The organism is Stenotrophomonas sp. Steno-Z10-HUANG, from assembly GCF_056393075.1.
This window is the reverse complement of the sequence record NZ_JBWJPA010000001.1, coordinates 225,404-454,447: the sequence shown is the minus strand read 5'-3', so window position 1 is coordinate 454,447 and position 229,044 is coordinate 225,404. Positions and strand designations below refer to the sequence as shown.

Below are 229,044 nucleotides of genomic sequence, written 5' to 3'. Positions count from 1 at the left end.
GGCTTTCGATCACCGCCGCCGAGGCGCCGGTGTAGTCGACCGACACCGAGACGATGGGCGGGTCGATCGCCGGCAGCTCACGCAGGGTCAGGCGGCTGAAGGACATCAGCCCCAGCACCACCAGCAGCAGGCTCATCACCACGGCCAGCACCGGCCGCTTGATCGACAGGTCCGACAGCTTCATTCGGCGCTGGCCCCGGCGGCGGCCGGCGCGGCCTTGGCGTCGGCGATGCGCAGGCCCGGGCGCAGCTTGCCGGTACCGTCGACGACGATGCGCTGGCCGGCCTCCAGCCCTTCCACGATCTCCACCACGCCGGCGCGGCGGGTGCCGGTCCTGACGTCGGCGCGCTCGACCGTGGCGTCGTCGCGGACCCGGAACACGTAGGAGTCACGGCCGACCTGGACCACCGCGATCTCCGGGATCACCAGCGCCTGCCGCTCGGGGCGGAACACGCGCACGTCCAGCAGCATGCCCGGGCGCAGCGCATGGTCGGGATTGGCGAAATCGGCGCGCACGGTGACCGCGCGGCTGCCCGGGTCGACCCGCGCATCGACGGTGCTGACCTCGCCCTCGAAGCTGCGCCCCGGGTAGGCGATGCTGCTGCCGCTGACCTTGTCGCCGGGCTTGAGCGAGGCCAGCTCGGCTTCCGGCACCTGGAAATCGACATGCATCCGCGAAATGTCGTCGAGCGTGGCGATCACCGTGGTCGGGGTGACCAGCGAACCGGGGCTGACCTGGCGGATGCCGAGCACGCCGGCGAACGGCGCCCGCACCTGGCGGTCGGCCACGTCGGCGCGCATCTGCCGCACCCGCGCCTCGGCCGCGTCGCGGATCGCCTTCTGGGTATCAAGGGTGGAACTGGCGACCAGCTGCTGGGTGGCCAGCTCGCTCTGCCGGCGGTACAGGCGGTCGGCTTCGTCGAAGGTGGCCTGGGCCTGCGCCAGCGCCGCCTGCTGCGCGTCGATGCGCAGGGTCACCAGCGGTGCCCCGGCGGCCACTTCCTGGCCGCTGCGGAAATGCACCGCGTCGATGATCTCGCTGACCTTGGCGGTGACGGTCACCGACTCGCGCGCCCGGGTGGTGCCGATGGCCTGCAGGGTGTCGTTCCAGGCCGAACGCGCGACCACCTGGGTGGTGACCGGCACCGGCGCGCCCTGCGCACGCGGCGCATCGCCGCTCCCACGGCCGCAGGCGGCCATTCCCAGCGCCAAGACAATGCCACCGGCCAGGGTGGCCGAAAAACGCCACAACATACGTCGTTCCGTCCGCTACACGATCGCGCAGTCTAGCCGCCGCCAGTGAAGGGCCGGATGTGCCATTGGGTGGGGCCGGGCCATAACCTGGGCGGGGTCACCCATTGCCTGCCGCCATGGCTTCCGGCCGCGCCGGGGGGCGGGCGGCCGCGAGTGCCGGACCGCGCCCGGGGACGACCCTGGACGGCGCGGACGCGTACTTCGGCAAGCGCCCCTGCGACGGCGCAGGACGGCCGTGCATTCACCTTGCCGGCAGGCAAGCGGGCGCCCGCCCCGGGCGGCGGACGTGCGCCGCCCAGCGCCGCGCCGCCGGCCGGGGGGCGGGCAGCATCGGCCGCACGTGCAATGCGGCCGCAGTGCTCTGCGGCCCGCGCCTCAGCGCAATGCCAGCCGTACGACCTGGTCGGCCATCGCGTCCAGCGCCTCGCCGTCGGCGTACAGGTGCAGTTCCGGCGCTTGCGGCGGCTCGTAGGGCGAATCGATGCCGGTGAAGTTGGGAATCTGCCCGGCCCGCGCCTTGCGGTACAGGCCCTTCACGTCGCGCGATTCGGCGACCTCCAGCGGCACGTCGACAAAGATTTCGACGAACTCGCCCGGGGCGAAACGCTCGCGCGCCATCTGCCGCTCGGCACGGAACGGCGAGATGAAGCTGACCAGCACGATCAGCCCGGCGTCGACCATCAGCCGGGCCACCTCGGCCACGCGGCGGATGTTCTCCACCCGGTCCTCGTCGGTGAAGCCCAGGTCGCGGTTCAGGCCGTGGCGGACGTTGTCGCCGTCAAGCAGGAACGTGTGGCAGCCACGCGCGTGCAGGCGCTTCTCCACCTGGTTGGCGATGGTGGACTTGCCCGCGCCGGACAGGCCGGTGAACCACAGCACCCGCGGGGTCTGCCCCTTGATCCGCGCGCGCGCGGCCGGATCCACGTCCAGGTGCTGCCAGTGCACGTTGCCGGCACGGCGCAGGGCGAAGTCCAGGGTACCGGCGGCGACGGTGGCGTTGCTCTGGCGGTCGATCAGGATGAAGCCGCCCAGCGCGCGGTTGCGCGCATAGGGTTCGAAGGCGATGGGTTCGTCGAGGGACAGGTTGCAGTAGCCGACCTCGTTCAGCTCCAGCCGCTTGGCGGCCAGCTTGTCCTGCGTGTTCACGTCGATCCGGTGTTTGATCTCGCTGACGCTGGCGGCCACGCTGCGGCTGCCGATCTGCAGCCAGTACGGCCGCCCGGGCAGCAGCGCGGCATCGTCCATCCACAGCACGTGCGCGGCGAACTGGTCGGCCACTTCCGGCGGGTCGCCGGCGGCGGCGATCACGTCGCCGCGACTGACGTCGATCTCGTCGGCCAGGACCAGGGTCACCGCCTGGCCGGCGCGGGCGACGTCCAGCGGGCCATCCGGGCCGAGCACCTCGCGCACCGTCGAACGCCGCGCCGACGGCAGCACCACCACCGCGTCGCCGGCGCGCACCTGGCCGGCGGCGAGGGTGCCGGCGAAGCCGCGGAAATCCTGGTGCGGCCGGTTCACCCACTGCACCGGCAGGCGCAGGCCGCCGCCGCCGTCGTGGCCGGCGATGGCCACCGTGTCCAGGTGCTCGATCAGGGTGGGACCGTCGTACCACGGCATCAACGCCGAGCGCGTCGACAGGTTCTGCCCTTCCAGCGCCGACAGCGGGATCGCCTGCACGTGGGCGATGCCCATCTGCGCGGCCAGTGCCGCGTACTCGGCGGCGATGCGTTCGAACACCGCCGCGTCGTAGCCGACCAGGTCCATCTTGTTGACCGCCAGCACCACCTGGCCGATGCCCAGCAGCGAGATGATGTAGCTGTGGCGGCGGGTCTGCTGCAGCAGCCCCTTGCGCGCGTCCACCAGCACCACCGCCAGATCGGCGGTGGAGGCGCCGGTGGCCATGTTGCGGGTGTACTGCTCGTGGCCCGGGCAGTCGGCGACGATGTACTTGCGGCGATCGGTATCGAAATAGCGGTAGGCCACGTCGATGGTGATGCCCTGCTCGCGCTCGGCGGCCAGCCCGTCCAGCAGCAGCGCATAGTCGATGCGTTCGCCCTGGGTGCCATGGCGGCGGCTGTCGGCCTCCAGCGCGGCCAGCTGGTCGTCGAACAGGCGCTTGCTTTCGTACAGCAGCCGCCCGATCAGCGTGCTTTTGCCGTCATCGACGCTGCCGCAGGTGATGAAGCGCAGCAGCGGCTTGGATTCGTGCTGCTGCAGGTAGGTGGCGATATCGGAAGACGTTGCCGGTGCATTCATCAGAAATAGCCCTCCAGCTTCTTCTTCTCCATCGACGCGGACGGGTCGTGGTCGATCACCCGGCCCTGCCGCTCGGAACGGGTGGACACCAGCATTTCGGCGATGATCTTCTCCAGCGTGTCGGCCTGCGATTCGATGGCCCCGGTCAGCGGGTAGCAGCCCAGCGTGCGGAACCGCACCCGGCGCAGCTGCGGCACCTCGCCCGGACGCAGCGGCAGGCGCGCGTCGTCGACCATGATCAGGCTGCCGTCGCGCTCGACCACCGGGCGTTCGGCGGCGAAGTACAGCGGCACCACCGGGATCTTCTCGCGGTAGATGTAGAGCCAGATGTCCAGCTCGGTCCAGTTGGACAGCGGGAACACGCGCACGCTCTCGCCGGGGTGGATGCGCGCGTTGTACAGGTTCCACAGCTCCGGCCGCTGGTTCTTCGGGTCCCAGCGGTGGCGGTCGTTGCGGAACGAGAACACGCGCTCCTTGGCCCGGGATTTCTCCTCGTCGCGGCGCGCGCCGCCGATCGCCGCGTCGAACTTCCATTTATCCAGCGCCTGCTTCAGGCCCTGGGTCTTCATCACGTCGGTATGCACCGCGGCGCCGTGGCTGACCGGGCCGATGTCACGGGCGATGCCATCGGGATTGATGTGCACCCGCAGGTCCACGCCGGTTTCGGCCACGCGACGGTCGCGGAAGGCGATCATCTCGCGGAACTTCCAGCGCGTATCCACGTGCAGCAGCGGGATCGGCGGCACCCCGGGCGCGAACGCCTTGAGCAGCAGGTGCAGCAGCACCGAACTGTCCTTGCCGACCGAATACAGCAGCACCGGGTTGGCAAAGCCGGCCGCGACCTCGCGCAGGATGTGGATGCTCTCGGCTTCCAGCCGGTCCAGGTGCGACAGGGTCACGGTAGCGGTCATTGCGGCAGGTTCTGGGACGCTCTGGAAACGGGAGGGTAGCAGCGCGGGCCGGTACGCAACCCGGCAGGGCAGCGAGTGTGGGGTCCGCGCGCCCCGCGCAGAAATGAACGCAGGGCATGAACCGATAACCGCGCATCCTTTCCCGCGCCCCGCGCCGCTCCCTAGCATCGGTCACCCCATCCCCGACCGGACCGGACATGACCGCCGCCGCTGCCACCGTGCCCCCCAGCCCCCTGCCCGAGGACCGCAGGGCGCTGCTGGCGCGCCTGGTCGAGGGCCTGGACGGCAACAGCCTGTGGTGGCTGTCCGGCTTCGCCGCCGGGCTGGCCCAGGGCCATCCGCCGCCGTCGCTGGCGGTGATTCCCGGCGGCCAGCCGGCGGCGCCGGCCAGCGGCCGCCTGACCATCGTCTATGGCAGCCAGACCGGCAATGCCCGCCGCGCCGCCGAGCAGCTGGCCGCCGACGCCGAGGCCGCCGGGCTGGCGGTGCGGCTGCTCCGCGCCGACGCCTACCCCACCCGCGAACTGGCCGGCGAGCGCCTGCTGTACATCGTCATCAGTACCCAGGGCGAGGGCGACCCGCCGGACGACGCCATCGGCCTGGTCGAGTTCATCGCCGGCAGGCGCGCACCGAAGCTGCCGGAGCTCAGCTACGCCGTACTCGGCCTGGGCGATTCCAGCTACGCCGATTTCTGCGGCATCGGCCGCAGGCTGGACGCACGCCTGGCCGAACTGGGCGCGCGGCGCCTGCAGCCGCTGGGCGAGGCCGACCTCGACATTGACAGCGTCGCCACGCCGTGGCGCAGCCGTGCCCTGGCGGACGCACGCCAGGTGCTGGGCGAAGCCGCCGCGACGACCGCCAGCAACGTCACTCCGCTGCGCCACGTCCACGGCCACGGCACGGCATACAGCGCACAGCATCCATTCGCGGCCGAACTGCTGACGCGGCAACCGATCAGCGGCCGCGACTTCAAGGGCCCGGCCTTCGGCCACTACGGCCGCTTCGACAAGCGCGTGCACCACCTCGAACTGTCGCTGGAGGGCAGCGGCCTGCACTATGAGCCGGGCGACGCGCTGGGCATCGTCCACCGCAACCCGCCGCAGCTGGTCGATGCGATCCTCGCCGCCACCGGGCTGGACGGCGACACCGGCGTCAGCCATGGCGGCCATGAGCGCCCGCTGGCGCAATGGCTGGGCGAACACCGCGAACTGACCCGCATTTCGCGCCCGTTGCTGGCGACCGTGGCCGAACGCAGTGGCAGCGCCGACCTGGCCGGCCTGCTGGAGCCGGCCCGCAGCGGTGAACTGGCCGCCGTGTTCGCCGATCACCAGCTGGTCGACGTACTGCACCGCTGGCCGGCCGACTGGGACGCCGCCGCACTGGTCGCCGCGCTGCGCCCGGCCGCGCACCGGCTCTACTCCATCGCCTCCAGCCGCAGGCGCGTGGGCGAGGAGGTGCACCTGACCGTGGACGAACTGGCCTACGACGCGCACGGCCGCGGCCATGTCGGCGCCGCCAGCGGGTTCCTCGCCGCGCTGCAGGAAGGCGCGCAGGTGCCGGTGTTCGTCGAACCGAACGAACGCTTCCGGGTTCCCGCCGATGCCAGCCGCGACATCATCATGATCGGCCCCGGCACCGGCGTGGCGCCGTTCCGCGGCTTCGTGCAGGAACGCGCCGAGACCGGCGCCAGCGGCCGCAACTGGCTGTTCTTCGGTGCCCGCCACTTCAACAGCGATTTCCTCTACCAGGTCGAGTGGCAGGAGGCCCTGCAGAAGAAGGAACTGCATCGCCTCGACCTGGCCTTCTCCCGCGACCCTCTGAAATCCCCGCACACGGATGCGCGGGCGGGCTCGCAGCAACGCATCTACGTGCAGCAGCGCCTGCGCGAGCGCGGCCGCGACCTGTACGACTGGCTGCAGGGTGGCGCGCACCTGTACGTGTGCGGCGCCATCGCCATGGGCAGGGACGTGCATGCCGCGCTGCTGGACGTGGTGGCCGCGCACAACGGCGGCGATGCCGAGGCCGCCGCCGGGTACCTGTCCGCGCTGCAGCGCGAAGGCCGCTACGCCCGCGACGTGTACTGACGTGTTGCGCGCACCCACACCGCCATTGGACACACCATGAGCCACCCATCCGTCGAAACCATCAAGCGCGAAAGCCGGCGCCTGCGCGGCACCATCCACCAGGGCCTGGACGATGCCACCACCGGTTCGCTGGGCTTCGAGGACCAGCGCACCATCAAGTTCCATGGCAGCTACCAGCAGGACGACCGCGACCTGCGCGACGAGCGCCGGCGGCAGAAGCTTGAGCCCGCGCACCAGTTCATGATCCGCATCCGCGCGCCGGGCGGCGTGTTCACCCCGCAGCAGTGGCTCGGGCTCGACCGCATCGCCACCACCTGGGCCAACCACTCGCTGCGGGTCACCACGCGCCAGACCTTCCAGTTCCACGGCGTGATCAAGCGCGAGTTGAAGGCGACGATGCAGGCGATCAACGCCGCGGCGCTGGACACCGTCTCGGCCTGCGGCGACGTCAACCGCAACGTGCTGGGCGCCAGCAGCCCGCTGCTGTCGGGCCTGCATGCACAGGTGCACGCGTGGGCGCAGCAGCTGTCGCTGCGCTTCCTGCCGGCTACCCGCGCCTACTATGAGATCTGGCTGGACGAGGAAAAGGTCGCCGAAAGCGGGGTCGAGCACGAACCGCTGTATGGCGACACCTACCTGCCGCGCAAGTTCAAGATCGCCGTGGCGGTGCCGCCGTACAACGACGTCGATGTGTTCGCCAACGACCTCGGGCTGGTCGCCATCGTCGACGACGCCGGCAACCTGGCCGGCTTCAATGTCGCCATCGGCGGCGGCATGGGCGCCAGCCATGGCATCGCCGCGCATTACCCGCGGCTGGGCAACGTGATCGGCTTCGTGACCCCGGAACAGGTGTTCGCCATCGCCGAGGCCGCCATCACCGTGCAGCGCGACCTGGGCGACCGCGAGGAACGCAAGCACGCGCGCTTCAAGTACACCATCGACGACCACGGCACCGACGCCATCGTGGCGCTGATGCAGGAACGCGCCGCGGTGGTGCTGCAGCCGGCGCGGCCGTTCCGCTTCGAGCACAACGGCGACCGCTTCGGCTGGGTCGAGGGTGCGGACGACCTGTGGCACCTCACCCTGTCCCTGCCCAGCGGGCGCATCGCCGACACCCCGGGGCGGCCACTGCTGACCGGCATGCGCGAGATCGCGCGGGTGCATCACGGCGAGTTCCGCCTGACCGCCAACCAGAACCTGATCATCGCCGGCGTGCCCGCGGCACAGCGCGCGCGCATCGACGCACTGGTCGCGCAGCATGCGCTGGACCTGGAGAACAACGCGCCCACCGCCACCGCGCGTGGCGCGGTGGCGTGCGTGGCGCTGCCGACCTGCGCGCTGGCGATGGCCGAGGCCGAACGCTACCTGCCCGGCTTCCTCGCCGCGCTGGAACCGCTGCTGGCCCGGCACGGCCTGCGCGAGGTGCCGATCCTGCTGCGCATCTCCGGCTGCCCCAACGGCTGCTCGCGCCCGTACCTGGCCGAAATCGCCCTGGTCGGCAGGGCGCCGGGCCGCTACAACCTGTTCCTTGGCGGCGACCACCGCGGCCAGCGCCTGAACACGCTGTACCGCGACAACGTCACCGAGGCGCAGATCCTGCAGGCGCTGGAGCCGCTGCTGGCGCGCTATGCCGCCGAACGCGACGCGGACGAACGCTTCGGCGACTTCCTGCACCGCCGCGGGCTGATCGAACTGCCGCCCTACCCGACCCACCGCCAGATTGCCGTGGAACTGCACGCATGAGCGCTCTGCCCCTGTCTTCCCGCCACACCGGCAACACCGCGTCCCCCGAGGAAACCGCCGCGCTCGACGCGCGGCTCGAGGCGATGGACGCGACCGCGCGTGTGCGCTGGGCGCTGCAGCACCTGCCCGGCACCGACGTGCTGTCCTCCAGCTTCGGCGCGCAGTCGGCGGTGACCCTGCACCTGCTCAGCCGCGAGCGGCCGGACATCCCGGTGATCCTGATCGACACCGGCTACCTGTTCCCGGAAACCTACCGCTTCGCCGACACCCTCAGCGAGCGCCTGGGCCTGAACCTGAAGGTGTACCGGCCGCTGGTCAGCCGCGCCTGGATGGAGGCCCGCCACGGCCGCCTGTGGGAACAGGGCCTGGTCGGCATCGAGCAGTACAACAACCTGCGCAAGGTCGAGCCGATGAAGCGCGCGCTGGACGAGCTGCAGGCCGGCACCTGGTTCACCGGGCTGCGCCGCAGCCAGTCGAGCGGCCGCGCCGCCACGCCGGTGCTGCAGCGCCGCGACGCGCGCTGGAAGGTCAACCCGATCGCCGACTGGAGCGACCGCGACGTGTGGCAGTACCTCAAGCAACATGACCTGCCCTACCACCCGCTGTGGGAACAGGGCTATGTGTCCATCGGCGATTACCACACCACCCGCCGCTGGGAACCGGGCATGCGCGAGGAGGACACCCGCTTCTTCGGCCTCAAGCGCGAGTGCGGCCTGCACGAGGACATCTAGGGCGGCCAGCGTGCCGCGTTTGCGCGGCGGGCGCCTGCGCGGCAGGCGCCGCCCACCATGGACGATTCGTCGCACCCCGCAGTGCCGGGCTTGCCCGGCAGCAGCTTCCCGGGCGAGACCAGCGCAGCATGCGCGGCGCGATCAGCTGGCCACGGCTTCCTGCTGCTGCTCCCAGAACGCCAGCAGTCCACGCAGCCCCGGCGTGTCGCCGGCATGCGCCAGGTCCTCGCCCAGGTACCGCGCTTCCTGCCGCCACTGGCGGCTGCTCAGCTCGCGCAGCGCGCTGCCGTCGGTGCGGCTGCAGCCCATGTGCCACTGCGCGAAATACAGCTGTTCGACCGGGCCATCCTGCAGCTCTTGCAGCCCGACGTGCATGCGCGAATCGCGGATGCGCGCATAGATCTTCTCCACCCCGGCCGGCGGCCCTTCGAAATACTGGAAGAAGCGGTGGCCGTCGTGCAGCAGCACGCCGGTGACGCCTTCCATGCGGTTGTGTGCGCGCGCGTCGATCAGCAGGCGGTCGAGATCGGCCGGCGTCAGCCCGGCCACGGCGGTGCTGACATAGGCCACGGCCCGGTGCGTCATCTGCGGTTCCTGCTTCGTCCCTGGGTGCGCAAGCATGACACAGGCGTCCCGCCGCCGGTGGCCCGGCAGCGGGACCCGCCGCGTCAGTAGCGGTAATCCAGCTTCAGCCAGAGCGTGCGCCCGGGTTCGTTGATCCGCACCGGGTCGGCGGGGAAGCCGAAGTCGGCGCTGCCGGCCAGGTTCAGGTGTTCGGCATAGGCGCGGTCGAACACATTGTCCACGCCGGCACTGGCGCGAAGGCCGTCGCTGATGCGGTACGCGGCATTGAGCGAGAGCGTGGCGAAACCGGCGCTCGGCCCGAGATCGCGCGCCACCACGTTGCCTTCGTCCTGCGCCACCCGGTCCTGCCCGGCCACCACCCGCAACAGCGCGCCGGTGGACCATTGGCCACGCTCCCAGGAGGCGTTGAAACGGCCTTCCAGCGGCGGGATCTGCGGCAGCGGCCGCCGCTCATCGCGGTTCTCACCCCAGGCATAGGCAAGCGTGCTGCCCAGCTTCAGGCCCTGCACCGGGCGCCATTCCAGCCCGGCCTCGGCACCGGCGATGCGCGCATCGACATTGCCCGCACGCGTGCTGCTGCCCATCATGCCGCCGCTGCGGTAGGTGAACAGGATGTAGTCCTGCAGATGCCCGGCATAGGCCGACACCCAGGCATCGAGCGTGCGCCCGCGGAACTGCAGGCCGAGATCCAGCTGGGTGGTCTTTTCCGGCGTCACCCCGGCGAAGGCATTGGCGCTGCCGGCCGGGCCGGCGTCGGCCGAGAACAGCTCCCAGTAGTCGGGCATGCGCTCGCTGTGGCCGAGCCCGGCATACCAGGTCCAGGCCTGGCCGTGGTCGCGCTCATAGCGCAGGAAGCCGCTGCCCAGCGTTTCCTCGCGCGTCTGCCCGGCGGTCGGATTGGGCATGCCCATCATCCCGCTGGTCAGGCGCAGGTCCTTGGCCCGCGCCTTGTCCACGCGCAGGCCGCTGACCCAGCGCCGCGGCGTGTCCTCGCCGAAGGTCAGTTCGGCGAACGCGCCCGTGTTGCCGAGTTCGGCGTCGCGGGTCCACGGCATCTGCCGGAAGGTGCCGCGGCCCATGCCCTTGCGCTTGCGGTGACTGCTGTCCTGGGCGTCGATGCCGGCGACCACGGCCACGTCCTGCCAGCGCCATTCCGAAGCGATGCGGCCGCCGCGGGTGCGCCGCGCCACGTTCGACGCCATCGGCATCGGCATGCTGCCGTTCGGGTTGGGCGTGCGCAGCGTGTAGTTGTCCATCACGTGGTCGGCCTCGTTGTAGTACAGGTTGGCCTGCAGCCGGTCCCAGGCGCCGGGCAGGTTGCCGCGCTCGAAACGCAGGCCGTAGCTGCTGCGCTTGAACGCCGCCCCGTCCATGCCACGGCCGGCATAGCGCGCCAGGGCATCGCCGGTACCGGCATTGAGCTCGAGCACGGTGTCGGCATCGGGGGTCCAGCCGATCGCGGCGTCGGCGTTCCATTTGCGCCAGCGCGACGGCACCACCTCGCCGTTGCCGTCGCGGTAGTCGCCGGACTCGGAGCGGTTGCCATTCACCCGCACATAACCCGGGCGGCTGCCGAAGCTGGCATCGAGCATCTGGTCGTTGCGGTTGTTGGAGCCGCCCAGCGCGCTGGCCTGCAGCTCCATGCCCGGCGCATCGAAACGCGGCATGTCGCGCTCGAAGCGCACCGTGCCGGCCGAGGCACCGGCGCCCCAGCGCACGCTCTGCGGCCCCTTGACGACGGTCAGCCGGTCGTAGGTTTCCGGCGCGATGTAGGACAGCGGGTTGTCCATGCGCGAGGGACAGGCACCGATCAGGCTGCCGTCGTTGCTGAGGATGTTCAGCCGCGAACCGGACATGCCGCGCAGCACCGGGTCGCCATTGGTGCCGCCGTTGCGGATCGCGGAAAAGCCGGGGACGGTCTTGAGGTAATCGGCGCCATCGCTGGCGGGCACCGGCTGCCGCGGCAGGCGCGGATCGGTGACCCAGTTCAACGGCGAGGACGGCGCCGCGCTGGTCACCACCAGGGTGTCCAGGGTCTTGATCGACTCGGGCGCGTCGGCGTGCGCGAGCAGGGGAAACAGCGCCAGGCAGACACAGGCGGCCAGGCACGCCGGGGCGCCCGGCATACGGGAAACGGGATACATGGAATTCTCCGGTACGACATGCCACGTGCCGCACGAAGCGACAGGCAGCGGGAAAAAGGGAATCTGTCGTCAGGAGAACAACGGCGGCCCACGCGCCGGGTGCGCCGGCCAGCGCAGGCCGGCGCTGGACACGGTGGCGCGCGGCGCCTGCGGCGCAACGCGGTACAGCACCGGCGCGAGCACCAGCAGCAGCGCCAGCCAGGGCAGCAACCGCGACGCCATGGTGCAGTAGTCGCAGGCCTCGCCGTGCGCGGCATGCGGGTCTGGCGGGCGCGGTTTGTCAGTATCCGTGGCCGTGGCCGCACCCGTGTGCCCGACATGCCCGGCGTGCGCTGCATGTGCATCGGACATCGGCGGTACCGCCGGCGCCGAGGGGGCCATGGCCATCGGGGCCATCGCGTGCGCCATCGCCGTATGCGTCCCCGGCGCGGACTGGATCCAGCGGCTCACCACCGGTGCCAACGCCATCAGCAGCGCGGCCGCCAGCGCGAGCAGCAACATCCAGCGGTGCAGGAGCGGGGATCGGGTCACGCCCCGATTTTAAGACCGCGTCATCGCGGCCCATGTGCGACACATCGCCGCAGGGGAAAAAGCGGGCAACCCGCGGCGGGGAGCCCGCCACCACAACGGCCGGGAGCAGCGCGGACGGGCAAAGGCGATTGCGTCCGCCTTCCCGGGTTCCTGGTTCGCGTGCGCTGGTTCCTGCTTGTCAGTTGGTGATGGTCTGGGTCAGCGCTTCCCAGCTCGGTGGCACCGGCCAGTCGGCCTCCTGGTTGCCGTCCAGCACGCGCCGCAGGTCGCGCTTGTCGATCTGCGGCGCCAGCACGTGCACCAGTTCCAGCGCGTAGTCGCGCAGCACCCGGTCGCGCGGCAGTACCGCCCAGGCGGTGCATTCGGGGATCGCCGCCGGCGCCGGCCAGGCGCGCAGGTCGCTGTCGCCGGCGCTGACCGCCATTTCCGCCAGCAGGCCCACGCCCAGGCCGGTACGCACGTAGGTCTTGATCAGGTCGGCGTCGAGCGCGGTCAAGGCCAGGTCCGGTTCCAGCCCCTGCGCGGCGAAGGCGCGACGCAGCGAGGAACTGGGCCGGGTCGAGGATTCGTAGCTGATCAACGGGTGCGCCGCGAGCGCGGCCATGTCCGGCTGGCGCCCGGCGCGGTCCAGCGCGTGCCCACGCGGCACCAGCACCAGCCGCCGCCAGCGGTACAGCGGCACCGCGATGCCGGTGCTCGGTTCGCCGCCGGCGGTACTGACGATGGCGATGTCGGCGTCGCCCTGGCTGAGCAGGTCCAGCGCATCGCTCTCGGCCGCCTGCTGCAGGTGCACGCTGACCTGCGGGTAGGCCTGCTTGATCCGCGCCACCGCCGGCGGCAGCACGAAGCGCGCCTGGGTATGGGTGGTGGTCAGCACCAGCTGGCCGTGGCTCTCGCGGCGCTGGTTGGCGGCATAGGTGCGGATGTTGTTGGCTTCGGCCAGTACCAGCCGCGCCCGCGCGATCACTTCCCCGCCGGCCGGGGTCACCGACTCCAGGCTGCGCCCCTTGCGCACGAACAGCAGGAAACCCAGCTCGTCCTCCAACTGTTTGAGCTGCTTGGACAGCCCCGGCTGGGTGGCGTGCACCCGTGTGGCCGCCAGCGTGATGTTCAGCTCGGCGTCGGCGATTGCCACCAGGTAGCGCAGTTGGGTCAGGGTCATCGGGGGTCGGGACGATGGCTCGGCGGGGACCGACCCACTGTAGGGCAGATCGCAGGGGCTACTTATAACCGAAAGTAATCTGCAAGGCGGGGCATGTCATTTCCGGGCGGCCCGGGCCGGGACTACGGTCAGCATCCCTGCCACGACCGCCCCTTCCCCGCCTTGGACGCCCCCCTGTTCCCGCTGTTTGCCGATCTCAACGGCCGTGCCGTGCTGGTGGTCGGCGGTGGCGCGGTGGCCGGGCGCAAGGTCGAGGCACTGCTGCACGCCGGCGCGCGGCCGCGGGTCGGCGCACCGCACCTGTCGCCGCCGCTGCGGGAGCTGGCCGAGGCCGGCCGCATCGACTGGCTGCCCGGCCTGTTCGACACGCGCTGGCTGGCCGAAGACGTGTGGCTGGTGGTCGCCGCCACCGACACCGCCGCGGTCAACCAGGCGGTCGCGCGTGCGGCCGAAGCGCAGCGGTTGTTCGTGAACGTGGTCGACGACGCCCAGCTGTCGCGCTTCCACGTACCGGCGGTGGTCGAGCGCGGCGCGCTGCAGATCGCCGTTTCCAGCGGCGGCGCCGCGCCGATGGTGGCGCGGCATGTGCGCCGCCGGCTGGAGGAGCTGTTCGATGGCGCCTGGGGCCAGCTGACCGCACTGGCCGGGCGCCACCGCCCGGCGATCCGCGCACGCTTCCCTGACACCGCCGCGCGCCGCCGGTTCTTCGACCGCCTGCTCGATGGCCCGGTGCTGGAGCTGCTGCGCCGCCAGCGCCCCGCCGACGCCGAATCCGCGCTGCGCCAGGCCATGGCCGACGAACCGCCGGCAACGGCCGGCTCGGTGGTGCTGGTCGGCGCCGGTTCCGGCGACCCCGGCCTGCTCACCCTGGCCGCGCTGCGCGCGCTCAACCAGGCCGACGTGATCCTGCACGACCGGCTGGTCAGCGCCGACGTGCTGCAGCTGGCCCGCCGCGACGCCGACCGCATCGAAGTCGGCAAGTCCGCGCGCGGCCACAGCACCCGCCAGGAGCACATCCATGCGCTGATGCTGGAACACGCCCGCGCCGGCCGCCGCGTGGTCCGGCTCAAGGGCGGCGACGCGTTCGTGTTCGGCCGCGGCGGCGAGGAACTGCAGTTCCTGCGCGCGCACGGCATCGCCTACGAGGTGGTACCGGGCATCACCGCCGCGCTGGCCTGCGCCGCGCACGCCGGCATTCCGCTCACCCACCGCGACCACGCCCAGCAGCTGCGGCTGGTCACCGCGCATTGCCGCGAATCGCTGGACACGCTCGACTGGCATGCGCTGGCCGCGCCACGGCAGACCCTGGTGTTCTACATGGGCGTGGCCGCGCTGGCGCGGATCCAGGCGCAGCTGCTCGACGCCGGGCTGCCCGCCGCCACACCGTTCGCGCTGGTGGAAAACGGCTCGCGCCCCGGCCAGCGCGTGGTCAGCGGGCACCTGCGGCACCTGGCCGACGCCGCCGCCACGCATGCGGTGCAGTCGCCGGCACTGCTGGTCGTCGGCGAGGTGGCCGCGCTGGCGGACGAACTGCACTGGTTCGGCCAGGCGCCATTGCCGGCCACTCCGCACGCACCCTCACCTTCAGCAAAGGCGGCGTCGCCGACACTGGCCGACGCCGCCTGATTCCCTTCCAGGAGATCCCCATGGCCATCTACAACAGCATCCTCGACACCGTCGGCAACACCCCGGTGGTCAAGCTCAACCGCCTGGCGCCGGCCGGGGTGGACGTCTACGTCAAGGTCGAGTCGTTCAACCCCGGCGGCTCGGTCAAGGACCGCCTGGCACTGGCGATCGTGCTCGACGCCGAGAAGCGCGGCGTGCTCAAGCCCGGCGACACCATCGTCGAGGCCACCTCGGGCAACACCGGCGTCGCCCTGGCCATGGTCGCTGCCGCGCGCGGCTACAAGTTCGTCGCGGTGATGACCGAGACGTTCTCGGTGGAACGCCGCAAGGCGATGCGCGCCTACGGCGCCAAGGTGATCCTGACCCCGGCCGCGGCGCGCGGCACCGGCATGGTGGAGAAGGCGAAGGAACTGGCCGCCAAACACGGCTGGTTCCTGGCCAGCCAGTTCGCCAACCCGGCCAACCCGGCCTATCACCGCAACACCACCGCGGCCGAGATCCTGCGCGACTTCGCCGGCCGGCGCCTGGACTACTTCGTGAGCGGCTGGGGCACCGGCGGCACCCTCACCGGCGTCGGCGAGGTGTTGAAGCTGGCGCGCCCGGACACCCGCATCATCGCCACCGAGCCGGCCGGCGCCGCGCTGCTCAAGGGCGACGAGTGGAAGCCGCACAAGATCCAGGGCTGGACCCCGGATTTCCTGCCGGCGGTGCTCAACCGCAACGTCCACGACGCGCTGTATGCGGTGCAGGACGAGCGCGCGATCGAGACCTCGCGCCGGCTGGCCGCCGAGGAAGGCATTTTCGTCGGCATCTCGGCCGGCGCCACCGCCGCCACCGCGCTGGAAGTGGCCGCCACGGCACCGGCCGGCTCGGTGATCCTGGCCATGCTGCCCGACACCGGCGAGCGCTACTTCTCCACCCCGCTGTTCGCCGACATCAACGAAGGCAGCGACGACGACTGGCTGGCCGGCCTGCCGTAAGCCCGGCGCCCCGCCTCCCGCCCCCCGCACAAGGCCGCCCCCGGGCGGCCTTGCTGCTTGCGGGCGCCGCGTCGCAGCCGTGGAGACGGGCTTTCCTCAGACTTTGCCGCGGGCCGGCGCAAGCCGTGCACCCGTCACGTTTTGCTCATACATGGAAAGGGAAGATCGCGGGCATGAACATCGACATCTGGCACGGCGACATCACCACCCTGGACGTGGACGCCATCGTCAACGCGGCCAACGAGAGCCTGCTCGGCGGCGGCGGTGTCGACGGCGCGATCCACCGCGCGGCCGGGCCGGGCCTGCTGGCCGAATGCACGCGCCTGCCGGAGCTGCGCCCGGGCGTGCGCTGCCCGCCCGGCGAAGTCCGCGCCACCGGCGCCCATGCGCTGCCGGCGCGCCATGTGTTCCACGCCGTCGGCCCGGTCTGGCAGGGCGGCCAGCGCGACGAAGCCGCGCTGCTGGCCAACTGCTACTGGCAGTCGCTCAGGCTGGCCGAACAGATGCGGCTGGAATCGATCGCCTTCCCGGCAATCAGCTGCGGCGTCTACGGCTACCCCATGCACCAGGCCGCGGCCATCGCCGTCACCGAAACCGTGACCTGGCAGAAGAGCCACGCGCGGCCGGTGCGCATCGTGCTGGTGGCCTACAACACCGCCACCTTCAAGGCCTACCAGCAGGCGCTGGCGGTCGCGGCGCAGGCAGGGCCGGCGTTCCCGTCGATGGACGATCCGCTGCCGTCGTTCGCGCGCTGACCGGCCGCGGGATCGTTCCCATGCCATCGCCCGCCGCTGCAGTGCATTTCCTGGAGAGCGAGGCAACGCCCCGCCGGACCTTTCCGGCAACGCCACCGCGGGCGATCCCCAACGTTGCGGAACCTTGCAACCGCGTGTGGTAGATGCGGGGCTTGCCCCGCATGGAGCCTTCCCTGCGAAGGCCCGCTGGGCGTTGCCTGGCGCTACGGCGCCCCGCGGAGACGTGGGCGGGTGCGCCGCTGGCGCATGGCCGCAGAAGCTGCGCCATCGGCACACCGCCGAATCGGTCATGTCTGGCCCTGGACCTGCGCGCAAAGGAAAACGCCGGCGCAGGGCCGGCGTTTCCACGTCCATCAGCGTCAGGCGGCGATCAGCCTTCCCACTTGCCCAGCGCGGCCAGGCCGTTCTCGCGGGCGCGCTCGTAAACGGTCTTCTGCGCGGCGGCGTAGTTGCCCTGCATGTCCTGGGCCCACAGCTTCAGCGCGGCCTGCTGCATGGCGCGGCCGTAGGAGAAGCTCAGCGGCCACGGCAGCTTGTCGAGCTGGTTCATCGCGTTCAGGTGCGCGGTCGACTGTTCGTCGCTCTGGCCGCCGGACAGGAACACCACGCCCGGCAGGATCGCCGGCACGGTGCTCTTCAGGCACATCACGGTGGCTTCGGCCACTTCCTCGACGTCGGCCTGCTCGTCGCAGTCCTTGCCGGAGATGACCATCGAAGCCTTCAGGATGGTGCCTTCCAGCAGCACGTTCTGCTGGTACAGCGCGTCGAACAGCGAGCGCAGGGTGGCTTCGGTGACTTCGTAGCAGGTCTCGATGTCGTGGTCGCCGTCCATGATCACTTCCGGCTCGACCATCGGCACCAGGCCGCATTCCTGGCACAGCGCGGCATAGCGGGCCAGCGCGTGCGCGTTGGACTCGATGCAGGTGCCCGACGGGATACTCTCGCCGATGTTGATGACCGCGCGCCACTTGGCGAAGCGGGCGCCGAGCTTGTAGTACTCCTGCAGGCGCTCGCGCAGGCCGTCCAGGCCTTCGGTGACCAGCTCGCCCGGGCAGCCGGCCAGCGGGTGCGCGCCCTTGTCGACCTTGATGCCCGGGATCATGCCGTGGTCGGCCATGTACTTGGCGAACGGCACGCCGTCGCGGGTGCTCTGGCGGATGGTTTCGTCGTACAGGATCGCGCCGGAAATATGTTCGTTGAGCTTCGGCGTGGTCAGCAGCAGCTCGCGGTAGGCACGGCGGTTCTCTTCGGTGTTCTCGATGCCGACGCTGGCGAAGCGCTTGGCGATCGTGCCGGTGGATTCGTCGATGGCGATGATGCCCTTGCCCGGGGCGACCATGGCCTGGGCGGTTTCAGCCAGCAGTTCGATGCTCATGAAGTTCCTGTGACGGGGTGCGGGAAAACCCGGATTATAGCCCGCGGCCGTCGTTGCCCGGCCGTGAGGACGCGCTGGAACCGGTTTCAATCCGTCCGCCAGGACAAATCCTGTCCACTGCAGTCATGCACGGGCCATCGCGGTGGCCCGTGCACGCAGATCCGTCAGAGCTCGCCCAGCCCGCTGGCGCGGCCGTCGCTGCCCACTTCGAGCAGGCGCAGGGTATTGGTGGCGCCATGGGTTTCCATGTGCTCGCCGCTGGTGAACACCACGCGGTCGCCGGCCTGCAGCAGGCCGGCCTCGACCAGCAGGCGGATGCTGCCGCGCGCCGCCTCGCGCGGGGTAAAGCCGCGGCTGTCGAAATTGATCGGGAACACATCGCGCATCAGCGCCATCTGCCGGCGCGCACCGTCATGCCGGGTGACCGCATAGATCGGTGCCTTGGCCCGGAACCGCGACAGGTAGCGCGCGGTGCCGCCGGACTCGGTCATCGCCACGATCGCGCGCACGCCCACGTGCTGGGACAGGAACATGGTGGCCATGGCGATGGCCTGGTCGGCGCGCTCCAGGTTGCGCGGCGAGGCATTGAAATCGGTCTCGGTCTGGAACTGGCGCTCGGCGCCCAGGCAGATGCGCGCCATCGCCTCGACCGCCTTGACCGGGTAGGCGCCGGCCGCGGTCTCGGCCGACAGCATCACCGCGTCGGTGCCGTCGATGACCGAGTTGGCCACGTCCAGCACTTCGGCACGGGTCGGGATCGGGCTTTCGACCATGGACTGCAGCATCTGCGTCGCGGTGATCACCACCTTGTTCTGCGCCAGCGCGGCCTTGATGATCTTCTTCTGCAGGCCGGGCAGTTCGGCATCGCCGATCTCCACGCCCAGGTCGCCGCGGGCGACCATCACCACGTCGCTGGCCTCGACGATCTCCTCCAGGTTCTCGATCGCCTCGGTACGTTCGATCTTGGACACCAGCGCCGCGTCGCAGCCGTGCTGGCGGGCGATCGCGCGGGCGTCGTTCATGTCCTGCGCGTTGCGGCAGAACGAGACAGCGATGAAGTCCACGCCGATCTTCGCCACGATGCCGATCAGTTCCTTGTCGCGCTCGGTGAGCGCACCCAGCGACAGGCCGCCGCCCTGCTTGTTCAGGCCCTTGCGGTCGGACAGCACGCCGTCGTTGAGCACGCTGGTGACGATGCGCTCGCCCTGCACTTCCACCACCTGCAGCTGCATCAGGCCGTCGTCCAGCAGCAGCACGTCGCCGGGGCCCACGTCCTGCGGCAGGCCGAGGTAGCTCACGCCGACCTGGGTGGCGTCGCCGGGCGCCGCGTCGGCCCTGGCGATGAGGTCGAAGCGGTCGCCCACCTTGAGCTGCACCCTGCCCTCGGCGAAGCGCTCGATGCGGATCTTCGGGCCCGGCAGGTCGGCGAGGATGCCGACTTCCACGCCGACCCGGTTGGCGGCGGCGCGCACTTCGGCGGCACGCTTGGCCTGGCCGGACGGATCGCCATGCGAGAAGTTCAGGCGGACCACGTTGACACCGGCGCGGAACAGATCGTCGAGCACGCCCGGCGCATCGGTGGCCGGTCCGAGGGTGGCGAGGATCTTGGTGCGGCGCTGGCGTTCGATCATGGTGCGAAAACTCCCTGAAAGGCCGCCGAAATTAGCATATCCAGTGCATGACAACGATGTCGCATACGATTTCAGAAGACACTTTCAACGCTGTCCCGCAGACAGGGCGGACAGCATGTCCGGACATCGCCCGCGCGTTGCCCGGCGCTGTCCGCCCGCCCATGCACAAGCGGACATGGATCGGTCGCGGACTGTCAGCAAGGGACAGCCTGGTGGCCAGCCAGGACAACGCGCCGGCAACCACCGGCACCTGCGACGCGCAGCCCGTGGACCGCGCCCAGCGCAACGCGTGCGCGGCGCGCGCGGGTTCAACGCACGCCGCGCGGCCTGCATCGCCGCCATCGCATCAGCGCGACAGCAGCTGCTCCAGTTCGGCCGGCGTGCCGGCCAGTGAACCGGCACCGGCCGCGGTCAGTTCCTCGCGGCCACCGAAGCCCCACAGCACGCCGATGTTGCGCATGCCATGGTGGCGCGCGCCTTCGATATCCATGCGCCGGTCGCCGATCATCCAGCACCGCGCCGGCGCCAGCGACAGCCGCCGCAGCGCTTCGCCGATCAGTTCCGGCTTGTGGCTGCGCGCGCCGTCGGCGGTGGCGCCGATCACCTCCTCGAAGCAGCCACCGAACGGCAGGTGCTCGACGATCCGCCGCGCGTGCGGCTCGTTCTTGGCGGTGACCACCGCCAGCCGATGGCCGGCGGCATGCAGCCCCTGCACCACCCCGCCGATGCCGGCGTAGACGTCATGCTCCTGCCAGCCGTGCAGTTCGAAGCGTTCGCGGTACAGCGCCACCGCCTGTTCGACCCGCTGCGCGTCGCCGAACAGCGGGGCGAAGCTGGTGCGCAGCGCCGGGCCGATCCAGCGGCGCAGCTCGGCCGGCGGCGGTACCGGCTGCTGCATCCGCTCCAGCGCGTAGGCCACGCAGCGGGTGATGCCGACGGCCGAATCGATCAGCGTGCCGTCGAGATCGAAGAACAGCACATCGCGGCTCACGCCCCGCGGGCCTCCAGCGCGGCCACGGCCGGCAGGGTCTTGCCCTCGAGGAATTCCAGGAACGCGCCGCCGCCGGTGGAGATGTAGCTGACCTTGTCGGCGATGCCGTACTTGTCCACCGCGGCCAGGGTGTCGCCACCGCCGGCGATGGAGAACGCGTCGGATGCGGCGATGGCGCGGGCCAGCGCTTCGGTGCCCTTGCCGAAGGCATCGAACTCGAACACGCCGACCGGGCCGTTCCATACCACCGTGCCGGCCCTGGCGATCAGCGCGGCGTAGTGCGCGGCGGTCTGCGGGCCGATATCCAGGATCATGTCGTCGGCGCCCACCGCATCGACCGCCTTGACCGTTGCCGGCGCGTCGGCGGCAAAGGCCGGCGCCACCACCACGTCGACCGGCAGCGGGATCTCGGCGCCGCGCGCCTTGGCCGCGGCGTCGATGCCGCGCGCCGTTTCCAGCAGGTCGTTCTCCACCAGCGACTTGCCCACGCCGTGGCCTTCGGCGGCGATGAAGGTATTGGCGATGCCACCGCCGACGATCAGCTGGTCCACCTTGCCGACCAGGCTGGAGAGCAGTTCGAGCTTGGTCGAGACCTTGGAGCCGGCGACGATCGCCAGCAGCGGCCGCGCCGGGTTGGCCAGGGCCTTGTCCAGCGCATCCAGCTCGGCCATGAGCAGCGGCCCGCCGGCGGCGACCGGGGCGAAGCGGATCACGCCATGGGTCGAGGCCTGCGCGCGGTGCGCGGTGCCGAACGCGTCCATCACGAACACGTCGCACAGCGCGGCGTACTTCTTCGACAGGGCTTCATCGTCCTTGCCCTCGCCCACGTTCATGCGGCAGTTCTCCAGCAGCACGAGGCTGCCCGGGGCCACCTCCACGCCGTCCACCCAGTCCCTGACCAGCGGCACGTCCACGCCCAGCAGTTCGGACAGGCGCGCGGCCACCGGCGCCAGCGAATCGGCCTGGCTCCACGTGCCTTCCTTCGGCCGCCCCAGGTGCGAGGTGACCATCACCGCCGCGCCCTGGGCCAGTGCCCGCTTCAGCGTCGGCAACGAGGCGGTGATGCGCTGTTCGGACGTGATCCTGCCGTTCTCGTCGATCGGCACGTTCAGATCCTGGCGGATCAGCACGCGCTTGCCGGCGAGGTCGAGGTCGGTCATGCGGACGATGGACATGGCGGGGTCGGCTCCGGAAGACTGTGGGGAAACCGCAATTCTCGCCCGCCCCCGCAGGCGGGGCAAACCCGAGGTGCACCGCATGCCGCCCCACGTGCCACAACCCGAGCTGTGCAGCCCCCGGCTGCGCCTGCGCGAAGTGCGCGCGGACGATGCGCCCGCGCTGTTCGCCATCCACAGCGACCGGCGGGTGATGCGCTACTGGAGCTACCCGGCGTGGACCGAGCTGGCCCAGGCCGAACGCAAGGTGGCCGACATCCAGCGCCAGCGCCGCGAGCAGGAGATGCTGGTCTGGGCGATCGCCGACGCGCACGACGACCGGCTGATCGGCACCAGCGCGGTGTTCGCGATGCAGCGTGGGCAGGGCCGCGCGGAGATCGGCTACAGCCTGCACCCGGACTGGCAGGGGCGCGGGCTGGCCAGCGAGGCGCTGCGCCTGATCCTGCGCCACCTGTTCGACGGCCTGGGACTGCGCCGGATCGAAGCGGACATCGACCCGCGCAACCAGGCCTCGTGCCGGCTGGTCGAAAGGCTCGGCTTCGTCCGTGAAGGCGTGCTGCGCGAACGCTGGGACGTGAACGGCGAGCTCGCCGACAGCGCGCTGTACGGGCTGCTGCGCCGCGATTTCATCGACCCGCCGTAGCCGCGCAGCGGCCTGCGCAACGGGGCGCACCGGCCTGCCCGCGGCCGCGCGCGGGCCGGCTGCGCCCAGCCACTCCCATCGCCGCCACCGGCGCCACCGCCATGCAACGGCGTCAGTCGCCCGCCGGACGCTGGCCGCGCAGCAGGCTGAGCGCGAAGCCGGCCACGGCCAGCGCGCCGGCCACCAGCACCGCCCACAGCAGGAGGCTCTTCCAGTCGCGCGCCGGTGCCGCCGGCACGTAGGCCGCGTCGCCCGCGCGTACGCTCGGCTCCCCGAGGGCGGCCGCCGCCGGCTGCCACTGCGCGCCGTTGCGCGCGCGCAGCGCGGCCAGCATCGGTTCCAGGTGGCTTTCGCGGGCGGTCGCGCGTGCATTGCCGGCCACCAGCCGGTACGGCGCCCGGCCCTGGGCGAGGAACACCACGCTGCCCGGCCGATAGCCCAGTTTCAGGACCGGCGCCGGCGTGCCGGCCACGGCCGGTTCGGCCTGCAGCTGCCATTCGCGGTCGGCGCTTTCCTGGCCGAGTTCCAGCGGCGCCGACGCCTGCCTGCGCCCGCCTTCCTGCAGCGTCCACGTGTTCCAGCCGGTGGCGCGCACCTGCCAGGCCGGCTCCGCGGCGTCCGCCTTGCGGTCGTCGTCGCGGCTGGACACGGTCCAGGCCACCGCGGTGTTGGGCGGCATCGCCACGTCCACCCGCTGCACCGGGAAGCGGCCCTGCAGCCGGTAACGGAAACGGGCCGGCGCGGCGTTGTCGGGCGTCGAGGCGGCCAGTTCGAGCCACTGCCAGTCGTCCGCCGCCGCGTCGCCGGCCAGCTCGCCGCGCAGCGCGCGCAGCGGCGGCGCGCCTTCGCGCTGCAGTGGTACCAGCCGCAGGTAGCGCAGCGACGTGGACAGCGCCACGCGGTCGCTGTCCAGCTGCCGGCCCTGGTTGCGCAGCCGTACCAGCCGCACTTCCGGGTCGAGCACCTGCCAGCGGCGCAGGTCATCGCTGCCTTCCAGCCGATAGCCCAGGTCCAGCGGCTGTGGCTGGTCGTCCCATTCCACGCGCAGCGCCTGCACCTGCCCTGCCCGCCGGCCCAGGTCCACCAGCCACGACGGATCGCCGGCGGACACGCCGGCAGCGCCCGTCGCGCTGCGCACCGACACCACGTTGCCGCCGGCGTCGCGCTGCACCACCACGCTCAGGTCGCCGCCCGCCGTGGTGGCCGTGGCGGCGGGCATGGCGAACCAGTCCAGCTGCACCTGCCGCGCCGGCGCGGCGATCGGGATGGCCGCGGCCTGCAGTGCGCTGGCCATCGGCTTGCCGTCGGCGTCGAGCACCTGCACGTCGCGCAGATCGCGCCAGTAAGCGGCGCGGTAGACGCCCGCATCCAACGTAACCCGATAGGCGCCGGCATCGGCCTGGGCCGGCTGCAGCGGCCACTGCAGGGCGAAATCGTCGGCCGCCTGCGCCGCCAGCGGCAGCAGCGCCATCCACCACAAACGCCTGATCATGCGGATGCTTCCTCTGGTTGCGGTTCGTTGCCGCGACCACGCGGCGGTGCCGGCGCCAGCCAGCCGACCAGCGTGCACAGCAGTCCGTAGGCAATGAAGGCGCCGATGCCGAGCAGATCGCCCAGGTTGCCGCGGTCGATCAACAGCAGCTTGGCCAGCACCACGCCCATCAGGATCGCGCCGGCCAGCCACACGCCCCATTGCCCGCGGCGCGAGCCGCTGACCCAGCCGATCACGCCCAGCAGGCTCCAGGCCACGGTCAGGCTGGTCTGCGCCAGGCTGGTACCGATCAGGCGCCCGTTCCAGTCGACGCCGCCCCAGTGATGCACCCCGCGCAGGGTGATGACGCTGACCAGCAGCAGCCCCGCCAGTGGCAGCAGGCCGCGGCGCAGTCCGGCCGCGCGCGGCCCCGCCGGCTCGGACCACAACAACATCGCCGCCAGCACCAGCACCGCCCACTGCGCCAGGTCCAGCGGATTGAACAGCGCGATCCATGGCAACGGCGCCGACGCGCCGGCACTGCCCAGCGACACCAGCCACCACAGGCCCAGCACCGCGAAGATCGCCGCCTGCAGCGGCGTGCGGTAGCGGTCGAACGCGGTACCCAGCGGCTGCGCCAGCCAGTGCCAGCGGCGGATCGACAGCGCCGCCAGCAGCAGCCACGGCAGCGCCAACAGCATGCCGACCCAGCCGCCGGCCAGTTCGAAACGCGTGCCCAGGTGCCAGGACAACAGCGACAGCACCGTCGGCCACAGCAGCCACCAGGCAAACTGCGCCGCACCGGCGATGGCGTCGCCCGCCGCGCGCAGGCACAGCAGGCTGCGCAGGCCCAGCGCGGCGAACAGCGGCCAGGCCCAGGCGCCATGGCCGGCGAACGGCTGGCCATACGCGCCGAGCTGCAGGAACGCCAACGGGAACGCCAGTACCAGGCAGCCGAGCGTGGTCAGCGACAGTGACAGCGCGGGGCGGCGCCGGTGCACCTCGGCCGCCAGCCAGCCGCTGATGCCCAGCAGCAGCAACAGGCCATGCAGCACGCTGCGCGGCTCGACGAAGCGCGCGACCTCGGTCCCGATGTTGCCCATCCACCAGACCAGGCCCCAGGCATAGGCGATCGCCGCCAACAGCCGGTTGCCGGCGTCACGCAACAGCCAGGCGCTGGCGAAGGCGGCCAATGCGATCAGCAGCGCGCCCATGAAGGCGGCGTTGGCGACCGCCGATGCCGCGGCGTCGCGCACGCCGTGGGCGCCGTCGATGCCCACCGCCAGCGCGAACGCCGCCGCCAGCTGCAGGCCGATGCCGGTCCAGCGCGCCAGCCGGCGCTGCTGCATCAGGCCCAGCCAGAGCAGGCCGGCGCCTTCCAGCGCGAACACCGAGGCGGTGGCCTTGGCCGACAACGCCAGCGGTACCGCCAGCGTGGCGAAACCCACCGCCAGGATGGCATGGCCCTGCGCCAGCAGTTGCAGCCGCTCGCGATGCCACGACGCACGCGCCAGCAGTGCATAGACCGCCGCCACGCCGAGCGCGCACAGGGCCAGCGGCATGCGCTCGCCCTGCAACAGGCCGGCCTGCAGCGAGAAGGCCACCAGCGGCGTGCCGAACAGCAGGCAGCCGTCGATGCGCGCGCCGCCCGGCGTCGCCGCCCGGCGCGCATACAGCAGCGGCAGCAGCAGGTAGAACGCGAAGAACAGCACCAGGAACGGCTCGGTGCTGGCGAACTTGGCCGGCGTGTAGTCCAGCACGCCCCAGAGCGTGCCGATGCCCCAGGTGAAAGCGAAGCCGAGCAGGTTGAGGATGCGCCACGGCCGCACCCAGGCGATGGCGAAGATGCCGGCATTGAGCAGCGCGTAGTACGAGAACAGGCCGACATGGTTGCCGCTGCCGTCGGACAGCCAGATCGGCGCCATGAACCCGGCCAGCACGCCGAGGATGGCCAGCGTGCGCGATTCCTGCAGCACCGCCATCACGCACAGCCCGGCGATCAGCACCACGCTGATCGCGAACGCCGGCAGCGCGTCGATCAGGCCGTGGTTCTTGAACGCGGCGAACACCACCAGCAGCAGCACGCCTATCGCGCCGCCCTGCAGGGCCAGCGCGAACGCGCGGTGGCTGGTGCGCTTGCGCCAGGCGAACACCAGCCCGGCCAATGCCACCAGGCTGATGCTGGCCAGGCGCAACGCGGGCGGGAAACTGAACCAGCCGGCGTCGCTGCCGTACTTGAGCAGCGCCGCCACGCCGGCCAGCAGCACCAGCATGCCGACCTTGACCGGCACGTTGCCGCGGGTGAACCACTGTTTGATGCGCGCGACGCCGCGCTCGATGAGGTTCGGCCCGGGCGCTGCCGTCGCTTCCGGCACGGGCGCTGGACCGGGCGCGCTGCGGACCTGCCGCGGCGCGACGGGTTCACGCAGCGGCGGCAACGGTGGCGTAACCATGGGCGGTGGGGGCTGCGGCGCATCCATCACCGGTTCCGGCACCGGTTCGACCGGCGCGGGCGGGAGCTCCCACGCCTGCGGCAGCCCATGCCGCGCGTCGCCCGGATCGGCGGCGCGGCCGGCTTCGCCGACCTGCCCGCGCGCCAGCGCGTCCTCGAGCGCGGCCACGCGCCGCTTCAGCGAGGCCACCGATACCAGCGCCATGACCAGCAGCACCGGCACCGCCAGCACCACCGCCAGCAGCAGCAACCCCAACAACACGATCTCGTCGTCCATTCGCCGTCCCTGTCACCGGAAGGTGCCGCACCACCTTCATCCACGCCCCGTCGAAACGCAAGCCGCACAACCGCCACGGCGGCGCCCTGCGCCCTGCCGCATCCGTGCCGCCGCAGGCAAAAAGAAGGGCGCCCGCGGCGCCCTTCCTTCATACCCCCGCGGTGCGGATCAGGCCGCGACCACGCGCACCATCTCCAGGCACTTGTTGGAGTAGCCCCACTCGTTGTCGTACCAGCTGACCAGCTTGACGAAGGTGGAGTCCAGCGCGATGCCGGCTTCGGCGTCGAACACCGAGGTGTGGGTCTCGCCGCGGAAATCGGTGGCCACGACCTTGTCCTCGGTGTAGCCCAGCACGCCCTTCAGCGGGCCCTCGCTCTGGGCCTTCACTTCGGCGCAGATCTCGGCGTAGGTGGCCGGCTTCTCCAGCTCGACGGTCAGGTCGACCACCGACACGTCCGAGGTCGGCACGCGGAAGCTCATGCCGGTGAGCTTCTTGTTGAGTTCCGGGATCACCACGCCCACGGCCTTGGCCGCGCCGGTGGACGAGGGAATGATGTTCTCGAGGATGCCGCGGCCGCCGCGCCAGTCCTTGTTGGACGGGCCGTCGACGGTCTTCTGGGTGGCGGTGGCGGCGTGCACGGTGGTCATCAGGCCGCGCTTGATGCCCCACTTGTCGTTGATGACCTTGGCCAGCGGCGCCAGGCAGTTGGTGGTGCACGAGGCGTTGGAGATGATCGCCTGGCCGGCATAGGTCTTGTCGTTGACGCCGAACACGAACATCGGCGTGTCGTCCTTGGACGGCGCCGACATGATCACCTTCTTCGCGCCGGCATCGATGTGCTTCTGCGCGGCTTCCTTAGTCAGGAACAGGCCGGTGGATTCGATCACCACGTCCACGCCCGCCTCGTCCCACTTCAGGTTGGCCGGGTCGCGCTCCTGGGTCAGGCGGATCTTCTTGCCGTTGACCAGCAGGTGGCCGCCTTCGATGGCGACATCGGCCTTGAAGCGGCCGTGCACGGAGTCGTACTTGAGCATGTAGGCCAGGTAATCCGGCTCCAGCAGATCGTTGATGGCCACGACCTCGATGTCGTTGCCGAAGTTCAACACTGCCGAGCGCAGCACGTTGCGCCCGATGCGACCGAAACCGTTGATGCCGACCTTGATTGCCATGTTCACGAACTCCTGCGGCCGCAGACCGCTGCGGCGGGGGTGGAAAGGGGGCTCATTGTAGCAGCCGGGCCCCGCCCGCTGGCCGCGGCGGCCCGCGCCCGCACCGCCGGCGGCACCGGTGCGCGGCAGCACGCATCGTGAACGCGCCATGAGCGCGGACACGGGTTTGATCCGGATCAAGGCGGGCATGCGCCGCCGCGCGGAGACTGGCGCCATCCTCACCAAGCAAATGGAAACGCACCATGCGCAAGACCCCCGCCCTGCTGCTGTCCGGCCTCGCCGCCGCCCTGGCCCTGTCCGCCGCCCCCGCCATGGCGCAGTCCAAGGGCGACTGGACCCTGGGCGTCGGCGTCCACAACGTCGATCCGAAGTCCAACGCCGGCGACCTCAACGGCTCGGCCCTGGGCCTGGGCGCGCTGCCGACCAAGGTCGACAGCAGCGTGCGCCCGACCGTGACGTTCGAGTACTTCGTGGCCAACAACGTCGGCGTTGAAGTGCTGGCCGCGCTGCCGTTCCAGCACGACATCAGCATCGACGGCGTCGGCACCGTGGGCCGCACCAAGCAGCTGCCGCCGGTGGTCTCGCTGCAGTACCACTTCGCCAACAGCAGCAAGGTCACCCCGTTCGTCGGCCTGGGCGTGAACTACACCAAGTTCTTCAGCACCGACAGCAAGGGCGCGCTGACCGGCACCCGGCTCAAGCTGGAAGACTCGTGGGGCCTGGCCGCGCATGCCGGCCTGGACTTCGCGCTGACCAAGAAGGACGCGCTGCGCGTCGACCTGCGCTGGGCCGACATCGACACCAAGGTCAAGGTCAACGGCAACAAGCTCGGCACCGCCAACATCGACCCGCTGGTGTACGGCGTGGCCTACGTCCGCTCGTTCTGATCCCGCCCTCCCCCGGTACCGAGGGGGAAGGACGTTCCCAGGGCCTGTTCATGGCCCGCCGCGAGCCAAGCGCGGTGGGGTCGTGGACAGGCCCGCCACTTTCGGCACACGTCCGCCGCCGATGCGCCGCTAGAATGCGGCGGATGAAAATCCGCGCCCGCATTCCCCTGCTTTTCTCCGGCGTCGCCCTGGCCGCCTGCTCCCTGGTCTCCACACCCGCCTTCGCCTGGGGCGCGCAGGGCCACCGCCTGGTCGCGCGCATCGCCGAAACCCGCCTGGACCCGGCCGCGGCAGCGGAAGTGCAGCGCCTGCTCGCCACCGAGCCCGGCGCCACCCTGGCCAGCATCGCACCGTGGGCCGACCAGCTGCGGGCAGGCGACCCGGACCTGGGCAAGCGCTCGGCCGGCTGGCACTACATCAACATGGCCGAGGACGGCTGCACCTACGATCCGCCCAAACACTGCCGCGACGGCGACTGCGTGGTCGAGGCTCTGAAGGCGCAGAGCGCACGCCTGGCCGACCGCAGCCTCAGCGACGCCGAGCGCCTGCAGGCGCTCAAGTTCGTCGTGCACCTGGCCGGCGACCTGCACCAGCCGATGCACGCCGGCTACGGCCACGACAAGGGCGGCAACACCTACCAGCTGCAGTTCAACGAGCGCGGCACCAACCTGCACTCGCTGTGGGACAGCGGCATGTTCTACGCCCTGCAGCTGGACGACGAGCACTACCTGCAGCGCCTGCAGGCACTGCCCGCGCCGACGGACGTCGGCGCACCGCAGCTGCAGCGCGATGCCACCGGCTGGGCCGAACAGAGCTGCGCCATCGCCACCCGCCCGGGCATCTACCCCAGCAACCGCAAGGTCGGCGACGCCTACGCCTCCACCTGGCGCCCGGTGGCCGAGGCGCAGCTGCGCCTGGCCGGCGAGCGGCTGGCGGCGCTGTTGAACGAACTGCTGGATTAAGGCGCCACAGCCACATGGAGCGGCCTGCGGTGCGGCGTGTCGTGAGAGCCGTGCCGGGCAAGCCCGGCACCTACGGGGGCCGCCGCAGTCGCCTTTCGTAGATGCGGGGCTTGCCCCGCATTGGGGTCCGCCGGGAACGCGTGTGCCGGGCGAGCCCGGCACCTACAGGAGACGCCGCAGCCGCCTTCCGGGGATGCGGGACTTACCCCGCATTGGGGGCGTCGGGAAAGCGCGTGCCGGGCAAGCCCGGCACCTACGGGGCCGCCGCAGCCGCCTTTCGTCGATGCGGGGCTTGCCCCGCATTGGGGGCGTCGGGAAAGCGTGTGCCGGGCGAGCCCGGCACCTACGGGGGCCGCCGCAGCCGCCTTTCGTCGATGCGGGGCTTGCCCCGCATCGAGGGCGCCGGGAAAGCGTGTGCCGGGCGAGCCCGGCACCTACGGCTGCGGCGGCTGGCCCAGCCGCACGCGCGCCTGCCCCTGCACGATCTCGAAGGTGAACGCATAGGGCAGCGTCACCGGCACCGCCTCCACCTGCGCCGCGCCGGTGCAGTCGTCCGGCGCAACCGGCGCCGTGCCGGGGGCGAAACCGCAGATCGCCGCGGGCGCGAAGCGCCATTGCCGCACGGCATCGTCGGCGGCCTGCAGCAGATGGCCATTCTCCGCGTCGTTGCCGGCGCCGCACTGGCTGTGCGTCAACAGCGGGAAACTCCGCTGCACCTGCCCATGCGCATCAAGGACGACATTCAGGCACACCGTCACCGGCGGCACTGATCGCCGCGCTGGCATATCGGGCAGTTCCGGCAATGGCGCATGCAGCGGCCGGGGCATGCGGAACACCTCGCGCCCGGACAGCGTGTACGGCTGCACGTCCCCGGCCTGCCCGCCCGCCGGCTCCGGCAGCAGCAGGCGCTGGCCGATGCTGTAGCTGCTGTCCGCCACGTCTTCGCTGGCGGCCGGTCGCGTCGCGCAACCGGCCAGGGCCAGCAGCACCGATCCCGCCGACACGACGCCGACACGCATGCACCACATCACTGCACGCCTCCCTTGCCGGCTGCGCGGCCCGCGCCCCGGTCGAAAAGAACCGGAACGCGCACCGTGCCGGCCACCGGCTTGCCGTCCTTGCGGACCGGCAGGAATCGCCATCCGCGCGCGGCTTCCACCGCCGCTTCGTCGAGGTCGGCGTGCCCCGAACCACGTTCGATCCTGACGTCGGTGGCGGTGCCGTCGGCCGCCACGTCGATCTGCAGCAGCAGCCTGCCGGCATGCGTGCCTGGCGGATAGCGCGGAGGCGACCGGCGGGCGAACGCGATGTTGTCGGCCGGGACCCCGGTCGGTTCCGTGTCACCGCGCGGCGGTGCCGCCAACGCAGGCGCGGCGCTTGTGGCGAGCGCGTCGCTCGGCGCCGGTTGTGCGGCCCAGGCCGCAAAACCCAGCGCAAGGGACACCCCCGCCGCCAACAGCAGCATGCCGAACCATTGTCCCTTGCCGGGTACCGGACGCTTCAACATGGCGATGCGCTCCTTGAGCGGATGGCGGTCCTGCCAGTGGCAGCCCAGCGGCAACGACGACAGCGCCAGCCCGGTCTTGAGCATGGCGTTGCCATAGCTGCGGCGCGCGCCGTCGCTGCGCGCGATGACACGTTCGTCGCAGGAAAACTCCTGGTCCTCGCGGCAGCGACGCAGCGCCAGCGGCAGCAGCGGGTTGAACCAATACACGCACTGCAGGGCCGCCAGCAGCGCATTGACGGCGATGTCGCCGCGACGCAGGTGCACCTGCTCGTGCAGCAACACCAGCCGCTGCTCCTGCGCGGTGTAGCGGCGTTCGAAATCCGCCGGCAGCACGATGCGCGGCGGCCACAGGCCGAGCACGGCGGGCAGCCCGGCCGTTGCCTGCGCCTGCCACAGGCCATCGTCGCGTCGGCGCAGCGTCCCCAACCCACGGACGAACCGCCGTTGCTGGCGCAGCAATCCGGCCATCGCCAGCAGCGCGCCGGCCAGCCAGGCGCCGCCCAGCGTCGAGGTCCAGGGCAGCGACAGCGTCGATGAATGCTCCAGGACGGTGCGGGCGGCCGGCAGCACCGCGTCGATAGCGTGCACCGGCAGTACCGCCACGCGCGGTGCCGGCAGCAGCACGGCAACCATGGCCACCGGTACCGCCAGCCACAGCAGGTAGGCCGCGCTGGCGCCCAGCCGGCGCCGCACCATGCCACGCAGCGCCAGCACCGCCACCATCGCCACGCTGCCGGCCAGCGCGGTGGCCAGTAAGGCCCGCAACCCTTCAAGGCTGATCATCGTCGAGCTCCTCCAGCAGCCTGCGCAGTTCGGCCACGTCGTCGCGGCTCAATTTCCGGTGCTGGCTGAAATGCGCCACCAGCGGCGCCACGCGCCCGTCGAACAGGCGCTCGAGCAGGCTGCTGCTTTCCTCCAGCAGCCACGCCTCGCGCGCCACCTGCGGTGCATACAGATAGCGCCGCCCCTCTTTCGTCGCGCTGATCGCGCCCTTGTTGAGCAGGCGGTTGAGCAGGGTCTTGACGGTGGCCTCGGCCCAGCCGTTGCGACCGCCCAGGCGGGCGACCACGTCCTCGGCGGAAAGCGGGTGCGACTCCCACAGGGCCTCCATCACCACCGCTTCGGCCTCGCTGATCCGAATCATCGTTTACGCCTGTAATTTTTATCGATTACACGAGTAAACGCATGCCCTGTCAAGCAGGCCGACCACGGGTTCATCGCGCCGATGCTGTAATGCGGCTCCCCCCTGACGGCGCCCCGCCATGCCCCACCAAGTGACCGACCCCGATGCCGCCGCGGCGTGGTTGCTGGCCCGCGTCGAAGGGCCGCTGCGCATCGCCGCGCCGCTGGCGCTGGGCAAGCCGCACCGACTGCTCAACGCACTCTACGCGCGCGTCGGGGTGGACCCGTCGCGCCCATTGCAGCTGTACACCGCGCTCTCGCTCGATCCGCCGCATGCCGCCGGCGACGGACTGGAGGCACGCTTCCTGCGCCCGTTCGTGGCGCGTCATTTCGGCGCGGACTTCCCGCGCCTGGCCTATGCACGCGACATGGCGCGTGATGCGCTGCCCGCGCATGTGCAGGTGGAAGAGTTCTACATGCAGTCCGGGGCGCTGCTGGGTTCATCGCAGGCACAACGTGCCTACACCAGCCTCAACTACACCCACGTCGCCGCCGCCCTGGCCCAGCGCGCACCGCATGCCATCGTGCAGAAGGTCGCGCGGCGCGAGGGCAGCACCCGGCTGTCGCTGTCGTGCAACAACGATCTCACCCAGGACACGATCGACGCGGTCATCGCGCGTGGCCTGCCGCGTCCGCTGCTGATCGCCGAGATCGACCCCGAGCTGCCCTGGCTGGGCGGCAGCGCCACGGTCGACGCGGCGTTCTTCGACCTGGTGCTGACCCCGCCCGGGCCCTACCCGAAACTGTTCGGCCTGCCGCGGCAGCCGGTCAACGATGCCGAGTACGCCATCGGCCTGTATGCCAGCACGCTGGTGCGCGACGGCGGCACCCTGCAGATCGGCATCGGCGCGCTGGCCGACGCGCTCAGTCACGCGCTGGTGCTGCGCCACACCGACAACGCCCGCTACCGACGGGTGCTGCACGCGCTCGATCCGACGCTGGCGGAGCATCCGCTGGTGCGCGAGATCGGCGGGCTGGAGCCGTTCGAAACCGGCCTGTACGGGTGCAGCGAGATGCTCAACGAGGGCTTCCGCAAGCTGGTGCAGAGCGGCGTGATCCGGCGCAAGGTGCACGACGACCTGGCGCTGATGCAGCGCATGGCCAACGGCAGCGCCTACACCGCCGACCACGCCCGGCTGGCCGAGGAAGGCGAGTATCTCCACGGCGCGTTCTATCTGGGCTCGCCGGAGTTTTACGACTGGCTGCGGCACCTGCCCGCCGACGCATGCCGGGCCATCGGCATGCGCCGCATCAGCGAGATCAACCAGCTCTATGGCGGCGACGAAACCCTGCAGCGGCTGCAGCGCCGGCAGGCGCGCTTCTTCAACTCCTGCATGATGGCCACCGCGCTCGGCGCGGCGGTGTCCGATGCGCTGGAGGATGGCCGCGTGGTGTCCGGCGTCGGCGGCCAGTACAACTTCGTGGCCATGGCGCACGCGCTGCCCGATGCGCGCAGTGTGTTGATGTTCCGCGCCGTGCGCGATGATGCGGGGATTGCCCGGTGCAACGTGCGCTGGAACTACGGCCACACCACCATCCCGCGGCACCTGCGCGACATTTTCATCAACGAGTACGGCATCGCCGACCTGCGCGGCATCACCGACGAGGACTGCGTGGTCGCGATGGCCGGCATCACCGACGCCGCCTTCCAGGCGCCCCTGCTGCAACAGGCGAAGCGGGCGAAGAAGCTGGCGGCCGGTTTCGTCGCGCCCGCGCACTGGCAGCGCAATCGCGCCGCTGTCCTGTCCGCGGCGCTGGCGCCGTTCCGCCGCGACGGCAGCCTGCCCGACTACCCGCTGGGCAGCGATTTCACCCCGGTCGAGCAGGACCTGCTGCGCGCCCTGCAGTGGTTGAAGGGCAACACCGGCAGCACCGGTGGCAAGCTGCGCACCGTGCTTGCGGCCCTGCGCCAGCGACGCGGCGACAACGATGCCATGTACCTGCAGCGCATGGGACTTGAGCGGCCGGACGGTCCGGCCAGCTGGCTGGACACGCGCCTGCTGCGGCTGGCGCTGGCGCGCACCGCACGGGCCTGACCACCGCGCATCGCGCTCAGGCATCCGCGGCGGTCGTTGGGTGCCGCGGGGATGTTCACCCGCTTGCCAGACGGATCACGTACGACGAACCGGCGCATGTCCCGGGGTTCGCGCGACGGCGCTTGTTCAAGGGCGATGCCGGTGGCACGGGTGCCGCGCAGCGCCTCGTCCAGGTCATCGGTTTGCACCGGCGCCCCCGATCCGCCTTCGATGGCGAAGCTCTGCCGCGTGGCCATGCGCGATGCCGCCGCCCAGGTGCGGATCCAGCCGTGGTCCATGACCGGCCCCCGCACTGGAACCGCGCGGCAGCACGCGTCGGCGGCGTCCAGCGGAGCACTGCGCAGGTGGCGACGCCAGGGGCCGCCTGCCTCGGCTTGTCCGCGACGCGCTACTGCCCCGCCGGCGGCTCCCACAGTTCGACCTTGTTGCCCTCCGGGTCGATGACCCAGCCGAACTTGCCCTGCTCGGAGACTTCGGTCCTGTCGACGACATCGCAGCCCTCGGCACGCAACGCCGGCAGCAGCGCGTCCAGGTCGGCGACGCGGAAGTTGACCATGAAGGAAGCCGTGCCTGGCGCCATATAGGCCGTGTCGGCCGCGAACGGGCTCCAGATCGTCATGCCCGGCGCACTGCCCTCGCCGCCCCACGGGAAGACCGCACCGTTCCAGTCCCCGACATCGAGCCCGAGGTGGTCGCGGTACCAGGCTGCCAGCGCGGCCGGGTCCCTGGCCTTGAAGAAGATGCCGCCGATACCGGTCACGCGCTTCATGGTGCTTCTCCGGAGGCCACCCGCGACGGGGCGCACGCGCCGATGCTCGCATGCCGGTGGCGCCGCATCCAGGGGGCTCCCGACAACGCCGCGCGACCATCGCACCCACGTGCTGACCCAGGCGGCGGCGAAGTACGGGGCCACCGCCGCACGGGGTGGCGCGCAAAAGAAAAGGCCGGGAAATCCCGGCCTTTTCTCACTGCCCGGCGATGCGACGCATCAGTGCGCCAGCTGCGCCCGGGCCGCGGCGACCACCGCCTCGGTGGTGATGCCGAAGTGCTGGTACAGCTTGTCGGCCGGGGCCGAGGCACCGAAGCTGTCCAGCCCGACCACCGCGCCATCCAGGCCCACGTACTGGCGCCAGAAACCGGTGACGCCGGCTTCCACCGCCACGCGTGCGCGCACCGCGTGCGGCAGCACCGACTCGCGGTAGGCCGCGTCCTGGCGGTCGAACACGTTGGTCGACGGCATCGACACCACGCGGGTCTTGATGCCGGCCGCGTCCAGCTCGGCCTTGGCGGCCATGGCCAGGCCCACTTCCGAGCCGGTGCCGATCAGGATCACGTCCGGCGTGCCGGCGGCATCGGCCAGCACGTAGCCGCCGCGTTCGATCAGCTTGACCTGCTCGGCGCTGCGCGGCTGCGGGGCCAGGTTCTGGCGGCTGAAGATCAGGCAGCTGGGGTTGTCACGGCGCACGATCGCCGCCTTCCAGCTCACCGCCGATTCAGTGGCGTCGCACGGGCGCCAGACGTCGTTGTTGGGGATGTAGCGCAACGAGGCGATGTGCTCGACCGGCTGGTGGGTCGGGCCGTCCTCGCCGAGGCCGATCGAGTCGTGGGTGAACACGTGGATGACCTGCGCCGGGATCAGCGCGCTCATGCGCAGCGCGTTGCGGGCGTAGTCGCTGAACACCAGGAAGGTGGCGTCGAACGGCAGGAAGCCGCCGTGCAGCGCCAGGCCGTTGGCGATCGCGCTCATGCCGAACTCACGCACGCCGTAGTGCACGTAGTTGGCCTGCGGGTCCTCGCCGACCACGGTGTGTGCGCCCTTCCACAGGGTCAGGTTGGAGCCGGCCAGGTCGGCCGAGCCGCCGACGATTTCCGGCAGCAGCGGCGCGAACGCCTGGATCGCGTTCTGCGAAGCCTTGCGCGAGGCGATGGTCGGCGCCTCGGCCTGCACCTGGGCGATATAGGCATCGGCGCGGGCGATGAAGTCGGCCGGCAGCTCGCCATGCGAGCGGCGGGTCAGCTCCCCGGCCTCGGCCGGGAACTGCGCCGCGTACTTGTCGAACAACTGCTCCCATTCGGCCTGGCGCAGGGTACCGGTGCCGCCCGCGCGCCAGCCGGCGTAGATCTCCTCGGGAATCTCGAACGGGCCATACGGCCAGTCCAGCGCCTTGCGGGTGGCGTCCAGCTCGTCCTTGCCCAGCGGCGCGCCGTGGCTGGATTCCTGGCCGGCCTTGTTCGGCGAACCAAACCCGATGGTGGTCTTGCAGCAGATCAGGGTCGGCCTGTCGAACTGCGACAGCGCCGCGTCGATGCCCGCCTTGATGCTCTCCGGGTCGTGGCCGTCGACGCCACGCACCACGTTCCAGCCGTAGGACTCGAAGCGCGCCGGGGTGTCGTCGGTGAACCAGCCTTCCACTTCGCCGTCGATGGAGATGTTGTTGTCGTCCCAGAAGCAGACCAGCTTGCCCAGGCCCCAGGTGCCGGCCAGCGAGGCGGCTTCGTGCGAGATGCCTTCCATCAGGCAGCCGTCGCCCATGAACACCCAGGTGCGGTGGTCGACGACTTCGAATTCCGGGCGGTTGTAGCGCTGCGCCAGCAGCTTTTCGGCGAGCGCGAAGCCCACCGCATTGGCGAAGCCCTGGCCCAGCGGGCCGGTGGTGGTTTCCACGCCCGGGGTTTCATGGCGCTCCGGGTGGCCGGCGGTCCTGCTGCCGAGCTGGCGGAACGCCTTGAGCTGCTCGATCGGCAGGTCGTAGCCGCTCAGGTGCAGCAGCGCGTACTGCAGCATCGAGCCGTGGCCGTTGGACAGCACGAAGCGGTCGCGGTTGAACCACTTCGGGTTGTTCGGGTTGTGCCGGAGGTAGTCGTTCCAGAGCACTTCGGCGATGTCGGCCATGCCCATCGGCATGCCGGGGTGGCCGGAGTTGGCGGCTTGCACCGCATCGGCGGCGAGGAAACGGATGGCGTTCGCCAACTGGCGGCGGGTGGGCTGCGTCATGGTTCGTCGGGTCGGGAGGCTCCCGCGGAGCTGCGGGCGGCCTATTGTCCCACAGAGCACCGGGCAGGTCAGGCCGGCGGCGTCACGACGCGGGGCACGCGCAAGGCCCCGGGCGGCATGCCGGTGCCGGCGGCGGGCGCCGGCTTGCGGCAGGCGGGGAAAAACGCGAAGGCCGCCCTTGGGCGGCCTTCGTGGCATCCGTTTCGCCGGCGGCTCAGTGGCGGCCGGCGTTGTCCGCCACTTCCGGCACTTCCTCGTCGGTCACGCCACTGCGGTGCGAGACCACCACCGCGGTGGCGAGGTCGCCGGTGACGTTGAGCGAGGTGCGGCACATGTCCAGGAAGGTGTTGACGCCCAGGATGATGCCGATGCCCTCGGGCTTGATGCCGATGATGCCGCAGATCATCGCGATCACCGGCAGCGAACCGGACGGGATGCCGGCGGTACCGATGCCGCCGAGGATGCACAGCAGCAGTACCATCAGCTGCTGCGGCATGCCCAGGTGCAGGCCGTAGACCTGCGCCAGGAACAGCACGGTGATGCCTTCGAACAGCGCGGTGCCGTGGTGGTTGGCGGAGGCGCCGACGGTCAGCACGAAGCGCGAGACCTTGCGCGGCAGCTTCAGGTTCTCCTCGGCCACGCGCAGGGTCACCGGCAGCGTGGCCGACGAGGAGGCGGTGGCGAAGGCGGTCAGCGTGGCTTCCTGGGTGCCGCGGAAGAAGCTGCGCGCCGACATGCCGCCCAGCAGCCGTACCCACAGCGGCAGCACGATGAAGCCATGGATGGCGATCGCCAGCAGCACGGTCACCACGAACCACATCAGGCTCTGGATCACGTCCCAGCCGAGCCGCGCGGTCAGGTTGAACATGAAGGCCGCCACCGCGAACGGCGCCAGCTTGATGAACATGCCGATCAGGTGCATGCACACCTCGAACAGGCCCTGCACGGCGTTCTTGAACGCGGTGGTGCCCGCGGTCGGCTTCATCACCAGGCCGATGCCGATCATCAGCGCGAAGAACACGATGCCCAGCTTCTTGCTGTCGTCGCCCATCGCGTTGACGATGTTGTGCGGCACGATGTTGACCAGCAGGTCCATCAGCCGCAGTTCGTTGCCCTTGCTGACGATCTCACCGGTCTTGGCGCTGCTCATGGCCTGTTCGACCAGGGCCGGCTCCATGTGCGTGCCGGGCTGCAGCAGGTTGACGCACAACAGGCCGATGCCGACCGCCAGCGCGGTCACCACCGCGGTGTAGTTCAGGGTTTTCCAGCCCAGCCGGCCCAGCGAGGCGATGTCGCCCAGCTCGGCCACGCCCAGCACCAGCGCCGAGAACATCAGCGGCACCACCAGCATGAACAGCAGGTTGAGGAAGATCTGCCCGAACGGCTGGGTGACGTAATCGATGGTGGTGTTCACCCACGCCGCATCGGCGGAAGTGGCGTGCGCCACCAGGCCCACGATGGTGCCCAACATGAACCCCAGCAGCACTTTGATGTGCAACGGCATGGAGGGCTTGCTTGACGCGTGGGCGTGGGGCATGCGGCGGTACTCGCGGGCGAAAGATCGCGTAGCTTAACAAAAGCTGCACAGCCGCCAACCCTGCCATTTGGCCCGGTCCCGGGGGTACCGGGACGAGGCGTCGGGGCGCCTCCGCAGCCGTCCCGGCGGCGTCCCGGCGCCGGCGCCACGGCCGCGATCCGCCCGACCGATCAGCCGGCTCCCTGCCCCGGATAGAGCGGCGGCAGCGGTGATGGCGGGGCATCGGCCCGCGCCCGCCATGCCGGCCCGTTGGCGAACGCGGCGCGCAGCGCGGTGCGTGCCGCGGACCCGCTGCCACCGGCCCAGCGGGCGCGGCGCAGGGCTTCCAGTGCCTCGCGTTGTGCCGCGCTGTCCAGGCGCGCGGCCAGCACATCCAGGTCGACGACCGGCGGCCGGGCAAGGCCGCGCAGCGCCTGCTCGACGTCATCCAGGTCGCCGGTGTCCAGCGCGCGCCTGAAATCGGCCAGCGAATGCGTGCCCACGCCGGCATCGCCCTGCCCGCTGTCGCCTGGCCTCCGCGGGCCCTGGCTGGGCGGCGGGCGCCGCCGGGTCAGTGCCCAGACCAGGGTCAGCAGCCACAGCAGCGCGAACCCCGCCGCCAGCAGCGGCCACGGCGACGCGCGCAGCAGCCGGGCGCCGGCCACCGCGATGGCACGCTCGCCGGTGGGCGCCGGCGGCGCGACCGTGGCGGCAGGCGCATCCGGCGCCGGCACCGCGGCTGCCGCGCCGGTCCCCGGCGCCACCTCCAGGCCCAAGTCGGGCAGTGCCGCGGTTCTGGCCTCGGCGGCGCCCACGTCCCACCAGCCCAGGCGCAGGCCCGGTACCTGCAGCGGGCCCGGCCGCTGCGGCACGATGGAGTAGCGCCGCGTCAGCTTCAGCCGCGGGCTCCCGCCATCGAAGGTTTCGTCGTACTGCGGCGGCTCGGCGAACACCTGCGCGGCGTCGCCCAGGGCCGGCACCGGCAATTCCGGGAACTGCGCACGCGTCGCGCCGACCGCGGTGGCCTCCACCTGCAGCGTGAACGCCTGCCCGACCTGCGCCGACTGCGGCGCGGCGGTGTAGCGCAGGCGCAGGTCCTTCAATGGCAGCCACGGCTGCGGTGCGGCATCGGGCACCGCGCGCACCTGCAGGGTCTGGTCGGCCGCGCGGGCACTGAGCGCGCCGGTACCACGGCCAAGCAGATCGTCGAACAGGCCGCCGGCGCCGCGACCGCTGAAGCGCGCGCCCTGCAGCCGCAGCGGGCCGCTGCGTTCGGGAATCAGCAGGAAGCGCCGCTCGACCACGTTGTAGCGGCGGCCACCGACGTCATGCGACGAGGTGCGGTCCTCGCCGACCCGCTGCAACGAGGCCGAAGCCGGCGTGGCCAGGTCCAGCTCGCCGGACGCCAGCTGGGTCGCGAAGAACAGCCGGACCACCACGCCCACGCTCTGCTGCACGTACGGCTGTGGATCGTCGACCTCGGTTTCCACGAAGGCCACCGCGTCGCCGGCGCCGGCCACCGGGGCGGGATCGACCCGCAGTTGCAGCGGCGCCGTCCGCGCCGCGCCGACGCGCAGGGCCGGCACCTGCAGCGCGCCGCTGCGCCGTGGCGTAAGCACCACGCCGAACAGCGCGGCAGTGCTGACGCTGCCATTGGCCAGCCGCGTCTGCCGGCCGCTGGTACGCCCGCCCAACGCGAAATCGGCCTGCAGCGGCGCGTAGTCCGGTGCCGCGCCGGGCTGGTCGGTCTCGATGTTGAGGGTGACCACGTCGCCTTCGCCGATGCGGTCACGGTCCAGCCATGCGCGGGTCTGCGCCTGCACGCTGGCGGCGCAGGCCAGCAACACCCACAACCCCACCTTCAGGAGAACGCTTCGCCGCTTCATTGCCCTTCCCGCCTGCGCCGCTCGTATTCGAGCTGGAACTTCGCCTTCAACAGATCGCCCGGCGCATCGGGCACGCGCTGCATCCATGCCTCGATCGCCTGCCGTCGCTCGCGCTCCTGCGGGCTCATCGCCGCCTGCGCCGCGCGCTTTCCGGGGTCGCCGTCGCCGCCCGTCTGCCGGCGCAGCGCCTCGGCCACGCGCTCGCGCTGGGCCCGGTCGGCCTGCTGCTGGCCGCGGGCATCTTCCGCCTGCGGCGCCTTCGGCGCCGTATCGGCCGCGGCCTGGCCCTGTCCCGGCCGCGGCGGCGCGTGCTTCGGCTGCGACGGTGCCTGCGATGGCGGCGGCTGCGACTTGCCGTCCTGCGACTGGCCATCCTGTGACTGGCCGGGCGATGACTTGCCCTGCTGCGTATCGGGTGTGTTCTGCTGGCCGCCCCCCTGCGGGCCTGGCGGTGGCTTGCGCCTGCGCGCGGCATCGACCGCGGCGCGGTTGGCCTTTGCGTCGTCCATGCCCGGCCGCAGTGCCAATGCGCGGTCGTAGGCGGCGATCGCCTCGTCGTAGCGACCCTGCCGCGCCAGCGCGTTGCCCAGGTTGTACCAGCCCTGTTCGCTGTCGACACCCTCGAAGCGGCGCTGGGCGGTGGCGAAATCGCCCTTGCGGTACGCCTCGACGCCTTCGGCCAGGCGCTGGTGCTGGCGCTGGTCCGGGCGCTGCCACCAGCCGCCGGGTTCGGCCGCATGTGCCGGCATGGCCAGCGGCAGCCACAGGCACAGCGCCAGCGCCGCCAACGCCTGCCGGCGCCGCCGGAACGCCAACAGCGCGACCAGCAGCAGCGGCGGCAGCAGCCAGTAGCCTTCGTCCTGCCAGGCGGTGTCGGTGCGGCCGGCACGCTCGCCGGCGGCGGCCTGCGGCTGCAGCACCGCCAGCGCCTGCAGGTCGGCGTCGCCGGCGGAAAGCCGCGCGTAGCGACCGCCGCCGGCGAGCGCCAGCGCACGCAACGACGGTTCGTCCAGCCGGGCATGGCCGATGCGTCCCTCGCGGTCGCGATAGGCAGCCCCCGCTGGCGTACCCAGCCCCAGCGCCGATACCGGGTAGCCGGCCGCGCGCAGGCGTGCGGCTTCGGCGGCGGCGCCGGCATCGGCGCGGTCGCTCACCAGCAGGACCGCGCCGTCGCGCGCACCGGCCTGGCGCAGCAGGCTGCCGGCCCATTCCAGCGCCTTGCCGGCGTCCTGCCCGTCCACCGGCATGACCTCCGGCGCCAGTGCGTCGAGGAACAGCGCGACGTTGGCCGCGTCATCGGTCAATGGCGCCACGGTGAACGGCTCGTCGGCATACGCGACCAGCGCCACTTCGCCACCGCGGCGCTCGCGCAGCAGCAGCGCCAGCTTCGCGCGCACCTGCAGCAGGCGGCTCGGCGGCAGGTCGGCCGCGCCGGTATGGCTGGACAGGTCCAGCACCACGACCAACGGCGTCTTCGATTCCCACAGCGGCTGCTCCACCTGGCGCCAGCTCGGCCCGGCCAGGGCCAGCACCGCCAGCAACAGGGCGACCGGTACGGCCAGCCATCTGCCGCGGGCGCGGCGGCCGCCATCCGCCAGCAGGTGCGGCAGCAGGTGCGCGTCCACCACGCTGCGCCAATCGCCACGCCGGCGCCGCCGGTACCAGCCGCCCAGCAACACGGCCGGCAGCAGCAGCAGCAGCGCCCACAGCCAATCCGGGCGGATGAAATGCAGGCTGTTCCAGAACGCGATCACCGGCGCCGCTCCGGCCAGGCCAGCGCCAGCAGGCCCAGCAGCAGGGCCGCCGCCAACGGCCACGCATACCGTTCCAGGCGCGGACGCAGCGCCGGTCCGGCGCTGCGCACCGGCTCCAGGCGATCCAGTTCGGCATAGATGCCGACCAGCTCGCCGGTATCGCGCGCGCGGAAGAAGCGCCCGCCGGTGTCCCGGGCAATGCGCGCCAGCGTGTCCTCGTCGATCGGGTCCTCCGCGCCCGGCAGCCGCATGCCGAACAGCGATACCCCGCCGTTGCCGCCGAACGCGATGGTATGCACGCGCACGCCCTCGGCCCTGGCCAGCTCGGCCGCCTTCAGCGGGTCGATTACGCCGGCGGTGTTGACGCCGTCGGTGAGCAGGATCAGCACGCGTTGGCCTTCGGGTTGCCCGCGCAACCGCTTGACCGCCAGCGCGATGGCATCGCCCAGCGCGGTCTCGCGCCCGGCCAGCCCGACCACGCTGTCGCGCAGCTGTTCGCGCACGCTGGCGCGGTCGCGGGTCAGCGGGGTCAGCGCGTAGGCGCGCTGGCCGAACACCAGCAGGCCTATGCTGTCGCCCTCGCGGCGGTCGAGGAAGTCGGCCAGTACCGCCTTGGCGGCCGTGAGCCGGTCCACCACGCGGCCGCCGAGCAGCATGTCGCCCTCGCTCATGCTGCCGGACAGGTCCACGGCCAGCATCATCTGCCGCGTCTGCCGCGGCGGTTCGACCGCATCCCCCAGTTGCTGCGGTCGCGCGGCGGCCGCGCACAGGCACAGCCACGCCAGCCACAGCAGCAGGGTGCGCGGCCACGGCCCGTACCGGTGCGCCGCCGTTGCCTGCAACCGCGCCGGCGGCCAGGGCACCCGCAGCGCCGGCCCATTGCCGGCCGGCCGTGGCCACAAAGCCATCAGCAGCGGCAGCGGCACCGCCAGCCACAGCCAAGGCCAGGCGAACTCCGGCAGGCCGCCCAGCAGCGCGTGCAGGCGCTCCATCACCGGCGCCGCTCCATCAGGTCGACGAAACGCCCGCGCGCCAGCGCGCAGGCGCGCGCGGCCTGGGGCTCGTCGACCTGGCGGCGGAAGCCGCCGTCGAGCAGCAGTCGACCCTCGCCCTGGCTGAAATCGCGGCGCGCCGGCCCGTCGAGGAACCGCAGCCAGTCCTCGCCCTGCAACAGCGCGGCCGACGGGTCGCAGCGACGTGCCGCGCGCCGCAGCAGGTCCGAGGCACGGCCGACGCGCGCGGCCGGAGCGGATGCCGCCGCCAGCGCCGCATCGAACAGCGATTGCCAGCGCAGCCGCCGGTGCCGGCGACGCAGCCGCAGTGCCACGAACACGGCAAGCCCGAGCAGCAGGACGCCCAGCAGCAGCCACCAGCCTGGCGCCGGCGGCCACACGCCGGGCGCGGCCGGCAGGTGCACGTCGCGCAGCGGCAGCGTGGTGGCGATCACCGGCCACTCCGCGCCGCGGCAGGCGCCAGCCAGGCGTCGCTGGCGTCGTCCGATGCCAGCACCTGCACCTGGATCCTGCGCCCGGGCAATGACCGGCACAGCGCTTCCACCGGGGCGACGAACGCCGCGTGCCAGGCATCGCGCGTCGCGCCGGTGGCCAGGTCCAGCTCCATGCGCGCGCCCGGCGCCAGCACCGGCAACATGCAGTGGGGCGGCCGCATCTCCAGCGGATCGACCAGCAGCAGCAGGCGTACGTCCACGTGCATCGACAGCGCCGACCAGGTGGCCGGGGCCACGGCAAGGGCGCTGCCCGGGTCGGCCAGCACCAGCACCCGCGCGCCCGGGTGCAGCAGGCGCGCCGCACGCTCGAGTGCCGGCTGCAGGCCTGCGTCATCCACAGCCGGCGCGCCGTACCAGCGCACCAGCGCATCGAGTACGCGCAGGACCCCGCGCATGCCCCCGGCCGGCGGCACCAGCGCGGCCCCTCCGCCCGCGCACAGCGCCGCCACGCGGTCGCCGTCGCGCAATGCCGACCAGGCCGCGACCGCGCCGGCGCGCGCGGCCTGCACCGACTTGAACCGCACCCGGGTGCCGAAGTACAGCGCCGGTGCGGTATCGGCCACCAGCAGGGTCAGCCGTTCGCGCTCGGCCTGGAAGGTCTTGGTGTGGGTGAAGCCGGTGCGCGCACTGAGTTTCCAGTCGATGTGGCGGGCATCGTCGCCGGCCACGTATTCGCGCGACTCGGCATATTCCATGCCGCGCCCACGCTGCGCGGAGAGCGCGCGCGCGGACGCGCCGCGCCGGCCGCGACGCGGGCCACGCGCCGGCATCGCCGCACGCCGCAGCGCGATCAGCTCGGCCAGCGAAGGGGCGATGCCCTCGGACGCAGGGAGCCGGGAACCGGGGGCCGCGACGGCGTCTCCGCCAGCGGCCGACCGGGCGGGCGATACCGCCGTCGGTTTGTCCCCGTTCCCCGCAACCGGCTTGATCACGGCAACGGTACGCGGTCGAGCAGCGCCGCGACCAGGCGCTCGCCGTCCCAGCCCTCGGCGGCCGCCTCATAGCTGGGCAGGACCCGGTGGCGCAACACGTCCGGCGCCACCGCACGCACGTCGTCCGGGGTCACGTAGTCGCGCCCGGCCAGCCACGCCTTGGCCCGCGCGCAGCGCTCCAGGGCAATGGACCCGCGCGGACTGGCCCCCCAGGCGATGCGGCGGGCCAGCGAGACGTCGTAGGCCGAGGCGTCGCGCGAGGCCAGCACCAGCTCCACCAGATAGCGTTCCAGCTGCGGCGCCATGTGCAGTTCCAGCACCGCCCGTCGTGCCTGTTCGACCTGTTCCAGCGAGAGCTTCCGCACCTGCACTGGCGTCGCATCCATCTCGCGCAGCGCGCGCTCGCGGGCCAGCCGCAGGATGTCGACCTCCGCCGCGGCATCGGGATAGCCGATGCGCACGTGCATCAGGAAACGGTCCAGCTGCGCCTCGGGCAGCGGGAACGTGCCTTCCTGTTCGATCGGGTTCTGGGTGGCCATGACCAGGAACACCGGCGGCAACGGATAGGTCGTCCGCCCTACCGTCACCTGGCGCTCGCCCATCGCTTCCAGCAGCGCCGACTGCACCTTGGCCGGCGCGCGGTTGATCTCGTCGGCCAGCAGGATCGGATGGAACACCGGGCCCGGCTGGAACTCGAAGCGGCCTTCCTGCGGGCGCCAGATGTCGGTGCCGGTCAGGTCGGCCGGCAGCAGGTCGGGAGTGAACTGGATACGCGCGAAGCGCGCGTCGATGCGCGCGGCCAGCGCGCGGATCGCGGTGGTCTTGGCCAGCCCGGGCGCGCCTTCCACCAGCAGGTGGCCATCGGCCAGCAACGCGACCAACAGGCGTTCGACCAGGACCGACTGGCCGACGATCTCGCCGGCCAGGGCGTCGCGCAGGGCGATGAAAGCGGCATGCAGGGCGGCGGCGTCGGCCGGCGGCGGGGGCAGGTGCGGGGTGTGGTCCATAGGCGCAGTTTGACCGATCCACGCAGGAATGGTTCACCGGCACGCCGGTGGCCGGAGAGCAAACGAAGAGGCCGCCCTGCGGCGGCCTCCCGTGCTCTTGCGGATGGACCCGGTTCAGTGCGGCTTGGCGACGCGCAGGATCTTCGGCGTCACGAACACCAGCAGCTCGGCCTTGTCCTTGGCGCGGCCGCGCTTCTTGAACAGATTGCCCAGGAACGGCACGTCGCCCAGGAACGGCACCTTGGCCACGCTGCTGCGGTCGTTGAACTCGTACACGCCGCCGATCACCACCGTCTGGCCATCGTCCACCAGCACCGCGGTATTGATCTCGCGGCGGTTGATGATCGGCACGGTGCCGAAGTCGGTCACGTCAAGGAATCGGTCGATCTCGTCCTTCTTCACGTTCATGTTGAGGAACACGCGGTTGTCCTGGGTGATGGTCGGGGTGACCTTCAGTTCCAGCAGCGCTTCCTTGAACTGCACGTTGGCCGTGGGCGCACCGCCGGCACCACCACCGCCAGAGATGGTGACGTAGCCGATCTCCTTGCCCTGCTTGATCACGCCTTCGCGCTGGTTGGCGGTGACGATGCGCGGATTGGAGACCACCTCGCCCCGGCCCTCCTCCTGCATCGCCGACAACTCGACGTCCAGGGCGAAGTTGGCACCCAGCAGGGTATAGGCGATCGCGCCGGCCGGGCTTTCGGTATAGCTCTTCGCGGGCAGATTCACGTTTAGCCCTTCGTTGCTCACTATGCCGTTGTTGATGATGCTGCTGTTGCCGCCAAGCGAGCCGCTGATGGCCTGGGTGCGGTCACCGATGCGACGCCCCTGGATGCCGAACTTGGCGCCCAGGTCACGTGCGAAGGTGTCGGAGGCGATGACGATGCGGCCTTCGATCAGCACCTGGTCGACCGGCCGGTCGATCACCGCGATCAGCTCGCGCATCTGCGCGATCTTCTTCGGGATGTCGCTGATCATCAGCGTGTTGGTGCGCTCGTCGGCGACGATCATGCCGCGCTTGGAAAGGAAGCCGTTCTCGCGCTGCGAGCCGCCGCCGGTGCCACCACCGCCGGCACCGGCGTTGCCGATGCCCTTGGCTTCGGTGAGGGCTTTGAAGATCGCTTCGGCGCTGTGGTAATTGATCTGGATGTAATCGGTGGCCAGGTTCTCGCGCTCTTCGATCGCGATGCGGGCGTCTTCCTTGTCCTGCTCGAACTTGGCCAGCTCGGGTTGCGGCGCGACCCAGATCACCCCGCCATCGCGGCGCTTGTCCAGGCCCTTGGCGCGCAGGACGATGTCCAGCGCCTGGTCCCACGGCACATTGACCAGGCGCAGGGTCACGTTGCCCTGCACGGTATCGGACGCGACAACGTTGAGGTTGGATTCCTCGGCGATCAGCTGCAGCACGGTGCGTACCGGCACGTCCTGGAAATTGAACGTCACCGGGCGGCCGCTGTAACCGCGCGCGGCCACGGTGGCCGCGGCCTGGGCCACGGTCTGCGCGGTCACCGCACCGGTCGCCGACGGCGCCTGGCGGGGCGAGATCTCCACCACGTACTCGTTGCCGGACTGGTAGGCCAGCGACTCGAACGCCCCCTGGGTGCTCAGCACCAGCTGCGAGCCATGGCCCGACGGGCGGGCGTCGATGCGTTGCACCGGCGTGGCGAAATCGACCACGTTCAGCGGCCGCTGCAGCGCGGCCGGCAGGGTCGCATTGCCCATGTCGACCACGATGTCATTGCCCTGGGTCCTCAGGTCCGGGCTGGCGCCCTGGCCGTCGAACTGCAGGATCAGGCGGCCGGCGCCGTCATCGCCGCGCTTGAAGTCGACCTTGGTGACCGCGACGGTAGCCGCGGGCTGTGCGGCGGCCGGCGGAGCGAGGTCGGCGGCGAAGGCCACCAACGGAGAGCCGCAGGCCAGTGCCAGCGCAACTCCCAGTGCGCGGGCATGAACCATCGCATGGCGCCGGGCGGGACGCAGGCTCAGGGCTTTGGAAAAAGTCATCGTGCTATCCCCAATAATCATTCATCGATCGTCAAGCGCCAGCGAGGCCGGGCGTTCCAGCCAGCCGCCAGCACCATCGGGCACCAGTTCAATCAGCTCAATGCCGTCCTCGCGCACACTGGTGACGCGGCCATCGCTCTGCCCCAGGTACACCCCCGGACGGACGCGGTAGGTCACCTTGTCCGGCCCCATCACCAGCGCGACCATGGCCGCGCCCTTGCCGATCGTCCCGACCATGTCCAGGCTGTCCAGCGGGAAAGCCTCCAGCGGCTCCTTGCGGCGGTTCGGGTCCGGGCGCAGGGCGCTGTTGCCGTCGGCGCTGGCCCAGGCATCGCTGAACGGATCGCGCAACCCCTGTGCGGAGTATTCGAAGGTCTCGAACTGCTGCATCACCGGCAGCGGCTCCAGTGGCGTGGCCGGGCGCGCACGTACGTCCGCCACCCACTTCTCGAGATTGGGCGCGTCGCCCGGGGTGCTGGTGATGCCGCGCGAACAGCCGCTCGCGGCCACTACCAGCAGCACCGCGCAGAGCGCCCGGATGCGGAGGGAACCCTTCATCACTTGCCCCCCTTCTTGCGCGCCGCTTCTTCGTCGGCGGCCTTCTTTTCCTGGTCCGCCAGCTCGTTGTCGTCCAGGTAGCGGTAGGTCTTGACCGTGCCCGACAGCTCCAGCGCACCGCTGCGTGCGGAAATGCCGGCCTTGGGATCCTTCGGCTTCAGGTTGATGTCGTGCATGGTCAGGATCACCACGCGCGGCAGCGAGGCCACGCCGCTGACGAAGGCGCCGAACTGGTGGTAGCTGCCCACCAGGCGCAGCGCGATCGGCTTCTCCGCGTAGAACTCCTTGAGCTGCTCGTCGCCCGGCTTGAACAGTTCATTGTTCAGCCCGCTGGACAGCGCGGTCTGCGACACATCGATGATCAGGTCGGGCATCTCGGTCTTGCTCGGCAGCTGGCGCAGCATCTGCTGCAGCACCTGCTCCATCTGCACGAGCTGCTGCTTGAGCGGCTCGAGGTTGACCGCGCGCTGCTGCTCCTTCTCGAAGCTGGCGCGCAGTTCCACTTCCTTGGCTTCCAGCCCTTCCAGCTCCTCGGCCGTGCCGCGGATCACCAGCAGGTAGGACAGGCCCAGGATCAGCAGCGCCAGCAGCGCGCAGAACACCAGTTTGGGACCCTGCGGCCAGTTGCCGATGTTGTTGAAGTCCAGGTTGTTGAAACTGCTCTTCTTCTGGCTCACGGGCGGGCCTCCTTCTGCGCCGTGTCGGCAGCCGGGGCCGGCACGGCGGGGGCCGGCGCTGCCGGGTCGGCGGCCGCTGCCGGCGTGGCGGCGGGCGCTGCGGCGGCGGCGGCATCCGGCACCGCGTTACCCTGCGCCGCGTTCTCACCCGGCGCCGGCAGTTTCACCTTCAGGGTAAAGACGTACGGCAGCGACTTGATGTCCACCGCCGAGCCCGACGCCTCCTGCGCCTTGGCCTCGATCACCGACAGCTCCGGATTGGACATCCAGCCCGAGCTTTCCAGGTTGCGCATGTAGGTACTGACCCGCGCGTTGGACTGGGTGCGGCCTTCCAGCGTCAGCGTCTCGCCTTCCTGCTTGAGCGCGGTCAGCACCACGCCATCGGGAATGGTGCGCACCAGCGCGTCGAACAGGTGCACCATCTGCGAGCGCTTGCCCTGCAGTTCCTCGATGACCTGCTTGCGGTCGAGCAGACGCTTCTTCTGGCTGTCGAGCCGGTCGATCTCCTTGTTCTGCTCCTTGACCTTGGCGATCTCAGCCTCGAGGTAGGCATTGCGCTCGTTCTGGCCGCTGACCTGGCCGTCGTAGTAGAAGTACAGCAGCAGCGACATCAGCACGCCGGCGACGGCGGCCAGGCCGAGCATGGTGTAGAACTCGCGCTGGCGCTGTTTGCGCCGTTCGGCGCGCCATGGCAATAGATTGATGCGTGCCATCAGTCGAACCCCCGCAGGGCCAGGCCGGTGGCGATCATCAGCGCCGGGGCGTCCTGGGCAAGCGCATGCGCCTGCACCTTCTGCCCCAGCGTCATCTGCGCCAGCGGATTGGCCACCGACGTACTCACTCCCAGCTGTTCCTCGACCATCACCGGCAGCCCCGGCAGCGACGCGCAGCCGCCGGCCAGCACGATGTGGTCGACGCGATTGAACTCGCTGCCGGCATAGAAGAACTGCAGCAGGCGGCCGATCTGCTGGACCGTGGCCTCCTTGAACGGCTCCAGCACTTCCACCTCGTAGCTCTCGGGCAACCCGCCCTGGCGCTTGGCCAGCCCGGCTTCCTCGTAGCTCAGGCCGTAGCGGCGCATCACCTCGTCGGTGAGCTGCTTGCCGCCGAACACCTGTTCGCGGCTGTACAGGCTGCGACCGCCACGCAGGACGTTGAGCGTGGTCATGGTGGCGCCGATGTCCACCAGCGCGACGACACCGTCGCTGGCCACCGGCAGCTCGCTGGCCACCAGCGCGAAGGCGTTCTCGATGGCGAACGCTTCCACGTCCATGACCTTGGCCACCAGCCCGCCGAGCTCCAGCGCCGACTGGCGCAGTTCGACGTTCTCCGAGCGCGAGGCCGCCAGCAGCACCTGGACCATTTCCGGGTTGTTGGGCACCGGCCCGAGCACCTCGAAGTCCAGGCTCACTTCCTCGATCGGGTACGGGATGTAGTTCACCGCCTCCAGCTCGACCTGGGCTTCCATGTCGGCCTCGTCCAGGTCCGCCGGCATCGGGATCACCTTGGTGATCACCGCCGAGCCGGCGACCGCGGCGGCCGCGCCCTTGGCGCGGGTTCCCGAGCGGGCCACCGCACGGCGTATGGCTTCGCCAACCGCCTCGACCTCGACGATGTTCTTTTCCACCACCGCATTGGGCGGAAGCGGTTCCACGGCGTAGTGTTCCACGCGAAAACGATTGCCGCTGCGGGCAAGCTGAAGCAGCTTCACCGCAGTCGAGCTGATGTCAACACCGATGATCGGTGGTTGACTCTTTGGGATAAGCCCCACGGTTTCTCCCCTGCCGACGGGCACTTGGACGCACTTGTTGCGCCCGCGCATTAATAATGAATTTCTGGTGATTGGCAACCGCTCCGCGCGCAGGCCGAGAAATCCGTCACGCCATCAGAGCCATCCCCGACCCCCATCTCCCCAGGGGACGGCCCCAGCCGTTCCCCCGCGTACTCTATACTCTGCGGCCACGAAATCCGCAATCGGGATCCTGCTTGATGCCCCGTTTCCGTCGCTGGCTGCGCTGGCTGCGCTGGCTGCTGGCACTGTGCGTTGCCCTTGCCCTGGTCGGCGCCATCGCCGCGGGCGCCCTCTATTACGTGGTTTCCTCGAAGCTGCCCGACGTGCAGGCCCTGCGCGAGGTGGAGCTGCAGGAGCCGATGTACGTCCATGCCAGCGACGGCAAGCTGATGGCCGTGTTCGGCGAGACCCGGCGCTATCCGGTCGAGATGAAGGACGTGCCCGAGCGCCTGAAGCAGGCGTTCCTGGCCACCGAGGACGCGCGCTTCTATGAACATGGCGGAGTCGACTACAAGGGCATCGCCCGCGCGGTCTGGCTGCTGGCCACCACCAGCGACAGGCGCGTGCCGGGTGGCTCGACCATCACCCAGCAGGTGGCCCGCCAGTTCTTCCTCAGTTCCGAGTACAGCTACACCCGCAAGCTGGCCGAGATCCTGCTCGCGCGCAGGATCGAGAGCGAGCTGAGCAAGGACGAGATCTTCGAGCTGTACCTGAACAAGAGTTTCTTCGGCAACCGCGCCTATGGCATCGGCGCCGCCGCCGAGTACTACTACGGCAAGAAGCTGGGCGAACTGGACCTGGACGAGATGGCCTCGCTGGCCGGCATTCCCAAGTTCCCGTCCAGCGGCAACCCGATCAGCAATCCCGAGCGCGCCCGCCAGCGCCGCGACAACTACGTGCTGCAGCGCATGGCCGACCTGGGCTTCATCAGCCAGGCCGAGGCCGACGCGGCCAAGGCGGTGCCGATGCATGCCAGCCCGCACGAACCGCCGATCGAGGTCAACGCGCCCTACGTGGCGGAAATGGTCCGCCAGGAAATGATCGCCCTGCATGGCGGCGACGTGCTCAACAAGGGCTACCGGGTCACCACCACCATCGACAGCCAGGCGCAGGAAGCGGCCAACATCGCCGTCCGCGATGGTCTGCTGCTGTACGACCACCGTCACGGCTGGCGCGGCCCGGAACAGCATTTCGACGTCGCCGCGGATGCCGATGCCGCCGCGCTGGCGCGCCACCTCGCCGCGATCCCCGCGCAGTCCGGGCTGCTGCCGGCGATCGTGTCGGCGGTCCACGCCGATGGCGGCATCAGCGTGGTGCTGGCCGACCGCACCGAACTGGTCCTGCCGGTGGCCGCCAGCCGCTGGACCACACGCGCGCCGGCCAAGCTGGCCGCGCGCGGCGACGTCATCCGCGTGCGTGCCGGCGACAAGGAGGGCGAGTGGCTGATCGAACAGCTGCCGCTCGGCCAGGCCGCGCTGGTCTCGCTCGACGCCGGCAACGGCGCCCTGCGTGCCCTGGTCGGCGGCTTCAGCTTCGCCGGCAACAAGTTCAACCGCGCCACCCAGGCCCGGCGCCAGCCCGGCTCCAGCTTCAAGCCGTTCCTGTACGCGGCCGCGTTCGACAAGGGCTTCAACCCGGCCTCGATCGTGCTCGACGCGCCGGTGGTGTTCCGCGACCGCCGCGGCAAGACCTGGGAGCCGAAGAACGACGGCGGCGGCTTCCGCGGGCCGATGCGCCTGCGCGAGGCACTGGTGCAGTCGCGCAACCTGGTGTCGGTCCGCCTGCTGGACAGCATCGGCGTGGATTTCGCACGCAAGTACATCAGCGAGTTCGGCTTCCAGGAAGCCGAATTGCCGCCGAACCTGTCCATGTCGCTGGGCACCGCCTCGCTGACGCCGCTGTCGGTCGCGCGCGGCTATGCGGTGTTCGCCAACGGCGGCTCGCGGGTCGACACCTGGACCATCGACGAGGTCAAGGACCGCGACGGCAACGTGGTGTTCAAGGCCAATCCGGCGCTGGCCTGCCGCGGCTGCGCCGCCGCCGCCGGTGGCACGGCGCCGGCCAGCCAGGTGGTGGACGGCTTCAACTTCGGTGCCGAAGCCGCGCCCGCACCGGCCAGTGCCGATGCCGGCACCGGCACCCAGGCCGAACCGGTGGCGCCCAATCCCGACGCCCGCACCGCGCCGCGCGCGATCGACGAGCGCACCGCCTACCAGTTGGTGTCGATGATGCGCGACGTGGTCCAGCGCGGCACCGGGACCGCGGCCAAGGTGCTGGGGCGTGAGGACGTGGGCGGCAAGACCGGCTCGACCAACGACCACCGCGATGCGTGGTTCTCCGGCTTCGGTGGCCCCCTGGCCACCACGGTGTGGGTCGGCCGCGACGACTTCCGCTCGCTGGGCTACCGCGAGTACGGTGGCCGCGCCGCGCTGCCGATCTGGATCGACTACATGCGCGTAGCGCTGAAGGATGCGCCGATCGCACGCAACGACCCGCCCTCGGGCATGGTCCAGGCGACCCTCAACGGCGCCACCGAATGGATCAAGGTCGAGGACCTGGACCGGATGCAGGAATTCGATTTCGACCAGCACGACCCGCAGGCCGACGACGCCGCGTTCGATATCTTCTGACCCACCCCGGAAAGGCGGCGGGCCGCCTTTCCGCACCGGCCCGCGATCGGGCGGGCCGCCGACAAGGGGAGAACCGCGATGCCACGCCCGGCACCCAACGCGCAGCGCGGCAGCCGCGAGCGGCAGCTGATCGCCCAGGAGGCGGCCCGCCTGGTCCGCGAGAGCGGCATCCACGATCTCGACCAGGCGCGGCGCAAGGCGGCCAGCCGCCTGGGCATCCACGACGAAGCGCTGTGGCCGCGCCAGGCCCAGGTGGAAGAAGTGCTGCGCGAGCAGCAGCGGCTGTTCGACGCGCACGCGCAGCCGACGGCGCTGCGCCAGCGCCGCGAATCGGCAGTGCAGGCCATGCAGTTCCTGCAGGCCTTCCAGCCACGCCTGGGCGGGGCCGTATTGGCCGGCACCGCCGATGCGTCCACGCCGGTGGTCCTGCACCTGCACTGCGACGACCCCGATGCGGTGCAGCGCTTCCTGCACGACCAGCGCATTCCCGCCGAGGCGAGCACGTCGCTGCTGCAACTGGCTGGGCACGCCTCGCGGCAACCCTATCCGCGCTGGGAATTCGCCGCCGACGGCATCGCCTTCGAATTGATCGTGCTGCCCGAAGACGCACTGCGCCACCCGCCGGTTTCCAGCGACGACGGCAAGCCGCTGCCGCGGGCGACACTCGCGCAGCTGCGGCAATTGCTGGCCGGCGGACAGGGGCAACCGGCGCCCTGAGCTGCGGCGGCGGCCCGCCCGCGCACTTTCCCTGCGCCCGGACGCGCCTGGCGCCGGGGACGTCTGTTGCCCCCGGGCATGAGCATCGACGGGCGATGCCGGAAACCGCTCCTGGCGGTTTTGGTTCCCGCCCTCCATGGCGGCAACCCTTCGGGCCATCGACAGGCGATGTCAAAAACCGCTCCTGGCGGTTTTTGGTTCCCGCCGTCCATGGTGGGAACCCTTCGGGCCATCGACAGGCGATGTCAAAAACCGCTCCTGGCGGTTTTTTCACCATGCTTCGCCGAGGCCCGCCACGCAAGGCGGCGCCGGCGTTATCCACAACTTCTGCCGGAAGTGCCGCACAGACCTTGTGGAGAAGTGGCGTGCGCGGGGGCTGCTGCTGGCGCCGCTACCCGCGTCCGGATACCGGTCGCCGCGTGCGATACGGGCCATCGCCCTGCCGCGCGCAAAGCCGCATGCCTGGAACCACGAAAACGAAAAAGCCCCGCCGGAGCGGGGCTTTGCTCGCGCGGGCGGCGCATCGCTGCGCCGATGCGCGCAGGCTCAGGTGTAGTCGCGCACGGCGTGGCCGGTGTAGACCTGGCGCGGACGGCCGATCTTCATTTCCGGATCGACCTGCTGCTCCAGCCAGTGCGATACCCAGCCGGCGGTGCGGCCGAGGGCGAACATGACGGTGAACATCTCGGTCGGGATCTGCAGCGCCTTGTAGATGATGCCGCTGTAGAAATCCACGTTCGGGTACAGCTTGCGGGCGACGAAGTAGTCGTCCTGCAGCGCGGCCTGCTCCAGCTTGATGGCGACATCGAGCAGCGGGTCGGTCACGCCCAGCTGGCCCAGCACCTGCTTGGTCATCTCGCCGATGACCTTGGCGCGCGGGTCGAAGTTCTTGTAGACGCGGTGGCCGAAGCCCATCAGGCGGAAGCCGGAGGTCTTGTCCTTGGCCTTGAGCACCGCGGACTCGACGTTGTCGGCGCTGCCGATCTCTTCCAGCATCTTCAGCACGGCTTCGTTGGCGCCGCCATGCGCCGGACCCCACAGCGCGGTGACGCCGGCGGCGACCGAGGCGTACGGGTTGGCACCGGTCGAGCCGACCAGGCGCACGGTCGAGGTCGAGGCGTTCTGCTCGTGGTCGGCGTGCAGGATGAACAGCAGGTCCAGCGCCTTCACCACGTGCGGGTTGAGTTCGTACTGGCCGTCGGCCGACTCGAAGGTCTGCTTCAGGAAGCGGCTGACGTAATCCAGCGAGGTGTCCGGGGTGTTGGCCGGCAGGCCCTTGCCATGGCGGTAGATCAGCGACGACAGGGTCGGCACCTTGGCGATCAGGCGCACGGCGGCCTTGCGGCGCTGCTCGGCATCGGCCAGGTCCAGCGAATCGTGGTATTTGGCGGAGAGCTGCGCGATCGCCGCGGCGAGGATCGCCATCGGGTGCGCATCTTTGGCGAAGCTGCCGATCAGGGTGTTGATCGACGCGTCGACACCGGCTTCCTCTGCCAGCTCGGCCTCGAAGGCCTTCAGCTGCGCGGCGTCCGGGCGCTCGCCGTTGACCAGCATGTAGGCAACCTCGACGAAGCTGGACTTCTCGGCCAGCTGCTCGATCGGGTAACCGCGGTACAGCAGCACGCCCTTGTCGCCATCGATGTAGGTGATGGCCGACTTGCAGCTGGCGGTGGCGGTGTAACCGGAGTCGTAGGTGAAGAGACCGGTTTCCTTGGTCAGCTTCGAGATATCGACACAGTCGTTGCCCAGGACGGGCTTGACTACAGGCAGAACGACCGACGTGTCGCCGGCGTTGAGCGTGACCTGATCAAGATCGGACACAGTGTGCGCTCCTCAAGTGGATGGCGCCGGCCCCGACGAGGAATGACGGGCAGGCACGTGAAGGAAGTTCCACGGTTTTGCACCGCGGTTCAGGCCATTATCGCACAGCAGCATTTGCCGGTTGCGCAGACTAAAGTCCTATGGACGGCGCACGCGCGCGACACAGCGTCGCGCACGCACCGGCCGGCATTGCGCCGGGATTCAGCCGTGGCGCGCGCCACGCTGACGGCACGCCCGGCGTCCCCGGCGGGGGCGCAGCGGACAGCCGCCCGGCATGGCACGCAGGGGCTGGCGCAGCTGCCAGCACGACAAAACAACGGCCGCGCAGGGCGCGGCCGTTGTCCGGGCGGAACGACAGTTGCGATCAGCGCGCGTAGCGCTTCTGGAACTTGTCGATGCGGCCGCTGGTGTCGATGACCTTGTGCTTGCCCGTGTAGAACGGGTGCGAGGCCGAGGAAATTTCGACCTTGATCAGCGGGTACTCTTCGCCGTCCTCCCACTTGACCGTTTCCTTGGAGGACATGGTCGAACGGGTGAGGAACTTGAAATCGGAGGTGACGTCGTGGAACACGACGTTGTGGTAATCGGGATGAATGTCGGCCTTCATGGGCTCACACCGTGTGGGCTGGTGGTCAAGAGCGGCATTATAGTCCCGGCCGGCCCGTCGGGGCAAGCCGGGATTGAAGGGAATCAGGAATCCAGCCCCAGCGCCCGCTGCACCTGGCGTTCGAAGCGGGCCTGGTCGTAGCCGATCAGCAGGGTGGTGTTGTCCGCCGCGCCGGTCTGCCGGTTCCAGTCCACCACGGTGGCGCCGCGGGTGCGGCCGCCGGCCATCTCGATCGCCAGCGGGCGCTGTTCCAGCCGGGTCGCGCCTTCCGGTTGCAGCGCCCAGGCCATCGCCAGCGCGTCGGCCGCGTACCAGTACTCGCCGCGGCTGTCCTCGGACCACAGCCGGGTCTGGCGCGAGATCAGCTCGTAGAAACGCGCCTTGTCGGTATCGGCGGCCAGCCACTGCTCCACGTTCCGGTGCAGCAGGCCATGGGCGACGGTGGCTTCCCAGTCGGCCACTTCGACATGCGGGAACGCGGTGAACACGATGTGCGCCGCCTCCGGGTCGAAGGCGATGTTGAACTCCGCCACCGGGGTGATGTTGCCGTGGCCGGTGATCGCCCCGCCCATCACCAGGAAGCGTTTCACCCGCTGCGGCAGGGTCGGGTCGAGCTTCAGCGCCAGCGCGATGTTGGTCAGCGGCCCCAGCGCGACCAGCAGCAGCTCGCCGGCATACTGGTGCGACAGGCGCAGGATCGCCAGCGCGGCGTGCTCGTCCTCGACCGCGCGCGCGGCGGCGGGCAGGTCGACGTCGCCGAAGCCGTCGCGGCCATGCACATGGGCCGCGTCCTCGGCCGGATACACCAGCGGATCGGGGGCACCGGCGAACACCGGCACGTCGCCGCGCCCGGCAACCTCGCACAGCTTCAACGCGTTGCGCACGGTGTAGCCCAGGCCGACATTGCCCGCCGCCACCGTCAACCCGACCACGTCGTGGCGCGCGTCGGCAAAGGCCATCAACAGCGCCAGCGCATCGTCCACGCCCGGGTCGGTATCAATCAGCAGCGGAATCTTCTTGCTCATCTCATGCTTGCCTTCTGGTCGGCCATGGAGTCTGGCACCTGGGCCCTGACAGGGGAAGTGCGCGCTCAGGCCGAGGCGTAACGGGCCGCGCCGCCCACCCAGCGCGCCACGACGCGGTCGGCCACCGCCGGCGCGTCGGCCAGCAGCCGTTCGGCCAGGGCATGCACGCCCGGCAGCAGCCCCGCGTCGCGCGCCAGGTCGGCCACCCGGAACGCGGCCAGACCGGTCTGGCGGGTGCCGAGCAGTTCGCCGGGGCCGCGCAGCTCCAGATCCTTTTCCGCGATCACGAAGCCGTCGCTGGTCTGGCGCATGGTCTCCAGCCGCTGCCGCGCCATCGCCGACAGCGGCCCCTGGTACATCAGCACGCAGCTGGACGCGGCCGCGCCGCGCCCCACCCGGCCGCGCAGCTGGTGCAGCTGCGCCAGGCCCAGGCGCTCGGCGTTCTCGATGATCATCAACGAGGCATTGGGCACGTCCACGCCCACTTCGATCACCGTGGTGGCGACCAGCAGGCCGGTCTCGCCTGCCTTGAAGGCGCGCATCGCGGCCTGCTTCTCGGCGGCCTTCATGCGCCCGTGCACCAGCCCGACGCGCACGCCCGGCAACTGCGCGGACAGCGCCTCGAAGGTGGCCTGGGCGGCCACGGCCTCCATGCGCCCGGCGTTGGCCGCGGGGCCGCCGCCATCGTCCCCGCTCTCGTCGATCAGGGTGCATACCCAATACGCCTGGCGCCCCTGCGCGCACGCGGCGCGGATGCGTTCGACCAGTTCCGGCCGGCGCTCGGCGCTGATGACGATGGTCTGCACCGGGGTGCGGCCGGGCGGCAGCTCGTCGATCGCCGACACGTCCAGGTCGGAATAGGCGGCCATCGCCAGCGTGCGCGGGATCGGCGTGGCGGTCATCACCAGCTGGTGCGGCACGCTGCGGCCATCGGCGCCCTTGTCGCGCAGTGCCAGCCGCTGGTGCACGCCGAAGCGGTGCTGCTCGTCGACGATGGCCAGCGCCAGGTCGTGGAACACCACGCTGTCCTGCATCAGCGCGTGGGTACCGACCACCACCTGCGCACGCCCCGAGGCGATGTCCTCCAGCGCCCGCGCGCGCGCCTTGCCGGTGACCTTGCCGGCCAGCCACGCCACCTGCACGCCCAGCGGCTCGAGCCAGCCGCGCAGGTTGGCCAGGTGCTGCTCGGCCAGCAGTTCGGTCGGCGCCGCCAGCGCCACCTGCTTGCCCTGCTCCACCGCCAGCATCGCCGCCAGCGCGGCCACCACGGTCTTGCCGGAGCCGACGTCACCCTGCACCAGGCGCAGCATCGGGTGCGGCCGCGCCAGGTCCTGGCGGATCTGCGCGAACACGCGCTGCTGCGCACCGGTAAGACGGAACGGCAGCGACTGGCGCAGTTGCCGCACGCGCTTGTCGCCCCCCTTCAGCGCCGGGGCGTGATGCTGCTGCAGGGCGATGCGCTGGCGGCGCAGGCTCAGGTGGTGGGCCAGCAGTTCTTCCATGGCCAGCCGCCGCTGCGCCGGGTGGGTGCCGGCGGCGAGCGCGGCGACATCGGCATCGGCGGGCGGCCGATGCATGGTCAACAGCGCCTGCCGCAGCGACGGCAACGCCAGGCCGTCCAGCAGGGCGGCCGGCAGCAACTCCAGCGCGGCCTCGCCGGGCAACCGCTCCAACGCCTGGCCGATCAACTTGCGCAGGGTCGCCGGGCCGATCCCCTCGACCACCGGATAGACCGGATCCAAGGCGTCGCCCAGGCCGGCCTCCTCGCCGTCACCGAGCATGCGGTAGCTGGGGTGCACGATCTCCAGCCCGTGCTGGCCCGGGCGCGGGGTGCCGTAGCAGCGCAGGCGCGCGCCGACCGCGAACTGCGCCACCTGCGCGGCGCGGAAGTGGAAGAAGCGCAGCACCAGGGTGCCGCGCGAGTCGTCTTCCAGCGCCACCCGCAGCACCGGCCGGTAGCGGAAGCCGCGCTCCACCGCGACCACCCGCCCTTCCACCTGCGCGGCGCTGCCCGGCAACAGCGTGGCGATGGCGCTGAGCCGGGTCCGGTCCTCGTAGCGCAGCGGCAGGTGCAGCCACAGGTCCTGCAGGCTGCCGATGCCGCGCGCCTGCAGCTTGGCGGCCACCGCCAGGCCGACGCCCGGCAGCGCCGTCACCGGGGTTTCGCCGCTGGCCGCCAGCGCGGGGGCCGCCGCACGGGTACGCGCCATGCCGGTGGATCAGTCGAGGATCATCACCGCATCGACTTCGAACGCCGCGCCCTTGGGCAGGCCGGACACTTCGATGGTGGAGCGGGCGGGGAACGGCGCCTGGAAGTACTCCTGCATCACCGCATTGACCTTGGCGAACTCGCCCAGGTCGGTCAGGTACAGGCCCAGGCGCACGATCTGGTCGAGCGAACCGCCGGCTTCGGTGGCCACCGCCTTGAGGTTGTCGAAGGCGCGGCGCGCCTGTGCGGCGACGTCGCCGGCGACGATCTCGCCGGTGGCCGGGTCCAGCGGGATCTGGCCGGAGAAATACACGGTGTTGCCGGCACGCACGGCCTGCGAGTACGGGCCGATGGCGGCCGGCGCGTTGGCGGTGTTGATGATCTGGCGGGACATGGGGGACTCCGGTTGGGATATGGCCCGGCATTGTAGCGTCCGCCCCGGGCATGCCGGCCCGCCGGCGCCGCGGCCATCGTGGACATTTTTTCACCACCCGCGGCGAAGGCACGCCCGGCAAGGCGCATGGGCGCTTATCCACAGGTTGTCGGCATGCCGTTGCACACCGGCTGTGGAGAAAGCGCGGCGGCGGCGGATGACGGTTGTTCCGCAGCGGGTGCGGACAGGGTCGATAGGGCCCCAGCGCTACGGTGCCCCGCGCTACAGGGGTCGGCGCTGGCGTCCATGGCGCAGGGCTGCGCCCGGTGGGGCGTTCCGGTGAAGCTCCATGCGGGGCAAGCCCCGCAGCTACCCGTTCGCAGCGCTCACTGGCGACGTACCGACTGCACCACGCTCAGGCGCCGCAACCGGCGCATCACCTCGGCCAGGTGGGTACGGTCGCGCACCTGGATGTTGAAGCACAGCACCGCGGCATTGAAGTCGCGGTCCAGGTAGTCCACCCGCTCGATGTTGGACTGGCTCTGGGCGATGGCCGCGGCCAGCTGCGCCAGTACCCCGGTGCCGTTCTCCACTTCCACCACCAGCGCGGTGTCGTAGTCGCCGACCACGCTGCTGTCCCAGCCGATCGGCACCCAGCGCTCGGGCGACTTGCGCAGCTCGGCCAGGTTCGGGCAGTCCATGCGATGCACCACGATGCCCTTGCCGGCGGTGTGGTAGCCCATGATCTCGTCGCCCGGGATCGGCTGGCAGCAGCCGGCGAAGCTGACCACGCCGCGCTCGCTGCCGTTGATCAGGATCTTCTCCTGCGCCCGCTGCGTGGTACCGCCGGCGCGCGGCTCGCCATGCGCCATCAGCGCCTGCGCGGCCTGGGTGGGCATCCAGTTGCCAAGCGCGACGTCGGCCAGGAACGCTTCCAGGCGCGGGTAGCGGTGCTCGCCCAGGAAGGCATCCAGCCGCCCCTTGGGCAGGCGCTCGATCGAGCTGTCCATCGCTTCCAGCGCGCGGTCGAGCATGCGGTGGCCCAGCTGCACGGCGTCCTCGTGCTCGAGCTGCTTGAGCTGGTGGCGGATGGCGGTACGCGCCTTGGAGCTGACCACGAACTCCAGCCATTGCGGTTTGGGCGTGGCCGAGCGCGCAGTGATCACTTCCACCGTCTGCCCGCTGGCCAGCTTGGTGCGCAGCGGCACCAGCTTCTTGTCCACGCGCGAAGCCACCGCGCGGTTGCCGATGTCGGTGTGCACCGCATAGGCGAAGTCGAGCGCGGTGGAGTTGCGCGGCAACGCCAGGATCTTGCCCTTGGGCGTGAACAGGTAGACCTCGTCCGGGAACAGGTCGACCTTGACGTTGTCCAGGAACTCCAGCGACGAACCGGCCGAGCGCTGCGAATCGATCAGCTCGACGATCCACGCGTGCGCGCGGCTCTGCGCGCTGTTGGGCGAATCGCCGCCGAACTTGTAGGTCCAGTGCGCGGCCACGCCGCGCTCGGCGATCAGGTCCATCTCCTCGGTGCGGATCTGCACCTCGATCGGCGAGCCGTAGGGCCCGAACAGCACCGTGTGCAGCGACTGGTAACCGTTGGCCTTGGGGATGGCGATGAAATCGCGGAAGCGCCCGTCCAGCGGCTTGAACGCGGCGTGCACCGCGCCCAGCGCGTGGTAGCAGCTGGGCACCGAGCGCATCACCAGGCGGAAGCCGAACACGTCCATCACCTGGTCGAAGGTTTTGTTCTCCTCGCGCATCTTGGTGTAGATGCTCCAGGGCGTCTTGATGCGGCTGACCAGGCGGTGTTCCAGCCCTTCGCGCGCCAGCCGCTGCGACAACTGCACCTCGACCTGCGCCATCGCCTCGCGGCGCACCACCGGCTGGCTGCGGATGTGCTTTTCCAGGATGGCGTGGCGCCACGGGTACAGCGCCTTGAAACCCAGGTTCTGCAGCTCGGACTTGATCAGGCTCATGCCCAGGCGCTGGGCGATGGGGGCGTAGATATCCAGCGTTTCCATCGCGATGCGGCGCCGCGCCTCGGCGCTCTGCGCGCCCAGCGTGCGCATGTTGTGCAGGCGGTCGGCCAGCTTGATCATGATCACGCGCAGGTCGCGCGACATGGCCAGCAGCATCTTGCGGAAGCTCTCGGCCGCCGCTTCCTGGCGGTCGCGGAAGCGCAGCTTGTCCAGCTTGGTGACGCCTTCGACAAGCTCGGCGACGGTCTGCCCGAACTCGCCGGCCAGCTCGTCGTAGGTCAGCGGGGTGTCTTCGATGGTGTCGTGCAGGATCGCCGCGACCAGCGCCTCCACGTCCAGCCCGAGCTCGGCCAGGATGCCGGCCACCGCCACCGGATGGGTGATGTAGGGCTCACCGGACTTGCGGGTCTGGCCCGCATGCGCGGACGCGCCCACTTCCCAGGCACGGCGCAGCATCGGCAGCTGCTCGGCGGGCAGGTAACTGGCTGCGCGTTCGAGTTGGAGTACGTAGTCCGGCACCGCGCCACCCGCGGGCGCAGCGACCTGGGCAGAGGGTCCTGGGTTCATGGCTGGGAAGATATGCCAGCAGCACCCACACGGCAACGCCAAAGACGCGGCATCGCGCTGGCGCCGCCGCCCCACGGCCTGCATTGCGGGCGGCGGGCCCCGTCCTGTTCATCGCCGCGCCGCTTCGCAGCGCCGACTGGCACACGAAGGCTTTCCTGCAGACGCGTCCGGGGCATGGAATGCAGGGTGCCGGGCGCCCATAACGCAGACAGCCCGCACGTGGCGGGCTGTCGATGCACAGCGATGACCCGGCGGATCAGTCGTCGTTCTTGGACATATCCTCGTCGGCGACGACTTCGGCGGCGGCCCATTCCAGCGCCTCGCGCTCGGCGCGCTCGCGCTCGGCCTTCTCGACTTCCTCGATCAGCGCGTTGTCGATCTTGCGCGCGGCGATCTCGCGCAGCGCCAGCACGGTCGGCTTGTCCTCGGTCTCGCTGTTGTCGAGGGTGGCCTGCACGCCGTTGGCCAGCTGGCGGGCGCGCTTGGACGCCATCATGACCAGCTCGAAACGGTTGTTAACGACTTCCAGGCAATCTTCTACGGTAATGCGGGCCATGCGAGCTCCCGGCGACCAGCAGCGGCCGCTCGATCGGATGAGGGAAAGGTCGGGGATTGTACAGGCCGACGCCCCGGGATACAAATCGCCGCTGCCCCGGGTCCTTTGGAATCAATCAGTTGCCTGCCCGGCCGGCACCGGCGGCCGCCCCATGGCGGCCGCGACACCCGGCCCGGGCCGCCGCGGCTCAGTCCAGCAGCGAGCGGATCAGGCCGCCATGGCGGGCCTGCTGCTGCGCCCGGCGCAGGCGGCTGGCGGTGAAGATGGCGCACATCTCGTCCACGGCGGTGTCGAACACCTCGTTGACGATCACATAGTCGAATTCGTCGTAATGCAGCATTTCCTCGCGCGCGGCCGCCAGCCGCTGCGCCATCACCGCCTCGCTGTCCTGGCCGCGCTTGCGCATGCGGTCGTCCAGCGCCTGCTTGGAGGGCGGCAGGATGAATACGCTGACCGCGTCGGGCACCTTTTCGCGCACCTGGCGCGCGCCCTGCCAGTCGATCTCCAGCAGCACGTCCTTGCCGGCGGCCAGCTGCGGCTCCACCGACTGCCGCGCGGTGCCCTTCCAGTCGCCGTGCACGCGGGCGTACTCGAAGAAATCGCCGGCGGCGATCATGCGCTCGAACTCCGCGGCGCTGACGAAATGGTAGTGGCGACCGTTCTCTTCGCCCGGGCGCATCGCCCGCGAGGTGAAGGAAATGGACAGCGCGATCTGCGCATCGCGCGCCAGAGTGGCGTTGACGAGGCTGCTTTTGCCGGCACCGGAGGGAGCCGCGACGATGAAGAGGGTGCCACGCATCGCGCGGATCTCCGGGTCGATGGTTCGGGCGGCGCACGATAACCAGCCCGGGCCGTCGCTGCAAATGCCGGGGGCCGGGGCCGGGCATTTGCAGCCGCGGCCCGGTCAGAGGTCGAAGGCGAGCATGTCGCGCCCGGTGGCCGCGCGCACGATGCGCTGGTAGACCCCGGTGCCGCCACCGCCGCTGGTCATCACCACCAGCCCGCGCCCGTGCCGCGGGTCGCCGACCGCGAAGGTCTTGTAGCGGCCGGCATTGGCGCCGCCATGGAAGAACCAGCGCGTATCCGCGTCGATCCGTTCCAGGTTCCAGCCCAGGCCCTTGTCCAGCCAGCCCGGCCGCACCGCCAGCTGCGGGGTGAGCATCGCCTGCCGGGTCGCCTCGCCGATCTCCCAGTCCTGCCGCACCGGGCGCCGCATGATGTGGGCGATGAAGCGCGCGTAGTCCTGCACCGGGCCGCGCAGGCTGGCGGCGGCATTGGCCAGCAGGTCGCCGGGCCATACGAACATGCCCGTCGGCGCGGCGGCCTGCGCCTGCGGCAGCGCGCGCACCGCGTCGTCCCAGGTCCAGGCGGCCAGTGGCTTGCCGCTGGCCTCGGCCAGCGGCTGCAGCAGCGGCCATTGCGCGCGGAAGGTCTGCACCACCGGACGGGCGCCCGGCGCGGGCACGCCGGTCACCGAGTGGCGCGCGGCGTGCGCATTCCAGGTGTAGGTGCTGCCGTGCATGCCGGCGGGCCCGAACAGGTGCTGCTGCGCCCATTGGTCCAGGGCCTGGCCGGTGACCGTCTCCACCACCCGCTGTAGCCAGAAAAACGCCTCGCCCGAATAATCCACCCGCTGTCCGGGCTCGGCGATCGTGCGCAGTGGATCGCGGTCGGGGTGCGCGCGCCAGCCCGGCAGGCCGCTGCTGTGGCGCAGGACGTCGCGCACGGTGATCCGCGCCAGCTGCGGGTCGTCATCGGCCAGGAAATCGGGCCGGTGGTAGTCCACCAGCGGGCGGTCGAGCGCTAGCGCCCCGGCATCCACCAGCTGCAGCACCAGGTAGGCGAACACCGGCTTGCTCAGCGAGGCGCACTCGAACACGCTGTGGGCGTCGACCGGCGCACCGCTGTCCACGTCGGCCACGCCGAACCCGCGGTGCCACGCCAGCTCGCCCTGGTCCACCACGGCGATGGCGACGCCGGGCACGCCGAAGGCACGCATCCATTCCGGCAACGTGGCCAGGAAGGCATCGGACGGGATCCAGCGCGGATCGTCGCGCATGCGGGCCGCCGCACGCCCCGCCGCCGGCAGCAGGGCCAGTGCCGCGCCGCCCGCGGCGGCCGCCAGGAAGCGGCGTCGATGGATCGGATCGGCAACCGTCGCGTGCATGCCCACACCTCTGCGCCAGGGAACGGACTGCATAGCAGCCGCGGCCCGTGGCGGCAAGCGCGGCCGGCCGGTGCGCGGCAGGCGCACACGCCGCGCGGCGGCATCGGGTGAGGCCGCCACCACGGCAATGGCCGCGCCGACGCACCGCCCGGTCCCGGACGTGGCCCGGCACCTGCAGGCCAGCCCGCGCACGGCAACACGCGGCCCGGCGCAGGGATGCGGCGACCCGCTCCGGAAACACAACGCACGGCGCGACGGCGCCGGCGGGGGTTACTCCAGGTTCTGCACCTGCTCGCGGATCTGGTCGATCAGCACCTTCAGTTCGACCGCGGCGTTGGAGGTGCGGCTGTCCACCGACTTGGAGCCCAGGGTGTTGGCCTCGCGGTTGAACTCCTGCAGCAGGAAATCCAGGCGCCGGCCGACCGGTTCGCGCTCGCGCAGCACGCGGCGGATCTCGCCGATGTGGCTGCCCAGGCGGTCCAGTTCCTCGTCGACATCGAGCTTCTGCAGCCACAGCACCAGTTCCTGCTCGGCACGGCCCGGGTCGACCGGGTGCGGCAGGTCAGCCAGGCGCGCGGCCAGCTTGGCGCGCTGGCCCTCACGGATGGCGGGGATCAGCCCGCGCACCTCGCCGGCGATGCGTTCGATCGCGTCCACCCGCTCGCTGATCGCCGCGCTCAGCTTGGCGCCCTCGCGCTCGCGCGCGGCGACGAAGCCGTCGAGGGTCTCGTCCAGCAGTGCCAGCGCCTCGGCCTGCAGTGCCGCCGCATCGACCGCCTCGCCGCGCAGCACGCCCGGATACGCCAGCAGTTCGGTGAAGCCGATGCGCATGTCCGGGAACCGCGAGTGCAGGCGCCGCGCCAGGCCGCCCAGTTGCTCGACCAGCGCCTCGTCCACCGCCAGCGTGGGCGCCGCGTCCGGCGCGCGCAGGCGCATGACCAGGTCCAGCTTGCCGCGGCTGATGCGCGCGGCCACGCGCTCGCGCAGCTGCGGCTCCAGCGCGCGCAGTTCCTCCGGCAACCGCACCCCCACTTCGAGGAAACGGTGGTTGACCGAGCGCAGCTCGCAGCCGAGGGTGCCCCAGCGCGTGCCGCGTTCGCCGCCGGCATAGGCGGTCATGCTTCGGATCATGTGGATTTCCGGTGCGTTGCAAAGGGCGAATGGTACCCTAGGCGTCCCCGGATGCCGGCCCCGCAGGCCGCCCGGGCGCCCCCATGCCGCTCCATCGCCACCCGGATTTTCCATGACCTTTTCCCGTCCCAGCGGCCGCCAGGCCGACCAGCTGCGCAGCGTCACCCTCGAACGCGGCTTCACCCGCCATGCCGAGGGCTCGGTGCTGGTGAGCTTCGGCCACACCCGCGTGCTGTGCACCGCCAGCGTCGAGAACCGCGTGCCCGGGTTCCTGCGCGGCAAGGGCGAAGGCTGGGTCACCGCCGAGTACGGCATGCTGCCGCGCTCCACCCATACCCGTTCCGACCGCGAGGCCGCGCGCGGCAAGCAGGGCGGGCGCACGCTGGAGATCCAGCGCCTGATCGGCCGCACCCTGCGCGCGTGCATCGACCGCAACGCGCTGGGCGAACGCACCATCACCCTGGACTGCGACGTGCTGCAGGCCGACGGCGGCACCCGCACCGCGGCCATCACCGGCGCCTACGTGGCGCTGGTGGATGCGGTGAACACCCTGCTCAAGCGCGGCGAAATCAAGCGCAACCCGGTGTTCGGCGCGGTCGCCGCGGTATCGGTCGGGGTCTACAAGGGCGTGCCGGTGCTGGACCTGGACTACGCCGAGGACAGCGACTGCGACACCGACATGAACGTCGTCATGAACGATGGCGGCGGCTTCATCGAACTGCAGGGCACCGCCGAAGGCCATGCCTTCCGCCGCGACGAGCTCGATGCGCTGCTGGCGCTGGCCGAGAAGGGCATCGGCGAACTGTTCGCCGCCCAGCAGGCCGCCCTGGCGCAGGCATGAACCGGCGCATCGCCCTGGTCACCGTGGTGGTGGCCGATTACGACGAGGCGATTGCCTGGTACACCGGCAAGCTCGGTTTCCAGCTGCTGCAGGACGTCGACCAGGGCCACAAGCGCTGGGTCGTGGTCGGACAGGCCGAGGGGAGCGGCGCCGCGCTGCTGCTGGCACGCGCCAGCGACGAGGCGCAGCGCAGCCGCATCGGCGACCAGACCGGCGGCCGGGTCGGCTTCTTCCTGCACACCGACGATTTCCACCGCGACCACGCGGCCATGCGTGCGGCCGGCGTGCAGTTCCTGGAAGCGCCGCGCGAAGAACCCTATGCCACGGTCGCGGTGTTCCGTGACCTGTACGGCAACACCTGGGACCTGCTGGAGCCCCGCCAATGAAGACCCTGGTACTGGCCAGCCACAATGCCGGCAAGCTGGCGGAAATGCGCGAGATCCTCGCCGACCTGCCGCTGCAGGTCACCTCGGCCGCCGAACTGGGCCTGGGCGATGTCGAGGAGACCGGCCTGACCTTCGTCGAGAACGCGCTGCTCAAGGCCCGCGCGGCCTGCCAGGCCACCGGCCTGCCGGCGCTGGCCGATGACTCGGGCCTGATCGTCGACGCCCTGGGCGGCGCGCCCGGCCTGTACAGCGCGCGCTACGCCGGCGTCCCGGGCAACGCCGCCGCCAACAACGCCAAGCTGCTCGAGGCGATGGCCGGCATTCCCGACGGCGAGCGCGGCGCCCGCTTCTACGCGGTGATCGTGCTGCTGCGCCATGCCACCGATCCGCAGCCGCTGATCTGCGAGGGCCGCTGGGAGGGACGCATCACCCATGCGCCGCGCGGCACCCACGGCTTCGGCTACAACCCGGTGTTCCTGGACGAACGCCATGGCCTGACCGCCGCGGAGATGGAGCCGGCGCTGAAGAACGCCATCAGCCACCGCGCGCTCGCCCTGCAGCAGCTCAAGCGGCAGCTCGCCGCCTGGCACTGACCGCCCTGTCCGCGACGCCCTGCCCGCCCATGCCGCACACCCACGACCATTGCGACCACCTGCCCGGCGAGGCCTGCAGCGCAGATCACGCACCGGTGCGGCTGGTGCCGCCGCCCTTGTCGCTGTACGTGCACCTGCCCTGGTGCGTGCGCAAATGCCCGTACTGCGATTTCAACTCGCATGCCGGCAAGGGCGCGCTGCCGTTCGACGCCTATGTCGACGCGCTGGTCCGCGACCTGGACCAGGACCTGCCGCTGGTCTGGGGCCGGGTGGTCAGCAGCGTGTTCTTCGGCGGCGGCACCCCCAGCCTGTTCCCGCCCGAGGCGATCGACCGCTTCCTGCAGCAGGCCAGCGCGCGGCTGCGGTTCGCGCCGAACCTGGAAGTGACGCTGGAGACCAACCCCGGCACCGCCGAGCACGGCCGCTTCGACCGCTACCGCGCGGCCGGGGTGAACCGCATCAGCTTTGGCATCCAGACCTTCGACGACGACGCGCTCAGGCGCCTGGGCCGCATCCACGACAGCCGCGAAGCCGAGCGCGCGGTGAAGCTGGCCCGGGATGCCGGCTACGACAACTTCAACATCGACCTGATGTACGCGCTGCCGGAACAGACCCTGGCCCAGGCCGAACATGACCTGGAGCGCGCGTTCGCGCTGGCGCCCACGCACATCTCGCACTACCAGCTCACCCTGGAGCCGAACACGGTGTTCTTCGCGCGGCCGCCGCGCGGCATTCCCGACGAGGACAGCGCCTGGGACATGCAGGAACATTGCCAGGCGCTGCTGGCGCAGGCCGGCTACGGCCAGTACGAGGTCAGCGCCTATGCGCGCGACGGCTGGCAGTGCGCGCACAACCTCAACTACTGGCGTTTCGGCGACTACCTGGGCATCGGCGCCGGCGCGCACGGCAAGATCAGCTCCGGCGCGCAGCAGCAGGTGCTGCGCCGCTGGAAGCACAAGCACCCGCAGGCGTTCATGGAGGCCGCCGGTACCCCGGCGGCGATCGGCGGCGACGACGTGATCGACGCCGCGCGGCTGCCGTTCGAATACATGCTCAACCTGTTGCGCCTGCACGAAGGCTTCGGCCTGCGCGACTTCGAGTCGCGCACCGGGCTGGACCGCGCCGTGCTGCAGCCGGCATTGGCCAGCGCCGTCGAACGCGGCTGGCTGCACCACGACGGCGTCCGCGTCGTCCCCACCGAACTGGGGCGGCGCTTCACCAACGACGTGGTCGAGCTGTTCCTGCCCTGAACAGGGCATTGGGCTGCGCAAGTAGCGGCAGCACCGGCGAAGTGATAGAAATCGCCCACCAGGGGCGGAACGTACAGCGGATGTCAGGCACCACAGCACCCTTTTCCAGCCAGGCGGCGGCGCGGCTTGCCGGCGCGCCGGCCCCCGAACGCGTCCGCCAGCTGCTCCAGGCCGTCCACGGCATTGCCGCCCAGGTGCTGGCCTCGCCGCTGCAGCTGACCATGGTGCAGTTGGAGCGCGAACTGTTCGGCCTCGCCGAGAAGGCGCGCAACAGCCAGGTCCAGGCCGATGTCTATGCGCAGATCCGCCAGCTGGGCGCGCAGGCCGCCGAGTTCCCGGGCTGGTTCCTGGACGCACTGGCCGAGGACCTGGCGCGGCTGCGCCGGCCGTCCACGGCAGGCAACGCCCCGGCGTCGACACCCGCACCGGCGATACCGGCGATGAGCCTGGTCACCGATACCGACATCGACCGCGACATCGTGCTGCACGAGATGGCGCGGCGCGAGAGCTACCGCGCGCAATCGCACCTGCAACTGCTCGGGCAGCGCTTCGGCGTGCTCGCCGCGCAACCGGCGTTCGATGCCGAGAGCCTGCCGGTGGGGCCATATGCGCTGTGCCGGATACTGCGCGCCTGCGGCGAGCGGCTGGGCCTGAACCTGGAAGCGCAGCGGCAGCTCTACCATGTGTTCGAACGGCAGGCGATGGAGCGGCACGTCGAGCTGCTGGACCGCCTGAACATGCTGCTGGCGCGCGAAGGCGTGCTGCCTGGGCTGGTGTACATCCCCTACCTGCCACGGCCGGCAGGCCAGCGCCGCACCGCCGGCGGGCCCGCCGCGGCCACGCGCGAGAGCCCGTCCGCGGCGGCGCCGCGGCCACTGACCCAATGGCAGGGACAGGCGCCGGCGGCGTCATGGGCGGAGGCCGCGATGGGCGCCATGTCCATGCCCGCGGCCGCCGCGCCGGGGCCGGCCCCCGCCACGCCGAACACGACCACGACCACGACTACGACGGCGGCCAGCATGGCCTCGCTGCACGAGCTGCTCGATGCCGCGCGCCAGCTGCTGGCGCAGCAGCTGCAGGCCGGCAGCGGCGGCGCTGCGGGTGCGGGTGCGGGTGCGGGTGCGGGTGCCAGTGCGGGTGCGGGCAGCGGCGGCGGTGGCATGGCCATTCCCCCCGACCTCCTTCCGCAGTTGGCCGCCCTGGGTGGCCAACTGCGTTCCGCCACGCCCGCGCCGGGCGTTGCACTGGCCGACCTGGCGGGCATGGCGCCGCCGGCACACCCGGCCGCCGCGCCGGCGCGCGCGGTGCCCAGCGAGGCGGTGATGGACGTGCTCGCGCGGCTGCAGCCACAGGGCGCGGCCCCCGGCGCGCGCCGCAGTTTCGGCGACATCCAGAAGGCGCTGCTGTCGCAGGTGCGCGCCGAACACGGCGAAAGCGCCACGCTGTCGTCCCGCGACAGCAACACGCTCGACCTGCTGGGCATGCTCTACGGGCAGATCCAGCGCGAAGTACGCAGCAATGGCCCGGCCACCGACCTGCTCAATCGCCTGCAGGTGCCGCTGGCGCGTGCCGCCGTCGGCGACGAGGCGTTCTTCATCCGCGACCAGCACCCGGCGCGCGAACTGCTCAACACCGTGGCCGAGTCGGGCGCGGTATGGCTGGGAGACGACGACGGCGACCCGGCGCTGCTGCAGAAGCTCGGCGAAGCGGTGGACCGGGTCGTCGCCGAGTACCAGGGCGACGAGTCCGTGTTCGCCGCCGCCAACCGCCAGGTGCAGTCGCACCTGCAGGCGGCGGTACGCAAGGCCGAGGTCACCGAACGCCGGCAGATCGAGGCCGCGCGCGGCAAGGAACGGCTGGAAGCGGCCAAGCAGCTGGCTGGCCGCACCATCGGCCAGCTGTGCCGCGCGGCCAACCCGCCCAGGTTCGTGCAGACCCTGCTGCACGAGGCCTGGAGCGACGTGCTGACCCTGACCCTGCTGCGCCAGGGCGAGGACTCGGACGAATGGCGCCAGCGCCAGGAAGCGACGGCGCGCATCGGCCGGATCACCGCCAGCGCCGACGGCGCGGCCGATCCGGCGCTGTGCGGGCAGATCGAGGAATCGCTGCTGCAGGTCGGTTACCACGAGGATGAGGCCGGGGCCATCGCCCGCCGCCTGTCCACGCCCGGCGGCGAGGATGAAATCACCTCGCGCACCGAACTGGCCGCGCGGCTCAAGGCCCGCGCCCGGCTCGGCGGCGACAGCAGCAACGGCGCGGACCCGCAGGCACCGCCGCCTGCCGAACGCACCCCGGCCGAGGAAGGCTTCTACCGGCAATTGCGCACGCTGCCGTTCGGCACCTGGTTCGAGTTCACCATCAACCAGCAGGGCGACGCCCGCCGCCTGCGCCTGTCCTGGTACAGCCTGGTCACCGACAACGCGCTGTTCGTGAACCAGCGCGGGCAGAAGATGGCCGAACATTCGCTCGATGCGCTGGCGCGGCTGATGGCACGCGACCAGCTGCGCGTGGTCACCGAGGACCGCGGCCGGCTGATCGACCGCGCCTGGCAGGCCACCCTGCGCGCCCTGCGCGCGCTTGCCGGCGGCAGCGCCGCACCGGAGTCCGCATGATCCCCGATACCCGGCGCGCCCCGCGCCTGCAGGTGCCTGCGCTGGTGCCGGTCACCGACACCATGACCGCCGGCGTGATCGGCCGGCTCGGCAACGTGTCCGAAACCGGCATGCTGCTGATCGCCTCCGAACCGCTCAACGAGGATGCGCTCTACCAGCTGCGTTTCCCGGTGCCCGACGGTCGCGGCGGCGAGGCACCGATCGACGTCGGCGTGCACCTGCTGTGGCGCGAAGCGGCACAGGCGCCGGGCCACTTCTGGGCCGGCTTCCGCTTCCTGACCCTGGAAAAAGGCCACCGCGAACGCCTGCGGCAGTGGATCGAATCCAGCCTTCCGGCATCCTGAGCGACGGAACCGGCACAGCGGCGCGGCGCCGATTGCGGCACAATTCCGGTTCGATTCCCGCCCTGCCGCGAGCCTGTCCATGAACCTGCCCGATCCCGGCCGCCTGTACGCCGACCACCTGGATGTCCTCGTCCGCCGCGCCGACGAAGCGCTGGCCCGTGGCGGCTTCGATCACCTGGTCGTGCCCAGCGGCCGCCTGCATTACCAGGCCTTCGACGACCGCGACTATCCGTATGCGGTCAACCCGCAGTTCAAGGCCTGGCTGCCGCTGACCCGCGTGCCCGACAGCTGGCTGATCCACACCCCCGGCCGCCGCCCGCAGCTGGTCTACCACCAGCCGCACGATTACTGGCACGCGGTGCCGGCCGCGCCCGATGGCTGGTGGGTCGAGCATTTCGACATCCACGTCATCCGCACCCCGGAACAGGCGCTGGCGCTGCTGCCCAAGGATCCGGCGCGCTGCGCGATTCTCGGCGAAGCGCAGAGCACGCTGGGTGGTTTCGCGCCCAACAACCCGCAGCCGGTCATCGACTACCTGGACTACCACCGCGCGTTCAAGACGCCGTACGAGATCGCGCTGATGCGCCAGGCGCAGGTGCATGCGGTGCGCGGCCACCGCGCCGCCGCGGCCGCGTTCCATGCCGGTGCCAGCGAGTTCGCCATCCACATGGCCTACTGCAGCGCCGTGGGCCAGGACTGCAACGAACTGCCCTACGGCAACATCATCGCGCTCAACGAGCATGCGGCGGTGTTGCACTACACCGATCTCGGTCACGCCGCGCCGCAGCCGGCGCGCAGCTTCCTGATCGACGCCGGTGCGTCGGCGTGCGGCTACGCCAGCGACATCACCCGCACCCATGCCGCCGCCGGCCATGACGAGTTCCAGGCGCTGATCGACGCGGTCGACGCCGCGCAGCGGGGCATGTGCGCGGCGGTGCGCAGCGGCTTCGACTACAAGCAGCTGCACGTCGATGCGCACCTGGCACTGATGGGCATCCTCAAGGACTTCGGCGTGATCACCGTGTCGCCGGAAGCGGCGCTGGCCAGCGGCGTCAGCGCGGCGTTCTTCCCGCACGGCATCGGCCACCTGATCGGTGCGCAGGTACACGACGTGGCCGGTTTCGCCGCCAGCGACCGCGGCGGCCGCATCGAGCGCCCGGCCGGCCACCCCTACCTGCGCATGACCCGGGTGCTGGAGCCGGGCATGGTGGTCACCATCGAACCGGGCGTGTACTTCATCGACATGCTGCTGGACGAAGTGAAGAAGGCCGGCAACGCCGCCAGCGTGAACTGGGCGCGGGTCGACTTCTTCCGTCCCTACGGCGGCATCCGCATCGAGGACGAGGTGCTGTGCACCGACGGCGAGGCCGACAACCTGACCCGTCCGGTGTTCGCCGCGCAGGACTGACCGCATCCGCCGCCGCGCGCATGCATGAGCGGGCCCGGCCGCGCAACGCGGCCGGGGGTTTGATCCGCGCGCGCCCTGGCCGCCGGCGCGCCCACGGTACCGCCGGCTTCCGCGCTGGCGCCCCGGCGGGGGACTGGCCGGCCCGCCGGCAGCGCCGCGGCCGCCGGCAGGGATCCTGCCGGTGCGACGGGCGCGACGCCTGCCGTTTTCGATGCGACCGGAAGGTCGTGCCGCAGGATCCCGGCGGCGGACTTGACCACGCGGGCACGCGGGCGAAGTGCGCGATGGCAGGGCCCGCCCGACCCGCCATGGGAGCTTCTGGAAGGCATGTCTGCGGCGTGCCTTCTGCTTGCACGTACGGGGAAACGCAGGCCGCTGCGGGAAGGCGCGCGGACACCGCTGCCGTTGCCCTGGGCCTTGCTGCCCTGGGCAAGGGCGGACGCCGAGATCAAAGGCGGTCACTCCTGCTCCGCGGCAGCGGGCCGCTTCATCCTTGCGCGCGCACCGAGAAGCAACCCGAAGACAGCACCACGGAGGCGATCCGCCAAACGGCATGCCCGCGCTCCCGGCGACAGCGACGGCCACGCGCAACCCGCCCCGCCCGGACACGCGCGCCTCTGCGCCGCGCGTTCCGCCGCGGTGCCCGGCCTGCTCCCGGGCAAGGAAAAGCACGATGCACGAGTACGGCAGCGCAAGCACGGGTAACGGCAACCGCAACGACAACGACAACGACAACGGCAGAAAAAGCCACGGCGCTGGCATCGCCACTGCGCGTTTGCGTCTCCCTTCCCGCGCCGTGCGCGGCAACACCCAAGCGTGGGCGCCTCAGCGCCCGGCCATGAATGCCTCGATCTGGTCCGCGCTGCGTTCCAGCGCGCCGGTCAGCACGCGGTGGCCCTCGGCGGTGATCAGCACATCGTCCTCGATGCGGATGCCGATGCCGCGCCAGCGCGGCGCCACGCTGGTGTCGTCCGGCGACACGTACAGCCCCGGCTCGATGGTGAACACCATGCCGGCCTCCAGCAGCCGCGATTCGCCGGCGAGCTTGTAATCGCCCACGTCGTGCACGTCCAGGCCCAGCCAGTGCCCGGTCTTGTGCCGGTAGAAGCGCTTGTAGTGGCCCTCGATCAGGTTCTCCTCCAGGTCGCCCTTGAGCAGCCCGAGCCGCAGCAGGCCCTCGGTGAGCACCTCGACCGCGGCCAGGTGGCCTTCCTCGTAGGCAATGCCCGGCTGCGCCTGTTCCAGCGCCGCGGCCTGCGCCGCCAGTACCAGGTCGTGCAGCGCGCGCTGTTCGCGGCTGAAGCGGCCGCTGACCGGGAAGGTGCGGGTGATGTCGCTGGCGTAGCCGCGGTATTCGGCGCCGGCATCGACCAGCACCAGGTCGCCGTCGCCGCTGCCGCCATTGTTGGCGCGGTAATGCAGCACGCAGGCATTGGCGCCGGCGCCGACGATGCTGTTGTAGGCCGGGCAGGCATCGTGGCGGCGGAACTCGCGTTCCAGCTCGGCCTGCAGTTCGTACTCGGCGATGCCGGCGCGCGCGATCCGCATCGCCGTGCGGTGCGCCCGCACGCTGATGTCGGCGGCGTGCTGCATCAAAGCGATCTCGGCCGGCGACTTGAACAGCCGCTGCTCATGCAGCAGGTGGCCCAGCTCCAGGAATTCGTGCGGCGGCTGCGCGCCATGCCGCACCTGCGACCGCACCCGGTTCACCCAGCCGATCAGCTTGAGGTCGAAATCGGCGTCGCGACCGAAGTGGTAATAGACCCGCGAACGCCCTTCCAGCAGGCCCGGCAGGATGTCGTCCAGGTCTTCGATCGGGTAGGCGTCGTCCATGCCATAGCGCGCCACCGCGCCTTCCTGGCCTTCGCGCGGGCCGTCCCAGGCCTCGCGCTCGGGATCGCGCTCGCGGCAGAACAGGATCGTCTCGCCGTGGCGGCGGCCGGGGATCAGCACCAGCACCGCTTCCGGCTCCGGGAAGCCGCACAGGTACCAGAAGTCCGAATCCTGCCGGTACGGGTAATGGGTGTCGTTGCTGCGCACCCGCTCGGGCGCGGCCGGCAACACCAGGATGGCGTCGTCACCGGCCGCTTCCATCAGCTGGCGGCGGCGGTGCGCATACTCGGCGGCAGCGATGCCGGTCAGCGTGTGCATGGCCGCCTCAGTTCAGGCGCTGGCGGTGGCGCGCGCCCATCACGCAGTCGCCGTGCAGCAGCAGCACCGCCACGCGCACGAATTCCTCGATCTCGGCCAGCGCGTCCTCGTCCTCGTCGGCGCTGTCGAATTCCTCGCTGGAGGCCTGCGCCAGCCGCGCCAGGTCCTGCAGCGCCTCCTCGCCCTCCTCGCTCAGCGCCGGACGCTTGCCGGACGCCAGGCCGAATCCGCCGAGGAACGCACGGCACCAGTCGAACAGCGCGTCGGTGCGCGCCTGCAGCGACGCCGCCGGCGCGGCCAGCACCAGCTCGAAGGCGAAATCGCGGTCTTCCAGCTGCGCCACCACCGCTTCGCGCAGGCGGTCGAGCACGCTGCCCGGCTCCGGCGTGGGCAGGTTGTCGTCGGCCAGCACCGTGGCCGGCCACGCCTGCAGGTCGGCGCCGCCGGCGGCCAGCCAGCCGCACAGTCCACCGTGGAGTTCGGCCGGGGTGGCCCCGAGGTCCAGCGCCTGGCTGGCCTGGAGGATGTCGTTGACGGCGGGAAGATCGGTCATGTCACCTGGGTCTGCGGAAAGCGGGAAAGGCCGCCGCGCGCGGCGCGGCAGCGGCCGCACAGTGTAGCAACGGCAGGGCATCGGCCATCTTGACCACCGCCGAGGCGCATGCCTATCGTGCCGGGCATGGATTCCTTCGACCCCGCCGCCCAGCTGCAGGCCCTGGCCGCCCGCCTCGAACTGCTGTTCGAGCGCAACCAGCGCCTGGCCGACGAGAACCGCAGCCTGCGCCAGCAGCAGGAGCAGCTGGTGGCCGAGCGCGCGCAGCTGCTGGCCAAGAACGAGCAGGCCCGCTCGCGGGTGGAAGCGATGATCACCCGCCTCAAGTCGCTGGAGCAGCACACGTGAGCCAGAACGAGCCGGTCAGCGTCCGCATCCTCGATCGCGAGTACACCGTCGGCGTGGAGCCGGCCGAGCGCGACAGCCTCACCGCCGCCGCGCGCATGCTCGACGCGCGCATGCGTGAGATCCGCGGCAACAACCGCATGGCCGCGGTGGACCGGGTGGCGGTACTGGCCGCGCTCAACCTGGCCCATGAACTGCACCTGATGCGCGATGAACTGGCGCAGCAGCAGCAGCGCTTCCAGCACGCGATGAACGACCTCAACCGGCGCCTGGACAGCGCGATCGACGAAGGCCGTTGAGGCCGTCGCATTCATCCGACGGGCGGTTCATTTTTTGCCGCGCGCAACCGCTGCCATCCGCCTGCAACACGGCTATACTGGCGTCGCGTTCTCTGCCGTGAACGACGGCGTGTGCAAACATTCGCCTTGTCCCTTAATGACGACCACGGGGGCGCGACGGCACCGGGTGTGCAGGTCCGCCTTGCAGCGGGAAGCCCGATGGTTCCCCAGCGTCCCCACTTGAACCCCGGGTTCAAGGTCGTTTCGCATGCATCGTCATGGCGGAGAATGCAATTATTCCGGAACGGCGCCGCAAGGCGCCGTTCTTCTTTGCAGGTCCGTGCACCGGCCGGCAGACCGGCCGATAATGCCGCCAGGCCCCGACCCACGCCGCCGATGACTGCCGACGACCGCCAGGCCCTGCGCCGACAACTGCGCCAGCGCCGCCGCGACATCCCCGCCGCCGAGCACATCGCGGCCGCCGATGCGCTGGCCGCACACCTGCTGGCCCTGCCCTTCGCCGATGTCGACGGCCCGGTGGCCGGGTACTGGGCGATGGATGGCGAGATCGCCCTGTACCGCTGGCAGCTGCAGTTGCCCGCGCACCAGACCTACTGCCTGCCGGTGCTGCACGGCACGCTGCTGCGCTTCGCGCCGTGGCGCCCCGGGCAGCCGCTGCGCGCCAACCGCTACGGCATCCCGGAACCGGACATCGATCCGGCGCGCGCGCTGCCGGCGCAGGACATGGCCCTGGTGGTGGCGCCGCTGGTCGGCTTCGACGCACGCGGCCGGCGGCTGGGCATGGGCGGCGGCTGGTATGATCGCAGCTTCGCTTTCCGCCAGCAGCGCAGCGCACCGCCCTGGCTGGTCGGCGCCGGCTTCGCCGCCCAGCAGGTCCCGCTGCTGCCGGCCGCGGACTGGGACGTGGCGGTGGACGCCATCTGCACCGAGCAAGCCATTCTCTACCCGGAACCGTTGCCCGCATGACCGCCCGCAAGCGCTATTGGCTGATGAAGTCCGAACCGGACGCCTTTTCCATCGACGACCTGCAGCGCGTGGGCACCGAACCGTGGAACGGCGTGCGCAACTACCAGGCGCGCAATTTCATGCGCGACGGCATGAAGGTCGGCGACGGCATCCTGTTCTACCACTCCAACACCAAGGTGCCGGGCATCGTCGGCATCGCCACGGTGGCCAGCGACGCCTACCCGGACGACACCCAGTTCGATCCGCGCTCCGACTACTACGACCCCAAGGCCAGCCGCGAACAGCCGCGCTGGTACCTGGTGGACGTGGCTTTCGAACGCAAGCTGGCGCAGGTGATCGCGCTGGACCAGATCAAGCGCCACGCCGACGCGCTCGGCGAAGGCTTCCCGCTGACCGCCAAGGGCAACCGCCTGTCGGTGTTCCCGGTCACCGGCGCGCAGTGGAAGCTGCTGCTGTCGCTGGAAAACAAGCCGCAGGCCTGATCCCGCCGCCGCGGCCGCCACGGGCGCTGCCGGGCAGCGCCGGATCCGCCGCCGCGCCTGTTCCCTCTCCTCCAACGCCATCGAGTCCACCATGTCCGAAGCCAAGCGCCTGGCCGCCGAAAAAGCCATCGAGTACGTGCAGAAGGGAATGATCGTCGGGGTCGGCACCGGCTCCACGGTCGCCTACTTCATCGACGCGCTGGCGCGCATCAAGGACCAGATCGAAGGCGCCGTCTCCAGCTCCGAGCAGAGCACCGCCCAGCTCCGCGGCCACGGCATCGAGGTGCTGGACCTGAACCACACCGGCGGCCTGTCGCTGTACGTGGATGGCGCCGACGAATGCGATCCGCACAAGCACCTGATCAAGGGCGGCGGCGCCGCGCTGACCCGCGAGAAGATCATCGCCGAGGCCAGCAAGCAGTTCGTGTGCATCATCGACCCGAGCAAGCAGGTACCGGTGCTGGGCCGGTTCCCGCTGCCGGTGGAAGTGATCCCGATGGCGCGCAGCCTGGTGGCGCGCGAGATCCTGGCCCTGACCGGCGGCCAGCCGGTATGGCGCGACGGCGTGGTCACCGACAACGGCAACCTGATCCTGGACGTGCACAACCTGTCCATCACCGACCCGGTGAAGCTGGAGCAGCAGCTCAACCAGATCCCGGGCGTGGTCACCGTCGGCCTGTTCGCGCGCCGCCCGGCCGACGTGGTCATCGTCGGCGGGCAGCCGCCGCAGGTGCTGTAAGCGCGGGCAGGCGGCGCTGGCCGCGGCCGTGCCTCAGCGCGGCGCGGCCTGCAGCCAGGCCTGCCACTGGCGGTCGAGCGCGGGCAGCGTGGCCGGCAACCCGAAGCCCGGGCCGGTGTCGGCCAGCCAGTCCTCGAAACTGCCGCCGGCGGCGATCCGCGCGCTGATGCTGCCGAGCACGCCGGCGCGGGTGGCCGCGGTGGCCTGCACCAGGAAATCGGCCCAGCCCTGGACCAGCGCGTAGTAGCGCGCGCCGGCCGCCGCGTCGCCGGCCTCGGCCGGGCTGCGATAGACCAGGCTGACGCCCTTGGCGGCCGGCGCGGCCTGGTCCCGCGGGCGCGCCGGATTGGCCATGGCCAGGAAATCGGCCAGCGCCGGCAGCGGCTGCGCCGGATCGGTGCCCATGCCGTGCAGCAGGCGCCGCCGATGCGCCGCCAGGTCGTCGGCCTCCAGCACCATCGCCGCCGCCTCGTTGAGCCAGTCCGGGCTGCGCGCGTGGCCATGCCCGGCGGTCCGGCCCAGGTCCGGCCAGTAGGTCAGGTTGAAGCGCACGTGGCCCAGTTCGTGGCGGGTCAGGTTGCGCCAGATCGCCTGGCCGATGGCCGGGTTGGCGGCCAGCAGCCGGCGGGCCGGATCGTCGGCCGGCTGGCTGGCCTCGCGGGCGGCCTGGAAGGCCTGCATGCCGGGCCAGTCGAGCACCTGCACGGCGCCCGCGGCGGCCAGCCGCGCGCGCGCATCGGCAGCGATGCCCTCCGGCGCGTCCAGCAGCACCGCCAGGCGCAGCGGCGCACGCGCGAACAGGCGCTCGAACGCCGCGGCGCTGGCGGCCAGGTCATCGCCGAGCAGGCGCACCTGCGCCGCGTCGGGGCCGTAGACCCAGCCATGCGCACCGGCGGCGCAGTAATCCAGGCCCGGCAGCGGCGGGCAGCCGGTATCGGCCCGTGCGGCGCCGGCCACCAGCAGCAGCAGCGGCACCAGGACGGGGGCGGGGGAACGGGAACGGGCCATGCGCGCATCTCCGGTTGGGATGCTTCCCTGACGCATGCACGCGGCAAATGTGTCCAGCCGGGCGCGGGCCCGGCGACGGCGTCAGCGTGCCGGACGCCGGCCGTTCTGCGCCAGCACCGCCACCAGCTCGCCGACCAGTTCGCGCTGCCGCGCCGGCAGGCCGAGGAAGGTATCGATCACCGCGCGCTCGCGCGCGCCCACCGCATGCCATTCGCCACGGGCCTCGGCGACCCGCGCCGGCTCGCCGAAGCGCAGGGTCTGCGGCGACACCCCGAACAGGTCGGCCAGCACCTGCAGCTTGTCCTGCTCGGGGATGGAGCGGCCGGACAGCCAGCGCGACGCACTCTGGAAACTCACCGAACGCCCGGTGTAGCGCGCGTTGAACAGGCGGAAGAGGATCGCCGGCCGCGGTTCGTACCCAGCCGCGCTCATCGCCTGCCCCAAGCGGCGGGAAAATTCGAAGCGTTCGTCGCTCATGGCCGGAAACGTTACGGACCACGCCTGCGACGGGATCACCTGTTACTTTCATTTTAATTAACTAATTGCTTTCATTGGCCATGGACCCATGCGCGACGCCCGTGCGGCGCCCGCCCCCTGCCAAGGAGAAGCACCATGCACAGCGCCCCCGCCGCCGGTGCGGCACCGGAGCACTTCATCCGCCACTACCTGGACGTGGACTACCGCGGCCGCTACGCCGGCGTGCTGCGGCGGCACCCGGCGCCATCGGAAGCCATCGCCGAACTGTGCCTGTTCCGCTTCTGGCTGGCCTGCCGCGCCTATGCGCATTCGGGCGCGGCGCCGGCACCGGTGCCGCCGCTTTACCTGCCGCCGCACTGGGCACCGCCGCGGCAGGCCGCCGGCGTGGACATCAGCCACGCGCTGGACGCCTGGTACGGGCACCTGCTGGAAAGCCGCTTCAACCTGTATGACCGCTTCTTCCACCTGGGCCGCAACCGCGACGATCCGCTGGGGCTGGACGCGGTGGCGCTGGCGCTGTCGTGCCAGCTGTTCGTGCAGCCCTGCGCGGCCATGCGCACGTGCCTGCGGCATGAGGTGCACAGCCTGTTTTCCGCGGTGCATGCCGCCTTCGCCCCGCCATCGCCCGCGCCGCAGCCGCCCCGCGGCGGCGCTTGACGCCACGCCACGCATCCGTGAAGGTGCGCAGCGCCTCCTTTCGCTTCGTGGATCACGCCATGTCCCTGCCGCGCCATGCCGCCTGCCTGTCCGTCTTGCTGTTGCTGGGCGGTTGCGCCAGCGCCGGCGGGCACTGGGTGGAACTGGGCGGCACGCGCTACCACGTGGAGCTGGCGCAGGACGACGCCAGCCGCGCGCGCGGGCTGATGTTCCGCGACCACATGGACGCGGACCGCGGCATGCTGTTCATCCATGACCGCGTGGAACCGCAGGCGTACTGGATGAAGAACACCCACATCCCGCTGGACATCCTCTACTTCGACGACGCCCGCCGGCTGGTCAGCCAGCAGCGCGACGTACCGCCGTGCTCGGCCGGCGACGCCTGCCCGCCGTACCCCAGCTTCAAGCCGGCGCGCTATGTGCTGGAACTCAATGCCGGCCAGGCCGCGCGGCTGAAACTGGAGGACGGCACCGAACTGGTGCTCGGGCCCGGCATCCCCAGCGGCAAGTGAGCGCGCGCGGCGCGTCGGGTTGATCGCGCCGTTCGGCCGGGTGCCTTGAACGCGCCGTTCGGCCGGGTGCCTTGAACCGGCCACGCTTTGCCGCCAGTCTTGGGGCATGTCCGATACCCGCCTGACCCTGCCGCAGTGGGATGCGCTGGCCGACCTGGCCGACGACGCATTGCCGCTGCTGCCGACCGCGCTGCTGATCGCGCGCGATGAATACCCGCAGCTGGACCCGGGCCGCTACGACCGCCTGCTGCAGGCGCATGCCGACCACCTGCGGGTGGAAGTGGCGGCCATCGCCGAATGGCCGCTGAAAGTGGCGGCGATCAACCACCACCTGTTCAACGAACTGGGCTACAGCGGCAACCACGACGCCTACTACGACCCGCGCAACAGCTATCTCAACGAGGTGGTCACGCGCCGGCTCGGCAACCCGATCTCGCTGGCGCTGGTGCAGATGGAAGTCTGCCGCCGGCTCGGCCTGCCGCTGGAGGGCATTTCCTTTCCCGGCCATTTCCTGGTGCGGCTGCCGGTGGAGGAAGGCGTGCTGGTGATGGACCCGTTCAACGGCGGCCGCCCGCTGGGCGTGGACGAACTGCGCGAGCGCGCGCGCAACAACCTGGGCGGGGAGGCCCCCGATGACCAGGTGCTGGCGCAGATCCTGGACCCGGCGCCGGCACGCGCGATCCTGATGCGCATGCTGCGCAACCTGTATGGCGTGTACGCCGAGCGCGAGGAATGGGACCGCGCCGCGCGCAGCGCGGACCGTATCCTGAAACTGGCCCCGGAACAGAGCGAGGCGCTGCGCGACCGCGGCCTGGCCTACCTGCGCCTGGACCACCGGGCCGGCGCGCGCGCGGACCTGTCGCTGTACCTGCGGCGCGAACCCGATGCCGCCGACGCGGCGCAGGTGCGCGAACAGCTGATCGACCTCGGCGGCGAACGGCCGCAGCTGCACTGACCTTCGCACGCGGGCGCTGCCCGCACGCTGCCTCGACCTGTGATGCGGGCCCTGACCCGCGCTGCATTGACCTGTGGATGCGGGGCTTGCCGCGCATGCGGCTTCACCGGGAACGCGCATGCGGGGCAAGCCCCGCACCTACGGCATCCCGGCGCCGGCTGGACTCAGTCCAGCACCACCATCTCGAAATCGTCCTTGGTGGTGCCGCAATCCGGGCAGGTCCAGGTCTCAGGCACGTCTTCCCAGCGCGTGCCCGCGGCGATGCCCTCTTCGGGCAGGCCTTCGGCTTCGTTGTAGATGAAACCGCAGACGACGCACATCCAGGTGCGCAAGGTGGAGGCGGAAGCGTCGGACATCGGATAATCACGGCAACACGAGGGCGGTCGCAGATTGTCCCATTCCCGCCGCCGTACAGGTAGCCATCCATGTCCCAGCCCATCCGTGCCGCCCGCGGCGTCTATCTGATCACCCCCGACGAGGCCGACACCGCGCGCCTGCTCGAACGCGTGCAGCCGCTGCTCGCCGCCGGCGCCACCTGGCTGCAGTACCGCAACAAGAGCGCCGACGCCGGCACCCGGCATGAGCAGGCGCGGGCGCTGCAGGCGCTGTGCGCGGCCAGCAGCGTGCCGCTGATCATCAACGACGATGCCGCCCTGGCCGCCGCCGTCGGCGCGGCCGGCGTGCATCTGGGCGAGGACGACGGCGACATCGCCGCCGCGCGCACGCTGCTCGGCCCCGGTGCCATCATCGGCGCGTCCTGCTACGACCAGCTGGCGCTGGCGCAGCGGGCCGTGGCCGCCGGCGCCAGCTACGTGGCGTTTGGTGCGTTCTTTCCCAGCCGCAGCAAGGCCACCACCCGGCGCGCGCATCCGCGGCTGCTGCACGAGGCCGCGGCGCTGGGCGTGCCGCGGGTGGCGATCGGCGGCCTGGCCGCGGACAACGCGGCGCCGCTGGTCGCGGCCGGCGCCGACCTGCTGGCGGTCATCAGCAGCGTGTTCACCGCCGACGACCCGGTGGCCGCGCTGCGCGGCTACCAGGCCTGCTTCGCCACCGCCTGAGCAGCGGCGGGGCGCGGCTTCGGCCTTGCCACCAGGCGGACAACGCATCTGCAAGGCCCGGCCTCGCGCAGCGCCGGCCCGGGGCTACGCCGGGGCGCCGGGCGCACACGACCACGGGAACCTGTACCGGACGATGCCCCCGCAAAGCCCCGCTACGCGGCCAGGCTTCCGCAGCGCCGGCCCAGGGTCACGCTGGGGGCGCCGGGCGCGCACGACCACGGGAACCTGTAACGGACGACGTCCCCCGCAAGGCCCGGCTACGCGGCCAGGCCTCCGCAGCGCCGGCCCAGGGTCACGCTGGGGCGCCGGACGCGCACGACCACGGGACCCTGCAACGGACGACATCCTCCGCAAGGCCCAGCTACGCGGCCAGGCCCCCACAGCGCCGGCCCAAGGCCAGCCGGGGCGCCGGGCGCACACGACCACGGGAGCCTGTGGCGGGCGGCGACGCCGGGCGCCGCGGGTTGGGTCGCGCGCCCCTGCCCTGCTTCCCCGCGCGGCGGGCTTGTCGGTTCGACGGGGCTGTGCGGCTGCACGGCGGCGTGCTGCGGGGGATCGCCGCAGGCAGCAGCCCCCGGCAAACCCGGGCAGCGGCGACGGAAGCGCCGCGGCGGCGGCGCATGCCCCCGGCCCGCCCCCCCTTCCCGTGGGGAGCGGGGCTTGAACGGCGCGCTTACTCCAGCGCCGCCTTGACCGCCGCCGGGTCGGCCAGGGCCTGCACCTGGCGGATCAGGCGCACGGTGTTGCCGCCGAGGATGGCGCTGATCTGGCGCTCGTCGTAGCCGGCGTCGAGCAGCGCCTGCACCACCTTGGGCAGTGCGGCGATGTCCTCGTAACCGTCCACGCCACCGCCGCCGTCCCAGTCCGCGCCCAGGCCGACGTGCTCCCAGCCGGCCACCTTGATGATGTGCAGCAGGTGGCGCATGTAATCGTCGAAATCGGCCTTGCGGATGTTGTACTTCGCGTCCAGCGCGGCCAGCTGCGCCTTGAGCTGCGCGCGCTCGGCCGCGCCCAGGTCGGCGCGGTCGCCGAACGCGTCGTAGAGCTTGCGCCGCTCGGCGCGGTATTCCGGGGTGGCGCCGGTGTCGACCAGGTAACCGCCCAGCGAGTTCACCTGGATCACGCCGCCCTTCTTCGCCAGCGCGCGGATGCGCGCGTCGTCGATGTTGCGCGAATGCGCGAACACGTCGTAGGCGCCACTGTGGGAGAGGATGATCGGCGCCTTGCTCAGCGCCAGCATCTGGTCGAACACCGTGTTGGACGCGTGCGACTGGTCGATAATGATGCCCAGCCGGTTGGCCTGCGCGATCAGCGCCTTGCCCTTCTCGCTGAGGCCGCCGTGCTCGCCCTCCGGGGCCACGCCCATGCCGGCCGAATCGGCGAAGTCGTTGTGGCTGATGTGCGCCAGCGAAATCATCCGCAGGCCCTGCTTGTAGTAGAAGCTGAGCAGGCTGGGATCGGCCTCCAGCGGGTAGGCGTTCTCCATGCTGATGTAGACCGACTTCCTGCCGGCGGCCTTGATCCGCGCCGCATCGTCGGCAGTGGTGGCCAGCTCGAACTTGTCCGGGTTGGCCGCGACCATCTCGCGGATCTCGGACAGGCGCCTGAGCCCGGCGTCGCGCGCCTTCAGGTTGCCCCCGGCATCGCGCTCGCCCTGGCTGGTGAACACCACCCAGAAGCCGCCATCGAGCCCGCCTTCGACCATGCGCGGGTAATCGACCTGCGAACCATCGTCCTGGAAGTCGTGGCGGTCGGTGATCCTCCAGCCGGGCCGCGAGAACAGCGCCGGCGTGTCCAGATGGGTGTCCAGGTTGATCGCCCGGGCCTGGATGGCGCGCGCGCGTTCGGAGATCTTCGCCGGGCCGGTGCCGGCCTGGGCGGTGGTGGCGACAGCCAGCAGCAGCGCGGCCGACAGCGCACCGGCCTTGAACGTCATGTCGAACTTCATGGCTCTCCCTTGGGGACGGATCGTGGCGCATTCTTGCATGCGCCCGCCGCGCCCCTGCGGGCCATTGGTCATGGCGGCGGCGGCGCGTGGCAGCGCCCGGCGCGAAAGCGGACAATGGGCGCATTCTTTCGTCACTCCCGTGCCTGCCATGTCCCTGAACCACGACCAGTCCCACGCCCTGTTCACCCGCGCGCAGCAGCTGCTGCCCGGCGGCGTCAACTCGCCGGTGCGCGCGTTCAAGTCGGTCGGCGGCGAACCGTTCTTCGTGCAGCATGCCGACGGCGCCTACCTGCATGACGTGGACGGCAACCGCTACATCGACTACGTCGGCTCGTGGGGCCCGATGATCGTCGGCCACAACCACCCGGCGGTGCGCGAGGCGGTGCAGCGGGCCATCGGCAATGGTCTGTCGTTCGGCGCGCCCTGCCCGGCCGAGGTGACCATGGCCGAAACCATCACCCGCCTGGTGCCGTCGTGCGAGATGGTGCGCATGGTCAACTCCGGCACCGAGGCGACGCTGTCGGCGATCCGCCTGGCGCGCGGTGCCACCGGCCGCAGCAGGATCGTCAAGTTCGAAGGCTGCTACCACGGCCATGGCGACTCGTTCCTGGTCAAGGCCGGCAGCGGCATGCTGACCCTGGGCGTGCCGACCTCGCCGGGCGTGCCGGCCGGGCTCAGCGAGCTGACCCTCACCCTGCCCTACAACGATTTCGAAGCCGCCACCGCGCTGTTCGAGGCGCAGGGTAGCGAGATTGCCGGGCTGATCATCGAACCGGTGGTCGGCAACGCCAACTGCATCCCGCCGCGCGACGGCTACCTGCAGCACCTGCGCGAGCTGTGCACCCGGCATGGCGCGCTGCTGATCTTCGACGAAGTGATGACCGGCTTCCGCGTGGCGCTGGGCGGCGCACAGGCGCACTACGGCATCACCCCGGACCTGACCACCTTCGGCAAGATCATCGGCGGTGGCATGCCGGTGGGCGCCTACGGCGGCCGCCGCGACCTGATGCAGCAGATCGCCCCGGCCGGCCCGATCTACCAGGCTGGCACGCTGAGTGGCAACCCGGTGGCGATGGCCGCCGGCCTGGCGATGCTGGAGCTGATCCAGGCGCCCGGCTTCCACGCCGACCTGGCCGCACGCACCGCGCGCCTGTGCGAGGGCCTGGAGGCGGCCGCGCGCGAGGCTGGCGTCGCCGTCACCACCACCTGCGTCGGCGCGATGTTCGGGCTGTTCTTCACCGACCAGAAGGTGGAGACCTACGCCCAGGCCACCGCCTGCGACATCGCCGCGTTCAACCGCTTCTTCCACGCGATGCTGGAGCGCGGCGTGTTCCTGGCGCCGTCGGCCTACGAGGCCGGGTTCCTGTCCAGCGCGCACGACGACGCGGTGATCGACGCCACCCTGGCCGCCGCGCGCGAAGCGTTCAAGGTGGTCGCCGCCTGAGGCCCGGGTAGATGCGGGGCCTGCCCCGCATCGGCCTTCCGCACACAGCCCCCGTGCCGGGCAAGGCCCGGCACCCGCGCTGCGTGCATGAAAACGGCATCGCGCGCCGAAGTGCGCTCCTGCAGAAGGCTGCCCGCATGATCCAGACGCTGCTGCTCGATTTCGACGGCCTGCTGGCCGACTACGACCATTCCTGCCACCTCCAGCACCTGGCGGCGCGGGCCGGCTGCGCGCCGGCCATGGTCGACGCGGCGCTGCGCGGCGAGCACCTGGAACGGGCGCACGCGCGCGGCGACCTGGAAGGCGAGGCATTGCTGCAGGCGTTGAACACACGCCTCGACAGCCGCCTGTCCGCCGCCGACTGGTTCGCCGCACGTACCGCGGCCAGTGCCCTGCGCCACGACACGCTCGCCCTGCTGCGGCAGCTGCGCCCGGCGGTCCGCGTCGCCGTGCTGACCAACAACGGCCCGCTGAGCGTGGCCGCGATCACCGCGCTGCTGCCCGGCATCGAGGTGCTGTGCAGCGCCACGCTGGGCGTGCGCAAGCCCGACCCGCGGATCTACCTGGCCGCGACCGCACGGCTCGACGGCGTACCGGCCCGCACCCTGTTCGTCGATCACCTGTTCCGCAACGTGCAGGGCGCGCGCAGCGCCGGCCTGCACGCGGACACCGCACACCACACCCAGTCGCTGCGCCGCGTGCTGCGCCGCTACCGCCTGCTCTGAGCGCCCGGCGGACGCGGGCCGCGCCGCCAGCCCGCCGTATCCTGCATTCCCCCGCGCGACAGCCACCACGACGCGGCGGCGTCTTGCCGTGTGCACGCCTGCACCGAGCCGCGCCGGCCGTGGCCGGCGCGGTCGCCCGCGCTCAGGGCCGGGCGTCCCCCGGCGCCGTGCCCGGCGCAGCGCAGCGCGGTGCCGGCCCGCGGCAGCGGCGGCGGCTGTCGCCGGTCATGTCCGCGTTGAACGCATCGCCGTTCTCGCCATACACCGGCGCCTGTGCGCCCTGCTGCCCGTAGCGCACCTGCAGACCGATGCTGGTGCTGTGCATCGCGTTGCGGCCCTGCTCGCGGCCCAGCAGCAGCGAGAACAGCCAGCCGCTGTCCAACTGCAGGTCCATGCCCGCGCCCAGCGACAACATGTCGTCGTTGTAGCTGCGCATCGCCAGCACGTAGTCGGCGTCGCGCGGGCGCTGCTGGTAGTTCACCGCCACGTCGCCGCGGTTTTCCAGCGCACCGCGGTATTCGATGCGCCAGTGCGGGCGCCAGCTCAGCCGGTCGCGCTGGAACAGCATGCTGCCCTCCAGGCCCAGCGCCAGCGCGCTGTTGTCCACCCGCTGCCGGCCATAGGCCAGGTCATAGGCGCCCAGCCCGGTCTCGCGGTAGCCGTCCAGCGTCGCCCGGTGTCCGTCATAGCGGCCATAGCCGGTCAGGCTCAGCCCGGAGGCACTGCGATGTTCGTAGCCGAAGGTCAGCGCGCCGAACCACTGGTCGCCGCTGCGCGTGGCCTGGGCGCTGGCGTTGGCCAGCTCGCTCCAGCGGACCAGGTCGAAGTCCAGCCGGCCGTTGGCCAGCAGGCCGTCCACGAACAGGTGCTCGCCCAGCCGCCACAGGCCGTAGACCGCCAGCGAGCGCTGGTCGGCATCCACCTTGGACGGGGTGTCGTCGAAGTCGGTGCCCTGCCGGCCCCAGCTGCCGGCCAGGCCCAGCAGCACGTTCTCGCCCACCGCCCGGTCCGCGCCCAGGGTGAGGCCGCCGGTGTTGAAGTCGAAACCGCCGCCGGCGCGGCCGTTGCGCCCGGTCTTGCCGAAGCTCGCGGTACCGGCCAGCCACAGGCCCCAGCCTTCCGGCAGCGCCGGCAATGCCGCTTCGGCCACGCGGCCCACCGGCATCGACAGCCCCGGCACGCCCTGGCTGCCGGCATAGGCCAGCGCCATGTTGACGCTGCTGGCGTTGTGCCCGCCGCGCACCTGCCGCAGGCGGTCGCGGATGTTGTCGCCCTGCACCTGCGCGAAGCGCACGCTGGCGTCGACCTGCGCCTGGATGCCAGCGCTGACCTGCGCGTCCAGGGTCGGGTCCGGACGGGGGCTGACCACCAGCGTGACCGACACCGTGCCGGTGAGGTAGTTGGGGGTCGCCGCCTGGGTGGCGGTCAGCGTGGTCGTGCCTTCGCCCACCAGGGTGACGGTGCGGCCGTTGACCGTGGCCACCGCCGGGTTGCTGCTGGCGAAGGTGAAGGCGCCGGGGCTGTTGCTCTGCGGCAGCGGCAGCTCGAAATCGGCCTGGCCGTACATCTTCTGCAGGTCGTCGATCCAGCCCAGCTCCGGCGCGGCGACCAGCTCGCTGGCGCTGTCGGCCTGGCCTTCGCCGGCCAGGTTGTAGGCGGCCACGGTGAACACGTAGTCCACCCCGCCGGCCAGCCCCTGCACCAGGATCGGCGAGCCGCTGCCGGTGGCCGTGACCACGCCCGGCGTGGCCGCCGCGCGCAGGCCCATGCCGCGGGCGGCCGCTGCCACGCGGGTCTGCGGCGTCGCGGTGACCCGGTACCCGTCGATGGGCGCACCACCGGTGAACCCCGGCGGCACGAACGCCACGCTCACCTGCCCGGGGCCGACGGGTGTCAGCGTCTGGATCTCCGGCACGCCCGGCGGCACCGGATCGATCCGGAACGTGCGCGTGGCCGAGGCCGGGCGATGGGTGGCATCGCCGGCCTGGGTGGCCACCACGGTGCAGTTGCCGGCCTGCACGAAGGCCAGCAGGCCGTCGCTGGTGACCGTGCATACGTCCTGCGTCGGCGAGGCGAAGGTCACCGGCAGCCCGGAGTCGGCGCGGGCGGACAGCACCGGCACCTGGTCGAAGCGCTGCGTGCCCACCTAGTCGAAGAGCACCGCCTGCAGCACCTGCGGCACCACCGGCGCCGAGGGCGCCGAGGGCGCGCTGGTGCCGGCCGCGGCCGCGGCGGTGAGGGTGAAGGTGTAGCTCACCCCGTCGGTCAGCCCGCGCACGGTGATCGGCGAGGCCGTACCGCTAGCGGTGATGCCGCCGGGCTGCGCGGTGACCGTGTAGGTCACCGGCTGGCCGGTGGGCGCCGACGGCGTGAATGCCACGTCCACCTCGCCCGAGCCGCGTACGCTCACTTCGCCCACCACCGGCGTCTGCGGCACCAGCGCGGTAACGTTGAACGATTGCGTCAGCGACGCTGCCAGGTGGCTGGCATCACCGTCCTGGTGCACCGTCACCGTGCAGGTGCCGGCGCTGGCAAAGGCCAGCACGCCGGCGGCGGTGACCGTGCATACCGCCGGGGTGGAGGAAACAAAGCGCAGTGGCAGGCCGGAGTCGACCGAGGCCACCAGCGTCGGCGTGGTGCCGAACGCCTGCGCGCCTGGGTTGGCGAAGGTGATGACCTGGGTCACCGCCGTGGTCACTGCATTGGAGGCGGCCGACGACGTACCGGTGCCCACGCTGTTGCTGGCGGTCACGGTGAAGGTGTACGCGGTGCCCGTGTCCAGCCCGTTGACCGTGATCGGCGAGCCGCTGCCGGTGGTCGGACCGCCGGCCACTGCCGGGCTGGGTGTCACCGTGTAGCCGGTGATCGCGGTGCCGCCATTGGACGCCGGTGCGCTGAAGCTCACCGACACCCGGCCGGGGCCGGTCACCGTGGCGGTACCGATGGTCGGTGCGCCCGGGACCACCGCGTTGACGGTGAACGAACGGGTGACTTGGGTCGCGGCCAGATAGCTGCCGTTGCCGGCCTGGTCGGCGTTGATGGTGCAGGTGCCGGCACTGAGGAAGGTCAGCGCGCCGCCGGCGGTGATGGTGCACACCGCGGTCGTGGACGAGGTGAAGGTCGGGGACAGCCCCGAATCGGAGGTCGCGCTCAGCGTCTGCGTGGTGCCGAAGGTCTGCGTACCCGGGTTGGCGAAGGTGATGGTCTGGGCCGCCTTGGGGGTGATGCTGTTGGACACGGCCGACGCCGCGCCGGTGCCCGCGCTGTTGTCCGCGGTGACGGTGAAGGTATAGGCCTGGCCGTTGGTCAGGCCGGTGACCACGATCGGCGAGCTGGCACCGTTGACCGGCGCCACATCGGCCGGCGACACCGTCACGGTATAGCCCAGCACGGGGCTGCCGCCGGTGTTGGCCGGCGCCATGAACGCCACGCTGGCCTGGGTGTCGCCGGCGACGGCGGTGCCGATGGTCGGTGCGCCCGGCACCACCGGATTGACCGTGAACGAGCGCGAGACCTGCGGTGCCGGCAGGTAACTACTGCTCCCTGCCTGATTGGCGTTGATGGTGCAGGTACCGGCAGTGATGAACGTCAGAACGCCGCCGGAGGTGATGGTGCACACGCCGGTGGTGGACGAGGAGAACGCCACCGCCAGGCTGGAGGTGGCCGTGGCCGACAACGTCGGCGACGTCCCGAAATTCTGCGCACCGGGATTGGCGAAGGTGATGACCTGCGGCGAGGCCGGGGTGATGCTGTTGGATGCCGCCGACGCCGAGCCGGTGCCCACACTGTTGGTGGCGGTCACGGTGAAGGTGTAAGGCACCCCGTTGGTCAGGCCGGTCACCGTGATCGGCGAGCCGGCGCCGGTGCCGGTGAAGCCTCCCGGGTTGGAGGTCACCGTGTATGCGGTGATCGCCGCGCCACCGGTGCTGGCCGGCGCGGTGAACGCCACGTCCGCCTGGGCATTGCCGGCCGTGGCCGTGCCGATGGTCGGCGCGCCCGGGACAACGGCATTGACCGCGAACGTCTGCGACACCGTCGGCGCGGCATGGGTGGCGGCATTGCCGGCCTGGTCGGCGTCGATGGTGCAGCTGCCTGCGCTGACGAAGGTCAGCGCGCCGCCGGCGGTGATGGTGCATACCGCCGGGGTGGACGAGGAGAACGTCACCACCAGCCCGGAGCTGGCCGTGGCCGCCAACGTCGGCGACGTGCCGAAGTTCTGCGCCGGGGGCGGGTCGAAGGTGATGGTCTGGCTGGCCTTCGGTGTGGCCGGGTTGCTGGCGCTGGAAGCGGTGCTGGTGCCGACGGCGTTGGTCGCCGTCACCGTGAAGGTATAGGCGGTGCCGTTGCTCAGGCCGGTCACGGTGATCGGCGAGGTGGTGAATCCGTTGCCGCCGGCGCTGATCCCGCCGGGATTGGAGGTGACCGTATACCCGGTGATGGCCGAACCGCCGTTGTTGACCGGCGCGGTGAAGGCCACCGACACCTGCCCGTCGGCGGCCGTGGCCGTGCCGATGGTCGGCGCACCTGGCGCGGTGGGGATGGCCACGGTATGGGTCGTGCCCACGGTGAACGCGGCCGGCGGGCCATTGCCGGCGCCGTCGACGATGTTGGTGGACGCGTTGAGGTTGACCTTCAGCGTGCCATTGCCGGTGATGCCGTCGACGACAACGGTGTAGCTGCTGCCGCTGCCGGACACGCTGGTGATGGTGCCCGCGGCGGTACCGGTGCTGGCCAGGGCGAAATCGTCGGTGGACACGCCACTCACCGGCTCGCTGAAGGTGACGCTGAAGCTCACCGAGGTATCCGTCGAGGCCGCGCCGCCGGCAGGCGCGATGGCGCTCACCACCGGCGCGGCGCCATCGATGACCAGGGCCTTGTTCGCGCCAAGCGAGTTGGCCGCGCCCGGCACGGGCAGGGTCAGGGTGGCAGTGTTGCCGGCCGCGTCCTTGATGGTGCCGCCGTTGAGCGCCAGCGCGGTGGTGGAAACGTAATCCAGGTCGGCGCTGGTTTCGCCGGCCTGCACCGTGTAGTTGAACGTCAGCGTGCTGGTGCCGCTGCCACTGGCGTAGTTGACCGCGCGGTCGGTGGCGCCGGTTTCCAGGGCCAGCTGCGGGGTGCCGGTGACTGTCACCGCCTCGCTGAAATCGACCTGGATCGAAACAACCTCGCCGGCCTTGTAGGTGCCGTTGGCGGTACTGGAGGTCACCCCGGAAACCGTGGGCGCCACGCCGTCGATGACGAGGTTCCTGTTCGCGCCCAGCGAGCCGGCCGCGCCCGGCGCCGGCAGCGTCAGCAGCGCATTGTTGCCCGCCAGGTCCTTGATGGTGCCGCCGTTGAGGGCCAGGGCGCTGGTGGACACGTAGTCCAGATCGGCGCTGGTATCGCCGGCCTGCACGGTGTAGCTGAAAGTCAGGGTGCTGCTGTTGGAACCGCTGGTGTAGTTGATGACGCGGTCGGTGGTGCCGGTTTCCAGGGTCAACTGCGGCGTGCCGGTGACCAGCACGGTCTCGCTGAAACCGATCTGGACATTGATGACCTCACCCACCTTGTACGTGCCGTTGGCGGTGCCCGAGGTCACGTTGGCCACCGCCGGCGGCGTGGTGTCGGGCGACCGCACATTGCTGACATCGATGTTGTCGATGGCGAAGAAATAGACAGGCCTTCCACCGGCCAAGGTGATGCGGAACTCGTCGATGCCGACAAACGATGGGCTCACCGTGCCCAGCGGCCAGTTGGCGCTACCGGCATCGGTGAGCGAGAACGCCTGGCTGGCGCCGGGAACCGGGTTGCCATTGATGTAGCCGGTGACGAAGAAGTTGACCGTGTTCCCTGCACCCGACGTGTCGTCGGTCGCCGAGAACTGGAAGCTGGATAGGTCGAACAGGCTGCCGTCGCTGGAAGCGACCCGGAACGAGCTCAGCGGCTCGCCGTCAGAGGCTGAATCGCTGTAGTAGATGCCATCGTCGGTCCCGTAGTAGAGATCGCCCGCCGCGATATGGATCTGGTTGCTCGTGAGCGTATAGACGGTCACGTCCCATCCGCTGTTGCGGACATTGCTGGCCTTCACGCCGGCGCTGCCAGTACCCGCCGCCAGTGGCGCGTCATAGCCTCCCGAGCCGAAACCCGTCAATCCGTTGGACGGGGTAGCCGCCAAGGCCGGGGCGCTCCAGGCCAGCGCAGCCAGAAACGCCACGACCGGTACGGCCCTTGCCAGCAAAGCAGACGCCTGTCGCCGCCATGCCCGGAACCTGGCCGCGGAAAAAACTGCGTGGATGACGGTCGACATGCGTTTCCCCTGAACCCCATAGGCAAAGGGGCGGCCCGCCCACCGGCGACCCGCCCACGAATGAATCTCTCAATATCCCCTACCGCAGAAAGCAGCCGGATCCGATCACGCCCCCTCTCACCGGGTCTGGCGGATCATCGACAACCCTCACCCCCGCTCGCGCGGGCGTGGCGAATCTAACAGCCGGGACGGGGCTTCCGGAAGGGGCTCCGGGGCCGGGACGGGGCCATGCCGCGGCGTCCCGGCGGGGTTGCTCCCGGGCCGGGCCGTCAGCGCGCGGCGACGTAGGCGGCGATCGCCTCGCGCACCCGCTTGAGGCCCTCGGCCAGTTCCTCGTCGGTAATGTTCAGCGGCGGCACGAAGCGCAGCACGCTGGTGCCGGCCTGCAGGATCAGCACCTGCTTTTCGGCGGCCAGGTCGAGCAGCGCGCCGATATCGGCCACGTACTCCGGCTTGAGCACCGCGCCGATCATCAGGCCCATGCCGCGCACCTGCTCGAACACGCCGAACTCGGCGCCGATCGCCTCCAGCCCGGCCTTGAGCGCGGCCGACTGCCGGGCCACGTTGGCCTTGATTCCCTCCGAGGCCAGGGTGCGCAGCGCCACCCGCGCCACCGCCGCGGCCAGCGGGTTGCCGCCGAAGGTGGTGCCGTGGGCACCGACGCCCATGACCTCGGCGACCTTCGGCCCGGCCAGCATGGCGCCGACCGGGAAGCCGCCGCCCAGCGCCTTGGCCAGGCTGACGATGTCCGGGGTCACGCCCCAGTTCCAGTGCGCGAACAGCTCGCCGGTGCGGCCCATGCCCACCTGGATCTCGTCCAGCACCAGCAGCGCGTCGTGCTGGTCGCACAGCTCGCGGGCGCGGCGCATGAACTCGGCCGAGGCCGGCATCACCCCGCCCTCGCCCTGTACCGGCTCGAACATCACCGCGGCCACGTCGCCGCCGGCCATGGCCGCTTCCAGCTGTGCCACGTCGTTGAAATCGGCATAGCGGAAGCCACCGGGCAGCGGCTCGTAGCCCTCCTGGTACTTGGGCTGGGCGGTGGCGGTCACCGTGGCCAGGGTGCGGCCATGGAAGCTGCCGCGGAAGGTGACGATGACCCGCTTCTCCGGCGGCCGGCCCTGCGCCGCGGCCCACTTGCGCACCAGCTTGATCGCCACCTCGTTGGCCTCGGCGCCGGAGTTGCACAGGAACACGCGGCTGGCGAAGCGCGAGGCCTGCACCAGCTCCTGCGCCAGGTGCAGCGGCGGCTCGCTGTAGAACATGTTGCTGGTGTGCCAGAGCTTGTCGGCCTGGGCCAGCAGCGCGGCCTTCAGCTCCGGGTTGTTGTGGCCGAGGCTGCACACCGCGATGCCGGCCGCCAGGTCGATGAACTCGCGCCCCTGCGTATCCCAGAGCCGCGCCCCCTGGCCACGCTCGAGCACGAGCTGGCGGGGCCGGTACACCGGCAGGTAGTACTGCGACAGGGACAACAGCGGCTCGGCGACAGCGGTCATGGCGTTCCGGTAGTGGTAGTGGTGGGCGAAAGCCGCATTCTCCCCCATTACCCGGGCTGCGGCACAATAGCGCCATGCGACTGTTCTCCACCCCGCAGCTGAACCCCGCGTCCGAGACGGGCTGGCGCCGCCGCTGGTTCGACATCATCCACCGGCGCGACACCCGCCCCTCGCGCAACTTCGACCTGCTGCTGGTCTACGCCATCGTCGCCAGCGTCACGGTGGTGATGTTCGACAGCGTGCAGCACATCCACGCCGCCTGGGCATCGTGGTTCTACGTGGTCGAATGGGGGTTCACCCTGCTGTTCACCGCCGAATACGTGCTGCGGCTGCTGGTGGTGCGGCGGCCGCTGCGCTATGCGCTCAGCATCTGGGGGGTGATCGACCTGCTGGCGATCCTGCCCACCTATATCTCGCTGCTGCTGCCGGGCGCGCAGTCGCTGCTGGTGGTGCGCGCGCTGCGCATCCTGCGCGTGTTCCGCATCCTCAAACTGACCCGCTACATCGAGGAAAGCGGCATCCTGATGCAGGCGCTGTGGCGCAGCCGCCGCAAGATCCTGCTGTTCCTGTCGATGGTGATCACCATCGCGATCATCGCCGGCTCGCTGATGTATGTGATCGAGGGCCCGAGCCACGGCTTCAGCAGCATCCCGGCCAGCATGTACTGGGCGGTGGTGACCATGGCCACGGTCGGTTTCGGCGACATCGTGCCGCAGACCACGCTGGGGCGCTTCGTCACCTCGGTGCTGATCCTGATCGGCTACAGCATCATCGCCGTGCCCACCGGCATCTACACCGCCGAACTGGCCAACGGCATGCGCCAGGCCGAAGCCTGGCGCCGCCGCCGCGACGACCGCGGCTGCATCGTCTGCGGCCACGAGGGCCACGAGCAGGAGGCCCGCTACTGCAACCGCTGCGGGCATGAACTGCCCGAGCCGCTGGAACCGTGACCGGCATGGCCGCGGGCACGCGCCCACGGCCACTGCGGCGTTTCAGTCCAGGAACAGGTCGGGCAGCAGCGCCCGCGCGGGATCGACCGCGTAGCCGGACAGGTCGCTGACCCCGGCCTGCGCCAGCACCTCGTCATCGATCAGGAACTGGCCGCTGAAGCCGGCCGCTTCGCGCACCAGCACCGCGTGCGCGGCATCGGCCATGATCTCCGGGCGGCGGCAACCGGCCGCATCGACCCCGGGAATCATGTTGATCGCGTCGGTGGCGATGACCGTGCGCGGCCACAGCGCATTGACCGCCACGCCCTGCGGGCCGAACTCGGCGGCCAGGCCCAGGGTCACGAAGCTCATGCCCATCTTGGCCAGGGTATAGCCGGTATGCGGCCGCCACCATTTCGGGTCCAGGCTCGGCGGCGGCGCCAGGGTCAGGATGTGCGGGTTCGGCGCCTGCAGCAGGTGCGGCAGGCACGCCTGCGCGCACAGGAAACTGCCGCGCGCATTGACCTGCTGCATCAGGTCGAAGCGTTTCATCGGCGTGTCCAGCGTGCCCCGCAGCCAGATCGCCGAGGCGTTGTTGACCAGGATGTCGATGCCGCCGAAGGTGTCGACCGTGGCCGCCACCGCCGCGCGCACCTGGTCTTCCTCGCGGATGTCGCACTTCAGCGCGAGGCCGCGGCCACCGGCCGCGTTGACCGCCTCCACGGCGCTGTGGATGGTGCCGGGCAGCTTGGGGTTGGGCACCGCCGACTTGGCGGCGATGGCGACGTTGGCGCCGTCGCGCGCGGCGCGCAGCGCGATCGCCAGGCCGATGCCGCGCGAGGCGCCGGTGATGAAAAGGGTCTTGCCTTGCAGGGTGCTCATGCGCGACTCCGCGATACCGATGGAAGCGGAGCGCATTATGCGCCACCGGCGCGACCGCCCCTGCCGGCGCCGCGCGAACACCTGCGGTTAATCCGCGATGTCGATACTGGCGCCCTTCCACAGCCGTCGTGCGTTGCCATGAAATCCCTGCCTGTCGTCGTTTCCCTGCTGCTCGTCTTGTCCCTGCCCGCCTGCCAGGAGCGCACCGCGCCGCCCGGCGAGGCGACGCACCCGCGCGACGTGGCCGGGCAGACCACCGGCCTGGGCAACGGCGATGCAACGCCGGTGCGGATCGATGCCAGCGCGGTATGGAGCGGGGCGACCGACCGCTGCCGCCAGGCGGCCGCGCCCGGTGGCGACCACTGCGTGGTCGAAGCCATGCGCGACGCCGGCGCGACACCGGCCGCGATCGCCGCCGCGCAGCGCCTGGCGGCACAGGGCGAGCCCGGCTATGTCAGCGCCTGGGACGACCAGTCCGGGGTGGGTGTGGCGACCCTGGAATTCCCGCTGCGCGCCAACACCAACCAGGGCACCTGGCTGGTGGATGCCAACGGACGCACCATCGACGTGGATGCGGATGTGCTGCCGGACAGTGCTCGCACCGGGGCGCAGGCCCGCGCATTCTTCGACAGGCACCCGGAAGCGGTACCGTTCGCACCGGCGCAAGCCGCCGGCACCGCGCCGCGGGCCGACGGCGGCGTGCGCCTGCTGTACGCCACGCCGCTGCGCGGCTGCCATGCCTGCGCCGACGACGGCACGCTCACCCTGGGCTACGACTTCGACGCCCAGCGCCGCTACATCGGCAGGCAGGTGGTGGAGGTGCGCTGAGCCATGACGTGGCCCTGTCCGGTCGACGCAGGCCAGCCCCACAACGCCGCCCCCCTCCGGCGAACCCACCGTAGAACGGGCCCTGCCCCGCTGTGGATTTCCCGGCAGACCCCAGCGGGGCACGCCCATCTCCACGCGCATTGCCAACGTGATGGGGCCAAGCCTCCTTTGTATAAGGGGGGCGCGCCAAAGGCGCGGGGGATAGGCCGGCAAAGCGTCCGGGCCCAACGTTCTGCCGTGCGGAACTTTGGGGACGCAGCCCGCTGCGCGGGTTGCGTCACATCTTCGGGCCCTGCCCCTCGTTGTCTTCCCAGTGCAGGATGCGCCGGGTCACGAAGCGGTACACCGGCTTGCCGGTGGCGAACCACAGTTCGCGCACCCACGAATGGCGCTTGAGCAGGCGCAGTTCCACCGGGGTCAGCGCCTGCCGGCAGTACATGCGCTTGTGCTTGAGCAGATGGCGCAGGTCCTCGCGCGCGAGCAGGCGCATCCAGCGCGAGCGCGGGTCGCCGCAGACCGCGAGCTGGAAGTCGATCAGCGCCGGCGAGCCGTCGGCGCGCACCAGCCAGTTGGCTTCCTTGGCCAGGTCATTGTGGGCGATGCCCTGGCGGTGCACCTGCTGCAGCAGGCGGCGCGCTGCATGGAACCAGGCCACGTCGCCACGCGGCGGGCGCAGGTGCATGGCCGCGCCCTCCATGTAGCTGCGGTCCAGCCAGCGCCCGTCCCAGCGCAGCAGCCGCGGGGTCGCCTCCATTCCGCCCAGCCTGGCCAGCGCGCGCGCCTCGCGCCGCGCCAGCCACCACGCCGGCAGCCGCAGCCACCACGGGGTGGCGCCCAGATCGCGGCGCACGAAGCGGCGCCCGCCCTCGCACACCACCAGGATGCGGCCGAAACTGTCGGATTTGAGGATCTGGACGCCGTCGTCGTGGGAAATGGCCATCAGCGCCATTCTAGCCGCTGGCACCCGCCGCCCAGGCGCGCGGCGACGCGGCGTCGCATTACCTGCATGGCCGCTGTCCGGAACCCCGGCGCAGGGCAGCGGTCAGACCCCCACGCCCTTTTATAATCCCGCGATGCAACCTTCCTGGATCGACTCTCTCCTGGCCTGGATCGCCGCACATCCGGTGCTGGCCGGCGGCGCCGTCTTCGCCATCGCCTTCTGCGACGCGGTGATCATCCTCGGCGCGATCGTGCCGGCACTGCCGCTGATGATCGCCGTCGGCGTGCTGATCGGCATGGGCGAGATCTCCGGCCCGTATGCGGTGGCCTGCGCCGCGCTGGGTGCGTTCTGCGGCGACGGCCTGAGCTACTGGGTCGGCCGCCGCTGGGGCGACCGCCTGCGCGGGGTATGGCCATTCAGCCGCTACCCGCAGCTGCTGGAACGCGGCGAACTGCTGTTCAGGCGCAACGCCTTCAAGAGCATCCTGGTGGCGCGCTACGTCGGCGCGATCCGCCCGTTCGTGCCGGCCATCGCCGGCATGGCGAAGATGCCGCTGGCGCGCTACGCGCAGCCCAGCGCGGTGGCCAGCCTGTCGTGGGCGGTGCTGTTCCTGCTGCCGGGCTGGGCGCTGGGCCAGGCCTACGACGCGGTGGCCGCGGTCGCCGGCCGGCTGTTCGTGGTGGTGGCGCTGCTCGGGGTGATGCTGGGGCTGGTGTGGGCGATCGTGCTGTACGGCTACCGCTGGTCGGCCGCGCGCATGGACGGCTGGCTGGCGCGGCTGCTGCGCTGGTCGCAGCGCCATCCGCACCTGCTCGGCCGCTACTGGAACGACCTGTTCGACCCGCGCCGGCGCGAGTCGGTGCCGCTGGCGATGCTGGCGCTGATGCTGCTGTTGCTGGGCTGGGGCTGGTTCGTGCTGCTGATGGTGGTGGTCGGCCATGGCGAGCCGCTGTCGCTGGACCTGGCGGTGCACCAGCTGATGCTGGCGCTGCGCAACCCGCTGGCCGACTACCCGATGGCGGCGCTGGCCTCGCTGGGCGACTGGCAGGTGCTGTTGCCGGCGATCGCCGCCGGCATGGGCTACCTGTGCTGGCGCCGGCGCTGGATGGCTGCCGCGCACTGGCTGGCGGCGCTGGCCTTCGGCCTGGCGCTGACCAAGCTGCTGGGCACCACCGTGGACGTGGTGCGGCCACCGGCCGCCAGCAGCGGCTTCGGCTTCCCGTCGGTGTCGGTGACCATGGCCACCATCACCTTCGGTTTCTTCGCGGTGCTGATCAGCCGCGAGCTGCCCGGACGCACCCGGGTGTGGCCATACCTGGTATCGGGCATCGTGGTCACGATCATTGGTTTTGCCCGCCTGTACCTGGGCGCACACTGGCTGAGCGATGTCATCGGCGGCATGTTGTTCGGCATTTTCTGGCTGCTGGTGCTGGGCATCGCCTACCGCCGCCGCTTCAACCGCTCGTTCTGGGTCAAGCCGGTGACGTGGCTGTTCTATGGCGTCTTCCTGCTGGCCGGGTTCTGGTACGCGCCGCGCAACGTGGCGGCCAAACTGGCCAAGTTCGAACCGGCGGCCGAGGCACCGCGGACGATGGACATGGCGGTGTGGTGGCAGGACGGCTGGCGCGAGCTGCCGGCACGCCGCAACGAATTCGACGACGACCAGCGCTGGCCGCTGGACGTGCAGGTGGCCGGGCCGCTGGCGCCGCTGCAGGCGCAACTGGAACGCCACGGCTGGCGGCTGCAGCCGCAGGCCGGCTGGCAGCAGGCTCTGACCATGCTGGACAGCAAGGCCACGCCGGACCAGGTACCGGTGCTGCCGGCGACGCTGGACACCCATGTCGAATCGCTGCTGATGCTGCGCCGGGGCGCGCGCCCGGACGAACTGCATGCGCTGCGCCTGTGGCCGGCGCCGGTACGGCTGCAGCCGGGCCAGGCGCCGCTGTGGCTGGGCAGCGCGCAGACCCTGCGGTTCCAGCGCCACTTCAAACTGTTCGGGCTGTGGCTGCCGCTGCGCGGGGTGGACCCGGCGCTGGCGGCGGTGACGCAATCGCTGGACGGCATGCAGACCCGTACCCAGGCCATGCCCGAAAACGGGATGCAGTTGCTGATGATCCGCAGCGAACCGCAACCGTAGCGGCGGCCGTTGTCCCTCCCGCACTGCGTAGATGCAGGGCTTGCCCTGCATGAAGCCTCCCCGGTAAAGCCCCGTGCCGGGCAAGCCCGGCACCTACGCGTACCGGTGCAATTCCCGCCCTCCGTAGATGCAGGGCTTGCCCTGCATGAAGCCTCCCGGTGAAGCCCGTGCCGGGCGAGCCCGGCACCTACGCGCACCGCCTCAATTCCCGCACTCCGTAGATGCAGGGCTTGCCCTGCATCAAGCCTTCCCGGTAAAGCCCCGTGCCGGGCAAGCCCGGCACCTACGCGCACCGCCGCAATTCCCGCTCTGCGTAGATGCAGGGCTTGCCCTGCATGAAGCCTTCCCGGTGAAGCCCCGTGCCGGGAGAGCCCGGCACTACGCGCACCGCCGCAATTTGCGCCCTCCGTAGATGCAGGGCTTGCCCTGCATGAAGCCTCCCGGTAAAGCCCCGTGCCGGGCGAGCCCGGCACCTACGCGCAGCGGTGCAATTCCCGCTCTCCGTAGATGCAGGGCTTGCCCTGCATGAAGCCTTCCCGGTAAAGCCCCGTGCCGGGCGAGCGCGGCACCTACGCGCACCGCCGCAATTCCCGCACTCCGTAGATGCAGGGCTTGCCCTGCATGAAGCCTCCCGGTAAAGCCCCGTGCCGGGCGAGCCCGGCACCTACGCGCAGCGGTGCAATTCGCGCCCTCCGTAGATGCAGGGCTTGCCCTGCATGAAGTCTTCCCGGTGAAGCCCCGTGCCGGGCAAGCCCGGCACCTACGCGCACCGCCGCAATTCGCGCTCTCCGTAGAGGCAGGGCTTGCCCTGCATGAAGCCTTCCCGGTAAAGCCCCGTGCCGGGCGAGCCCGGCACCTACATGCACCGGTGTAATTCCCGCCCTCCGTAGATGCAGGGCTTGCCCTGCATGAAGCCTTCCCGGTAAAGCCCCGTGCCGGGCAAGCCCGGCACCTACGCGCACCGGTGCAATTCGCGCTCTCCGTAGATGCAGGGCTTGCCCCGCCTCTACAGGTCGGATTCCGGCGGCGGCTCGAAATCGGGGATCCAGGTGAGCAGTTGTTCCAGCCGCCGGTGCGGGTCGTCTTCCTGCAGCAGCACCAGCCGCTGCGCTTCGTCCAGCGGCAGCAGTTCGGCCAGCCGCCAGCCCACCCATGCCGCCTGGTCCAGCTGCGCCGGGCCGGCGCCGGCGAACTCGCCCCCGGCCTGCTCCAGGATGCGTTCCAGCAGCAGGCCCAGCAGCGCATGCTCCGGGCGCAGCTCGTCGTCGTGGTCCGGCTCGCGCCAGTGGATATCGCCCACCACCAGGCCGTTGTCGCGCACCCGCGTGCGCGCGACGTGGAAACGGCGGCCGCCGCGCAGGCGCAGTTGCAGCACGCCGTCGGCGCCGACATCGAAATCCTCGACCAGCGCCTCCACGCCCCAGGCCGCGGGCGTGGCCGGCGCACCGACTTCTTCGCCGTCCAGGATCAGGCAGATGCCGAAGGTGCTGCCGTGGCGGCCACATTCGCGCAGCAGGTCCAGGTAGCGCGGCTCGAACACGCGCAGGCCGAGCGCGGCGCCGGGCAGCAGTACGGCATGCAGCGGGAACAGGGACAGGGTCTGCGTGTCGGTCATCGGCCGGGCCAGGCTCCGGAAACGGGGGAATCGCGGACGAGGGTAGCGCATGACCGTCGCGCCCCCCGCGCCGCGACGGGTCGCGGCATCAGCCCTGCAACTGCGCCAGGAAGCGGCGCGGCGCGCCGTCGAAGCCGCCGTTGGACATGAACACCACATGGTCGCCGTCGCGTACCGCTTCGCCCAGCCGCGCCAGCAGCGCATCGGTATCGGCCACCGCCTGCGCCTGGCCGCGTACCGCCGCGATCACCGCGGCCGCATCCCACGGCAGCTCCGGGCGGGCCAGGAACACCACCGCGTCGGCGATGTCCAGCGATGGCGCCAGTGCCGCGGCATGCGCGCCCAGCCGCATCGAATTGCTGCGCGGCTCCATCGCCACCACGATCCGCGCCGCCCCGACCTTCGCGCGCAGGCCTTGCAGCGTGGTGTGGATGGCGGTGGGATGGTGCGCGAAATCGTCGTAGACGGTCACGCCGCGCGCCTGCCCGATCACCTCCAGGCGGCGCTTGACGCTGTGGAAGCCGGCCAGCGCCGGTGCCACCGCGGCCACGTCCACGCCCACCGCATGCGCGGCGGCCAGCGCGGCCAGGCCGTTGAGCACGTTGTGCCGCCCCAGCAGCGGCCAGCGCACCTGCGCCACGTCCACGCCCTGGTGCAGCACCGCGAACGCGCTGCCGTCCGGTTCGACCAGGCGCGCGCTCCATTCCAGCGCGGGATCGAACCCGAAGCGCTCCACCGGCGTCCAGCAGCCCATTGCCAGCACCTCGGCCAGGCGCGCGTCCTCGCCGTTGACGATCAGCCGGCCGCGCCCGGGCACGGTGCGCACCAGGTGGTGGAACTGGCGCTGGATCGCGGCCACGTCGGGGAAGATGTCGGCGTGGTCGTATTCCAGGTTGTTGAGGATCGCCACCAGCGGCCGGTAGTGGACGAACTTGCTGCGCTTGTCGAAAAACGCGGTGTCGTACTCGTCGGCCTCGACCACGAACTCGCGGCCGCTGCCCAGCCGCGCCGACACGCCGAAATCCTCGGCCACGCCACCGATCAGGAAGCCCGGCTCGCGCCCGGCGGCCTGCAGCAGGAAGGCCAGGATGGTGGTCGTCGTGGTCTTGCCGTGGGTACCGGCCACGGCCAGCGTGTCACGGCCCGGCAGTACGTTTTCGGCCAGCCACTGCGCGCCGCTGGTGTAGCGCCGGCCGGCGTCCAGCACCGCCTCCACCGCGGGGTTGCCGCGCGACAGCGCGTTGCCGATCACGACCTCGTCGCAGTCGGCGCCGATGTTGCCGGGCAGGTAGCCCTGGGCCAGGCTGATGCCCAGCGTTTCCAGTTGGGTGGACATGGGCGGGTACACCGCCTGGTCGCTGCCTTCGACCGTGTGGCCGAGTTCGCGGGCCAGGGCGGCCACGCCGCCCATGAAAGTACCGGCGATGCCGAGGATATGGAGCTTGCTCATGCGCCGATTGTCGCCGATGCGCCGGCGCGCGGGTATGTCACCCCGGCATTACCCTTACCGACGTGTAGGGAAAACTCCTATACCACCCGGGGGCATTCATACCGAGAATGCACGGGCCAGCCGCAGTATCCCTCAGGTCCTACTCCCCAAGAGGCCATCCCCAGGGAGCTCATGCTGCGGGGCTCTGAGCACGCCCACCTGCTGGCCCCTGCAACGACGAACGCCCCGGACCAGCCAATGGCCCGGGGCGTTCTTCATGCGCCCGCTCCGGCGCAGGTCCGGAGCGGAAAGCCGGGCATCAGCGCTTGATCGCCGCCAGGATGCGGGCCAGCACCTCGTCCAGCGCGCCGACGCCGTCGACCCGGGCCAGGGTGCCCTTGCCGGCGTAGAAGTCGATCACCGGCGCGGTGGAATCGTTGTAGACCTGCAGGCGCTGGCGCACCGATTCGGGGTTGTCGTCGGCGCGGCCCTGCTCCTTGGCGCGGCCGGCGATGCGCTCGACCAGCAGTTCGGTCGGCACGTCCAGCTGCACGATCGCGTCCAGCGGCTGCTGCAGGCGCGCCAGCAGTTCGCCCAGCGCGTTGGCCTGGGCCACGTTGCGCGGGTAACCGTCGAGGATGAAGCCGTTGGCGACGTCGGCCTGCGCCAGGCGCGCTTCGAGCATGCCCAGCAGGATGTCGTCGGACACCAGGTTGCCGGCGTCCATCACCGCCTTGGCCTGCTTGCCCAGCTCGGTGCCGGCGGCCACTTCGGCGCGCAGCAGGTCGCCGGTGGAGATGTGCGGAATCCCCAGCTCTTCCTTCAGGCGGGTCGCCTGCGTGCCCTTGCCCGAACCGGGCGGTCCCAACAGAACCAATCGCATTCCTGACTCCCTTGTATGTAGAGGACGTTTCTTTCAGGGACGGACAGCGGCGTTAGACTCATGGGCCGATTCACGCTGCACCGCAATAACGCAGCTTACCGCATCCGGCCAATGTCCCGGAAATGTCCCCCGCCCAGAGAACCCCGCCCATGTCCAAAGGTACCCTGCTCTACGCCCAGTCCGGTGGCGTGACCGCCGTCATCAACGCCACCGCCTCGGCGGTCATCGCCGAAGCCAGGGCGAAGAAAATCAAGGTGTTGGCGGCACGCAACGGCATCCTGGGCGCGCTGCGCGAGGACCTGGTCGACACCTCCCGCGAGTCGGCCGCGAGCATCGCCGCGCTGGCCCACACCCCAGGCGGCGCGTTCGGCTCGTGCCGCTACAAGCTCAAGTCGCTGGAAGCGGACCGGGCCCGCTACGAGCGCCTGCTGGACGTGTTGCGGGCGCACGACGTGCGCTGGTTCCTCTACAACGGCGGCAACGATTCGGCCGACACCGCGCTCAAGGTCTCGCAGCTGGCCCGCGAGTTCGGCTACCCGCTGACCTGCGTGGGCGTGCCCAAGACCATCGACAACGACCTGGCGGTCACCGATACCTGCCCCGGCTTCGGCTCGGCGGCCAAGTACACCGCGGTGTCGGTGCGCGAGGCGGCGCTGGACGTGGCGGCGATGGCCGAGACCTCCACCCGGGTCTTCATCTACGAGGCGATGGGCCGCCATGCCGGCTGGCTGGCCGCCGCGGCCGGGCTGGCCGGGGAGAATCCCGACGAGGCACCGCAGATCATCCTGCTGCCCGAACGCGCCTACGACGAAGCCGCCTTCCTGGCGAAAGTGAAGCAGGTGGTGGCGAAGGTGGGCTGGTGCGTGGTGGTCGCCAGCGAGGGCATACAGGACGCCGACGGCCGCTTCGTCGCCGACGCCGGCGGCGCCACCGACTCCTTCGGACATACCCAGCTCGGCGGCGTGGCCTCCTACCTGGCCGGCCGGGTCAAGGCCGAACTGGGCTACAAGGTGCACTGGACCCTGCCGGACTATCTGCAGCGCTCGGCCCGCCACGTCGCCTCGAAGACCGACTGGGAGCAGGCGCAGGCGGTGGGCAGGGCGGCGGTGCGGTTCGCGCTGGAAGGCCGCAATTCGGTGATGCCGGTGATCGTGCGTACCGGCGACACGCCGTACCGCTGGAAGATCGAGGCCGCGCCGCTGTCCAGGGTGGCCAACCACGAGAAGAAGATGCCGGCCGGCTTCATCCGCCGGGACGGCTTCGGCATTACCGACAAGGCGCGCCGCTACCTGCAGCCGCTGATCCGCGGCGAAGCGCCGCTGCCATGGGGCCGCGACGGTCTGCCGAAGTACGTGACCCTGAAGAACGTGGCGGTCGCCAGGAAACTGCCGGTCTGGGAGGGCTGAGCCGGCAGCGCCCTGGCGTGCGTCGCGGTGACTTCAGGCAGGTGCGCGGCGGCACGCGCGGCGGCATCGTGGCGCCGTGTTTCCCGCACAGGCACGACGCCATGACCCGCAGGATATTGATCGGCATGCTCGGCTTCCTTCTGGCCTGCCTGATCGGCGCCGCAGGCTATCGCCTGGGCCAGCACCTGGCCGGGCACGACGCGGGCCCCGCGCAGGCGGCGGCCTGAGTGGGCAACCGCGGGCGCGGCGACGCGTCCGCCTCAGCGGCAGGGCGTGCCCTGCAGGGTCATCCGCACCGCGAACGCGGGCAGTGACGCGAGTTTGCCGGCATCGGCCTGCTGCCGCGCTTCGCCCAGGTACACGCGCACCTGGCCCTGCCCGTCGCGGACCAGCGGTTGCTCGACCGGGCGCCGCCAGACTTCGACCACCGCCTGCTGGCCGGGACAGGCCGCGGCCGGTATGCGGATGCGGTCGTTGAGCCGCCACCCGTCCTCGCCGGGCCGCACCCGGGCGAAGTCCAGCAGCGCCGCGCGCGGCTGGCAGCGCGCGTCGGTGCGTACCGGCTGCATGGCGTAGGGTGCGTCGGCCTGGCCGGTGAAGCGGCCTTCGATGCGCACGCAGGCCTCGGGGATCTGGCGCACGGTATGCACCGCGCCCACCGCCTGCGGCGTGCCCGGCGGGCGCTGGATTTCCGGTTGCGTGGCCGCCGGCACCTGCGCGCCGGCAGCCAGCGGCAACAGCGCCAGCAACGGTATCGACCACTTTCCACGCCGCACTTTCATCGGCCCGCCTCGCGTCAGGGAAAGCCGCACGGTGCCAGCGCGGCGCTGAACGGCAGGGCAAGCGCGCCGGCCCGTGACAGTGAACGGCAGCTGACCCATACTCGCCGCAGCTCCAGGAAACGTTGAACACCGCGACACGTACCACGGCCGCTGCATGGCTCCGGGTCTGTTCCAGTGCTTCATCCCCGGCGTGTCCCGCGTTCAGCGCTGCTGGACGACATCCACCTGTGCTGGAGGGGTTCATGCTGGAACACTACGGTCTCGTCTTCGCGCTGGCCTGCGCGGTCATCGCCATCGCCTATGGTCTGTTCGCCGCCCGCTGGATATTGCGCCAGCCGGCCGGCAACGCACGCATGCAGGAAATCGCCTCGGCGATCCAGGAAGGCGCGCGCGCCTACCTCAACCGCCAGTACCTGACCATCGCCATCGCCGGCGTGGTGCTGTTCGTGCTGGTGGGCGTGTTCCTGAGCTGGTACACCGCGGTCGGCTTCGCGGTCGGCGCGGTGCTGTCCGGCGTGGCCGGCTACATCGGCATGAACGTCTCGGTGCGCGCCAACGTGCGCACCGCCGAGGCCGCGCGCAACGGCATGGGCGCGGCGATGGACGTGGCCTTCAAGGGCGGCGCGATCACCGGCATGCTGGTGGTGGGGCTGGGCCTGCTGGGCGTGGCCGGCTACTACTTCGTGCTGCAGCAGCTGGGCCTGGCGCAGGCCGACAACCTGCACGCGCTGGTCGGGCTGGCGTTCGGCTCGTCGCTGATCTCGATCTTCGCGCGACTGGGCGGCGGCATCTTCACCAAGGGCGCGGACGTGGGCGCCGACCTGGTGGGCAAGGTCGAAGCCGGCATTCCCGAGGACGACCCGCGCAACCCGGCGGTGATCGCCGACAACGTCGGCGACAACGTCGGCGACTGCGCCGGCATGGCCGCCGACCTGTTCGAGACCTACGCGGTGACGGTGATCGCCACCATGCTGCTGGGCGGCATGATGATGGTGCCGGGCTCGGCCGACTTCGCTGGCAGGAACGCGGTGCTGTATCCGCTGGTACTGGGCGGCGTATCGATCCTCGCCTCGATCATCGGCGCGATGTTCGTCAAGGTCTCCGGCAGCAAGCCCAACATCATGGGCGCGCTGTACAAGGGCGTGATCGTCTCCGGCGTGCTGGCGGCGATCGCGTTCTACCCGATCACCACCGCGCTGATGGGTGACAACGCCCACGGCGCGATGAACCTCTACATCTGTGCCCTGATCGGCCTGCTGCTGACCGGGCTGATCGTGTGGATAACCGAGTACTACACCGGCACCCAGTACAAGCCGGTGCAGCACGTGGCCAAGGCCTCCACCACCGGCCATGGCACCAACATCATCGCCGGGCTGGGCGTGTCGATGAAGTCCAGCGCGCTGCCAGTGGTGGCGGTGTGCGCGGCGATCTGGTTCGCATATCTGCACGGTGGCCTGTACGGCATCGCCATCGCCGCCACCGCGATGCTGTCGATGGCCGGCATGATCGTCGCGCTCGACGCCTACGGGCCGATCACCGACAACGCCGGCGGCATCGCCGAGATGGCCGAGCTGCCGCCGGAGATCCGCGACATCACCGACCCGCTCGATGCGGTGGGCAACACCACCAAGGCGGTGACCAAGGGCTATGCGATCGGCTCGGCGGCGCTGGCCGCGCTGGTGCTGTTCGCCGACTACACCCACAACCTGCAGGCGGCACACCCGGGCAGGTCGTTCCTGTTCGACCTGTCCGACCACCGGGTGATCATCGGCCTGCTGGTCGGCGGCCTGATCCCCTACCTGTTCGGCGCGATGGCGATGGAGGCGGTGGGCCGCGCCGCCGGCGCGGTGGTCGAGGAAGTGCGCCGCCAGTTCCGCGAGATCGCCGGGATCATGGACGGCAGCGGCAAGCCGCAGTACGACAAGGCGGTGGACATGCTGACCCGCTCGGCCATCCGGGAAATGATCGTGCCGTCGCTGCTGCCGGTGGCGGTGCCGATCGTGGTCGGCCTGCTGCTCGGGCCCGAAGCGCTGGGCGGGCTGCTGATCGGCACCATCGTCACCGGCATCTTCGTGGCGATCTCGATGACCACCGGCGGCGGTGCCTGGGACAACGCCAAGAAATACATCGAGGACGGCCACTTCGGCGGCAAGGGCAGCGAGGCGCACAAGGCCGCGGTGACCGGCGACACCGTCGGCGACCCCTACAAGGACACGGCCGGCCCGGCGATCAACCCGCTGATCAAGATCATCAACATCGTGGCGCTGCTGCTGGTGCCGCTGCTGTAACCGGCGCCCGCTTCCCGCGCTGCGCTGCCCTTCCCCGATCCGCGGCGGAAGGGCAGCGCAGCCGGGCGCTGGCCCCGCAGCCGCGGCCAGGACATCGCCGCCTGCTGCCGGTGCCACGCCGGGGCACGCCCCGGATCAGGCCGCGGCCCGCGGCACGGGGTGCACCGCAGCGGCCCGACACACGCGGTTCAGCGCGCGCGTGGCCGCTTCACCGCATGCACCCGCCCGCTGCGGCCGCCGCCGCAATAGAACAGGTCGCCGCCGTCGGCCTCCAGGCCGCTGACGCTGATGCCCGGCGGCATGCGCAGGCGTTCCAGTACGGTGCCGTCCTGCGGATCGACACGGCGGATGTCGCTCTCCTCGCCCTCGCCGGTGCCGTGCCACAGCTGGCCGTCCACCCAGGTGACGCCGGTGACGAAGCGATCCGATTCGATGGTGCGCAGGACCGTGCCATCGGCCGGATCGATCTGGTGGATCCGGCGCTGGCGGCACTGCCCCACCCACAGGCTGCCCTCGGCCCAGGCCATGCCGGAATCGGCGCCGGCGCCGGGCGCGGGGATCGAGGACAGCACCCGCCCGCTGCGCGGGTCGATCTTGTCGATGCGCGCTTCGGCGATCTGGTACAGGTGGGTGCCGTCGAAGGCGGTGCCGGCATCGCATGGCAGGGCCAGGGTGCGGACCAGCGCGCCATCGCGCGGGTCGAAGGCCACCAGCGCCGCGCCGGTGGCGGCCCACACGTTGTGGCCGTCGAAGCTCACGCCGTGGATGCAATCGGCGTCGGCGAACGGGCCGTAGTCGCGTACCACTTCGGCCGGGCGGACCGGGGTGGCGGCCACGCCGGGGGCAGGGTTTCCTGTGTTCATTGCTGCGCTCTCCTGGCACATCGGGGATTCGGTGCCTGCCGGTGACCCTAGTCAACCGGCAGCGCGGCGGGGAGTAACAAGATCGTCGTGAATCCACCGGGCGGCAGCGACCACCAGCGCTGCGCGCGGCCGCGTCCGCGCGGGCGCACGCGCCCGGCCGCCTCCAGCTCAACCAGCGCCCTCTGCACGTTGCGCTGGCTGCCGCCCAGTGCCAGGGCCAGCGCCGAGGTGGACCAGCCGGCGCCATCGGCGAGCAGCGCCACGAGCGCGGCCTGGGCGCCCTCGAACGGCGGCGCCAGCACCCTCACCGTATCCGTGGCATGCGGCACCAGCCGGAATCCGCCGGGCGTGGCTTCGATGCCGGCCACCGCCGCGACCAGCGCGCGCAGGCGGCCGATTTCCACCCGCAGCCGCGCGCGCAGGCTGTCGTCGCGGTGGCGCATGCCGAATACGCGGGCGACCAGCGCGTCGCGCTCGACGTCGCCCGGCCAGGCTTCGGCCAGCGCACGGGCCAGGGCGAGCAGTACCGGGCGCCGCACCAGCGAGTGCCAGCGGCGGCCCTGCCGCACGCCCCGGCGGCAGCCATCCACGACCAGCGCGCCGGACGCCAGCAGGGCCTGCACCTGCCCGATCCGCAGCGGCACGTCCACGCCGCCGCCGAGGCAACGCGCGGCGGGCTGCTCCAGTTCCGCGCGGGCGGCGGCGACTTCCGCCTGCAGCGCGGCGATGCCGGCCGCACCCGCGGCCACGTCCGCGGCCTCGAGCGCCGCGCGCGCCGCGGCCACCCGCAGCGCACGCAGCGCCAGCGCCGCGGCGGTCAGCCCGGCCATCGCCGCCAGCGCCGGCGGCATCCGCTGGCCGTCCAGGCGCGACAGCGCATCGGCGGCCTGCGGCAGCCTGCCGAGCAGCAGCCAGCGGCGCGCCAGGATCAACCAGGCCTGCAGTGCATTGCCCTGGTCGCCGTGCGCCTGCAGCTGCGCCGCCAGCGCACGCAGCGGCGCCGGCGAACCGCCGAGCTCGCGCATCGCCAGCGCCACCTCCGCGTCGGCCAGCGCGCAGCGCGCCCGCGCCAGCCCCTCGTGCGTGCCGAAGCCGCGCCGCGCCCGGCGCAGCAGCCCGCGCGCGCGCGCCAGCTCACCGAGCCGGGCCATGGCGATCCCGCGCAGGGCCAGCGCCGCCGGGTCCTCGCGCAGCGCCACGTGGTTGAGCGCGGCCAGGACATCGCCGCTGGCCAGGGCGCGCGCGGAGGCGGCGATCAGCGAATCCATGCCGGCAGGCTACCCGTCCGTGCCCCGCCCTGCACCCGGCCGGCCCCGGCGGACCGGCGCCGGTGGCCGCGCCGCCTGGCGGGCTTTGGTGCGCCGCACCAGCGGCAGGCGTAGAATGCCGCCTTTCTGTCAAACGCACGATTCGGAGCAGCGCATGGGTCTGGAACTCGTTTCCGCGGGCAAGAACCCCCCGGAAGAAATCAACGTCATCATCGAGATCCCGAAGGATTCGGAGCCGGTGAAGTACGAAGTGGACAAGGAATCGGGCGCGATCTTCGTCGACCGCATCCTCTCCACGCCGATGCGCTACCCCTGCAACTACGGCTATGTCCCCAGCACCCTGTGCGGCGACGGCGACCCGGCCGACGTGCTGGTGGTGCTGCCGCTGCCGCTGGTGCCCGGTTCGGTGGTGCGCTGCCGCCCGGTGGGCGTGCTGAAGATGAGCGACGAAGCCGGCAGCGACGAGAAGATCCTGGCCGTGCCGGTGGCGAAGATCTTCAGCGGCTATGGCCACGTCGAGGACATCGCCCAGGTATCCAGCCACTGGCTGGAGCGCATCGGCCACTTCTTCGAGCACTACAAGGACCTGGAAAAGGGCAAGTGGGTCAAGATCGAAGGCTGGGGCGACGCCGCCGAGGCCAAGCGCATCCTGGTCCAGGCGCACGAGACCTTCGTGGCCAAGCAGGGCTGAGCCACGCTGGCGGCGGCGCCATGCCGCCGCCAGCGACGAGCATCACGTTTCATCCGCCCGGTGCATGACCGCGGCCGGGTGTTCCGCTACATTGACAGGCCGGGTTACCGGCCTGTTCCAGTTCGGCCGGACGGTTCCATTGGGGGAAATGTCTTGCGTATCCTGCTAGTCGGCGACGAAGCCAGCCTGTCGGCCGATCTCCTCGAGTACATCACCGACCTGGGCGAGGACTGGCAGGTCCAGAGCGCCCCGGACGGCAATGCCGCCATCGCCACGGTGGCGTCGAGCACGATCGACGCGGTGATCGTCGCCCCGGCGCTGCCCGACCTCACGCCTGCCACCCTGCTCGGCCAGATCCGCACCCTGCGCCCGGAAACGATCCGCATCGCGCTGATCGAAGCCGCGCAGAGCCAGCGCGCGCCCTCGGCGCGCATCATCGGCGTGGCGCATCGGTTCCTGCCGCTGCCGCTGTCGCCGGAAGTGCTGCTGGAAGCGCTGACCAGCCTGGAGGAACTGCGCGACCTGCTGGACAGCCCGCGGCTGCGCGCCGCCATCGGCCGCATCGAGAAGCTGCCGTCGCCGCCGCACCTGTACCTGAGCCTGATGCACGCGCTGGAAGAGGACGAGAACAGCGACGCCAGCGACATCGCCAAGCTGGTCTCGGCCGACCCGGCGATCGCCGCCAAGGTGCTGCAGCTGTCCAATTCCGCGTTCTTCAACAGCGGCCGGGCGATTTCCGACCTGCGCGGCGCGGTGACCCGGCTGGGCCTGTCCACGCTGCGCGACCTGGTGCTGGCCAGCGAGGTGTTCTCGGTGCCGTCGTTGTCCCCGGCCGAGCGCAACGCGCTGCAGGCCCGCGCCCTGGCCGCCTCGCGGCTGGCGGCGAAAATGCTGCCGTCCTCCAGCGCCGAGCTGGGTTCGACCGCGGCGTTGCTGGCCGACATCGGCCTGCTGCTGCCGGGCGTGCGCGACGCGCGCGAACCGGCGGCCGAGGGCGACGACCGGCCCGGCCACGACGAGGCCGGTGCCTACCTGCTGGGGCTGTGGGGGCTGCCGATGCCGATCATCGAGGCGGTGGCGTTTCACCTGCAGCCGCAGCGCTCGAACGTGCGCAGTTTCTGGGTCACCGGCGCGGTGCACGTGGCCACGGCCCTGGCCAGCGGCAATCCGGTGGACGAAGACTACCTGCAGCGCACCGCGGTGTTGCCGCGGCTGGAGGGCTGGCGCGAGATGGCCAGCGACCTCGCCGGGCTGTCCGCCATCGCCTGAGGCGGCCCCCGCCCTGCATACCCCGGAACGGCCGCATCTCCTGCGGCCGTTTCCGTTTCCGTTTCCGTTTCCGCGTCCGGCCTCCCGCTTCCGCACCTGTACGTACGGAAATTGCGGTCAAGGCGGCACTGGTAGCGTGCGACAGCGGCAACGGGCGCACGCGCGCATCCGCGCCAGCGCGGGCGGGCCGCGGACGCGTACGCTGCCTGCTGCCAACGGACTCCCCCGGTATGCGCAGGCGGCGCGCGCAAAGAAGAAGGGCGGGCCTTGCGGCCCGCCCTTCGTCGTGTTGCACAGGACTTCGATGGATCAGAAGCGCTGGGTGTACTTCATGTAGATGTAGCGACCGATGTCGAAGCCGCCGTAGTAGGCGAAATCGCTGTTCGGCGCCGAGTACTGCAGCGAACCACGGTGGTTGAACACGTTGTTCGCACCCAGGGCGATGGTGGCATCCCACGGCGCCTTGTAGCTGACCTGCAGGTCGTGGAAGGTGTTGGAACCGGTGCTGCGCAGCGGCTCCCACTCGCCATTGGCGTAACGGTCGGCCAGGTCGCACCAGCCGTCGGCCAGGCTGACGCAGCCTTCCTTCATGCCCGAGTAGTAGCGCGCGGTGTAGTTGGCACCGAAGTTGCCGTACTCCCAGTTCACGCCCAGGTTCGAACGCACGCGGAAGATGCCCGGGCTGCCGACGTTGCCGATGATGATGGTGTCGCCGGCCTTGTTCTGGCCGACTTCATCGTACTTGGCGGTGTAGGTGGTCTGCCAATCCAGCGAGATCTGGCCGATGGCCAGCTCCGGCAGGCGGTACTTGACACCCAGGTCATAGCCTTCGGTTTCCATCTGGCCCAGGTTGGCCAGGCCGTAGAACATCTCGCTGATGTGACCATCGGCGGCGCGCACGATGCCGGCGCAACGGCTGCTGTTGCCCAGCACGTAGCAGTCGCGCAGGATGCGGTCGACGCTGTCGGAGATGATCATGTCCTTGATCTGGTAGTTGTACCAGTCAAGCGAGATGTCCAGGCCCTGCACCCAGCGCGGGCTCCACACCAGACCCACGGTCTTGCTGGTGGAGGTTTCCGGCTTCAGGTTCGGGTTGGAACCGGAGATGAACTGATCCGGGGTGGCGCACGGCCAGGTGGTGCACGGAATCAGGCCCTGACCCAGCTGCTTGTAGTCCGGTGCGACGCCCGCGGCGGTGCAGGCGGCATTGCCGGCGACGCTGCCGGCCACGCCGACCGAGCACGGATCGGTGTACTTCTCGAAGCTCGAACCCAGGCCGCCGTACATGTTGTCGACCGACGGTGCGCGGAAGCCTTCGGCGTAGGTGCCGCGGACCAGCAGCTCATCCATCGGCCGCCAGGTCACGCCGAACTTGCCGTTCACGGTGCCACCGAAGTTGCTGTAGTCCGAGTAACGGCCGGCAACGTTGACGGTCAGTTCCTTGGCGAAGGCCATGTCGGCCAGCACCGGCACGTTCAGCTCGAGGTAGACCTCGTCCAGCTCGTACTTGCCGTTGGTGGTGGTCTGGCCCAGGCCGGTGTATTCGCCCGACTGCATGAAGGCGTCCGGCACGAAGCGGCCTTCTTCCTCGCGGTGCTCGACGCCGATGGCGAAGCCCAGGTCGCCTGCCGGCAGGGTCATGATCGAACCGGCCAGGTCAGCGGTGAACGACGTGGTCTTGGTCACGCCGGTGGTGGTGAAGGACGGGAACAGGAAGTTCTGCAGGTCCTTGTCGGCCAGCGAGCCCGGGCCGGCAACGCCGGCCGGCAGCAGCGGGTTCCACGCATAGCAGCCTTCGATCGGCTTGGCCGCGGTACCGCAGCGGGCAACGCCGTTGGCATCGATGAACGACGGGCCCAGGGCCTGGCGCGCGGCGATCAGGCTCATGTCGCCGTGGTTGGTCTTGGTCGACTCGTTGCGGTTGAACAGCGCACCGACGTTCCAGTCGAACGACTTGTCGGCGAACTCGAAGAAGCCGCTGATGGTCGGCGCGAAGCGCAGGGTCTTCAGCTTGCTTTCGGTGGTGCGCGGCATTTCCCACAGGCGGCGGCGGAACTCGACGTCCTGGCCGATCGGGTTGAACGCGCTGTCAGCCGACAGCGGGGTGCCGAACGACTGCGACTGGTACGGGTAACCGGCGATCTGCTGATCGGTGGTGCGCTCGTTGTACAGGATGTCGGCGTTGAACGACACGCTGTCGGTGAAATCGTAGTTGCCGTTCACGTAGACCGACTTACGCTCGATGCCGGTCTGCAGCATCATCTGCTGGTTGGCGTTGGCGTATTCGGCCGGGGTGATCGGGTGGTAGTCGTTCGGGTTGGTCGGATCGCCGCCCGGATTCAGCGTCTGCCAGATCGGGCTCTTGTCCTTGGTCGGCTTGCAGTCGCCGAACACGCGCGGATCGCACCACACGCCGTTCGGGCCGATCGGGCTCAGGTCACCGGCGGTGGTGTTGGGGCCCTTGCCGCCGTCACGGGAGAACCAGCGGTCCTTGGCCATCACCGGGTCCTGCTTGGAGTACTCGGCGGACAGGGTGATGCCACCGCGCTCGCCTTCCGAGCCCATGGTGAAGGAGTACTGGTTGGTTTCGCCGTCGCCCTCGCCGTACTGGCCCAGGTAGACCTGCGCTTCGGCGCCGTCGAAGCGCTTGCGGGTGATCACGTTGACCACGCCGGCGATGGCGTCCGAACCGTAGATGGCCGAGGCGCCGTCCTTCAGGACTTCGATGCGCTCGATGGCCGACATCGGGATCTGGCTCAGGTCCTGGTAGCCGCCCGTGGTGGCGCCCAGGCGCTTGCCGTTCATCAGCACCAGGGTGCGGTTGGCGCCCAGGTTGCGGATGTCGATGTAGTAGCCGCCCACGTTCTCACCGGAGGCCAGGGCCTCGGAACGGGAGATGGCCGGCGAGCCGGCCGAGGTCATGTTCTGCAGTACGTCGGCGACCGAGGTGAAGCCCTGCTTTTCCAGGTTCTCGCGGCTCAGGGTCAGGATCGGCTGCTGCGTCTCCATGTTGGCGCCGCGGATGCGCGAGCCGGTGACTTCCAGGCGGTCCAGCGTGGTGGCGCCGGCAGCGGCGTCCTGCGCGGAGGCGAAAGCGGGGGTCAGCGCAATGGCGATGCCGGCCGGGAGCAGGCCCAGCCGCACTGCGGGAGTACGAAACTTCATGAATCTCTCCGGTTACGTTAGTGGTGTGTTAAACACCCCTGAACGTTACGTTCGTACCGAAGCCATGGGTTTGCGCGAAGCAGTCGCAAACTTTGCCGAATGTGGCGGGAGGCTGGCGCACGCCGCTTCGCGGTAGCGGCTGGCAGGAACCCCGAAACGCGCGCGGAAGGCCCGGGCGAAACTGCAGCAGTTGTCGAAGCCACTGGCCGCGGCGACCTCGCTGATCATCATGTCGGTATCGCGCAGCAGCTGGGCCGCGCGCTCCAGGCGCAGGCGCGCGGACAGCGACTGCGGGCTTTCCTCGTACAGGCTCTGGAAGGTCTTGGACAGGTACCAGCTGGAGAAGTTGGTCAGCTCGGCCAGCTCGCCGATGCGCACCACGCGGTGGCTGTTGCCCTCCAGGTACATGCGCGCGCGCTGCATGCGGCCGAACACCTGGCGCTTGCGCAGGCGCGAGCGCCCCGGGCAGCGCTGCACGCCCTCGGAAAAGTCGCGCTGCAGCGAGGCCACGTGCAGCAGCAACGGTCGCAGCACGTGGGAACCGGGCTCGCGTGCCCGGGCCTCGCGCCACAGGCCCAGCGCGGTGCGCGCCTCGGCCCGGCTCATCACGCCGTGGCCGGCATACAGGCCGCTGTCGGCCAGATCACCCAGGGTGCGCAGCGCAGCGGCGTCCAGCGCTACGCCGATGCACAGCCCGTCGCGGCTGGCCTGGATCAGCGGGCGCGAGTCCTTCTCGAACGCGATCCACTCGCGCTGGCGCAGGCGGAAGCGGCCTTCCCTGGATTCCACCCAGGCACTGCCGCGCAGCTGCATCCACACCGTGAACACCGTGCCCGATGTCTGCAGGCTGCCCAGGCGGGCGACGCCCACGCAGTTCGGGCGCGGACCGTCCTCCGGCTGCTTCTCGAACGAAACCGACTGGCCGCGATCGACCCAGGCCACCTGTCGCATGACTCACCATCATTTGCCTTCAATGGCCGATGGTTTTGCCAACTCTGGCGGCAGTCGTCAGGAAGTTGCGACGAGAACCTTCCGAATTCTTCCGGAACCGCGAACGAAGAAATCACGAATCCGGTTTTCCCAACAGGGGCAACCACTTGAGCACGCCCAGCGAGGGTCGCGAGGGTGCTTCGGGGACCGGCATGATGCCGATGTCGGTGCCATCGGACACCGCCAGCGGCACGTATACCGCGGCGCCATCGGGCGCCACGCTGAACCCGTTGGTGGCGGCCGCGGCGCGTGCCTCGAGGCAGCGCGGCGGTTGTGTCTGGTCGAGCCGGCTCAGCTGCACCGAGCATCCGTCATCCTGGCGCAGGTACGCGACCGCGCCATCGCCGCCCAGGGCCCAGGTGCGGAAGCGCCAGCGGGTCGGCACCTCCCCGCTGAGCTCATGGAAACTGCCCGGCGCCAGCGCGGCATCAGCCGACCACAGCCCGCCTTCGGCCAGCCGGGTGAACAACACCCGCTGCGTCGCGCGGTCGTAGCGCACCTGCGACACGCCGGCCACCTGCGCGACCCGCCGCCACTGGCCGCCGCCGCGGTCGAACAGGGACAACGTGGCCGGGCCGTCGCCCTCGCTGCCGATCACGAACACCAGATGCGGGGCGGGGCCATAGACGGCCTGCAGCGGTTCGGCAACCGGCACCGGCAGCCGCTTCCATTGCCCCTGCTCGGGCACGACTTCGTAGATGCCGGGCCGGCCGTCGTCGTCACGGCCGCTGACCAGCACCTGGCGGCTGTCGGGCGACCAGTCCGGTGACTGCCGCGCCTCGGGGCGGAAGCCGTCCACCGGGCGCAGGGAATCGGACTGCCCCAGCCGCGCCCACCACAGCGCGAACGCACCGGAGCGGTTGGAGGTGAACACCAGTTGCTGGCCGTCGGGCGCGATCATCGGCTGGGCATCGCGCCCGGACGACGCGAACAGCCGTTCCTTGCGTCCGGGATCGTCCAGCGGGACACGGAACAGGCCGAACTGCGGCGCGCGGTGCATGAAGGCGAGCAGCGTGCCCATGCCGGCCACGCTGGGACTCTGCGCGTCATCCACGCCCAGGTCCTTGAGCAGGCCCGAACGCAGGTCCACCTGGTACAACCGCGATTCGCTGTCTATGCGCCGCCCGAACACGATGGCGTGCTCGCCCAGCCAGGCCCAGCCGCGCATCTCCGCGCTGCCGCTGGTGACGCGGCGGGCGTCGCCGCCATCGGCGTCCATCACCCACACCGCGCCCAGCTGCGGGTTGCGGGTGAATCCAAGCTGGCGGCCGTCGGGCGAGTAGCGCGGCGCGTAATCGAAGTCGCCTTCGCCCCGCGTGTAATCCAGCACCGTCCAGCGTCCCGTTGCCAGGTCCAGGGTGCGGATGCCGGGCGCACCATGGGGGCCGGTCATCGAGCCGAATACCAGCCCGCGCCCATCCGGCGTCCAGCTGAAACTGAGCATCTCGGCGCCATCGCAGGCGGTGGCGCGGCGCGCACTGCCGCCGGTGGCGCCGACCACCAGCACCTCGCAGCTGCCGCCGGCCGCGAACCGTGCGAACGCGATCTCGCGCCCATCCGGCGACCACGCCGGGAACCGGTCCATGGCACCCGCGGGCCCCTTCACCAGCGTCGCCGACGTGGTGCTGCCGGTGCTCTGCACCTTGAGCGTCGAACCGCCATCGCTTTCGTCGGCAAAGGCGACCAGCGCGCCATCGGGCGACAACGCCGGGAACGTGCCGAATCCCTGGCTGGCGGTGATCAGGCGGTACGGACGCTGCGGACTGCCGATCACGCCGGTACCGTCGGCCGTGACCGCGTCCGGCGCGGGCGCGGCGACCGGGCGCTGCCACAGCAGCCAGGCCATCGTCAGCGAGCTGCACAACAGCAGCAGGCCCACCACCAGCAGCAGGCGACGCCGTGCGCGGCGCCAGAATCCGGCGGCCCTGGCTGCATCCGGCAGCGCCGCGGTGCCCGCCGCATCTGCCGCATCTGCCGCATCCACCGGCTGCGCCAGCGCGTCGGCGGCCGGCGAAGACGCTTCTTCCTGTTCCTGCGCCCACGCCACCGGCGCGCGCAGCCGATAGCCGGTCTTGGCGATCGTTTCGATGTACTCCTGTCCCTGCGGGAACGCGCCACCGGCGGACAACGCCTTGCGCAGCTGGGTGACCGCCTGGGTCAGTACGTCGTTGGTCGGCAGGGTGTCGGGCCACACCTGCGCGAACAGTTCATCGCGGGTCACCACATTGCCGGCGCCACGCGCCAGCACCAGCAGCACGCCGATCGCCTTGGGCGTGAGCCGCACGCTGCGACGGGCGCCAGGCGCATGCACCTCGCGCGATGGCAGGACGACCAGGCACTCGCCGATATGCAGGCGTTCAGTGGGGGAAAGAGCGCTGTTGATGGGTTCCATGCCGGTCAGGGATTGAATCGCTGGAGGGCATCGTCCTGTGCCCGCCCCCTGGTGGTGTTGCCGCCAGTGAACCGCCAAATTCCGCAAATGGCGTCAACGCAAAGAGCAAATGTTTCAAGGCGCGCGGATATTAGCCTATGGCAGTTACCCGTGTACCCATGCGGGACGACACCAGGCTCTCTCTCGCCGACGCAATCCACATAATCCGTTTCAGAATTCGCGCCCCAGGGCGCGATTTTTTTATCTGCCGTTCATTCTTCGGCAAACGCCCCGGCACGCTGCAATCACGCAAACCCGCGTGATTGCAGCGTGCGCGGCCAATACGCGCCGCCGCACCGTTGTCACCGGCGCGGGCAATTCAACAAGCTGAAGAAAACATAAAGACAGATTCACGCCACTGCGCCCGTCCGCCGCGTGCGGGCGGGCGCGGCGGCGATCACCGCCGTGCCCGCGCGGGCACCGGCGCATCACTCGGCGCGGTACACCTGCGCACCCTGCGCGCGGAATGCCCTGGACTTCTCCTCCATTCCGGCCGCCAGCGCGCCGGCGGCGTCCAACCCGCGTTCGGCCGCGTAGTCGCGCACATCCTGGGTGATCTTCATCGAGCAAAAATGCGGGCCGCACATCGAGCAGAAGTGGGCGAGCTTGTGCGCCTCCTTCGGCAGCGTCTCGTCGTGGAATTCCCTGGCCTTGTCCGGATCCAGGCCGAGGTGGAACTGGTCCTCCCAGCGGAACTCGAAGCGCGCCTTGCTCAGCGCGTTGTCGCGCACCTGCGCACCGGGATGGCCCTTGGCCAGGTCCGCCGCGTGCGCGGCGATCTTGTAGGCCATGATGCCGTCGCGCACGTCCTGGCGGTTGGGCAGGCCCAGGTGTTCCTTCGGCGTGACGTAGCAGAGCATCGCGGTGCCGTACCAGCCGATCATCGCCGCGCCGATCGCGCTGGTGATGTGGTCGTAGCCCGGCGCGATGTCGGTGGTCAGCGGCCCGAGCGTATAGAACGGCGCCTCGCCGCACTCGCGCAGCTGCTTGTCCATGTTCTCCCTGATCAACTGCATCGGCACGTGGCCGGGGCCTTCGATCATGGTCTGCACGTCGTGCTTCCACGCGATCTTCGTCAGCTCGCCCAGCGTCTCCAGCTCGCCGAACTGGGCCGCGTCGTTGGCGTCGGCGATGCAGCCCGGGCGCAGGCCGTCGCCGAGCGAGAAGGCCACGTCATAGGCCTTCATGATTTCGCAGATCTCCTCGAAGTGGGTGTAGAGGAAGTTCTCCCGGTGGTGCGCCAGGCACCATTTGGCCATGATCGAGCCACCGCGCGACACGATGCCGGTGGTGCGCGCGGCGGTGAGCGGCACGTAGCGCAGCAGCACGCCGGCGTGGATGGTGAAGTAGTCCACGCCCTGCTCCGCCTGCTCGACCAGGGTGTCGCGGAACATTTCCCAGGTCAGTTCCTCGGCGCGGCCATCGACTTTCTCCAGCGCCTGGTAGATCGGCACGGTGCCGATCGGCACCGGCGAATTGCGGATGATCCATTCGCGGGTTTCGTGGATGTGCTTGCCGGTGGACAGGTCCATCACCGTGTCGGCGCCCCAGCGGATCGCCCAGACCAGCTTCTCCACTTCCTCGGCAATGCCCGAGGACACCGCGCTGTTGCCGATGTTGGCGTTGATCTTGGTGAGGAAGTTGCGGCCGATGATCATCGGCTCGCATTCCGGATGATTGATGTTGCACGGCAGGATCGCGCGACCGCGGGCGATTTCGTCGCGCACGAATTCGGCGGTGATGCGGGGCGGGAGGGCGGCGCCGAAGTGCTCGCCCGGGTGTTGCTTCAGCAGCTGCGCGTCGCGCACCTCGTCCAGCCGCTGGTTCTCGCGGATCGCGACGAACTCCATTTCCGGGGTGACGATGCCACGCCGCGCGTAGTGCATCTGGGTGACGTTGGCACCGGCGCGCGCACGCCGCGGCAAGCTGCGCGCGGGGAAGCGCACCGCCTCCAGCGCCGGGTCGCACGCGCGGCCACGGCCGAACGTCGAACCCAGCTGGGCCAGGCATTCGCTGTCGCCGCGTTCCTCGATCCATGCGCGGCGCAACGCCGGCAACCCGGCGCACAGGTCGATGCGCGCGTCCGGGTCGGTGTAGGGGCCGGACGTGTCGTAGACCGTGACCGGCGGGTTGTGCTCGCCCCCGAACAGGGTCGGCGTGCGGGTCAGCGCGATCTCGCGCATCGGCACCCGCAGGTCCGGGCGCGAGCCGGGCACGTGGATCCTGCGCGAGCCGGGGATCGGCTGCGTGAGCGATCCGGAGAGTTGCTGTGCCTGCTGCTGCAGGGCGGAAAGCGATGCATTCATCGGGCGTCGTCCTGTTGGAGGCCCACGCGGATGCACGGGCCGGACGAAGCGAAGGCGCGCCGCCACCGGCGCATGGACGCAGCCTGGGCAGGCGTCCACGCACGGCAACATTGCGAAGCTTCCCTACGCCGGTATCAACCGGATCAGGTTCCAAGGGACTGTCTCAACCGTGGCGTCAACGCCGCGGTACCCCCGCTTCGGGCGGCATTAGAACACGAAGCGGCCAGCCGGGTGGAACGCGCCGCCGGCACGCCACCGGCGCGGGTCGCGTGGCGGCGACGCGGCGGGCACTAACGGATTCGTGACGTCGGGTTCAGTAGGATGCGCCGCTGCCGCCGCCAGGCGGCCCCGTGCCGCCATGCCGGCCTCCCTCCTTCCGTGTCCGCGGGCAACCGGTTACGCCATGACCGGCGCCGCGGCGACCGGTTCCGCTGCAAGCCCTGGCTCGCTCCCCATCCCCAGATCGGAGAAGCTCCTCCATGGTGTTTCGTGTTTCCATCGCGCTGGTCGCCGCCCTGGTGCTGCTGGCCGGCATCGCCCCCGGCCCCTTCAACGACGTGGTGCAGGCCGTGCTGGTCGACGTCGTGCGCAGCGTCGGCTGGCTGTACCTGCTGATCGTGTTCCTGACGCTGACCTTCCTGCTGTACTTGGCGTTCGGCCGTTTCGGCAACCTGCGCATCGGCGGCGAGGACGCCGAGCCGGACTTCTCGCGCGCCAGCTGGCTGGCGATGCTGTTCGCCACCGGCATGGGCATCGGCCTGGTGTTCTGGGGCGCGGCCGAGCCGATCTCGCATTTCTCCAAGCCGCCCGAAGGGCTGCCGCCGCAAAGCGTGGACGCGGCGCGCGCGGCGATGCGCTACGCCTTCTTCCACTGGGGCCTGCACCCGTGGGCGATCTACGCCCTGATCGGGCTGGCGATGGCGTGGTTCCAGTACAACCGCAACGGCCGCGGCTTGATCAGCGACATGCTGCAGCCGCTGATCGGGCGCCACCACCGCGGCGCCATCGGCCACGCGGTCAACATCGCCGCGGTGGTGGCCACCGCGATCGGCGTGGCCACCACGCTGGGCTTCGGCACCATCCAGATCGCCGCCGGACTGCAGCGCGTGTTCGGCATCCACGCCACCGTCGCGGTGCAGCTGGGCATCATCGCCATCGCCTTCGTGCTGTACATGGCCTCGACCCTGAGCGGCGTGGACCGTGGCATCAAGTGGCTGTCCAACTGCAACCTGCTGCTGGCCGCGCTGCTGCTGGCCGCGGTGCTGGTGCTGGGGCCGACCGGCTTCATCTTCGACACCTTCACCACCACCCTCGGCGCCTACCTCAACCAGCTGGTGACCATGAGCCTGCGCATGTCGCCGTTCTCGGGCAGCACGTGGGTGGCGGACTGGACGATCTTCTACTGGGCCTGGTGGATCGCCTGGGCGCCGTTCGTGGGCGCGTTCATCGCCCGTGTGTCGCGCGGGCGCAGCGTGCGCGAGTTCGTGGTCGGCGTGGTGCTGGCGCCGACGCTGCTTGGTTTCGTGTGGTTCTCAGTATTCGGCGGCAGTGCGCTGTGGGCGCAGATCAGCGGCCACGCCGACCTGCTGCAGGCACTGGGCAACGGCTATGAGACGGTGCTGTTCGCGCTGTTTGACAGCCTGCCCGGCGGCTTGCTGCTGTCGGGCATCGCGCTGGTGCTGCTGGTGATCTTCTTCGTCACCTCGGCCGATTCGGCGGTGCTGGTGCTGGCCAGCATGTCCACCGACGAAGCCGGCGATCCGCCGCCGGCGCGCAAGGCGGTATGGGGCGTGGCGGTGGCGCTGATCGCCGCGGCCCTGCTGCTGGCCGGCGGGCTGGACGCGCTGCAGGGCATGATCACCATCGCCGCGTTGCCGTTCGCGCTGCTGATGGTGATGGTGATGGTATGCCTGTACCGCGTGCTGGACCTGGAGTACCAGCTGGAACGGCGCCGCGCGCAGCGCGCGCGGCATGCCGTGCAGGCGTGGATCGAACGCGAGATGGCCGCGCAGGAAGAGGCTGGAGAGCAGAAGTGAGCGGGGCGGCGGAGTGAGTTGAAGCCAAGGAGTGAGTGAACAGGAGTGAGAAAAGGCAACAGCGGCTCCGCGGTTGCCTGCCATCTCCGCATCATTCCGTCATTGCCGCCCAGGCGGGAAGCGCCTTCCAACGAACGCATGCCTGGTAATGACGGTATCCAGGCCTTTTCTCACTCCTCTTCACTCACTCCTGGCCTCATCAATAGCCCGCGGCCTGGCCGTCCTTGCGGCTCTCCGACGCACCGTAGTACACGCCGGTCGCCGGGTCGCGCATGATCGCCTGGTAGCCGCCGTACGGGCCGTCGGCGAACACCACGCGATGGCCCTTGCGCATCAGCGCGCGGATGGTCTCGTAGGGGAAGCCGGTTTCCAGGTTGACTTCGCCGCCGTCGCGCATCGCCGTGCCCTGCCCGGTCGGTTCGGTCGAGCCCTCGTGCTGGATGCGCGGCGCGTCGCCGGCTTCCTGCAGATTCATGCCGAAGTCCACCAGGTTCATCACGATCTGCGCGTGGCCCTGCGGCTGCATCGCCCCGCCCATCACCCCGAAACTGGCGAACGGCTTGCCGTCCCTGGTGATGAACGCCGGGATGATGGTCTGGAACGGGCGCTTGCCCGGCGCGTAGCCGTTGGGATGGCCATCCTGCAGCACGAACATCTCACCCCGGTCCTGCAGGATGAAGCCCAGCCCCGGCGGCGCCATGCCGCTGCCCATGCCGCGGTAGTTGGACTGGATCAGCGAGACCATCATGCCGTCGGCATCGGCCACGGTCATGTAGATGGTGTCGCCCTCCTCCAGTTGCCTGGGCGTGCCCGGCTGCGCCTCCTTCAGCGCCGTATCCATGGAGATCAGCGCGCGCCGCTGCGCCGCGTAGTCCTTGGACACCAGCCGCTGCACCGGCGCCGGCGAGAACGCCGGGTCGGCATAGAAACGCGCACGGTCGGCGAAGGCCAGCTTCTTGGCCTCGACGAACAGGTGCACGTGCTCGGGCGAGCCGAACGCGATCTTCGTAAAGTCGTAGCCTTCCAGGATGTTGAGGATCTGCAGCGCGGCGATGCCCTGGCTGTTGGGCGGCAGTTCCCACACGTCGTAGCCGCGGTAATTGCTGCTTACCGGTTCGACCCATTCGCCCTGGTGGCTGGCCAGGTCCGCATACGACAGGAAACCGCCGTTGGCCTTGAAATAGGCGTCGATGGTGCGCGCGATGTCGCCCTTGTAGAACGCGTCGCGGCCGCCGTCGGCGATCTTCTGCAGGGTGTCGGCCAGGTTCGGGTTGCGCCACAGCTCGCCCTTGCGCGGGGCGCGGCCATCGACGGTGAACTGTTCCTTGAAGCCCGGGTACGGCGACAGCCGCGGCACCGAACGGTCCCAGTAGTAGGCGATCACCTCGGCCACCGGGTGGCCGTCGCGCGCATAGCGGATCGCCGGGGCCAGGTTGTCGGCCATGGGCTTGCGCCCGAAGCGCGCGTGCAGCGCGAACCAGCCATCGACCGCGCCCGGCACCGACACCGGCAGCGGCCCGGTGGCGGGAATCTCCTTGAGTCCGCGGCGCTGCAATTCGGCCAGGGTCAGCGACTTCGGCGAGCGGCCCGAGCCGTTGTAGCCATACAGCTTCTGCGTCTTCGGGTCCCAGACGATGGCGAACAGGTCGCCGCCGATGCCGTTGCCGGTCGGCTCCATCAGCCCGAGCGCGGCGTTGGCGGCGATCGCCGCATCCACCGCCGAACCGCCGGACTTCATCACGTCCAGCGCGATCTGCGTGGCCAGCGGCTGCGAGGTCGCGGCCATCGCGTGCGGCGCGATCACCTCCGAGCGGGTGGCGAAGCCCGGCCCGGTGATGCGGTCGGCGGCATGCAGGGCGGGAACGGCGAGGCAGGACAACAGCAGCAGCGGCAGGCGTTTCATCGGCGGGACCGGCAACGGGACGAAGCCCGACGATAACCGCCGCGGCGGTGCCCGCGCATGTGCCGCCATGCAGGCCGCCGTGTGCCGCGCGCCCAGCGCGTCGCGCGGCGCGGGCGGCACGCTCTTACGTTCCTCTTACGTCCGTGCTCTATCACGTTGCCCCGAAACAACACACGCCCGCCGGAACGTCCGTTCCCGGTGGGCAGCGCAGGTTTCCATCAAAGGGGCAATCCAATGCAAATGTCTTCCCAGCGCCGCCAGGGCGGCTTCACCCTTGTCGAGATGGCCGTGGTGCTGGTCATCATCGGCGTGATCATCGGTGCGGTGATGATCGGCCGCGACGTGCAGCGCAACGCCGAGTACACCCGCATCAAGCAGAAGTTCGTCGACCAGTGGGTGGTCACCTACAACAGCTACCACCAGCGCTACGGCGCGCCGATCGGCGACAACCAGTCCGCCCCGCAGCTGATGGTCAACGGCACCCACTTCACCGGCTTCTCCGGCGGCGACATGAGCCAGAACGCCACCGAGCCGGCGCTGATCTGCTCCGGCACCGATGCGCTGCCGACCAGCAACGGCCTGACCCGCACCCGCGAAGGCGACACCGGCTTCGACCTGCGCGACCTGGTGCGCAAGGCCGGCATCACCCTGCCGCCGGGCCGCGGCGAGGGCAAGGAAGACCGCTATGCCTACCTGGACACCAACGGCAACCCGCAGGAAATCCGCGTGTGCTTCGGCTGGAACCGGCCCGGCACGCTGTGGGGCTCGGGCAACGCGATGATCATCACCGGGCTGACCCCGGACCTGGCGCGCGCGCTGGACCAGATGATCGACGGCAAGCCCGACGCCAGCAACGGCGCCTTCCGCCAGGTCGGCATCCAGGCCCGTACCGCCACCGCCTCCGGCGGCGCGACCTCGGCCAACGCCATCGGCACCGAATGGGGCGGCAACAACACCGGTTCGATGTCCGCGGCCGTCACCGACGGCCAGACCTTCGGCACCGGCACCGACGACGACCAGGTCATGACCGTCGTCGCCAGCTACAAGATGAACCAGTAAGCCGATGCGCCGGCCCTCCCTGCTCGCACGCCTGCGCCAATCGCGCCGCACCTCGCTGTTGCTCTTCGCCGCCACCCTGGCTTCGCTGGTGGTGGCGGCGGTGTGGTTCATCAAGGAACGCTCGGCCCTGGCCGACGCCTACCAGCGCCTGGGCGACCGCAACCAGTTGCTGTCCGAGGCCAAGGTGCGCGAGCAGGAGACGCGGCTGCGCGTGGAGCACGCCAATTCCGCGCGCCAGCTGCTGGCCAGCGCCCAGGCCAACGGGCTGCTGCCCGGCGCCTGGGGCGAACGCCTGATCAACCTGCGCCAGAGCCAGATGCACCGCGAGGAAGCGCTGCCGCTGCTGGCCACCGTGCAGCGTTCGCCGGACCACCTGTTCGGCGCCGAATCCTTCGAGATCGCCGTCACCCACCCGGACGAGGGGCTGTTCGACCCGCCCGGCAGCGTCGACCGCCGGCCCGCGCCGCTGTCGCTGACCCTGCGCGGCAGCCTGCTGTTCCAGACCGCCGACGACACCGGCACCCACGGGAATCCCCTGCCATGAGCCTGCTCCACGTCATCCAGCAACAGGGCCACTGGCTGCTGTTCGACGGTGCCACCGTGACCCGCAGCGACAGCCGCCCGCGGTTGGCCGGTGCGGCCGTGGTGGTCAGCGATTTCGAGAATGCGGTCAGCAACGTCATCTCGCTCGAAGGCAGCCCCGCGCACGCGGTCGCGCTGATCGAACGGCGGCTGCGTTCGGACGGCATGATCGACGGCGAAAGCAAGATCCTGATCCACCGCACGCGCAGCATCGGCGCCGGCTACCAGACCCTGTTCACCGCGGTCCCACTGGACCTGTGGCAGCAGACCTACGCGTGGGCGGAGGCGCAGCCGGACCATTGCCTGCTGATCCCGTTCACCTCGCTGCTGTTCAAGTCGCTGCGGCCGGGCCTCGGCCTGGTGCTGCAGTCCGGCCGCCAGGTCAGCGTGCTGGCGGTGCTCAAGCACGACATGATCTACCGCACCGCGCTGGCTTACAGCGAGGATCCGTCGGACATGGCGATGACCGTCGGCGCGCTCGCCGAACAATTCGCCGAGGACCTGGGCAGCGGCGAGGACAGCCTGGAGCCATTGGCCCTGCACTGGTGCCCGGTGCTGGTGCCGCGCCCGGATGCGGGCCAGCCGTGGAGCGACGATGCGCTGCGCGAGGTGTTTGCCGTGCGCAGCGGCCTGCGGGTGGACAGCGTGCCGCTGCGGGTGGTGCGTGACGAGCAGGGCAACGAGTACCGCAGCGGCATCGGCTGGATCCAGTCCCAGGCCCGGCCCGGGATCGCCATCAATCCGCTGGCCAGCCGCCTGGCGTGGAGCGCCGAGTCGCTGTTGCCGGTGGCCAGTGCCGCGTCGCTGGTGTTCGCGCTGATCCTCGCCGCCCTGGGCGCCCGCTGGGCGCTGACCGGCAGCGAGGCCAGCGCACGCGCCGACGAAGTGGGCAGCGAGATCGAAGCGATCGAGCAGCGGATCGCGGCGATGCAGGCGCAGCAGGCCATGCCCGAAGGCTTCGGCGGCGTGCAGGCCTTCATCGAACGCGCCACGCGCCTGCACGACGGCGCCGACCCCAGCGCCAGCCTGGCCCAGGTGAGGGATGCCGCCGCCGGGCAGGTACGCATCCTGCGGGTGAAGCTGGAGGAGCCGGCAACAGCGCGTGCCGCCCCCGGCATGCCGCCCGCCCCGCCGCCGGCCGCGGGCGACTACACGCTGCGCGTGGACGGCGTGGCCGACCCGTGGCGCGGTACCCCGGGCATGCAGGTACCGGCCTTCGTCGAGGGCCTGCGCCGGGCCGGCTTCGATCCACAGCCGGTCGATCCGCAGGGCGGTGGCATGAACACCCGTTCGGCCGGCGGCTTCTTCTCCTATCTGCTCAAGCGCCCGCCGGCTGCGGCGGCAGAGGTCCGTCCATGAAGATCAAGTTCATCGCCGCCATCGCGCTCGTGGTGTGGCTGGCGGTCACCGGCTGGCTGGCCACGATGGTCGTGGTCAAGCCCGCGGTGCTGCAACTGGGCAACGACGCCGACGAAACCGCCGCCATGGTGGAGCTGCGCAGCGCCATCGCCCACAACCAGAAGATGCAGGCGCAGGTCGAACGGCTGCGCCGCAGCGTACCCATCGGTGATGGCCAGCCGCTGCTGGCGTTGCCGCTGGCCACCCCGCCCGCCAGCGAAGGCGGCCCGTCGTCCGCCCTCGCTGGCGGTGCGGAAACCCAGGCCGCGCACAGCGTCTCGCTGGTGCTGGTGGCCAATGGCCGGCACAGCGCGGTGGTCGACGGCCAGCGCGTACAGCACGGCTCGCGCCTGGCCAGCGGTGCGCGCGTGGACGCCATCGGCCCGGACTGGGTACGCATCCGCAACGCGGCCGGTGAACTGGCCACGCTGCCGGTGCCCTCGCCGTACACCCACAACGCGGGGGAACAACGATGAACCCGCGCTACAGGAAACCCCTGCTGTGGGGCACCGGCCTGATCGCCGGCGGTGCCCTGGCGATCCTGGCGGTGCGGCATTCCGGCGATGCGGGCGCGCCCGCCGCCCCGCCGGCGGCAGCGGCGCAGGCCGACGCCGCCGCCGGACCGCAGGCCACGCCCGCGGGTACGGACACGCCACCATGGCTGCAGGCCGACGCCTCGGCCGGCGGCAGCGCCACGCAGCGCGCGGCGGCCGCGGCGCCGCCCCCGGCAGCGGCCACGGCAACGGACATCGGCCGCTCGCTGGCCGACATCCGCCTGAAGTCCGGCAACAACATGCGCATGGCCGACGACCTGCTGGCCCAGCTCGACCAGCTCGAGAAATCCGGCAAGGCGCCTGCCGACGTTCGCCTGGACGCACTGCGCAACAACCTGCTGATCGCCAAGCGCGCGCAGGCGCTGGCGGTGGAACTGGCCGAGTCCACGCAGAAGCCCGACAGCCCGGCACAGCGCCAGCGCAACGCCGCCATCCTGGCCGAACTGCAGCAGCTGCAGGGCCAGCTGCGCTACGACGTGGCGCCGGCCAACCTGCCCGCGGCACCGGGCCGGGCGCAGTGACATGCGGCCACGCCACCGCCCGGCACGGCTCGGCCCCGGCACCCGCAGCGGCTTTTCGCTGGTGGAGCTGGCCGTGGTCGTCGGCGTGCTCGGGCTGCTGACCATGACCGCACTGTCCGCCTTCGACAACCTCGGCCAGGCACGCCGCCACAATGCCGCCCGCGCCCATGCCGAGACCGCGCGGCAGGCGCTGCATGCGTTCGCGCTGCGCAACAAGCGCCTGCCGTGCCCCGACCTGTCGGGCACCGGCGACAGTGGCTTCGAGGGCAGCAACGGCGCCTGCAGCGCCACCGGCAACGTCGGCTGGCTGCCCTATGCCAGCCTCGGCCTGGAGCTGCCGGTACGCGGCGAGCGCCTGCGCTACGGCGTGTACCGCGGTACCGCCAACACCGACCTGGTCGCCCCGGCACGCGAATCGGCCGACCAGCCAGACCTGGAGTACATCGGCGGCTTCGGTTCGGCGCTGTCGCGCATCGTCGCCAACACCCCCACCGCGCCGCAGGCCAGCCAGCCGCACTACATCAGTGGCGGCACCCCCACGCAGTGCGGCAGTGGTGGCACCGGCACGCGCATGGTCAACCCCGCGTTCGTGCTGGTGGCCCCGGTCGCCGCGCGCGACGGTGGCGGCGGCGACGGTGGCTTCGATGGCGCCAACAACCGCGCCTTCGCCCAGGGCAACGGTACCTGCGTCACCCCGCCCGACTACCCCGGCGACGAGCGCTACGACGATCTCGTCGTCGCCGAAAGCGCCACCGCCCTGCTCGGCTGGCTGATGGCCACCACGCGCTGACCGCCGATGCCCTTCCCTCTGCCTTCCACCGCATCCTTCCAAGGTACAGAACCGATGAATCCCAACGCCCGCACCGCCCGCGTCCCACACCGCCCCACGGTCAGAACGCTCGTCAGCGCGATCGGCGCGTTGACCCTGGCCGCCTGCAGCAACATGCCGCCGCGCAGCGTGCAGGAACTTCCGCCGACCGAGTACAAGGCGCTGGAGCGCAGCGGCACGGCCATCGTCGAGGAATCGAAGAAGCTGGCCGCCCAGCAGGACCGCATGCGCGAACAGGTCGAGCAGCGCATGCAACAGCAGGCCGACGCCGCCGCGCCGGTGGCGCCGGCCTACGACCCGCTGGAAAACACCGTGGTCAGCATCAGCATGTTCAACGCCGACGTCGGCCAGCTGCTGTGGGCGCTGGCCGACGAGCTGAAGATGAACCTGATCGTCGACCCGCAGGTGCTGGAACAGCGCCAGCGCACCAGCCTGCACCTGCGCAACGTCAGCGCGCGCGAGGTCTACAACCACATCCTGGGCGCGTTCGACCTGCACGGCGAGATCCGCGGCGGCGCGCTGGTGGTCGGGCAGATGCGCGAACGCATCTTCAACGTGGACCTGCTGAACGCCAGCACGTCCTTCGACCTGTCCACCGGCGGCGACGTGTTCGGCGCCGGCATCCAGAGTGCCGGCGGCGGCGGCCAGTCGCTGCGCGGCACGCTCACCATGAGCGGCAGCGTCGGCAAGGAAAGCGACCCCTACAAGCAGCTGGATACCGCGCTCAAGGTGATCCTGGGCAGCGACGAGCAGGCCGCCACCGCGCGTGGCCCGGACGCGCCGCCGGCGCCGGAGAAGAGCCGTTACAGTCTGGATCCCAGCTCCGGCACGCTGTTCGTGCGCGCCCGCCCGTCGCAGATCCGCGCGGTGGAGGAACTGGTCGGCCACACCACGACCAAGATGCGCCGCCAGGTGCTGGTGGAGGCGCAGATCCTGGATGTCTCGCTCAACGACAACTTCCAGTACGGCGTGGACTGGAACCTGCTGCGCAACCGCGTGGCCGGCATCTACGGCGACAGCCCGGCCACCATCGCACCGCTGCCCGGCACCCCCGCCAATCCCGATCTCGGCATCCCCGAAAATCCCAACCTGCTGCCCTACCAGCGCTATGGCCGCTATGGCGACCAGGCGCGCAACATCATCTTCCCCAACCAGACGCTGGGCTCGGTGGCCGGGCGCGGGCTGGGCATCAGCTACCTGACCGACACGTTCTCGGCCGCGCTCAACGCGCTGCGCACCTTCGGCAACGTCAAGGTGCTGTCCAACCCCAGCGTACGCGTGCGCAACGGCAGCCCGGCCTACCTGAGCGTGGGCTCCAACATCCGCTACGTCACCAAGTCCACCAGCAATTTCTCCAACACCGGCGGTGGCACCGCGTACAACCAGTCCACCGACATCCAGACCGATTCGCTGTTCTCCGGGGTGGTGATCGGCGTGGCGCCGATCGTGCACGACAACGGTGGCGTCGAACTGCTGGTGCACCCGATGCAGACCGAGGTGGTGCCCGGCAGCCTGGAGCTGCAGAAGTTCCCCAACGGCAACGCGGTCACCCTGCCGGTGGTCAACGTCAAGGGCATCACCACCACGCTAAACCTGCGCGATGGCGACACCGTGCTGCTCGGCGGGCTGATCGACCAGAAGGCCAACCTCAACGACAGCGGCATCCCCGGCCTGTCCGACGTGCCGGCGTTCGGCAAGCTGTTCGGTTCGCGCGCCAAGCAACAGAGCACCCGCGAATTGGTGCTGGTGCTGCGGGTGAAGGTGATATGAGCCTGATCCACGACGCGCTGCGGGAACACGACGCGCCGGCGCTGCCGGTGCGGCCGGCACCGCGCGCGTCCTGGTGGGCACGGCAGGCGCCGTCCACCCGTGGTTCCCTGCTGTTCGCGGCAGCCGGCCTGGGCGGCTTCGTGCTGGCCGGCGCGGTGCTGCTGGGCGTGGGTGCGCGCGGCACCGCCGCGCCGTCGGCAGTCGCCGGCAGCGGCGCCCCCACGGCCCACACGGTGGCCGCTCCCGCCGCCGCGCCCATCACGGCGGCGACCCTCGCCACACCGCCCGCGGCGCCGGCCGTGGCCGCCGCGCCCGCCCCGGCCGTGGCGCCGACAGCCAGCGCCGCGAGCGTGGCGGTACAACCGCCGGAATCCACGCCGGCGGTCGTTCCCGCGCCGCAGCCGGCGTCCGACACGCCCGCAAGCAACACGCCGGGCGTCGCCACACCGGCCCCGGCCCGGTCGGCGCCGCTGCCGGCGACCGCCGCCAACGACAGCGCCGCGCCTGCGATCCACATCGAGGTCGAACGCCGCAGCGGCGCCGCCCCGGCCGATGCCGGCGGTGACGGCCGCGCGGTGGAACAGGCCGTGGCCGATGTCGAGCGCGCGATGGCCGGCGGCGACCTGGACAACGCCCGCCAGGCACTGGCGCGGCTGGCTGGCCTGCTCTCGCCGGAGAGCCTGACCCTGCTGCGCATGCAGGCCTGGGTCGCGCATGCCGGCAACGACACCGACCAGGCCGAAGCGTTGTACCGCCGGATCGCCGAGCGCGTTCCCGAAGACGTGAACGCCGGGGTCAACATCGCCCTGCTCGACGCCCGCCGCGGCGACGCCGACGCCGCGCGTGCGCGGCTGGCACGGCTGTCCGGGCGCCATCCGCGCTCGCCGCAGGTGGCTCGCGCGCTGGCCGAACTGGACCGCGGCGCGCCATGAACCCGGCCCTGGCCCGCCACCTGCAGACGCTGGGGCTGGAACGTGCGCCGTTCCCGCCCACGCCCGATGCCGCGGCGTGGTTCCAGACCGCGCGGCTGGAAGCCGAGCGGGTCGAGGCCGCGCACTGCCTGCGTACCCGCGCCGGCTTCGTGCTGCTGACCGGCGAGATCGGCACCGGCAAGAGCACCTTCCTGCGCCGGCTGCTGGTCGCGCTCGGTGGCGAGGGCATGGTCACCTCGCTGGTGTTCAACACCTTCCTGCAGGGCCCGGACCTGCTGGCCGCGGTACTGCGGGACTTCGGGCTGGAAGCGCGCGGCACGCCGGCGGCGGACATCGACACCCTCAACCGCTTCCTGGTCCAGCAATGGCGCGCGCAGGCGACCTGCGTGCTGATGATCGACGACGCGCAGAACCTGACCCTGGAAAGCCTGGAACTGCTGCGCCTGCTCACCAACCTGGAAACCGGCCAGGAAAAGCTGCTGCAGATCGTCCTGGCCGGGCAACCGGAACTGCGCGCCAACCTGGAACAGCCCGGCATCCGCCAGCTGACCAGCCGCATCTGCAAGCACGTGCAGCTCGACGTCCTGGCCGCCGACGAAGTGCAGCGCTACGTGCATTTCCGGCTGGATGCCGCCGGCAATCCCAGCCCCGGCATCCGCCTGCGCGCCGATGCCGCGCTGGCGCTGCACCGCGCCAGCGGCGGCAACCCGCGCCGCATCCACCAGATCATGGACCGCTGCCTGTATGGCCTGTACGCGATGCCGGCGCAGGCGCGGGTGATCGACCCGGCGCTGGTGCGTACCGCCGCCGCCGAAGCCGGCGCGCGCCCGCTGGCACGCCGCCTGCGGCGCACGCGGCCGGCGCTGGCCACCGCCGCCTCGCTGGCCGGGGTGCTGGCCGCGACACTGCTGGCGCTGGCGCTGCGCGGCGCCGATTCACGCGCCGGCGATGCCCCGCCGGCAGCCGCGGCAATGCCGCTGCAGGCCACCGCCGCGCCCGCCGGCGACGACGACGACGCGGACTGGAGCGGCTGCCTGCGCCGCCTGGGCCAGGCCGGGGTGCAGGTACAGGCGGTCACCGATGCCTGGCTGGCACGGCTGCCCACGCGCGAAGGCCTGTGCCTGCAGCGGCTGGCCGACGGCTGGCAGGCGGGATGGCGTGCGCGGCTGCGCGCGGAGGATTTCCTGGCCGCGCAGGACCAGCGCGCGCGCGTGCTGGCGGTGCAGGTGCTGCTGCAGGCCGAAGGCCTGTATGGCGGCCCCCTCGATGGCCTCTACGGGCCGCGGATGCGCGCGGCGATCGCGCGCTTCCAGCAACACAGCGGGCTGCCCTCCAGCGGCGCCCCCGACCCGGCGACCCTGTTCCTGTTCGACACCCTGCTGGCGGCCCGCGCCGCCACTTCGTCCACTTCCCCGGAAACGCAACACCATGGCAACGGTTGATCCCTCCCCCGCCCGCCCCGCGACCCCGCCCGCCGTGCAGCGCGACGGCACGCGCCTGGGCGAACGCCTGCTCGAACGCGGCCTGATCGACGCCACCCAGCTGCAGTACGCACTGCAGAAGAACGAGGTCGAGAAACAGCGCCTGGGCCGCGTCCTGATCCGCCACGGCCTGGCCAACGAGTCGGACATCGTGCGCGTGCTGGCCGAGATGAACGGCATCGAGTACGTGCAGGTGGACACGCTGGCGCATGCCGAACCGCAGGTGCTGGCGATGTTCAACCGCGAATTGTGCCAGCTGCGCCAGTTCCTGCCGCTGCGGCGCAGCGGCGATGCGCTGGAAGTGCTGCTCGGCGATGCCGACACCCAGGCCGTGGGGCAGCTGGTGCTGCAGCGCTGCGGCCTGCGCTGCCGCTTCCTGCAGGGCGAATACGGCAAGGTCGCGCGGCTGATCCGCCACACCTACTACTTCGCGCAGAACCCGGTCGAAAGCCTGCTCGAACGCGAGATCAAGCGGCTGTCGACCGACAACGACCATGCCTACAGCCCGGAAAAGCTGCTGGACTACCTGCTGCACTACGCGGTGCGCGAGCGCACCACCGACATCCACCTGGCACCGTCCGACGACAGCCTGCACGTGCTGTTCCGCGTCGACGGCGTGCTGCGGCCGATGTTCGCCATGCCGCTCACCCTCAACCGCCTGCTCGGCTACATCAAGCTGACCGCGGAAATGGACATCTCCGAACAGCGCCGCCCGCAGGACGGCAGCTTTCGCGCCACGGTGCTGGATTCGGCGGTGACGGTGCGCGTGTCGACCCTGATCACCGATGCCGGCGAGCGCACCGTCATGCGCCTGCTGCCCGAGCACAGCGACCTGGCCGGGCTGGAGGAACTGGGCTTCTTCGCCGAGGACGTGGCGGTGCTGGAACGCCTGTTCGCGCGCCCGGCCGGGCTGGTGCTGATCACCGGCCCCACCGGCTCGGGCAAGAGCTCCTCGCTGCATGCCGCGCTGCGGATGCAGTCGCTGATCGAGCGCAACGTACTTACCGTCGAGGACCCCATCGAATACCGCGTGCCCGGCGCCGGCCAGACCGAGGTCAACCGTCGCGCCGGCTACGAGTTCAGCTCCGCGCTGCGGCATTTCCTGCGCCACGACCCGGACGTGATCCTGCTGGGCGAAATGCGCGACGCCGAGACCGCGCAGGCGGCGCTGGAAGCGGCGGCCACCGGCCACCTAGTGCTCTCGACCCTGCACGTGACCACCGTGTTCGGCGTGGTCCCGCGACTGCGCCCGCTGGGGCTGGAGGCGCAGGTCATCGCCGACAACCTGCTGGCCGTGGTCAACCAGCGCCTGGTGCGCCAGAACTGCCCGTTCTGCGCCCACGAAGTGCCCTTCAGCGAGCGCGAACTGGAATGGCTGGACCTGCCGGCCGGCTGCTGCGGCAAGCGCGGCGCCGGCTGCGAGCGCTGCCGCGGCAGCGGCTTCCATGGCCGCCTGCCGGTGTACGACATCATGGTGGTGGACGAAGCGCTGGCCAACGGCATCGCCGACGACGTCAGCCGCGAGACGCTGCGCAGCCTGGCCATGAACGCCGGCTTCCGCAGCATCGAGGACGTCGCCAGGGCGCGCGTCATCGCCGGCCAGACCACCAGCGAGGAAGTGATGCGCGTGGCCGGCGTGGGGCCGGCGCCATGAACGTCTACTACTACCGCCTGCTGCTCTCCAGCGGCCGCGTGCGCGCCGGCGTCACCCAGTTGTCGGTCGAACACGATTCGTCGGCGCGGATGTGGCTGGAAAAGAACTTCGACGCGGTCGTGCTCACCCTGTACCGCTTCCCCGGCTGGCTGGCCGAAGCGCAGCGCACCATCACCCAGCTGGTCAAGCCGAGCATCCGCTCGGTGGAGCTGGCCGGGATGCTGCGCGACCTGGCGGTGATGACCTCCAGCGGCATCCCGATCATGGAATCGCTGCGTGCGGTGGCCAACGAGGTCGGCGGTGGCCGCACCTCCAACGCCGCCCGGCTGGCGCGCCGGCTGCTGGACGAACTGGATGCCGGCGCCTCGCTCAGCGACGCGGTGTCGCGTTACCCGGACGCGTTCCCGGAGACCGTGCGCAACCTGCTGATGATCGGCGACGAAACCGGCACCATGGACAAGATGCTGATGGAGTCGGCCGACCACATCGAACGCATCTCCAAGATGACCGCCGACACCCGCCAGGCGCTGATCTACCCGGCGTTCGTGTTCTCGGCGATCTTCGCCGCCGGCGGCTTCTGGATCTACTACGTCATCCCCAACCTGGCCGATCTGTTCAAGCAGATGAACGCCAAACTGCCGCCGCTGACCATCGCGGTGATGAAGAGCTCGGAATGGCTGATCGGCCACATCGGCTTCATCGCCGTGGCCATGGTGGTGTCCGCGTTCGTGCTGTGGGTGGCCTGGCGCTACAGCCGCGGCTTCCGTCGCGCCGCGCACTACACCCTGCACAAGCTGCCCATCGCCAGGACCATCATGTACTCCTCGGGGCTGGCGTTCTTCACCGAGTACATGGCGCTGCTGATCCGCGCCGGCGTGGACATGGTCAGCAGCCTGCAGGTGATGGAACGGGCGATGCGCGACGAGTACTACCGCGACCGCATCATCGCCATCCGCCAGGTGCTTGAGCGCGGCGACCGGGTGTCCGCGGCGATGCGCCAGGTCGGCGGCTTCCCCTCGATGATGGTGCGCATGATCGGCGTCGGCGAGGAGACCGGCACCCTGGATTCGCAGTTCGCGCGCCTGTCGGCCGAGTACAGCCTGCGCCTGCAGCGGCTGATCACCAATCTGTCCGAAGTCATCAAGCCGGTGGTGGTGCTGCTGGCCGGCGGCATGTTCGTGTTCCTGATCGTCGCCCTGCTGCTGCCCGTCTACGACCTGGTCAAGCAGGCCATCGCTTCCCCGCAGTTCTGAGGATCCCGTCATGCACCGTCCTACCCGCCCCCTGCCGTCGGCCGCCGGCTTCACCCTGATGGAGATGTCGGTGGTGCTGGTGATCATCGCGCTGATCATCGGCGCGGTCAGCGTCGGCCGCGACGTCTACCGCAGCGCCGAGGCCGAACGCATCGGCAGCGAGTTCGTGCAGGGCTGGATCGTCGCCTACGACCGCTACGTGCAGCAGAGCGGCGTGGTCCCCGGCGATACCCCGGCCAACCCCAGCGGCCGCATCAACGGCCAGCTCGACCGCAACGGCCGCGAGCTGTGCGACGACCCGGGCAACTTCGCCCTGCGCAAGGCCATGCTCGAACGCGGCGTCGCGCTGCCGCAGGGGCGCGCCGAGGGCATGGAGTCGTTCTACGTCTACCGCGACAGCCAGGGCAACCCGCAGCAGCTGCAGGTGTGCTTCGACACCGTCGTCGACTGGGCCGAGCCCACGCCCACCGGCGGCTACCAGCCGCGGGTGCGCAACATCATGGTGCTCAAGGGCCTGACCCCGGAACTGGCCAACCAGCTCGACGCGCGCATCGACGGCCGCATCGACGCCTGCTTCGGCCGCCTGCGCGAGCAGGCGCCCATCCCCAAGTACAGCGGCGGCAGCAGCCTGTGCAATGTCGCCGTCGGCAGCAGCAGCGCATCGCAGCCGCGGCCATGGACCGAGGACGACACCCAGACCCGCAACGGCCGCGAGGACGGCCTGGTCAAGGTGATGACCGGCTACCTGCGGATGAACCAGTGACCCCGTTTCCGCTTTCCCCCAACGGCCATTCAGGACACCCGTCATGAACCAGCCCACGCGTATTCCACCCGCGGCCGCGACCCCCGCGCAATCCGGCTTCGGCCTGCTCCAGGTGATGCTGATCCTGCTGCTGGTCGGCAGCGCGCTGGCCGCTGGCGCGGTGCTGTGGCAATCCAAGCGCGCGCCGGCGCAGGCCGTGGCCCAAGAGCAGGCGCTGCGCTGGGCGGACGAGGCGATCGCCGCCTTCGCCGCCGCGCACGCGCGCCTGCCGTGCCCGGCCGACACCGCCAACGGCGAGGAGAACTGCGCCTCGGGCAACGCCAAGGGCTGGCTGCCCGCGCGCACCCTGCTCGGCGCCTCCGGCGACGGCATGCGTTTCGGTCCGGTGGCCTACATGGTCTATCGCGGCGACACGGCCACCCACCTGGATCTCACCGCGCCGGGCAATACCTACCAGCCGCCCCTCACCGACGGCAGGGTGCGCGAGATCATCACCCGCGACGAGGACGGCGAAGAGACCGGCCGTCGCGGCTTCGTTGCCGTCAACGGACTGGACCTGTGCCGCACGCTGGAGCTGGCGCAGGTGCAGCCGCACGATCCGCTGCGCGCCGGCAGCGCCGGCGTGCCCTGGAACGTGGCCTACGGCATCGCCGCCGCCGGCCCGCAGTCCGGGGCGTCGCGCCTGGATGATGCCAACGCCGCCGGTGGCGCGCAGATGGCCGCCCCCTGGCAGGAATGGAGTGGCGGCTACGACGACCGCGTGCGCGTGCGCACCTTCGACGGCGCCGGGCAGATGCTCGGCTGCCGGCTGCTCGGCGGCGCCACGCCGGCACCGCTGGCGCGCGCCTACGCCACGCCGCTGGGCCTGCCCGGCGCAGCGGCCGCCACCGCCACGCCCTACAACGTGTCGCTGGCCGGCATGGACGTGCTGGCCGCCGCGGTGACCCTGCACGATGCGCTGGGCGAGCTGCAGGCCAGCAACATCGACGCCACCGAATCGGCCGTGCAGGGCGCGGTCCAGGCGCAGATCTCGGTGATCTTCAAGCTGGTGGCCACCGCCATCAGCCTGTCCGACAACATCACCACGCTGGTGACCTCCTCGGTATCGCTGGTGCGCGCCATCGTCACCTGCATCGCGTCGCTGGGCACCACCTGCGCCGAAGTGCCGATCAAGACCTCGGCGGTGGTCACCGCGGTGGTCGGCCTGGGTACCAAGGGCGTGACCCTGGCGGCCAAGGCCGCCTCGCTGCCGCTGGTCAGCGCGGCACTGGCGGCCACGATCAAGGCGCGCGACCTGGCGCGCAAATCGGCCATTCCGCCGGTCAGCAACCCCGAAGAAGCCCGCCGGCAACTGGAATGCACGCTGTGGGCGCGCAACTGCGGCGACGACGAGGGCGTGGTCAAGACCGAGCTCAACCCGGACTGGCGCGAGGGCGACGACCCCAAGGACAAGTACCGCATCGTCTACCGGCGGGATGCCAACGGCAACCCGATCCCGCGGCTCGATGCCGACGGCAAGCCGATGTACGACAGCAGCGGCAACCCGCTGTACGAGCCGGAGTACGAGGCCGGCGCGCCGCGCAAGGGGCTGGAGCAGGAAACCGAAGAGGCCAGGAAGAGCTGGCAGACCCTGCAGGTGCAGGTCGATGCCCTGGAAACCTGGCGGCTGGCGCCGTGGGGCGTCGCCGTGGCCGGCAATGGCGACCTGAGCGAGAACGGCCGCATCGTCGAGCGCATCGACGTGGAGGCCACGCGCCAGCGGATCTGCGACGGCAACTGGAAGGACTGCCGTTACGGCAAGGCCCAGGTCCGGGTGGAGTGCCGTTATGTCGGGGCCAACGCCGGACAGTACGTGCTCAATGGCGACACGTGCACCCATGTCGGCACCGAGACCATCACCGAACCGGACCCGAACGACGCCACCCAGACCATCACCATCACCCGCCCCAAGGGCGACCGCGACCGGGTGGAGATCACCGACTACGTCTACAACCAGGACCAGGCGGTGACCGACGCCATCGCCCTGCGCACCCTGGCCCAGGACTGGTCCAGCCTGCGCATGCGCAAGGAGGAGCTGGACCGGGAAATCAAGCTGCGCGAGGACAACTTCAACAGCTGGTTCAGCGGCGGCGATTCGATCCTGTCGAAGATGAAGGCGCAGCGCGACGACAGCCAGCATTGCGGCGCCAGCCCGCAGACCGCCATGACCCGGCAGAAGTGCGACAACGCCAACCTCACGGTCCTGTACATCGAGACCTGCCAGAAGCCCGAGCCGGTACGCGAGTGCAAGGCGGTCAGCCCCGGCACCGGCCGCTACCGGGACGCGGCGTGCACCGACCGCAATGGCAGCGATGCCGAAAAGAACTACGGCTGGGTCGAGACCCTGTCGCCGCCACCCTACCCGCGCGACCCCACGCCGGATGCGGTCTGCAAGCCCAACATGCAGGACCGGCTCAACGAGCTCAGGGCCGAACAGGCCGGGCTGCAGCAGGGCATGGACAACGCCCGCAACGCCTACAACGGGCGCATCAACCGCAAGGAAGCACCGTGGCTGACGTACCCCACCGGCGCCGGCTACGACTGGTTCCAGTGGGCCATCGAGATCACCCGCGACAAGGACGACAACCCGGTCAGCTATGCCTGGAAGCAGTCGCCGATCGTGGAGACGTATACGTATTCCTGCAAGAAGTCGGAGAACCAACCGATCTGGGTGCCCGGCGATCCCAACGCCACCCCACCGACCGCCGGCTACTGGAAGGACAACTGGGTGGAAGTGGACAGCACCTGCACCGCCAACCGGCGGCTGCCGTTCTACGCGCCCGAACCCTACGGCGGCGGCCGCCCGCCACTGCTGATCACCAGTCCGGTGAACACGCCGCTGTTCGGGACGCTGCAGCTGTATGAACTGCTCCCGGAGAACGCCTGCGCGTACTTCAACAGCCGCCAGTGGAACGGCAGCCAGTGGTGGTGGCCCGGCAGCATCACCTGGGGCGACACCTACAAGGTGGGCCTGTACTGCCAGCGCTATCCCTACAGCCGCGCGTTCGAGGACTGGAAGCGCGCCAAGCTCGGCGCCAGCAACGCCAAGAAGCACTACGAAGACCTCTACGCCCAATACGAGAAGCTGAAGCAGGAGTACGAGGACATGCGCAGCGGCAGCGTCAGCGGCGGCGACGAGATCCCGATGGCGTTCGGCGCCGAACCGGCGCTGGAATGGGCCGACTCGCGCGGCTCGGCCGGCCCGCAGCCGCTGGTGCAGCCATGAGCCGCGCCCCGCACCGCCTGGCCCGCGCCGGCTTCACCCTGGTGGAACTGGCCGTGGCGCTGGCCATCGCCGCGCTGCTGACGGTCCTGCTGGTCAGCCTGTTGCCGCTCGGCAACAGGGTGCTCGACGCCGAGCGCCAGCGGCAGGAACTGGCGCAGGCCGAACAGGCGCTACTGGGCTACATGCGCAGTACCGGGCACCTGCCCACGGCCGACGGCGACGGCAACGGCCGCGCCACCGGTGCCGCCGTGGGCTGGCTGCCGGTGGCCGAGCTCGGGCTGCCCGCCCGCATGCGCATCCACTACCAGGTGCAACCGCGGCTGGCGGTGGCGCCGGGCAACGCCTTCGATCCGCTGCTGCCGCCCACCGATCCGCTGGCGGTCACCGGCAACAGCAACGGCCTGGACCTGTGCATGCAGTTGCTGCTGGAACAGCGCAGCGACATACCGATGGCCGGGCTGGGCATGCCGGTGGCCTACTACCTGGGCCATTCCGGGCTGGCCGGGCACGGCCGCGCCGATGCCGACGCGCAGTGGAAGCCGGCGGCGCAGACCATGCCCGGCACCCCCACCGACAGCGACCTGGCCACGGTCGCCGCCGGCCCCGGCGAACTCGCCAGCCGCCTGTCGTGCACCGATCGCCTGGCCCGCGCCCAGGGCAGCGCGCAGGCCGCGCAATCGGCCTGGAGCTCGCTGGAGCTGACCCGCTTCAACTTCGAGTTCCGCGAGTTCGACATCCACATCGCCGAAACCACCCGCGACCAGGCCGCCGTCAGCCTGGCGCTGGCGGTCTACGCCATGGCCGAGTCGATCACCAACGAGGCCATCGCCCTCACCCTGCTGGCCTCGGGCTGGCCGCCGGACGGGCTGACCATCGCCGCCGGCGCCAAGCAGCTGGCCAAGTCGGTGGTGTCCATGGGCATGGCGGCCAAGAGCCTGGCCAGCGCGGCCATCGCCCTGAAGGACGCCCAGGATGCGGTGGAGGACGCCAGGACCCGGCGCGACCAGGTCAGGAACTTCATGGAGCGGATCGACACGCTCTACCAGGACGCCCGCGACACCGCCCTCACCCTGGATCGCGCAGGACTGAACCCATGACGCCCACCGCCATCTCCCACGCCCGCGCGCGCCAGCGCGGCTTCTCGCTGATCGAACTGACCGTGGCCCTGGTCATCCTCGGCATCATCGGCATCCTGCTCACCCGCTGGCTGAGCGACACCGCGCACGAGCGCAGCCAGGTGGCGCAGCGCGACCTGCTGCAGCGCGCCGACGACGCGGTGCTGGGCTATGCCACCATCCACGCGCGCCTGCCCTGCCCGGCCAGCCCGCTCAGCGATGGCCGAGAGGACTGCGCCCAGGGCGAGGTCGGTACCCTGCCCTGGCGCACGCTGAGCCTGCCCGACCGCCGCGCCGGCAACATCCGCTACGGCGTCCTGCGCCGCAGCGGCGACAGCACGCCGTTGGCCGGCTGGAGCACCGCCGCCCAGCGCGTGGCCGACGTGGATACCGCGTTGCCGGCCGACCTGGCGCAGATCGCGGACCAGGCGGTGCCGCTGCAGGTGACCATCAACGCGCCGCGGTTCGTGCCCTTCAGCAAGCTCCAGCCGTGGGACAACTGCAGCGTGGTCGATTGCGCCAACCTGCCGCACAGCGGACTGAACAGCCTGAACAGCATGGATTTGTGCAATGCCCTGCGCAACGCAGCGATGCTGCCGGCCAGCGCGGAGCACGTACACACCCGGCGCGAGCTGGAGCCGGCGCAGGTCGCCGGCAACGTCGCCTACGCGCTGGCGGTGGTCGATCCGCTCGCGCCCGCGCACGACACCACCTCACCGGTGTTCCAGTCGCCGCGCCGCCCCGGCGGCGGCCCCGACAACTACCAGGACAAGGTGCTGGCGGTGGGCATCGACCAGCTGTGGAGCCGCCTGCGCTGCGGCGAGCACTACGCCCCGGCGCTGTACGCGCACGCCAACGTGGCCATGGCCGCGCGCCTGACCACGCCGGCCATGGCCAACCACGAGGTGCAGCTGGACATCATGGTCGAGCTGGGCGTGGCCGAAGCCATGAACGCCTCGGTGGCGCTCATCGACGCCACCGCCGACCTGATCAACACCACCTCCGAGACCCTGGACACCATCGCCGAGATGTTCGAAACCTATGGCGGCTGGAACTGGCGCGTGGCCGTCGCCGGCGGCAGCATCGGCACCGCCGTCGGCAGCACCATCGCCGCCGGCGCGGCGCTGGCCGCGGCAGGCACCTATGCCGCCACCTCGCGGCAATACCGCGACCAGTTCGCCGCCCGCTTCCCCGACGAGGCACGCCGACTGGAAATCGAGATCGTCAGCAATGCACGCCGCGCCGACATGCTCGGCGGCTTCCCCGACGACACCGTGCGCACCGCGGCGAAGAACCTGCAGTACACCGGGCCCTGAGCCGGACGCGCCAAGGCAACGGGCCGGCGGCCGATCCCGCCCCGCCCGCCTGCCCGCCGCCCCGGCATGCGGGTCCGCGCGCGTGCCGGGGCGGACACGCGCGCATGCCGCCCTGTCATCGAACGGGAAGGTCAGGGAACGAAAAAGCCGCCATCGACGGACGATGGCGGCGCTGTGTGCGGGTGCGGCCGGGATGTAGACGGTGCCCGGTAACGGACCGCCGGCGCGGTCATGCGCCGGCGCCCGGCTCAGGCACGCATCGCCTTGTCCTGCGGTGCCGCGCGCGGCGCGCGGATGCGGCCATAGCCACGCAGCGATGGCGCGGCCGCATGGCGCTGCGCGATCTCCATCGCCAGCGTGTGGGTCGCCGTCTGTGGCTCCACCGCCAGTTCCTGCTCCAGCCCGCGGGCCAGCGTCCGGTAGCAGTGCAGGGCCATGTCCGGTTCACCACGCTGCGCGTACAGGCGCATCAGGCTGCGCTGCTGCGATTCGTTCCACGGGTCGAGCATCACGTGGCGTCGGCACAGGTTCACCGCGACCTCCAGGTCCTGGCTGGCGGTAGCGTCCTCGCGCGCGCGCTCCAGTGCCTTGAGCAGGCGCTGCAGGGCCCAGGCCCTGGCGCCCGGCAGCCATTCGCAGAATTCGTCGCAGTGCTCCAGGGCCACGCCTTCGAGCAGTTCGCCGGCGTCCTCCAGCCACTCCCGCGCGGCGCTGCCGGCGTTCTGTACCGGTTCCAGCAGGTCGATGTCGAACAGCCCCTGCGACGCCTGCGGGCACAGGTGCACGTGCTCGCGGTCGATCAGCAGCACGCCTTCGCCGGCGACGGCGACGATCGCGCGGTTCAGATCGGCCAGCACCTGGCGCAGGTTGGTCAGCGCCGCCCCCGGGGCGAGGTCGGGCCACAGCATCGCCGCGATGCGGCTGCGGCGATGCACGCGCGGGCGCTCGACCGCCAGGTAGGCCAGCAGTGCCCAGCCCTTGCGGTAGGCAAGGCGCCCACCCTCGCCGATGCGGCATTGCCCGAGCAGCCGGACCAGCGGCTGCGCGTTACCCGGCCACGCGCTCATGGCCCGGTCCCCCCGGTGCGGTTCGATAGACACAGGCTTCCATTCCCCCTATGGCAGGCGAGAAAACGGTTCATGTGGTTCCCCAGCGTTCGGATTGGCGGCCCGCTGTTTTTCGGGGCCTCACTGATAAAACCGTGAAAACCGTCCGCGTCCCATCACGCTTCTTCACCTGCTGTCGACGCCGCTGCAGACCGACAGCCGGATCCGGCCGCGGAGCGACGCGTGCCGCGCCGCTGGCGCGTCTGCATGTGGGCGCATGCGGCGGGCGCGGGCGTCCCCAATGCGTGGCGCGATCCGCGCAACTGGCATGTCGGCGGCACCCTGGCGCAGCCCCGGCAAACCACTTTCATCGGCAACCATGCCGCAGTGACAACCGTTTCCGACGCCCGCGGCCGGACACATGCGGGTAACCGGCCGCCATGCTTGACAATGCCGAAAGTGCCGTGGTTATCTCGAGCCATGCTGCAACGCCACACCAGCGCCAATTCGAACCGCACCCCGGCCACCGCCGCGGCGTCGCTGCTCGTACTCGTGCTTATTACCGAGCCCACAGGTGCGGGACGAGCTGGCGCGTAGCAAAGAAAAGCCAGATTCGATCAAAAACCCCGCGCCGACCCCGGTGCGGGGTTTTTCGTTTCCAGCATCCATTTCAACTGAAACCATGTTCACCACCGATACCGCCACGCACAAACACAGCACCCGCGCCGCCATGCGCGCCGCTGCGGCGTGCATGGCCCTGATCCCTCCCCCGGCGGCCGCCGCGTCCTGACGCGACGGCCGTTTTCTTTTGCGCTCCCTCTCTCACTGCAAGGAACCGAGTCCATGAGCTCCAACGAACTGCCCCAGATCAAGATCGCCGTCATCGGTTACGGCAGCCAAGGCCGCGCGCATGCGCTGAACCTGCGTGAATCGGGCTTCGAGGTAACCGTGGGCCTGCGCCCGGGCGGCCCGACCGAAGCCAAGGCCCAGGCCGACGGCTTCGTGGTCAAGACGCCGGCCGAGGCGGTCAAGGACGCCGACCTGGTCGCGGTGCTGACCCCGGACATGGTGCAGAAGAAGCTCTACGAGGACGTGCTGGCACCGAACATGAAGCAGGGCGCCTGCCTGCTGTTCGCCCACGGCCTGAACGTGCACTACGGCATGATCGCCCCGCGCGAGGACCTGGACGTGGTGCTGGTGGCGCCCAAGGGCCCGGGCGCGCTGGTGCGCCGTGAGTACGAGATCGGCCGCGGCGTGCCGTGCATCTACGCCGTCTACCAGGACCGCAGCGGCAAGGCCGAGCAGTTCGCGCTGGCCTATGCCGCCGGCCTGGGCGGCGCCCGCGCCAACATCATCAAGACCACCTTCAAGGAAGAGACCGAAACCGACCTGTTCGGCGAGCAGGCGGTGCTGTGCGGCGGCGCCTCGGCGCTGGTGCAGGCCGGCTTCGAGACCCTGGTCGAAGCCGGTTACCAGCCGGAGATCGCCTACTACGAAGTGCTGCACGAGCTGAAGCTGATCGTCGACCTGTTCTACGAAGGCGGCATCACCCGCATGCTCGAGTTCGTCTCCGAGACCGCGCAGTACGGCGACTACGTCAGCGGCCCGCGGGTGATCGACGCCAGCACCAAGGCGCGCATGAAGGACGTGCTCACCGACATCCAGAACGGCACCTTCACCAAGAACTGGGTGGCCGAGTACGAAGCCGGGCTGCCGAACTACAACCGGTTCAAGCAGGCCGACCTGGAGCACCCGATCGAGAAGGTCGGCAAGGAGCTGCGCGCCAAGATGGTCTGGCTGCAGGCGCAGAACGCGTAACCGCGCGGTCCCCCACCCGCACAGAGCAAAGGTCAAGGTCGCTGCATGAACACTCCCGTCCACGGCGCGCCACGCAATGGCGCACGCTGGTTGACGCAGGCCCTGGAGGCCGAAGGCGTGCAGACGCTGTTCGGCTACCCGGGCGGCACCATCATGCCGTTCTACGACGCATTGGTGGATTCCACCCTCAAGCACATCCTGGTGCGCCATGAGCAGGGCGCGGCGCTGGCCGCCAACGGCTACGCCCGCGCCAGCGGCAAGGTCGGCGTGTGCGTGGCCACCTCCGGCCCCGGCGCGTCCAACCTGGTCACCGGCATCGCCGACGCGATGCTCGACTCGGTACCGATGGTGTGCCTGACCGGACAGGTCGGCACGCCGCTGCTGGGCACCGATGCGTTCCAGGAGCTGGACGTGTTCGGCATGACCCTGCCCATCGTCAAGCACAGCTGGCTGGTGCGCCGCGTCGACGACCTGCCGCAGGTGGTGGCCGATGCGTTCCGTGTGGCCCGCGAAGGCCGCCCGGGCCCGGTGCTGATCGACCTGCCCAAGGACGTGCAGCTGGCCGACGCCTCGCACCTGCCCGAGCACGTGCCGGCCACGGTTGCCCCGCTGCCGCCGCCGGACCCGCAGCGCCTGGCCGCGGCGCTGGAGATGATCGCCGCCGCCGAGAAGCCGGTGGTGTACGGCGGCGGCGGCATCGCCCTGGGCGGCGCGGTGGAGGACTTCCGCCGCTTCGTCGAGGCCTCCGGCATCCCCACCGTGCTGACCCTGCGCGGGCTGGGCGCGCTGCCGGCCAACCACCCGCAGTACCTGGGCATGCTGGGCATGCACGGCACCCGCGCCGCCAACATGGCGGTGCAGGAGTCGGACCTGCTGATCGTGGTCGGCGCCCGCTTCGACGACCGCGCCACCGGCAAGCTGGCCGAGTTCGCGCCGTTCGCGCGGGTCATCCACCTGGATGCCGACGCCTACGAGATCGACAAGCTGCGCGGCGCCGACATCGCCCTGCCCGGCGACCTCAAGGCCGGCCTGCGCGCGTTGTCCGGCAACCGCGGCAACTGCAACGGCTGGCGCGCGCGCTGCGCCGCCAACCGCGAGAAGTTCGCCGCGCGCTACGACGCCCCCGGCCAGGACATCTACGCCCCGGCGCTGCTCAAGCGGCTGAGCGAGATCGCGCCGCCGGACACGGTCATCGCCTGCGACGTCGGCCAGCACCAGATGTGGGTGGCCCAGCACTGCCGCTTCAACCACCCGCGCAACCACCTGACTTCCGGCGCGCTGGGCACCATGGGCTTCGGCCTGCCGGCGGCGATGGGCGCGCAGTTCGCCTGCCCGGACCGCACCGTGGTGCTGGTCTCCGGCGACGGCAGTTTCATGATGAACGTGCAGGAGCTTGCGACCATCGCCCGCTGCCGCCTGCCGGTGAAGATCGTGCTGCTGGACAACGCCTCGCTGGGCATGGTGCGGCAGTGGCAGGAACTGTTCTTCGCCGAGCGCTACAGCGAGATCGACCTGTCCGACAACCCGGACTTCGCCACGCTGGCGCAGGTGTTCGGCATCCCGGCCACGCGCATCACCCAGCGCGCCGACGTCGAGGACGCGCTGGCCGCGCTGCTCGACACCCCCGGCCCGGCGCTGCTGCACGTGGCCATCGACGCGCGCGCCAACGTGTGGCCGCTGGTGCCGCCGAACAACGCCAACAGCACCATGCTGGAAGGCAACCCCGCCCATGCCAAGGCAACGCAGGAGAGTTCCAATGCAATACCGGCTTGACCTGGTGCTGACCCCCGCCGAAGGCGCGCTGCTGCGCGTGCTGGGCATGGTCGAGCGCCGGGGCTTCGCGCCCTGCAACATCGCCGGCAGCCGCCAGCCCGCCGACGCCGGCCGCTGGCACGTGCAGCTGGAAGTCAGCGGCGAGCGCCCGCCGGAAACCCTGTGCCGGCAGCTGGAAAAGGTCTACGACTGCGAATCGGTGCGGATCGTGGCGCTGGAACCGGCCGGGGTGGCGGCATGAATCCCGACGTAGGCGACGTACGGCGCCTGCCCTGTCCCGCGCGGGGCAGGGTCCGCGCGCGGAGGCGTCTTCTTCGACGCCCACCGCACGCCCCGGGCCTTGGCCACGTACATGCCTGACCTTGGCCGCCCCGTCGTCGCCGCCGTGGACACCGGCGCGATCAACGTCAGCGTCGCCGACGTGCTGGCCGCGCAGGCGCGGCTGCGGCGCTTCCTGCCGCCCACCCCGCTGCACTACGCCGAGCGCTTCGGCACCTGGCTCAAGCTGGAGAACCTGCAGCGCACCGGCTCCTACAAGGTGCGCGGCGCGCTGAACGCAATGCTGGCCGCCCTGGAACGCGGCGACGAACGCCCGGTGATCTGCGCCTCGGCCGGCAACCACGCCCAGGGCGTGGCCTGGGCCTCGTTCCGGCTCGGCGTGCAGGCCATCACGGTGATGCCGCACGGCGCACCGGCCACCAAGATCGCCGGCGTGCAGCACTGGGGCGCCACCGTGCGCCAGCACGGCAACAGCTACGACGAGGCCTATGCGTTCGCCCGCGAGCTGGCCGAGCAGAACGGCTACCGCTTCCTGTCCGCGTTCGACGACCCGGACGTGATCGCCGGCCAGGGCACGCTGGGCATCGAACTCGCCCCGCACGCACCGGACGTGGTGATCGTGCCGATCGGCGGCGGCGGCCTGGCCTCGGGCGTGGCGCTGGCGCTGAAGTCGCAGGGCGTGCGCATCATCGGCGCCCAGGTCGAGGGCGTGGATTCGATGGCGCGCGCGATCAAGGGCGACGTGCGCGAAATCGCCCCGGTCGCCACCCTGGCCGACGGCGTCAAGGTCAAGATCCCCGGTTTCCTCACCCGCCGCCTGTGCGCCAACCTGCTCGACGACGTGGTCATCGTGCGCGAAGCCGAACTGCGCGAAACCCTGGTGCGGCTGGCGCTGGAGGAACACGTCATCGCCGAAGGCGCCGGCGCGCTGGCGCTGGCCGCCGGCCGCCGCGTCGCCGGCAAGCGCAAGTGCGCGGTGGTGTCCGGCGGCAACATCGACGCCACCGTGCTGTCCACGCTGCTGTCCGAAGTGCGCCCCAGCCCGCCGCGCAAACCGCGCCGGCGCAACGCCGAACGACTTAGAAGCCGCGTCGCCCCCAACGCGCCGCGGCCCTCCCGAAACGAACACCCCAACATCATCGCACCCGCTGTCGAGGAGACCCTCTGGTGACTACTCCAACCATCAACACCCCGCGAATTACCATCTTCGACACGACCCTGCGCGATGGCGAACAGTCACCGGGCTGCAGCATGACCCCACCGCAGAAGCTGGTGATGGCGCGCGCCCTGGCCGAGCTGGGCATGGACGTGATCGAAACCGGCTTCCCGGCAAGTTCCCAATCCGACCGCGAGGCCATGGCGCTGATCGGCCGCGAAATACGCGACCCGGTGCTGGCGGTGCTGTCGCGCTGCCTGCCCGGCGACATCGAGACCTCGGCCAGGGCGCTGGAGGCGGCGGCGCGGCCGCGCCTGCACGTGTTCCTGTCCACCAGCCCGCTGCACCGCGAACACAAGCTGCGCATGAGCCGGGAGCAGGTGCTCGAATCGGTACACAAGCATGTGAGCATGGCGCGCGGCTACATCGACGACGTCGAGTTCTCGGCCGAGGACGCCACCCGCACCGAGCTGGAGTTCCTGACCGAAGTGGCGCAGGTCGCCATCGCCGCCGGCGCCCGCACCATCAACCTGCCCGACACCGTGGGCTTCACCACCCCGGACGAGATCCGCGCGATGTTCCGGCACGTCATCGGCAATGCCGCCGGCGCCGACAAGGTCATCTTCAGCGCCCACTGCCACAACGACCTGGGCCTGGCCGTGGCCAACTCGCTGGCCGCCATCGAAGGCGGCGCGCGCCAGGTGGAAGGGTCCATCAACGGCATCGGCGAGCGCGCCGGCAACTGCGCGCTGGAGGAGATCGCCATGGTGCTGAAGGTGCGCAACGCGTTCTACAACTTCGACACGGGCTTTGACACCCGCCGCATCGTGCCGACCTCGCAGCTGCTGCGGCGGTTGGTGGGCATGCCGGTCCAGCGCAACAAGGCCATCGTCGGCGCCAACGCGTTCGCGCACGAGTCGGGCATCCACCAGCACGGCATGCTGCGTAACCGCAACACCTACGAGATCATGCGTCCGGAAGACGTGGGCTGGGAGTCCTCGCAGATGGTGCTGGGCCGCCACAGCGGCCGCGCCGCGGTCGAGGCGCGCCTGCGTGCGCTGGGCTACTGGCTGGAAGAGGAAGAGCTGAAGCTGGTGTTCGACCAGTTCAAAGCGCTGTGCGAGCAGCAGCGCGTGGTCACCGACGCCGACCTGCAGACCCTGATGCAGGGCAACTCGGGCGGCGACGGCTACCGCCTGGCGTCGATGACCATCAGCGACGTCGGCAGCCGCGCCAATGCGCTGGTCGAACTGTCCGACCCGGAAGGCAACCGCGTGGCCGAAACCGCGCAGGGCGACGGCCCGGTGGATGCACTGTTCTCGGCGCTGTCGGCCGCCACCGGCGTGCAGCTGACCCTGGACAGCTACCACGTGCACAGCGTCGGCATCGGCGCCGACGCGCGCGGCGAGGCCAACCTGGGCGTGCGCCACGAGGGCAATATCTACGAAGGTACCGGCACCAGCCGTGACATCATCGAGGCCAGCGCGCTGGCCTGGCTGGACGTCACCAACCGCCTGCTGCGCCAGCGCGAAGGCAACAAGACCCAGGAAGCCGTCAGCGCCTGAGCGCGACGGCCCCGCATAGGCAACGGAACCAACACGCAATGAGCTCCGCACCCAAGACCCTGTACGACAAACTGTGGGACGCGCACGTCGTCGTCCCCGAAAGCGACAGCGCGCCGGCCGTGCTGTACATCGACCTGCACCTGATCCACGAAGTCACCTCGCCGCAGGCGTTCACCGAGCTGCGCGAGCGCGGACTGAAGCCGCGCCGCCCGGACCGCACCAAGGCGACCATGGACCACTCCACGCCGACCCTGCCGGCCGGCGCCGACGGCAGACTGCCGTATGCAAGCAAGGCCTCCGAGGCGCAGGTACAAATGCTGGCCCGGAACTGCGCCGAATACGGCATCGAGCTGTTCGACATGGCCTCCAGCAGCCGCGGCATCGTCCACGTGATCGCCCCGGAGCAGGGCTTCACCCAGCCGGGCATGACGATTGTCTGTGGCGACAGCCACACCTCCACCCACGGCGCGTTCGGCGCGCTGGCCTTCGGCATCGGCACCAGCGAAGTGGGCCACGTGCTGGCCACGCAGTGCCTGCTGCAGCGCAAGGCCAAAACTATGGCGATCACCGTTGACGGCGAACTGGCGCCGGGCGTCGGCGCCAAGGACGTGGTGCTGCACATCATCGGCGTGATCGGGGTCAACGGCGGCACCGGCCACGTGCTGGAGTTCCGCGGTTCCACCATCGCCGCGATGGACATGGAACAGCGCATGACCCTGTGCAACATGTCCATCGAGGCCGGCGCCCGCGCCGGCATGGTGGCGCCGGACCAGACCACCTTCGACTGGGTCGCCAACACCCCGCGCGGCCCCAAGGGCGCCGAGTTCGACAAGGCGGTTGCCCACTGGAAGACGCTGCACAGCGACGACGGCGCGCGCTTCGACGTGGAAGTGCGCATCGACGCCGCCGACATCCGCCCCACCCTGACCTGGGGCACGCACCCGGGCACCGCCATCGCGGTGGACGCGCCGATCCCGGCCGCCAACGACGCCGCCGCGCAGAAGGGCCTGGATTACATGAAGTTCGAAGCCGGCCACGCGCTGGCCGGCACGCCGGTGGACGTGGTGTTCGTCGGCTCCTGCACCAACGGCCGCCTGAGCGACATGCGCGAGGTGGCGCAGGTGCTGCGTGGCCGCCGCGTCGCCGCCGGCGTGCGCATGCTGGTGGTGCCCGGCTCGGAGATCGTCAAGCGCGACGCCGAGGCCGAAGGCATCCACGAGATCGTGCGCGCCGCCGGCGCCGAATGGCGCGAACCGGGCTGCTCGATGTGCATCGCCATGAACGGCGACCTGGTCGCACCGGGCCAGCTGGCGGTGAGCACCAGCAACCGCAATTTCGAGGGCCGCCAGGGCCCGGGCTCGCGCACCCTGCTGGCCTCGCCGCTGAGTGCGGCCTGGGCCGCGGTGAACGGCAAGGTCGCCGACGTGCGTGAACTGTTCGACCAGGAGGTGGCGTGATGGCCGGTTTCCGTACCCTGAGCTCGCGCAGCGTGGTGCTGCGCCAGACCAACATCGACACCGACCAGATCATCCCGGCGCGGTTCCTGTCCACCACCGAGCGTGCCGGCCTGGGCAAGAACGCGTTCAACGACTGGCGCTGGCAGGCCGACGGCACGCCGAACCCGGCATTCGCCTTCAACCAGCCGCAGAACGCCGGCCGCTCGATCCTGCTGGCCGGGCGCAACTTCGGCTGCGGCTCCTCGCGCGAGCACGCGCCGTGGGCGCTGACCGACCTGGGCCTGCGCGCCATCGTCAGCAGCGAGATCGCCGACATCTTCCGCGGCAATGCGCTGAAGAACGGCCTGCTGCCGATCGTGCTGGACGAAGCCGACGTGCAGGAACTGATGCAGCGCCCGGACGACGAGCTGACCATCGACGTGGCCGCGCGCGAACTGCGAACCCCCGCCGGCAAGGTGTACGCCTTCCCGCTGGACGGCTTCTCGCAGACCTGCCTGCTGGAAGGCGTAGACCAGCTGGGCTGGCTGCTTGGCCGCGTGGACGAGATCGAACGCTACGAGGCCGCGCGCGCAGCGTGACGCCCCCTACCGCCCGCACCCGCCGCCACGGGTGCCGGGCCGAACGACAGCAACAGGACAACCGGAACCCCCATGCAAGCCAACATCGTCGTACTGCCGGGTGACGGCATCGGCCCCGAGATCACCGTCGCCGCGGTGGACGTGCTCAAGGCCATCGCCGCGCGCTTCGGCCATGACTTCACTTTCGCCGAGCACGATATCGGCGGCATCGCCATCGACAACCACGGCGAGCCGCTGCCGGCCGCCACCCTGGACGCGTGCAGCAGGGCCGACGCCGTGCTGCTCGGCGCCGTCGGCGGGCCCAAGTGGTCCGACCCCAACGCCAAGGTGCGCCCGGAACAGGGCCTGCTGGCCATCCGCAAGGCGCTGGGCCTGTTCGCCAACCTGCGCCCGGTGCGCACCCACCCGGCCGCGCTGCACGCCTCGCCGATCAAGCCCGAACTGCTCGCCGACGTGGACTTCGTGGTGGTGCGCGAACTGACCGGCGGCATCTACTTCGGCGACAAGACCCGCGACGCCGACAGCGCCAGCGACCTGTGCCGCTACACCGTGGCCGAGATCGAGCGCGTGCTGCGCAGCGCCTTCCGCCTGGCCCGGCAGCGCCGCGGCAGGCTGACCTCGGTGGACAAGGCCAACGTGCTGGAAACCTCACGGCTGTGGCGCGACGTGGCCGCGCGCATCGGCCGCGAGGAATTCCCCGACGTGGAACTGGAACACCAGCTGGTCGATTCCATGGCCATGCACCTGATCGCCAAGCCGCGCGCCTACGACGTGATCGTCACCGAAAACATGTTCGGCGACATCCTCACCGACGAGGCCTCGATGCTGGCCGGCTCGCTGGGCCTGCTGCCGTCCGCCTCGCTGGGCGAACAGGGCAAGGTGGGCATCTTCGAGCCGATCCACGGCTCGGCGCCGGACATCGCCGGCAAGGGCATCGCCAACCCCTACGCCACCATCCTCAGCGCGGCCATGCTGCTGCGCCACTCGCTGGGGCTGGAGGCCGAAGCCGCCGCCGTCGAGCAGGCGGTGGCCGCCGCGCTGGACGACGGCCTGTTCACCACCGACCTGGCCGCGCAGGGACGAGCGCTTTCCACATCCCAGGCGGCGCAGGCGGTGCTCGCCCGCCTGCAATGACCCACGACGCGGCCCCCGGGCCGCGTTTTTCGTTATGGCTGTCCTGTTGTTGTCCTTTCCCCACCTTCAGGAGGAATGCCCTTGAACCACCGCAGTCCCGACGCGTTCCTTGCGTACGTCGCCCGCCGCGACCCTGACCAGCCCGAGTTCCTGCAGGCGGTCAAGGAAGTCACCCTCAGCCTCTGGCCGTTCCTGCAGCAGCACCCGCAGTACGCGCGGCATGGCCTGCTCGAACGCCTGGTGGAACCGGAACGGGTCATCCAGTTCCGCGTGGCCTGGGCCGACGACAGCGGCCGCACCCACGTCAACCGCGCTTTCCGCGTGCAGCACAGCGCGGCCATCGGCCCGTTCAAGGGCGGCATGCGCTTCCACCCCTCGGTGAACCTGTCGATCCTGAAGTTCCTGGCCTTCGAGCAGACCTTCAAGAACGCGCTGACCACCCTGCCCATGGGCGGCGGCAAGGGCGGCGCGGACTTCGACCCCAAGGGCAAGAGCGAGGGCGAGGTGATGCGCTTCTGCCAGGCGCTGATGCTGGAACTTTACCGCCACCTCGGCGCGGACACCGACGTGCCGGCCGGCGACATCGGCGTGGGCGCGCGTGAGGTCGGCTTCATGGCCGGCATGATGAAGAAACTCAGCAACGACGCCGCCTGCGTATTCACCGGCAAGGGCCTGGCCTACGGCGGCAGCCTGATGCGCCCGGAAGCCACCGGCTACGGCACCGTCTACTTCGTCGAACAGATGCTGCACCACGCCCGCCGCGAAACCCACGGCGCCAGGGTACTGATCTCCGGCTCCGGCAACGTGGCCCAGTTCGCCGCGCTCAAGGCCGCCGAACTCGGCGGCAAGGTGCTCACCTTCTCCGACTCCGGCGGCACCCTCTATGCCCGCGACGGCTTCGACGAACAGGCGATGCAGGAGGTGATGGCGCTGAAGAACGAACGCCGCGGCCGCCTGGCCGAGCTGGCCGGCGACAAGCGCTTTGAATTCCTCGAAGGCCGCCGCCCCTGGCACATCCCGGCCGACATCGCCCTGCCCTGCGCCACCCAGAACGAACTGGACGAAAGCGACGCCCGCACCCTCGTGCACAACGGCGCCCTGTGCGTGGCCGAAGGCGCCAACATGCCCTCCACCCTGGAAGCGGTGGACGTGTTCCTGAAGGCCGGCACCCTGTACGCCCCCGGCAAGGCCAGCAACGCCGGCGGCGTCGCCACCTCCGGCCTGGAAATGAGCCAGAACGCATTGCGCCTGTCCTGGCGCCACGCCGACGTGGACGAACGCCTGCACGTGATCATGAAGGAGATCCACGCCAACTGCGTGCAGCACGGCAAGCGCGCGGACGGCAGCGTCAACTATGTTGACGGCGCGAATATCGCGGGGTTCGTGAAGGTGGCCGATGCGATGTTGGCGCAGGGGTTGTATTGAGGTTTGCTGGTTCCTTCTTCCACCGGGAAGAAGGGATACCCGCCCACAGCTACAAACAATTCGCCTCCTTCAAGCGCACGAAAGCTTGCGCTATGCGGCGCAGTTCGGGAGTAATTGATATGGTCGCGAACGCGCGGCGTCTGTCATCAGGCTCGGGAGTGACCCACGCCCCAAATCTTTACCAAAGCCATTGACCTTTCGGCATCACTCCATCTTCACATTAGCGCCGGAAAGCGGGAGACTGGGGTAGCTCCGCGATTAGGCGGTCGAATAGGCGTTAACTGCGAGGAGAAGTTCATTGGCACTCACGAGAAGCACAATTGATCGGGCTGGAGCCGCACTTGCGAAAGACAGCTTTCGAGATGTTGAAGACATGGTGGCATTGGAAGAAGCATTCGATGAGTACCGCAAATCGCATCTAGAGCCACTCTCAGAAACAACCCTTGAGTTACAAGCATGGCTTAACGAGTACGGTCACGACTATTACATCGCACAGCGTCTAAAGCGTAAGCCTCAAATCATTCGCAAGCTAAATCGACTTAGCGTTCGACTTACTCAGCTGCAAGACATAGGCGGCTGCAGAATTATTGTTGAGAAGAACGACCTCGTAGATCAACTTGTCCAATTTTTGAAGGACAAGATTGAAAAAACTGATGACCTGAAGCTGAAAAGGGTCACTGACTATCGCGAGAAGGGGCGAGACATCACCGGCTACCGTTCTGTCCACTTACTCCTCGAAAGGAATGAAAAGAAACTAGAACTTCAGGTGAGGAGCCGGATTCAACACTACTGGGCAGAGAGCATTGAACGAACTTCCGTTATTTACGGCCATCACCTAAAAGAAGGAGAAGGCGACCCCGTTGTCATCTCCTATTTCCAAAAGCTGTCGGATGCATTCTTTGAAATTGAGTCGGGCAGAACACCATCCGCCCGCTCTCGACTTGAAATAGATGTAGCAAAGAGCGATGCAGAGAGCATTATTCGGACTGGAAATCCCACAAACGCCATAGACAGCCATGTAAATGAAGACATCATTCTTACACTGACAGAGAAAGAAAAGCGTAGTGCCAGCCCCATAAACAACTGGATCATCGTCTTCGACTGGAACACTGGCCAGTTCGTAAGCTGGGACATCGTCGGGAAAACACCTGATGAAGCAATCGAAGCTTATGTGCGCTACGAAAATCAGTTCCCGGTTGAGAGAAACTTTGAGGTTGTCCTCATTGGCTCTTCTCGGGTAGCCACCGTCAGAAAGACCCATAGCCACTACTTTGGGATTGAAGACTACGACAAGATCCTAGAAAGCCTTGACGATTCAATTCAAGGCTTTGAGAGTATGGGCGCAATCGATGTCTCTGGCCGCCAAGTCTTGCTCAAGCTCTATACAAAGCATTTCTGGGGCCAAAAAACCGTCGCTCAAGAGACGCTCCGAAATCATTTTTGCAAAGGCGTCAAGAATCTAGACGCAACATTAGACAAGCTCGTTCAACAGGGTCTCGTTTTGCGAGAATCGGCTTCTGGCCCAGTCTCCTTGAACATCAAGGCTAGACCAGAGATTGACAAGCTTGTTTCATAAGTTAGCAGCTAACAACTCGTTCAAGCCGACGCCGCTTCGCAGCGCGGCTTATCCCAAGCGCCAGACCCTATTGGATAATCATGCGCAGCCTCATAAAAGATCTAAAGGATGGCGATTCGACAAAGAGACTATCGATCCTGTCTGACATCGCGACCATCACCAGTGTTGTTCTTGTTTCCCTCTTGGCTCCGGCTCTCTCACTGACGTCAAGAACAAAGCTGAGCTTTTCGGCAATTGCATCAATTTCCACAATTGTTCTTCTCGCGGTTGCAGGGACGGCATTTTTACTTGTCGCACTCCTGTCTATTGACTCATGGCTATCCGGTCGGAAATCTCACAGGTTCCTACTCAGAGTTGCGCTGTGGTCTGTTGCTTTAGCGGTTGCCATCTTGGTAGCAGCGTTTATTCATGACCTCATCACCAGCACTTACTGGACATGAGGTCTAACAATTCATTCAAGCCGACGCCTCTTCACGGCGCTGCCTCATTCGAGCGTCAGGCATTGGGTTTACGTCAATAGATGCCATGGACTGACTTAGCCCGCCCATGGCATCAAAAGCAAGGCTACTCGTCAGCAGCAATCACTATTCCACGCCGAGTGACTATCACCCGCGCGTTCTGGCCGACTTTGAGGCCTGCGGCCTCCAGCCAGTCGCCGCACAGTCGCAGGTAGGGCACCTGTCGGGTCTTGAAGCGACGGTCCTTTTCCTTGGCTCGGCTCTCGTAGTACTGGCAGCCGACTTTCAGGATGCGCGACGTAAACCGGGGTTCGACCTGCTCGGTCATGGCGATCTCCTAGGCATGGATGGAGCCGCATGGCTTTCGGGCGCGGCGACCGCCTAGTAAAGGTGTGTTGAGCACCTGTGCCGATCTGATCACCGCACCCAGGTGAGGTCAACGTCAGGAAATCCCCCGCAGCCGCCCCAGAGTTACCCGATCCCGCTGCTCCAGATCCTGCACGGTTTCCACCTCGGTGAAGCCGCCCTGCTCCAGCAGCGCGCGGATGGCCGGGCCTTGGTCCCAGCCGTGTTCGAGCAGCAGCCAGCCGCCGGGGACGAGGTGGTCGGGGGCGCCGGCGATGATTTCGCGGATGGCGTCCAGGCCGTCGGCGCCGGAGGCCAGGGCCGGGGGCGGTTCGAAGCGCAGGTCGCCCTGCTGCAGGTGCGGGTCGCCGGCGGCGATGTAGGGCGGGTTGCTGGCGATCAGGTCGAAACGGTCCGCGCCCAGCGCGGCGTACCAGTGGCCGCGGCGGAACCAGACGTTGTCCAGGCCGTGGGCCTGGGCATTCTTCACCGCCACCGCCAGGGTGGGGCCGAGCAGGTCGGTGGCCATCACCGTGGCCAGCGGGCGTTCGCTGGCGATGGACAGGGCGATGGCGCCGCTGCCGGTGCCCAGGTCGGCGACGCGCGCCATGTGCTCGGCCGGCAGCCGCGCCAGCGCCTGTTCCACCAGCAGCTCGGTCTCCGGGCGCGGGATCAGGGTGGCGACGTTGACCTGCAGGTCCAGGGTCCAGAAGCCGCGGCGGCCGGTGAGGTAGGCCAGCGGGTGGCCTTCGGCGCGGCGCTGCAGCAGCAGTTCGAAGCGCTGGCGGGCGTCGTCGTCCACCGGGTCGGTGGCGTGGGCGAACAGCCAGGCGCGGTCCACGCCCAGCACGTGCAGCAGCAGTTGTTCGGCCTCGTGCCGGGCGTCCTCGCCGGGCAGCCGGGCGGCGCCTTCCCGCAACAGCGCAGCAACCTGGGGGGTGGACACTTCACTACCTCTTCGCGGGACGTTTCCGGGACCGGGAGGATAGTCACCCGGCCTGCCGCTGCCTACCGCGGCGGCGCCGGCCCGGGATCGAGCCTGCCTATGCCGCCCGTTCAGGTTTGGGCCAGATGCTGGCTTGGAAAGCCGTAAAACGCGCCCGATATCGGGGTGAGGGCCCGCTGCCGGGGCCGAATCAATAGCCAATACCTATTGATGCGATGCATTCAATTCATTTGTTTTATTAGGCACTGCCTATTAGCCTGTGCTCCACGGTTCACCACCCGTCCCTTCAACCAAGAGGAAGTTCCATGTCCCTTATCAACACCCAGGTCCAGCCGTTCAAGGTCAACGCCTTCCACAACGGCAAGTTCATCGAAGTCACCGAGGAAAGCCTGAAGGGCAAGTGGTCGGTGCTGATCTTCATGCCGGCGGCCTTCACCTTCAATTGCCCGACCGAGATCGAAGACGCGGCCGAGCATTACGCCGAGTTCCAGAAGGCCGGCACCGAGGTCTACATCGTCACCACCGACACCCACTTCTCGCACAAGGTGTGGCACGAGACCTCGCCGGCCGTGGGCAAGGCCAAGTTCCCGCTGATCGGCGACCCGACCCACCAGCTGACCAACGCCTTCGGCGTGCACATTCAGGAAGAAGGCCTGGCCCTGCGCGGCACCTTCGTGATCAACCCGGAAGGCGTGATCAAGACCATGGAAGTGCATTCCAACGAGATCGCGCGTGACGTGTCCGAGACCCTGCGCAAGCTGAAGGCCGCCCAGTTCACCGCCGCGCACCCGAACGAAGTGTGCCCGGCCAAGTGGAAGGAAGGCGAGAAGACCCTGACCCCGTCGCTGGACCTGGTCGGCAAGATCTAAGCGCCGGCAACCGGTGGAGGGAACCAGCAGGCAGTAGCAGCCAGGTTCCGCTCCCTGCACTCCCACCCCGCCCTGCGGCGGGTGTGGGGGTGAACCGAAGCCGCGCCGCGCCAGCCCGTGGTTCTGCCCGCCAGGCGCGGCTTCGGTTCACCCCTACTTTCCCGGCGGGTTGCCCTGGCAACCGCGTCCTCCCCCCGTTTTGCCTCGAACAAGGAGTTGCGCCGTGCTCGACGACACCCTCAAGACCCAGTTGCAGCAGTACATGGGCCTGCTGCGCCAGCCGCTGCGGCTGATCGCCTCGCTCGACGACAGCGCCGCCAGCACCGACATGCGCAGCCTGCTGGCGGACATCGTGGCCGCCGGCAACGGCAAGATCAGCCTGGACACCACGGGCAGCGATGCGCGCCGGCCGTCGTTCGTGATTGCCCGCGAGGGCGAAAGCCACGGCGTGCGCTTTGCCGGCCTGCCGCTGGGCCACGAATTCGAATCGCTGGTGCTGACCCTGCTGTGGACCGGCGGCCATCCGCCGAAGGTGGCGCAGGAGGTGATCGACGGCATCAAGGCGGTGGACGGCGAGTTCGCCTTCGAGGTGTACATGTCGCTGACCTGCCACAACTGCCCGGACGTGGTGCAGGCGCTGGCGCTGATGGCCATCGTCAACCCGAAGATCAGCACCACGGTGATCGAGGGCGGCGCGTTCCAGCAGGAAGTGGAGCAGCGCCAGGTGATGGCGGTGCCGATGGTGTTCCAGGGCGGTGAGATGTTCGACTCCGGGCGCATGACCCTGGAGCAGATCCTGGCGCGGCTGGACACCGGCGCGGCCAGGCGCGAAGCGGCGAAGATCGCCGCCAAGGACCCGTTCGACGTGCTGGTGGTGGGCGGTGGCCCGGCCGGCGCGGCCGCGGCGATCTACGCCGCGCGCAAGGGCATCCGCACCGGCGTGGCGGCCGAGCGCTTCGGCGGCCAGGTGCTGGACACCATGGCCATCGAGAACTTCATTTCGGTGCAGTACACCGAAGGCCCGAAGCTGGCCGCGGCGCTGGAGCAGCACGTGCGCGAGTACGAGGTGGACATCATGAACCTGCAGCGCGCCACCCGGCTGGTGCCGGCCGGTGCCGATGGCCTGGTGGAAGTGGAGCTGGAGAACGGCGCGTCGCTGAAGTCCAAGAGCGTGATCCTGTCCACCGGTGCGCGCTGGCGGCAGATGAACGTGCCCGGCGAGGACGCGTACCGCAACAAGGGCGTGGCCTACTGCCCGCACTGCGACGGCCCGCTGTTCAAGGGCAAGCGCGTGGCGGTGATCGGCGGCGGCAACTCCGGCGTCGAGGCGGCCATCGACCTGGCCGGCATCGTCAGCCATGTCACCGTGTTCGAGTTCGACAGCAAGCTGCGCGCCGACCAGGTGCTGCAGGCCAAGCTGCACAGCCTGCCGAACGTGACCGTGGTGCTCAACGCGCAGACCACCGAGGTGCTGGGCGACGGCCAGAAGGTCACCGGCCTGGTGTACACCGACCGCGTCGGCGGCGATTCGCACCGGGTGGAACTGGAAGGCATCTTCGTGCAGATCGGCCTGCTGCCGAACACCGAGTGGCTGCGTGGCACGGTGGAGCTGAGCCCGCGCGGCGAGATCGTCATCGACGAGCGCGGCCAGACCAGCGTGCCGGGCGTGTTCGCCGCCGGCGACTGCACCACGGTGCCGTACAAGCAGATCATCATTGCCATGGGTGCCGGCTCCACCGCGGCGCTGAGCGCCTTCGACCACCTGATCCGCACGTCGGCACCGCAGCCGGCGCCGGCGGTGGCGGAGACCGCCTGATGTTCACCGCCCCTCCCGCTTTGCGGTGAGAGGGGCGGTTTGCGAACCCCGGCTTCGCGGCCCGCCGAACGCCCTTGCGCCAGCGCAGGGGCCGGGACACGGGGCGGAGGCCGGGGTGAAGGCAAGGCGCAGCGCCCCGTGCTGTCTGCATGCACGACGCTGTGCCCCTGCCCTCATCCGCCCCTGCGGGGCACCTGCATGCGGCGCATCCCCGTGCCGCACCCTCCGGGCGGCTTTGCCGTGCGGCCTGGCCGCCCTGCCAGGCTGTCTGCCGACGGAGCAGGCAACAACGTTCGGAGGCCGGAATGAACCTGCGTGACCTCAAGTACCTGGTGGCGCTGGCCGAGCACAAGCACTTCGGCCGCGCGGCGGCGGCGTGTTTCGTCAGCCAGCCCACGCTGTCCACCCAGATCAAGAAGCTGGAGGAAGAGCTGGGCGTGCCGCTGGTGGAGCGCGCGCCGCGCAAGGTGATGCTGACCCCGGCCGGGCGCGAGGCCGCCGCGCGCGCGCGCGGCATCGTGGCCGAGGTCGAGCAGATGAAGGAGGCCGCGCGCCGCAGCCGCGACCCGGAGGCCGGCACCGTGCGCCTGGGCATTTTCCCCACGCTGGGGCCGTACCTGCTGCCGCACGTGGTGCCGGCGATCCGCGCGCGCTTCCCGCAGCTGGAACTGCTGCTGGTGGAGGAAAAGAGCGACGTGCTGTTGACCCAACTGCGCAACGGCCAGCTCGATGCGGCGCTGCTGGCGCTGCCACTGCACGACGACCAGCTGCATGCCGAGTTCCTGTTCGAGGAGCCGTTCGTGCTGGCCGCGCCCGAAGGCCACCCGCTGGCCGCGCACGCCACGCTGCGCATGGCCGACCTGGCCGACCAGCGCCTGCTGCTGCTGCAGGACGGCCACTGCCTGCGCGACCAGGCGCTGGATGTCTGCCACCTGGCCGGGGCGCTGGAAAAATCCGAATTCCAGGCCACCAGCCTGGAAACGCTGCGGCAGATGGTCGCGGCCGATGTCGGCGTCACCCTGCTGCCGATGCTGGCGGTGAAGCCGCCGGTGGCGCGCTCGCAGAACATCCGCCTGCTCGGCTTTGCCGGCGACGACGCGCCCAGCCGGCGCATTGCCATGGTCTGGCGCCGCAGCTCGGCGATGAGCGAGTTCCTGCAGCAGTTGGCGGGCATTTTCCAGCGCCTGCCGCCGGACCTGCTGGCCCTGTAGGCGCCGGCCTGGCTGCGCGGCGCGGCGGCCCGGCAAGCCTGTGCCGGGCGCGCCCGGCAGCTACCGCCACGCCAGGCCACGCGGGGGCGCGCCGGGCCATGGATCCGGCGCTGCGCCCGGTGTGGAGCCCTGCCCGCAACGCACCCGTCCGCGTGCCCGCGTGCCACCTGCGCGCGCCTGAACCGGGGCCGCCGGCGCATTGCAACGCCGCCGCCCCGCCCCCATGATCGGGGTGGGTCGCATCCGTTCCACAATCCCCGCACAATAGGCCCCGGGCGGTGCCGCATTGGCGCCGCCTTTTGCATGTCTCTCAACAATTGCAGGAGTTTTTTCCATGCCGACCAACAGCGGCCTGCCGCCATCGATCGTCGTCTCCAGCCGTGACATGGCCCGCCTCGAGGCCATGCTCGATTCCCCGGCCCTGAGCCGGCACCCGGCCGCCGTCGCCCTGTCCCAGGAGCTCGAACGCGCGCAGGTGCTGCCGCCGGAGGAAATCCCCGCAGGCATCGTCACCATGCATTCGCGCGTGGACTGCGTGGACGAACTGCACGACGAACAGCATTCCCTGACCCTGGTCTATCCGCACGAGGCGGATTTCGACAAGGGTCGCGTCTCGGTGCTGGCGCCGGTGGGCAGCGCCCTGCTGGGCCTGTCCGTGGGCCAGACCATCGACTGGACCGCCCCCGGTGGCCGCCAGCTGCGCCTGCGCGTGACCGCCGTCCACTACCAGCCCGAAGCCGCGGGCGATTTCCACCGCTGAGCGCCGTGCGCCGGCCCCGCAACAGGAACCTGCAATGACCCGATCCAAGCTCGCCCAGCTGCGTGAACTGTCCGTCGTGGTCGCCGATACCGGCGACTACGACGCCATCAAGCGCCTGCGCCCGGTCGACTGCACCACCAACCCGACGCTGGTGCGCAAGGCGCTGGACCTGCCGGTGTACGCCGGGCTGATCGAACGCGAACTGGAATGGGGCCGCGCCCAGCCCGGCGACCGCGCCGAGGTCGCCAGGGCCGTGGTCGACCGCCTGACCATCGGCGTGGGCACGATGCTGGCCGCGCTGGTGCCGGGCCGCGTTTCCACCGAGGTCGATGCCGACCAGGCCCACGACACCGAGGCAACCATCGCCAAGGCGCGCCGGTTCATCGCCATGTACGCAGCGGCCGGCGTGCCGCGCGACAAGGTGCTGATCAAGATCGCCGCCACCTGGGCCGGGGTGGAAGCCACCCGCGTGCTGCAGGCCGAGGGCATCGACTGCAACCTGACGCTGATCTTCAACCCGACCCAGGCGCTGGCCTGTTCGGAAGCCGGCGCGTTCCTGATCTCGCCGTTCGTGGGCCGCATCCTGGACTGGTACGTGGCTAATGGCCAGGCGCCAGCCAGCATCGACCAGGACCCGGGCGTGCGGTTCGTGCGCGGGGTGTACGCCGAGTTCAAGCGCCGCGGTTCGCCGACGGTGGTGATGGGCGCCTCGTTCCGCTCGACCGCGCAGATCGAGGCGCTGGCCGGCTGCGACCGCCTGACCATCTCGCCGGACCTGCTGGAAAAGCTCGACGCCGACCAGGGCGAGCTGCCGCGCAGGCTGGTGCCGGGCGCCGCCGAGGCGGTGGACGTCGCGCCGATCGACCAGGCGAAGTTCGACGCGGACATGGCCGCCGATCCGATGGCCACCGAGAAGCTGGCCACCGGCATCGACGCTTTCGCCAAGGACCTGCAGGCGCTGCGCCAGCGCATTGCCGACGAACTGGCCCGCTGAACGTTCGCAGGAGCGCACCCGGGTGCGCTCCTGCGGGCAACCGGGCAACGCCCCGGGTGTGTCAATGCACATGCGGGGCAAGCCCCGCATCTACGGCAACGGGTGGCTGCAGAAGATCCCGGGCTCCCGCCCTGCCGGCAGCGCATCGCCGTCGCGCTGAACCGCGGCCCCACGCAGGCGTGCGCCTTCGTGGGCGATGGGGCTTTGCCGGCAAGGCCGGCCGCGCCCCCAGGTGCGCGCCTGCAGACGCCCGGGCCATGCCCGAAGAATGTCCGGCCGCGAAGGTGCATGCGCGGCAAGCCCCGCATCCAGGCTCAGAAGATTCCCAGTTCCAGCCCCGCCGCGAGCAGCGCGCCGAGTTCGCGGCCGCGCGCCAGGTCGGCCTGCGGCAGCATCTTGGGCGCGGCAATGGCTTCCGGCGTCTGCGCATGGGTGCGCACCAACAGCGGTTCGGCCACTTCGCGCAGGCGCAGGCCGGTGGCGATGCGCCGCAGCTGGGCGATGGTCGGCTGCCCGTCCGAACCGGCGCAGACCACCAGCGCGTACGGCTTGCCGTCGCAGCGACCCAGCAGCGGGTAGTAGCTGCGGTCGAAGAAATCCTTCATCGCGCCACTGATCGAGGCCAGTGTTTCCGGGGTGGCGAACACCACCGCATCGGCGCCCAGCACGTCGTCGGCCGCGGCGTCGGCCGCGCGCAGCAGGCGCACGTTCAGCGCGTCGCCGCCCCCCTCGCGCGCCGCCTCGGCGACCGCGCCGGCCATGGCCCGGGTGGCGCCGGTGAAGCCGTGCCACACCACCAGCAACCGGCGTGGCGCGGCCTCCGCCACCTCAGGCGTCCAGCCCGATCGGGCAACTCACCCCGGTGCCGCCGATGCCGCAGTAGCCGTTCGGATTCTTGGCCAGGTACTGCTGGTGGTAGTCCTCGGCGTAGTAGAACGGCGGCGCCGGGTACACGATCTCGGTGGTGATGTCGGCGTAGCCGACCGCGCCCAGGCGCTGCTGGTAGGCATCGCGGCTGGCGATGGCGGCATCGAACTGCGCCTGCGTGTGGCAGTACAGCGCCGAGCGGTACTGGGTGCCGGTGTCGTTGCCCTGGCGCATGCCCTGGGTGGGGTCGTGGTTTTCCCAGAAGGTGCGCAGCACCGTGTCCAGCGCGACCCGCGCCGGGTCGAACACCACCCGCACCACCTCGGTGTGGCCGGTGAGCCCGGAACAGACTTCCTCGTAGGTGGGGTTGGGGGTGGCGCCGCCCTGGTAGCCGACCGCGGTGGTCACCACGCCCGGCAGCTGCCAGAACTTGCGTTCGGCGCCCCAGAAGCAGCCCAGGCCCACGTCCAGCACGGCCAGCCCGGCGAAATCGCCACGCAGTGGCTGGCCGTTGACGTAGTGCACGTTGTGCAGCGGCAACGGCGCCTCGCGCCCCGGCAACGCTTCTTCCGGTCGCGGCAGGCGCTGCTTGAACGCGCCGATGCCCAACCGCCCGTGTCCGATACCCAGCATGGTCCGCTCCTCAGGCCGGCAGGATTCCCGGCGCTTGCTCATCGTCACAGATGGGGCCGGCCGCGGCGTCGTCCAAGCCCAGCGCGGCGACGATGTCGTCGGCCTCGGGTTTGGCCGCGTCCGGCACGCAGACCCGCAGCAGCCCGAACAGCGGCAGCTCGCCGCCGGCGCCCAGCAGCGATTCGCCGAACACGAAGGCCGGGATGCCCGCGTCCTCCAGCGCGTGCTTGACCAGATGGGCGTCGAACAGGTTGTTTGTCTGGTAGACCAGTTGCATGGGGTTGTCTCCGGGAAGGGCGGGCTCAGCCCGGGCGGCACAGGGCGTCGGTGGCGGCCACGCGCGCGCTTTCCTGTTCGGCCGCCTGGCGCCACTGCTGCAGTGCCGGCAGCGCGGACAGCGCCTGCAGGTAGGCCGCGGCGGTGTCGTCCAGCGCCACGCCATAGCCGTCGAAGCGGATCGCCACCGGCGCGAACATGGCATCGACGATGCCGAAGCCGCCGAACAGGAAATCGCCGCCGGCACCGTGTTCGCGGCGCAGCGTACGCCACAGCGCCTGCACCCGGTCGATGTCGCGCTGGGCGGCGGCGTCCCAGCGGTAGCCGTCGGGCCGGCGCCGGCTGTTCATCGGCAACTGGGTGCGCAGCGCAGCGAAACCCGAGTGCATTTCGGCCGCGGCGGCACGGGCCAGCGCGCGCTGCGGCAGCTCGGCCGGCCAGCCGCGGCCACCCAGCCAGCGCTCGTTGGCGTATTCGCAGATCGCCAGCGAATCCCAGAGCACCAGCTCGCCATCGCGCAGCGCCGGCACCTTGCCGGTGGGCGAGTGGCGCAGGGCCTGGGCGGCGAACTCCGGCGTGTCCAGCGCCAGCACCACCTCGTCGAATTCGACGCCGAACTGGCGCAGCAGCAGCCAGGGACGCAGCGACCAGGAGGAGTAGTTGCGGTTGCCGATCACCAGGACGGGGCGGGGCATGGGCGCTACCTGCGGGCGGGACGCCCAGCATAGCGCCGGTCCGGCAGCCGGCGCCCGGCTCGGCTAAACTTGCGTTCTATTTCAATACCCTGCGCCCCCATGTCCGAGAACACGCCTGCCGCTGCTGCCACGCCGGAGACGGCTCCCGCCGAGAAGCGGGACTTCATCCGCCAGATCGTCCGCGAGGACCTGGCCAGCGGCAAGCACACCGCGATCAAGACCCGCTTCCCGCCCGAGCCCAACGGCTACCTGCACATCGGCCACGCCAAGTCGATCTGCCTGAACTTTGGCATCGCCGGCGAGTTCGGCGGGGTGTGCAACCTGCGCTTCGACGACACCAACCCGGCGCGCGAAGACCCCGAGTACGTGGCCGCGATCCAGGACGACGTGCGCTGGCTGGGCTTCGAGTGGAACGAGCTGCGCCACGCCTCGGATTACTTCGAGGCCTACTACCTGGGCGCGCAGAAGCTGATCCGCGACGGCAAGGCCTATGTCTGCGACCTGTCGGCCGAGGAAGTGCGCGCCTACCGCGGCACCCTGACCGAGCCGGGCCGCCCCTCGCCCTACCGCGAGCGCAGCGTCGAGGAGAACCTGGACCTGTTCGCGCGCATGCGCGCCGGCGAGTTCGCCGACGGCACCCGCACCCTGCGCGCCAAGATCGACATGGCCAGCGGCAACATCAACCTGCGCGACCCGGCGATCTACCGGATCAAGCACGTCGAGCACCAGAACACCGGCAACGCCTGGCCGATCTACCCGATGTACGACTACGCGCACGCGCTGGGCGACGCGCTGGAAGGCATCACCCATTCGCTGTGCACGCTGGAGTTCGAGGACCACCGCCCGCTGTACGACTGGTGCGTGGACAACGTCGATTTCGCCCACGACCCGGCGCTGACCCAGCCGCTGGTGGACAAGGGCCTGCCGCGCGAAGCGGCCAAGCCGCGCCAGATCGAGTTCTCGCGGCTGAACATCAACTACACGGTGATGAGCAAGCGCAAGCTGATGGCGCTGGTCACCGAGCAGCTGGTGGATGGCTGGGACGACCCGCGCATGCCGACCCTGCAGGGCCTGCGCCGGCGCGGTTACACGCCGGCGGCGATGCGCCTGTTCGCCGAGCGCGTGGGCATTTCCAAGCAGAACTCGCTGATCGATTTCAGCGTGCTGGAAGGCGCGCTGCGCGAGGACCTGGACAGCGCCGCGCCGCGCCGCATGGCGGTGATCGAGCCGCTGAAGCTGGTGCTCGGCAACCTGCCCGAAGGCCACGAGGAAATGCTGACCTTCAGCAACCACCCCAAGGACGCAGCGTTCGGCGAGCGCCAGGTGCCGTTCTCGCGCGAGCTGTGGATCGAGCGCGAGGACTTCGCCGAAGTTCCGCCCAAGGGCTGGAAGCGGCTGGTGCCGGGCGGCGAAGTGCGCCTGCGCGGCGCCGGCATCGCCCGCGTCGACGAGGTGGTGAAGAACGACGCGGGCGAGATCGTCGAGCTGCGCGGCTGGCTGGACCCGGAATCGCGCCCGGGCATGGAAGGCGCCAACCGCAAGGTCAAGGGCACCATCCACTGGGTCAGCGCGCGGCACGCGGTGGAAGCGGAAATCCGCCTGTACGACCGCCTGTTCTCGGTGCCGGACCCGGACAACGAAGCCGACGGCAAGAGCTACCGCGACTACCTGAACCCGGAATCGCGCCGGGTGGTCACCGGCTACGTCGAGCCGGCCGCGGCCAGCGCGGTGCCGGAGCAGTCGTTCCAGTTCGAGCGTACCGGCTACTTCGTCGCCGACCGCCGCGACCACACGGCGGACAAGCCCGTGTTCAACCGCAGCGTGACCCTGCGCGACACCTGGGCCGGCTGATGGGCAGGAGTGAGTGAAGAGGAGTGAGGAGTGAGAAGAAGCGGATCCTGCCGCGTTTTCAGCTCCTCGCCCTCGCCTTGCTCCCCCGCCTTCTCTCTCTCCTCACTCCTCTTCACCTACTCCTCGCCCAATGCTCTACGCCCAAGTCCACCTGACCCTCCCGGCCTGGATCCACGAAGTCGTCGACACCCGCCGCGTGTATCCGGGCGACGACGCCAAGGTCGCGCTGGCGGTCGAGCTGTCGCGGCTGAACGTGGATGCGGAAACCGGTGGCCCGTTCGGCGCGGTGGTGTTCGGCCCGGACGACCGCGTCATCGCCGCGGCGGTGAACCGCGTGGTACCGCACTGCACCTCGCTGGCGCACGCCGAGAACATGGCCTACATGCTGGCGCAGCAGCGGCTGCAGAGCCCGCGGCTGAACGACGTGCTGTCGCCGGTGACCCTGGCCACGTCCTCGCAGCCGTGCTGCCAGTGCTACGGCGCGACCATCTGGGCCGGCATCGACCGCCTGCTGATCGGCGCCAGCGCCGCCGACGTCGAGGAACTGACCGCATTCGACGAGGGCCCGCTGCCGGCCGACTGGGTCGGCGAACTGAACCGGCGCGGGATCGAGGTGGTGCAGGGCCTGCACCGCGATGCGGCGCGCGCGGTGCTGCGCCACTACGGCCACAGCGACGGCGCGCGCTATTGAGGCGCACGGCCGCGCCCACCGTCCGCGGTGGGTGGGCAGCCCCCTTCCGTTCGGCGGCCGATGACCGCGCCTGCACCCTGACGGCGCAGCGCGGTCGCGACACGCGGGCACAGGCGATACCCGCTTGATGCCGGCGGCGCTTGCGCCCGGTTCCGCGGACCACGCAGCGCGCCCGGCCGCCCCGGCATCCGCTCATGTGCGAGCCTATGGCGCGCTCTTCCCCACCCTGCTCCGCCCCACCTCCAAGGAATCCCGATGACCGGCCTGCTGTGCTACTGCCGCCAAGGCTTCGAGCCGGAACTGGCCGCCGAACTGACCGAACGCGCGGCCCACGCCGGCATCGCCGGCTATGCGCGCACGCGGCGCAACGACGGCTACGTGGTCTTCGCCAGCGATGACGCCGACGCGCTCGACCGCGCGCTGCCGTGGCGCGGGCTGATCTTCGCGCGGCAGAAGCTGCGCCTGCTGGCCGAACTGCCGCAGCTGGACCCGGCCGACCGCATCAGCCCGATCATCGCCGCACTGCAGGGCCAGCCGCGCTTCGGCGAGCTGTGGGTGGAACACCCCGACTCGGACGCCGGCAAGCCGCTGGCCGGGTTGGCACGCAGTTTCGGCAACGCGCTGCGCCCGGCGCTGCGCGAGGCCGGGCTGCTCACCGACAAGGACAACACCCGGCTGCCGCGGCTGCACGTGGTGTTCGTCGATGGCACCCATGCCTTCATCGGCGTCGCCGACACCCGCGACAGCGCGCCGTGGGCGCTGGGCATCCCGCGGCTGAAGCTGCTGCCCGAAGCGCCCTCGCGCTCGGCGCTGAAGCTGGACGAGGCACTGCTGACCCTGCTCACGCCCGAGGAACGCGAAGCGCTGGTCAAGCCGGGCATGCGCGCGGCCGACCTGGGCGCCGCGCCCGGCGGCTGGACCTGGGTGCTGACCCGCCAGCACCTGCACGTCACCAGCATCGACAACGGCCCGCTGCGCCAGCACGTGCTCGATACCGGGCTGGTCGACCACCTGCGCGCCGACGGCTTCCACTGGCAGCCGGAAACGCCGCTGGACTGGATGGTCTGCGACATGGTCGAGCAGCCGCGACGGGTGGCCGAGCGCATGGCCACCTGGCTGCGCGAAGGCTGGTGCCGGCACGCGATCTTCAACCTGAAACTGCCGATGAAGAAGCGCTGGGACGAGACCCGCCTGTGCCTGGACCTGTTCGCCGCGCAGGCCGGGCGGCCGCTGACCGTGCGTGCCAAGCAGCTGTACCACGACCGCGAGGAGATCACCGTGCTGGCGATCCCGGCGCGCGGCTGATCGCAGGTGCGGGGCTCGCCCCGCACGGCGCATTGCCGGGAAGGCCGCGTGCGGGGCAAGCCCCGCACCTGCGGCGGTACGTCGTTGCTTTCGCAACCAGCAGCCATTCCCATGGCGCGGCTCTGGCACACTGCGAGCCTTCCCCGCATGGAGAGCGCCGCCATCGTCCGCCACGTCCTGTTGCGCCCTGTCGTCGCGCTGTGCCTGGCGGTGTGCGGCAACGCCGTCGCCGCGCCCGATTTCGTCGCCCGCGACCATGTCGGCGACGGCGTGTTCAGCGCCGGCATCGAAGGCCCGGCCACCGGCCCGGACGGCGCCCTGTACGTGGTCAATTTCGGCCGCGACGGCACCATCGGCCGGGTCGATGCGGACGGCAGCGCCGAACTGTTCCTCACCCTGCCCGACGGCAGCGTCGGCAACGGCATCCGCTTCGCCGCCGACGGCACGATGTGGGTGGCCGACTACACCAGCCACGCCGTGCTGCGCGTCGATCCGGGCACCCGCGCGGTGTCGGTGTTCGCGCGCCTGCACGGCGCGCACCAGCCCAACGACATCGCGCTGGCACCGGACGGCACGCTGTATGCGAGCGACCCGGACTGGGCCAACCCGGACAACGGCCAGCTGTGGCGCATCGACCGCGACGGCCGCGCGCGGCGGCTCGAATCCGGCATGGGCACCACCAACGGCATCGAGGTCAGCCCCGACGGCCGCCGCCTGTACGTCAACGAAAGCGTGCAGCGCAATGTCTGGGTGTACGACCGCGATGCCGCCGGCGCGCTGTCGAACAAGCGCCTGCTGCTGCGCTTCGACGACCACGGCCTGGATGGCATGCGCTGCGACGCCGACGGCAACCTGTACATCGCCCGCTACGGCGCCGGGGTCATCGCCATCGTCTCGCCCGACGGCCAGCTGCTGCGCGAGGTGCCGCTCAAGGGCCGCAAGCCGACCAACCTGGCCTTCGGCGGCAGCGACGGCCGGCAGGTGTACGTGACCCTGCAGGACCGCGGCGGCATCGAGACCTTCCGCGCCGACCGCCCGGGGCGTGAATACGGGCGCTGAGCCGGAAACGGCGACCGCCGCGCGGCGTCTCATTCCACGCAACCGCGATCGGGCATGCTGTCACCCTTGGGAGGACACGCATGCATGCCATCGAACTGAAGGACCCGGCCGGTTTCGGCAATGAATTCCTGCGCCTGACCCTGCTGCAGGGGTTCCAGTCGCTGACCAAGCGCGACCTGGAGCTGTTGATCTTCGTGCTGCTCGAACGCGACGGCGCGATCGACCGCGGCGCCTCCAACGCCAGCGTGGCGCTGCAGCTGCGGGTGACGCCGGCCAAGGTCAAGGGCCTGCGCCGCGACGGCTACGCGCGCTGGCGCGCGCTGGTGCCCGAGGACGCCGACGCCGCGCTGCAGCGCATCGCCGCGACCGTGCTGACCGAAGCCAACCTGCGCGCCGGGGCCAAGCACGTGAGCGAGCGCAGCCGCAAGGACGGCTTCCTGGCCGTGCGCATCGAGCACCCCGACGACGCCCAGCGCTTCGAGCAGGCGATTCTGGAAGTCGGCGCGCTGCCGGTCTACGAGCGCAACCGCGAGGTGGTGGCGGTGCGCTTCGACACGCTGCTGAAGATCGCCGAGCGCTGGGGCTACCTGCAGCCCGACCCACAGGCGACGGTGGCGGCGCTGAAGAAGCTGGCCCCCACCTCGGAGGAAGTGGCCGACCTGCTGAAGAAGGACGTGGCGCAGCTGCGCTGGGACGACGTGCGGCGGGCGCTGAACAGCCTGGGCGCCAAGGCGGTCAGCTCCACCGTCGAAGGCGGCTTGAAGGGCCTGCTGAAGCTGGCGTTCCCGTTCATTCCCGGCTGAGGCGGCCGGCGCTGAACCGGCGGCAACATTCAGCCGGCCTGCATGGGTTCTTGCGGCCGGTTTAACGGGGGCGGGCCAAGCATCGGGGGCGTGTTTTCCCTCACTGGAGTGCGCCCATGAACATTTTCCGCCCGCTGCTTCCCGCGCTGCTGCTGTGCGCGGCCAGTGCGCCGGCACTGGCCCAGGAAACCGGCAAGGCCACCTTCACCGACAAGGGCACGCCGGTCACGGTGACCTCGGAGGAACCGGATTCGGTCCGCGGCGACTACCATATCGACTTCGCCACGCTCGACCGCGACCACGACGGCTACATCAGCCGCCAGGAAGCCCAGGCCAACCCCACGCTCGCGCGCGAGTTCGCTGCGCTCGACAGCCACCGCAGCGGCCGCCTGAGCAGGGCGCAGCTGGAGGGGTGGATGAAGAAGTGAGGCCGCGCGGGCCGCAGGCGAATCCCGTCGTCCGTATGCGAGGTCTGCCGTGCTCCGTCCCTGCCTGCCCCCCGTTGTCCTGCTGTTGGCCGCAATCGCCGCCGCGCCCGCGCCGGCACAGACCGCGCCACGCGACGGTGCCGTCACCGCGCCATTGCCGGTGGCCCCGGCGCCGGTGCGCGCGCAGCCACTGGCCAGCGGCGCGGTCACCCACCAGGTGCGGCTGCCGGGCGAACCCGGCCAGGCCACGGTGATCGTGCGTTCGATCCAGCCGGACAGCGTGGCCGGCAACTACCGCATCGATTTCGACGCGCTGGACGTGGACGGCGATGGCTTCATCAGCCGCGAGGAAGCACGGGCCAACCCGGCCCTGGCCGACGAGTTCACGGCGCTGGACAGCGCCCGGCGCGGGAAACTGGCGCGCGAACAGCTGGCCGGCTGGCTGCTGGATTGACACGCAACCCGTAGGTGCGGGGCTTGCCCCGCACGGGGCTTTCCGAGTACGGCCCCGTCGCCCACTGCAGTGCGTTCCTGCAAGTGCGCTCGTCCGGGAGAGCGCGCCGTCACAGCCCCGAGGCGCGCTTCCAGAACAGCGACAGCAGCGGCGGCATGCGCCCGGCCAGGCCGAGCAGCGCGCCGCGCGCCAGGGTCAGGTGCATCTCGTCGTTGGAGAACACCCGGTTGATCGCGTCGAAGCCATGCGCGGCCACGGTGTTGTCGCTGCGCCGGACCCGCGCCCAGCGCCGCAGCCGGTGCGGCGCGGTCCAGTCGGCGCGGCGCTGGTGCGCGTCGTGCACCAGGGCGCGCAGCGCGGCCACGTCGCGCAGGCCGAGGTTGACACCCTGCCCGGCCAGCGGGTGCACCACGTGCGCGGCGTCACCCAGCACCAGCACGCGGCCGGCGACATAGTCGCTGGCCAGCTGCCGGCGCAGCGGGAAGGCCACGCGCGGCGAGACCGGGCGCATCGGCCCCAGGCGGCCGGCGAAGGCGTTGGTCAGTTCGCGGCCGAAGGCGTCGTCGTCCAGCGCCAGCACCCGCTCGGCCTCGGCGTCGGGCAGGGTCCAGACGATGGAACTGCGGTGCGTGTCCACCGGCAGCACCGCCAGCGGGCCGGTATCGAGGAAACGCTGCCAGGCGGTGGCTTCGTTGCCGCGCGCGCTGTCGACGTAGCCGACCACGCCGCGCTGGCCGTAGTCGTGGCGCGATACCTCCAGCCCGGCCAGCGCGCGCAGGGTGGATTCGCCGCCATCGGCGGCGATGGCCACCGCCGCATCGACCCGGCGGCCATCGTCCAGGCGCAGGCGCACGCCGCGTTCGTCCTGTTCCATCGCCTCGACCCGCGCCGGGCAATGCAGCTGCACGCCGGCGCCGGGCAGTGCCGCCCACAGCCGGTCCACCAGCAGCCCGTTCTCGACGATCCAGCCCAGCTCGCGGCGGCCCAGGGTGTCGGCATCGAAGGCCAGTTCACCGCCACCGGCCGCATCCCACACCCGCATGCGCAGGTAGGGGTGCGCCCGCGCCTGCGCCACCTGTGGCCATACCCCGAGCGATTCCAGCAGTGCCGCGTTGTCGTGGGCGAAGGCGAACACGCGCAGGTCCGGCCGCTGCGCCGACCACGGCGCCGGCGCGCGCCCTTCCACCAGCGCCACCTGCAGGCCTTCGCGCGCCAGCGCCAGCGCGCAGGTGCTGCCGACCACGCCCGCACCGACCACCACCGCATCCAATCCACCACGCCGGCTCATTGCACCTGGCTCCTGCACAGTGCGGGCACCTGCCCGCGGAAGCCCATCGCGCCACCGACCAGGAACGACTGCAGCGGCGCGGCCTGCGCGGCGGCCACCAGCCCGAGGCTGCGCAGCGGCCGCAGCAGCGGCGCCGGGTTGCCGGTCAGCCGCGCCAGCCCGTCGGAAAAGGCCAGGGTCTGCTCGCGGTCGGGCGCGCGGCGCTGCACGTAGGCCCGCAGCAGGGCGTCGGCGCCCGGGTCGCACGCGGCATCGCCGATCAGCTCAGCCAGGGTCAGCGCGTCGCGCAGGCCGAGATTGAAGCCCTGCGCACCCAGCGGATGGATGGTCTGCGCGGCGTTGCCCAGCAGCAGCGCGCGTTCGCCGACCAGTTGCCGGGCCAGCACCTGGACCAGCGGGTAGGCGCTGCGCGGGCCGCTTTCCAGCAGCCGCCCGGCGCGCCAGCCCAGTACCGCCTGCACACGCGCCAGCCAGGCGGCATCGTCCAGCGCCAGCACCGCCTCGGCCTCCGCGCGGGCCACCCCATGGACCAGGCCGTAATGGCGGTCGCCACGCGGCAGCAGCGCGGTCGGGCCGGTGTCGGTGAAGCGCTCCCAGGCGGTGCCGTCCGGTGCCCGGGCGGCGCGCACCCGCGCCACCAGCAGGGTCTGCAGGTAATCGTGTTCGCTGGCGTCGATGCCCAGCGCCTGGCGCACCGCGCTGCGGGTGCCGTCGGCGCCGACCACCAGCCGCGCGCGCAGGCTGCGCTCGCCCGCGGCGTCGGCGATGCGCACCTGGCGGCGGCCATCGACGCAGTCGCCCAGGCCGACGAACGTGGCCGGGCGGTAGCGGGCCAGCCGCTGCAGGTCGCCCAGGCGCGCTTCCAGCGCGTGGCCGAAATCGCGCGCCACCACCACCTGGCCGAAGGCGTCGCGGCCGTAGTCGCCGGCATCCAGCAACACGCGGCCGAAATCGCCGGCGCGGCTGACGTGGATGCGGCGGATCGGGCCGGGCGGGCCCTGCAGGCGCTGCATCACCCCCAGCGCGGTGAGCGCGTTGACCGTGGCCGCGGCGAAGCTGAGGTTGCGCTGGTCGAACACCGCCGGCAGCGCCCCGGCCGGGGTCGCTTCCACCAGCGCCACGTCCAGCCCCAGCCGGTCCAGGGCGATGGCCAGGCTGGCACCGACCAGTCCGCCACCGACGATCACCACATCATGAAGGTCGCTCATGCCGCCATGATAATGGCTCGGCCAGCGCGAACGCCGCCGCGTTGCCGCGCCGCACCCGCGGCCGTGGCGCGACTGCGGCTAGAATGGCGGCCTGATTCCGCCAGATCCCTCATCACCATGACCGCCAACGTCCAACGCACCTTCGTCCTGACCCTGCTCGTGCTGCTGATGGTCGGCACCCGCATCAACCATTTCGCGCCGATCCCGGACGCGTCCTGGGCGGTGTTCTTCATCGGCGGCTTCTACCTGCGCGGCTGGACCCGCTGGGCGTTCCCGCTGCTGATGGCGCTGGCGGTGGCGATCGACTGGGCGGTGATCAGCGGCCAGGGCATGGATTTCTGGGCGCACTACTGCGTGTCGGCCGGCTACTGGGCGCTGGTCCCGGCCTATTTCGCGATGTGGGCCGGCGGCATGCTGCTGCGCCACGCCTACACCGGCGCCAGTTGGCGTGCGCTGGGCCTGTTCGCCGCCAGCCTGGTCGGCGCGGTGGTGGTGTGCCACCTGTTCGCGCAGGGCGGTTTCTACTGGACCAGCGAAGTCGTCGCCGAGCCGACCGTGGCCGGCTGGTTCAAGAACTACACCGACTGGCTGCTGCCGTACATGCGTACCGCGGCCCTGTACACCGGCATGGCCGCGCTGGCCCAGGTTGCCGCCGAGGCGTTCGCGCGCCAGGCGGCCGCCGACCGCATCGCGCACTGAGCGGCCGCGCACCATGGGCAACCGGCTCTCCAAAATCTATACCCGCACCGGCGACGACGGCACGACCGGGCTGGGCGACGGCAGCCGCACCGGCAAGGACTCGCTGCGGGTCAATGCCTACGGCACCGTGGACGAGGCCAACTCGGCCATCGGCGTGCTGCTGGCGGTCACGCTGCCGGACGACGTGCGCGCGCTGTTGACCACCATCCAGCACCAGCTGTTCGACCTCGGCGGCGAACTGTGCATTCCCGGCCATGCCGCGATCCAGGGCGCCGACATCGACGCGCTGGAACGGCACCTGGACCGCTACAACGACGACCTGCCGCCGCTGAAGGATTTCATCCTGCCGGCCGGCGGCGAGGCGGCCGCGCGCTGCCACCTGGCCCGCACCATCGTGCGCCGTGCCGAGCGCGAGGCGGTGGCCCTGGCCCGGGTCGAGGCGGTGCGCGGCGAGGCGGTGCGTTACCTGAACCGCCTGTCCGACCTGCTGTTCGTGCTGGCGCGGGTGCTGGCGCGGGCCGACGGCCACGGCGAAGTGCTGTGGAACCACGAGCGCCGGCGCGCCTGATTCCCCCCGCGGGCCGCGCACGCCCGGGCGCGGCCGGTTACAGTGCCGGGCATGCTCGTATTCACCCACACGGCCTGCCTGGGCCATGACCCCGGCCCCGACCATCCCGAATCGCCGGAACGGCTGCGCGCGGTGCTCGACGCGCTGCGCCAGGCGTTCCCGGAGCAGCTGGACTGGCGCCAGGCGCCGCCGGCCAAGCTCGGCGAACTGGCGCGGGTCCACACCCGCGAGCTGATCGACGACATGCTGCAGGCGCAGACCGCGCCGCTGCGGCGGATCGACCTGGATACCTTCACCTCGCCGGGCTCGGCCAGCGCCGCACTGCATGCCGCCGGCGCCGGCGTGGCCGCGGTCGACGCGGTGATGCGCGGGCCCGGGCGGCGCGCGTTCTGCGCGGTGCGCCCACCCGGGCACCACGCCACCGCCGACACCGCGATGGGCTTCTGCCTGTTCAACAACATCGCCGTGGCCGCGGCCTACGCCCGCGACGTGCACGGGCTGGAACGGGTCGCCATCGTCGATTTCGACGTCCACCACGGCAACGGCACCCAGGCCATCTTCGAGACCGACCCGCGGGTGGCCTACTACAGCAGCCACGAGTCCGGCCTGTTCCCGTATTCGGGCAACATGCGCGAGCGCGGCGTGGGCAATGTCTGCAACATCCTGCTGCCGCCGGGCAGCGGCGGATTCCGCTTCCGCAATACCTGGGCCGACGAACTGCTGCCGCTGGTGGACGCCTTCCGCCCGCAGCTGCTGTTCGTGTCGGCCGGCTTCGACGCCCACCTGCACGACCCGCAGGCCGACCTGATGGTCGAGACCGAGGACTTCGGCTGGCTGACCGCCGAGCTGGCGGCGCTGGCCGACCGCCATGCCGACGGCCGCCTGGTCTCCATGCTCGAGGGCGGCTACGACCTGCAGGCCCTGGCCGAATGCAGCGTGGCCCATGTCGGCGCCCTGCTCTCCCGGTGACGGACGCATGAACCCCGTCCGGCGGCCAGGGCCGGTCTTCATTGCCCCCATGCAGGCGATGCGGCAAGCTAGCGGCCGTTTTCACTGAATCCGATCCGCGTGCGCCCAGCCCTCCGCCTGCTTCCCCTGCCCCTGAGCGTCGCCTTCGCACTGTCGGCGATGGCCAGCGAGAAGCCGGTGAACTGGAACCTGTGCCCGGCCACCGACGTGCTGCCGGCGTTCGACGAGGCGCCCAAGGCCGACCCGGCCGCGGCCGCCACCCGCGACCAGCTGCCCACCGACATCGAGGGCGACCAGCTCTCCGGCACCAGCGTCATCCCCCAGTACCAGGGCAACGTCGCGCTCAAGCGCGGCGACCAGTTCATGGGCGCCGACAACCTGCGCTTCGACACCGAGACCGGCAACTACATCGCCGACGGCAACGTGCGCTATTCGGACTCGTCGATCCGCCTGACCGCCAAGCGCGCCGAGGGCAACCAGGAAACCGACAGCCACAAGATCAGCGACATCAGGTACCAGCTGGTCTCGCGCCGCGGCAACGGCAGCGCCGACTCCATCGACCTGCAGGGCTCGGTGGGGCAGATGCACCGCTCCACCTACACCACCTGCGATCCGTCGCAGCCGGTGTGGAAACTGGCCGCGCCGCAGATCGAGGTGGACAACGACGAAGGCTTCGGCACCGCCCGCAACGCGGTGCTGCGCGTCGGCAAGGTGCCGGTGATGTACATGCCGTGGTTCAAGTTCCCGATCGACGACCGGCGCCTGACCGGGCTGCTCTATCCCAAGCTGAGCCTGTCCGGGCGCAACGGCTTCGACTACGCGCAGCCGATCTATTTCAACCTGGCGCCGAACTACGACGACACCCTGACCCCCCGCTGGATGAGCCGGCGCGGGCTGATGCTGGACAACGAGTTCCGCTACCTCTACGGCGGTGGCCGCGGCCAGCTGGACACCGAATGGATGCCGCATGATTCGCTGCGCGACCGGGAGCGCGGCAAGATCGCCTACAACGGCTACCACAACGTGGACCGGCACTGGCAGGCGCGCGCCAACCTGGCCTGGGTCAGCGACGAGCGCTACATGGAGGATTTCGCCAACCGCCTGCTCGGGGTGACCGCCTCCAACCTGCAGAGCACCGCCGGCCTGTACGGCACCGGGCGCACCTGGACCGCCGGGCTGATGGCCGACCACTGGCAGCTGACCGACTACACCCTGACCGAGGCCGCCCTGCCCTACAGCCGCCAGCCGCGCCTGTTCGGCACCTGGGACGACAGCTTCGGCCGCTGGCTGGAAACCGGCGTCTACGCCGAGGCGGTGCGTTTCACCCACGATGACATCCACGGCAAGGCCATCGTCGACGGCGAGTACGTGCGCGACGGCAGCCTGACCCGGGTGGACGGCGGCTCGCGCCTGGACATCAAGCCCTACGTGTCGATGCCGCTGGCCGGTGCGGCGTGGTACATCACCCCGACCCTGGCCTGGCGCTACACCGCCTACGACCTGGACCGCGGCCTGGCCGACAGCATCCGCCGCAACCAGCTGGTGGCCGACGGCATCGACCCGGCCACCGCCACGCCGGAGCAGCTGCGCGGCAATACCACCCCGCACCGCAGCCTGCCCATCGCCAGCCTGGACATGGGCCTGTTCTTCGACCGCGAGACCGAGATCGGCGGCAAGTCCTACCTGCATACGCTGGAGCCGCGGCTGTTCTACCTGAACACCCCGTACCGCGACCAGCGCGACCTGCCGCTGTTCGACACCCGCGCCTTCACCTTCAGCTGGGGCCAGCTGTTCCGCGATTCGCGCTTTACCGGCGCCGACCGCCAGAACGACGCCAACCAGCTGACCACGGCCTTGACCACGCGCCTGATCCGCCAGGCCGACGGCCGCGAGAAGCTGTCGGCCAGCATCGGCCAGATCTCCTACTTCGATGACTCCAGGACCACCCTCGGCAGCGGCGATGCCATCGTCCAGCAGGGCAACTCGGCCTGGGTCGCCGACGTGAACTGGGCGATCAACGACCGCTGGACCCTGGGCAGCACCTACCAGTGGAACCCGAAATACCGCAAGGAAGACCTGGCCAGCGTCCGCGCCCGCTACCTGATGCCCGGCGACGGCGTGGTCAACCTGACCTACCGCTACCGCCGCAACCCCAGCACCAACGTCGACCAGCTCAAGCAGGCCGACCTGTCGTTCCTGTACCCGATCAACCCGCGCTGGAGCATCGTCGGCCGCTATTACTACTCGATGCTCGACAACAAGCCGCTGGAAATCATCGGTGGCGTGCAGTGGGACAGCTGCTGCCTGGCGGTGCGCGCGCTGGCCCGCCGCTATGTGCGCAACCGCGAGGGCGACATGAACAATTCCCTGCAGGTCGAGTTCGTGCTCAAGGGCCTGAGCTCGGTCGGGCAGGACACGGACCGCACCTTGCGCCGTGCTATTCTCGGCTACAACCGAGACGACCTGTACCTCGTTCCGCCCAGCAACATCGAGGCGAACGACGACGACTACGATCCGAACCTGATTCCATGACCAAGACCCTATCCGCAGTCCTCGCCACCCTGCTGGCGCTTGCCGGCGTGTCCGCACCGGCCGCCGCGCAGCAGACGCAGCCGCTGGACCGCATCGCCGCCGTCGTCGACGAGGACGTGATCCTGCAGAGCGAACTGCAGCGCGCGATCAACAACATCAAGGCGCAATACGCCGGCCGCGAGCACCAGCTGCCGCCGCAGGGCGTGCTTGAACGCCAGGTGCTCGAGCGCCTGGTGCTGGTCAAGCTGCAGGTGGCCCGTGCCGAGAGCAGCGGCATCCGGGTCAGCGGCGAGGAACTGAACCAGGCCATCGCCAGCATCGCCCAGCAGAACGGCACCAACGTGGACGGCCTGCGCCAGCGCCTGGCCCAGGACGGCATCGGCTTCGACGACTTCCGCAGTTCGGTACGCGAGGAAATCATCACCCAGCGCCTGCGCCAGAGCTTCGCGCAGAGCCGCATCAGCGTCAGCGAGGGCGAGGTGGACGCGGCCCTGGCGCAGCAGAACGCCGGCGGCATGCAGTACCACCTGGCGCACATCCTGGTGGCGCTGCCCGACGGCGCCAGCGCCGAGCAGATCGCCACCGGCCAGAGCAAGATCGACGGCATCAAGAACCTGATCGGCAAGGGCGAACTGGACTTCGCCGCCGCCGCGGTGCGCTATTCCGACAGCCCCAACGCGCTGGAAGGCGGCGACCTGGGCTGGCGCAGCCTGGACGAGATCCCCAACGCGTTCTCCGCGCAGATCAAGGCGATGAAGGCCGGCGACGTGATCGGCCCGATCCGCGGCCCCAGCGGCTTCCAGCTGCTGAAGCTGGTGGAAGTGCGCGACAGCGACAACGCCGCCGGCACCCATACCGTCACCGAGTACCACGCCCGCCACATCCTGGTGCGCGTGACCGACCAGGTGGACGACGCCGCGGCCAAGGCGAAGATCGAGACCCTGCGCGCGCGCATCGCCGGCGGCGCCGACTTCCAGGCCGTGGCCAAGGAATCGTCCGACGACGCCAACAGCCGCGGCCAGGGCGGCGACCTGGGCTGGTTCCCGGCCGATGCGTTCGGCCCGGACTTCGGCCGCCAGGTCGAGAGCGTGCAGGACGGTGGCGTCACCGCGCCGTTCCGCACCGATGCCGGCTGGCACATCGTGCAGCGCGTGGCCACCCGCCAGACCGACGTGACCGACGACAACAAGCGCGCGCAGATCCGCGACCAGATCGGCCGCCGCAAGCTGGACGACGAGTACAACCGTTTCCTGCAGGAGCTGCGTGGCGACGCCTACGTCAGCTTCCGCACCGGCGACCGCGCCGAGGGCACCGCCGGGCCGGACGCCGGCGCGTCCGAACCGGCCAAGCCCTGATCCCATGGTTCCCCAGCTCGCTCTGGTCCCGGGCGAGCCTTCCGGGGTCGGCCCGGAACTCTGCGTCCGCCTGGCGCAGCAGCCGCGCGTTGATTGCCGGCTGCTGGCATTCGCCGACCCGGACACGCTGCGCGGCGCCGCCGCCGCGCTCGACCTGCCGCTGAACCTGCTGCCCGAGGACGCCACCGCCACGGCGCCGGGCGACCTGCGCCTGCGCGCGGTGCGCAACGCCGCGCCGTCGCGCTTCGGCCAGCCCGACCCGGCCAACGCCCGTGCGGTGATCGACGCCCTGCTGGGCGCCGGCCAGGCCTGCCTGGCGGGCGAACTCGATGGCGTGGTCACCGGCCCGGTGCACAAGGCGGCGATCAACGACGGCGGCATCGCCTACAGCGGCACCACCGAACTGCTGGCCCACCAGGCCGGGGTGGAGGTGGTGATGATGCTGGCCAACGCGCACATGCGCGTGGCCCTGGCCACCACCCACCTGCCGCTGCGCGAGGTAGCCGACGCCATCACCGCCGACCGCCTGCGCGCGGTGATCGCCACCACCCACGCCGCGCTGCGCCGCGACTTCGGCCTGGCGCGGCCGCGCATCGCCGTGCTCGGGCTGAATCCGCACGCCGGCGAGGATGGCCATCTTGGCCGCGAGGAACTGGACGTGGTCATCCCGCTGCTGCAGCGGCTGCGCGGCGACGGCCTGGACCTGGCCGGGCCGCTGCCCGCCGACACCGCGTTCCTGCCGGCCAGGCTGCGCGGCTTCGACGCGGTGCTGGCGATGTACCACGACCAGGGCCTGCCGGTGCTCAAGTACAGCGGCTTCGAGCAGGCGGTGAACATCACCCTGGGGCTGCCCTACCCGCGCGTGGCCGTCGACCATGGCACCGCGCTCGACCTGGCGGGCAAGGGCACGGCCGATCCCTCCAGCCTGCAGGCCGCCACCGCGCTGTGCGCGCGGCTGGCCGCACACCGTAAAATCCCCCGATGAATTCCTCCCACGCCCCGCGCGCCGGCGCCGGTTTCACCGCGCCGGCGAAGAAGCAGCTCGGCCAGCATTTCCTGGCCGACGCGCACTACGTCGAGAAGATCGTGCTGGCGGTCAACCCGCGGCCCGGCGACCGGCTGGTCGAGATCGGCCCCGGCCAGGGCGCCATCACCTTCCCGCTGCTGCGCCGGCATCCGCAGCTGACGGTGATCGAGTTCGACCGCGACCTGATCGCGCCGCTCACCGCCGCGGCCGCGCCGCTGGGCGAACTGACCATCGTCCACCGCGACGTGCTGCAGGTCGATTTCACCGAGCTGGCCGGCGGCGCGCCGATCCGGCTGGTCGGCAACCTGCCCTACAACATCTCCTCGCCGATCCTGTTCCATGCCCTGGAACACGCCGCGGCGATCAGCGACATGACCTTCATGCTGCAGAAGGAAGTGGTGGACCGCATGGCCGCCGCGCCGGGCAGCAAGGTCTATGGCCGCCTGAGCGTGATGCTGCAGGCCTGGTGCCAGGTGACCTCGCTGTTCGTGGTGCCGCCGGGCGCGTTCCGGCCGCCGCCGAAGGTGGACTCGGCGGTGGTGCGGCTGGTGCCGCGCGATCCGGCCACGGTCGGCATCGCCGATCCGGCGCACTTCGCGCGGCTGGTCAAGGCCGCCTTCGGCCAGCGCCGCAAGACCCTGCGCAACGCACTGCACGGCCTCGTCGACGAGGCCGGTTTCGCTGCCACCGGGGTGCGCAGCGACGCGCGCGCCGAGCAGCTGGACGTGGCCGAATTCATCGCCCTGGCCAACGCCACCGCTGCCTGACGTCCGCTCACCCCGCTTTTGCTTACACTTGCCCGCATGGATGATTCCCGCCAGTACGCGATCGAGATCGAGGTGTCGCCTCGCTTCATCGACGAGCAGTCGGCGCCCGAGGACGGGCGCTACGCGTTCGCCTATACGATCCGCATCCACAACCGCGGCAGCGTGCCGGCGCGGCTGATCAGCCGCCACTGGCGCATCACCGACGGCAACGGCCGCACCGAGCACGTGGATGGCGACGGCGTGGTCGGCGAGCAGCCGCGGCTGCGCCCGGGCGAGGAATTCCGCTACACCTCCGGGGTCATGCTCGGCACCGAGCGCGGCACCATGCAGGGCCACTACGACATGCTGGCCGACGACGGCACCGAATTCGCCGCGCCGGTCGCGCCGTTCGTGCTGTCCATTCCCAGGACCCTGCACTGATGGCGACCTGGGCGATCGGCGACCTGCAGGGCTGCTACGACGTCACCCAGCGGCTGCTGGAGAAGATCAACTTCGACCCGGCCGCCGACCGGCTGTGGTTCTGCGGCGACCTGGTCAACCGCGGCGGCCAGTCGCTGGAGACCCTGCGCCTGGTGCATTCGCTGCGCGAGCACAGCGTGGTGGTGCTGGGCAACCACGACCTGTCGCTGCTGGCCGTGGGCGCGCGCAGCGCCGAGGAGCAGCGCAAGGTCAACCCCGACCTGCAGCGCGTGGTGCTGGCCGAGGACCGCGACGTGCTGCTGGACTGGCTGCGCCAGCAGAAGCTGGTGCACGTGGACCGCGGCCTGGGCTGGATGATGTTCCATGCCGGGCTGGCGCCGAAGTGGACGGTGGCGATGGCCGAGCGGCATGCGCGCGAGGTCGAGCAGCAGCTGCACGGCAACGGCTACCGCAAGCTGCTGCGCAACATGTACGGCGACGGCCCCAGCTGGGCGCCGAACCTCACCGGCTACGACCGTTCGCGCGCGATCATCAACATCTTCACCCGCATGCGCTACTGCACGCCGCGCGCGCGCATCGGCATGGAAGACAAGGGCACGCCGGGCACGCAGCAGCTGGGCATGTACCCGTGGTTCGAAGTCCCGGGCCGGGTCGAGCGCGAACTGAAGATGGTCTGTGGCCACTGGTCGGCGCTGGGCCTGACCATCACCCAGGGCGTGCACGCCATCGACACCGGTGCGGTGTGGGGCGGCAAGCTCACCGCGCTGCAGCTGGACAGCGAGGAACTGCGCGTGGTCCAGGTCCCCGGCCGCGACGTGCCGGCGCCGGTACCCGGCGCGCATCCGCCACGGCGGCCACCGGCCGAGCGCCGGCCCGATGCCGGCGCCGAGGCGCAGGGTGAACGCCGCGAACGGCGCCGGCCACGCCGGCACCGGCCGCACGGCGGCGGCAACAATGGCAACAACAACAGCAGCAACGGCAACCCGACGGGCACGCCGGGCAACCACGGCGGCGCCACGCCCACGCCGTAAGCGCTCAGGCGCCGGGCTGCAGCACCTGGCAGGCCTCCAGGCAGTTGCCGTCGGCATCGTGGAAGCGGAAATACACCACGCCGTCGCCGCGCTCCAGTTCGCCGACACGCACGCCGCGGCGTTTCAACGTCGCGCAGGCCGCCGCCGCATCGGGCGTGGCGAAGATCGGAAACGCCCCCTGCGCGCGCGGATCCGGCGCCGGCCCGCCGGCCTGGCGCTGCCACAGGGTCAGGCTCGCGCCCTGCGCCAACGGCAGCACCGCCAGGCATTCGCCGGCATCCACGTACGTCGCCTGCAGGCCGAGTTTGGCGGCGTACCAGTCAGCGGCGGCCTGGTAATCGGCCACCGGCAGGACGAAGGTGTCGATCCGGTCGAACAGTGCGGTCATGCCCGTCTCCTGGGGTTGGAAGGTAGCTGCATCGGGTCGGCCGAACGGCATCGCTGGCACAACGGCGCAAACGACCGCGCTGCGACTACCCGGAAAGACCGGAGCGGGGCTCGCCCCGCTGGGCTTGTCCGGGGATGCCCCCTGCGGGGCACCCCGCGCCGCTACGCGGAACGCCGCAGGTAATGGGCGAAACGGAAGGCGAACGCATGCCGCGCATCGGCCGGATGCGGCTGGCTGTCCACTTCCCGCCACACGGCGGGGTCGACCTCGGGGAAATGGGTGTCGGCCGCGACCTCGGCATCCACCCAGGTCAGGTGCAGGTCGGTGGCCTGGTCGATCAGCAGCCGGTAGATTTCGCCGCCGCCGATCACGCACAGTTCGTCGGCAGCCTCCCCGGCGGCCATCTCCCGGGCCTGCTCCACCGACGCCACCGCGTGCATCCCCGCGAACGGCACCTGCCCGCCACGGGTCAGCACCAGGTTGGTCCGGCCCGGCAGCGCGCGCCCGAGCGACTGCGCGGTCTTGCGCCCCATCAGGATCGGCTTGCCGAGGGTCAGCGCCTTGAAGTGCTTGAAGTCGTCGGGCAGGTGCCAGGGCATGGCGTTGTCGCGGCCGATCCCACGGTTGCGGTCCAGCGCGGCGATGAGCGACAGCTTCATCACACCGCCACCGGCGCCTTGATCGGCGGATGCGGGTCGTAGCCGTCGATGCGGATGTCGTCGTAGCTGAAGCCGAACAGGTCGGTCACTTCCGGGTTCAGCCACAGCGTCGGCAGCGCGCGGGGCGCGCGCGCAAGCTGTTCGCGGGCCTGCTCGAAATGGTTCGAATACAGGTGCGCGTCGCCCAGCGTGTGCACGAAATCGCCCACGCCCAGCCCGGTGGCCTGGGCCACCATGTGGGTCAGCAGCGCATAGCTGGCGATGTTGAACGGTACGCCCAGGAAGATGTCGCCGCTGCGCTGGTACAGCTGGCAGCTGAGCTTGCCGTCGGCCACGTAGAACTGGAACAGGGTGTGGCAGGGCATCAGCGCCATCTGCGGCAGCTCGCCCACGTTCCAGGCGCTGACCACCAGCCGCCGCGAGTCCGGGTTGCGCCGGATCTCGTCCAGCAGCCACTGCATCTGGTCGATCTGGCGGCCGTCGGCGGCGGCCCAGCTGCGCCACTGCCTGCCGTAGACCGGGCCGAGGTCGCCGTTGGCGTCGGCCCATTCGTCCCAGATGCCGACCTTGTTGTCCTTCAGGTAGGCGATGTTGGTGTCGCCCTTCAGGAACCACAGCAGCTCGTGGATGATCGAGCGCAGGTGCAGCTTCTTGGTGGTGACCAGCGGAAAGCCTTCGCCGAGGTTGAAGCGCATCTGCCAGCCGAACACGCTGCGGGTACCGGTGCCGGTGCGGTCGGCCTTGTCGGTGCCGTGTTCAAGCACGTGCCGCAGCAGGTCCAGGTACTGCTTCATTCTTCGCCTCCGGCCAATGACTTCATTCTTCGCCTCCGGCGAAAGACGCCTTGTCCCCGGCCGGTACCGCCGGCTGCAGCGTAGGCGCACGCCGCGACATGGCCAGCAGCACCAGTCCGAGCACGATCAGTGGCACGCTCAGCAACTGGCCGCGGGTGAACCAGCCAAAGGCCAGGTAGACGCCGTTGTCGGGCATGCGCACGAACTCGACCAGGAAGCGGAAGCTGCCGTACATCAGTGCGAACAGGCCGGACACGGCATAGCGCGGGCGCGGCTTCATCGAATACGTCCACAGCACCACGAACATCACCAGCCCTTCCAGCAGCGCTTCGTACAGCTGCGAGGGATGGCGCGCGTACTGGGTCAGCAGGCCGGCCGCATAGTCCTGGCGGATCTGCGCGGCCGACATCAGCTGCTCCATGGTCGGCAGGCCGGCCGGCACGTCCTTGAGCGGCGCGTGCGGGAACACCACGCCCCAGCCGGCGTGGGTGAACTTGCCCCACAACTCGCCGCCGACGAAGTTGCCCAGCCGGCCGAAGCCCAGCCCCAGCGGCACCAGCGGCGCGACGAAATCGATGGTGTCGAAGTAATGCAGCGCGTGTTTGCGGGTCCACCACCAGCCGGCGGCCATGACCCCGAGCAGGCCGCCGTGGAAGCTCATCCCGCCCTCCCAGACGCGCAGCAGCAGCAGCGGGTTGTGCAGGAAATCGGCGGTGGCATAGAACAGCATGTAGCCGATGCGCCCGCCCAGCACCACGCCGAGCATGGCGTAGAACAGCAGGTCGGAAAACGCGTTCATGTCCACGCCCGGCAGGCGCCCGGCGCGGATGCGGATACGCCCCAGCCACCACGCGGCGGCGAAACCGAGCAGGTACATGATGCCGTACCAGTGCACCTTGATCGGCCCCAGGGAGAAGGCGATGGGGTCTATGTCGTGGAGATAGAGCATGCAGGCGGGTCCGGCGGACGAGTCCCTATTCTCGGGGCAGCGCCCGCGGGGCTCAACCGCCGCGTCACCCGAGCAGCTGCGGACGGTCAGGCAACTCGTTGTCGCGCGGCGCGTCCGGATCGGCCGGAAAATGCTCGGCCAGCATTTCCGAGAGGGTTGCGATGGCCGCCAGTACCGCGGCCTCCAGGTCGCCCTCGCGCCGGCGGCGGCCGAAATCCTCGCAGACCTGGCGCCACTGCGCCGCGTCGATGCGCCCGTGCAGGCCACGGTCGGCCACGATCTCGACGGCGTGGTCGGCCAGCAGCAGGTAGAGCAGCACGCCGTTGTTGTCGCGGGTGTCCCAGGTCCGCAGCAGCGCGAAGGCATGTTCGGCGCGTTCGCGCGGCGAGACCCCGCGCCACAATGCCGCCAGCGGCAGGTCGGACTCGACCGCGAACATCAGCTGGGCGCTGTGGCGGCGCTCGCCCTCGGCAATGGCGCGGGCGATGCGGTCCAGGCTGGCGGCGGGAAACCGCGCATGCGCCGACGGCGAAAAGACATGCCGCAACCAGCGCATCACCAGCTCCCCGAGGCGCCACCGCCTCCCGAACGCCCGCCGCCGCCGGACCAGCCGCCACCGCCGAATCCGCCGCCACCGAAGCCACCGCCGCCAAAGCCGCCACTGCCAAAGCCGCCACCGCGGGCGAAGCCCCCGGGCGAGAGCCCACCCAGCGACAGGAAGAACGCCACCGCCGCGGCGACGCCGCCGCCGGCCAGCGACAGCAGCAGCCAGCCGGCCCCCCCGGCCAGCAGCGCCGCCAGCAGGCCTTTGGCCGGCCGCGAGCGGCGCGCGAACAGCAGCCGCGCCAGCATCGAGGCGATGCCGCCGATGAACAGCGCGACGAAGAAGGTGGCGTCGCTGCCGCCGGGCTCACGGTTGCTGGCCACCGGCGCCGGCAGCGGCTCGCCGTCGATCAGCCGCACCAGCACCGCGGTGGCCTCGGCGATGCCGCCGGCATAGTCGCCGTTGCGGAAGCGCGGCGCCAGGTATTCCTGGATCACCCGGTTGGCGATGGCGTCGGGAATCGCGCCCTCCAGGCCATAGCCGGGCTCGATGCGCACGCGGCGGTCGTCCCGGGCCACCACCAGCAGCACGCCGTCGTCCACGCCCTTGCGGCCGATGCCCCACTGCTCGAACACGCGGGTGGTGTACTGGGCGATGTCCTCCGGCCGGGTGCTGGGCACGATCAGGATCTGCAACTGGCTGCCCTTGCGCTGCTGCAGGGCCAGCGCCTGCTCCACCAGCGCCTGGCGCTGCGCCGCGTCGAGGGTGCCGGTGGTGTCGACCACCGGCGAGTCCAGCGGCGGGATCGGCGCCAGTTGCTGCGCCATGGCCGTGCCCGGCCCGGCCAGGCCGAGCAGGAACGCCAGCAGCAACAGACGCAGCACGCGGTTCATCGGCTCACTGCGCCGGCGCGGGTGCCGGCGGCGGGGTCTGCGGCTGCGGTTGCGGCCGGGTGCCGAAATCCACCGCCGGCGGCTGTGCGATCTGCGCTTCGTTGTCCACACTGAAGTTCGGCTTGGCCTGGTAGCCGAACAGCTTGGCGGTGATCACCTGCGGGAACGAGCGGATGTAGGTGTTGTAGTCCTGCACCAGCTGGATGTAGCGCCCGCGCGCCACGGTGATGCGGTTCTCGGTGCCTTCCAGCTGCGCCTGCAGGTCGCGGAAGTTCTGGTCGGACTTCAGCGTCGGGTAGTTCTCGCTGACCACCAGCAGCCGCGACAGCGCGCTGCCCAGTTCGCCCTGCGCCTGCTGGAACTGCTGCAGCGAGGCGGCATCGTCGGCGTTGACCTGGATCTGCCCGACCCGGGCGCGCGCATTGGTGACCTCGGTCAGCACCTGTCGCTCCTGCTGGGCATAGCCCTGCACGGTGTTGACCAGGTTGGGGATCAGGTCGGCGCGGCGCTTGTACTGGTTGAGCACCTCGGACCAGCCGGCCTTGACCGCCTCGTCCTTCTGCTGGATGGCGTTGTAACCGCAGCCGGAGATCGAGCCTGCCACGAGGGCAAGCAACACGAGGCGGAGGAAGGGGCGCATGGGCGGGTCCTGGTTGGCCGGAACCGCAAGCATGCCACCACTGCCGTGCAGCGTGTGCATACGACAGGGGCCGACGCGTGCCGGCCCCTGTGGGTAGCGCGCCACCGGCACCCGGCCGGCGGCGGGCAACGGCTTACCAGTTGTCCGCGCCGGGGATGTGGTGCTGCCTGGCGTTGCGCCGCATCAGCAGGTTCAGCCACTCCACCATCACCGAGAAGCCCATCGCGGCATAGATGTAGGGCTTGGGCACGTGCAGGTCCAGGCCGTCGAGCACCAGCACCGCGCCGACCAGCAGGATGAACGCCAGCGCCAGCAGCTTGACGGTCGGGTTGGCGTCGATGAAACGGCCCAGCGGGTTGGCCGCCAGCAGCATCACCGCCACCGACAGCAGCACCGCGCAGACCATCACCGGGACGTGGTCGGCGATGCCAACGGCGGTGATCACCGAATCCAGCGAGAACACGATGTCGATGATCGCGATCTGCGCGATCACCGTGCCGAATGCGGCCGATGCCTTGGTGGTGGTCGGGTCCTGGTCCTCGCCGCCGCTGACCAGTTCGCGCACTTCCTTGATGCCCTTGTAGAGCAGGAACAGGCCGCCGACGATCAGCACCAGGTCGCGGATCGAGATGCCCATGCCGGCGACGGTGAACAGGTTGCTCTCCATGTGCGCCAGGTAGGCCAGCGACACCAGCAGCATGATGCGGGTGATGCAGGCCACGGCGATGCCGACCCGGCGTGCCAGCGGCCGGCGGTGCTCGGGCAGCCGGCCCACGGCGATGGAGATGAACACCAGGTTGTCGATGCCCAGCACGATTTCCAGCGCACTGAGCATGAACAGGGTGACCCATACGTTGGGGTCGGCAAGGAACTCAAAAGACATGCAGGCAATCCTTCAACAAAGACAATCCGCCGCGGTCGCGCGCGGCGGCGAGGTTCAGAAAATCCGGGGCACCAGGATCAGCCCCCAGCACAGCAGCACATTCATCATCATCACGAACACCGCTGCCGAGCCCATGTCCTTGGCGCGACCGGCCAGCACGTGGAACTCCGGGCCGTAGCGCTCGATCACCGCCTCGATGGCCGAATTGGCCAGCTCCATGGCCAGCACCAGCAGCAACGAGCCGACCAGCAGCACGCGCTCCACCGGGGTCTGCCCCAGCCACACCGCCACCGGGGCGAGCAGCACGAACAGGTACACCTCCAGCCGGAACGAGGATTCGTGCCGCCAGGCCGCGGTCAAACCCTGCCAGGACCAGACCGCCGCCTTGAGCACGCGCGCCGGGCCGCGCGGCAGGTTGCCCATTTCGTCAGCCATGCGCGCGGCCCTCGGTCGAGCCGGCGCGGGTGGCCGGGACGGGGCGGGAACGGGAAATATCCATGCAGGCGGCCGTGGCGATGAACAGCGCAGGATTCTGCCACACGCGCCCTGCCGGCGCCCTGTCGCCCGCTCGCACAGGCTCGCGGAGGCAGCCGTGCGCCGTCACGCCAGGGCGCCGGGGCCGCCACCGGCAGCGGCCGGGTCAGGGGGAGGCGGTGCCGTCCACGCCCTGCTCGGGCTGCGCGGCGTCGCGCGCGAAACGCACCGTCACCGTGGTGCCCCGCCCGGGCTCGCTCTGCAGCTCGATGCGCCAGCCGAAACGCTCGCACAGGCGATGCACGATCGGCATGCCCAGGCCGTGGCCCTGGCGCCGCTCCGGCTCGACCCGGAAGAACGGCTCGAAGATCCGCGCCAGCGCCTCGGGCGACATGCCGATGCCGGTGTCGCGCACCACCACCCGGTCGGCCTCCACGTAGGCATCGACGCGGCCGCGGTCGGTGTAGTTGCAGGCATTGCGCAGCAGGTTGCCGACCACCACGTGCAGGACCTGCGGCGGCACCCGCAGCGGGCTGGCGGCGGCGACGTGGACTTCCAGCTCCACCGGCCGCCCGGCCAGGCTGCCGCGGGCATTGGCCGCCTCGTAGCGGACCACGTCGGCCACCTCGACCCACTCGGCCTGCGGCTCGATGTTGGCCTCGCGCGCCAGGATCAGCAGCGCGTCGATCAGCGCCTCCATGTCGCGGCCGGCGCGCTGGATGCGCTGCAGGCTGCGCTGCAGCCCGGGGCTCAGCTCCTGCGCGCCCAGCGCCATGTCGCTGGCCATGCGGATCACGGTCAGCGGCGTGCGCAGCTCGTGGCTGGCATCGCGGGTGAAATTGCGCTCGCGCGCGACATGGTCGCCAATGCGCCCGGCCATGGTATGCAGGGCACCGGCCAGCTGCCGCACCTCGCCCTGCACGTCGGCCGGCAACCGCTCCGGCGCCAGTTCGCTCGCGTCCGGGTACAGCGGGTCCCACTGCGACACCCGCCGCGCCAGCCAGGTCACCGGCGACACCACCCGGTGCGAGACGTGGTAGGTCAACCACGATGCGCCATACACCGCCAGCAGGATCAGCAGCACCGGCACCACCCCGAACCAGAACGCCAAGTGCTGCGCCTGCGAGCGCAGGAACACCAGGTACAGGCGCCCGGCGGGCTTGTCGTCCACCAGCACCAGTTCGTCGGCGTCGCCGACCTCGTGGAAGCCCGGCGCCAGCCCGCGCAGGTCGGCGGGCAGGCTCAGCGGCGACTGCCCGGTCTCCAGCAGGTAGCCGCGGACATTGCTGGTGTTGGGCGGCGGCTGCACCGGCGAGGCCTGGTACAGCTCCCAGTAGTGCGCGGCCTCCTGCCTGAGCAGCGCGTTGACCAGGCCGAACTTGACCACCAGCAGCACCAGGTAGCCGCCCAGCAGCACCGCAAGGCCGGCCAGCAGTGCCTGCAGCATGAAAGCGGTCCTGATCTTGCGCGGCAACCCGTGCAGCATTGCGGTCCCGTGGTGGTCCAGTGCGGTTAGGGGAAGAGCACGCCGGCGCGGGCCGTGGTACGGCCCGCCCGGTCGCGACGGATCACGCTTCCCCGCATGCCTCAGCCCATCGGCTGGGCGATATCGGCAATACGGTAGCCCGCGCTCTGCACGGTATGCAGCAACGGCCGGTCGAACGGCTTGTCGATGATCTTGCGCAGGTTGTACAGGTGGCTGCGCAGGGTGTCCGAGTCGGGCAGGCCGTTGCCCCAGATCTCGCGCTCGATTTCCTGGCGGGTCACCACCCGCGGCGATTCGCGCATCAGGATGGTCAGCAGGCGCAGGCCGATCGGCGACAACTGCAGCTCGGTGCCGGCGCGGGTGGCGCGCATGCTGACCGGGTCCAGCACCAGGTCGGCGACCTTGAGCACCTCGGCGCCCACCTGGCGGCGTTCACGGCGGATCAGCGCGCGCAGGCGCGCTTCCAGTTCCTGGATGGCGAAGGGTTTGGTCAGGTAGTCGTCGGCGCCGAACCCCAGCCCGGTCAGCTTGTCGTCCAGGGTGTCGCGCGCGGTGAGCATCAGCACCGGGGTGGACTTGCGCGCCTCGTTGCGCAGGCGGCGGCACACCTCGATGCCGTCCAGCCGCGGCAGCATCAGGTCCAGCACCACCACGTCGTAGCTGTTTTCCGCCGCCAGCCGGTAGCCGTCCAGGCCATCGCAGGCATAGTCCACCTCGAATCCCTTGCTTTCCAGGTATTCGCCGATCATCTCGGAAATGTTGCGGTTGTCCTCGATGACAAGCACCAGTCCGGACGATTCCTTGGTCTGTCGCATGGAGCCTCCTCGTTCTTCAGCTTTGTGAAAGATGCCGTACCCCGAGTGGATCCCATGTGAAGAAACCACGCCCTGTCGCGCGCGGTTCGCCGGACCGGTGCTGCACCTATGCTATGCGCGCCTTCCCACGGACCCGGACATGCCCGCCCCACCCTTCACCGCCTATCTGTACCCGGTACTGCTGCTGGTCGCCAGCAACGTATTCATGACCATCGCCTGGTACGGCCACCTGAAGTACCGTTCGGCGCCACTGCTGACGGTGATCCTGGTCAGCTGGGGCATCGCCTTCTTCGAGTATTGTCTGCAGGTGCCGGGCAACCGCCTGGGCGCGGCGGTCTATTCCGCGCCGCAGCTCAAGGGCATGCAGGAAGTGATCACCCTGGTGGTGTTCGCGGTGTTCTCCGCGGTCTACCTGGGGCAGCCGCTGAAATGGAACCACTGGGCGGCGTTCGCGCTGATCGTGGTCGCGGCGCTGCTGATGTTCAAGGAATGAGCCCGCGCGGCGGCGCCATGCCGCCGCACGGATGACGCCGCCCCGGCGCTCAGTCCGCGACCGGCGCCTTTTCGACCCAGGCCGCGAACACCTCGCCGATCCGGCGTTCGTCGACCGCCCGCCCCGCCTGCACGGCGTCGGCCTGGGTGAACAGCGGCACGATCATCGCCATGCCGTCGACCGGCGTCTTCAGCCGCGCGCCCGGCGCCTGGCCGAGGAAGCCGTCCCAGTGCCGGCGCACGCGCGCCCAGTAGCCGGCGGTGGCGTTCCAGTAGGCGCGGGCCGGGCTGAAATCCACGTCCGTGGTGCGCACGTAGTCGTTGAAACCGAACTCGCGCGCGATTTCGTGCTGCCCGCCATCGGCGTCGCGGCGTACCTTGGTGTTGAACTGTTCGTGGGTCCAGCCGTTGGGGGTCAAAGTGTGGCGGTTGACCATGGCCAGGGCGTTGTAGTCGCTGCGCCGGGTGTACTCGCGGCGTGGCAGCGGGCGCCAGCCCGGGTCGCTGGTCCAGCTGGGCACGCCGTTGTCGTAGCGCCAGCGACCGGTGCCGCAGTAGCGCGGCGCGTCGCTGACTTCATAGACGCATTGGGTCCAGGCGCCGCGGGTGAGGTCGGCGGGAAGCGCGCGCACCCGCCAGGTCTGGTCGGCGCTGAACTCGAAGCGCACCGGCGCCTCATAGGTCCAGTCCTGGCGCCAGTGCTTGGTGACGTGGCCGCTGGCCGGATCCACCAGCAGGTGCTGCAGCACGATGCGGGTGGGGGTGTCCTCGACCACGACCACCAGTTCGTTGCCGCCGCTGCGCATCGCCGGGGCGCGCGCATAGCCGGGCTGCAGCAGCACGGTTTCGTCGAAGGCGAAATCCACCGTGTACTCGCCCTGCATGCGCACGATGGTGTCGTGGTCGCGGGCGGGGTCGGCGGGCGCGGCGACCGCGCCGGCACTGGCGGCGCAGGCCAGCAGCAGGCTGGCGCAATGCGGTTTCTTCATGGGTTCCTCGGGGGCGGTGGGAAGGCCGTCCATGGCCGGGTGACGCTCCATCGGGGGAGGGAAGCAGCGGTTGGCGCCGCTCACCAGGCCAGTGACAGGCTGGCCGATACGGTGCGACCGGGGTTGCTGAAGCGGTCGCTCACGCGGCTGGAAGCGGCCAGGGTGCCGGCCAGGCTGGACCATTCGATGTAGCGGCGGTCGGCCAGGTTGAACACGCCGACCTGGGCGGTGGCGCCCGGCGCGAAGCGCCAGTGCGCCATCAGGTCGAGCACGCCGTAGCCGGCGGGACGGAACGCCTCGGCGCTGGCGACCCGGCCCTTGCGGCGGGCGACGCTGCCGGCCAGCTCCATACCCCAGTCGTCGCGGTCGTAGGCCAGCCCGAGGCTGCCGCGCAGCGGGTCCACCGTGTCCAGCGGCACGCCTTCGCTGAGGTTGCGCCCGCGCGACCAGGCCGCCGCGCCGCGCAGCGACCAGCCGGCCAGCCGCGCATCCAGCGCGCCCAGCTCCAGCCCCGCCTTCAGTTCGGCGCCATGGATGCGCGCGTCGGCGATGTTCTGCGACTGGAACACCATCAGCCCCTGCGCGTTGGTGCCGACGTAGCGCTGCGATTCGATGAAGTCGCGGTAGTCGTTGCGGTAGCCGCCGAGGCTGGCCCACAGCGCCGGCCCCACGTAGCGCACGCCCAGTTCCAGGCCATGGCTGGTTTCCGGTTTCAGGTCCGGGTTGGGAATGGCGGTGTAACCGAACAGGACGTTGGTGAAGCCCAGGTTGACGTCGTTGTACGGCGGCGAGCGGAAGCCGCGCGCGTAGCCGGCGAACAGCGACCAGCGCGGATCCAGGCGCCAGACCATGCCCAGCTTCGGCGACACGCTGGTCTTGCGCAGCGACGCCAGTGCCACGCCGGGGTTGTCGCCGCTGAAGATCGCGTCGGCCTGCGGCTCGAGCCGGTAGTGGTCCACGCGCACGCCGGGCACCAGCGACAGGCGGCCGCCGGCCAGCCGCACCTCGTCCTGCAGGTACAGGCCCAGCTCGGTGGTGCGGGTGACCGGGAAGTCGCGCACCGGGAACGCGTCGGGCAGGATCGTGCTGCTGGTGCTGCCATTGGCCAGCACCTGGTAGCCGTCGCGCTTCTGCCGGATCCGGCTCCAGGTGCCGTCCAGGCCCCAGGTCAGCGCATGTTCGGCCGCGCCGGTGACCAGGCGCTTGTCGAACTGCGCCTGCGCGCCATGCACCCGCTGGTCGAAGTCGAACACGCGGTGGCGGCGGCTGCGGTTGGCGCGGTCCTCGTCGGTGACCTGGGTGGTCTCGCTGTCCTGGCGGTACAGCTGCCAGCGCAGGCTGTCGGCGAAGGCCGCGTCCAGCGCGTCCATTTCATGCGCCAGCGACACCCGCGCGCGGGTCTGCCTGTCGTGCGCCTTCATGCCGATGGTGGTGACGTGGTCGATGGCCGACAGCACGTCGGTGTCGGTGACGTCCTCGTTGCCCTCCACGGTCAGGCGCAGGCGCTGGCCGTCATCGGGCGCATAGACCAGCTTGGACAGCACGCTGCGGCCGTCGCGCTGCTGCGGATTGGGTGCGGTGCGGGTGTTGTCGGCACTGCGCACCCGGCCCTTGTTGCCGGTTTCCTGGCCCTGGCGGTGGTTGACGTTGACCATGCCGCTCCAGCGCGCGCCGCCGAAGGCGGTGGTCACCCCGCCGAGCAGGCCCTGCCAGTCGCCGTCGTAGCCCAGCTTCAGGCCGACGTAGGCGCCCTTGCCGTCGCCCAGGTAATCGGCCGGGTCCTTGGTGACGAAGGCGACCACGCCACCCAGCGCGTCGGAGCCGTACAGCGAACTGGCCGGGCCGCGCACGATTTCCACCCGCTTGAGCGTTTCCAGGTCGGTGAAGTCGCGGTTGGCGCTGGCGAAGCTGCCGATGGCGAAGCTGCGCGGCATGGCGATGCCGTCGGTCTGGATCAGCACGCGGTTGCCGTCCAGCCCGCGGATGCGGAAGCCGCCCAGGCCGAAGCGGGCCACGCTGCGGGTCACCGAGATGCCCGGTTCGTAGCGGACCAGGTCGGCGATGTCGTGGACGAGCTGCCGGTCCAGTTGTTCGCGTTCGATCACGTCGACCGTGGCGGCGACGTCGGCGACCGCGCGGCCGGTGCGGGTGGCGGTGACCTGGACGCGTTCCAGGTCGTGGGCATCGGCCGGCGCGGCTGTGGCCGGGGCGGCATGGGCGGGAAACAGCGTCGCCCACAGGGCGGCGCTCAAGGCGGCGGGACGGATCATGGGTACCTTGAATCGAACGGTTGACCCCCGGCGCAGCGGCCGGCCGCCGTGGCGGCCCGGCCGTGGCCGAGGGGGAGAGAAGATGCGATTCAGGCGGACATGACGCGCAGCGGCGCGCCGGCTGGCGGCGAATGCGGCCGGGGTTACTTGGTGAGGATCAGCTTGTCGTTGCTGGTATGGCGCAGGCGGTAAACGCGGTCGCCATGGCGGATCAGGATCTCGCGCTGGCCCTTCAGCAGCGCGCCGCTGTCGATCGCGTCATCGACGGCCAGCGGTCGCGGGGCGGGGCGCTGCGGCAGGTGCAGGGTACGGGGACGGAGCAGGACAGGTTGGGCGAACATCGCGGCGGTTCCGTGGCGGGGACGGAATTGATGATAATGATTCTCATCCGCGATGCAAGAGGGCGCGCCTTCCGCGCCCGGCCGCATTCCTCCCACGCCGGGCAGGCGCCACGGCCCGCCCGGCGCGCGTCGCCCGGGTCAAGCGAAGGCGGCTTCCACCCTGCTCCACGCGTCGTCGCCGACACGCTCGAGCAGCTCCAGCGCGCGCAGGTTCTCCTCCAGCTGCGACACCCGGCTGGCGCCCAGGATCACGCTGGATACGCGCGGGTTGCGCAGGCACCAGGCGATGGCCAGCTGCGCAGGCGATTCGCCCAGCTCCGCGGCCACCGCGGTGAAGCGCCGCACCTTGTCCAGCCGCGCATCGGCCGGTTCGCCCAGCACCGCCGACTGCAGCCAGCCCAGCGACGGCTGCGCCAGCCGCGAACCGGCGGCGATGCCGTCGTTGTACTTGCCGGTCAGCAGGCCCGAGGCCAGCGGCGACCAGATGGTGGTGCCGAGCCCGGCGTCGGCGTACAGCGGCGCGTACTCCTGTTCCACCCGGGCGCGGTGCAGCAGGTTGTACTGCGGCTGTTCCATGGTCGGCGCGTGCAGGCCGTTGCCGCGGGCGAACGCCACCGCCTCGGCGATCTGCGCCGCCGACCACTCCGAGGTGCCCCAGTACAGCACCTTGCCCTGGCGGATCAGCACGTCCATCGCCTGCACCGTCTCGGCGATCGGCGCCTCCGGGTCGGGGCGGTGGCAGTAGTACAGGTCCAGGTAGTCCACCCGCAGCCGCTTGAGCGCGGCATGGCAGGCATCGTGCACGTGCTTGCGCGACAGCCCGCGCTGCAGCGGGTTGGGCGCCTCGGCCGCGCCGAAGAACACCTTGCTGGACACGCAGTAGCCGTCGCGCGGCAGGCGCAGGTCGGCGATCACGTCGCCCATCACCTGCTCGGCGCGGCCCTGCGCGTAAACCTCGGCGTTGTCGAAGAAGTTGACCCCGTTGTCCCAGGCCGCGGCGATCAGGTTGCGGGCCTCGCCCCGGGCGATCTGGCTGCCGAAGGTGACCCAGGCCCCGAAGGACAGGGCGGAAAGCTGCAGGCCGGACGACCCGAGGCGGCGGTATTGCATGGCTGGCTCCTGGAACGCGGTGCGCGCCGGCGGCGCGGACAGCCGCCAGTGTAACCCCCGCCACCGTGCCGATAGCGCCCCGGACCTTGCCGATGCCGGCCTGATCGCCGCCGTTGCCCCCGGCAGGCGTCGGGATTGTTGCCCGCCACTGGCCGCTGCTCTAGGCTTGCCGCTTTTGCGGGCTCGCCCGGGGAATACTCATGGTCGAAGGTTTGGGCAGGATCGGCTTCGGCCTGTTCGGTCTGGCGGTGCTGATCGGCATCACCTGGCTGTTTTCCAACAACAAGAAGGCAGTGGACTGGAAGCTGGTCGCCACCGGCATCAGCCTGCAGATCGCCTTCGCCGCGCTGGTGCTGCTGGTACCGGGCGGGCGCGACGTGTTCGACTGGCTGGGCCAGGGCTTCGTCAAGATCCTCAGCTACGTCAACGAAGGCTCCAGCTTCATTTTCGGCAGCCTGATGGACGTGCCCAAGTACGGCTTCATCTTCGCCTTCCAGGTGCTGCCGACCATCATTTTCTTCTCGGCGCTGATGGGCGTGCTCTACCACGTCGGGGTGATGCAGGCGGTGGTCAAGGTCATGGCCTGGGCGATCACCAAGGTGATGCGGGTGTCCGGCGCGGAAACCACCAGCGTCTGCGCCAGCGTGTTCATCGGCCAGACCGAGGCGCCGCTGACCGTGCGCCCCTACATCCCCAAGATGACCCAGTCCGAGCTGATCACGATGATGATCGGCGGCATGGCGCACATCGCCGGTGGCGTGCTGGCGGCCTACGTGGGCATGCTCGGCGGCGGCGACCCGGTGGCGCAGGCGTTCTACGCCAAGCACCTGCTGGCGGCCTCGATCATGGCCGCGCCGGCCACGCTGGTGATCGCCAAGCTGCTGGTGCCCGAGACCGGCACCCCGCTGACCCGCGGCACGGTGAAGATGGAAGTGGAGAAGACCTCGTCCAACATCATCGACGCCGCTGCCGCCGGCGCCGGCGACGGCCTCAAGCTGGCGCTGAACATCGGCGCCATGCTGCTGGCCTTCATCGCCCTGATCGCGCTGCTCAACGCGCCGCTGACCTGGCTGGGCGAAGTGACCGGGCTGGCCCAGGCCATCGGCAAGCCGACCAACCTGGCCACCATCTTCGGCTACGTGCTGGCGCCGATCGCATGGGTGATCGGCACGCCGTGGGCCGATGCCACCACCGTGGGTTCGCTGATCGGCCAGAAGGTGGTGATCAACGAATTCGTGGCCTACCTGCAGCTGTCGGAGATCATCAAGGGCAATGTCGCCGGGGTCACCCTCAGCGACGAAGGCCGCCTGATCGCCACCTACGCGCTGTGCGGCTTCGCCAACTTCAGTTCGATCGCCATCCAGATCGGCGGCATCGGCGGGCTGGCCCCGGACCGTCGCCACGACCTGGCCAAGTTCGGCCTGCGCGCGGTGCTGGGCGGCACCATCGCCACGCTGATGACGGCCACCATCGCCGGCGTGCTCAGCCACTTCGGCTGAGCCCGCGCGCTCCCCCTTCGGCTCCCCCCAAAGCCACCTGAAGAGAAATTGATTCCATGAAGTCTGTTGTTGTTGCCGGTTCCTTCAATGTCGACCACGTCTGGCGCTGCGATGCCCTGCCCGCGCCGGGGGCGACCATTGCCGGGCGCTACAGCACCGGTCCCGGCGGCAAAGGCTTCAACCAGGCGGTGGCCGCGCGCCGCGCCGGTGCCGACATCACCTTCGTCTGCGCGCTGGGCGACGACGCCGGTGGCGCGCTGGCCCGGCAGCTGGCCGCGGCCGACGGCATCGTGCTGGCCGCCGAGGCCAGCGGCGAGCCCACCGGCACCGCCGGCATCTACGTGGACAGCCGCGGCCGCAACTCGATCGTCATCGGCGCCGGCGCCAATGCCTCGCTGAGCACCGGCTTCATGGCCGCCAACGCCGGGCTGATCGGCGCGGCCGGGGTGCTGCTGGCGCAGCTGGAGTCGCCGGTGGAGTCGATCGAGGCGGCGCTGGGCATCGCCCGCGAGGCCGGCGTGCTGACCGTGCTCAACGCCGCCCCGGCCAACGCGCCGTCCAGCATCGGCCTGCTCAAGCTGGCCGACGTGCTGACCCCGAACGAAACCGAGTTCGCCGCCCTGCTCGGCCGCCATGTCGGCGAGCGGGTGGAGGCCGACGACGTGGCGGCGCTGGATGGCGCCAGCCTGCACGCGCTGTGCCGCAAGCTGTCCGGCAACACCGTGGTGGTTACCCTCGGCGCGGTCGGCGTGTTCGTCTCGCACGACGAGGAGCGCCTGCGCGGCGACAGCCAGCCCTACTACCGGGTGGCTGCCGAGCCGGCGCAGGTGGTCGATACCACCGGTGCCGGCGACGCCTTCAACGGCGCCCTGGCGGCCTCGCTGGCGCAGGCCCCGGACGCGGCCTTCATCAAGCACGTGCGCTTCGCCAACCAGTACGCCGCCCGCTCCACCGAGAGCGAAGGCGCCGCCGCGGCGATGCCGCGGATGACCCCGGCCGACGCCGCCTGAGCCCGCGTACCGCCGCTGCGCTGGCCGCCCGCGGCGGCACGGCGGGGGCGGCGCACCGCCACCGGCAAACCGGATGAGCGCTGAAGCCATGCCCGCGCGACGGGCCGGCGCCGGCATCGGCGCCGCGCCGGGCACTACAATGCGCCGCATGCAGATCGGCCCCTACACCATCGCACCCAACGTGGTGCTCGCGCCCATGGCCGGCGTCACCGACAAACCGTTCCGGCAGCTGTGCAAGCGGCTCGGCGCGGGCCTGGCCGCCTCGGAGATGACCATCTCCGACCCGCGCTTCTGGAATACCCGCAAGTCCATCCACCGCATGGACCATGCCGGCGAGCCGGCGCCGATCAGCGTGCAGATCGCCGGCACCGAGCCGCGGCAGCTGGCCGAGGCGGCGCGCTACAACGTCGACCACGGCGCGCAGATCATCGACATCAACATGGGCTGCCCGGCCAAGAAGGTGTGCAATGCCTGGGCCGGCTCGGCGCTGATGCGCGACGAGGCGCTGGTGGCGCGCATCCTGGAGGCGGTGGTGGGTGCGGTGGACGTGCCGGTCACGCTGAAGATCCGCACCGGCTGGTGCGCGCAGGTGCGCAACGCGCCGGCCATCGCCCGCATCGCCCAGGACAGCGGCATCGCCGCGCTGGCGGTGCACGGCCGCACCCGCGACCAGCACTACACCGGCACCGCCGAGTACGACACCATCGCCGCGATCAAGGCCATGCTGGACATCCCGGTGCTGGCCAACGGCGACGTCGATTCCCCGCGCAAGGCCGCGCAGGTGCTGGCCCATACCGGCGCCGACGCGGTGATGGTCGGCCGCGCCGCGCAGGGCCGGCCATGGATCTTCCGCGAGATCGCCCACTACCTGGCCACCGGCGAGGAGTTGCCGCCGCCGTCGCTGGAAGAGGTGCGCGACATCCTGCTCGGCCACCTCGCCGACCTGCATGCGTTCTACGGCGAACCGCAGGGCGTGCGCATCGCCCGCAAGCACCTGGGCTGGTACGCGAAGGACCGGCCCGAACACACCGATGAACAGCGCGCGGCGTTCCGCGCCGTGGTCAACGCCGCCGAGAGCGCCGACGCGCAGCTGCGGCTGACCCGCGACTACTTCGACGGGCTGATCGCCGCGCAGCCGCTGGCCGCGGCCTGACGGGCGATCCCCGTAGATGCGGGGCTTGCCCCGCATGTGGCGTTCCCGGGAGCCTGCGTGCGGGGCAAGCGCCGCACCTACGGCCTCGATCCGCAACGGAGACCCTCGATCCCAGGCCTGTGCCCGGCACGGCCGCCAACCCGCGGGGCCGCGTTCCGGCAGGCCAAGCCGGAAAGGAGCGCGACCACCGGGCACAACAGAAAGGCCCGCCAGCAGAGCCGGCGGGCCTGGATCGGCGCGGGGGGAGGAGCGCGCCGGAAGGCTCAGGCGAAGACCTTGAAGCGGGCCTCGTCCTCCATGTAGCTCTTCTCGCCGATGGCGGCTTCGTGGGAGCCGAACGGCATCTGCGCGCGCAGCTGCCAGTTGCCGGCAATGCCCCATTCGCGGTGCACGGCCTCGTCCACCACCGGGTTGTAATGCTGCAGGCTGGCGCCGATGCCGGCCTCGGCCAGCGCCGTCCACACCGCGAACTGGGCGATGCCGTTGGCGTGCTCGGCCCACACCGGGAAGTTGTCGGCGTACAGCGGGAACTGGTCCTGCAGACCGCGGGTCACGTCCACGTCATTGAAGAACAGCACGGTGCCGGCGCCGGCGGCGAAGCTGTCCAGCTTGCCCTCGGTGGCGGCGAACGCGGCGGCCGGCACGATCGGGCGCAGCGCGTCCTTGACCAGCTCCCAGAACTTCACGCTCTGCGCCCCGTGCAGGATCAGCGCGCGGGTCGGCTGCGAATTGAAGGCCGACGGCGCCTCGCGCACGGCGTGCTTGATCAGGTCGGTGACCTGGTCCTGGCCGATGGGCAGGGTGCGGCCGAGCGCGTACTGGGAACGGCGCTGCTTGTACAGGGCGATGGCTTGGCTGTTCATGGTGACTCCGGAAGGAAGGAAAGCCGGCAAGGCGGCCATTCGTGGAATGGGCGCCAGTGTAATTGCCAACAAATTCAGAACAAACACTATAAAAATCACTATTTGTTCTAAATTTGAAAATAAAGCCCGCTTCCGGAATCTCCCGCCTAGCCGCCTGTCACCTCCGCCGCCGGCATCACGCCCTCATCGTTCCATATACGGCGCCAGACCTGCGCCAGCCGCTGCTCCAGCATCGCGCGCCCACCGGCATCGCGATACACGGGCCGCAGCTGCCGCGGCGGGATCGCCGCCCAGCGCCCGCCCTGCCCGCGGGCCACCGCGAAGCTGAAGTTGTAGTCCGGCTCCAGGCCCATGCGCAGGTCGCTGAGCACCAGTTCGCCATCGCGCACCTGCGCGCGCATGAAACCGCGGTTGAACCACTGCAGCCGCGCCACCGCCGGGATCGACTGCGCCTGGCGCAGCGCCTGCACATTGGACGGGTAACCGCTGAAGCGCATGGGCCCGTGGTCGGCCCACAGCGAGCGGTCGCCGACCACGTAGCCCTGCGGGGTCATCGCCACCACCCGCCACAGCAGCGTGTTGAACGGCATCGGCACCGAGAACCGCGGCGCGCCGGCCAGCCCCATCGCCGCCAGCGCGCGGTCGGCATCGCGCTCGACCAGATGCTTGGCCAGCAGCGACCAGCCCAGGTACCCGCAGCTGAGCACCAGCCCGGCGACCAGCGCGCGCTGCGCCAGCGGCCGCGCCCGCGCGAACCACGCCACCACGCAGGCCAGCGCCAGCCACACGGTATACAGCGGGTCGATGATGAACACGCTCGACCACATCGTCGGGTGCGGCATCAGCGGCCACCACAGCTGCGTGCCGTAGACGGTGAACGCGTCCAGCAGCGGATGGGTGACCAGCGCCAGCACCATCGCCCACCACCAGCGCGCGGGCGCCTGCGCCACCCGGCCGTGGCCGAAGCGCCGGTACAGCCACCAGATCAGCGTGCCCAGCAGCGGCAGCACGAACAGCGAATGGCTGAAACTGCGGTGCACCGTCATCAGGCTCACCGGGTCGCGGGTGAAGGCGATGATCAGCAGCCCGTCGAGATCGGGCAGCGTGCCCAGCGCGGCACCGGCGAGCAGCGCCGCGCGGCGGTGGCCGGCCGGGGCGATGGCGGCGGCGACGGCGCCGCCGAGGACGATCTGGCTGAGGGAATCCATCGCCGCATTATGCCGGGCCCTGCCGTGGATGCAGGGCTTGCCCTGCAGGGCGCATCCGCGGCCGCCCCCGGTGCCGGGCGGACCCGGCAGCTACCCCGGAGGGTGGCGTGGCGGCCGCGCGCGCAGCCGCCACGCCGCCAGCGCAGCGTACAGCAGCGCCAGCAACAGCAGGTTGAGCAGTTCGCCGCCGATCTCGGGCACCCGCGCGCCCATCTGCTGGGTGCGCACGATGGCGTTGATGCCCGCGGTGGTCGGCAACAGCTTGGCCAGCGCCACCAGTGCCGCTGGCGACGCCACCGCCGGCCACGACAGGTTGGACAGGAAGAACAGCGGGATCGAAACCCCGGTGACGTACTGGAACGCGCGCTCGCGGGTACGGAAGAAGCTGCCGACGAACAGACCGAACGCCACCGACGCCAGCGCGAACAGCAGCACCGCCAGCAGCAGGCCGGGCACGTTGCCGCCACGCGGGTAGTCCTGCACCCAGGCGTTGAAGCCGGCGTAGTAGAGCAGCCCGGCCACCGCCACCAGGGTGAAGGCCGCGGCCATGCCCAGCAGCGCCGGTGTCGCCACCTGCAGGCGCTGCCCCGACTGCGCGCGACGGGTACCCAGCAGCACGCCGATGCCCAGCAGCAGGGTCTGGTGCACGATCAGCTCGGCCACGCCCGGCACCACGCTGCTGCCGTAGCCCTCGCGGGTGTTGTACAGCGGCCGCTGCACCAGTTCGAGCGGTGCCGCCAGCGGCGGCCCCATGAAGCCGGCCTGGCGCACCGCCTGGTCGCGGCCGAAGGCGCCGATGCCCTCGGCCAGCCCGCCCAGGATGGCGCTGGCGCGGCCCAGGTAGGCGCCATTGCCCAGCAACACCAGCTGGCCGCTGCCACCGCGCAGGATGTCGCGCTCCAGCCGCGCCGGGATCAGCACGATGCCATCGACCTGGCCGGCTTCCAGCTGCGCGCGCGCCTGCGCCAGGTCGCGCGGCTGGGTCGCCACCCGCACCGCGCGCAGCGCGTCGACATGCCGGACCAGCGCGCGGCTGGTGGCGCTGCGGTCGGCGTCGACCACCGCCAGCGGCAGGTCGCTGGCGACCTGGTGACGGTAGGCCGCCGGGTAGAAGAACGAATACAACAGCACCGCGCCGATCATCACCGTGCGCGCGGCCGAGTCGGCGAACACCGCCTGCAGCGTCGCGCGGAAGCTGGCGGCGACCCGGCTCATGCCGGCACCGGCACCGGCGGCGCGGCGCGGCGCGCGGCCCGGGCCAGCAGCAGCGCACCACCGGCACCGGCCACCCCCGCCATCAGCGCCAGCACCCCCAGCGGACGCAGCGACACCGTCCACGGCGAGCCCATGAACAGCTGCTGCATCTGCAGCTGGACATACGCGGTGAGCGGCAGCAGCGCATTCCACACGCGGGTGAACAGCGGCGCCGCCACCACCGGGAAGGTGGCGCCGGAGAACGCCAGCGCGGTGCCGATGCTCAGCCCGACCAGCGACAGCCCGGTGCACATGTCGCGGGTGAGGGCGATGAACAGCAGCGCGAAGCAGCAGCACGCCAGGTAGAACAGCGGCTGGGCCAGCAACAGCAGCCACACGCTGCCGGCCACGCCGTCGCCACGCACATAGGCCACATACAGCACGCCGAAAGCGCCGTACAGCGAGAACACCGCCACGTAGGGCAGCAGCTTGCCGGCGATGGCGGCCCAGGGCCGCCGCCCCAGCCAGGTGGCCAGCAGGCCGTCGCGGCGCTCGCGGCCGAAGGCGCCGCCGGCCGCCAGTGCCGCCAGCAGCGACAGCACCGCCGGGAAGATCAGCGGCAGCAGGAACAGTTCGTAGCTGCGCGCCGGGTTGTACAGCACCGTGGCCTGCACCGTCACCGGCGCGGCGCGCAGGCGCGCCGGCCCGGCCTGCAGGCCGATCCGTTCCTTCAGCATGCGCGCGTTGTACGCGGCCACCGCGTCGGCGATGTCGCGCGCGGCCGATTGCCCGGTGGCCAGGTAGGTGGCGTTGTAGAACGCGTAGACCGGTGCCGGTTCGCCGCGCAGCGCGCGCCGGCTCATGTCGCGCGGCAGCAGCACGATGGCGAACACCTCCAGCGCGCGCAGCTGCGCCTGTGCCTGTTGCAGTGACGCCGGCTGGGCGACCAGCGCCACCCCGGGGCTGGCATCGATGGCGCGCGCCAGCGCGCGGCTGTCGGCGCTGCCGTCCAGGTCCACCAGCGCCACCGGCAGCTGGCGCAGCACCGCGCCGGAGAACAGCGCCATCATCAGCAGCATGAGCAGCAGCGGCACCAGCGTGACCAGTGCCAGTTCCCAGCGGTCCTCGCGCCAGTGGCGCAGTTCGCGCCGCAGCGACGCGGCGAACGCGGCGCCGCTGCCCGGCGTCAGCCCTGCGGCCATGCGAACAGCACGCTCATGCCCGGGCGGAACCCGTCGACCGGCTGCCGCGGACGCACCCGCACCTCGAAGCTGCGCACGTCGTAGCCGGATGACTGCCGGGTGCTGCGCCAGGTGGCGTAGTCGCCGGCCGGGCTGATGAAGTAGACCTCGAACGCGGCGCTGCGCCCGCCCAGGGCCGGGATCGTGCCGTGCAGCACCGCCCCCGGCCTGAGCCCGTACAGCTGGTCCTCGCGCAGGGTCAGCGCCACCCACATGTGGTCGATGTCGACCAGGGTAAACACCGGGTAGCCGGCCGGCACCAGTTCGCCGATGTCGGCCATGCGCTTGCTCACCTCGCCGGCCAGCGGCGCGTGGCCGCGGGTTTCCTGGCGCGCGGCATCGACTTCGGCCTTGGCGCCTTCGGCCTGCCGTACCTGCGCCAGCGCGGCGGCCTTGTCCTGGCGGCGCGCGCCGGCCAGCGCCTGGTCGTACTGCGCCCGCGCCGCCCGCGCCAGCTCCTCCGCGCTGCGCGCCTGCGCCTGCGCCTCGTCGCGCTTCTGCCGGGTGACCACGCCCTCGTTGAACAGGGTGTCCAGCCGCCGGAACGTGGCCGTGGCCAGTTCGGCACCGGCCCGGGCACGCTGCCAGTTGGCCTCGGCGGCACGGATGTCCTCGCTGCGCGCGCCCTCCTCGGCCTTGTCCGCCATCGCCTGTGCGGCCGCGACCACCGCCGCGGCCTGGCGCTCCTTGGCCGCGACTTCCGGGCTGTCCAGCTCGAACAGCAGCTGCCCGGCCGCGACCCGCTGGCCCTCGCGCACGTGCAGCGCGTGCAGCCGCGCGGTCACCTTGGCGGCGACGTTGACGCTGTCGGCGTCGGCCATGCCCTGCACCTGGTCGGCCGGGGTACGCAGGCCAAGCCACAGCCCCAGCGCCACCAACGCCAGCAACAACACGCCGGCGATGGCAAAAACGCGGCGCCGCCGCGGTCCCGTGTCGTGTCCCGCCGTCTGGCTCATTCCAGCACCTTGTCCGCCCGCCGGCGGTAGTCGTCGAACCGTTGCATCTGCCCGCTCACTTCCAGCAGCTGCGCCAGCGCCACATCGAACTGGTAGGCCGCCTGCGCCCGCTCCACCCGCGCCGCGCCCAGCGCCAGGCGCGCGTCGATCACATCCAGCGAGGTCGCCTGCCCTTCGCGGAAGGACAGCTCCTGCAGGCGCAGGTTCTCCTCGGCCTGGGCGATGCTGCTGTCCAGCAGCCGGAACTGGCTGCGCGCGGTGTCCAGTTCGTTCCAGGCCTTGCCCACGCCCAGCCGCACCTGGTTCTCCGCCTCGCCCAGCCCGGCGCGCGCCTGTTCCAGCTGCGCGCGCGCGGCGCTGACCTGCAGCGGCCGCGCGCTCGGCGACAGGAAGGTGTAGCGCAGGCCGATGCCGAACGCCCAGTCGGCATCGGTGAGCAGGGCGTCGCGGCGGTGCAGGTCGTACTGGCCGAACAGGTAGACCTGTGGCTTGAGTCTGGCCTGCTGCACGCGCACGCCCTGTTCGGCCTGCTGGCCCAGCGCGCGCAGGCGCTGGAGCTGCGGATGGCGCTGCAGCGCGCTGCGCTCGAACGCCTCGCGGGGCTCCAGCGGCGCGTCGATCACGAACAGCGGCGAGGTGGTGCCGACGTTGCCGCCGCTGCGCAGCAGCGTGGCCAGCGCCTGCTGCAGGGTGGCCAGGTCGTTGCGCGCCTTCTGGTACTCACGCTCGGCCTTGTCGCGGGCGACACTGGCCTGCAGGCGCTGGGCGCGGCTGGCGAAGCCTTCGCGTTCGAGCTTGAGCGCGTCGTCCAGGTGCCGCTGCAGGCCATCGCGGACCTCGCGCCGCACCTGCACCGCGCGTTCGGCCAGTTGCTGGCCGAAATAGGCCTGCACCAGCTGCAGCGCCAGCGACTGGCGCTGCGCCTCGCGCTCGGCCTCGGCCTGGGCGGTGGCTGCCTGCGCCGCCTGCTGCGCCGCCGGGATCAGCCCGCCGCTGTACAGCGGCACGCTGGCGGTGACGATCGGGCGGGTGCGCCAGTCGCGCTCGGCGAAACGCAGCGGCGATTCGATGCCGAACGCCTCGGCCACCGGTGCCAGCGAACCCAGTGGCAGCTCCAGCGATTTCTGGAACTGCATGCGGCGTATGTCGCCGGTGATTTCCGGCAGCCGCAGGTAGCGGGTGGCGTCCTGCAGGTCCTGCTTGCCGCGCACCCCGGCGTCGGCCGCGGCCAGCGCGTCGGAGACCTGTTCCAGGCGCGCGCGCGCCTGCTCGAAGCTCAACGCCGGCGGCGCGTCGACGCTGGCGGCAGCGGTGCCGGTGGCGGCCAGCAGAAGCCAGGCCGCGAACAACACCGCCCTTGCCCGGGTCGTCGACTGCGTGTGTGCCACCGCGGATGCTCCTTTCCCCAGCCCGCGGCGAGCATAGCGCCGCCACCGTGAGGACGCAGCATGCAGGCCAGCTCAGGCGGCCCGCGCCTGTGGCGCGCGTGGCGGCAGCCACGCCAGGCTGCGCCCGGCAGGGTCGAGCAGGCGCAGGCTGCCGTCGTGATCCTCGGCCAGGGCGGTGAGGCTTTCGACCCAGTCGCCGTCGTTGGCATAGACCAGGCCATCGCGCTCGACCAGCGCGGCCCGGTGGATGTGGCCGCAGACGATGCCGTCCAGGCCACGGCGGCGCGCGTCGTCCAGCCCGGCCTGCACGAAACGCTCGATGTAGCGCTCGGCCGCGGCGCTGCGCCGCTTGAGGAACTCGGCCAGCGACCAGTAGCGCAGCCCGACCCGCTGGCGCAGCACGTTGAGCAGGCGGTTGCCGGTGAGGATGCGGTAGTAGAGCCAGTCGCCCACGCCGTACTGCAGATGGGTGAGAACCCGACGCCCGCGGCCTTGGGTCGAGGGGGCGATCGCATCGCCGGCATCGGGCGATGCGATGGGGGAAGTCGCCGCGCGCGTCGGCATCGGCAGGTGCCAGCGCGTCGCGCCGTCGTAGTCGTCGCCGTGCACCACCAGCAGGCGGCGGCCATCGGCGGTGACGTGGATGGCACGCCGCCGCACCTGCATCGCCGGCAGCATCAGCCCGCAGGTCCGGCGCAGCGGGGCGTCGTGGTTGCCGGGGATGTAGATGATCGCGGTGCCGGCGCGGCGCAGCCCGTGCAGCGCCTCGACCACCGCGTTGTGCGCCGCGTTCCAGCTGGCGCGCCGCTGCGCCAGCCACCACAGGTCGACGATGTCGCCGACCAGGTACAGGCGTTCGCAGCGCAGCGTGGACAGGAACCGCGCCAGCTCGGCCGCATGGCAATGGCGCGCGCCCAGGTGGGTGTCGGAGATGAACACCGCGCGCCGGTACGGCAGCAGCGGGGTCGGCGCGCTCATGCCGGCACCCCGGCGTCGCGCAGGTAACGCCGGCGCTTGTGCGGGCGGATCGCCTGCAGGTCCACTTCGATCAGGCCGTCGATGGAATCGCTGAAATCCGGGTCCACGCCGAACGCCAGGAAGCGCGCGCCGCCCGGCTCGCACAGGTCGGTGTACTGGCGGTAGAGCGTGGGCACGCTGGTGCCCAGCGCGGCCAGGTTGGCCTTGAGCACCTCGAACGCGGCATCGGCATCCATGTCGCCGAAGCATGGCGGCGCGGCGAAGTACTGGAACGGCCGGGTCGACTCGACCAGGCCGTGGCCGCCGCCGTAGTAGCGCTGGTAGTACGCGACCAGCTGTTCGCGCGCCTCGCGCGGCAACGCCGCGCTGATCGATACCGCGCCGAACAGGTAGCGCACGCCCGGCTGGCTGCGCAGGTAGGCGCCGATGCCCTGCCACAGGTAATCCAGGCTGCGGCTGCCCCAGTAGTCGGGCACCACGAAGCTGCGGCCCAGCTCCATGCCCTCGGCGATGCGCGGGATGGCATCGTCGGCATAGCGGAACAGCGCCGCGGTATAGAGCCCGGCAAGGCCGCTGCGCGCCAGCGCCTGGGCGCCGCGCATGATGCGGTAGGCGCCGGCGATGCGCTGCTGCGCCGCATCCCAGACCACGATGTGCTGGTACAGCAGGTCGAAGTCGTCCAGGTCGCGGCTGCGCCCGGTGCCCTCGCCGACCCGGCGGAAGGTCAGCTCGCGCAACCGCCCCAGTTCCAGCAGCAGCGGCGAGCCGGCGGCGCAGCGTGCCAGCCGGATCTGCTTGCCGTCGCCGGTCTGGCCGAGCAGGTCGGCGGCCTCGATCTCCGCCGCGACCCGCTCGGCGGCGATCGCCGCGGCCAGCGGTTCGGGCCCGTCGACGGCGGCGCCCGCCGGCGCGTCGTCGGCACCGAGCGCGTACAGCGCGCGCCGTACCGCCTGCAGCTGCAGCGCCGGGTCCAGCGCGGGGTCCAGGTGCAGGGCCTGCCCCACCCACAGCCGCAGCGGGCGCCCGCGGCGGGCGAACATCTCGCGCGCCAGCAGCGCGGTGCCGGCCGGCTTGAACAGCGCCGAGGCGCCGTAGAACAACGCCGAGTTGCGCGCCTGCACCCGCACCGGCAGCACCGGCGTGCCGGTGGCGTTGGCGAAGCGCACGAAGCCGCGGTTCCAGCGGCCGTCGCGGATGCCGCGCAGCGACAGCCGCGACACTTCGCCGGCCGGGAACACGATCACGCACTGCTCGGCCGCCAGCGCCTGCTCCACCGCGCGCAGGCTGTCGCGACGCGCGCGGCCGCCCAGGATCCGTACCGGCAGCAGCAGCTCGCGCAGCGGCTCCAGGTCGGCCAGCAGGTCGTTGGCGATGATGCGCACGTCGCGCCGCACCTGGCCCACCGCGTCCAGCAGCGCCAGCGCGTCGAGCGCGCCGGAGGGGTGGTTGGCGACCACCAGCAGCCGCCCGCGGGCGGGGATCCGCGCCAGCGCGCCACGGTCCAGCTGGTAGCGGCTGCCCAGGAAGTCCAGCGCGGCCTGGACAAAGGCGAGGCCGCGGCGCTCGCCGTTGTGGCGCAGGAACGCCTGCACCTGGTCCAGCCGCGACCAGCGCCCCACGCTGCGCAGCAGCGGCCGCGCCAGGCGCCCGCGCGGGCCATGGAACCACTCGGGATAGCGCTGCTGCAGGCGTTGCTCGATCTGGTGCATGGCGGTGGTCCGACGGCCCGGTTGGCCGGCAGCCTGCGCCCGCCAGGCGGCAGCGCGGTTGCGGTTTTGCGGCAGTTCGGTGACGCCCGGCCGCGGGCGGCGGGCTGGGTGAACCGGTTTATTAACCGGATGGCAACAACCGGCCCTGCACTATTCCCGGGGTGCCCCGGCCGTGTATCATGCGCGGCTATCTTTTCATCCGCATACAGGGATACAAGCTCATGTCCAGCTATCTCTTCACTTCCGAGTCGGTCTCCGAAGGCCATCCGGACAAGATCGCCGACCAGATTTCCGATGCGGTGCTGGACGCGATCCTCACCCAAGACAAGCGCGCCCGCGTCGCCTGCGAAACCCTGGTCAAGACCGGTGCGGCGATCGTCGCCGGCGAGGTCACCACCTCGGCCTGGGTCGACATCGAAGAGCTGACCCGCAACGTCATCAACGCGATCGGCTACGACAACTCCAACGTCGGCTTCGACGGCCACACCTGCGCCATCATCAACATGCTGGGCAAGCAGTCGCCGGACATCGCCGCCGGCGTCGACGGCACCGACAAGAAGGCCAAGAAGCCGGAAGAACAGGGCGCGGGCGACCAGGGCCTGATGTTCGGCTATGCCTGCAACGAAGCCCCGGAATTCATGCCGGCGCCGATCTACTACTCGCACCGCCTGGTCGAGCAGCAGGCCAAGGTCCGCAAGAAGAAGAACTCGCCGCTGCCGTGGCTGCGCCCGGACGCCAAGAGCCAGGTCACCCTGCGCTACGGCCAGGATGGCAGGATCGAGGGCCTGGACGCGGTGGTGCTGTCGACCCAGCATGACCCGGGCGTGAAGCAGAAGGACCTGATCGAGGCCGTGCGCGAGCACATCCTCAAGCCGGTCCTGCCGAAGGCGTGGCTGGACGCGCTGCCGAAGAACAAGGTGCACATCAACCCGACCGGCATCTTCGTGATCGGCGGCCCGGTGGGCGACTGCGGCCTGACCGGCCGCAAGATCATCGTCGACACCTACGGCGGCATGGCCCGCCACGGTGGCGGCGCGTTCTCCGGCAAGGATCCGTCCAAGGTCGACCGCTCGGCCGCCTACGCCGCCCGCTACGTGGCCAAGAACGTGGTCGCCGCCGGCCTGGCCGACAAGTGCGAAGTGCAGGTTTCCTACGCCATCGGCGTGGCCGAGCCGACCTCGATCTCGGTCACCACCTTCGGCACCGGCAAGATCGCCGACGCGCAGATCGAGAAGCTGATCCGCGCGCACTTCGACCTGCGCCCGTACGGCATCATCAAGATGCTCGACCTGATCCACCCGATGTACCAGCAGACCGCCGCCTACGGCCACTTCGGCCGCAAGCCGAAGGAATTCTCGTACGTCGACGGCGACGGCAAGACCCAGAACGCCACCGCGTTCTCCTGGGAGAAGACCGACCGCGCCGAAGCGCTGCGCAAGGCCGCCAAGCTCAAGTAAGCCCGGCCCGGCAGGCGTTGACCGGAAAGGCCGCCCGCACGGGCGGCCTTTCTGTTTGCGGGCAGCGGCCGGGGGTGCATCCGGCCACCGCGCCGGGTTAGCCTGCGGTTCCCCCCTTCGCGCCAATGCCCATGTCCGAGCCCACGTCCCACCAGTTGTCGATGACCGTGCTGATGACCCCGGACATGGCCAATTTCTCCGGCAAGGTGCATGGCGGCGCGGTACTGCGCCTGCTCGACCAGGTGGCCTATGCCTGCGCCAGCCGCTACGCCGGCAATTACGTGGTCACCCTGTCGGTGGACCAGGTGATGTTCCGCCAGCCGATCGCGGTGGGCGAGCTGGTCACCTTCCTCGCGTCGGTGAACTACACCGGCACCTCGTCGATGGAAGTGGGCATCAAGGTGGTGGCCGAGGACATCCGCCAGGGCAGCGTGCGCCACGCCAACAGCTGCTTTTTCACCATGGTCGCGGTGGACGACGACGGCAGGCCCACGCCGGTGCCGCCGCTGCAGCCGGCGACCGGCGACGAGAAGCGCCGCTATGCCGCCGCGCAGATCCGCCGCCAGCTGCGCCAGGACATGGAGCAGCGCCACCGCGAGCTGCTCGGCAGCAGCGCCACCACGCCGGCGCCGTAGCACCGCGGCGGCCGCGCCCACGGGCGGGCGCCGCCCACCGGAGCGCGGCGTGGCGTACGCCGCCTGCCGCTGCGGGTCAGCGGCCGCCGGCCGCGGCGATCACCTCGCGGGCCTGCTCGCGGACCGAACGCATCCCGGCATCCAGCTGCGCGGGGTCACGCTTCAGCAACGGGTCCAGGTAGCGGGTGCGCAGCGCGGTCGCATCGTCCACGCGTTGCATGCGCTGCAGCAGCCGATACAGGCGCGCGGCGGTTTCGATCGTGGGCGACGCCTCGGCGCCGAGTTTGCGCGCGCGCAGCTCCAAGGCCGTCGCGTAGGCCGCGCGCGCCGGCTCCAGCCGGCCCAGGGCCAACAGGATGTCGGCATTCAGGCTCCAGGTGCCGGCGATGATCGGGTGGTCCGGCGCGAGCGTGCGGCGCTGGCCCTCGAGGCAGCGCTGCGCATGCGGCAGCGCCTGCGCATGGCGCCCCTGCCGGTGCAGCAGGCTCGCCAGGCTGCCCTGCGCCAGCAGGGTATTGGGATGGTCCGGACCGCGGTGGCGCAGGTGCGAATCCAGCACCGCCTGCTGCACCCGCAGCGCCTGCGCCATGAATTCGGCGCGCGCGGCCGGGTCGTCGGCCAGCATGGCACGCTTGTTCAGCACGCCGACCAGGCCGGTCATCGGCGAGACGGCCTGGGCGCTGTCTTCGCCCTGTTGCTGGCGCCGGTAGTCGATGACCCGTTCGATCTCGGCCTGGACCCGGGCCAGCGCCGCGTCGTCGCCGGCCAGCGCGAAGCCATTGATCGCCACCAGGTAGCGCGCCGACACCGTGTCCGGATGGTCTTCGCCGTAACGCTGCGCCAGCACGTCGGCGGCGTTGCGAGCCAGGGCCTGCGACTGTTCGAACTGCTTCTGCTCGCGCAGCAGCTTGGCCTGCACCAATGCCACGTACAAGGTATCGCGATGCGTCGCCCCGAGCGCACGCTGGTACAGCGGCAACAGCGCTTCGGCCTCCGGCCCGGCCTCGGCGCGCCGGCCGGCCTGGATCAACGCATCGATGCGGTAACGACGCAGGCGCAGCAGGCGCTCGTCGCTTTCCGGCAGGGCGCTGCCGACACCCGCGCGGATCGCGTCGTAGGCGGCGATGGCATCGTCGAAGCGGCCCTGGATGATCATCAGGATGGCGCGCCCCAGTTCGGCCTCCAGCCGCTGCGGATCGCTCATCGGCCGTGCCGCGGTGGCGGCGTGCACCTGCGTATACAGGCGCTGCGCCTCGTCCGCGCGCCCAAGGGTGACCAGCACCCCCGCCAGCGCCAGTTCCGTTGACAGCCGCTCCGGGCTGTCCGCTGCCAGCGCCTGCCGCTGCTCCAGCACCTGCCGCAACTGTGCCTCGGCGCTGACGTTGCTGCCGATGGCGTGCAGCACGCCGGCCAGCGATTGCCGCAACTCCGCCGCCAGCGCGGCGTCGTCACTCACCTCGTTGCCGATCCGGTCCAGCGCGTGCGCCACCACGTAGGTCTCCAGCGCATCGCGGGCCAGATCGGTGGCGCCACGCGCGGCCGCGGCATCCACCAGCTGCAGCACCTGCGGCGAGGCCAGTTGCCCACCGGCGGCGGCGTCGGCCTTGAGCAGCATGTCCTTCTGCGCGGCGGCCAGCGAGCGCCCCATTGCCTGGATGTCGACGCTTTCCAGGCTGCTGCGCTGGAAATCGACGATCCGCTGCAGCTCCCGCCCGCGGCGTTCGGCCAGCGCCTGCTGCGCTTTGGCCTCGCGCAGGGCCAGCACCGAGGCCAGCAGCCCGCCCAGCACCGACAACAGCACCAGCGCCGCGGCGGCCAGCGGCCAGGCATTGCGCCGCAGCAGGCGCCGCATGCGATACCCGCGTTCGCCGGCGCGGGCGCTGACCGGGCGGTGCTCCAGGTACCGGCGTAGGTCCTCGGCCAGCGCCGCGACCGAGGGGTAACGGCGGTCAGGCTCCTTGCGCAGCGCCTTGAGCACGATGGCGTCGATGTCGGCCGGCACCGCGCGCCCGCGCCGCCGTGGCGCACCGTCGGCGCGCAGCCGCCGGCTTGGCGGCGGCACGTCGGTATTGGCGATGGCGTTGTACAGGCCGGCCGGATTGTCGATGTCGGAGAACGGCAGCTGGCCGCAGACCAGCTGGTACAGCACCGCGCCCAGCGAGTAGACGTCGGTGGCGGTGGTCAGCGGCTGGCAGGCGAGCTGCTCGGGGCTGGCGTAGGCCAGGGTGAGGGCATGCTGGCCGGTACGCGTATCGCCGGCCGCCGCGCTGTCCTCGTCGATCAGGCGGGCGATGCCGAAGTCCAGCAACCGCGGCTGGCCGCGCGCGTCGACCAGGATGTTGGCCGGCTTGAGATCACGGTGGATGACCAGGCAGCGGTGCGCCTCGGCCACCGCTTCGCAGATCCTGACGAACAGCGCGATGCGCTCGTCCAGCGGCAGCCGCGCGGCGTGGACGTCCACGCGCTCGCCCTCGACGTATTCCATGGCCAGGAACGGGCGGCCATCGGCGAGAATGCCGCCGTCGAGCAGGCGCGCGATGCCCGGGTGGTCCAGCCGCGCCAGCAGTTCACGCTCGCGGGCGAAGCGCGCGCGCAGTTCCTGCGACGCCTCGGCCACCGGGTTGAGCAGCTTCAGCGCGACCTTCTGCACGAAGCCGCCGTGGCTGCGTTCGGCCAGGTACACCACGCCCATGCCGCCGGCGCCCAGGCGCTGCAGCAGGCGGTATTCGCGGCTGGCGTCGGCCGATGCCTCCTGGCCGCTGAGGTCCTGCCCCGGGTCGGGCGGCGGCAGCCCCGGCGAACGGCACGACACCACCAGCGTCTGGTCGGCCTCCATGCCGGCGAGCAGCGCCCGCGCCTCCTCGGCCAGCGCTGCATCGCCGGCCGCCTCGCGTTCGATCAGCGCCTCGCGGGCGCTGCCCTGCAGGTCCAGCGCCTGCAGCACGATCTGCTTGACCCGGTGGTAACGCGTCGCGTCGCCACTGCTCCCCTCGCCTTCGCGCATCGTCCCCATTCCCCGTTCACCTCCCCGTGCGGCGGATCCCCTCAGCCGGTATTCTGCACCCCCTGCGATACCCCGTTCACGCAGGCCACCAGCGCGCGCAGCAGCGCGTCGTCCTCGCGGCCACTGTGACGCCAACGCTGCAGCAGGTCCACCTGCAGGGTGCTGATCGGGTCGATGTAGGGGTTGCGCAGGCGGATGGACAACGCCAGCCGCGGATCGTGCGCCAGCAGTTCCTGCTGCCCGCCCAGGCGCTTGACCCAATGCGCGGTCAGCGCCAGTTCTTCGCGGATCACCGGGAAGAAGCGGTCATGCAGCGGCCCGGCCAGGCGCGAGAACTGCTCGGCGATGTGGATGTCGCCCTTGCTCAGCACCATCGCCATGTCGTCGAGGAAGGTGGCGAAGAACGGCCAGTCGTGCGCCATCTCGCGCAGCCGCTCCTCGTGCCCGGCGTCGGCGGCCGCCTGCAGGCCGCTGCCGACGCCGAACCAGCCGGGAATCACCGCCCGCGCCTGGCTCCAGGCGAACACCCACGGGATCGCGCGCAGGTTGGACAGCGCCGCGTCCTGGCCGAGCCGGCGCGACGGCCGCGAACCCAGGGTCATGCGCTCGATCACGTCGATCGGGGTGGCGGTGCGGAAGTACGCCATGAACTGCGCATCGCCGACCAGGTCGCGGTAGCGGCGCGCACTCGCGGCCGCGACGGTGTCCATCACCGGCGTCCACTGCGCCTCGCGCGGTTCGGCCGGGCGTGGCCGCAGGCTGGCGCGCAGCACCGCGCCGGCCGCCTGCTCCAGCGAGCGCAGCGCCAGCGCACGGATACCGTACTTGCGGTGGATCACCTCGCCCTGCTCGGTCACCCGCAGGCGGCCGTCGATGCTGCCCGGCGGCGAGGCGTCGACCGCGTGCGTGGTCTTGGTGCCGCCGCGGCTGATCGAACCGCCGCGGCCGTGGAAGAAGGTCAGGCGCACGCCATGCGCGGCCGCCACCGCCAACAGCTCCACCTGCGCCTGCTGCAGGCCCCAGCGCGAGGCGGCGATGCCACCGTCCTTGCCGCTGTCCGAGTAGCCGAGCATCACCATCTGCACGTCGCCGCGCGCGGCCAGGTGCGCGCGGTACACCGGGTCGCCCAGCAGGTCGCCCAGGGTCGCGGTGCCATGGCGCAGATCGTCGACCGTCTCGAACAGCGGCGCGATGTCCAGCGGCACCGCGCCGCGTTCGTCGACCAGGCCGCCGCGGCGCGCCAGCGCCAGCACCGCGAGCACGTCGCCGCGGTCGTGGGCCATGGAGATGATGTAGCTGCCCAGCGCGTCGGCGCCGTGCCGGGCGCGCGCGTCGGCCAGCGCCGCGAACACCTTGTCCAGCCGCTGCCCGGCCTCGTCGTCGCCGCGCGGCAACACCGCCTCGCCGGCGGCATAGGGCGACAGCAGCCGCGCCCGCGCCGCGGCGTCCAGTGCCTCGAATGCCGCCTGCCCGCCCAGCACCTCGGCCAGCGCGCGCGCGTGCACGCTCGATTCCTGGCGCACGTCCAGCCGCGCCAGGTGGAAGCCGAAGGTGCGCACCCGCCACAGCAGGCGCCGCACCGAGAACCAGCCGGCGTGGCGGCCCTTGTTCGCGTCCAGGCTGTCGAGGATCAACTGGATGTCGTCCACCAGCTCATCCGGGGAGCGGTACGCGCCCTCGGCATCGTCGAGCGTGGCCTGCAGGCGGGCGCGCATGCGGTCGTTGAGCAGGCGGTAGGGCATGTCGGCGTGGCGCGGGCGCGACTGCACCTGCGGCAGCAGCGCGCGGTACGCGTCCACCCGCGCACGCACCGCCTCGCTCACCCCGACCAGCTCGGTGGACTGGCTGAGCAGGCTGGCGAGCTTGAGCAGATCCTTCTGGTAGAGCTCCAGGACCGCGGCGCGCTGCGCATCCAGGGTGGCGGCGATGGTGGTCGCGTCGACGTTGGGATTGCCGTCCATGTCGCCGCCTACCCAGGTACCGAAGCGCACCAGCCGCGGCAGTGGCAGGGTGCGGCCCCAGGTGGCGAGCAGCGCCTGTTCCAGCGATTCGTAGAACACCGGCATCACCCGGTACAGCACCCGGGTGAGGTAGAAGCCGACGTGCTCGCGTTCGTCCTCCACGCTGGGCCGCACCGGCGAGGAATCGGCGGTCTGCCACGAGGCGGTCAGCGCCATGCGCAGGCGCGCGGTGTCGGCGGCCTGTTCGCCCGGGGTGCGCTGGCCGTCGAGGTTGTCCACCAGGCTGGCCACCATCAGCTGCTCTTTTTCCAGCAGCGCGCGGCGCACCGCTTCGGTGGGGTGGGCGGTGAACACCGGTTCGATGTCGATGCGCGGCAACCACTGCGCCAGCTCTTCCAGGGTCACGCCCTGCGCCTTGAGCTGCTGCAGGGCGTCCTGCAGGCCTTCGGGCTGCGGACGCTTGGTGCCGGCGCGCTGGTAATCGCGGCGGCGGCGGATGCGGTGCACGCGCTCGGCGATGTTCACCACCTGGAAATAGGTGCTGAAGGCGCGTACCAGTGCCTCGGCCTGGCGCGGCGTGCGCCCGGCCAGCTGCGCGCTGAGCGTGGCCAGCGGTGCCTGGCTCTCGCGGCGCGCGATCGCGGCGGTGCGCACGTCCTCCACCTCATCGAGGAACGCGGGCGAGACCTGTTCGGAAAGGAGGTCGCCGACCATCGCGCCGAGGCGACGGACGTCGTCGCGCAGGGGCAGGTCGGGGGTGGCGAAGACGACGCTGCTGCGGTACTCGTTCATCCAGGAACCGGAACCTCGGAAGCGGGAACGGTCCCAAGCCTAACTGAAAAAACCCACGCTTTTTGCAGTGCATCAATGGCGAAAATGGTTGCATCTGCATGTTGTCCAGCGGCTGTCGCTGCGGACATCCAGCGGGCGCCGCGAGCGTCCGGCAAGGGACAGCCGATGACGTGCGCCACGACCCAGCCGCAAGCAGGAGCGTGCCGCTGCAGGCGCCACCGTCGGCGGAAGAGTGCCGCGCGCCAGCGGCGCGGGCGCGGCGCAGGGCAAGCCGGAAGCAGGCCCATGCAGCACGTTGCGGGACATGCGGCGACCCCGCGCATCGCGGGCGGGTACCGGCCAGCCGCCGGCACGCCGCGGGGGGACCGCGGAAACCGCACCCGGGCAAGGGGTGCGCGAAGGCACGGGATACGGCGGGGCGCACATGCCCCACGGCCCGGACCGCGGCCGTGGGGCATGTGCGCCAGGCGCTGGCGCGTGCCGGCCTGCGCCCGCGCTTAGCGCTTGCCGCCCTTGGCCGGGGCCGCCAGCCAGCGGTCCAGCCAGTCCTCGCTCTCGGCCAGCATGGTCATGATCGACTCACGCGCACGGTAGGCATGCGATTCGTTGGGCAGCATCACCAGCCGCGCGTTGCCGCCCAGGCCCTTGACCGCGGCGAACATGCGTTCGCTCTGCATCGGGAAGGTGCCGGAGTTGTTGTCGTCCACGCCATGGATGAACAGGATCGCGTCCTTGATGTCGCCGGCGTAATTGAACGGCGACATCTTCAGGTAGGTGTCCTGCGCCTGCCAGTAGTTGCGCTCCTCGGCCTGGAAACCGAACGGGGTCAGCGTGCGGTTGTAGGCGCCCGAGCGGGCGATGCCGGCCTTGAACAGGCGCGTGTGCGCCAGCAGGTTGGCGGTCATGAACGCGCCATAGGAGTGGCCGCCGACGGCGATCCGGTCGCGGTCGGCCACGCCGCGGCGCACCACCTCGTCCACCGCCGCCTGCGCACTGGCCACCAGTTGCTGCACATAGGTGTCGTTGGGCTCGGCATCGCCCTCGCCGACGATCGGCATGGTCGGGTTGTTGAGCACCACGTAGCCCTTGGCCAGGAACGCCTGCGGGCCCCAGTAGCTGATCGCGTTGAACCGGTGCGGGGAACCGGTGACCTGGCTGGCGTCGCCGGCGGATTTGAACTCGGCCGGGTAGGCCCACATCAGCAGCGGGCGCGGGCCGTCCTTCTTCGGGTCGTAGCCGGGCGGCAGCAGCAGGTCGGCGGTGAGCGCGACGCCGTCGTTGCGGGTGTAGCGGATCTGCTCCTTCTTCACCCCGCGCAGCTGCGGCAGCGGGTGCGCGTTGCGGGTCAGCGCGACCGGCGCGGCATCGCTGCCGAGGGCGCGACTGTACAGGTTGGACGGTTCGTCGTTGGACTCGCGGCTGAACAGCACCCGCGGCGCATCGCCGTCGATCACCGCCACCGGCGCCTCGTAGTACGGCGCCTGCGAATGGAACAGGCGTTCGGCCTTGCCGCTGTCCAGGTCGATGCGGTCCAGGAACGGGCGGTCGCCCTGCGCCGAGGCACCGTCGCCGACGCGATAGTAGCCGCGGCCATCGGCGGTGAACTGCAGGCGCGCGCGGCCGCTGTCGTCGGGCTGCAGCAGCGGCTCGCCCGGGTCGGCATAGCGGTCGTCGCCGGAGCGTTCGGACAGCAGCTGCGGCGCCTGTTGCGGCTGGTCCGGGGCGATCTTCCACTCGCGGACCTGGCGCGTCTTCCACCAGTACTCGCTGAGCAGGGCGACGTCGCCACGCCCCCAGGTGATGCCGGCATAGCGCGCGGCCAGCCGCGCCAGCGTCACCGGCGGCCGGTCGAACGGCGCGGCCTGCACCAGCACCGCGTCGCGGATCGCCGCGTCGCGCGCCGGGTCGCCGCCGTCCTGCGCCTCGGCCCAGACCAGGGTGGCCGGTGCGTCGGCGCGCCAGGCGATCGAGCGCACCCCGGTCGGCACCGCGTCGTTGCCGGTCGGCAGGCCTTCGACCAGCGGCAGCTTCGCCACCGTGTGCGCGACCCGGCCCTGCGCGTCCAGCACCTCGATGCGCCGCGGGAAACTGCCGACCGGCACCGCATAGGAGAACGGCCGCTCCACCCGCTGGCTGAGCAGGTAGTTGCCGTCGGGCGACGACGACAGCCCCAGGTACAGCCCCGGCATGCCCAGCGGGCGGCTTTCGCCATTGATCGCCACCCGCACCGGCTGCGCCTGCAGGTAGTACTCGAACAGGCGCGCGTCGTGTTCGTTCTTCAGCAGGTCCTGGTAGGTGCGCACCGAGCGCACGCCCCGGCCCGCCTCGGTCTGCTGCACCGCCGGTCCGCTCGGGATGCCGTCGCCCGCCGGCGCGGCGCCCTGCCCGGCTGGGCGCTGCATCACCAGCAGCGCGTCACCGCCCGGCAGCCACGCATAGCCGTTGCCGACCACCGAGTTCAGCCGCTCGGCCACGCGCCGTGCGCTGCCCGCGGCCACGTCCACCAGCCACAGCTCGTTGCTGCCGCTGGCCGGGTCCACCTGGTTGAACGCCAGGTACTTCTGGTCCGGCGACCAGGCCAGCGAGGCCACCGACAGCGGCTGCGGCAGGCCGCTGATCTGGCGCTGCGCGCCGTCGGCGGTGGAGATCAGCCACAGCTGGCTGCCGAACGAGAAGCGGCTGTCGGAAAAGGTCTTCGGGTTGATCCGCAGGCCGGCCAGCTTCAGCTCCGGCTGCGCCACCTGGGCGATGGACGGCAGCGGCGGGGTCTGCAGCATGGCCGCCAGGTCGCGGCGCGGCGACAGCCGCAGGCTCGGCGCGCGCGGGGCGTCCACCACCGCCTGCAGCGCCGCCGACGGCAGGCGGTAGCCCGTGGCGTCACTGGCGGCGCTGCTGGCGGCCGGGGCGGCCGCCAGCAGCGGCGGCACGGCCAGCAGCAGGCCGGCGCACAGCACCAGCGCCGCGGACGCGCGGCGGCTGCGGCGGGAAGCGAACATCGTCATGGCAATCCTCTCTAGGCGGTTTCAACCGCACACGTTAACAATCCCCGGCCGCCGGCTCCCCTGCCTTTGGTTGGTCAGGGCCCCCGCGCGATATAATCGGCGCCCCCGTCCGAGGGGCGCTGCGACCGCCGTGTGGAGTCCCCCGCAAGGGCCGGACCGGCACGGCGGCCAGGCTCGGACGGCATGGCATGCAACAACGGCGCCCGGCGAACGCGAGCCTGCTCGCACCACACCGGAGCCTTACATGAACGCTGTTGCAAAGACCTTCTCCCAGGAAGGCGACTACAAGGTCGCCGACATCTCGCTGGCCGACTGGGGCCGCAAGGAAATCGACATCGCCGAGCACGAGATGCCCGGGCTGATGGCGATCCGCCGCAAGCATGCCGCCGCGCAGCCGCTCAAGGGCGTGCGCGTGACCGGCTCGCTGCACATGACCATCCAGACCGCGGTGCTGATCGAAACGCTGAAGGACATCGGCGGCGACGTGCGCTGGGCCTCGTGCAACATCTTCTCCACCCAGGACCAGGCTGCCGCCGCCATCGCCGCCACCGGCACCCCGGTGTTCGCGTGGAAGGGCGAGACCCTGGAGGAGTACTGGGACTGCACCCTGGAAGCGCTGACCTTCAAGGCCGCCGACGGCACCCTGCTGGGGCCGGAGCTGGTGGTCGACGATGGCGGCGACGTCACCCTGCTGATCCACAAGGGCTACGAGCTGGAGAACGGCAGCGACTGGGTGAACACCCCGTCCGGCTCGCACGAGGAACAGGTCATCAAGAACCTGCTCAAGCGCGTGCACGCCGAGCGCCCGGGCTACTGGACCCGCGTGGTCAAGGACTGGAAGGGCGTCTCCGAGGAGACCACCACCGGCGTGCACCGCCTGTACCAGCTGGCCGAAGCCGGCACCCTGCTGGTCCCGGCGATCAACGTCAACGACTCGGTCACCAAGAGCAAGTTCGACAACCTGTACGGCTGCCGCGAGTCGCTGGCCGACGGCCTGAAGCGCGCGATGGACGTGATGCTGGCCGGCAAGGTCGCGGTGGTCTGCGGCTATGGCGACGTCGGCAAGGGCTCGGCGCACTCGCTGCGTGCCTACGGCGCGCGCGTGATCGTCACCGAGATCGATCCGATCTGCGCGCTGCAGGCGGCGATGGAGGGCTTCGAGGTCAACACCCTGGAGTCCACCCTGGGGCGCGCCGACATCTACGTGACCACCACCGGCAACAAGGACATCATCCGCATCGAACACCTGAGCGCGATGAAGGACCAGGCCATCGTCTGCAACATCGGCCACTTCGACAACGAGATCCAGGTCGACGCGCTGAACGGCTACGCCGGGGTGAAGAAGATCAACATCAAGCCGCAGGTGGACAAGTACGTGTTCCCGAACGGCAACGCGATCTTCCTGCTGGCCGAGGGCCGCCTGGTGAACCTGGGCTGCGCCACCGGCCACCCGAGCTTCGTGATGTCCAACAGCTTCGCCAACCAGACCCTGGCGCAGATCGACCTGTGGGCCAACAGGGACAGCTACAAGGCCGACGTCTACCGCCTGCCGAAGAAGCTGGACGAGGAGGTCGCGCGGCTGCACCTGGAGAAGATCGGCGTCAAGCTGACCACCCTGACCCAGGAACAGGCCGACTACCTGGGCGTGCCGGTCGACGGCCCGTTCAAGCCGGAGCACTACCGCTACTGACCGGCGCGCCGGTCATTGCGGGGAACACCACGACGGGCGCCGCGAGGCGCCCGTCGTGCTTGCGCCGGACGTCAGGGACCCCGGCCTTGTTCTCGCCGGCCACGCACGCTTGCTACGCTGCGCGACCCGATCCCGACGCCGCGCACCGACATGACGATGAAATCTGTGTTTCCCGCCATCGCGGCACTGCTGATGGCGGCGCTGCCGGGCATCCCGCGCACACAGCCGGCGCCCCCGCCGTATGACAGCTTCGTCATCCAGTCGCAGCGGCTGCAGGAGGCGCGCACCATCAACGTCTACCGGCCGCCCGCCGACGCGGCGGTGGCGCATCCGGTGCTGTACATGCCCGACGGCGGCGTCGCCTAGGATTTCCCGCACGTGGCCGCCACGGTCGATGCCGGCATCCGCGCCGGCCGGATCGCGCCGCTGCTGGTGGTCGGCATCGAGAACACCCAGCGCCGCCGCGACATGACCGGTCCGACCCAGGTCGACAGCGACCGCCGCATCGCGCCGGTGGTCGGCGGCTCGGCCGCGTTCCGCGCGTTCATCGCCGAGGAACTGGTGCCCGAGATCGCGCGCCGCTACCGCACTACCGGCGCGCGCGGCATCATCGGTGAATCACTGGCCGGGCTGTTCATCGTCGAAACCCTGTTCGAGCAGCCGGCGCTGTTCGACACCTGGATCGCCTTCAGCCCCAGCCTGTGGTGGAACGACGCGGCGCTCACCCGCAGCGCCGACGCGCGGCTGCAGCGCATGCCCGGACTGCAGTGCCGGATGCTGCTGGCCTGGGGGGACGAGGACAACATCGGTCCGCACGCGCAGGCGCTCTCGGACACGGCAAGGCGCGCCGGCCCGGCGCACCTGCAATGGCAGGCGCTGCCACGCCCTGACCTGCGCCACGACACGATCTACACCGCGCTGGAGGCGATGGCGATCGAACGCATGTACCCCGCCCCCCCCCGGCACCGGCGAGGGCAAGCGCTGAGCCTTCGCCGGATGCGACCATGCCCAGGGCCGCAACCGCGGCCGGGGTCGATGTCCGGCAGCGAATCCAGCTCCGCCCCTGGCTTGTCCTGACTTCGGTTTACCCATGTCTCTTTCGATCCACGAAATACCGCCCGCCGACGCGCCGCTGGCGCTGCTCCTGCTGGCCGACCCCTCGGAACGCAAGATACGCGCCTACCTGCCGGACGCACGCTGCTTCGCCGCCCGCATGGACGGCGCCATCGCCGGCATCTGCGCGGTCGTGCCGCTCGCGCAGGGCAGCCACGAACTGATGAACATCGCCGTCGATCCGGCACGCCAGCAGCGCGGCATCGGCACGCGGCTGCTGGCCCACGTGATCGACACGTACCGGCGCGAAGGTGCGCAGCGGCTTGAAGTCGGCACCGGCACCTTCGGCTACCCGCTCGCGTTCTACCAGCGGCAAGGCTTCCGCGTGTTCCA

The 229,044-nt window shown here is 70.6% G+C and carries 196 protein-coding genes, 1 other RNA gene and 2 riboswitches (2 of these 199 only partly in view); of the genes, 98 read left to right on the top strand and 99 right to left on the bottom strand.

Annotated features, from left to right (window positions below):
- The 4 genes from AC06E6_RS02010 to cysD form a co-directional block, all read right to left on the bottom strand.
- On the bottom strand, positions 1–184 hold the start of the coding sequence (locus AC06E6_RS02010; RefSeq protein ID WP_478060127.1) for an efflux RND transporter permease subunit. It extends 2,942 nt beyond the left edge of the window; the window shows 184 of its 3,126 coding nt (coding positions 1–184); it begins with the start codon at positions 182–184; its stop codon lies beyond the left edge, outside the window.
- Positions 181–1,254 (bottom strand): efflux RND transporter periplasmic adaptor subunit, encoded by a 1,074-nt coding sequence (locus tag AC06E6_RS02005; RefSeq protein WP_104939432.1) that lies wholly within the window; start codon positions 1,252–1,254, stop codon positions 181–183. The genes AC06E6_RS02010 and AC06E6_RS02005 overlap by 4 nt, the downstream gene beginning before the upstream one ends.
- A gap of 375 nt (positions 1,255–1,629) precedes the next feature.
- A complete protein-coding gene (gene cysN / locus AC06E6_RS02000) occupies positions 1,630–3,510 on the bottom strand; it encodes a sulfate adenylyltransferase subunit CysN (protein WP_240212235.1) in 1,881 nt (626 codons plus the stop codon).
- Positions 3,510–4,421 (bottom strand): sulfate adenylyltransferase subunit CysD, encoded by a 912-nt coding sequence (cysD, locus tag AC06E6_RS01995; RefSeq protein ID WP_240212236.1) that lies wholly within the window; start codon positions 4,419–4,421, stop codon positions 3,510–3,512. The genes cysN and cysD overlap by 1 nt, the downstream gene beginning before the upstream one ends.
- 197 nt (positions 4,422–4,618) lie before the next feature.
- On the opposite strand from cysD, the gene AC06E6_RS01990 reads away from it, so the two are divergent.
- Genes AC06E6_RS01990 through AC06E6_RS01980 form a run of 3 tightly spaced genes read left to right on the top strand, consistent with a single transcriptional unit; the run spans position 4,619 to position 8,979 of the window.
- Positions 4,619–6,505, top strand: coding sequence for an assimilatory sulfite reductase (NADPH) flavoprotein subunit (locus AC06E6_RS01990; RefSeq protein ID WP_478060125.1), 1,887 nt, complete (start codon positions 4,619–4,621; stop codon positions 6,503–6,505).
- A gap of 36 nt (positions 6,506–6,541) precedes the next feature.
- Positions 6,542–8,248 carry an assimilatory sulfite reductase (NADPH) hemoprotein subunit gene (cysI, locus tag AC06E6_RS01985; RefSeq protein WP_478060123.1) on the top strand — a complete coding sequence of 569 codons (1,707 nt, stop codon included), beginning with the start codon at positions 6,542–6,544 and terminating at the stop codon, positions 8,246–8,248.
- Complete coding sequence (locus AC06E6_RS01980; RefSeq protein WP_478060121.1) at positions 8,245–8,979, top strand: phosphoadenylyl-sulfate reductase; 735 nt, start codon at positions 8,245–8,247, stop codon at positions 8,977–8,979. The genes cysI and AC06E6_RS01980 overlap by 4 nt, the downstream gene beginning before the upstream one ends.
- Before the next feature lie 141 nt (positions 8,980–9,120).
- Here AC06E6_RS01980 and AC06E6_RS01975 read toward each other — a convergent pair whose 3' ends face one another.
- The 4 genes from AC06E6_RS01975 to AC06E6_RS01960 form a co-directional block, all read right to left on the bottom strand.
- Complete coding sequence (locus AC06E6_RS01975; protein ID WP_240212240.1) at positions 9,121–9,564, bottom strand: BLUF domain-containing protein; 444 nt, start codon at positions 9,562–9,564, stop codon at positions 9,121–9,123.
- Between the two features lie 83 nt (positions 9,565–9,647).
- Positions 9,648–11,708 (bottom strand): TonB-dependent copper receptor, encoded by a 2,061-nt coding sequence (locus AC06E6_RS01970; RefSeq protein ID WP_240212241.1) that lies wholly within the window; start codon positions 11,706–11,708, stop codon positions 9,648–9,650.
- A gap of 69 nt (positions 11,709–11,777) precedes the next feature.
- Positions 11,778–12,239: a DUF2946 family protein gene (locus tag AC06E6_RS01965; RefSeq protein WP_478060119.1), complete on the bottom strand. Its 462-nt coding sequence runs from the start codon at positions 12,237–12,239 to the stop codon at positions 11,778–11,780.
- 178 nt (positions 12,240–12,417) lie between these two features.
- Positions 12,418–13,401: a LysR family transcriptional regulator gene (locus AC06E6_RS01960; RefSeq protein ID WP_161615023.1), complete on the bottom strand. Its 984-nt coding sequence runs from the start codon at positions 13,399–13,401 to the stop codon at positions 12,418–12,420.
- Positions 13,402–13,563: 162 nt separating this feature from the next.
- Between AC06E6_RS01960 and cysG the strand changes: the two genes are divergently transcribed.
- The 3 genes from cysG to AC06E6_RS01945 all read left to right on the top strand — a co-directional run bounded on the left by cysG (position 13,564) and on the right by AC06E6_RS01945 (position 16,762).
- A complete protein-coding gene (cysG, locus tag AC06E6_RS01955) occupies positions 13,564–15,027 on the top strand; it encodes a siroheme synthase CysG (protein WP_240212242.1) in 1,464 nt (487 codons plus the stop codon).
- 20 nt (positions 15,028–15,047) lie between these two features.
- A complete protein-coding gene (gene cysK, locus AC06E6_RS01950; RefSeq protein WP_104939441.1) occupies positions 15,048–16,007 on the top strand; it encodes a cysteine synthase A in 960 nt (319 codons plus the stop codon).
- Between the two features lie 173 nt (positions 16,008–16,180).
- Positions 16,181–16,762: an O-acetyl-ADP-ribose deacetylase gene (locus AC06E6_RS01945; protein WP_240212243.1), complete on the top strand. Its 582-nt coding sequence runs from the start codon at positions 16,181–16,183 to the stop codon at positions 16,760–16,762.
- 370 nt (positions 16,763–17,132) lie between these two features.
- Here the strand turns inward: AC06E6_RS01945 and AC06E6_RS01940 are convergent, their stop codons facing one another.
- From AC06E6_RS01940 to AC06E6_RS01925, 4 genes are all read right to left on the bottom strand, one after another.
- On the bottom strand, positions 17,133–18,137 hold the full coding sequence (locus AC06E6_RS01940; protein WP_104939443.1) for a class I fructose-bisphosphate aldolase: 1,005 nt from the start codon (positions 18,135–18,137) through the stop codon (positions 17,133–17,135).
- 164 nt (positions 18,138–18,301) lie between these two features.
- A complete protein-coding gene (pyk, locus tag AC06E6_RS01935) occupies positions 18,302–19,768 on the bottom strand; it encodes a pyruvate kinase (RefSeq protein ID WP_104939444.1) in 1,467 nt (488 codons plus the stop codon).
- Positions 19,769–20,114: 346 nt separating this feature from the next.
- Positions 20,115–20,759, bottom strand: coding sequence for an HAD hydrolase-like protein (locus AC06E6_RS01930; RefSeq protein WP_240212244.1), 645 nt, complete (start codon positions 20,757–20,759; stop codon positions 20,115–20,117).
- Complete coding sequence (locus AC06E6_RS01925) at positions 20,756–21,934, bottom strand: phosphoglycerate kinase (RefSeq protein WP_233996216.1); 1,179 nt, start codon at positions 21,932–21,934, stop codon at positions 20,756–20,758. The genes AC06E6_RS01930 and AC06E6_RS01925 overlap by 4 nt, the downstream gene beginning before the upstream one ends.
- Positions 21,935–22,016: 82 nt before the next feature.
- Here AC06E6_RS01925 and AC06E6_RS01920 point away from each other — a divergent pair, with 82 nt between their 5' ends.
- Positions 22,017–22,577, top strand: coding sequence for a GNAT family N-acetyltransferase (locus AC06E6_RS01920; RefSeq protein WP_240212245.1), 561 nt, complete (start codon positions 22,017–22,019; stop codon positions 22,575–22,577).
- Positions 22,578–22,689: 112 nt separating this feature from the next.
- Here AC06E6_RS01920 and AC06E6_RS01915 read toward each other — a convergent pair whose 3' ends face one another.
- From AC06E6_RS01915 to gap, 3 genes are all read right to left on the bottom strand, one after another.
- A complete protein-coding gene (locus AC06E6_RS01915) occupies positions 22,690–24,069 on the bottom strand; it encodes a DUF3999 domain-containing protein (protein WP_240212246.1) in 1,380 nt (459 codons plus the stop codon).
- Entirely contained in the window at positions 24,066–26,777 is a 2,712-nt protein-coding gene (locus AC06E6_RS01910; RefSeq protein WP_240212247.1) for a DUF2339 domain-containing protein, read from the bottom strand. The genes AC06E6_RS01915 and AC06E6_RS01910 overlap by 4 nt, the downstream gene beginning before the upstream one ends.
- A 168-nt stretch (positions 26,778–26,945) precedes the next feature.
- On the bottom strand, positions 26,946–27,947 hold the full coding sequence (gene gap, locus AC06E6_RS01905) for a type I glyceraldehyde-3-phosphate dehydrogenase (RefSeq protein ID WP_104940251.1): 1,002 nt from the start codon (positions 27,945–27,947) through the stop codon (positions 26,946–26,948).
- A gap of 242 nt (positions 27,948–28,189) precedes the next feature.
- On the opposite strand from gap, the gene AC06E6_RS01900 reads away from it, so the two are divergent.
- Positions 28,190–28,834 carry an OmpW/AlkL family protein gene (locus AC06E6_RS01900; protein WP_240212248.1) on the top strand — a complete coding sequence of 215 codons (645 nt, stop codon included), beginning with the start codon at positions 28,190–28,192 and terminating at the stop codon, positions 28,832–28,834.
- 134 nt (positions 28,835–28,968) lie between these two features.
- Positions 28,969–29,796, top strand: coding sequence for a S1/P1 nuclease (locus AC06E6_RS01895; protein ID WP_240212249.1), 828 nt, complete (start codon positions 28,969–28,971; stop codon positions 29,794–29,796).
- A gap of 434 nt (positions 29,797–30,230) precedes the next feature.
- Here the strand turns inward: AC06E6_RS01895 and AC06E6_RS01890 are convergent, their stop codons facing one another.
- From AC06E6_RS01890 to AC06E6_RS01880, 3 genes are read right to left on the bottom strand one after another with little or no spacing between them, the layout of a single operon-like run.
- On the bottom strand, positions 30,231–30,824 hold the full coding sequence (locus AC06E6_RS01890) for a hypothetical protein (protein WP_478060113.1): 594 nt from the start codon (positions 30,822–30,824) through the stop codon (positions 30,231–30,233).
- Positions 30,824–32,086 carry a TonB family protein gene (locus AC06E6_RS01885; protein WP_240212250.1) on the bottom strand — a complete coding sequence of 421 codons (1,263 nt, stop codon included), beginning with the start codon at positions 32,084–32,086 and terminating at the stop codon, positions 30,824–30,826. The genes AC06E6_RS01890 and AC06E6_RS01885 overlap by 1 nt, the downstream gene beginning before the upstream one ends.
- Entirely contained in the window at positions 32,073–32,447 is a 375-nt protein-coding gene (locus AC06E6_RS01880; protein ID WP_478060112.1) for a BlaI/MecI/CopY family transcriptional regulator, read from the bottom strand. The genes AC06E6_RS01885 and AC06E6_RS01880 overlap by 14 nt, the downstream gene beginning before the upstream one ends.
- A gap of 118 nt (positions 32,448–32,565) precedes the next feature.
- Between AC06E6_RS01880 and AC06E6_RS01875 the strand changes: the two genes are divergently transcribed.
- Complete coding sequence (locus AC06E6_RS01875) at positions 32,566–34,521, top strand: acetyl-CoA hydrolase/transferase C-terminal domain-containing protein (protein ID WP_240212251.1); 1,956 nt, start codon at positions 32,566–32,568, stop codon at positions 34,519–34,521.
- A gap of 388 nt (positions 34,522–34,909) precedes the next feature.
- On the opposite strand, the gene AC06E6_RS01870 is transcribed toward AC06E6_RS01875, so the two are convergent.
- From AC06E6_RS01870 to AC06E6_RS01805, 14 genes are all read right to left on the bottom strand, one after another.
- Positions 34,910–35,290 carry a VOC family protein gene (locus tag AC06E6_RS01870; RefSeq protein WP_240212252.1) on the bottom strand — a complete coding sequence of 127 codons (381 nt, stop codon included), beginning with the start codon at positions 35,288–35,290 and terminating at the stop codon, positions 34,910–34,912.
- A 219-nt stretch (positions 35,291–35,509) separates the two neighbouring features.
- The gene (gene tkt / locus AC06E6_RS01865) at positions 35,510–37,516 is read right to left on the bottom strand and encodes a transketolase (protein ID WP_478060109.1); all 2,007 of its coding nucleotides are present in this window, start codon (positions 37,514–37,516) and stop codon (positions 35,510–35,512) included.
- A 214-nt stretch (positions 37,517–37,730) separates the two neighbouring features.
- The gene (locus AC06E6_RS01860) at positions 37,731–39,053 is read right to left on the bottom strand and encodes a dicarboxylate/amino acid:cation symporter (RefSeq protein ID WP_240212254.1); all 1,323 of its coding nucleotides are present in this window, start codon (positions 39,051–39,053) and stop codon (positions 37,731–37,733) included.
- Positions 39,054–39,223: 170 nt separating this feature from the next.
- Positions 39,224–40,918, bottom strand: a complete 1,695-nt coding sequence (locus AC06E6_RS01855) for a BatD family protein (protein WP_240212255.1) — start codon at positions 40,916–40,918, stop codon at positions 39,224–39,226.
- Complete coding sequence (locus tag AC06E6_RS01850) at positions 40,915–42,690, bottom strand: VWA domain-containing protein (protein WP_478060261.1); 1,776 nt, start codon at positions 42,688–42,690, stop codon at positions 40,915–40,917. Before AC06E6_RS01850 ends, AC06E6_RS01855 begins: the two co-directional genes overlap by 4 nt.
- Positions 42,669–43,664: a vWA domain-containing protein gene (locus AC06E6_RS01845; RefSeq protein ID WP_478060107.1), complete on the bottom strand. Its 996-nt coding sequence runs from the start codon at positions 43,662–43,664 to the stop codon at positions 42,669–42,671. The genes AC06E6_RS01850 and AC06E6_RS01845 overlap by 22 nt, the downstream gene beginning before the upstream one ends.
- Complete coding sequence (locus AC06E6_RS01840) at positions 43,664–44,119, bottom strand: DUF4381 domain-containing protein (protein WP_240212258.1); 456 nt, start codon at positions 44,117–44,119, stop codon at positions 43,664–43,666. Before AC06E6_RS01840 ends, AC06E6_RS01845 begins: the two co-directional genes overlap by 1 nt.
- Positions 44,116–44,994 (bottom strand): DUF58 domain-containing protein, encoded by an 879-nt coding sequence (locus tag AC06E6_RS01835; protein WP_478060259.1) that lies wholly within the window; start codon positions 44,992–44,994, stop codon positions 44,116–44,118. The genes AC06E6_RS01840 and AC06E6_RS01835 overlap by 4 nt, the downstream gene beginning before the upstream one ends.
- Before the next feature lie 113 nt (positions 44,995–45,107).
- A complete protein-coding gene (locus AC06E6_RS01830) occupies positions 45,108–46,118 on the bottom strand; it encodes an AAA family ATPase (protein WP_240212260.1) in 1,011 nt (336 codons plus the stop codon).
- Positions 46,119–46,232: 114 nt separating this feature from the next.
- The gene (locus tag AC06E6_RS01825) at positions 46,233–48,122 is read right to left on the bottom strand and encodes a type IV pilus secretin PilQ (RefSeq protein ID WP_478060105.1); all 1,890 of its coding nucleotides are present in this window, start codon (positions 48,120–48,122) and stop codon (positions 46,233–46,235) included.
- Between the two features lie 21 nt (positions 48,123–48,143).
- The gene (locus AC06E6_RS01820) at positions 48,144–48,680 is read right to left on the bottom strand and encodes a pilus assembly protein PilP (protein ID WP_240212262.1); all 537 of its coding nucleotides are present in this window, start codon (positions 48,678–48,680) and stop codon (positions 48,144–48,146) included.
- Entirely contained in the window at positions 48,680–49,357 is a 678-nt protein-coding gene (locus AC06E6_RS01815; RefSeq protein ID WP_478060104.1) for a type IV pilus inner membrane component PilO, read from the bottom strand. The genes AC06E6_RS01820 and AC06E6_RS01815 overlap by 1 nt, the downstream gene beginning before the upstream one ends.
- Positions 49,354–50,070, bottom strand: a complete 717-nt coding sequence (locus tag AC06E6_RS01810) for a PilN domain-containing protein (protein WP_478060103.1) — start codon at positions 50,068–50,070, stop codon at positions 49,354–49,356. Before AC06E6_RS01810 ends, AC06E6_RS01815 begins: the two co-directional genes overlap by 4 nt.
- Complete coding sequence (locus tag AC06E6_RS01805; protein ID WP_104940255.1) at positions 50,070–51,128, bottom strand: pilus assembly protein PilM; 1,059 nt, start codon at positions 51,126–51,128, stop codon at positions 50,070–50,072. The genes AC06E6_RS01810 and AC06E6_RS01805 overlap by 1 nt, the downstream gene beginning before the upstream one ends.
- Before the next feature lie 218 nt (positions 51,129–51,346).
- On the opposite strand from AC06E6_RS01805, the gene AC06E6_RS01800 reads away from it, so the two are divergent.
- Together AC06E6_RS01800 and AC06E6_RS01795 are read left to right on the top strand one after the other, a co-directional pair.
- The gene (locus AC06E6_RS01800) at positions 51,347–53,779 is read left to right on the top strand and encodes a penicillin-binding protein 1A (protein ID WP_478060102.1); all 2,433 of its coding nucleotides are present in this window, start codon (positions 51,347–51,349) and stop codon (positions 53,777–53,779) included.
- Between the two features lie 78 nt (positions 53,780–53,857).
- Positions 53,858–54,496 carry a hypothetical protein gene (locus tag AC06E6_RS01795; RefSeq protein WP_240212266.1) on the top strand — a complete coding sequence of 213 codons (639 nt, stop codon included), beginning with the start codon at positions 53,858–53,860 and terminating at the stop codon, positions 54,494–54,496.
- Between the two features lie 546 nt (positions 54,497–55,042).
- On the opposite strand, the gene AC06E6_RS01790 is transcribed toward AC06E6_RS01795, so the two are convergent.
- The 10 genes from AC06E6_RS01790 to AC06E6_RS01745 all read right to left on the bottom strand — a co-directional run bounded on the left by AC06E6_RS01790 (position 55,043) and on the right by AC06E6_RS01745 (position 66,931).
- Positions 55,043–56,317, bottom strand: coding sequence for a citrate synthase (locus tag AC06E6_RS01790; protein ID WP_104939465.1), 1,275 nt, complete (start codon positions 56,315–56,317; stop codon positions 55,043–55,045).
- 364 nt (positions 56,318–56,681) lie between these two features.
- Entirely contained in the window at positions 56,682–56,924 is a 243-nt protein-coding gene (locus AC06E6_RS01785; protein ID WP_056931181.1) for a type B 50S ribosomal protein L31, read from the bottom strand.
- 83 nt (positions 56,925–57,007) lie between these two features.
- Positions 57,008–57,949 (bottom strand): nucleoside hydrolase, encoded by a 942-nt coding sequence (locus tag AC06E6_RS01780; RefSeq protein WP_104939466.1) that lies wholly within the window; start codon positions 57,947–57,949, stop codon positions 57,008–57,010.
- A gap of 65 nt (positions 57,950–58,014) precedes the next feature.
- Complete coding sequence (recG, locus tag AC06E6_RS01775; RefSeq protein ID WP_240212267.1) at positions 58,015–60,159, bottom strand: ATP-dependent DNA helicase RecG; 2,145 nt, start codon at positions 60,157–60,159, stop codon at positions 58,015–58,017.
- 9 nt (positions 60,160–60,168) lie between these two features.
- Positions 60,169–60,552, bottom strand: coding sequence for a RidA family protein (locus AC06E6_RS01770; protein WP_104939468.1), 384 nt, complete (start codon positions 60,550–60,552; stop codon positions 60,169–60,171).
- Between the two features lie 365 nt (positions 60,553–60,917).
- Positions 60,918–63,077: a RelA/SpoT family protein gene (locus AC06E6_RS01765; protein ID WP_104939469.1), complete on the bottom strand. Its 2,160-nt coding sequence runs from the start codon at positions 63,075–63,077 to the stop codon at positions 60,918–60,920.
- 256 nt (positions 63,078–63,333) lie between these two features.
- Positions 63,334–63,633 carry a DNA-directed RNA polymerase subunit omega gene (rpoZ, locus tag AC06E6_RS01760; RefSeq protein WP_054667378.1) on the bottom strand — a complete coding sequence of 100 codons (300 nt, stop codon included), beginning with the start codon at positions 63,631–63,633 and terminating at the stop codon, positions 63,334–63,336.
- A 187-nt stretch (positions 63,634–63,820) separates the two neighbouring features.
- Positions 63,821–64,432 carry a guanylate kinase gene (gmk, locus tag AC06E6_RS01755; RefSeq protein ID WP_104939470.1) on the bottom strand — a complete coding sequence of 204 codons (612 nt, stop codon included), beginning with the start codon at positions 64,430–64,432 and terminating at the stop codon, positions 63,821–63,823.
- A gap of 105 nt (positions 64,433–64,537) precedes the next feature.
- Entirely contained in the window at positions 64,538–65,800 is a 1,263-nt protein-coding gene (locus AC06E6_RS01750) for a serine hydrolase domain-containing protein (protein ID WP_478060099.1), read from the bottom strand.
- A gap of 270 nt (positions 65,801–66,070) precedes the next feature.
- On the bottom strand, positions 66,071–66,931 hold the full coding sequence (locus tag AC06E6_RS01745; protein ID WP_240212269.1) for a YicC/YloC family endoribonuclease: 861 nt from the start codon (positions 66,929–66,931) through the stop codon (positions 66,071–66,073).
- Between the two features lie 112 nt (positions 66,932–67,043).
- Between AC06E6_RS01745 and rph the strand changes: the two genes are divergently transcribed.
- From rph to pepQ, 7 genes are all read left to right on the top strand, one after another.
- Positions 67,044–67,772: a ribonuclease PH gene (rph, locus tag AC06E6_RS01740; RefSeq protein WP_104939473.1), complete on the top strand. Its 729-nt coding sequence runs from the start codon at positions 67,044–67,046 to the stop codon at positions 67,770–67,772.
- Complete coding sequence (locus AC06E6_RS01735; RefSeq protein ID WP_240212270.1) at positions 67,769–68,158, top strand: VOC family protein; 390 nt, start codon at positions 67,769–67,771, stop codon at positions 68,156–68,158. The genes rph and AC06E6_RS01735 overlap by 4 nt, the downstream gene beginning before the upstream one ends.
- The gene (gene rdgB / locus AC06E6_RS01730; RefSeq protein WP_161614977.1) at positions 68,155–68,751 is read left to right on the top strand and encodes an RdgB/HAM1 family non-canonical purine NTP pyrophosphatase; all 597 of its coding nucleotides are present in this window, start codon (positions 68,155–68,157) and stop codon (positions 68,749–68,751) included. The genes AC06E6_RS01735 and rdgB overlap by 4 nt, the downstream gene beginning before the upstream one ends.
- A gap of 29 nt (positions 68,752–68,780) precedes the next feature.
- Positions 68,781–70,001, top strand: a complete 1,221-nt coding sequence (gene hemW / locus AC06E6_RS01725) for a radical SAM family heme chaperone HemW (protein ID WP_240212271.1) — start codon at positions 68,781–68,783, stop codon at positions 69,999–70,001.
- An 80-nt stretch (positions 70,002–70,081) separates the two neighbouring features.
- Positions 70,082–72,613, top strand: coding sequence for a DUF1631 domain-containing protein (locus tag AC06E6_RS01720; RefSeq protein WP_478060096.1), 2,532 nt, complete (start codon positions 70,082–70,084; stop codon positions 72,611–72,613).
- Entirely contained in the window at positions 72,610–72,957 is a 348-nt protein-coding gene (locus AC06E6_RS01715) for a PilZ domain-containing protein (RefSeq protein ID WP_104939477.1), read from the top strand. The genes AC06E6_RS01720 and AC06E6_RS01715 overlap by 4 nt, the downstream gene beginning before the upstream one ends.
- Positions 72,958–73,036: 79 nt before the next feature.
- Positions 73,037–74,365, top strand: coding sequence for a Xaa-Pro dipeptidase (gene pepQ, locus AC06E6_RS01710; RefSeq protein ID WP_478060094.1), 1,329 nt, complete (start codon positions 73,037–73,039; stop codon positions 74,363–74,365).
- 825 nt (positions 74,366–75,190) lie between these two features.
- On the opposite strand, the gene AC06E6_RS01705 is transcribed toward pepQ, so the two are convergent.
- Together AC06E6_RS01705 and AC06E6_RS01700 are read right to left on the bottom strand one after the other, a co-directional pair.
- Positions 75,191–76,516 (bottom strand): aminopeptidase P N-terminal domain-containing protein, encoded by a 1,326-nt coding sequence (locus AC06E6_RS01705; RefSeq protein WP_240212274.1) that lies wholly within the window; start codon positions 76,514–76,516, stop codon positions 75,191–75,193.
- A gap of 7 nt (positions 76,517–76,523) precedes the next feature.
- Complete coding sequence (locus AC06E6_RS01700; RefSeq protein ID WP_161614983.1) at positions 76,524–77,069, bottom strand: YecA/YgfB family protein; 546 nt, start codon at positions 77,067–77,069, stop codon at positions 76,524–76,526.
- Between the two features lie 126 nt (positions 77,070–77,195).
- On the opposite strand from AC06E6_RS01700, the gene AC06E6_RS01695 reads away from it, so the two are divergent.
- From AC06E6_RS01695 to rpiA, 6 genes are all read left to right on the top strand, one after another.
- On the top strand, positions 77,196–77,417 hold the full coding sequence (locus AC06E6_RS01695; protein WP_104939479.1) for a TIGR02449 family protein: 222 nt from the start codon (positions 77,196–77,198) through the stop codon (positions 77,415–77,417).
- Positions 77,414–77,713, top strand: coding sequence for a cell division protein ZapA (locus tag AC06E6_RS01690; protein WP_161614984.1), 300 nt, complete (start codon positions 77,414–77,416; stop codon positions 77,711–77,713). Before AC06E6_RS01695 ends, AC06E6_RS01690 begins: the two co-directional genes overlap by 4 nt.
- Before the next feature lie 86 nt (positions 77,714–77,799).
- Positions 77,800–77,984, top strand: a non-coding RNA gene (ssrS, locus tag AC06E6_RS01685) — 6S RNA.
- 104 nt (positions 77,985–78,088) lie between these two features.
- A complete protein-coding gene (locus AC06E6_RS01680; RefSeq protein WP_104939481.1) occupies positions 78,089–78,679 on the top strand; it encodes a 5-formyltetrahydrofolate cyclo-ligase in 591 nt (196 codons plus the stop codon).
- Positions 78,676–79,161 carry an EVE domain-containing protein gene (locus tag AC06E6_RS01675; protein WP_104939482.1) on the top strand — a complete coding sequence of 162 codons (486 nt, stop codon included), beginning with the start codon at positions 78,676–78,678 and terminating at the stop codon, positions 79,159–79,161. Before AC06E6_RS01680 ends, AC06E6_RS01675 begins: the two co-directional genes overlap by 4 nt.
- 91 nt (positions 79,162–79,252) lie before the next feature.
- Positions 79,253–79,900 carry a ribose-5-phosphate isomerase RpiA gene (gene rpiA / locus AC06E6_RS01670; RefSeq protein WP_104939483.1) on the top strand — a complete coding sequence of 216 codons (648 nt, stop codon included), beginning with the start codon at positions 79,253–79,255 and terminating at the stop codon, positions 79,898–79,900.
- A gap of 33 nt (positions 79,901–79,933) precedes the next feature.
- Here the strand turns inward: rpiA and AC06E6_RS01665 are convergent, their stop codons facing one another.
- Complete coding sequence (locus AC06E6_RS01665; RefSeq protein WP_240212275.1) at positions 79,934–80,908, bottom strand: hypothetical protein; 975 nt, start codon at positions 80,906–80,908, stop codon at positions 79,934–79,936.
- A gap of 81 nt (positions 80,909–80,989) precedes the next feature.
- Entirely contained in the window at positions 80,990–81,385 is a 396-nt protein-coding gene (locus AC06E6_RS01660) for a helix-turn-helix domain-containing protein (protein ID WP_161614986.1), read from the bottom strand.
- A 135-nt stretch (positions 81,386–81,520) separates the two neighbouring features.
- On the opposite strand from AC06E6_RS01660, the gene AC06E6_RS01655 reads away from it, so the two are divergent.
- From AC06E6_RS01655 to AC06E6_RS01645, 3 genes are all read left to right on the top strand, one after another.
- On the top strand, positions 81,521–82,042 hold the full coding sequence (locus AC06E6_RS01655) for a hypothetical protein (protein ID WP_104939486.1): 522 nt from the start codon (positions 81,521–81,523) through the stop codon (positions 82,040–82,042).
- A gap of 59 nt (positions 82,043–82,101) precedes the next feature.
- On the top strand, positions 82,102–82,554 hold the full coding sequence (locus AC06E6_RS01650; RefSeq protein WP_240212276.1) for a DUF192 domain-containing protein: 453 nt from the start codon (positions 82,102–82,104) through the stop codon (positions 82,552–82,554).
- A gap of 106 nt (positions 82,555–82,660) precedes the next feature.
- Entirely contained in the window at positions 82,661–83,509 is an 849-nt protein-coding gene (locus tag AC06E6_RS01645; protein WP_161614988.1) for a SirB1 family protein, read from the top strand.
- A 164-nt stretch (positions 83,510–83,673) separates the two neighbouring features.
- Here AC06E6_RS01645 and AC06E6_RS01640 read toward each other — a convergent pair whose 3' ends face one another.
- Positions 83,674–83,865: a rubredoxin gene (locus tag AC06E6_RS01640; protein ID WP_104939489.1), complete on the bottom strand. Its 192-nt coding sequence runs from the start codon at positions 83,863–83,865 to the stop codon at positions 83,674–83,676.
- Between the two features lie 69 nt (positions 83,866–83,934).
- On the opposite strand from AC06E6_RS01640, the gene thiE reads away from it, so the two are divergent.
- The gene (gene thiE, locus AC06E6_RS01635) at positions 83,935–84,567 is read left to right on the top strand and encodes a thiamine phosphate synthase (protein ID WP_240212277.1); all 633 of its coding nucleotides are present in this window, start codon (positions 83,935–83,937) and stop codon (positions 84,565–84,567) included.
- A 673-nt stretch (positions 84,568–85,240) separates the two neighbouring features.
- On the opposite strand, the gene AC06E6_RS01630 is transcribed toward thiE, so the two are convergent.
- Positions 85,241–86,503: a dipeptidase gene (locus AC06E6_RS01630; RefSeq protein ID WP_345778724.1), complete on the bottom strand. Its 1,263-nt coding sequence runs from the start codon at positions 86,501–86,503 to the stop codon at positions 85,241–85,243.
- A 166-nt stretch (positions 86,504–86,669) separates the two neighbouring features.
- Between AC06E6_RS01630 and hemL the strand changes: the two genes are divergently transcribed.
- Both hemL and AC06E6_RS01620 read left to right on the top strand, forming a co-directional pair.
- A complete protein-coding gene (gene hemL, locus AC06E6_RS01625) occupies positions 86,670–87,959 on the top strand; it encodes a glutamate-1-semialdehyde 2,1-aminomutase (protein WP_240212313.1) in 1,290 nt (429 codons plus the stop codon).
- Positions 87,960–88,096: 137 nt separating this feature from the next.
- Positions 88,097–88,684, top strand: coding sequence for an HAD-IA family hydrolase (locus tag AC06E6_RS01620; protein ID WP_478060089.1), 588 nt, complete (start codon positions 88,097–88,099; stop codon positions 88,682–88,684).
- Between the two features lie 142 nt (positions 88,685–88,826).
- Here AC06E6_RS01620 and AC06E6_RS01615 read toward each other — a convergent pair whose 3' ends face one another.
- The 3 genes from AC06E6_RS01615 to AC06E6_RS01605 all read right to left on the bottom strand — a co-directional run bounded on the left by AC06E6_RS01615 (position 88,827) and on the right by AC06E6_RS01605 (position 96,466).
- A complete protein-coding gene (locus tag AC06E6_RS01615) occupies positions 88,827–90,830 on the bottom strand; it encodes an autotransporter domain-containing protein (RefSeq protein ID WP_478060087.1) in 2,004 nt (667 codons plus the stop codon).
- Complete coding sequence (locus AC06E6_RS01610) at positions 90,831–94,877, bottom strand: beta strand repeat-containing protein (protein WP_478060086.1); 4,047 nt, start codon at positions 94,875–94,877, stop codon at positions 90,831–90,833.
- A 362-nt stretch (positions 94,878–95,239) separates the two neighbouring features.
- Positions 95,240–96,466, bottom strand: a complete 1,227-nt coding sequence (locus AC06E6_RS01605) for an acetylornithine transaminase (protein ID WP_104940258.1) — start codon at positions 96,464–96,466, stop codon at positions 95,240–95,242.
- A gap of 74 nt (positions 96,467–96,540) precedes the next feature.
- On the opposite strand from AC06E6_RS01605, the gene AC06E6_RS01600 reads away from it, so the two are divergent.
- Positions 96,541–97,416: an ion transporter gene (locus tag AC06E6_RS01600; protein ID WP_293765434.1), complete on the top strand. Its 876-nt coding sequence runs from the start codon at positions 96,541–96,543 to the stop codon at positions 97,414–97,416.
- A gap of 42 nt (positions 97,417–97,458) precedes the next feature.
- Here the strand turns inward: AC06E6_RS01600 and AC06E6_RS01595 are convergent, their stop codons facing one another.
- A complete protein-coding gene (locus tag AC06E6_RS01595) occupies positions 97,459–98,277 on the bottom strand; it encodes an SDR family oxidoreductase (protein WP_161615452.1) in 819 nt (272 codons plus the stop codon).
- Between the two features lie 138 nt (positions 98,278–98,415).
- Between AC06E6_RS01595 and AC06E6_RS01590 the strand changes: the two genes are divergently transcribed.
- On the top strand, positions 98,416–99,105 hold the full coding sequence (locus tag AC06E6_RS01590; RefSeq protein ID WP_478060082.1) for a hypothetical protein: 690 nt from the start codon (positions 98,416–98,418) through the stop codon (positions 99,103–99,105).
- A gap of 277 nt (positions 99,106–99,382) precedes the next feature.
- Here the strand turns inward: AC06E6_RS01590 and AC06E6_RS01585 are convergent, their stop codons facing one another.
- Positions 99,383–100,045 (bottom strand): phosphotransferase, encoded by a 663-nt coding sequence (locus tag AC06E6_RS01585; RefSeq protein WP_104940259.1) that lies wholly within the window; start codon positions 100,043–100,045, stop codon positions 99,383–99,385.
- 133 nt (positions 100,046–100,178) lie between these two features.
- Here AC06E6_RS01585 and AC06E6_RS01580 point away from each other — a divergent pair, with 133 nt between their 5' ends.
- Complete coding sequence (locus AC06E6_RS01580; protein WP_104939496.1) at positions 100,179–102,182, top strand: bifunctional DedA family/phosphatase PAP2 family protein; 2,004 nt, start codon at positions 100,179–100,181, stop codon at positions 102,180–102,182.
- A 1,006-nt stretch (positions 102,183–103,188) separates the two neighbouring features.
- On the opposite strand, the gene AC06E6_RS01575 is transcribed toward AC06E6_RS01580, so the two are convergent.
- The 3 genes from AC06E6_RS01575 to AC06E6_RS01565 all read right to left on the bottom strand — a co-directional run bounded on the left by AC06E6_RS01575 (position 103,189) and on the right by AC06E6_RS01565 (position 106,109).
- Entirely contained in the window at positions 103,189–103,797 is a 609-nt protein-coding gene (locus tag AC06E6_RS01575) for an LON peptidase substrate-binding domain-containing protein (RefSeq protein ID WP_240212284.1), read from the bottom strand.
- A gap of 88 nt (positions 103,798–103,885) precedes the next feature.
- Positions 103,886–105,247: a UDP-N-acetylmuramate:L-alanyl-gamma-D-glutamyl-meso-diaminopimelate ligase gene (gene mpl / locus AC06E6_RS01570; RefSeq protein WP_240212285.1), complete on the bottom strand. Its 1,362-nt coding sequence runs from the start codon at positions 105,245–105,247 to the stop codon at positions 103,886–103,888.
- A gap of 298 nt (positions 105,248–105,545) precedes the next feature.
- Positions 105,546–106,109 (bottom strand): adenylate kinase, encoded by a 564-nt coding sequence (locus AC06E6_RS01565; RefSeq protein ID WP_104939499.1) that lies wholly within the window; start codon positions 106,107–106,109, stop codon positions 105,546–105,548.
- A 149-nt stretch (positions 106,110–106,258) separates the two neighbouring features.
- On the opposite strand from AC06E6_RS01565, the gene AC06E6_RS01560 reads away from it, so the two are divergent.
- Together AC06E6_RS01560 and AC06E6_RS01555 are read left to right on the top strand one after the other, a co-directional pair.
- Positions 106,259–107,515 carry a 6-phosphofructokinase gene (locus AC06E6_RS01560; protein WP_104939500.1) on the top strand — a complete coding sequence of 419 codons (1,257 nt, stop codon included), beginning with the start codon at positions 106,259–106,261 and terminating at the stop codon, positions 107,513–107,515.
- 101 nt (positions 107,516–107,616) lie between these two features.
- On the top strand, positions 107,617–107,742 hold the full coding sequence (locus AC06E6_RS01555; RefSeq protein WP_275692499.1) for a hypothetical protein: 126 nt from the start codon (positions 107,617–107,619) through the stop codon (positions 107,740–107,742).
- Positions 107,743–107,775: 33 nt separating this feature from the next.
- Here the strand turns inward: AC06E6_RS01555 and AC06E6_RS01550 are convergent, their stop codons facing one another.
- Positions 107,776–108,297: a hypothetical protein gene (locus AC06E6_RS01550; RefSeq protein ID WP_478060078.1), complete on the bottom strand. Its 522-nt coding sequence runs from the start codon at positions 108,295–108,297 to the stop codon at positions 107,776–107,778.
- Between the two features lie 242 nt (positions 108,298–108,539).
- On the opposite strand from AC06E6_RS01550, the gene AC06E6_RS01545 reads away from it, so the two are divergent.
- On the top strand, positions 108,540–110,585 hold the full coding sequence (locus AC06E6_RS01545) for a sodium-translocating pyrophosphatase (protein ID WP_478060076.1): 2,046 nt from the start codon (positions 108,540–108,542) through the stop codon (positions 110,583–110,585).
- A 188-nt stretch (positions 110,586–110,773) separates the two neighbouring features.
- Here AC06E6_RS01545 and AC06E6_RS01540 read toward each other — a convergent pair whose 3' ends face one another.
- On the bottom strand, positions 110,774–111,448 hold the full coding sequence (locus tag AC06E6_RS01540) for a Vgb family protein (protein WP_478060074.1): 675 nt from the start codon (positions 111,446–111,448) through the stop codon (positions 110,774–110,776).
- Between the two features lie 47 nt (positions 111,449–111,495).
- Positions 111,496–112,716, bottom strand: coding sequence for a helix-turn-helix domain-containing protein (locus AC06E6_RS01535; protein WP_478060072.1), 1,221 nt, complete (start codon positions 112,714–112,716; stop codon positions 111,496–111,498).
- A 154-nt stretch (positions 112,717–112,870) separates the two neighbouring features.
- Here AC06E6_RS01535 and ppa point away from each other — a divergent pair, with 154 nt between their 5' ends.
- On the top strand, positions 112,871–113,407 hold the full coding sequence (gene ppa / locus AC06E6_RS01530; RefSeq protein WP_161615496.1) for an inorganic diphosphatase: 537 nt from the start codon (positions 112,871–112,873) through the stop codon (positions 113,405–113,407).
- A 153-nt stretch (positions 113,408–113,560) separates the two neighbouring features.
- Positions 113,561–114,676, top strand: a complete 1,116-nt coding sequence (locus tag AC06E6_RS01525) for an HDOD domain-containing protein (protein ID WP_240212289.1) — start codon at positions 113,561–113,563, stop codon at positions 114,674–114,676.
- Between the two features lie 309 nt (positions 114,677–114,985).
- Here AC06E6_RS01525 and AC06E6_RS01520 read toward each other — a convergent pair whose 3' ends face one another.
- The 4 genes from AC06E6_RS01520 to thiC all read right to left on the bottom strand — a co-directional run bounded on the left by AC06E6_RS01520 (position 114,986) and on the right by thiC (position 123,568).
- Positions 114,986–117,841, bottom strand: a complete 2,856-nt coding sequence (locus tag AC06E6_RS01520) for a TonB-dependent receptor (protein WP_104939506.1) — start codon at positions 117,839–117,841, stop codon at positions 114,986–114,988.
- Between the two features lie 45 nt (positions 117,842–117,886).
- Complete coding sequence (locus tag AC06E6_RS01515; RefSeq protein ID WP_478060070.1) at positions 117,887–118,792, bottom strand: helix-turn-helix transcriptional regulator; 906 nt, start codon at positions 118,790–118,792, stop codon at positions 117,887–117,889.
- Between the two features lie 112 nt (positions 118,793–118,904).
- Complete coding sequence (locus tag AC06E6_RS01510) at positions 118,905–121,223, bottom strand: winged helix-turn-helix domain-containing protein (RefSeq protein ID WP_478060069.1); 2,319 nt, start codon at positions 121,221–121,223, stop codon at positions 118,905–118,907.
- Between the two features lie 467 nt (positions 121,224–121,690).
- A complete protein-coding gene (gene thiC / locus AC06E6_RS01505) occupies positions 121,691–123,568 on the bottom strand; it encodes a phosphomethylpyrimidine synthase ThiC (protein WP_478060067.1) in 1,878 nt (625 codons plus the stop codon).
- A gap of 102 nt (positions 123,569–123,670) precedes the next feature.
- A riboswitch (TPP riboswitch) is annotated at positions 123,671–123,772 on the bottom strand.
- 275 nt (positions 123,773–124,047) lie between these two features.
- Between thiC and AC06E6_RS01500 the strand changes: the two genes are divergently transcribed.
- Positions 124,048–125,604 carry a BCCT family transporter gene (locus AC06E6_RS01500; protein ID WP_478060065.1) on the top strand — a complete coding sequence of 519 codons (1,557 nt, stop codon included), beginning with the start codon at positions 124,048–124,050 and terminating at the stop codon, positions 125,602–125,604.
- Positions 125,605–125,803: 199 nt separating this feature from the next.
- Here AC06E6_RS01500 and ggt read toward each other — a convergent pair whose 3' ends face one another.
- Positions 125,804–127,507: a gamma-glutamyltransferase gene (ggt, locus tag AC06E6_RS01495; RefSeq protein WP_312347129.1), complete on the bottom strand. Its 1,704-nt coding sequence runs from the start codon at positions 127,505–127,507 to the stop codon at positions 125,804–125,806.
- 234 nt (positions 127,508–127,741) lie between these two features.
- Between ggt and AC06E6_RS01490 the strand changes: the two genes are divergently transcribed.
- The 15 genes from AC06E6_RS01490 to AC06E6_RS01420 are packed head-to-tail and all read left to right on the top strand — an operon-like array spanning position 127,742 to position 145,999.
- Positions 127,742–128,566, top strand: a complete 825-nt coding sequence (locus AC06E6_RS01490) for a prepilin-type N-terminal cleavage/methylation domain-containing protein (protein WP_104939511.1) — start codon at positions 127,742–127,744, stop codon at positions 128,564–128,566.
- A gap of 4 nt (positions 128,567–128,570) precedes the next feature.
- Positions 128,571–129,110: a hypothetical protein gene (locus AC06E6_RS01485; RefSeq protein WP_240212294.1), complete on the top strand. Its 540-nt coding sequence runs from the start codon at positions 128,571–128,573 to the stop codon at positions 129,108–129,110.
- On the top strand, positions 129,107–130,507 hold the full coding sequence (locus AC06E6_RS01480) for a hypothetical protein (RefSeq protein WP_478060063.1): 1,401 nt from the start codon (positions 129,107–129,109) through the stop codon (positions 130,505–130,507). The genes AC06E6_RS01485 and AC06E6_RS01480 overlap by 4 nt, the downstream gene beginning before the upstream one ends.
- Positions 130,504–131,022 carry a hypothetical protein gene (locus AC06E6_RS01475; RefSeq protein WP_478060061.1) on the top strand — a complete coding sequence of 173 codons (519 nt, stop codon included), beginning with the start codon at positions 130,504–130,506 and terminating at the stop codon, positions 131,020–131,022. The genes AC06E6_RS01480 and AC06E6_RS01475 overlap by 4 nt, the downstream gene beginning before the upstream one ends.
- Positions 131,019–131,621, top strand: a complete 603-nt coding sequence (locus AC06E6_RS01470; protein WP_478060059.1) for a hypothetical protein — start codon at positions 131,019–131,021, stop codon at positions 131,619–131,621. Before AC06E6_RS01475 ends, AC06E6_RS01470 begins: the two co-directional genes overlap by 4 nt.
- A 1-nt stretch (position 131,622) precedes the next feature.
- Positions 131,623–132,411, top strand: coding sequence for a type II secretion system protein (locus tag AC06E6_RS01465; protein ID WP_478060057.1), 789 nt, complete (start codon positions 131,623–131,625; stop codon positions 132,409–132,411).
- Positions 132,412–132,465: 54 nt separating this feature from the next.
- Positions 132,466–134,220, top strand: coding sequence for a pilus (MSHA type) biogenesis protein MshL (gene mshL, locus AC06E6_RS01460; RefSeq protein ID WP_478060055.1), 1,755 nt, complete (start codon positions 132,466–132,468; stop codon positions 134,218–134,220).
- Positions 134,217–135,152, top strand: coding sequence for a tetratricopeptide repeat protein (locus tag AC06E6_RS01455; RefSeq protein WP_478060053.1), 936 nt, complete (start codon positions 134,217–134,219; stop codon positions 135,150–135,152). The genes mshL and AC06E6_RS01455 overlap by 4 nt, the downstream gene beginning before the upstream one ends.
- Positions 135,149–136,594 carry an AAA family ATPase gene (locus AC06E6_RS01450; RefSeq protein ID WP_478060052.1) on the top strand — a complete coding sequence of 482 codons (1,446 nt, stop codon included), beginning with the start codon at positions 135,149–135,151 and terminating at the stop codon, positions 136,592–136,594. Before AC06E6_RS01455 ends, AC06E6_RS01450 begins: the two co-directional genes overlap by 4 nt.
- Complete coding sequence (locus AC06E6_RS01445; RefSeq protein ID WP_313230684.1) at positions 136,581–138,287, top strand: GspE/PulE family protein; 1,707 nt, start codon at positions 136,581–136,583, stop codon at positions 138,285–138,287. Before AC06E6_RS01450 ends, AC06E6_RS01445 begins: the two co-directional genes overlap by 14 nt.
- Entirely contained in the window at positions 138,284–139,540 is a 1,257-nt protein-coding gene (locus AC06E6_RS01440; RefSeq protein WP_478060050.1) for a type II secretion system F family protein, read from the top strand. Before AC06E6_RS01445 ends, AC06E6_RS01440 begins: the two co-directional genes overlap by 4 nt.
- A 10-nt stretch (positions 139,541–139,550) precedes the next feature.
- Positions 139,551–140,303, top strand: coding sequence for a type II secretion system protein (locus AC06E6_RS01435; RefSeq protein ID WP_478060048.1), 753 nt, complete (start codon positions 139,551–139,553; stop codon positions 140,301–140,303).
- A 43-nt stretch (positions 140,304–140,346) separates the two neighbouring features.
- Positions 140,347–143,568, top strand: coding sequence for a hypothetical protein (locus AC06E6_RS01430; RefSeq protein WP_478060047.1), 3,222 nt, complete (start codon positions 140,347–140,349; stop codon positions 143,566–143,568).
- Complete coding sequence (locus AC06E6_RS01425) at positions 143,565–144,665, top strand: prepilin-type N-terminal cleavage/methylation domain-containing protein (RefSeq protein WP_161615245.1); 1,101 nt, start codon at positions 143,565–143,567, stop codon at positions 144,663–144,665. The genes AC06E6_RS01430 and AC06E6_RS01425 overlap by 4 nt, the downstream gene beginning before the upstream one ends.
- Positions 144,662–145,999, top strand: coding sequence for a type II secretion system protein (locus AC06E6_RS01420; protein WP_478060045.1), 1,338 nt, complete (start codon positions 144,662–144,664; stop codon positions 145,997–145,999). The genes AC06E6_RS01425 and AC06E6_RS01420 overlap by 4 nt, the downstream gene beginning before the upstream one ends.
- Before the next feature lie 248 nt (positions 146,000–146,247).
- Here AC06E6_RS01420 and AC06E6_RS01415 read toward each other — a convergent pair whose 3' ends face one another.
- Complete coding sequence (locus AC06E6_RS01415) at positions 146,248–147,066, bottom strand: AfsR/SARP family transcriptional regulator (protein WP_478060043.1); 819 nt, start codon at positions 147,064–147,066, stop codon at positions 146,248–146,250.
- Positions 147,067–147,619: 553 nt separating this feature from the next.
- Between AC06E6_RS01415 and AC06E6_RS01410 the strand changes: the two genes are divergently transcribed.
- From AC06E6_RS01410 to AC06E6_RS01355, 12 genes are all read left to right on the top strand, one after another.
- Positions 147,620–147,835, top strand: coding sequence for a hypothetical protein (locus AC06E6_RS01410; protein WP_478060041.1), 216 nt, complete (start codon positions 147,620–147,622; stop codon positions 147,833–147,835).
- Between the two features lie 53 nt (positions 147,836–147,888).
- Positions 147,889–148,863 carry a ketol-acid reductoisomerase gene (gene ilvC / locus AC06E6_RS01405; protein ID WP_240213465.1) on the top strand — a complete coding sequence of 325 codons (975 nt, stop codon included), beginning with the start codon at positions 147,889–147,891 and terminating at the stop codon, positions 148,861–148,863.
- 45 nt (positions 148,864–148,908) lie between these two features.
- The gene (gene ilvG / locus AC06E6_RS01400) at positions 148,909–150,636 is read left to right on the top strand and encodes an acetolactate synthase 2 catalytic subunit (protein WP_478060039.1); all 1,728 of its coding nucleotides are present in this window, start codon (positions 148,909–148,911) and stop codon (positions 150,634–150,636) included.
- Positions 150,620–150,877, top strand: coding sequence for an ACT domain-containing protein (locus AC06E6_RS01395; RefSeq protein ID WP_293765111.1), 258 nt, complete (start codon positions 150,620–150,622; stop codon positions 150,875–150,877). Before ilvG ends, AC06E6_RS01395 begins: the two co-directional genes overlap by 17 nt.
- Before the next feature lie 159 nt (positions 150,878–151,036).
- Complete coding sequence (locus AC06E6_RS01390) at positions 151,037–152,086, top strand: threonine dehydratase (RefSeq protein ID WP_427853156.1); 1,050 nt, start codon at positions 151,037–151,039, stop codon at positions 152,084–152,086.
- Positions 152,083–153,636, top strand: coding sequence for a 2-isopropylmalate synthase (locus AC06E6_RS01385; protein WP_478060037.1), 1,554 nt, complete (start codon positions 152,083–152,085; stop codon positions 153,634–153,636). Before AC06E6_RS01390 ends, AC06E6_RS01385 begins: the two co-directional genes overlap by 4 nt.
- 38 nt (positions 153,637–153,674) lie before the next feature.
- On the top strand, positions 153,675–155,093 hold the full coding sequence (gene leuC, locus AC06E6_RS01380) for a 3-isopropylmalate dehydratase large subunit (protein ID WP_478060036.1): 1,419 nt from the start codon (positions 153,675–153,677) through the stop codon (positions 155,091–155,093).
- Complete coding sequence (gene leuD / locus AC06E6_RS01375) at positions 155,093–155,671, top strand: 3-isopropylmalate dehydratase small subunit (RefSeq protein ID WP_182335203.1); 579 nt, start codon at positions 155,093–155,095, stop codon at positions 155,669–155,671. Before leuC ends, leuD begins: the two co-directional genes overlap by 1 nt.
- A 72-nt stretch (positions 155,672–155,743) precedes the next feature.
- Positions 155,744–156,805 carry a 3-isopropylmalate dehydrogenase gene (gene leuB, locus AC06E6_RS01370; protein ID WP_478060035.1) on the top strand — a complete coding sequence of 354 codons (1,062 nt, stop codon included), beginning with the start codon at positions 155,744–155,746 and terminating at the stop codon, positions 156,803–156,805.
- A gap of 81 nt (positions 156,806–156,886) precedes the next feature.
- Positions 156,887–158,230, top strand: coding sequence for an NADP-specific glutamate dehydrogenase (gene gdhA, locus AC06E6_RS01365; RefSeq protein ID WP_478060033.1), 1,344 nt, complete (start codon positions 156,887–156,889; stop codon positions 158,228–158,230).
- A 298-nt stretch (positions 158,231–158,528) separates the two neighbouring features.
- A complete protein-coding gene (locus tag AC06E6_RS01360; protein WP_478060031.1) occupies positions 158,529–159,806 on the top strand; it encodes a RelA/SpoT domain-containing protein in 1,278 nt (425 codons plus the stop codon).
- Between the two features lie 80 nt (positions 159,807–159,886).
- Positions 159,887–160,246 (top strand): hypothetical protein, encoded by a 360-nt coding sequence (locus AC06E6_RS01355; RefSeq protein ID WP_478060029.1) that lies wholly within the window; start codon positions 159,887–159,889, stop codon positions 160,244–160,246.
- A gap of 124 nt (positions 160,247–160,370) precedes the next feature.
- Here AC06E6_RS01355 and AC06E6_RS01350 read toward each other — a convergent pair whose 3' ends face one another.
- Together AC06E6_RS01350 and prmC are read right to left on the bottom strand one after the other, a co-directional pair.
- Positions 160,371–160,592 carry a SymE family type I addiction module toxin gene (locus AC06E6_RS01350; RefSeq protein WP_478060027.1) on the bottom strand — a complete coding sequence of 74 codons (222 nt, stop codon included), beginning with the start codon at positions 160,590–160,592 and terminating at the stop codon, positions 160,371–160,373.
- A 114-nt stretch (positions 160,593–160,706) separates the two neighbouring features.
- Positions 160,707–161,555, bottom strand: a complete 849-nt coding sequence (gene prmC, locus AC06E6_RS01345) for a peptide chain release factor N(5)-glutamine methyltransferase (protein WP_478060026.1) — start codon at positions 161,553–161,555, stop codon at positions 160,707–160,709.
- Positions 161,556–161,860: 305 nt separating this feature from the next.
- Between prmC and ahpC the strand changes: the two genes are divergently transcribed.
- From ahpC to AC06E6_RS01320, 5 genes are all read left to right on the top strand, one after another.
- Positions 161,861–162,424 carry an alkyl hydroperoxide reductase subunit C gene (ahpC, locus tag AC06E6_RS01340; protein WP_478060024.1) on the top strand — a complete coding sequence of 188 codons (564 nt, stop codon included), beginning with the start codon at positions 161,861–161,863 and terminating at the stop codon, positions 162,422–162,424.
- A gap of 223 nt (positions 162,425–162,647) precedes the next feature.
- Complete coding sequence (gene ahpF, locus AC06E6_RS01335) at positions 162,648–164,240, top strand: alkyl hydroperoxide reductase subunit F (RefSeq protein ID WP_104939539.1); 1,593 nt, start codon at positions 162,648–162,650, stop codon at positions 164,238–164,240.
- A gap of 305 nt (positions 164,241–164,545) precedes the next feature.
- On the top strand, positions 164,546–165,451 hold the full coding sequence (locus AC06E6_RS01330) for a LysR substrate-binding domain-containing protein (protein WP_161615264.1): 906 nt from the start codon (positions 164,546–164,548) through the stop codon (positions 165,449–165,451).
- Positions 165,452–165,785: 334 nt separating this feature from the next.
- A complete protein-coding gene (gene rnk, locus AC06E6_RS01325; protein ID WP_054667508.1) occupies positions 165,786–166,211 on the top strand; it encodes a nucleoside diphosphate kinase regulator in 426 nt (141 codons plus the stop codon).
- 34 nt (positions 166,212–166,245) lie between these two features.
- On the top strand, positions 166,246–167,205 hold the full coding sequence (locus AC06E6_RS01320; protein WP_478060022.1) for a transaldolase: 960 nt from the start codon (positions 166,246–166,248) through the stop codon (positions 167,203–167,205).
- A 314-nt stretch (positions 167,206–167,519) separates the two neighbouring features.
- Here AC06E6_RS01320 and AC06E6_RS01315 read toward each other — a convergent pair whose 3' ends face one another.
- Genes AC06E6_RS01315 through AC06E6_RS01300 form a run of 4 tightly spaced genes read right to left on the bottom strand, consistent with a single transcriptional unit; the run spans position 167,520 to position 169,676 of the window.
- A complete protein-coding gene (locus AC06E6_RS01315) occupies positions 167,520–168,032 on the bottom strand; it encodes a flavodoxin family protein (RefSeq protein ID WP_478060020.1) in 513 nt (170 codons plus the stop codon).
- A gap of 1 nt (position 168,033) precedes the next feature.
- A complete protein-coding gene (msrA, locus tag AC06E6_RS01310) occupies positions 168,034–168,705 on the bottom strand; it encodes a peptide-methionine (S)-S-oxide reductase MsrA (RefSeq protein WP_478060019.1) in 672 nt (223 codons plus the stop codon).
- 10 nt (positions 168,706–168,715) lie between these two features.
- Complete coding sequence (locus AC06E6_RS01305) at positions 168,716–168,982, bottom strand: putative signal transducing protein (RefSeq protein WP_104939543.1); 267 nt, start codon at positions 168,980–168,982, stop codon at positions 168,716–168,718.
- Positions 168,983–169,007: 25 nt separating this feature from the next.
- Complete coding sequence (locus AC06E6_RS01300) at positions 169,008–169,676, bottom strand: glutathione S-transferase (protein ID WP_478060016.1); 669 nt, start codon at positions 169,674–169,676, stop codon at positions 169,008–169,010.
- A 99-nt stretch (positions 169,677–169,775) separates the two neighbouring features.
- Here AC06E6_RS01300 and AC06E6_RS01295 point away from each other — a divergent pair, with 99 nt between their 5' ends.
- From AC06E6_RS01295 to AC06E6_RS01265, 7 genes are all read left to right on the top strand, one after another.
- Entirely contained in the window at positions 169,776–171,527 is a 1,752-nt protein-coding gene (locus AC06E6_RS01295) for a glutamine--tRNA ligase/YqeY domain fusion protein (protein ID WP_104939545.1), read from the top strand.
- A gap of 130 nt (positions 171,528–171,657) precedes the next feature.
- Positions 171,658–172,218, top strand: coding sequence for a nucleoside deaminase (locus tag AC06E6_RS01290; protein ID WP_104939546.1), 561 nt, complete (start codon positions 171,658–171,660; stop codon positions 172,216–172,218).
- A 255-nt stretch (positions 172,219–172,473) separates the two neighbouring features.
- Complete coding sequence (rlmM, locus tag AC06E6_RS01285) at positions 172,474–173,523, top strand: 23S rRNA (cytidine(2498)-2'-O)-methyltransferase RlmM (protein WP_478060015.1); 1,050 nt, start codon at positions 172,474–172,476, stop codon at positions 173,521–173,523.
- A 147-nt stretch (positions 173,524–173,670) separates the two neighbouring features.
- The gene (locus AC06E6_RS01280) at positions 173,671–174,582 is read left to right on the top strand and encodes an SMP-30/gluconolactonase/LRE family protein (RefSeq protein ID WP_478060013.1); all 912 of its coding nucleotides are present in this window, start codon (positions 173,671–173,673) and stop codon (positions 174,580–174,582) included.
- 80 nt (positions 174,583–174,662) lie between these two features.
- Positions 174,663–175,385, top strand: a complete 723-nt coding sequence (locus tag AC06E6_RS01275; protein ID WP_478060011.1) for a hypothetical protein — start codon at positions 174,663–174,665, stop codon at positions 175,383–175,385.
- Positions 175,386–175,501: 116 nt separating this feature from the next.
- Positions 175,502–175,813 carry an EF-hand domain-containing protein gene (locus AC06E6_RS01270; protein ID WP_478060009.1) on the top strand — a complete coding sequence of 104 codons (312 nt, stop codon included), beginning with the start codon at positions 175,502–175,504 and terminating at the stop codon, positions 175,811–175,813.
- An 85-nt stretch (positions 175,814–175,898) separates the two neighbouring features.
- The gene (locus AC06E6_RS01265; protein ID WP_478060008.1) at positions 175,899–176,267 is read left to right on the top strand and encodes an EF-hand domain-containing protein; all 369 of its coding nucleotides are present in this window, start codon (positions 175,899–175,901) and stop codon (positions 176,265–176,267) included.
- 109 nt (positions 176,268–176,376) lie between these two features.
- Here the strand turns inward: AC06E6_RS01265 and AC06E6_RS01260 are convergent, their stop codons facing one another.
- Both AC06E6_RS01260 and ubiH read right to left on the bottom strand, forming a co-directional pair.
- Complete coding sequence (locus AC06E6_RS01260) at positions 176,377–177,555, bottom strand: UbiH/UbiF family hydroxylase (protein WP_161613841.1); 1,179 nt, start codon at positions 177,553–177,555, stop codon at positions 176,377–176,379.
- Positions 177,552–178,763 (bottom strand): 2-octaprenyl-6-methoxyphenyl hydroxylase, encoded by a 1,212-nt coding sequence (gene ubiH, locus AC06E6_RS01255; protein ID WP_478060005.1) that lies wholly within the window; start codon positions 178,761–178,763, stop codon positions 177,552–177,554. The genes AC06E6_RS01260 and ubiH overlap by 4 nt, the downstream gene beginning before the upstream one ends.
- 117 nt (positions 178,764–178,880) lie before the next feature.
- Here ubiH and AC06E6_RS01250 point away from each other — a divergent pair, with 117 nt between their 5' ends.
- From AC06E6_RS01250 to AC06E6_RS01210, 9 genes are all read left to right on the top strand, one after another.
- Positions 178,881–179,462, top strand: coding sequence for a hypothetical protein (locus AC06E6_RS01250; RefSeq protein ID WP_478060003.1), 582 nt, complete (start codon positions 178,881–178,883; stop codon positions 179,460–179,462).
- Between the two features lie 13 nt (positions 179,463–179,475).
- The gene (locus AC06E6_RS01245) at positions 179,476–180,030 is read left to right on the top strand and encodes a cob(I)yrinic acid a,c-diamide adenosyltransferase (RefSeq protein WP_104940265.1); all 555 of its coding nucleotides are present in this window, start codon (positions 179,476–179,478) and stop codon (positions 180,028–180,030) included.
- 51 nt (positions 180,031–180,081) lie between these two features.
- Positions 180,082–180,999, top strand: coding sequence for a histone deacetylase family protein (locus AC06E6_RS01240; protein WP_478060002.1), 918 nt, complete (start codon positions 180,082–180,084; stop codon positions 180,997–180,999).
- A gap of 99 nt (positions 181,000–181,098) precedes the next feature.
- The gene (gene lptD, locus AC06E6_RS01235) at positions 181,099–183,531 is read left to right on the top strand and encodes an LPS-assembly protein LptD (RefSeq protein ID WP_478060000.1); all 2,433 of its coding nucleotides are present in this window, start codon (positions 181,099–181,101) and stop codon (positions 183,529–183,531) included.
- On the top strand, positions 183,528–184,886 hold the full coding sequence (locus tag AC06E6_RS01230; RefSeq protein ID WP_240213221.1) for a peptidylprolyl isomerase: 1,359 nt from the start codon (positions 183,528–183,530) through the stop codon (positions 184,884–184,886). Before lptD ends, AC06E6_RS01230 begins: the two co-directional genes overlap by 4 nt.
- 4 nt (positions 184,887–184,890) lie before the next feature.
- Positions 184,891–185,871 carry a 4-hydroxythreonine-4-phosphate dehydrogenase PdxA gene (pdxA, locus tag AC06E6_RS01225; protein ID WP_478059999.1) on the top strand — a complete coding sequence of 327 codons (981 nt, stop codon included), beginning with the start codon at positions 184,891–184,893 and terminating at the stop codon, positions 185,869–185,871.
- The gene (gene rsmA / locus AC06E6_RS01220) at positions 185,868–186,680 is read left to right on the top strand and encodes a 16S rRNA (adenine(1518)-N(6)/adenine(1519)-N(6))-dimethyltransferase RsmA (RefSeq protein WP_313255750.1); all 813 of its coding nucleotides are present in this window, start codon (positions 185,868–185,870) and stop codon (positions 186,678–186,680) included. Before pdxA ends, rsmA begins: the two co-directional genes overlap by 4 nt.
- A gap of 36 nt (positions 186,681–186,716) precedes the next feature.
- Positions 186,717–187,100: a Co2+/Mg2+ efflux protein ApaG gene (gene apaG / locus AC06E6_RS01215; RefSeq protein WP_104939559.1), complete on the top strand. Its 384-nt coding sequence runs from the start codon at positions 186,717–186,719 to the stop codon at positions 187,098–187,100.
- Positions 187,100–188,131 carry a symmetrical bis(5'-nucleosyl)-tetraphosphatase gene (locus AC06E6_RS01210; protein WP_104939560.1) on the top strand — a complete coding sequence of 344 codons (1,032 nt, stop codon included), beginning with the start codon at positions 187,100–187,102 and terminating at the stop codon, positions 188,129–188,131. The genes apaG and AC06E6_RS01210 overlap by 1 nt, the downstream gene beginning before the upstream one ends.
- A 4-nt stretch (positions 188,132–188,135) precedes the next feature.
- Here the strand turns inward: AC06E6_RS01210 and AC06E6_RS01205 are convergent, their stop codons facing one another.
- From AC06E6_RS01205 to AC06E6_RS01155, 11 genes are all read right to left on the bottom strand, one after another.
- On the bottom strand, positions 188,136–188,519 hold the full coding sequence (locus tag AC06E6_RS01205; RefSeq protein WP_158681900.1) for a VOC family protein: 384 nt from the start codon (positions 188,517–188,519) through the stop codon (positions 188,136–188,138).
- A 161-nt stretch (positions 188,520–188,680) separates the two neighbouring features.
- Positions 188,681–189,178, bottom strand: a complete 498-nt coding sequence (locus AC06E6_RS01200; RefSeq protein ID WP_313248153.1) for a dihydrofolate reductase — start codon at positions 189,176–189,178, stop codon at positions 188,681–188,683.
- On the bottom strand, positions 189,178–189,972 hold the full coding sequence (locus tag AC06E6_RS01195; RefSeq protein ID WP_161613828.1) for a thymidylate synthase: 795 nt from the start codon (positions 189,970–189,972) through the stop codon (positions 189,178–189,180). The genes AC06E6_RS01200 and AC06E6_RS01195 overlap by 1 nt, the downstream gene beginning before the upstream one ends.
- Before the next feature lie 22 nt (positions 189,973–189,994).
- A complete protein-coding gene (gene lgt, locus AC06E6_RS01190; RefSeq protein WP_478059995.1) occupies positions 189,995–190,921 on the bottom strand; it encodes a prolipoprotein diacylglyceryl transferase in 927 nt (308 codons plus the stop codon).
- 64 nt (positions 190,922–190,985) lie between these two features.
- The gene (locus AC06E6_RS01185; RefSeq protein WP_478059993.1) at positions 190,986–191,477 is read right to left on the bottom strand and encodes a TPM domain-containing protein; all 492 of its coding nucleotides are present in this window, start codon (positions 191,475–191,477) and stop codon (positions 190,986–190,988) included.
- Positions 191,477–192,358: a TPM domain-containing protein gene (locus AC06E6_RS01180; protein WP_478059992.1), complete on the bottom strand. Its 882-nt coding sequence runs from the start codon at positions 192,356–192,358 to the stop codon at positions 191,477–191,479. Before AC06E6_RS01180 ends, AC06E6_RS01185 begins: the two co-directional genes overlap by 1 nt.
- A 4-nt stretch (positions 192,359–192,362) precedes the next feature.
- Entirely contained in the window at positions 192,363–192,998 is a 636-nt protein-coding gene (locus AC06E6_RS01175; RefSeq protein ID WP_104940266.1) for a LemA family protein, read from the bottom strand.
- A gap of 133 nt (positions 192,999–193,131) precedes the next feature.
- Positions 193,132–193,881, bottom strand: coding sequence for a TerC family protein (locus AC06E6_RS01170; RefSeq protein ID WP_104939566.1), 750 nt, complete (start codon positions 193,879–193,881; stop codon positions 193,132–193,134).
- Between the two features lie 54 nt (positions 193,882–193,935).
- Positions 193,936–194,316, bottom strand: coding sequence for a diacylglycerol kinase (locus AC06E6_RS01165; RefSeq protein WP_104939567.1), 381 nt, complete (start codon positions 194,314–194,316; stop codon positions 193,936–193,938).
- Positions 194,317–194,521: 205 nt separating this feature from the next.
- Positions 194,522–195,841, bottom strand: a complete 1,320-nt coding sequence (locus AC06E6_RS01160; RefSeq protein ID WP_104939568.1) for a sensor histidine kinase — start codon at positions 195,839–195,841, stop codon at positions 194,522–194,524.
- A 101-nt stretch (positions 195,842–195,942) separates the two neighbouring features.
- A complete protein-coding gene (locus AC06E6_RS01155) occupies positions 195,943–196,656 on the bottom strand; it encodes a response regulator transcription factor (RefSeq protein ID WP_054667567.1) in 714 nt (237 codons plus the stop codon).
- A 139-nt stretch (positions 196,657–196,795) separates the two neighbouring features.
- Here AC06E6_RS01155 and AC06E6_RS01150 point away from each other — a divergent pair, with 139 nt between their 5' ends.
- Positions 196,796–197,149, top strand: coding sequence for a DMT family protein (locus tag AC06E6_RS01150; RefSeq protein WP_054667569.1), 354 nt, complete (start codon positions 196,796–196,798; stop codon positions 197,147–197,149).
- A gap of 49 nt (positions 197,150–197,198) precedes the next feature.
- Here the strand turns inward: AC06E6_RS01150 and AC06E6_RS01145 are convergent, their stop codons facing one another.
- The 4 genes from AC06E6_RS01145 to AC06E6_RS01130 all read right to left on the bottom strand — a co-directional run bounded on the left by AC06E6_RS01145 (position 197,199) and on the right by AC06E6_RS01130 (position 201,858).
- Complete coding sequence (locus AC06E6_RS01145) at positions 197,199–198,137, bottom strand: DUF6607 family protein (protein ID WP_478059990.1); 939 nt, start codon at positions 198,135–198,137, stop codon at positions 197,199–197,201.
- 80 nt (positions 198,138–198,217) lie between these two features.
- Positions 198,218–200,407 (bottom strand): TonB-dependent hemoglobin/transferrin/lactoferrin family receptor, encoded by a 2,190-nt coding sequence (locus AC06E6_RS01140; protein ID WP_478059989.1) that lies wholly within the window; start codon positions 200,405–200,407, stop codon positions 198,218–198,220.
- Between the two features lie 143 nt (positions 200,408–200,550).
- Positions 200,551–200,748: a hemin uptake protein HemP gene (gene hemP, locus AC06E6_RS01135; RefSeq protein ID WP_240213233.1), complete on the bottom strand. Its 198-nt coding sequence runs from the start codon at positions 200,746–200,748 to the stop codon at positions 200,551–200,553.
- A 138-nt stretch (positions 200,749–200,886) separates the two neighbouring features.
- A complete protein-coding gene (locus tag AC06E6_RS01130; protein WP_478059987.1) occupies positions 200,887–201,858 on the bottom strand; it encodes a potassium channel beta subunit family protein in 972 nt (323 codons plus the stop codon).
- Between the two features lie 200 nt (positions 201,859–202,058).
- On the opposite strand from AC06E6_RS01130, the gene AC06E6_RS01125 reads away from it, so the two are divergent.
- From AC06E6_RS01125 to dusB, 3 genes are all read left to right on the top strand, one after another.
- Positions 202,059–203,357: a NupC/NupG family nucleoside CNT transporter gene (locus AC06E6_RS01125; protein WP_104939573.1), complete on the top strand. Its 1,299-nt coding sequence runs from the start codon at positions 202,059–202,061 to the stop codon at positions 203,355–203,357.
- Between the two features lie 56 nt (positions 203,358–203,413).
- Positions 203,414–204,367, top strand: coding sequence for a ribokinase (locus AC06E6_RS01120; protein WP_321989309.1), 954 nt, complete (start codon positions 203,414–203,416; stop codon positions 204,365–204,367).
- 148 nt (positions 204,368–204,515) lie between these two features.
- Positions 204,516–205,520, top strand: coding sequence for a tRNA dihydrouridine synthase DusB (dusB, locus tag AC06E6_RS01115; RefSeq protein WP_161613850.1), 1,005 nt, complete (start codon positions 204,516–204,518; stop codon positions 205,518–205,520).
- Positions 205,521–205,783: 263 nt separating this feature from the next.
- Here dusB and AC06E6_RS01110 read toward each other — a convergent pair whose 3' ends face one another.
- The 8 genes from AC06E6_RS01110 to olsF all read right to left on the bottom strand — a co-directional run bounded on the left by AC06E6_RS01110 (position 205,784) and on the right by olsF (position 215,057).
- A complete protein-coding gene (locus AC06E6_RS01110; protein WP_104939575.1) occupies positions 205,784–206,383 on the bottom strand; it encodes a nitroreductase family protein in 600 nt (199 codons plus the stop codon).
- 146 nt (positions 206,384–206,529) lie between these two features.
- A complete protein-coding gene (locus AC06E6_RS01105) occupies positions 206,530–207,591 on the bottom strand; it encodes a metal-dependent hydrolase (RefSeq protein WP_478059984.1) in 1,062 nt (353 codons plus the stop codon).
- 90 nt (positions 207,592–207,681) lie between these two features.
- The gene (locus tag AC06E6_RS01100; protein ID WP_240213236.1) at positions 207,682–208,806 is read right to left on the bottom strand and encodes an ABC transporter permease; all 1,125 of its coding nucleotides are present in this window, start codon (positions 208,804–208,806) and stop codon (positions 207,682–207,684) included.
- Positions 208,803–209,987: an ABC transporter permease gene (locus AC06E6_RS01095; RefSeq protein WP_240213237.1), complete on the bottom strand. Its 1,185-nt coding sequence runs from the start codon at positions 209,985–209,987 to the stop codon at positions 208,803–208,805. Before AC06E6_RS01095 ends, AC06E6_RS01100 begins: the two co-directional genes overlap by 4 nt.
- Positions 209,972–210,982: an HlyD family secretion protein gene (locus AC06E6_RS01090; protein WP_293765194.1), complete on the bottom strand. Its 1,011-nt coding sequence runs from the start codon at positions 210,980–210,982 to the stop codon at positions 209,972–209,974. The genes AC06E6_RS01095 and AC06E6_RS01090 overlap by 16 nt, the downstream gene beginning before the upstream one ends.
- Entirely contained in the window at positions 210,979–212,313 is a 1,335-nt protein-coding gene (locus AC06E6_RS01085; RefSeq protein WP_275692598.1) for a TolC family protein, read from the bottom strand. The genes AC06E6_RS01090 and AC06E6_RS01085 overlap by 4 nt, the downstream gene beginning before the upstream one ends.
- 129 nt (positions 212,314–212,442) lie before the next feature.
- Positions 212,443–213,348, bottom strand: a complete 906-nt coding sequence (locus AC06E6_RS01080) for a UDP-2,3-diacylglucosamine diphosphatase (RefSeq protein WP_240213240.1) — start codon at positions 213,346–213,348, stop codon at positions 212,443–212,445.
- Positions 213,345–215,057 (bottom strand): bifunctional ornithine lipid synthase OlsF, encoded by a 1,713-nt coding sequence (gene olsF, locus AC06E6_RS01075; protein ID WP_240213241.1) that lies wholly within the window; start codon positions 215,055–215,057, stop codon positions 213,345–213,347. Before olsF ends, AC06E6_RS01080 begins: the two co-directional genes overlap by 4 nt.
- A 221-nt stretch (positions 215,058–215,278) precedes the next feature.
- On the opposite strand from olsF, the gene metK reads away from it, so the two are divergent.
- Complete coding sequence (metK, locus tag AC06E6_RS01070; RefSeq protein WP_161613813.1) at positions 215,279–216,514, top strand: methionine adenosyltransferase; 1,236 nt, start codon at positions 215,279–215,281, stop codon at positions 216,512–216,514.
- Between the two features lie 131 nt (positions 216,515–216,645).
- Positions 216,646–217,149 (top strand): acyl-CoA thioesterase, encoded by a 504-nt coding sequence (locus AC06E6_RS01065; RefSeq protein ID WP_104939583.1) that lies wholly within the window; start codon positions 216,646–216,648, stop codon positions 217,147–217,149.
- A gap of 76 nt (positions 217,150–217,225) precedes the next feature.
- Here the strand turns inward: AC06E6_RS01065 and AC06E6_RS01060 are convergent, their stop codons facing one another.
- The 3 genes from AC06E6_RS01060 to AC06E6_RS01050 form a co-directional block, all read right to left on the bottom strand.
- Positions 217,226–220,153 (bottom strand): serine/threonine-protein kinase, encoded by a 2,928-nt coding sequence (locus tag AC06E6_RS01060; protein ID WP_478059981.1) that lies wholly within the window; start codon positions 220,151–220,153, stop codon positions 217,226–217,228.
- 41 nt (positions 220,154–220,194) lie between these two features.
- Positions 220,195–222,906 carry a phosphoenolpyruvate carboxylase gene (ppc, locus tag AC06E6_RS01055; protein WP_161613811.1) on the bottom strand — a complete coding sequence of 904 codons (2,712 nt, stop codon included), beginning with the start codon at positions 222,904–222,906 and terminating at the stop codon, positions 220,195–220,197.
- Positions 222,907–223,403: 497 nt separating this feature from the next.
- On the bottom strand, positions 223,404–225,908 hold the full coding sequence (locus tag AC06E6_RS01050) for a S9 family peptidase (protein WP_478059979.1): 2,505 nt from the start codon (positions 225,906–225,908) through the stop codon (positions 223,404–223,406).
- A 105-nt stretch (positions 225,909–226,013) separates the two neighbouring features.
- Positions 226,014–226,120, top strand: a riboswitch (S-adenosyl-L-homocysteine riboswitch).
- A 32-nt stretch (positions 226,121–226,152) separates the two neighbouring features.
- On the opposite strand from AC06E6_RS01050, the gene ahcY reads away from it, so the two are divergent.
- The 4 genes from ahcY to AC06E6_RS01030 all read left to right on the top strand — a co-directional run.
- The gene (ahcY, locus tag AC06E6_RS01045; RefSeq protein WP_104939586.1) at positions 226,153–227,598 is read left to right on the top strand and encodes an adenosylhomocysteinase; all 1,446 of its coding nucleotides are present in this window, start codon (positions 226,153–226,155) and stop codon (positions 227,596–227,598) included.
- A gap of 150 nt (positions 227,599–227,748) precedes the next feature.
- Positions 227,749–227,964 (top strand): hypothetical protein, encoded by a 216-nt coding sequence (locus tag AC06E6_RS01040; protein ID WP_478059976.1) that lies wholly within the window; start codon positions 227,749–227,751, stop codon positions 227,962–227,964.
- Positions 227,965–227,976: 12 nt separating this feature from the next.
- Positions 227,977–228,675, top strand: coding sequence for an alpha/beta hydrolase (locus tag AC06E6_RS01035; protein WP_313230563.1), 699 nt, complete (start codon positions 227,977–227,979; stop codon positions 228,673–228,675).
- Between the two features lie 13 nt (positions 228,676–228,688).
- Positions 228,689–229,044 carry the 5' portion of a GNAT family N-acetyltransferase gene (locus AC06E6_RS01030; protein WP_313230562.1) on the top strand. It continues 109 nt past the right edge of the window, so only the first 356 of its 465 coding nucleotides appear in the window; its start codon is at positions 228,689–228,691; its stop codon lies off the right edge, out of view.

Coding starts and splice junctions, on each gene's coding strand:
- AC06E6_RS02005 (WP_104939432.1), bottom strand. CDS start 1,254: ATGTTGTGGCGTTTTTCGGCCACCCTGGCCGGTGGCATTGTCTTGGCG.
- cysN (WP_240212235.1), bottom strand. CDS start 3,510: ATGAATGCACCGGCAACGTCTTCCGATATCGCCACCTACCTGCAGCAG.
- cysD (WP_240212236.1), bottom strand. CDS start 4,421: ATGACCGCTACCGTGACCCTGTCGCACCTGGACCGGCTGGAAGCCGAG.
- AC06E6_RS01990 (WP_478060125.1), top strand. CDS start 4,619: ATGACCGCCGCCGCTGCCACCGTGCCCCCCAGCCCCCTGCCCGAGGAC.
- cysI (WP_478060123.1), top strand. CDS start 6,542: ATGAGCCACCCATCCGTCGAAACCATCAAGCGCGAAAGCCGGCGCCTG.
- AC06E6_RS01980 (WP_478060121.1), top strand. CDS start 8,245: ATGAGCGCTCTGCCCCTGTCTTCCCGCCACACCGGCAACACCGCGTCC.
- AC06E6_RS01975 (WP_240212240.1), bottom strand. CDS start 9,564: ATGACGCACCGGGCCGTGGCCTATGTCAGCACCGCCGTGGCCGGGCTG.
- AC06E6_RS01970 (WP_240212241.1), bottom strand. CDS start 11,708: ATGTATCCCGTTTCCCGTATGCCGGGCGCCCCGGCGTGCCTGGCCGCC.
- AC06E6_RS01960 (WP_161615023.1), bottom strand. CDS start 13,401: ATGACCCTGACCCAACTGCGCTACCTGGTGGCAATCGCCGACGCCGAG.
- cysK (WP_104939441.1), top strand. CDS start 15,048: ATGGCCATCTACAACAGCATCCTCGACACCGTCGGCAACACCCCGGTG.
- AC06E6_RS01945 (WP_240212243.1), top strand. CDS start 16,181: ATGAACATCGACATCTGGCACGGCGACATCACCACCCTGGACGTGGAC.
- AC06E6_RS01940 (WP_104939443.1), bottom strand. CDS start 18,137: ATGAGCATCGAACTGCTGGCTGAAACCGCCCAGGCCATGGTCGCCCCG.
- pyk (WP_104939444.1), bottom strand. CDS start 19,768: ATGATCGAACGCCAGCGCCGCACCAAGATCCTCGCCACCCTCGGACCG.
- AC06E6_RS01925 (WP_233996216.1), bottom strand. CDS start 21,934: ATGTCCATCGTCCGCATGACCGACCTCGACCTCGCCGGCAAGCGCGTG.
- AC06E6_RS01920 (WP_240212245.1), top strand. CDS start 22,017: ATGCCGCCCCACGTGCCACAACCCGAGCTGTGCAGCCCCCGGCTGCGC.
- AC06E6_RS01915 (WP_240212246.1), bottom strand. CDS start 24,069: ATGATCAGGCGTTTGTGGTGGATGGCGCTGCTGCCGCTGGCGGCGCAG.
- AC06E6_RS01910 (WP_240212247.1), bottom strand. CDS start 26,777: ATGGACGACGAGATCGTGTTGTTGGGGTTGCTGCTGCTGGCGGTGGTG.
- gap (WP_104940251.1), bottom strand. CDS start 27,947: ATGGCAATCAAGGTCGGCATCAACGGTTTCGGTCGCATCGGGCGCAAC.
- AC06E6_RS01900 (WP_240212248.1), top strand. CDS start 28,190: ATGCGCAAGACCCCCGCCCTGCTGCTGTCCGGCCTCGCCGCCGCCCTG.
- AC06E6_RS01895 (WP_240212249.1), top strand. CDS start 28,969: ATGCGGCGGATGAAAATCCGCGCCCGCATTCCCCTGCTTTTCTCCGGC.
- AC06E6_RS01890 (WP_478060113.1), bottom strand. CDS start 30,824: ATGTGGTGCATGCGTGTCGGCGTCGTGTCGGCGGGATCGGTGCTGCTG.
- AC06E6_RS01885 (WP_240212250.1), bottom strand. CDS start 32,086: ATGATCAGCCTTGAAGGGTTGCGGGCCTTACTGGCCACCGCGCTGGCC.
- AC06E6_RS01880 (WP_478060112.1), bottom strand. CDS start 32,447: ATGATTCGGATCAGCGAGGCCGAAGCGGTGGTGATGGAGGCCCTGTGG.
- AC06E6_RS01875 (WP_240212251.1), top strand. CDS start 32,566: ATGCCCCACCAAGTGACCGACCCCGATGCCGCCGCGGCGTGGTTGCTG.
- AC06E6_RS01870 (WP_240212252.1), bottom strand. CDS start 35,290: ATGAAGCGCGTGACCGGTATCGGCGGCATCTTCTTCAAGGCCAGGGAC.
- tkt (WP_478060109.1), bottom strand. CDS start 37,516: ATGACGCAGCCCACCCGCCGCCAGTTGGCGAACGCCATCCGTTTCCTC.
- AC06E6_RS01860 (WP_240212254.1), bottom strand. CDS start 39,053: ATGCCCCACGCCCACGCGTCAAGCAAGCCCTCCATGCCGTTGCACATC.
- AC06E6_RS01855 (WP_240212255.1), bottom strand. CDS start 40,918: ATGAAGCGGCGAAGCGTTCTCCTGAAGGTGGGGTTGTGGGTGTTGCTG.
- AC06E6_RS01845 (WP_478060107.1), bottom strand. CDS start 43,664: ATGGAGCGCCTGCACGCGCTGCTGGGCGGCCTGCCGGAGTTCGCCTGG.
- AC06E6_RS01830 (WP_240212260.1), bottom strand. CDS start 46,118: ATGGACCACACCCCGCACCTGCCCCCGCCGCCGGCCGACGCCGCCGCC.
- AC06E6_RS01825 (WP_478060105.1), bottom strand. CDS start 48,122: ATGACTTTTTCCAAAGCCCTGAGCCTGCGTCCCGCCCGGCGCCATGCG.
- AC06E6_RS01820 (WP_240212262.1), bottom strand. CDS start 48,680: ATGAAGGGTTCCCTCCGCATCCGGGCGCTCTGCGCGGTGCTGCTGGTA.
- AC06E6_RS01810 (WP_478060103.1), bottom strand. CDS start 50,070: ATGGCACGCATCAATCTATTGCCATGGCGCGCCGAACGGCGCAAACAG.
- AC06E6_RS01800 (WP_478060102.1), top strand. CDS start 51,347: ATGCCCCGTTTCCGTCGCTGGCTGCGCTGGCTGCGCTGGCTGCTGGCA.
- AC06E6_RS01795 (WP_240212266.1), top strand. CDS start 53,858: ATGCCACGCCCGGCACCCAACGCGCAGCGCGGCAGCCGCGAGCGGCAG.
- AC06E6_RS01785 (WP_056931181.1), bottom strand. CDS start 56,924: ATGAAGGCCGACATTCATCCCGATTACCACAACGTCGTGTTCCACGAC.
- AC06E6_RS01780 (WP_104939466.1), bottom strand. CDS start 57,949: ATGAGCAAGAAGATTCCGCTGCTGATTGATACCGACCCGGGCGTGGAC.
- recG (WP_240212267.1), bottom strand. CDS start 60,159: ATGGCGCGTACCCGTGCGGCGGCCCCCGCGCTGGCGGCCAGCGGCGAA.
- AC06E6_RS01770 (WP_104939468.1), bottom strand. CDS start 60,552: ATGTCCCGCCAGATCATCAACACCGCCAACGCGCCGGCCGCCATCGGC.
- AC06E6_RS01765 (WP_104939469.1), bottom strand. CDS start 63,077: ATGAACCCAGGACCCTCTGCCCAGGTCGCTGCGCCCGCGGGTGGCGCG.
- rpoZ (WP_054667378.1), bottom strand. CDS start 63,633: ATGGCCCGCATTACCGTAGAAGATTGCCTGGAAGTCGTTAACAACCGT.
- gmk (WP_104939470.1), bottom strand. CDS start 64,432: ATGCGTGGCACCCTCTTCATCGTCGCGGCTCCCTCCGGTGCCGGCAAA.
- AC06E6_RS01750 (WP_478060099.1), bottom strand. CDS start 65,800: ATGCACGCGACGGTTGCCGATCCGATCCATCGACGCCGCTTCCTGGCG.
- AC06E6_RS01745 (WP_240212269.1), bottom strand. CDS start 66,931: ATGATCCGAAGCATGACCGCCTATGCCGGCGGCGAACGCGGCACGCGC.
- rph (WP_104939473.1), top strand. CDS start 67,044: ATGACCTTTTCCCGTCCCAGCGGCCGCCAGGCCGACCAGCTGCGCAGC.
- AC06E6_RS01735 (WP_240212270.1), top strand. CDS start 67,769: ATGAACCGGCGCATCGCCCTGGTCACCGTGGTGGTGGCCGATTACGAC.
- rdgB (WP_161614977.1), top strand. CDS start 68,155: ATGAAGACCCTGGTACTGGCCAGCCACAATGCCGGCAAGCTGGCGGAA.
- hemW (WP_240212271.1), top strand. CDS start 68,781: ATGCCGCACACCCACGACCATTGCGACCACCTGCCCGGCGAGGCCTGC.
- AC06E6_RS01720 (WP_478060096.1), top strand. CDS start 70,082: ATGTCAGGCACCACAGCACCCTTTTCCAGCCAGGCGGCGGCGCGGCTT.
- AC06E6_RS01715 (WP_104939477.1), top strand. CDS start 72,610: ATGATCCCCGATACCCGGCGCGCCCCGCGCCTGCAGGTGCCTGCGCTG.
- pepQ (WP_478060094.1), top strand. CDS start 73,037: ATGAACCTGCCCGATCCCGGCCGCCTGTACGCCGACCACCTGGATGTC.
- AC06E6_RS01705 (WP_240212274.1), bottom strand. CDS start 76,516: ATGCACACGCTGACCGGCATCGCTGCCGCCGAGTATGCGCACCGCCGC.
- AC06E6_RS01700 (WP_161614983.1), bottom strand. CDS start 77,069: ATGACCGATCTTCCCGCCGTCAACGACATCCTCCAGGCCAGCCAGGCG.
- AC06E6_RS01695 (WP_104939479.1), top strand. CDS start 77,196: ATGGATTCCTTCGACCCCGCCGCCCAGCTGCAGGCCCTGGCCGCCCGC.
- AC06E6_RS01680 (WP_104939481.1), top strand. CDS start 78,089: ATGACTGCCGACGACCGCCAGGCCCTGCGCCGACAACTGCGCCAGCGC.
- AC06E6_RS01675 (WP_104939482.1), top strand. CDS start 78,676: ATGACCGCCCGCAAGCGCTATTGGCTGATGAAGTCCGAACCGGACGCC.
- rpiA (WP_104939483.1), top strand. CDS start 79,253: ATGTCCGAAGCCAAGCGCCTGGCCGCCGAAAAAGCCATCGAGTACGTG.
- AC06E6_RS01665 (WP_240212275.1), bottom strand. CDS start 80,908: ATGGCCCGTTCCCGTTCCCCCGCCCCCGTCCTGGTGCCGCTGCTGCTG.
- AC06E6_RS01660 (WP_161614986.1), bottom strand. CDS start 81,385: ATGAGCGACGAACGCTTCGAATTTTCCCGCCGCTTGGGGCAGGCGATG.
- AC06E6_RS01655 (WP_104939486.1), top strand. CDS start 81,521: ATGCACAGCGCCCCCGCCGCCGGTGCGGCACCGGAGCACTTCATCCGC.
- AC06E6_RS01650 (WP_240212276.1), top strand. CDS start 82,102: ATGTCCCTGCCGCGCCATGCCGCCTGCCTGTCCGTCTTGCTGTTGCTG.
- AC06E6_RS01645 (WP_161614988.1), top strand. CDS start 82,661: ATGTCCGATACCCGCCTGACCCTGCCGCAGTGGGATGCGCTGGCCGAC.
- AC06E6_RS01640 (WP_104939489.1), bottom strand. CDS start 83,865: ATGTCCGACGCTTCCGCCTCCACCTTGCGCACCTGGATGTGCGTCGTC.
- thiE (WP_240212277.1), top strand. CDS start 83,935: ATGTCCCAGCCCATCCGTGCCGCCCGCGGCGTCTATCTGATCACCCCC.
- AC06E6_RS01630 (WP_345778724.1), bottom strand. CDS start 86,503: ATGACGTTCAAGGCCGGTGCGCTGTCGGCCGCGCTGCTGCTGGCTGTC.
- AC06E6_RS01620 (WP_478060089.1), top strand. CDS start 88,097: ATGATCCAGACGCTGCTGCTCGATTTCGACGGCCTGCTGGCCGACTAC.
- AC06E6_RS01605 (WP_104940258.1), bottom strand. CDS start 96,466: ATGACCGCTGTCGCCGAGCCGCTGTTGTCCCTGTCGCAGTACTACCTG.
- AC06E6_RS01600 (WP_293765434.1), top strand. CDS start 96,541: ATGCGACTGTTCTCCACCCCGCAGCTGAACCCCGCGTCCGAGACGGGC.
- AC06E6_RS01595 (WP_161615452.1), bottom strand. CDS start 98,277: ATGAGCACCCTGCAAGGCAAGACCCTTTTCATCACCGGCGCCTCGCGC.
- AC06E6_RS01590 (WP_478060082.1), top strand. CDS start 98,416: ATGAAATCCCTGCCTGTCGTCGTTTCCCTGCTGCTCGTCTTGTCCCTG.
- AC06E6_RS01585 (WP_104940259.1), bottom strand. CDS start 100,045: ATGGCCATTTCCCACGACGACGGCGTCCAGATCCTCAAATCCGACAGT.
- AC06E6_RS01580 (WP_104939496.1), top strand. CDS start 100,179: ATGCAACCTTCCTGGATCGACTCTCTCCTGGCCTGGATCGCCGCACAT.
- AC06E6_RS01575 (WP_240212284.1), bottom strand. CDS start 103,797: ATGACCGACACGCAGACCCTGTCCCTGTTCCCGCTGCATGCCGTACTG.
- mpl (WP_240212285.1), bottom strand. CDS start 105,247: ATGAGCAAGCTCCATATCCTCGGCATCGCCGGTACTTTCATGGGCGGC.
- AC06E6_RS01565 (WP_104939499.1), bottom strand. CDS start 106,109: ATGCGATTGGTTCTGTTGGGACCGCCCGGTTCGGGCAAGGGCACGCAG.
- AC06E6_RS01560 (WP_104939500.1), top strand. CDS start 106,259: ATGTCCAAAGGTACCCTGCTCTACGCCCAGTCCGGTGGCGTGACCGCC.
- AC06E6_RS01555 (WP_275692499.1), top strand. CDS start 107,617: ATGACCCGCAGGATATTGATCGGCATGCTCGGCTTCCTTCTGGCCTGC.
- AC06E6_RS01550 (WP_478060078.1), bottom strand. CDS start 108,297: ATGAAAGTGCGGCGTGGAAAGTGGTCGATACCGTTGCTGGCGCTGTTG.
- AC06E6_RS01545 (WP_478060076.1), top strand. CDS start 108,540: ATGCTGGAACACTACGGTCTCGTCTTCGCGCTGGCCTGCGCGGTCATC.
- AC06E6_RS01540 (WP_478060074.1), bottom strand. CDS start 111,448: ATGAACACAGGAAACCCTGCCCCCGGCGTGGCCGCCACCCCGGTCCGC.
- AC06E6_RS01535 (WP_478060072.1), bottom strand. CDS start 112,716: ATGGATTCGCTGATCGCCGCCTCCGCGCGCGCCCTGGCCAGCGGCGAT.
- ppa (WP_161615496.1), top strand. CDS start 112,871: ATGGGTCTGGAACTCGTTTCCGCGGGCAAGAACCCCCCGGAAGAAATC.
- AC06E6_RS01520 (WP_104939506.1), bottom strand. CDS start 117,841: ATGAAGTTTCGTACTCCCGCAGTGCGGCTGGGCCTGCTCCCGGCCGGC.
- AC06E6_RS01515 (WP_478060070.1), bottom strand. CDS start 118,792: ATGCGACAGGTGGCCTGGGTCGATCGCGGCCAGTCGGTTTCGTTCGAG.
- AC06E6_RS01510 (WP_478060069.1), bottom strand. CDS start 121,223: ATGGAACCCATCAACAGCGCTCTTTCCCCCACTGAACGCCTGCATATC.
- thiC (WP_478060067.1), bottom strand. CDS start 123,568: ATGAATGCATCGCTTTCCGCCCTGCAGCAGCAGGCACAGCAACTCTCC.
- AC06E6_RS01500 (WP_478060065.1), top strand. CDS start 124,048: ATGGTGTTTCGTGTTTCCATCGCGCTGGTCGCCGCCCTGGTGCTGCTG.
- ggt (WP_312347129.1), bottom strand. CDS start 127,507: ATGAAACGCCTGCCGCTGCTGCTGTTGTCCTGCCTCGCCGTTCCCGCC.
- AC06E6_RS01490 (WP_104939511.1), top strand. CDS start 127,742: ATGCAAATGTCTTCCCAGCGCCGCCAGGGCGGCTTCACCCTTGTCGAG.
- AC06E6_RS01485 (WP_240212294.1), top strand. CDS start 128,571: ATGCGCCGGCCCTCCCTGCTCGCACGCCTGCGCCAATCGCGCCGCACC.
- AC06E6_RS01480 (WP_478060063.1), top strand. CDS start 129,107: ATGAGCCTGCTCCACGTCATCCAGCAACAGGGCCACTGGCTGCTGTTC.
- AC06E6_RS01475 (WP_478060061.1), top strand. CDS start 130,504: ATGAAGATCAAGTTCATCGCCGCCATCGCGCTCGTGGTGTGGCTGGCG.
- AC06E6_RS01470 (WP_478060059.1), top strand. CDS start 131,019: ATGAACCCGCGCTACAGGAAACCCCTGCTGTGGGGCACCGGCCTGATC.
- AC06E6_RS01465 (WP_478060057.1), top strand. CDS start 131,623: ATGCGGCCACGCCACCGCCCGGCACGGCTCGGCCCCGGCACCCGCAGC.
- mshL (WP_478060055.1), top strand. CDS start 132,466: ATGAATCCCAACGCCCGCACCGCCCGCGTCCCACACCGCCCCACGGTC.
- AC06E6_RS01455 (WP_478060053.1), top strand. CDS start 134,217: ATGAGCCTGATCCACGACGCGCTGCGGGAACACGACGCGCCGGCGCTG.
- AC06E6_RS01450 (WP_478060052.1), top strand. CDS start 135,149: ATGAACCCGGCCCTGGCCCGCCACCTGCAGACGCTGGGGCTGGAACGT.
- AC06E6_RS01445 (WP_313230684.1), top strand. CDS start 136,581: ATGGCAACGGTTGATCCCTCCCCCGCCCGCCCCGCGACCCCGCCCGCC.
- AC06E6_RS01440 (WP_478060050.1), top strand. CDS start 138,284: ATGAACGTCTACTACTACCGCCTGCTGCTCTCCAGCGGCCGCGTGCGC.
- AC06E6_RS01435 (WP_478060048.1), top strand. CDS start 139,551: ATGCACCGTCCTACCCGCCCCCTGCCGTCGGCCGCCGGCTTCACCCTG.
- AC06E6_RS01430 (WP_478060047.1), top strand. CDS start 140,347: ATGAACCAGCCCACGCGTATTCCACCCGCGGCCGCGACCCCCGCGCAA.
- AC06E6_RS01425 (WP_161615245.1), top strand. CDS start 143,565: ATGAGCCGCGCCCCGCACCGCCTGGCCCGCGCCGGCTTCACCCTGGTG.
- AC06E6_RS01420 (WP_478060045.1), top strand. CDS start 144,662: ATGACGCCCACCGCCATCTCCCACGCCCGCGCGCGCCAGCGCGGCTTC.
- AC06E6_RS01415 (WP_478060043.1), bottom strand. CDS start 147,066: ATGAGCGCGTGGCCGGGTAACGCGCAGCCGCTGGTCCGGCTGCTCGGG.
- ilvC (WP_240213465.1), top strand. CDS start 147,889: ATGAGCTCCAACGAACTGCCCCAGATCAAGATCGCCGTCATCGGTTAC.
- ilvG (WP_478060039.1), top strand. CDS start 148,909: ATGAACACTCCCGTCCACGGCGCGCCACGCAATGGCGCACGCTGGTTG.
- AC06E6_RS01395 (WP_293765111.1), top strand. CDS start 150,620: ATGCAATACCGGCTTGACCTGGTGCTGACCCCCGCCGAAGGCGCGCTG.
- leuC (WP_478060036.1), top strand. CDS start 153,675: ATGAGCTCCGCACCCAAGACCCTGTACGACAAACTGTGGGACGCGCAC.
- leuD (WP_182335203.1), top strand. CDS start 155,093: ATGGCCGGTTTCCGTACCCTGAGCTCGCGCAGCGTGGTGCTGCGCCAG.
- leuB (WP_478060035.1), top strand. CDS start 155,744: ATGCAAGCCAACATCGTCGTACTGCCGGGTGACGGCATCGGCCCCGAG.
- AC06E6_RS01355 (WP_478060029.1), top strand. CDS start 159,887: ATGCGCAGCCTCATAAAAGATCTAAAGGATGGCGATTCGACAAAGAGA.
- AC06E6_RS01350 (WP_478060027.1), bottom strand. CDS start 160,592: ATGACCGAGCAGGTCGAACCCCGGTTTACGTCGCGCATCCTGAAAGTC.
- ahpC (WP_478060024.1), top strand. CDS start 161,861: ATGTCCCTTATCAACACCCAGGTCCAGCCGTTCAAGGTCAACGCCTTC.
- AC06E6_RS01330 (WP_161615264.1), top strand. CDS start 164,546: ATGAACCTGCGTGACCTCAAGTACCTGGTGGCGCTGGCCGAGCACAAG.
- rnk (WP_054667508.1), top strand. CDS start 165,786: ATGCCGACCAACAGCGGCCTGCCGCCATCGATCGTCGTCTCCAGCCGT.
- AC06E6_RS01320 (WP_478060022.1), top strand. CDS start 166,246: ATGACCCGATCCAAGCTCGCCCAGCTGCGTGAACTGTCCGTCGTGGTC.
- msrA (WP_478060019.1), bottom strand. CDS start 168,705: ATGCTGGGTATCGGACACGGGCGGTTGGGCATCGGCGCGTTCAAGCAG.
- AC06E6_RS01305 (WP_104939543.1), bottom strand. CDS start 168,982: ATGCAACTGGTCTACCAGACAAACAACCTGTTCGACGCCCATCTGGTC.
- AC06E6_RS01300 (WP_478060016.1), bottom strand. CDS start 169,676: ATGCCCCGCCCCGTCCTGGTGATCGGCAACCGCAACTACTCCTCCTGG.
- AC06E6_RS01295 (WP_104939545.1), top strand. CDS start 169,776: ATGTCCGAGAACACGCCTGCCGCTGCTGCCACGCCGGAGACGGCTCCC.
- AC06E6_RS01290 (WP_104939546.1), top strand. CDS start 171,658: ATGCTCTACGCCCAAGTCCACCTGACCCTCCCGGCCTGGATCCACGAA.
- rlmM (WP_478060015.1), top strand. CDS start 172,474: ATGACCGGCCTGCTGTGCTACTGCCGCCAAGGCTTCGAGCCGGAACTG.
- AC06E6_RS01280 (WP_478060013.1), top strand. CDS start 173,671: ATGGAGAGCGCCGCCATCGTCCGCCACGTCCTGTTGCGCCCTGTCGTC.
- AC06E6_RS01275 (WP_478060011.1), top strand. CDS start 174,663: ATGCATGCCATCGAACTGAAGGACCCGGCCGGTTTCGGCAATGAATTC.
- AC06E6_RS01270 (WP_478060009.1), top strand. CDS start 175,502: ATGAACATTTTCCGCCCGCTGCTTCCCGCGCTGCTGCTGTGCGCGGCC.
- AC06E6_RS01260 (WP_161613841.1), bottom strand. CDS start 177,555: ATGAGCCGGCGTGGTGGATTGGATGCGGTGGTGGTCGGTGCGGGCGTG.
- ubiH (WP_478060005.1), bottom strand. CDS start 178,763: ATGAGCGACCTTCATGATGTGGTGATCGTCGGTGGCGGACTGGTCGGT.
- AC06E6_RS01250 (WP_478060003.1), top strand. CDS start 178,881: ATGACCGCCAACGTCCAACGCACCTTCGTCCTGACCCTGCTCGTGCTG.
- AC06E6_RS01245 (WP_104940265.1), top strand. CDS start 179,476: ATGGGCAACCGGCTCTCCAAAATCTATACCCGCACCGGCGACGACGGC.
- AC06E6_RS01240 (WP_478060002.1), top strand. CDS start 180,082: ATGCTCGTATTCACCCACACGGCCTGCCTGGGCCATGACCCCGGCCCC.
- AC06E6_RS01230 (WP_240213221.1), top strand. CDS start 183,528: ATGACCAAGACCCTATCCGCAGTCCTCGCCACCCTGCTGGCGCTTGCC.
- pdxA (WP_478059999.1), top strand. CDS start 184,891: ATGGTTCCCCAGCTCGCTCTGGTCCCGGGCGAGCCTTCCGGGGTCGGC.
- rsmA (WP_313255750.1), top strand. CDS start 185,868: ATGAATTCCTCCCACGCCCCGCGCGCCGGCGCCGGTTTCACCGCGCCG.
- apaG (WP_104939559.1), top strand. CDS start 186,717: ATGGATGATTCCCGCCAGTACGCGATCGAGATCGAGGTGTCGCCTCGC.
- AC06E6_RS01210 (WP_104939560.1), top strand. CDS start 187,100: ATGGCGACCTGGGCGATCGGCGACCTGCAGGGCTGCTACGACGTCACC.
- AC06E6_RS01205 (WP_158681900.1), bottom strand. CDS start 188,519: ATGACCGCACTGTTCGACCGGATCGACACCTTCGTCCTGCCGGTGGCC.
- AC06E6_RS01200 (WP_313248153.1), bottom strand. CDS start 189,178: ATGAAGCTGTCGCTCATCGCCGCGCTGGACCGCAACCGTGGGATCGGC.
- AC06E6_RS01195 (WP_161613828.1), bottom strand. CDS start 189,972: ATGAAGCAGTACCTGGACCTGCTGCGGCACGTGCTTGAACACGGCACC.
- lgt (WP_478059995.1), bottom strand. CDS start 190,921: ATGCTCTATCTCCACGACATAGACCCCATCGCCTTCTCCCTGGGGCCG.
- AC06E6_RS01185 (WP_478059993.1), bottom strand. CDS start 191,477: ATGCGCTGGTTGCGGCATGTCTTTTCGCCGTCGGCGCATGCGCGGTTT.
- AC06E6_RS01180 (WP_478059992.1), bottom strand. CDS start 192,358: ATGAACCGCGTGCTGCGTCTGTTGCTGCTGGCGTTCCTGCTCGGCCTG.
- AC06E6_RS01175 (WP_104940266.1), bottom strand. CDS start 192,998: ATGCGCCCCTTCCTCCGCCTCGTGTTGCTTGCCCTCGTGGCAGGCTCG.
- AC06E6_RS01170 (WP_104939566.1), bottom strand. CDS start 193,881: ATGTCTTTTGAGTTCCTTGCCGACCCCAACGTATGGGTCACCCTGTTC.
- AC06E6_RS01165 (WP_104939567.1), bottom strand. CDS start 194,316: ATGGCTGACGAAATGGGCAACCTGCCGCGCGGCCCGGCGCGCGTGCTC.
- AC06E6_RS01160 (WP_104939568.1), bottom strand. CDS start 195,841: ATGCTGCACGGGTTGCCGCGCAAGATCAGGACCGCTTTCATGCTGCAG.
- AC06E6_RS01155 (WP_054667567.1), bottom strand. CDS start 196,656: ATGCGACAGACCAAGGAATCGTCCGGACTGGTGCTTGTCATCGAGGAC.
- AC06E6_RS01150 (WP_054667569.1), top strand. CDS start 196,796: ATGCCCGCCCCACCCTTCACCGCCTATCTGTACCCGGTACTGCTGCTG.
- AC06E6_RS01145 (WP_478059990.1), bottom strand. CDS start 198,137: ATGAAGAAACCGCATTGCGCCAGCCTGCTGCTGGCCTGCGCCGCCAGT.
- AC06E6_RS01140 (WP_478059989.1), bottom strand. CDS start 200,407: ATGATCCGTCCCGCCGCCTTGAGCGCCGCCCTGTGGGCGACGCTGTTT.
- hemP (WP_240213233.1), bottom strand. CDS start 200,748: ATGTTCGCCCAACCTGTCCTGCTCCGTCCCCGTACCCTGCACCTGCCG.
- AC06E6_RS01130 (WP_478059987.1), bottom strand. CDS start 201,858: ATGCAATACCGCCGCCTCGGGTCGTCCGGCCTGCAGCTTTCCGCCCTG.
- AC06E6_RS01125 (WP_104939573.1), top strand. CDS start 202,059: ATGGTCGAAGGTTTGGGCAGGATCGGCTTCGGCCTGTTCGGTCTGGCG.
- AC06E6_RS01120 (WP_321989309.1), top strand. CDS start 203,414: ATGAAGTCTGTTGTTGTTGCCGGTTCCTTCAATGTCGACCACGTCTGG.
- dusB (WP_161613850.1), top strand. CDS start 204,516: ATGCAGATCGGCCCCTACACCATCGCACCCAACGTGGTGCTCGCGCCC.
- AC06E6_RS01110 (WP_104939575.1), bottom strand. CDS start 206,383: ATGAACAGCCAAGCCATCGCCCTGTACAAGCAGCGCCGTTCCCAGTAC.
- AC06E6_RS01105 (WP_478059984.1), bottom strand. CDS start 207,591: ATGGATTCCCTCAGCCAGATCGTCCTCGGCGGCGCCGTCGCCGCCGCC.
- AC06E6_RS01100 (WP_240213236.1), bottom strand. CDS start 208,806: ATGAGCCGGGTCGCCGCCAGCTTCCGCGCGACGCTGCAGGCGGTGTTC.
- AC06E6_RS01095 (WP_240213237.1), bottom strand. CDS start 209,987: ATGGCCGCAGGGCTGACGCCGGGCAGCGGCGCCGCGTTCGCCGCGTCG.
- AC06E6_RS01090 (WP_293765194.1), bottom strand. CDS start 210,982: ATGAGCCAGACGGCGGGACACGACACGGGACCGCGGCGGCGCCGCGTT.
- AC06E6_RS01080 (WP_240213240.1), bottom strand. CDS start 213,348: ATGAGCGCGCCGACCCCGCTGCTGCCGTACCGGCGCGCGGTGTTCATC.
- olsF (WP_240213241.1), bottom strand. CDS start 215,057: ATGCACCAGATCGAGCAACGCCTGCAGCAGCGCTATCCCGAGTGGTTC.
- metK (WP_161613813.1), top strand. CDS start 215,279: ATGTCCAGCTATCTCTTCACTTCCGAGTCGGTCTCCGAAGGCCATCCG.
- AC06E6_RS01065 (WP_104939583.1), top strand. CDS start 216,646: ATGTCCGAGCCCACGTCCCACCAGTTGTCGATGACCGTGCTGATGACC.
- AC06E6_RS01060 (WP_478059981.1), bottom strand. CDS start 220,153: ATGCGCGAAGGCGAGGGGAGCAGTGGCGACGCGACGCGTTACCACCGG.
- ppc (WP_161613811.1), bottom strand. CDS start 222,906: ATGAACGAGTACCGCAGCAGCGTCGTCTTCGCCACCCCCGACCTGCCC.
- AC06E6_RS01050 (WP_478059979.1), bottom strand. CDS start 225,908: ATGACGATGTTCGCTTCCCGCCGCAGCCGCCGCGCGTCCGCGGCGCTG.
- ahcY (WP_104939586.1), top strand. CDS start 226,153: ATGAACGCTGTTGCAAAGACCTTCTCCCAGGAAGGCGACTACAAGGTC.
- AC06E6_RS01040 (WP_478059976.1), top strand. CDS start 227,749: ATGACGATGAAATCTGTGTTTCCCGCCATCGCGGCACTGCTGATGGCG.